This window comes from Polyangiaceae bacterium (genome assembly GCA_020633205.1).
GTDB lineage: Bacteria > Myxococcota_A > Polyangia > Polyangiales > Polyangiaceae > JAHBVY01.
In genome coordinates, this window is sequence record JACKEB010000012.1 from 1 (window position 1) to 224,010 (window position 224,010).

The window sequence follows — 224,010 nt, forward strand, 5'->3', positions numbered from 1 at the left end:
CTCTCTCTCTCTCTTTGGGGGAGAGGGTCAACCGTGCTTGCCGCGCGCGACTTCCAAGATCTCGGTGAAGCTGTCGAGCAGGAAGGGCTTCTGCAAGAAGCCGGCGAGGCCGTTGCTGAAGGCTTCGCGCACGGTGTCGACGTGATTGTAGCCGCTCATCAGAATCACGACTGCCTCTGGCAGCTGCTGGCGGATCGCCGCAAAGACTTGAGGCCCGCTCATTTGCGGCATCGAGACGTCCACCAAAAAGGCGTCGAACTCCTGGCCTCGCGCTTGAGTGAGAAGCAGCGCTTCTTCCCCGTTTGATGCGGTTACCACCTGGTAGCCAGCGCGCCCAAGCAGGCGGGAAAGCGTGTTGCGCACGCTCTCCTCGTCGTCGACTACCAAGATCGTGTGGGACGACGTTGGGGTCTTGCGACGCAGGCTCTCGCTGGTCTCTTTCGCGGCGGGCAAAAAGACCTTGATGCTCGTGCCGCGCCCTTCCGCAGTGTAGAGCGTGATCGTGCCATGGTGGGCACGGACGATGCCATGCACTGCCGCGAGTCCCAGTCCATGCCCAGTCGGCTTGGTCGTGAAGAACGGGTCGAAGACCTTGTCGCGATTTTCCTCGGGGATACCACAGCCAGTGTCTGATACCTCGATGCAGACGTAGAGCCCCGGTGCAGCGGCCAGGTTGGAGCTCCGCGCGATCACCTCGCTGTCCAGTTCTCGCAGCGTGGTGGCGATGCTCACCAGGCCCCGGTTGCCCTCCAGCGCCTCACCAGCGTTGAGCACGAGGTTCATCACGACCTGGCGTAGCTGCGTCGCGTCCCCAATCGTCGCCAAGCCTTCGCCAAGCTCGAGCTTCACTAGGGCGTCGCGGCCGACGCTGACGTCGAGCACCTGGGCGATCTCCCGCACCAACTCGGAGACGTTGAGCAGCTCGTCCTGGTAGCGACCCTTACCGGAGTACGCCAGCAGTTGCCGACACAGGTCCGCTGCACGTCGCGTGGCGGTCATGATGTCGGTGAGTGATGCGAGCGCGTCGGGCAGATGCCGCACTTCGTCCAGGGCGATCTGCGCGTTGCCTAGGATAGACACCAGCAAGTTGTTGAAGTCGTGCGCGATGCCTCCTGCCATCAGGCCAAGGCTCTCGAGCTTCTGCGCCTCTCGCATGCGACGCTCGAGCTCCCGCTGCCCAGTGAGGTCCTCCAGCGCTGCCGAACTCCGCAGGACGTTACCTTCCTCGTCGTAGATCGCGATGCCACGCAAGCGCACCGGGAAGCTCGAGCCGTCCTTGCGCAACATCTGGTACTCGACGTCGCAGCTCCCGCTGGCGAAGAACGCAGGCAGCACCACCTCCCGCGCGTAACGCTGACTCTCCTCCGTGAGGAAGTCGGTGGACTTCCGTCCGACCACCTCCTCGCGCGTGTACCCCAGCTTGGACAGCCAGGTATCGCTGACGTCAAGGATCCGACCCTCCGGATCGATGCTATGCAGCATCGCAGGGGAGTCGCGGAAAAGGTCAGCCATCCCGACGGACCTTACCACGGGATGGTCTCGAGTGAGCGCGTGCCGAGCGATCGAATCCCAGCATCTGGGGGAGCGCCGTCAAGAGCTCGCGGATGCGGGGCACCCGGACTTGCCCCGGCTTGACGAGCGCGTGGAGCGGTGGACCCGACGCGCTGAATTCCGTGAGGATTGCGCGCACTCTGCCCGAAGTCAGCGCTTCTCGCCCCAGGAAGCCAAAGACCTGAGCAACTCCCAGTCCCGCCGCAGCTGCATCGAGCAAGCGCTCTCCTTGATCGAAGACGTGGCTGGTCGGGAGCGAAACCACCCGTGGTCGCGCGTTGGTCGCTGATGCTGCAAACACCCATTCTACAGCCACTCCGGAAGGAGCGCGGAACTTCAGGCAACGATGCTTGCTCAAGTCGCTCAACCGCTTCGGTGTGCCGTGGCGCTCTAGGTATGAAGCGCTGGCCACTGTCATCCAGTCGAGCGTCCCAAGCCGCTTCGCGACCAAGCTGCTGTCAGGCAACTCTCCGATCCGCAACGCGACGTCCACGTCTTCTTCGAGCAGCCACACGAATCGATCCGTGAAACGCAGGTCGAATGTTACCTCGGGGAAACGATCGAGAAACGCCGGTAAGGCCTCCACCAGTAACGGGCCCAGCACGAAGGGCAGGCTGATGCGCAGGCTACCTCGCACCTGGCTGCTCGACTCAGACAAAGCCGCTTCGCCGGCGTTGAGCGCTTCGAGCGCCTGCTTGCAGTGGGGCAAGAGGCGCGCGCCTGCGTCCGTCAATGCCACGCTACGGGAGGTGCGGTCGAAGAGCGCCATGCTGGTTTGCTCCTCCAGACCGCTGATCGCCTTGCTGATCGCCGCTGCGCTCACACCAAGCTGGCCTGCCGCTCGGCGGAACGATCTGAGTTCTGCGACCTGCACGAAAGCCTGAACCGCACTGATGCTAAACACGCCGCAGCTTATCGTTAACTTCTACTCAACTATAGGGTGAACGTGTGGCGCATTGTGGGAACGGGGGAACTCCCTATGCTCAAGCCCAAGAAAGGGACGACGATGACAACACGAAAGCACGCGGTACTGGGTACGGGGATGGTCGGGAAGGCGATCGCCAACAAACTGATTTCCCTTGGCCAACCCACACAGATGGGGTCCCGCACGAGTGGGAACGCCGCAGCAGTCGAGTGGGCCAAGGGCGCCGGTGAACTCGCGGGAGAGGGGAGCTTCAGCGAGGTGGCTCGCGGCGCAGATGTGGTCTGGTTGGCGCTGAAAGGCGAGCATGCCGTGAGCGTCGTTGAGTCTATCCGTGAGGAATTGAGTGGGCGAGTCGTGCTCGACTTGACCAATCCCCTCGACTTCTCTCAAGGCTTTCCACCGCGGCTCTCCGTGATGAACGACGACAGCCTCGGAGAGCAGATCCAGCGTGCGGCTCCAGAGGCGCACGTCGTGAAGACCTTCAACACGCTCTCGAACACCCTAATGGTCGAACCACAGCGGCTCAGCGAGCCGACCGATGTGTTCGTGGCAGGGGAGAACGCTGACGCCAAAGGCGTCGCCGTCGACGTGCTCAAATCGTTTGGTCATGAGGCGCCGATTGACATGGGAGGCATTGCTGCCTCCCGCGGACTCGAAGCCTGGCTGCTGCTCTGGACGCGGCTCTACGGTGTGCTCGGCACACCCGATTTCAATCTCAAGCTTGTCCGCGCGAAGGCGTGAGCGCGGACTCCAACAGTACCCGTCGCTCGGCCGCGTCAATGGCGCGCCGAGCGCGGGCATGAGCGTCCGGGTTCACGGAGATGGACGTGATCCCAAAGCGTACGAGCCGCTCGGCGAAGTCGGCTCGATTCGAGGGGGCTTGACCGCAGAGAGAAGAAGTTAGCCCGTTCGCTGACGCGGTGTGAATGATGTCGCGGATTGCCGCGAGTACCGCCGCGTCGGTTTCGTCGAACAGCTCCGCACAGATTTCTGAGTCGCGGTCTACTCCGAGCATGAGTTGGGTGAGGTCGTTCGACCCGATCGAGACGCCATGAATGCCCAATTTCGCGTAGTCCGGGATGCGATAGACAATGGACGGCACTTCCGCCATGACCCAGCGCAATAGACCGCGCTGGCGTCCGAGTGAGTGGCGTTCGATGCGTTCGAGGCAAGCCTCGAGCTCCCAGGCCGTGCGCACGAACGGGATCATGACGTGGAGGTTTGGCGTTTGCTCGCGGACACTGGCGAGCACGTCGAGTTCCAGGTCGAACAAGCCCGGATCCTTCACGTAGCGGTAGCACCCGCGATAGCCAATCATCGGGTTCTCTTCGTGGGGCTCGAAGTCTTGACCACCCGAGAGTCCCCGGAACTCGTTGGTGCGGAAGTCGTAGGTTCTATAGATCACCGGTCTGGGCGCGAACGCGCGCGTGATGCGCAGCAAAGACTCGCTCATCAGCTCAACGAAGCGTTGGCTGCCTCCGTCGGCGATCAGCTTCTTCGGGTGCACGCCAGCCAGGGCGTCGGTGATCATGAATTCCGCGCGGAGTAACCCCACACCGTCGACTGGCAGGGCTGCAACGCGCTCTGCTTGGTCGGCGATGGCGAGGTTCACGTAGAGCTTGGTCGCTGTGGCCGGGGCTACCTCCACAACCGGGGCCGCGACGGCCGCAGCAGGAGTGACCCCGCCCGTCACCACTGGGCTGCCGGTCACATCACCGGAATAGACTCGACCTTCACGACCGTCCACGGTCACGAGCTCGCTATTTCGCAGGCTGGTGGTCGCCGTGCGGGTCCCAACGACGCAGGGGATGCGTAGCTCGCGGCTGACGATGGCCGCATGACACGTCATACCGCCTCCATCGGTGACCAGCGCCACCGCCCGGCGCAAGATAGGGACCCAGTCCGGGCTCGTCATGCTCGCGACGAGAACGCTGCCGGGAGGAAACAAGTCGGCTTCGCTCGGCGAGTTGAGCTTGCAGACCGGGCCAGCGACTCGCCCGGGTGACGCACCAAGCCCGCGAAGCAACTCTGCGCCCGCGGGCTCCGCTTCTGTCAGCGTGGTGATGGGGCGGGTCTGGAGAAGGAACAGCGCCCCCGCGCCATCGAATGCCCACTCGAGGTCTTGTGGCATGCCGTAGTGTCGTTCCACCTGCAACCCGAGTTCAGCCACCTGTGCGACTTCGGCCTCGCTGAGTACTCGCGCGCGCGCCTGCCGATCGTCCAAGGGGAACCGACGTTGGGCGCCGGCGGTGTCCCAGAGCAGCTGGTGTGTCTTGTGCCCGATACGTGTCTCCAGCAGCGTCGGCCCTTGCTTGTCGAGCACGTAAGTGTCGGGCTCGACCTGTCCGCTGACCACAACCTCGCCCAAGCCAAACGCGGCTTCTATCACCACACGATCCCGCCGGTTGTCTGAGGGGTTGGCGGTAAACATCACACCCGACCGCGTGGAGTCCACCATGAGCTGCACCACCACGGCGATGGCGGGTTCTTCGGACATCCCTTGGCTCTGCCGGTAGACAAGCACGCGCTTCCCCCACACGCTCGCCCAACAGTCGACCAGGCGCTCGAGCAACTGTTCCACCCCTGAAACATTGGTGAACGTCTCGTTCATGCCCGCGAACGACGTGCCGGCAGCGTCTTCGGATGTCGCTGAGGAGCGGACGGCAACTCGAACGTCGGCTCCTAGTTCTGCGTAGGCTCGCGTCACGGCCTCGCGCACTTGAGCGGTTGGTCCCGCTTCGCGAACGATTTGCTTGAGCTGCCCGGCGAGCTGCGCAAGTGCTGCGTCGCCCTCGAAGGGAGCGTTTGCGAGATCGATCAGTTGCTTTCGCACACCAGCCGATTGCATCGAGGCCAAGTAGGCGTCGGCAGTGATCACGAACCCGGTCGGCACTGGGAAGCCCGCCCGCGTGAGCTCCCCGAGATTCGCGCCCTTTCCGCCCGCGATAGGTGAATCGGCTTTGCCGAGATCGGCAAACCGACGCACCCACTGAGGAGCTTTGCTTTCACGTTCCGACTCAATCTCTTGGCTCTGCATGGTTCGCTCCTCCACCTTGGCGTCAGGGTGCCGAAGGGGGTGCTGCAAAGCGCATTCCGTAGCGTTGGCCGCTCAGATCTGAACCACTACCTTCCCCAGGTGTTCACCACTCTCCAAGTGTGCATAGGCATCCTTGAGATCGGCGAAGCTGTACGTCTTGTCGATGATCGGCCTGAGCTTGGTCGCGTCCAGCGCCTGAACGAAGCGCTCGAACATCGCGACGGAGCCGACGTAAATTCCATGGACGGTGAGCCGCTTGTGCATCAGGCCATACAGGCTCAGCTCTGCGCGGATCCCTCCGAGCACGCCGATCAGGCTCAACTCTCCCCCAAACCTGAGAGCTTCGATGCTCTGTTCGAAGGTGCCAGCTCCACCCACCTCGAGGGCGAGATCGACGCCGCCTGTTGCCTCGCGGATGTGCTTGCCCCAGTTTGGGGTGCTCTTGTAGTTGACGACCTCGTCCGCACCCAAGGCGCGCAGACGGTCAGCTTTCGCGTCTTGGCTGGTGGTGATGGTCACGTGCGCGCCCGCGGCCTTGGCTAGCTGGAGGCCGAACACGGACACGCCTCCGGAACCCAACAGCAGCACCTTCTGCCCGGGCTTTAGACGCGTCACTTCAAACAGTGCCTGCCAAGCGGTCAGGCCGGCGCACGGCAACGTCGCAGCCTCTTCGAAGCTCCAGCCTTTGGGCATCGAGACCCAGCTCTTCTCGTCGAGCACCAGCTCCTCGCGCAGGACACCCGGCGCGTTGCCCCCGAGCGCGCTCTGATGACCGGCCTCCGAGAGCTCGCCATCGACCCAGGCGGGAAAGAAGTTCGCCATCACGCGATCGCCGACCCTAAAGCGGCTCACCTGTTCCCCCACGGCAATGACTTCGCCCGCGCCATCGGAAGCCGGGATCACCGGTGCGCTGCGTGACGCGGCGCCCTTTGCGATCAAGAGGTCACGGTAATTGAGGGAGGCCGCGCGCATGCGCACGCGCACGTCGGTGGGGCCGAGAGGGGGGGCCTCGACGGGTTGAAGTGTCAGGCCGAGTTTCGGGTCCAACTGCCAGGTTTGCATGGCTCTGGACCTAGAGGCGTGGTTCTCTTCTCGCAAGTACGCACAAATTTAGCTAGTACTTACAAGAAGAGAACTAATGGCCAAAACTAGACAGGTCCAAGAGAAGAGCCGCTGCGCGGTGGAGACCGCGCTCGGCGTGATTGGAGGCCGCTGGAAGGGCGTGGTGCTGTTCAAGCTGCTTGCCGGCGCACTGCGCTTCAGCGAGCTCCGACGGGAGCTGCCCGACTGCAGCCAGCGCATGCTCACCTTGCAGCTGCGGGAGCTCGAGGAGGACGGCTTGCTCACTCGCACTGTGTTCGCCGAGGTCCCGCCGCGGGTCGAGTACGAGCTGACAGATTTGGGCAAGGCGCTGCGCCCGATGCTTCAGGACCTTCGCGCCTGGGGCGAGCGCTACAAGCGCAGTGTCGCTGCTCGTGCGGCGGAGTGATAGGGTGCCCTAGGTGTCGTCGCTGGTTTCCGTAGTCACCGAGGTCCAGCCAGACGCGCGCTGGGTGATCGCCTCGCAGTGTATCCCTGCGGATTTGGTCGGCGACGTGGTGTCTTGGGTGGGTTACAGCGAGCAGCGCGCGGCGCCCCATCGACAACGGGAGCTGCCCGGCGGCCTCATCCACCTGATCTTCGAGTTTGGCCCGCCCCTCAGTATCTCCGACAGTGGGGGGGAGGTGTGTCGTCCCCGACGCGACCAGAGCTTCGTCACTGGCTTAGATGATAGCTTTGCGCTGACGGAGCACGCTGGGGAGCAGGCGGGCGTCCAGGTCAGCTTGATGCCCACCGCAGCGCGCCGTGTCCTCGGCTTGCCCCTCGGCGCATTGATGGGACTGGTCGTCGACGCAGCGAGTCTCGACAGTTTTCGGGGTGGAGTGACCCGCCAGTTCGCGAGCCTCGATACCTGGGAAGAGCGCTTCGCCTGGGTCGCGGGCTTCCTTCGCCAGCGCCTCAGGACGCTCGACGCCCGGCGCGACATCGCCTGGGCCGTGCAGGCGATTCGAGCTACCCGTGGCAGCGTATCCATCCAGGAGCTTCAGCGGCAGCTTGGCTTCAGCCGCAAGCACTTGTCGGCGCTCTTCCAAGATCAGGTTGGCGTCACGCCCAAGCTGTATGCGGAACTCACGCGGTTCGAGGGCCTCACGGAGGCGCTGAAAGCGGTAGGGACGCCGCGTCAGCCAATGCCTTCCTTGGCTGAGTTGGCCCAGGAGTTCGGCTTCTCGGATCAGGCGCACCTCGCTCGCAACGTGAAGCGCTTCAGCGGTCTGACTCCCAGAGGGCTAACCGCCCTGCTCGGGGCGCCCCACGTCGAGTTGTTCGAGGGCAGGTAACAATCGTTCAAGCCGCGCTTCGCTCCGGTCAGTATGCAGGGAGCATGAGTGACGACGCAGCGAACGGTTTCGAGCTTGGTAGGCTGATGATGAGCCTGTGGGTGCCGCAGGCGTTGCATGCCGCCGCGGAGTTGGGCGTCGCAGACGCCCTGGCTTCGGCACCGCTGAAGGCCGACGTGGTCGCCGAGCGGCTGGGGACGCATGCTGAGGCTACCCAGCGCTTGCTCGATGCGCTGTGCGTCTTGAACGTCGCAAAGAAGGGCGACGCTGGCTATGCCTTGACGGCTCTTGGCCAGTTTCTGAGGAGTGACGTCGACGGCTCCCGGCGTGCCTGGTCGCGCCTGATGGGTGGCGCGGAGGTGTGGCGCGCCTGGGGGCGACTCATCGAGTGCGTGCGCAGCGGGCGTGCAGCCTACGCTGTGGGCGAAAATCGCCGCACGGAAACGGAGACGTTCGACGCGCTGTTCGCCGACCCGACCGCGGCGGGGGTCTTTCATCAGGCCATGGCGGATGGCACCACCGGACAAGCAGCAGGCATCATCCAGGCCTTGGAGCTCCCCGCAGGAGCGAGCGTGATCGACGTGGGTGGCGGATTCGGCGCGCTCCTCTGCGCCGCGCTCGAGCGCGACGGGCGAGCCAGCGGAAGCGTGTTCGACCTGGCTCACGCCAAGCCAGGTGCCGAGCGCTTGTTCGCACAGCGAGGCTTGAGTCAACGCGCGGCCTTCGTTGCAGGGGACCTGTTCGAACAAGCGCCGCCTGCGGCAGACTGGCTGCTCCTGAAGAGCGTGATCCACGACTGGAGCGATGAGCGGTCGCGGATCATCCTGGAGAACTGCCGAAGGGCAATCGCGAGTGGTGGCCACTTGGCGATCATCGAGCCCTTTGCGATGCCGGCGGATGCGCCGACGCCTCCAGAGTTTGCGTGGGTGATGGCCTTCAGTGATCTGAATATGTTGGTCAACACGGGCGGCAAGGAACGCAGCCGGGAAGAGTTTGCTCGCCTGGCGGAGAGCGCTGGGCTCTCCGTGGAACGCACGCTGAGTTGTGGTGGGTTCTACAGCGCGCTGATCTGCCGCGCGGTGAGCTAGGGCGAGCGCCGTCCGGGCTTGCCGTTTGAATTATGGACACTACAATCATTGTCATGTCCATGGATATGCTGACTGCGATCATCGAGCTTCGCCGCGGCCTCGTGCGCGCGTTCAGCGCGACGTTCAGCGGTGAGATCAGCGCCCGCCAGGCTGGCTTGCTGCGGGAGATACGCGCAACGCCTGGCACTTCACAAGCGGCGCTCGCCCGGGCGACGGTCAACGACCCGTCCTTTGTCGTGCGTATGTTGGACCAGCTCGAGCGGCGCGGCCTGGTCACGCGGAAGCAGAGCGCGACCGATCGCCGTGAGCGCGAGATCAGTCTGACGAAGGCGGGGCTCAAGGCCCTCGGGCCGCTGGATGCCACCTTTGACGCGCTTGCGGCTACCACGTCGAAGGCGCTGTCCAAGAGCGAGCAGGCGCAGTTCATCGCGTTGGCAAGCAAGATCACCGATGCACTCGGCCAAGTTGCGGATTCTGGGGGAGAGCTGGAGGCGCGACGTGTCGGCGGCACCGCGTGAAGCAGAAGTTCTGGGCGAAACCGAGTCGAGCGGCTCCCAAGGGCGCCAACCTCCGGCGGCTCCCAGCCGGCTGAGCGCTCTCAGGCATCCGCGGGTTCGCCGCGTGCTGCTGGGTGTCGTGGCGGCGCTGCTCGCCGGAGCGGGTCTCTGGTGGGTGCGCTATCGCCCTTACGTCACCACAGACGATGCACGCATCGCTGCCCCAACCGTCGCCGTCGCGGCCGACGGCGTGGGCGGCCGAGTGGTGAAAGTACTGGTACGCGAGGGCGAGCGAGTCGAAGCAGGACAAGCCCTGATTCAGCTCGACTCGGACTCCGAGCGCGCCCAGGTCCTGCGCGCCGAAGCCAGCGTGAAGCTGGCGGAAGCCAACGTTGCCGAAGCCAAGACCGGCCTCGCGCTCGAACGGCATCTCGCGAGCGCCTCCGTGAGCCGCGCCAAGGCCACAGTTCACTCTGCGAAGGCCGCGCTCTTGCGTACAGTGCACGGTCCCCGCAACGAAGAGCTCGACCAAGCCAAAGCACGGGTGGCCGCCGCCAAGGCACGTGTCGCCGAAGCGTCCCGCAACTTCGAGCGCACGCAGAGCTTGCTCGATCAGGGTGCATCGACCCAGCAGTCACTTGATTCCGCGCGGACAACTAAAGAGTCGGCGGAGGCGAGCTTGAAGGCTGAACAGGCAGGCTTGGACCTGCTCGAAGAAGGCTCACGCCCTGAGGATGTGTCGATTTCCCGAGGCCAGGTGGCGCTGGCGGAAGCGAACCTCGAAGAGGCGGGCACCGGCGCCGATAAGGTCGCGCTGAAGAAGCGTCAGCTGGACAAGGCGGAGGCGCAGCTGTCGAGTGCCAAGGCGGAGCTAGCCCTTGCCAAGCTGGCCCTCGACCGCACGACCCTGAAGAGCCCGACCGCCGGTGTGGTGGTGCGCGTGCAAGCGGACCCGGGAGAACACCTGTCGACCGGACAAGGCGCAGTCACCGTAGTCGATATCGACCACGCATACGTGGCGGCGAACGTCGAGGAGACCCAGTCTGCGCGGCTCGCCGAGGGGCAAGCGGTTCAGGTCTCGGTCGACGAGGGAGGCGAACTGCGCGGTCACGTCGACGTCGTCGCTCAGAGCGCCGCTTCCGCCTTTGCACTGATCCCCGCGGATAACGCCGCAGGCAACTTCACCAAGGTGGTGCAGCGCATCCCGATTCGTGTGGCGCTCGATCAGAACCCGCGACTCGCAGCGCTGCGGGTGGGGCAATCGGTGGAGCTGCGGATCCGCGTGCAATGACCCAATCCGCAGCCCTCGACCCGAGCTATCGCTGGAAGGTGCTCGGGGTGGTGATGGTCGGCACCGTGATGTCAGCGCTCGACGCCAGCATCGTGAACGTGGCGTTGCCAAACATCATGGCGAGCTTCGGCGCCAACGTGGACCAGATCGAGTGGGTGGTCACCGGCTACATGCTCGGCTTCTCCACCTTCATGCCACTCACCGCGTGGCTCCGCGAGCGCATTGGCTATCGCTCGCTGTACATGGGCAGCCTCGCCGTGTTCACCTTGGGTTCCGTATTGTGTGGGCTGGCGCCGAACCTGACCACGCTGGTCATCGCTCGGGTGATTCAGGCATTCGGCGGCGGCGCAGTGACCCCGACGGGGATGGCCTTGATCGCCGAGGTCTTTCCGCCCAAGGAGCGCGGGCGCGCGCTGGGCTACTGGGGCGTGGGCGTGATCCTCGGCCCGGCGATTGGGCCGACCCTTGGTGGTTACCTCACGGAAATATTCGGCTGGCGCAGCATCTTCAATATCAACCTGCCGGTCGGTATGATCGCGCTCGCTGCTTCCGCCCGCGTCTTGCAGCGAGAGGAAGGCGGAAGCCGCCAGGGGCGGCCGTTCGATCTCCCTGGCTTCTTGCTGTTGTCGAGCTTCCTGGTGACCGCGTTGCTAGCGCTCTCGAATGGCAACCACGAGGGCTGGACTTCCCGCTACGTCATCGTTTGCGCGGTAGTCAGTGCGATTTCCTTTGCGTTGTTCATGGCGGTGGAGTCGGTCGTGGGCGAAGGGATCCTTGACCTCGGTCTGTTCAAGAACACGCAGTTTTCGGTCGCCCTCGTGGTCACCGGCGCGCGCTCGATCGCGCTCTATGGGGGCACCTTCTTATTGCCGCTCTTCTTGCAGAGCTATATGGGGCGATCAGAGGTCGAAGCGGGACTCTTGCTTCTGCCTGGGGCGTTGGTGATCGGAGCGATGATGCCCATTGCCGCGCGGATCGCAGAGCGCACGGGTCCTCGGCTCCCGACGCTCTTGGGCCTGGTACTCACGGCGCTCTTCATGTGGATGTACCGTCGCCTCGATGTCACGACGAGTACCTGGGACGTGCTGTTCCCCACGCTGATTCGTGGCGTTGGACTCGGGCTCTTGATCACCCCTGTCATGACCGCTGCCATGAACGCCGTGCCCACGCAGAATGCCGGCATGGCCTCATCCATGTTGAGTCTCACGCAGCAGGTCGCGGGTTCTTTGGGCATCGCCGTCTTGGCATCGGTGCTCGGTCATCGAGCCACTTTTCATCGAGCCGTGGTTGGCGAGAGCCTGCGCGCGAGTTCCCCAGCGCTGCTCGAGGTGACCCACGACGTCACCTTGCGAGCGCTCGAGCTTGGGGTCCCTCCTCACGCCGCGCTCGCAGTCGCTCAGACCACAGTCGGCAAGCACGCGGTACTTGCGGCGGGTGTCTTGAGTTTCAACGACGCGTTTTTGGTCGGCGCCGGTGTGGTGCTGATCGGCGTGATCCCCGCGCTGTTGCTCAAAGACGTCGCGCGCGGTGCGAGCTCGGACAGCTCCAGCGAGCAAGCACACGTGCTGGAGTAGCGCTGAGTCCGATCGGGGTTGGGGGAGGGAGAACCGTCGCGTACCCTCCTCAACTGATGTCAGAACAGAACCAAGCAGAGCCGCTCCGTGGCGGCTGCTTTTGTGGCGCCTTGCGCTACCAAGTTGACCGGCCCTTGGTCGGTGCTCAGAGCTGTCATTGTTCGAAGTGTCGAAAGGTGTTTAGCGGTGCGGGCTCCTCCTTTGGGTTCCTCGCCCCAGACAGCTTCAGCTGGGTCGACGAACCTCGCGCGCTGAGCCGCTACGCAAGCGGCGATGGCTGGGAGATCGGCTTCTGCGGAACGTGCGGGTCCACCCTGTGCGGGATCCACGAAGGCACCGTGCGTGGAGTCACGCTCGGGAGCATCGACGGCGACCCGGGGATCCAGATCGCCCGCCACCTCTTCGTCGGCTCCAAGGCCCCCTGGGATCACATCGGGGGCGATGCCCCGCAGTTCGATGAGGGAGGGGACTAGCGTCGCGGTTTTTTCTTTCAGCGAGCGATGAGTTTGGGTTCTCGCTGGGGTCAAAGGAGTAGCTCGGCTCAAGCAGCCGAAGAAACACGGAGCTTCTGATGACGATTCAAGCCGCGACTCCCTATTTCATCCTCAACGGCCACGCCCGCCAGGCCATCGAGTTCTACTCCGGAGCGCTGGGCGCCAGCGCGGAGCCCCTGCTCACCTTTGGCCAGATGGATCAAAGCTGCAGCGAGGCGCAAAAGGATAACGTGATGCACTGCGTGCTCAAGGTGGGGGCAACCACGTTGATGCTGAGCGATGGGCCGGCAGCTGGAGAGTTGCCTCCCAGTGGGCTCGTCTGCGTAGCTCTCGATTTCGACGACGCAGACGAGCTTCGACGTGTGTTTGGTGCGCTCGAGCAAGGCGGCGAGGTCGTCAACGCGGTGTTTGACGCGCCGTGGGGCGCACTGTTTGGCGTCGTGCGGGATCGCTTCGGTGTTGAGTGGATGCTCAACTGCCTGAAAAACTGAGGCGCTCTGGATTCGGTTCCTCCCGGAAAATCCGTTACCAGGCGAGCTGGTCAGCAAGTTGGTCGCGGCGCGAGCCGCCGAGAACCTCGCGCGAGGGAAATGAGCATGAGCATTCAGAAGGTCGCGTTCACGATGTACCCCATCAAGGACCCCGATCGCGCCCGGCGGTTCTACGAAGAGACGCTTGGGCTGAAGGTCGGTATGCACGGCGGCCAGCATGGCGTGGTGTGGATCGAATACGACCTGCCTGGAGGCGGCTGCTTGGCGTTGACCAACGTGGGTGACGCCTCGCCCAGTACGAATTCGGGTGGGACCATCGCCCTCGAGGTCAGCGACCTTGCAGCCCTCGTCGCGGAGCTGAAGGCCAAGGGCGTCGAGTTTTCTGCCGAGGGGATCCGCGGCCCGCACTGCGCGATGGCCGTTTGTCTCGACTCCGAAGGCAACTCGATCCTCCTGCATCAGCTCGACAGCCCCTCCTGACAGTACGCTGTCAGCGCTACCGCGTAAGCTCGACCCCATGAGCTCAACCGGCAAACTCCGCGTGTACATCGCTTGCTCCCTCGACGGCTTCATTGCCGGCGCCGACGACGACCTGTCGTGGCTGCCGGGTGTGGAGAGCGAACCAGGAGGGCTGCCTCCGGAGCCCGAATCGGCCAGCGGCGCCCTCGGCTTCGAACAATTCCTCGGGGAACTAGGTGCCGTGCTGATGGGTCGACGCACCTACGAGGTGGTCGAAGGGTTTGGGGGAGAGTGGCCCTACGGGGAGCTGCCGATGCTGATCGCGACCTCTCGCGAGCTAGTCACTCAACGGCCGCAAGTGACTGGCGCAGCAGGAGACATCCAGACCTTGGTTAAGCAAGCGCTCGAGCTAGCGGGTGGCAAGGACGTCTACATCGACGGCGGCAACCTGATACGCCAGGCGCTTGACGCGAAGCTGATCGACGATTTGGTGGTCACCCTCGCTCCCATCGTATTAGGCAGCGGGATCCCGCTGTTCGCGGGGGTGAGCGCTCGCCACGGTTTCGAAACCCTGGGCCACTACCCGTTTCCGGGCGGCATGGTGCAGTGGCACCTGCGTCCACGACGTTAGCGACTTACCACGAAACCCGGCAGAGCAATCGAGGTCGACGGCGCGCCGCTGCCTTACTACGCCCAGGTTGCGCCACTCATTCCGGCGAACCTATCAGGCGTTCCCGCTTTGGCGGTGCCCGCGGGGCAGGATGAGCACGGGCTCCCCATTGGCTTGCAGATCATCGGACCACGCTGGCGCGAGCTAGAGCTCATCGGTTTCGCGAAGGCGTTGGAGGCTTCAGGCATGCTGCCGGGCTTCAGCTGGCCAGCGCTTTAGTCACCCTCGAGCCGAGCAGCGCGCATCAAGAGGTAGTCCCGCTCAGGATAGCTCGTGGTCTTTGAAGCTGCCGCGCGGTAATGAGAGAGCGCTGCTGCAACTTCCCCTTGTCGTTCGAGCAGGTGAGCGCGTGCCACGTGCAGCCGTAGGTGGTCGGTGACTCGCGGGTCACGCGCCTCGAGCGCGCTCAACAACTCGAGCCCGTGTGCAGGGCCGTGCACCATCGCGGACGCCACGGCCCCGTTCAAGGCGACCATTGGGTTCTGCGTTAGGCGATATAGCGCCTCGTACAAGGCGCTGATTTGGGTCCAGTCCGTCGTTTCCGCCGTTTCGGCTTCGTCGTGCAGCGCTGCGATGGCCGCTTGGATTTGATAGCTCCCAGTCGGGCCGCGTTGCATCGCCGCCTCGATGCGGCGCGTGCCTTCCTCAATCTGCGCCGCGTCCCACAGGGTGCGGTCTTGTTCGTCGAGCGGGATGGGCTCCCCGAGTGCACCCACTCGGGCTTTGCGCCGAGCGTCGGTCAGCAGCATCAGCGCTAGCAGCCCCTCCACCTCAGAATCCTCAGGGAAACCTTGAAACAACTGACGGGTCAGCCGAATGGCTTCCAGCGCAAGGTCCACGCGCAACAGTTGTTCCCCGCCGCTCGCGTAGCCTTCGTTGAACACGAGATACAGCACCTGCATCACCGCAGCGAGGCGCTCGCGAAGCTTCCTCTCCCCCGGAAGCGCAAACGGGACCTCGGACTGCTTGATACTCTGCTTCGCGCGGCTGATCCGCTGCGCCATCGTGGCTTCGGGGACCAAGAAGGCGCGCGCGATTTCCTGCGTCGTGAGGCCGCCCACGGCTCGCAGTGTGAGCGCGATGGCCGATGGTCGCGTCAGCGCCGGGTGACAGCACATGAACAGAAGCTTGAGCGCGTCGTCGTGTTCGAACTCGAGCGCGCTGTCGGGCGCTGGGGCGTGCTGCTCTTCCGGCTGCATCACCACCAGCTCTTCTCTGCGGCGACGGGCGAGCTCCGCACGCTGAATGTCTTGCATACGCCGCTTGGCGACGTGCACCAACCAACCGCAAGGGTTCTCTGGGGTGCCTTGTTCGGGCCACTGCTGAGCCGCCGCGATCAGCGCCTCTTGAAGCACGTCTTCCGCTGCGGCGAAATCGCCGTAGCGACGCACCAGCACGCCGAGCACCTGAGGCGCAACATCACGCAACAGACGCTCGACGTGGAACGGGTTCATCGTTGCCGAGAGGATACGCTCAGACCTTGGGGGCTTCCATCACCTGGCGCACCTCGATCGAGAGGTGGAGCGGTTCGCCATCGGAGCCCGGAGCCATGGAGGCAGCCGCGGCGATCTCGTGGGCGCGTTCAGCCGTCTCGACGTCGACGACCCAGTAGCCGACCAAAAACTCTTTCGTCTCCGCGAATGGGCCGTCGCTCACCTCGGGTTTGCCGTTCGCGTCACCCTTGACCACGCGGGCGTCTCCCGGTGGCGCGAGTCCTTCCGCACCGATCAGCTCACCTTGGGACGCGAGCTGGCTCGCGAAGTCCTTCATGAACGCGATGTGGTTCTGAATCGCCTTCGCAGGCCACTCCATCAGCTTGTAGCTCCCACCGCCGTAGGGGGCGTGCATCATCAGCATGAATTTCATGTTCGAAGTTCCTTTGGGTTGGGCACCGCAGGTGTGCGGTTCATGGGGCTGTCGGAGCTCGCGGTGGGTTCTCGACACAGGCCCGACGTTTTTTTTCATCGGGCCGAGTCGATTGCCTTCAGCGGTAGCGCTTCGACTTGTCGAAGTGCCTCATTTGCTTGTGGATCGTCTTCCAGCGACGCTTGGCGTTGCTCATCTGCTCCGGGCTGTGGCGACGCTCGAACGCAGCAGCCTCCCGCAAGAGTTTGCGATAACTCTGCAGGCGCTCGCTAGCTAGCTCACCGCTCTCCTCCGCTGCCAGCACGCCGCACCCAGGCTCGGACTCATGTCGACAGTCTGGGAAGCGGCAGCGGGTGGCCAGCTCGGCGATGTCCGCGAACGCGGCGTCCAAGCTCGCGTCATCTGCCACGACGCCGAACTCCCGCATGCCCGGGGTGTCGATGAGCACGCTGCCGTTGGCCAGCGGGATGAGCTCGCGTCGGGTGGTGGCGTGGCGGCCGGTTCCGTCATCGCGGATTTCCGCAACGACCTGCGTCGACTTGCCCTGCAAGCGGTTCACGAGCGACGACTTGCCAACGCCGGAGGAGCCAATGAAGCCAAAGGTCACCCCAGGCGCCAAGAGCGCCTCGAGCGCTTCGAGCCCCGTGCCTTCGAGGGCGCTCAGGCTCAAGAAGGCGACGCCCGGCGCGACCGCTGCGATTTGACCGACGAAGTCGGGGAGGTCTTCCGTTAGGTCGACCTTGTTGAGCACGATGACCGGGCGCGCGCCGCTGTCCCACACGGCAGTCACGTAGCGCTCGAGCCGGCGCGGACTGAAGTCTTCGTTCGCGGAGGTGACGATGAAGAACACATCCACGTTCGCCGCGACCAGCTGTTCGCCGCCACCGCGCACGGCGCGGCGGACCAAAGCGGTGCGTCGGGGCAACACCGCTTGAATCGTGGCGTGCTCCCCTTGCACGTCGAGCATCACCCAGTCCCCCGTGTTGGGGCGCTGCGCTCCACTCAACTCATGGCGTAACCGTCCGGAAAGCTCCGCAAGTGGTGCGTCGCAGCCCAGCACATGAAAGCGACTTTGAGCAGCCGCGGAAACGCGTGCAGGGATCCAACCGTCTGCTGCGTATTCAGCCGCCTGAGCGGCGAAAAAACCTGAAAAACCTAGTTGTTCGAGAGAAAACACGTCGAGAAACTCCGCATCATTGCGAGGGAAGTCAGGCCTCCGACGTGCGCTGGTAGCCGGGCGCGAAGCGCTCGCGGCTCCCACTCAGGGAACGCGCAAGGGTGCATTCAAGCGCTCAGGCTCGGAGCCGAAACGTCAGCTACACAGCGCTGCGAAAAGACGAACGCAACGCTGAGCAGACGGGCATCAGCTCCGGACGGCAACGGCCACGGAGGCAAAACAAGACGGGTTACGGGGGATCACAGTCATCAGTTCGGCCTCCTTTCTGGAGTGGAGCCTCGCACGCCGAGGGGCGCTGTGCAAGTCGAGACTCACTCGTTGCGGCGGCGGGTCCTTGTCGCGTCAAGGATCGCCCGCTCGACCGCGTTTGGCGGGTCGCTCTCCAGGGACAACTCCCCACGCGCGAAGATGGCTGGCTGCGCGAGGACTCGAGGGGCCTTTCCGTGGTGATCTTGAGCTGCGTGAACCAGAAACGGGTGACACACGAACACCGTACCCGCGGTCCCAGTGGCCAGGGCAACCTCGTCGGAGCCGGGGTCCAGCACTCCGCTCTCAACCAACTCCTGCAGCGTCTGCCCACGCTCGCCGTGCTGGGTGAGGTGCCTTGCCAGCCTGACGTGCGAACCGACGAGCAGCCGAGTCGGTGCATCGTCTTCCCCAACGTCCGAGAGCAGCACCAAGAGGAGCAGCGCTCGCCCGCGCGACCTCACATTGACACGCCATTGCATGAAGTCGGCTTCGGTCTCCCAACCAAAGCCTGCATCGACGTGCCACCCCGTGTCCGGCGCAGGCGTTGTCGCGGGGAAACGAACCACGCAGGAGCCGAGATCGCTTCGGGGCTGCCAGCGCCCATCGCCCAGAAGCAAGTCGTACGCCGCATCGAGGGTCGGACTTACAAGCGCCCGGGCGCACGCGGGGTGCGCTGGCGTAGCCCTCGCCACGGGTTCTTGTTGGCCGCTTGGGTGCTCGATTGCCGCTAGCACTGCTTCGCTGGCTGCACGCGCTGTGTTCGGGTTGAGAGCGCCGGGCAGTGCCACAAAGCCCTGACTCAGAAATGCTTCAAGCTGCGCGCACGCTGGCGCGCCAAGGTCTACAGACATACCTATCCTCCTCGCTGGGTACAGACGCAACGGCTGACTGACCGCGCAGGCGCGCGGCGACGTCAGGCGAGGAAGACGGCGAACATCATCGACCGCAGTCTGCGCCGACACGGCGCAGCGCGCAATCTGTCCCACTTCAGTTTTTTCGGGGGGGGGAGGGGCGCCGCATGTCCGGACGGCCCCAACTCGCGCGTCGTTCGGGTAGCTTGGCAAATGGGTCAGGCTTCAACTCAAGGAACACACATGGCCAATTTCATTTTCCTCTACCGAGCGACCCCCGAAGACAACCAGCGAGAGATGGGCACCCCTGAGGCAGCCCAAGCGAACATGCAGGCGTTCGCGGCTTGGATGGCAGAGCTCGAGACCAAGGGTCACCTCGTCGATCCGGGTCAGCCCCTGGACCGCGCCGGCCGCGTCGTGAAGGGCAAGGGCCTGGTCACCGACGGACCGTTCACCGAGCTGAAGGACATCGTGCTCGGCTTCTCGCTGATCCGCGCGGAGAGCCTAGAGCAGGCGTCGGAGCTCGCCGCGAGTTGTCCGATGTTGCAGGGGGAGACGTCCGTCGAAGTGCGCCCCATCGCCCAGATGGACTTCTGAGAGGAGCCAAGCAGATGAAGAACTTTCTCGCGGTGTACACCGGAACCAAGGACTCCCATGCGGAGACGGGCTGGGACCGGCTCAGCGAGGCCGAGCAAGCCGAGCGTCGCGCCGCCGGCATGCAAGCCTGGATGGAGTGGGGTAAGCGCAACGCCGACCGCATCGTCGACGGCGGAGGGCCCCTCGGCACGACGAAGCTCGCAAACCGTCAGGGCCTCAGCGACTCCAAGAACCACCTGGTGGCCTACGTGATCGTCCGGGCGCAGAGTCACGCCGAAGCGGCAAAGCTCTTCGAGGGTCACCCTCACTTCAGCATCTTCCCCGGGGACGGCGTCGAAATCATGGAGTGCTTGCCGCTGCCTGGCGCCAGCGGTTAATTCCGTGAGGAGATGAGCTCGGCGATGGACCACGAGGCACTGTTTCGGCGAGAGGCGCCGCGTTTGAACGCGGCGCTCGTGCGCCTGTTCGGAGTGCACCGCCTCGAGCTCGCGGAGGACGTGGTTCAGGACGCCTTCTGTCGCGCCCTGGAGCGTTGGGAAGTTGAAGGCGCGCCTGACAACCCCGGCGCTTGGTTGATGACCACTGCCAAGCGTCGCGCTTTGGACGTGCTGCGCCGCCGCGCCACCGCGGATCGCTTCGGTCCCGAGCTCGGGCGTGCCCTCGACAGCGAGTGGACGCTGCAGCCGACGGTCGAGGAGGCATTCAGCGACGCAGTCATTGAGGATGAGCAGCTGCGGCTGATGTTCTCGTGTTGTCATCCAGACCTCAGCCAGGGCGCGCAGCTCGCGCTGGTGCTCAACGTGCTGTGCGGCCTCAGCGCTCCCCACATCGCCTCGGCGCTCTTGCTCCAGCGCGGCGCTGCAGAGAAACGCATCGCCCGCGGCAAGCAGGTGCTGGCTTCCGCCGAGCGCTTGTTCGAGCTTGGGCACCAAGACTTCGACGCGCGCCTCGCGACGGTGACGCGAAGCCTGTACCTGCTGTTCAGCGAGGGCTATCACAGCGCGAGCAGTGAACCGGTGCGCCTCGAGCTGTGCAGAGAGGCGTTGCGCCTCACGCTGCTCCTCAAGCGTTACGCCCCGGCAGATACACCGACCACCAGTGCCCTCGCTGCGCTCATGTGCCTGCACGCTGCCCGTTTGCCTTGCCGTGTGGATCCAGCGGGAGATCTGCACGGGCTCGCCGATCAGGATCGCCAGCGCTGGGACTGGGACCTGGTTGCCGAGGGCCTCACTTGGCTGCGCCGCGCGTCGAGTGGCACAGAACTCAGCCCCTATCACCTCGAGGCCGCGATTGCGGCCACCCACGCGGCAGCGAAGAACCTTCCGGAAACGGACTGGGGACGTATCGTGGAGCTTTATGACCGCTTGCTTCGCCTGAACCCTTCACCCATGGCCGAGCTCGGACGCGCAGTGGCGATCGGTTGGTTTGCTGGGCCCGAGCGCGGCCTCGCGGCGCTGGATGCGATCACGGATGTCACGCGCCTCACGGCGTCACCGTTTTACGGCGCCACCCGCGGCGAGCTTGAAGCGCTGCGGGGGGATCTGCGCGCGGCCCGGCGGCACCTGGGGGAGGCGATTGCATGTTGCCGCAACGACGCCGAACGTCGCTTCTTGGAGAAGCGCTTGGCGGCGTTCGTGAACTAGAGGCGGAACACCGTTGCTGATCGACCGCCGTGTGTTTCCACGTGTGTCCCCATGCTGCCGCGATGAGCGACTCTCACGTGGCTAGAACTGCGTGTTCGCTAAGGATAGCCTCACCCGATGGGAAGGGCAGGACTCGGTAAGAGCGTCGAAGACGTAGTCGAGGCAGTGGCCTCCGGGCGCGCGAAGATTGATTTCCTTTGCTCGTGGGAACACAAGCGGCGACGGGAGCTGTTCTCACACCCTGCCCTCAAGACGCCTGCGCAGCGCTTTCGCGCGCTCCAGCTGACGGTCGAGCGTGGCGGCTGGACCAAGAGCAAGCACTGGATCGAGTGGCTCTTGCAGCGCCTAAGTGAGAAGCCGTTTCCATCCGGAGCCGACTGGCTGCTCGAAGCGTATGAGAAGCAGGCTCGAACTGGCCTGGAACGTTACCTTGCGGAAGCGATATTGGCAACGGGGAGCCGCCAAGGGATCGAACGCATTGCGGCGACGATCGAGTCAAAGCGCCCCTCGGAGGTGGCCATGACGGCGCTGCTCTGCTTGGATCCGAAGACCGCCGCCGGGCGCCTGCGCGGCTGGTTAGAGCCGATCCCTGCGGAGCAGCCGAAAATTGCTCAGGCAATACGGCTGCTCAATGCGCTCGCCGAAGACGGTTTTCGGGCCGGGGAGCTCCAAGGGTTTCCCGCAAAGAAGCGCCTTGGCTGGGTTCGCAGTGATCCCGGTTGGGTGCCAATCCTGGTTCAGTGCCGAAAGAACCGGGATCCGAACATCTCCAGACCCGCCAAATCGGCGCTGTCCAACGCCGACCCAGCGCTCCTGAGCGCTTCCACGACAGCAACCAAATCCAAAGCAAAGATCCCAGGGTCGACGCTTACGCTGCTCGGGAAAGCGGGCTACGTCAGAGCGCAGTACACCGGCCTACCCATCGCCTGTGGGGACGGCGCCGTCGCTTTCTTCTCGAGCACGACGGAGATCGAAGTTCGGGAGCTGATGCCCAATCTCCCGTTGCGGTTTCGCATTGCGTTGCCGAGCGGAATTGCCCTCCCACGGACTCGATGCCCGAACAATGAGGATGGCTGGGATCGTCCAGGTGTTCACGGTTTGGCACTCGATGCGGCGGGAGAGCGCGTCGCCATTTCGGTCAGCGGGCTCGCGAAGGGCCTGGGCGGTGTCGTCTTGTTCGATGATAGCGGAGAACTCGCGCGGTGGACTCCCGAGGACACCTGGCCGCATCGACTGCATTTCGGTGCCACTGGCGCAGTCTGGGTGATGGCCGAGCGCGATGAGGCGTGCGTTGCGTTGCTTGACGGTCGGACGCTCGAAGAACGCGGTCAGCTTTCGTTGAAGACCTTCCCTGCTCCTGCGTTCGTCGATGCCTACGCGCATCCGATCGATGACGTCGGGGTATTCCAGATCTCCTGTGGCCAAGACGGGATCTGGCTCAAGTGCGTCGAGGCGGGCGCAAAGAAGCTCAAGGTCCGGCAACAGAAGCTCAGCAGCGTTCACCACGGATCCATCCTTGCGGGCTACGCGGCTTCAGGCACGGTGGCCGTGACGCTGCTCGAGAGCAAGCTCTTGCTACGAGCGTGGCCTGATCTGAAGCCGCTGAAGGGCAAGGTCACCACCGGCTCCCCGTGCGCTGCAGCGGGCTCCGGCGACTTCGTGATCGTCAGCGTCGCGACCGCCGCAGACGACGCAGACCGGTTCGAGGTGTTCAAAGCTCCCAAGTGGGACCGAGTCGGTGAGGGGGCATGGCCCGCTGGCCACTCACTCGTCGACTTGCGGGGCGATCGTCTGATCACAGCGACCGCAAGTGAGCTCACGCTTTGGCAACTCGGTTGATTTCATGGTTGTCCATCTGACTTGGAAGTGAACCTGTCGCGTTCTTACAAGCGCTTGGGGGCGCCCTCGCACTAAGCTCGACCCATGAAAGTACGAGGAACGTTTCACGTCGAGATGATCGCTGAGCCCGCATTCGACGACGTGGAAGGCGTCACGCTCAGCCGCGCCCGCTTCGACAAGCGCTTCGAAGGGCCTCTCGACGCGACCAGCGAGGTGCACATGCTTGCGGTGAAGACACCCGTTGAAGGTTCCGCCTCCTACGTCGCCGTAGAGCGCATCTCAGGCAGCCTGGAAGGGCGCAAAGGCAGCTTCGTCGTGCTCCACACCGGCTTCATGCGCTCGGGCCTCGAGCTCACCATTGCCCACGACTCGGGCACCGGCGAGCTCAAGGGGATCCTCGGCAAGCTGGAGATCGAAGTGAAGGACGGCCAGCACTTCTACGAGATCGACTACCACTTCGAGTGAGGTGGCGCTGATATGCTGGTCTGACCGATGAGCGACACCTACGGCGACCGGCGTCAGACCTTGCAGCTGCTCGCGCGGCTGCGGGACGCGAGCGCGTCCGAGGACACGCTGTGCGAAGTCATCGAGGCGCTCGGGCGCACTGAGGACCCGCGTGCGATTAGACCACTTCGCGAGCTGCTGGAAGACCGAACGCGAGCGAACCCAGTTCGCGAGGTTGCGGCCGGGGCATTGCGGATGTTCGACATCGACGTGCCGGAGGCGATGTTGCTCCGCTGGTGGTCGTCAGGGGACCCGCTACTCCAAGAGCACGCGCTCTTCCTGATGGATGACGTGGTCGGTGTGGAGGTAGTGCTGAGCGTCGCGCGGGACCCGAGGCACCCGCTGCATGGCGCGGCGATTCACAGCATGAGCCTAGGCTTCTGGCGCCCCGAGCATCAGCGCTTGAAGATCGCCGCATTGAGCCACCCGGACCCTGAAGTGCGCGAGCCTGCGGCGACTTCCCTCGTGCTAGACGAACCCATCGCCGCCGAGCCGGCGCTCCTGCGTTGCCTCGAGGATTCAAACTCATCCGTGATGGATGGCGCGGCAGCGACGCTCGAATACTACCCGAGCGTCGCCGTGGTGAAGGCGCTCGCCGCGCGTGTCCGGCGTGGGCCTCCGGCTTTCGATGAGGACCTGGAGGAACTCGAAGAGCTACACTGGCAAAGTGTGCTCGATGCCTTTGACGCCCTGAGGCAGGACCTGCGAGACCACTTGGTCCAGGCGGAGCCTGCCGTCCGCGCCGAGCTCCTGGAGTGGCTTGAACCCGCCTGGGCGGAGCTCGCGTACGCCGATGAAGAGCTCGATCCGGAGCCTGTGGAGCGAGGCGAACCCATGCCGAGGCGACCGCGGCGTGTGATGGACTACTGGGAGCTCGACGGGATCCTGCGCGACCCAGATGCGCCAACCAGTCTGCTAAACAGCCTGAGTGACGTGGACGTGTTGGCCTTCAGCGACGTGCAGCGGGCGTCGCTGTTCGATCTACTTGAGAGGAGCGCAGATCCGCATCGACTCGACCTGCTCGCTCGCTTCTGCGAGGAAACGAAGGATGCCACACGGCTCTTGAGGCTGCTGGCGAATCCACGCTTCGCCGTGCGCAAAATGGCGATGTATCACCTGGGTTGTCTGCCGGTTGATCCGGCGCTTGCCTCACGCATCCTCGAGTACTGGAAGCGCCCCGACGTGCGCGGCGCCCACGGCTACGAGACCCTCGAAGCCTACGTTCACCATGCGCCGCCGGCTGATGCGCGCCGCAAGGCCCTCTCCGTCGCGGCGGACAGCACTCAAGATCCCGACGCCCGCTTTCACGCCATCTACGCGCTAGAGAAGCTCGGCGCGATCGCTGAGCTGACCCGCCTGCTCCCGCTACTCGCCGAGCCGCCGCTGGTGAACTGGGGGCTCCACAACGCGCTGCTCGATGCCGCGACCAAGCGCAACCTGGAGGTGCCTGCCCCCACCCTCGAGCTGCTCGGCAGCGTGGACAACCTGGACCTGCGTGAGGCTCTGGCTCGCTATCGTCACCGGGCAGCGCTCACGTGAAAGCGGAGCATGCAACCTAGGACAGACCGACGCGGTTCAGCTTGCACGCTTCCGCTGCTTGCGTCTGCGCGTCGCCTCGTAGCGACGGGCGTCGCGATCCACCGCGCCTGCCAGCGCCTCCACCGATTCGAGCAGCTGCGTCCTGAGCCACTGGTGGGCCGCGTCGCCGCCGTAGCGCGGGTGCCAGACCAGGCTGAGCGTGTACGGTTCGAAGGGCAGGGGCGGCTCGAGCAAGCGAAGCCCCAGGCTCGGGGCCAGCTTCTTCGCGATCCGCTCGGAAACAACCAGCAAGTAGTCCGAAGACGCCGCTAGCTCCAGCGCGACCTGAAAGTAGGGCACCGCGCGCGCTACCCGGCGCCGGAGCCCGCGCATTTCAAGCAGGTTGTCTACGTAGCCGCCTGGACGCCCCCGAGGCGCGATCTGGATGTGGGGCAGCTCCACGAAGCGCTCGAGAGTCAGCCGCTGCTTCACGCTCGGGTGCCCTTCGCGCACCACGCAGATCAAGCGATCCGTGATGATTGGGCGCGATCGCAGCTCTGGTGGGAGGTTCCCATAGATCCCAACGGCGAGGTCGCTGGTGCCCTCCCGCAGTCGCTCGCCATCGTCGACGGCGTTGGGGACGACTCGCAAATCGAGCCCCGGTGCTGCGGTCCGTAAGCGCTCCTCGAAGGCGCCGCCAAACACCACCATCACGTAGTCGGTCATGCTCAGGGTGAAGCTCCGCTCGACGCGCTCCGGATGAAACTCTTCCGTCGGTTCAAACACGCGCCCTGCGCTAGCCACCGCGTCGCGGACTCTGGGTTTGAGGCTCTCGGCTCGGGGGGTGAGGACCATCGTACGCCCGGCTCGCACCAGCAGCGGGTCACTGAAGCGCTCGCGCAACCGAGCCAACGCATGACTGACTGCAGGCGTTGAAAGCCCCAACCGACGCGCGGCGCCGCTGACGCTCACCTCTTGCAGCAACGCGTCCAAGGTAGCCAACGCGCTCAAGTCGGATGATTCCATCGCGTGCAAGTATAGGACCGCATGCTTGCAGCGGAAGCATCGGAGAGGTTCGCTTGCGAGCACCGAGGTTGTGGCCGCTAATGACAAGTACACTGTCCGCTCCGCACCTAGTGGGGAGGCCACTTCTGGCGCAGATTGAACGCTGACAGGAGACACGACTATGTCAGCATCGGTTGCAACATCCACGAAATCTGCGCCAGAACCGAGCATCAAGGTGCGCCGCATGGACTTCGAGTTCGGCGAGGAGACGCCGACCTTCTGGTTCGATGACAACCCCCTACTCACGGCCACCTTGTCAGCCCTGGCCGTGTCCTTCCCGCCGGGAGAGCGCTACTTCATCGCCAGCGTGCGGCATTTTTTGGATCGGGTGAAGGACCCCGAGTTGCTCGCGCAGGTGAAGGCGTTCGTCGGCCAGGAGGCGAACCACACCAAGGAGCACATCGCGTTCAACCAGTTCTTGGACAGCCGCGGCTTCCCCGCGACCGCGATGGAGAAGTGGGTCGCGGATCGGGTCGCCGAGCTCCAGAAGCGCTCGAGCCCCGAGGCGAACCTGGCGCGCACCGCAGCGCTCGAGCACTTCACCGCCATCTTGGCCTCGGTGTTGCTCGAGCACCCCGAGATCGCTCAGCGCATGAGCCCCGAGGTCGCGAAGCTGTGGGTGTGGCACGCCATCGAGGAGGTGGAGCACCGCTCGGTGGCCTTCGACGTCTACAAGACCGCGGTGGACGACGAACAGCTGCGCATCAAGGTCATGCTCCTCACCACGGTGATCTTCATCACAGTGAACGCGGTGCGCACCACGATGCTGCTCAGGGCTTCAGGGCGACAGCGCGAGCTTCTGCCGATCCTCAAGGCGCTGAACGTGATGTGGGGTCGCCCGGGGCTCTTCCGTAAGGTGGTGCCGCGTTATCTTGAATATTTCCGGAAGGATTTTCATCCCTCGCAGCTGGACAGCGGTGCCTTCCTCGAAGCCGCCAAGCGCCAGTACCTCGGCGCCGCGGCGTAGCGGCGTAGCGGCGTGGCGCGCCTACTTTCCGCTCAAGCAGGCGCCGTACACGTCCTGAGCGGCGTTGAACGCGGCGTCTTCGTCGACGCACACGTCGTCGCCGCCCAGAGCCGCGTCACACGACTGCGCGCGACAGGTGTAGAGGGCCTTGGCGGCGTCGCGCAGCGCGGCGTCGGCATCGCAGCTTTCGTCGACGAACGCCCACGTGTCCGAGAACATCGCCTTGCAGGAGGTGACGGTTGCTGGCGGGTAGTGGATGGCGCCCGCGTCTTCGTTCACGCACTGGGCGGTGGTCTCGCAGAGGGTGTCCGTAACCGCGCTGTATGCATCCGCGGGGTAGAGCCCGCCGGCGCCGCGATCGGGATCCGGCACATTGGCGAGCAAGCCATCGGGCGGGCCTGCGTTGACGATCACACCCGCGCGACAGTGGAACCGCACCTGATTGAACAGCGTGTTCGCGCGGGTGGCGCTCATCACGTAGTCCCCTGGGGGCACGTTGTAAAACAGCACGCCGCCGTCCTTGCTCGTGGCCGGCTGGTCCACGGCCGGCAGGACGTTTTCGTCGAAGTAGATGGGGCCGCTGCCCGCGGGTGGGGCGGGGGAGAGGGACACACTCACGTCCGCCATGCCTTGGCGCAAGTGCACGTAGAGTGAGCCGCCCATGCGCGCAACCGTGCTGGCGACGACGCAGTTCTCGGCTTCGTTGACTGGCGTCGGGACGAGGCCCGACAGCGCCGTGAAGATCCCCTTGGAAACGACCTGGATGGCAAACGGGTGAATGCCCTTTTCGGTGAGCTGCAACGTCGCGGTTTGCGTCGTCTTGAAGTTCGGATGCTCGACGACCAGCGTGACGTCGCTACCGACGCGCAAGCCGTCGAAGCGGAAGTGAGCGTCGTCACCGGTCACCACCTGCATCTCTGGGTGCTCGAGGACGCTGACCGTCGCTCCCGACACGCGCTCCCCCCCGACCTCGTCGAGGAAGGCGAGCACGTCACCTTCCACGGAGGCCACCGCAGGCTCGGAGATCACGTCTTCACTGCTGCAGCTCACGGCGAGCAGTGCCAAGGGGATCACGGGAGTTGCCAGACGGGAAAGCAAGCGCATGCGTGGAAGATAGCCTTGCTCCCCGACTCCGGCGCAACCGTCTCGCTAGGAATTGCGCGCTTTGGCCTCGCGCTCGCTGCGATACTGGCTCGGGGTCTGTCCCGTCCAGCGGCGAAAGGCGCGCGTGAAATTGGCGGCATCCACGTAGCCCAGCAGCTCTGCGACCTCGTGCGCCGGGAGGCGCGGGTTGTCGAGCAAGCGCAGCGCCTCACGGCGGCGTGCGGCTTCCACCAAGGTCGAGTAGCGGGTGCCCTCGTTCTGCAGGTGCCGCCTCAGAGTGCGCGGCGCCATGCCGAGGCGCTTCGCCATGTCTTCCAGGGACGGGTAGCCGCCGGGCCCCGGCTTCAGCTCCGCGGCGACGCGGGCGACGAGCAGCCCGTCGCTCAGGCCTCGCTCCCGCTCTTCACGGGCGCACCATTTCATCGCTGAGCTGAGCGCCGTTGGGTTCGACATCGCGAGCCGCGTGTCGAGTAATTGCGTGGGGAAACGAAACTGGGAGGAGGGCATATCAAAGCGCACGTTGCCGAGGCGCTGCCGTAAATAGGCGGCGTGCTTGGGCTCCGGGAACGCAAACCACACCTCGGCGTGTCCTACGGTTTGCGGAGCCAGCGCCCCGATGCCGCGATACATCGCAGAAAAGCAGATTTGTGTCACCTCTGAGCGCTGAGCACTTGGAACCGGCAGGTTGATTTCGACCTCGATGCTGCCGATTTCCCCGTGGGTATTCACCACCAGGTTCGATGCGCGGCCGATCAAATGCCAGAAGCGCTGCAGCACCTCGAGCGCTTCGCGCAAGGTGGAGCTCGCGAGGATGGCGTAGCCCACGCTGCCGAGCGCCGTCGGTGGCAGCCGCCAGCCCATCTCCGCCGCGAGGGAAGGATCGTCGAGCTCTTGCTGGACGACGGCGGTGAGTAACAAGTGCTGGCTGAGGGCGAGCCCCGACTCCGCGATCTCTGCAGTGCTCAGGGGGATGCCAGCTCGGCTCAAGAGCTCCTTGGAGGACAGACCGCGTTCGGTCGCGATCTCGAGCACGGTCATCGGGAACACGCCGGGGATGAACCAGCGCTTCCACTCGTCCCTTGGTCGGCCTGCTTCGACGGACACCTCGGCCACTATGGGAGCCTTGGCCGCTGATGACAACGCTCGGCCTCGCAAAGCACCTCGGAGCCAAAATCGGCGGCTCCAGGCGCTCCCTCACCCCCAAGCGAGACGAAGATTGGCCTGAAATGACAACCAGGATGTCCCCTCCGGACCTGCCGTTTCGCTTCATCCTGACTACACTACTGACACCGGTTCAATAGCGAGGGCGCAGTGCCGGCGGTGGACTAGGGAGCTTTGAGCATGCAGCACGAAAACCTCGACGTAGTGATCATCGGTGCGGGCCTGTCCGGCGTCGGTGCGGGTGTTCATCTCTCTCAGAAGTGTCCAGGCAAGCGCTTCGCGTTGCTCGAGATGCGTGAGGCCATGGGCGGTACCTGGGACCTCTTCCGTTACCCGGGGATCCGCTCCGACTCCGATATGTACACCCTCGGCTATCACTTCAAGCCGTGGACGAACCCGAAGGCCATCGCCGATGGCGAGGACATCCGCAGCTACATCCAGGAGACGGCGCGCGAGTACGGCATCGACCGGAAGATCCGCTACCAGCACAAGGTCAAGAGCCTGAACTGGAACAGCAAGCGCGCTCGCTGGGAGCTGGAGGTGGAGCAGCTGGACACGGGCGATACCGTGCGGATCAGCGCCCAGTTCGTGATCTGCTGCTCTGGCTACTACAAATACGAAAGCGGCCACACGCCGGAGTTCGCAGGACGCGAGGATTTTGGGGGGGAGGTCATCCATCCCCAACTTTGGCCCGAAGGGCTCGACTATTCGGGGAAGCGCATCGTGGTGATTGGCAGCGGCGCCACCGCGGTCACGCTCGTGCCTGCCCTGACCGACAAGGCCGCGCACGTCACGATGTTGCAGCGCTCGCCGAGCTACGTGATCAACGTGCCGCAGCAGGACAAGATCTCGAACAAGCTGCGGGAGTACCTGCCGGAGCAAGCCGTCTACTCGATGGCGCGCGTGCGCAACGTGTTGCTCAGCATGACGCTCTTCAACTTTGCGCGGCGCTACCCGAAGCAGGCGCGCCGCTTGCTGATGGGTCGCGTGAAGAAGGCGCTCGAGGGCAGCGTGGATCTCTCGCACTTTTCCCCTAAATACAACGTATGGGACGAGCGCCTGTGCGCCGTGCCCGACGGGGACATGTTCGACGCCCTGAAGTCAGGCAAGGCGTCCGTCGTAACAGACCAGATCGAGCGCTTCACCCAGGGCGGCATCCTGCTCAAGTCCGGCGAAGAAATCCCCGCGGATATCATCGTTACCGCGACCGGGCTGGAACTCCAGGTGCTCGGCGGCAGTGAACTCACCAAGGACGGTGAGCCGGTGAAGGTCGCGGAGAAGTACTACTACAAGGGTGCGATGCTGCAGGACGTCCCGAACCTGGCGATGGTCTTCGGCTACACCAACTCTTCCTGGACGCTGAAAGCGGATCTCATCCTCGACTACTTCTGCCGCGTGATGAACCACATGCAAAAGAGCGGTCAACAGGTGTGTACGCCGACGGCCGACGGAAGCGTGGAGGACGGCGGGCCTTTCTTGAACCTGAACTCCGGTTACGTGAAGCGGGCCCTGCACCTGATGCCGCGCCAAGGCGCGGGCAAGCCGTGGAAGCTGTATCAGAACTACGTGCTTGATTACGTGATGATGAAGCTCACCAAGCTCGATGACGGGGCGCTGAGCTTCAGCAATCCGGTGTCGCGCGGAACTGAAGAGGCCACACCAAGCTTGTCGGAGATGCATGCTGCCCAGCTCAACTGAGCCGCGCTGCGTGGAGTCGTCGGTGGATCCCCACAGCAGCGCGACGGAGCAGCTCAGCGATCTTGCGAGCGGGCGCCTGACGAGTCGCGAGCTGTTGGAGGCGTACATCCAGCGCATCGAGCGCTACGACGGCGCGCTCAACGCCGTTGTGGCGAGGGACTTCGACAAGGCGAGAGCTGCGGCCGAGCGCGCTGACGAAGCGCGGCAGCGGGGAGGGCGCCTCGGTCCACTGCACGGTTTACCGCTGACGTTGAAGGACACCTGGGAGGTCCCCGGCATGCCGTGCGCTGCGGGTGCCCCGGAGTATCGCGAGCACCGCCCAGAGCAGCCAGCCGACATCGTGAGGCGGCTGGAGGAGGCCGGCGCCATCATCTTCGGCAAGACCAACGTGCCCTACCTGGCGTCGGACATTCAGACCTACAACAAGGTCTACGGCACGACGAATAATCCGTGGGGAACCGATCGCACCCCGGGCGGTTCGTCCGGCGGCGCGGCTGCGGCCCTGGCCGCTGGCTTCACTTCCCTCGAGGTCGGCAGCGACCTGGCCGGTTCCATTCGTATCCCCGCGCACTACTGTGGCGTGTGCGGGCACAAACCGACCTATGGCGTGGTGTCCTTTCGTGGTCACGTCCCAGGGCCACCCGGCACCCTCACGGAGCCGACGCTGGCGGTCGCAGGACCGATGGCGCGCTCTGCCGCTGACTTGCGGTTGCTCTTCGATGTCTTGAGCGGTCCGCCGCGGGACGACAGCGCTTGGTCGCTTGCGTTGCCTGAAGCACCGGAGCGCTTGGAAGACTACCGGGTGCTGCTCTGGATCGACGATCCGCTGTGCCCCATCGATCACGAGCTGCGTCAGCAATACGAGGTGCTGGAGCAGCGCCTGCGGGAGCGTGGTGTTTCCGTGACCCGAGCGGCGCCGCAGGGGTTCGCGCTGCGGCAGTTCTACGCGCTCTACCTGAGGGGCCTGGGCGCGTTGCTCGGCGCTGCGCTCCCGGCGCGGCAGCGTCATCTGATGGGCTTCGCTGGCCGCTTGATGCCGCTCCTCTCGAAGGCGCTCAACGCACCTGCGGACTTTGGTCACTTCCTGCTTGGGTTGAACCAGCGCTCGGCGGAGACACGCCAGCAGCAGGAGCGCGGGGCTCAACTGGGGGCGGCGTTTTCGAAGGTGTTCAACGACTACGACGTGATCCTGATGCCGCCCGCGCTGACCACCGCCATTCGTCATGATCACGACCCACTGTTGGCGCGACGCAAGCTCAGCGTGAACGGGCAGGAGCGCCCGTACACCGACTTGTTCGCGTGGATCGCCCTGCCGTCGCTGCTCGGCTTGCCGGCCACGAGCGCACCCGTCGGCCGCGCGTCTCACGGCTTGCCAATCAACGTGCAGATCGTCGGAGATCGCTACCAGGACTATCGCACGCTCCGCTTTGCAGAGCTGCTCGAAGGCGTGATGGGCGGCTTTCAGAAGCCCCCCGGGTACTGAGCATTTCAGCCCTTCTGTAGTGCCTTGCGGAAATCCGCCGGGCCGCGACCGGCTTCGCGCTTGAACGCGCGGCTGAACGCGGACTCCGATCCATAGCCGACCTTCGCAGCGACACTGGCGATGCTCTCGTCGGTGTCGCGGAGGCGCTGAGATGCGAGCTGGATACGCCAGCGTGTCAGATATTGCCCCGGCGCTTCACCCAGCAGCTCGTTGAAGCGGGCGGCGAAGCCCGAGCGCGACATGCCAGCGCGCTTGGCCAGCTCCTCCACGCTCCAAGGCTCGGCAGGTTCCGCGTGGATCAGCTCCAGGCTGCGCCGGATCCCGTCGTCTTTCAACGCGGCCAGCCAGCCGAGCTCACTCGTCTTGAGCTGGGCCATGTGCTGCCGCAGCACCTCGACGAACAAGAGCTCCGTCAGGCGCCCCAACACGGAGTGACTGCCAGGGCTGCCGTTGTCGAGCTCGCGCGACAGGAACTCGATGCTCGAGCGCACCATGGAGCCGCAGTGGCTAGCGTCAGGCTTCACGACCAGCAACGGGGGCAGGCTCGAGAGCAGCGGGTTGAACAGCGCCTTGTCGACGTGAAGGAAGCCACACACGATCTGCGTGGTCTCCCCTTCACCTCCGTACGCGATGCGCGGCGGCGTGGTCCAGGGCGGAGGACCAGGAAACAGCATCGCGATGCTCTCAATCTTCTGTGCACCCCCCGCGCCCATGCTGTGGGCATGGCCGAAGGGAAATAGAACGACATCTCCGGCGCTCAACGGTTGCTGAGGCCGTCCTTCGAGTTCGACCCAGCACTCGCCTGCTTGGATGGCGTGGAACAACACCATCTGACGGGCCGCAGGCAGCAGGGCTTGCGCGAGCTGCGCGGAGTCAGGCGAGGACAACGCCCAGGGTGCGCCGAACTCCGCGCGGAAAAATATCGAGCCGGATAAGCGAATCGAACTCAGGAACTCAGACAGCAGATCCATTTGCGGCGGTTGGAGCATGGGTCAACTGATTTGGAGCTTCAAGCATGGCCGAGCTACTCGTGTATCCATAGGGTTTGACCGAAGCCCACCGAGAATCGTCACGGGGCGCATGGAGGCCAATCGATGTGGAGCTATCTGAGCTTGATAGGCGCTGGGGTGCTGTTCGGAGCGGCGGCGGGCAGTTTGCTCATCGTCCAGGGACGGATCGCCGGTATCAGCGGGATCGCAGCGAAGCTGCTTGATGGTCCAGCGGTGGAGCGCCGCTTTGCCGCGGTGTTCATGCTGGGGCTGCTGTTCGGTGGCGGGCTGCTCCGCCTGTTCATGCCTCGAGCGCTGGCCGACTCCGCGCCCGCGCCCGTCGGTCTGATGGTGCTGGCGGGACTCTTGCTTGGTCTTGGTGCGCGTGTCGGTAATGGCTGCACCAGCGGCCATGGAGTGTGCGGCGTGGGGCGCTTCTCGCTGCGTTCGTGCGTAGCGGTCGGGACGTTTACTGGCGTGGGGATGTTGGTGCGGTCGTTGCTCGTTGCTGGAGGTTGGTCATGAAAGCGCTTCAGACGTTGTTTGTGTTTGCTGTGGGGGTCGTCCTCGCACTGGCGCTTGGCTTCGCCGAGCTGACGCGCCCCGAGCACATCCTGGGCTGGGTTGACGTGCGTCACTGGGATCCGTCGCTGTTGTTCGTGATGCTGGGCGCTACTAGCGCCTACGCGATCGCGCACCGCATCGCGCTGCGCCGTGAGCGCGCTCAGCTGTGTCGCTTGGACTTGCCAACGCGTACCGCTGTCGACGCCAAGCTGCTGGTCGGCGCGTCGATCTTCGGCACCGGATGGGCCATCGGGGGTGTTTGCCCTGGTCCAGCGTTCACCACCCTCGGTGGCGGACAAAGCTGGATCGTGGCGTTCATCCTGCCGATGTTCGTTGGCCTGTGGCTCGGCGCGCCGCACCGCTTGGGGCAAGGCTTGGGTTGGTTCCGACGCCGGGAGCGTAGCGTCGCCGTTTTACCGTGAGGAACTGGGTCTGCCGGCTTCAGCGCCGGCTGTACAGCTCGCCCCCAAAGCGCAAGCCGGTGACGGGTAGCGTCGCCGTGCCTTCGCTGTCGTGCTCGAGGTCCACGCCGACGATTTGTGGGCCGTAGGGACAGTCATCCTGAGTGCGTAGTTCGCCGTTCATCCACGTTAGGGACCAACGGGCGCCACCCGCATTGGTCCAGAACAGCGCGTTGTTCTCCAGGACCAGCGTGACCGAGTGCCACCCATTCTCTACCGGCGAGCGCTCGTATTCTCCTACCAGATCCGCCGTGGTGACTGCGCTGAGGTCGACACTCCCCGGCGCGACACGCAACGCCGCGGTGATGCTCGGCGTGGCGGTCGACAGCCGGCGATGGAGCGCCTCGGCGTAGTAGTCCGGTTCCCACGCGCCGACGAAGTCGCTCGGCCAGGTGCTGCGGTCGAACCATTGATGAGGCGTCGCTTCGAGAGCGAAGTTCGGCCAGGTGCGGAAGAGGTGGTGGAAGAACTCGTGCTGCAGCCACTGCGGCAGGTACACCCGTCGCTCGACCTCGCTGTAGAGCCCGGAGCCGAGGTGCGGCGGCTTTCGCACGAGCCACAGGTCGTCGATCATGAAGAGCGGCGCGGCACCCCAAGCGCCCATGCCGCCCGTGATGAACGGCGTCTCGTCGAAGATGGAGTCGCTCGGGACGTTCGACGGGTAGATCACCCACCACATATCCGTGCGGTTTGCGACGCTCGCGTCCACTTGAGACACTGCCTGCCCCGCATCGAGCAACCCAGAAACCGGTTGAGCCTCCTGGAAGCCGACGTCGATGCACCCGTCGACGTGCTCGATCTCGACTCCGAGGCGCAGCGCGCCCTCGCTGATTGCCCCCACGTACTGACGGAACAAGTTGAGCGACTGGCGGATCAAGCGGTGATCGTCGGCGACCACGCCTTGGTCGAGCTCGAGATGCACCGTCTCGCCTTGGGTGCGCGCAGCGTCAACTGGACGCTGGCCGTCAGCGCACGCGACCAACACCACCGTTAGCGTGATGTCGTGGGTCTTCGAGGGCGGGGGAGCGAGCCCGACGCGCGCGACTTCGTCGAGCATGCGCAGCCCGTAGTACGCGACGGGCGTGCCTACGTTCGTGCCGTCGAGCCCGACGCCAGACCACCACACCTGATCCGACAGGGGGTAGCGGGTGAACACCTCGTCGATGCGTGTGCGAACCGCGCTGTAGTTGCCTGCGGTCACCTCGTCCTCAGCTCGCAACATCGCCTCGACGGCGTCGACGTAGGATGGCGGGAACGCCGCGCGACCACCGTGGGCATTGAAGAACGCGTCGAGATCCGCTTCGGTGTTGCTGGCTACCGCAGCGTCACCGCTGTCGGTGCTCGCGTCGTGGGTTCCCGCGTCCTGGTCGCTCCCATCGTGGGTCCCCGCGTCGTGCGTGGGCGAACCCGCGTCGGCGGGCGATGTGGTGGTCTCGGGCGAGCAGCCAACGCCAGCGACCGACGAGAGAAGCAGGAGTCCAATCGCTCGACGCTGCGTTGCCGTCATCTCAAGCAGGTATCACGCGCCGAGGGGCCGGACAAGCTGACCCGAGCGACCGACGGCGCCAGATCCGCGTGCCGTCGAAGCAGAAACCACGAGGAAACACTCGACCGACGTTGGGGTGCCTCACTCCGGCAAGCGTAGCGCAACCAGCGTCGCTGAGCGCTGCACTAGATGTCTTCCAGCACGGCGAACACATGGTCGCCGCGGTCTTGGAATACCGGACCGTTGACGATGAAGCGCCCGTTGGCATCGTTCAACGAGTGCACCTCCGGGCCGTCGCCCGTAGGGATCCATTCGCCGTTTGGCTGTTGCTCGTAGGAGAGCGTGCCGAGGAACTCCGTGCGATCCTCCTGGCCGAGGTAGCGGTAGAGGGTGATCTTGTACATCTGCTCCCGGGTCGGGACGTCGCCCATCTCCGTGCGCGCGGCGCGTAGCTCGGGCCAGGTGAACCCCTCCGCGTGGGCGAAGTTGAAGCCGGCCTGGTCACAACCTCCAGAGTAGGGCTTGTGATAGTTCCCTGGGGAATTGAGCCCAGGGGCGCCGTCATCCTCCCAGATCGCGACCTCCTCCATCAGGCGGCCCTTTTGACCCCAGTACTTGTGACCCGGGGCACCGGCGGAGGCGTAGCCTGGCAGGAAGGTCTCCGAAGGATAGTAGGACTCGTTACCGGGGAACTGGGTGCGCGTCGTGGGGATCGGCGCGCTCGCGCGATTGATGGTGACGCAGCCGTGGTAGTCGTCCCAGCCTTCGTCGTGGTTCGCGAGGGCAGCCTTCTCTGCCTTGGGGACGTACACCTTTCCGTCGGGATCCACATAGAGGCCGAAGTTGAGCTCCCAGTCCGCACCATGCCTCGGCCACTCGAAGCCTTGGGAGTCCGGCGCGGCAGAGTCCAGGAAGAACATCGTGTAGTCGTTGCCTTCAGGGTGCACCACCCAGGTGGGGCGGAAGCCGGTGTAGCGGATCGGATCGTCCGGCAGTGGGTCGTCGTTGTAGATGAAGTAGCCGTACTCGTAGCCGGCGTTCACGTGATACACGAAGGGGCGCATCCCGCCGTTCTTCTGCACGAGCTCTGCGGGGTCGTCATTGCTGCCGATGGCCCAGCCCTTGTTTTTATCCCCAGGGATCCACGCAACGTCTTCCATCACGCCGGGGATGTAGGGCAGCTCGAAGTTGCTATCCACGATGTAGTGGGTGTCCGTCTCCTGCACGTCGAAGCCCTTGTTGCACTGCACGTTCGAGAGCGTGTAGGTCCAGGGCATCGCCGAGATGATCTCATAGGGCTCACCTTGGAAGGTCGTGTCTCCGAGGTGCAGCACGCGGTACACATCCGAGAACGGGGTGGTGTTGTCGAGGTTGTCCGGCAAGCAGTCGGGGTTTCCGCCGCCGCCGCCCAGGGCGCCCGCTCCGCCGTTGCCAGTGCCACCATTGCCCGCGCTGCCACCGTTCCCTCCGGCCGCGCCGCTACCACCGTTGGCGCCGCCGCCGGTGGCGGAGCTGTCGTCGCTTCCGCAGGCGACAAGGGTCAGGGTCAGGCAGAGCGCGGCGAGTTCTGTTGCTTTCATGCGGTTCCCTTCTTGACCCCCGTGGCCTCTGTTGCCGGCAGTCGGAGATCCCTTTACGGAAAGATCGAGAAGCCATGGCTTTGGTCGTAGCCCGCAGCACACGCGCGTACCTGTGCGCTGTTGATCCGTGCGGCAATCGTCCTTGACGCGCTAGCGCATGAGGTCAGCTCCCCCCGCGTGGGGGCTCGGCGCCACGTACAGACTGCGGCCCGCACTGAGCGCACGAATCCCGCTGGTCTGCGGTTGAGAACTCAGCTGGCTTTCTGCGTTCAGTCAGCCGAGGTAGGCACCGCGACCATGGCTCAAGAGCAGCAACGTACCTCTCAGGTCATTATCGTCGGCGCCCGGCTCCACCCGTTGCGCGACATCTATCACTTGCTGCTTCGCGCTTCGTGGACGCGCGCCATCAGCTTGCTTGGCGCCGTGTACGTGGTGATGAACTTAGCGTTCGCCATCTGCTACTGGCGCCTGGGGGGCGTCGCGAACATGACGCCCGGTTCGTTCAAAGACGCGTTCTTCTTCAGCGTGCAGACGATGGCCACGATTGGCTATGGCGGCATGTACCCCCAGTCTGAGATCGCGAATGTGTTGATGACCATCGAGTCCATCTGTGGCGTGTTCGTGACGGCCATCTTCACCGGCCTCGTCTTCAGCAAGTTCGCTCGCGCCAGTGCGCGCATCGTCTTCTCCCGCAACGTCGTGATTGGTCCCCACGACGGGGTGAAGACGCTGATGCTGCGCATCGGCAACGATCGAAACGACTCCGTGCTAGACGCGCGGGTGCGCTGTGTACTGACGCGCACCGTGCACACCGCGGAGGGCAAGACGTTCTATCGCATGGTGGATCTCAAGCTCGCTCGTGACGTCGCGCCGGTGTTGGCTCGCGCCTTCGTGATCATGCACCCCATCGACGAGGACAGCCCGTTGTTCGGTCTCACCCCTGCGGACTACGTCGAACAAGAGATTGAAGTGATGGTGAGCGTGTCGGGCCTCGACGAGACCACCATGCAGCCCGTTCACGCTGTCTTCAGCTACGAGGACCCGCAGATCCTCCATGACCATCGCTTGGCCGACGTCTTGAGCGAAAAGCCGAACGGAAATATTATCATGGATGTCCGGCGCTTTCACGACGTGGAGCGCATCTAGTGGGGCGAACTGATCCGCCTCACTAGCTAGCGGCGACCCTCTCCACGTAGGCGCACAGCATGTCAGCCAGTGCGTCGGAGTAGGCTTCGATTTCAGACTCCGTGCGCGGCGCCTCCGAGAACTGCTTGGCCACCGCGCTGAGCGTGGTCTTCAAGAGCTCCTCAGCGAGATCGCGCTGGGGCGCTGGAGTGTCTGGCAAGAGCTCGGTGACGAAGCGCCGCATGGTGGCTGCGGACGCCTCGCGCGCGGCTTTCGCCTCTGGGGCGTCCCGGTAGAGCGGCGCGGCATCGTCCAGCGCGCCACGGACCGCTGCTTCTTCACATTCCGACCGCACGAAGGCGTGGACCGCCCCTCGCAGCCTGTTCAATGGAGGCACACTCGCATCCTCGAGGATCGAGCGCAGGAGCTCTCGAGTCTCGCGCCACTCGTCGCTCTGCAGTCGAAACAGGATGGCCGCCTTGTTCGGGAAGTATTGATAGAGCGACCCAACGCTGACGCCCGCCTTCTCCGCCACCCGCGCCATGGTGAAGCGAGGCGCTCCTTGCTTGACCAAAACCTGAACAGCGGCCTCGAGCACCGCAGCCACCAGGTCGCTGGAGCGAGCCTGTTGTGGGGCCTTTCTTGCGGAGATCTGCGGTGTCTTACGTTTGGCCATGCTGCGCTTTTGTGATGCGAATCGCGAATGCGAATGATTCGTCGCATTCTAACCGGGTGACCCAAGTAGCCCAAACGGAGAATCGCATGACCACGCTGACTCAGATCACCCCGCTGCTCGACCGCCTGTTCCGCGAGGCACAGGGACTGTCCCCGTTTCAGGTCCCGGAGGTCGCGGCACTATCTAGCGCGGAGCGCACCCGGCTGACGCACGAGCTGATGCAGAGCAAGACCCAGTACCGCGAGCTGTATGGGCTGCTAAAGGACATCCCGCTGCCGGTATCGCCGGAAACCGGGCGGCTGCTCTACCTCCTCGCGCGCAGCACCCACGCGAAGCACATCGTGGAGTACGGGACGTCGTTTGGCGTTTCGACGCTGCACCTCGCGGCGGCGCTGCGGGACAACGGTGGCGGCCGCTTGATCACCACGGAGTTCGAGCCAGGCAAAGTGGCGCGCGCGCGGCAGCACCTGGAGGAAGCTGGGCTAGCCGATCTGGTGGAGATCCGCGAAGGCGACGCCCTGGAGACCCTGCAGCGCGATCTCCCTGCGGAAGTCGACTTGCTGCTGCTCGACGGCGCGAAGGCGTTGTACCGCGAGGTGCTCGAGCTGGTGGAGCCGCACCTACGCCAGGGCGCGCTGATCGTCGCGGACAACGCCGACCACAGCCCAGACTACCTCGGGCTGATCCGAGCGCCCACCGGCGGCTACGTCTCACTTCCGTTCGGATCCGACGTCGAGCTCTCGGTGCGAAGCGCTTGAGCATTGCCGTAGGGAGACGTGCGGCTGAGACTGCTGGACCTCTCCCCCCCCAAAAAATCGATCGGCATCTACGCTGCGGCCAGGCGTTCGGGCAGCGGGAGCCCGCTTGAGAGTCAGGGCAGGGGGGGAGGTGCGACGTCCGTCGCCGCACCGATCGCGGGGTCTGCGGAAGTTCGGGCTGGGTGATTTGGGAGCGCGCGGAGGCATCGGAGGGAGCGCTGGGCCGCGTTGTCGGTGCTCGCCAAAACCCCGCAAAACGTTGGGATTTCAACGTGCTCCGTCAGTTTTTCTTGACCAGATCGCCGCTATGAGTAGCCTTCCGCCTCCCAACCATTCCGAGATAGCTCAGTTGGTAGAGCGGGCGGCTGTTAACCGCCTGGTCGTAGGTTCGAGTCCTACTCTCGGAGCCCGCCACGAAAAAGGCCCCCACTCGCGTGAGGGGCCTTTGTTCGTTCTGGGCTCCTCTGGGAGAGCTGTAGGACATCTTCACCAGGTTCCACTTCGCCTTCGGCTCGTGGCTGCGACCTGTTTGGGTCGCAGTCGAGTCCTACTCTCGGAGCCCGCCACGAAAAAGGCCCCCACTCGCGTGAGGGGCCTTTGTTCGTTCTGGGCTCCTCTGGGAGAGCTGTAGGACATCTTCACCAGGTTCCACTTCGCCTTCGGCTCGTGGCTGCGACCTGTTTGGGTCGCAGTCGAGTCTCATCTCGGAGCCCGCCACGAAAAAGGCCCCCACTCGCGTGAGGGGCCTTTGTTCGTTCTGGGCTCCTCGCAGGACATCTTCACCAGGTTCCACTTCGCCTTCGGCTCGTGGCTGCGACCTGTTTGGGTCGCAGTCGAGTCTCTCTCGGAGCCCGCCACGAAAAAGGCCCCCACTCGCGTGAGGGGCCTTTGTTCGTTCTGGGCTCCTGGGAGAGCTGTAGGACATCTTCACCAGGTTCCACTTCGCCTTCGGCTCGTGGCTGCGACCTGTTTGGGTCGCAGTCGAGTCCTACTCTCGGAGCCCGCCACGAAAAAGGCCCCCACTCGCGTGAGGGGCCTTTGTTCGTTCTGGGCTCCTCTGGGAGAGCTGTAGGACATCTTCACCAGGTTCCACTTCGCCTTCGGCTCGTGGCTGCGACCTGTTTGGGTCGCAGTCGAGTCCTACTCTCGGAGCCCGCCACGAAAAAGGCCCCCACTCGCGTGAGGGGCCTTTGTTCGTTTCGGGCTCATCTGGGCGGGTCTTGTCAGTTCGCAGTGGGTGTTCCCAAGAAGCTGAGCCCCGGCAGGTATTTAGGAGTCTGAGCACGCGCTCGGTCTGTCGGCACGCGCAGCGCGATCATCTTCATCGGCTGGAAGACGAGGAGACGGCCAGTGACCGTCAGCTTCCACGCCGTTCTCACTCGGGCCAGCGAAGGTCGAGGGGAAAAACAGCCGTCCACTGGACGCTGCCGGTGGAGTTCGAGGCAAACCAGAGCCAGCGCGCTCGTTCCCGCGCGGCTCGCCGAGATCGTGCCGGCTACGTCGCCGGCTTGGACTTTGCGATGCGCTCGAGCTCGGCGACGACCGCGGACTTCTCGATACGCCCCTCCGCAACGCCCATGGTCAGCGCGTAGAAGGCCTCCGAGTCGTGGTCCAGAGTGACGCCGTTTACATCGAGGAAGACCTGCGCTGCGAGCAACCCCACGCGCTTGTTGCCATCGACAAAGGGATGGTTCGAGACGATGTGGAACAGGTACGCCGCCGCCATCGCAAACAGGCCTTCGTGTGCATAGGTGCCGCCGAACGACGTCTGCGGCTGGGCGACCGCCGACTCCAGGAGGCCGCGATCACGCACGCCCGCGCCGCCGCCGAACCGCTCAAGCTGGCGCTGGTGCAGTGCGAGCACCACCTCCACCGTGAGGAACTCGATTTCCACTGGCATCTCTCACTTGGCGAGCTTCACGTAAGTCTCCTCGTGGGCGTCCATCAGCCGGTCGGCGGAGGCCAGCGCCCGATCCATCAGCGGCGCCCGCTTCACTGGGCGAATGATGAGCGCCTCGCCGTCCGTCGTGACCTCGAGCGGGGTGTCCTTGGTGATTTCGAGCAGCTCGAGGATGGGCCGCTCGATGATGAGACCCAGGCTGTTGCCAACTGCGGAGAGCTTCTTGACCATCATGGTACAACCTCGTTCGTACGCACGTAATACAGAGAGTGTAACGCGCACGTCTCGAGATGGCCAGGGGGGAGAAGACCGTGACGCACTTCAGCTTCGTGATCCGTCACGACCTTCTCGAGGAGGCATCGCCGAGCCTAGTGCCGTGCGGATTCACCATCAGCGTGCCGACCTCGAGCCTCCTCCAGGCGCAAGTGTGGGCTCGACGTCGTGATCGGTCCGTCCTCGACCACAAGTGCTTCGCGCGATTCGGTAGCGCCTCGACTGCGCGGTGCCGTTGCGGTGCCCCTCACCCTCAGACGACCGCTCCTCGGTCCCAAACACTGAATAGCGGCTCCCGCGGCCGTAGACTCGAAGCTCGCTCGCCGAGTACCTTGCCTCCGTGGCAACGAACACCGCTACCGAAGTCCAAACCTTTCTGGATGCCGTCGCACCCGCTGGGCGACGCCGCGACGCGCTCGCGCTGCTCGAGCTGATGCGCGAAGCGACGGGACTCGAACCGACGATGAGCGGTTCTTCGATCGTCGGCTTCGGCGAGTACTCCTACGAGTACGACAGCGGTCGTAAGGGCACGGCGCCAGCAGCTGGGTTCTCGCCACGCAAGGCGGCGACCACGATCTATCTCCTCGACGGGATCGCCTACCACGAAGCCGCGCTGGAGAAGCTAGGGCCCCACACCACGGGTGTCGGCTGCCTCTACATCAAGGACCTCAGCAAGGTCGACCTGCGCGTGCTGAAGGGCATCGTCCGCAAGTCGTTCAAGCAGCTCACCGCCAAGACCTATGGCAAGCGCGCGCGCGACGCCGCCGCGACCAAGGCTCCCAAGAAGTCGACCCGAACCGGTTCAGCGAAGAGCCCCATCGACACCTATCTAGAGGGCATCGAGAACCTCACCGCACGCGCGACGCTCACGCGGCTGTGTGAGCATTTGCGTGAGTTGCTGCCGACCGCGACGGAGACGATCAGCTACAACATGCCGGCCTTCCGGTTGCCGAACGGAAAGGTCGCTGCGGGCTTCGCCTTCTTCGGGAAGAACTGCGGGTACTACCCCCACAGCGGCAACGTCGTCCCGAAGCTCGGCGCGCTCGTCGATGGCTACAAGGGGACGAAAGGTGGCATCGCGTTTCCGCCCGACAAGCCGCTGCCAAAGAAGATTGTGAGCGCCCTCGTACGCACACGCCTCGCCGAGATCGCCGAGAAGGAGGCCGCCCCGAAGAAGCCCAAGAAGGCGGCGACCAAACCAGCGACGGGAAAGACGACGACGTCCAATAAAGCGACTGCAAAGACAGCGACCGCCAAGAAGACGACCACCAAAGCGAGTGTCACGAAGCCTGCTTCTGCGGACGCAGCGAAGAAGCCGCGCATCTTCGCGATGTCGTTCGCCAGCGTGTACCCACTCTACGTGCAAAAGGTCGAGAAGAAGGGCCGCACGCAACAGGAGGTCGACGAGGTCATCGCCTGGCTCACCGGCTATCGCGGCAAGGCTCTGCAGCGCGCCATCGACAAGAAGGTCGACTTCGAGGCGTTCTTTGGCGCCGCACCGCGCTGGAACCCGAAGGCCGAGCTCATCACAGGAGTCATCTGCGGGGTGCGCGTCGAAGACGTCGCGGATCCGCTGATGCAGAAGATCCGCTACCTCGACAAGCTGGTGGATGAGCTCGCCAGGGGGAAGAAGCTCGAGAGCATCCTGCGATCGTAACGGCTACCAGCTACCGATCTTCTCGAGCACGCCGCGCCGCTTGACGACGTTCTTGTAGTCCCATTGCACCGTCCGAGCTGTTCGCAGCCAGCGCTTCAGATCCCGCAGCTTGATCTGCGACGCATCGGTGATGCGCAGCTCCGCGGCTTTGAACTTACCCTCGGGCTGAAGCAGCGGCTTCTCGAAGGACTGCCCGCTCCAGAAGAGCAGCTGCACGTGCGTCTTGCGCACCCAGTAGCCGACGATGGGATTGCCATCGATGAACCACACCGGAGCGCCGTGCCAGATCTTGCTCTCAGCTTTCTTGAGTCCTGCGTCGATCGCTGTCGCCAGCGCCTCGCAGATCTCGCGAGAGCCTGCTGACTGAGCGGCGTTGTACTTCTGGATGTCCTCGTGCATCGCGTGTTCCGTTAGCCCTAGCGCGACTTGGCGTGGCTGGGTAACGGACATGGAGCGAGGTGGGTTGGTTCGTTGGGGTGAGTTGTTGGGCCTGGCGTTCACCAGGGTCGGGCGCGCGTGGCGAGCGAAGGGCAACAGATTTGCTTGCGGAGTTCTGATGCGGGCCCGAACCTGGACGCTCTCCCATGGCCAAGAAGACCTCTCCGATGAAGCGCCGCGCTACCAAGGTGGGGCGCGCGGCTCCCCGAACGAATCGGACTCGCACCGTCGGGGACGAGAAGCGGTTCGCCGAGGTCGTGGCACTCATCGAGACTGCGCGTGCTCGTGGCCACCAGGCCGTGAACGCAGTGCTCGTCGAACACTACTGGGAACTCGGAGAGTACATCAGCCGAAAGATCGCGAGCGCTGAGTGGGGGGACGGCGTGGTCAAGGAGCTCGCTGCCGATCTCGCGCGGCGCTACCCCGGCACCCGCGGGTACACCCGGCCGAACCTGTTCCGGATGCGCCAGTTCTACGAGGCGTACCATGGGCATCGAAAAGTCTCAGCGCTGCTGAGACAATTGCCGTGGACGCATCACCTGCTCATCCTCGGCCAGACGAAAGCCGTCGAGGCGCGGGAGTTCTACATCCTCACCGCCATCAAGGAACGATGGACCTCCCGCGAGCTTGAACGCCAGCTACGATCAGGTGCGGTCCTTCGCGATGCGCAGCCGGCGAAGAAAGTCTCACCAGTGCTGAGACAAACTCATCCGACCGCCCTGGCTGAGTTCAAGAGCGCATACAATGTCGAGTTCCTCGGCCTCACCGCTGACCACTCCGAGGCTGATCTCCACACGGCGTTGCTTCGCAACTTGGGACGCTTCCTCACGGAGCTAGGTCGAGACTTCTGCTTTGTGGGTTCGGAGTACCCGTTGCAGGTAGGCAACCAGGATTTCGCGGTCGACCTCGTGTTCTTCCACAGAGGGCTGCAGTGCCTCGTAGCCTTCGAGCTGAAGACCGAGAAATTCAGGCCCGCCGATCTTGGACAGCTCTCGTTCTACGTTGAGGCGCTCGATCGCGACGTGAAGAAGCCTCACGAGCGGCCTTCAATCGGCGTTCTGCTTTGCGCGACGAAGGACGACGAAGTTGTGGAATACGCGCTTGCGCGGACGACGTCGCCCACCCTCGTAGCCGAGTACCAGACGGTGCTGCCCCCGAAGGAGGTGCTCCGCGCGAAACTTCATGAGCTGTACGCGCAGCTCGCACCGCCGGATGACACATCCGGGACAGGAACTGGGCATGGCTGAGCGCAAACGGGGAACGAGCACGAACGGCGCGACCTTCGAAGCCCTGGCCACGACCAGCGTCTTCTTGGAGGACCTAAGGCAACGCTCTTTGGGCGACGAGGCAAGGACGGGGCAGGTCACGGATATTGGGTGATCGGGGCGTCGCCTTGCTTCTCGTCTCGTGACTTGCCCTATGGCGGCGGCGACTGGTTGAGCGACAAGGCACCGCGCTTCTCCTTGGTCGCTTCGTGCACAAGCTGCCTGTGCGCGCGATAGTTCTCCTCTCCTATCACCCGACCGATCACTTCATCGAGCTCACGGCTGCGAACCAGAGCGTCGACGTACTCATCAAACTGCTTCGCGGTGAGCTTCTCCGAGAAAGCCGTCGCGATGTCGATGAGAGTCCAAGCCACAACGACAGCTGCTGTCGACAAGGCTTCAATCGAAGCCTCGTTGTCCTGCCGTGCTCGATGCGTGAGATCGTGCCTCGATTTGAAGATGTCTTGGAGCGTCAGGCCGTTTGGCAGCTTCACGACGAAGCTGCTGACACGCTTTTCGAGATCTGTGAAGTTCTTCGTATTGAAGAGGATCTCGTACGAGGTCACAGCGAGTTGCAGCTTCGCGAAGTTTGAAGAGCATGCCGCGTCCTGAGCGATCAACGCGGAGGTGATGATGCGTTTCTCCAGGCTCGATGGGGTCAGCGTGTTGAGCACCCTGCAGATGCCGTGCTGATAGTGAAGGTCCCACGACTCTCCAGCGATGATCGGCGCGCCAGTGCGGACTGAGTTGCGAAGTGCTTGTTTGGAAACCGATACGGGTTTCTGAACAATGTTGGGGTTCACGATCTGTTGAATTTGCGCTGATGGAGGGGCTCCTCCGCCGAGCGTGAGAGACTTGGGAGCAAGATACCAGGCGTATTCGCGAGGGTTCCCACAGAAGGCAGTCGCTCGAAGGCCGCGAAGAAATCTGGTCCCAGTGAGCATCGCGCGAATCTTTTCAGCTCTTCGCCTCTCGGCTGCCTCATCGCCGCGCGCTCGCACTGCGACATAACCTTCGGGAGGAAACTCTACCAACGTCTCCCGATTCCCTGGGGTCCGCTCGCCCAGGGCTTCGCTCAGTCGCCCATGAGTCAAGACTAGAACAGCATCCGAGGTTGCCCCACGCGCTACGCGCTCCCGCGCCACCGTGAGCGACACTAAAGTCGCGTCTCCCCACAGCGGGTCGTTGAAGCCGTCCTTCTCGTCGTCAAGCGCCAGCCCATACAGCGGAAACAGCTTCCAAGTCGAACTCGTGCGTGGGTTGTTCGGTCTCCCTTTCTGACCTTTCGAGCCGCTCTTCTTCTTCGAGCTCATCATCCTCACCCCATTACAGATCCTCGTTCGTCGCTTGGCATCGCTGCTCCTGGATCTCCAAACAGGTCGTGACCTCGAAGTCAACTCGAGCCGTCCTCACCTCGCGCTAAGCCTGCGAATCGAGATCCTTCGTCAGTGGCTTCGTTGTGGAGCCAACGCGCACGCGATCGATCACCAGGCGGATTGCGATGTTGACTGCGTGGAGCTTCGCGCTGCCAGTCGTGCTCTTCAACGCGCGACGCTCCGCGTGGTGTTCGAGGACGGAAACCTGCTGATCCGCGCGGTGTGCACGCTGGTCCTAGGCGCGCCGCTTATCTGCGGGCACTCCGGGTCGAGGCGCGGCGGTCGGCGAGCTACCGCGGCACCACCCACGCCGCGCGGCTCGCGACCAACGGATCCTGGTCGGCCTGATAGACTGCCAGGCGCTCGCGCTGCTCTTTGCCCCAACCCCGCTTGGGCTTGGAGGTTGCGAGCAGGGCTTCCAAGGCGATGCGTCGCAGCCGCGGGTCCTCTGCGTTGGAGAGCAGGCCCTCGATCTGTGACGGATGCACTGCGTGGCGCACCGCGCTCAGTGCGGCCTCCATGCTGTCGTAGTGCAGCAGGTTCTGGTCCGACAGCGACGTGAGCAGCTCGCTCAGCCGCCGGAAGTCATACAGCCTGCCTGCCAGGCGAATGGCTTGAGGGGCCAGCAGCGGATCGGCGATCAGGCCGGTGAGCACCTGCTTGCCCACGTCGGTGCGGGCCTTGCCAGCGTAAGGGCCCAGGTGGTTCGGTAGTACCTCTAGTAGTGCCGCGAGGATATGACGCTTGGCGGTGACCTCGGTCAACTGGAGCAGCGCCCGCGCGAGCTGCTCGCTTTCACGGCCCTGCATGCGATGCATGCAGGCGTTGAACGCCGCGACGGCCTCCGCAGCTTGCTCCGCGCGTAGCCCCGCGGCGCAGGCGTTCCACAGCACCCGCTCGGCGTCGACCAAGGGGATGTACGCCACGCGGCCTAGGAGCGCCAGGCGGGCGTCCAGCTCCGGGCGCTGCAGCAACTTGCTGAACAGCCGGGTGATGCGCGCTTCGCTCTCGGCGCTCAGGCGTGCAGTGGGGATCTCCGCGAGGCGACTCGCCAGCACCCAATCCGAGCTGTCGGATGCCTCTTCCCACACTTGCCATGCCTCTTCGCGATCGAGGTGGGGCCACAGCGCTCGCAGCAGCGCGAGGTGGACGTCGCGGTGGAGCGAACTGCGGTCGTAGCTCAGCAAGAGCTGAAGTCCGGGTTCACCCGCGTAGTCACCGAGCAGTCGGATCACCTCTTTGGCGACGGTGACTTGCTTGAGCGGCACGCTCTTCAGCATCTCGATGACCTCGCTGCGTGGCAGTGCCAAGAGCTGCTTACGCCACGCGTAGATCGCCCAGCGCGCGCGATCGTCGCCGAGGCACTCTTGAAGCGTCGCGAGGCCGCTCCCGTCGTCGAGGTGGGGCAGCGCACGCACCGCCATCTCACGGAGCGGCGCCCTCGGATCGCTCGCGAAGCGGATCAGCAGCTGGCTCGGCGCGAAGGCCAAGCGCGTGAGCTGATCCAGGCAGCTACGCAGGGTAGGCACGTCGCGCTCGGTGTCTGCCAGGATCGCCTCGAGCGATTCCGCGCGGGTACACTGGTCGCGGGCCGTCCAGCTGCCGTGCCCCAGTCGGAAGTGGATCACCCAGCGCGTCTGCTCGCTGGAGAAGCGCCCGTGCAATGGGCGCTCGCCAAGGAAGCCTCGCAAGCGACTCTGGCGCTGAGTGGCCACGAAGTCTGCGATGCTGGGGGCCGCGATGAAGCTCTCGTCCTTGGCGAGCAGCTCATCTGCCAACTCGGAGAAGGCCTTGGGATCCGCGCGGCGCACTTGGGCGAGCAAGGTCGTCACCACGCCGAGTAGGGGCACGCTCCGCGCGAGTGCGCGCATGGCTTCCAGCACCGAAGGCATCTCGCCGAGCCGCGGACCCGCGCTGAGCGCTAGCCAGGCCAAGGCGCCGGCGCGCTCCTGGGTCGCCCAGGTGCCCATGAGATCACAGATGGCTGGCTCGAGGGCTGCGAGATCGTCCCGCGCCACCCCCACCAAGAGACCCAGGCTGGAGATATTGCCGCGGATCTTGAGCAAGCGGCTGAGGTTCTGGGCGGCCCAAGGCGCGTCCAGTCGGAACAGGCTGGTGAGCAGTCGGTCGAGGTGGAAGCTCGTGCCTGTTGAGAGATCCGCGGCGTCCAGCGCGTGGTCCACGATCTCACCCAGCTGTCCTAGGTGTTCAGCGCCAAAGCAACGCCGCGGGAGATCCGCGAGGCTAGCGAGCATCACCCCGCGTACCGGGTCTTGCTCAAATCGCCTCGCGGAAACGAGATCGAGGGCGAGCCGCGTGGCGCCTGGGTTGAACTCGGCGGCGGCGATCAGCGCTCGCAAGGCGTAGCCCCGCTCTTCTCCTTCAGGGTGGCCGAGCCAGGGCGCCACGATTTGCTTGGCGGCGTCGGGAGCCAGGAAGCGCGCGTACTGAATGCGCTCCCGCGGCCGCGTCTGGAGGTAGTCCACGGCGGTCAGGTGGCGGGTGGCCTCGCGTTGTTGCAGGTCCGGAGGCAGGTGCGCGACCTGGGCGATGGAGATCACGCCGTGAGTGTCGCGGGCCGCCGCGCTCCAGCGCCGGAACGCCTCGTCGCGCTGGGGGTGCGTTGGCTCCAGGTAGCGAAACAAGAAGCCGCCCCAGCTGCGCTGCACCCCGGCGCTGGCCATCCCCTTGAGCCAGGTGCTCAAGACCTGTTCGCGTTGCTCTTGGGGCAGGCTCAGGTACCAGCGCTTGCCGCGCTTTGGGTCATCGCTGAGGGTCGTCGGCGCGTGGAGGAGCAGGTAGCACAAGCGTTCGCTGCCCAAACGTGCGGCCAGGTTAGTGAAGCGCACCGCGCCGAATGCCCCCGGCGCGGGCACCGGCCGCGTGGCGATGTGCAGGCGCTTGAGCTCATCGAACATTGCCTCGGGGAAGCGCTTGGCGAGCTGTTGGATGCTCGAACCCAGCCAATACCCCGGGGCCTGTTCGAAGGTCATCAGGCGGCCCACCAGAGCGATCGCTTGTTCGCCGGCGTGCGCTGCGAGCTCTGGCAGCACGGCGGTCAAGCGCCAGCGCAGACGCGGATCGATGCCGCCCTTGGCCTCGTCCAGGGCTTGATTCAGCAATGACGCGACGAGCGCGCCGTGGAAGCGCGCCAGGCGCCCCCAGCCGTGAGGCGTGAGGCGGTTCAACGTGGCGGCTGTATCACTGGAAGCGAGCAGCTCGCTGACCAGCTCCGGTGAGGCATAGCCGAGCAGGTCGAGGCGTTGCTGGTCCGGGTCTTGCGCCGACCACACCCCGTGCAGCCAGCTGTCCACAGCTGCGGTGCGTCCATGGCGGCGCAGCTTGAGCAGTAGCGTCTTTCGCGCGCCGGCGGGGGCATGATCCAAACACACGCTCAGCCCTTCGTCGTCGCACACGTGGACGGCGAGCTTCAACGCGCGCTTGCGCAGCACTTGGGAAGGTCCCCGAACGGCGGCCAACACTTGCTCACTGCTCGCGCTGCCGTAGCTGCTCGCCAGGGCCAGGCTGCGCAGGTAGCTGCTTGGACTCGCCGCGAGCTGCGCGACGAGCGTTGCCGCGCGGCTATCGCTCCTCGCCTCTCGCCCGAGCTCGACGCAGCGCGCGACGCGCACGCGGTGGTCCAGGCCATCGACGCTGGCGGCGAAGCCCGCAGCCAAGTCTTGCTCGCTCATGCCAGCACTTTAGCCCACGTCCCTCCCAGCGCGCGACGTGGTCGAAGTGCGATGGGCTTCAATGCGCCGCTTGGGAGGCGTTGTTGCTCGCGTGTGAAGCTTCCGGTAGGCGCGAGAGGCCTCCGAGATCGCGCGCTAGGCCTTCTGGGCGCGCGTGAAGGTGCCGCGGATGCACATGCAGGTACCGCGGACGCACGAAAGGGCTCCAGGCAGGCGCGCAAGGCCTCTGCGCCACGCACGGGAGGTTTTTGGGGGGGAGGGGAACGCCACACAAGTGATGGCTCAGCTCGAGCTACACGTGTTGGTCGATCAGGATCGGGTTTCCGTCGGGATCCTCGAGGGTGATGTGTCCAGGACCCGCGTCGCCGTCGAGCTGCTTCGAGGTGGGTTGGATCCCTGCGGCTTCGAGCGCCTTGCACAGATCGCGCACGTCGCTGAAACCCTCCTTGGATTGGCCGGGACCGCTCCAGCCGGGATTGAAGGTGAGCATGTTCTTCTCGAACATGCCTTGGAAGAGACCGATCACCGTGTCGCCGTTCACGAGGATTGCCCACGCCTCACCGTCGCCTCCAGACATCGTGAAGCCGAGCTTCTCGTAAAACGCTCGCGAGCGAGACAGGTCTTTGACCGCCAAACTGATCGAAAATACGCCGAGGTCCATGGCGCTTGCCTTATCACTGCGGGGGTGGCGCTTCATCCCCCGCGCTTCAAGCCGCACGCAGCGCCTGGGACAGGCGCTGTGCCATGGCTTGGATCCCAACCCGATCCGCGGGGAGAGCGATCGAGTCTTCGGCGGTCGCGAGCACGAGCTCCACGTGTTTGCTCAGGGCTTGCCTGCGACCGGCGTTCGAGGTCGCGTTCGCCAGCGTTTCCAGCGCGCCCAGTTGCCGCGTCAGCACGGCGACGTTGCCCGCGGCGCTCTGCCTGATTTCGTCGAATCCTTCGGCCAAGAGTTCCGCGAAGGTCGGGCCGCGCGCGATGACTCTGGGCACGCCGTCGTCCATGCCATGAGGCGGCCTGAAGATGCGGTCGCTCAAGCTCACGAAGATCGCGCTGAGGTAGTCGACGCAGATCACCGCGGTGGTGGTGTCGTTCACACCGGGCGACAAAGCCTTCAAGGCGATGTCTACGATCTGTCGAATGCCGAACGTGGGGTCTTGTTCTACGGTCCTCAGGCGGCTCAGCACGCAAGTCACGTTCAGCTTGTCCGTGGCGTTGGAGTCTTGCTTGCCTGACTGAAGAACCGAGGCGAGACAGGTGCCTTCGACCACGAAGTCACCCATCGTGCGTTCCAGACGGATGATGGAACCGGTCTCGTGCGCCCACTCCAGCAGCGCGTCGGTGTCGACGCTCTGTAGGTATCCATTTTTCTCTGCGGAAAGTTGCTTCCAGCCGCTCTCGTTGGTCGCGTCCGGACTCGCCGCAAGTTCCTCGTCGTCGCCATCCCCCAGCTTCTCCGGGAACAGCGTCTCGATAGCGCTGATCGTTTCCTCGGCCGCAGCCGCGATGATGCTCGACGCCTGGATCGACATCGAGATGTGGTGGATGAAGAAGATCAGGTGCGCGATGCCGACGAACGCGAGCACCAGCGCTCCGAGGACAGCGAGGGATGGAACGAACGCCTCGTCCTTGTCGCCGTGGATCGTCCGCAGCACGACCAAGCAATAGGCAAAGATGCCGACGAAGACCCCCAGCACCACCTGGTTTCGTCGGTCGCGCATGAAGTTCCGGAGCACCCGCGACGTGTACTGACTTGAGGTCAGGGAGAGCGCGACGATGGTCACGGAGAACACGACGCCGGTCACCGTCACCATCGAACCCGCTACCGTGGCTAACAGTGCACGGGAGCCATCTGCGCCGGAGCCGAAGATCAGCGGCCACTCGCTCGCCACTTGTGGCTCGTTCGTGGTGTCCAGCGCGATCAGGGCAGCGGCGAGCGCCACCGCACCGACGACCATCAGCGTCGGCACGAACCAGAAGCTCGCCTGCATCTCCTGCCACCAGTGCCGCAGTTTCGTGACCACGCGCTTCCTTAGCATCGCGCCCTGCGCGAGCTCTGGCGAATCACGCAGCGCCTTCGATGCTCGCCGGTTCAGCGGGGCGCGCCTGCGTGTTCGCTCCGAGCAGAGATGCTAGTGTCGAGCCGATGAGAGCCCACCGCCCCGAGCGCATGCGACGTGAACCTCGCCAGGGTCGCTCGCGGGAAACCGTCCGCGCTGTCCTCGAGGCAGTGCCGCGGGTGATTCATCGCGAGGGCGTGGATGCGGTCACCACGAACCGCATCGCTGAGGCGGCGGGGGTCAGCATCGGCTCCCTCTATCAGTACTTCCCCGACAAGCGGTCCATCTTCAGTGCGTTGCATGAACGCCACGTCGAGGAGGTTCACCAAGTCATCGAGCGCGTGATGGCCGAACACGCTGGTGATCTCGCCGAGTTCACGCGCGCGCTCGTGGAAGGCCTCGCGGACTTACACGCCACAGAGCCGGAGCTCCACGAGCTGGTCTCGGAGCAAGTACCCGAAGGGTCACTCGGCTTTCGGCGCGCACTCCGCACGACCTTCGAGCGGGTGACGTCGTCGGAGCGAATGCTCTTCGTGCTGCCCAACGTGATCGAGGCGCTGGTCCACGGCATCCCCCAGCGGCCGCTACCGCTAGCCGCTTCCGTGCGGGAGGAAACGGTACAGACCGTGCTCACTTGCCTCGAGTCGTGCCGCGACGCTTGAACGCTGCGCGGTTTTCCTCTGCCCACTGCGCGAAGGGGATCGGCTCGCGCCCGAGGACTTGCTGAACGCCTTCAGTTCGCGTCGCTAGCCGGCCCTCGCGGATCGCGCGCCAGATCTCAACCAGCGCATCCGCGAACGGGCCCTCGAAGTCAGGCCGCGCTTCCTCATCCGAGATCGCTTCGAAGCCCACTCGCTTGCCTATGGCCTGGCCGATCTGCGAGGCCATCTCCGCGTAGGTGAGCGCCTGAGGACCGGTGATCACGAGCGCCTGGTTGTCGTGAGCCCGCGTGGTGAGCGCGTTCACGACCACGTCAGCGATGTCCCTCGGGTGGATGAAGGCGATCCTCCCGTCGCCCGTCGACATGCGCAGCACACCGTCGTGCTGGATTGCCTCCGCCCAGCTCAGTGCGTTGGACATGAACGCCGAGGAGCGGATGAATGTGAACCCAACGCCGCTCTCACGGATCGCCTCTTCCCCGCGGGCGTGCCAGCTGCCTGTACCCACTCCGCTGCTCACGTCCAGCGTCGAGAGCTTCACCAGGTGACGCACTCCCGCTGCTTTCGCGGCGAACGCAGCGGCGCGATCTCTGATGTCCAGATCCGGGCCGCTGTTGACCAGAAAGACTTCGCGAACATCCGTCAGCGCGCCCGAGATGTCCGCGAGATCGCCAACCCGGATCGAAACGCGGTCGCCGAACAGCTTCCGCGCTTTCTTCGCATCGCGCACCAAGACCGCAGGGCGCTCACCTCGATCGATCAGGCGCCGGGTGACGAGCGAACCCACGGTCCCCGTGGCGCCCGTGATGAGGTAGCTCACGCCAGCTGACTCCAGCCACGAAGCGCCTCGAGCGCGACGCGCTTCTGACCCGCCAAGGACAGGTGGAGGCCATCGTCCATTAGGAGTTCTGCAGCGGGCGGTGTCCCAAGCAACGAGAACAGATCAATCGTAGGCGCGTCGAGCTCCCGAACGCTGGTGGCGATGCGTGCGACGTCCTCATTCCGGAAGCCAACGCCGAAGCGCGACAGCCCCCAGTGGTTCGCGACGCGCTCCTCGTTCACCGCTGGAGGGGTCAACCACAGGCAGCGCGCCTGGGTCTCGCGCGTGGTACGCCGCTGTAGCTCAATAATATTCCGCGCGGATTCGCTCGCGTCAACCAGCGTCTTGGTCGGGTTCGGACCCTGGGTGCGCGCATCATTGGTTCCGAGCAAGAACAGCACCCATTCAGGCTGCTGCGCGATGACCTGGCCGATGCGGATCAGACCGTGGGTCGTTGTGTCACCAGGAGCTGCGTTGATGGTGAGTGACACACCTCGCGAGGCCAGGAGCTCAGTCAAAATCGTCGCCCAAGACTCGGGATCCGAGGTGTGGCTGTCTCCAAACACCACCACCTGGCTGCCTTCCTTCAGGGGAAGGCGATCGAGCAACGGGGTGACGCTGGAGTCATTGAGTAGGGTACGCGCGACGTGCTTGGCTCCTTCGAACATCTGGTTCCGCTCGCTTGCGTAGACGTCCTTCGGGAGGCCAACGAGCGCTGCCCGCACCTCCTCCGAGAGCGCGGCGATCCCCGGAAGCGCGCCGAGGGTTTGTTCGGGTTGGAGGACCTTGAGAAGCCAGTGTGTCTGTTCGATGGATAGTTGCATGGGTTTTCCTGCCTTTGCTGCGCGGAAACGTAAGGGGCAGGGACAGCTTCGTCAGCTCGTGTTGGTACCCGACAAACTCCGCGAAAAAGCCGCGTATTTGCGAGCTTGCTCAGGTTCCTCTTGCGCTCTCTCAGGAAGTCGCCAATACTAAACCATATGGTTCAGTATTCAAGAGGACGCCTCGACGACTCCTTCGCCGCGCTCTCCGACGCTACGAGGCGCGGCGTTCTCTTGCAGCTCGCGCGCTCGGACGCGTCGATCACGCTGCTGGCTGAGAAGTTCGAGATGACGCTGACCGGCATGAAGAAGCACGTCAGCGTGCTCGAGCGGGCCGGCCTCGTGACGACCGAGAAGGTGGGCCGTGTGCGTACGTGCAAGCTCGGGCCCCGCAGCCTCGAGGCGGAGTCGGAGTGGATCGAACGCTACCGAAAGCTCTGGGACGAGCGCTTCGATGCCCTCGACGCCCTCGTTCAGAAACTAAAAGAGAAGGAGAGTCCTGAGTGACCAATCAGACACAGGTGGAACGCAAATCCGATCGCGAGGTGGTGATTACCCGCACGATCAACGGACCACCCGAGCTCGTGTTCAAGGCTTGGACCGAGCCTGAACTGTTCAAGCAATGGTGGGTTCCGAAGTCGATCCCCATGACCCTGGTCAGCTGCGAAATGGATGTGCGCACTGGCGGTGGGTACCGCCTGGTGTTCGCGATGGGCGAACAGAAGGCGGAGTTCTTCGGCAAGTACATCGAGGTCACTCCCCACTCCCGTCTGGTTTGGACCAACGACGAAGGGGGTGAGGACGCGATCGCAGTCACCACCGTGACCTTCGAAGAGCGAGAAGGAAAGACGCTCCTCACCTTGCACGAGCTTTATCCGTCGAAGGAAGCGCTCGACGAAGAGATCGCCCAGGGGGCCATTGCAGGCATTCCGGAGCAGTGGGATCAGCTGGAGGAGTTCATCGCTACGTTGCAGTAGCTGTGCGGCCTGAGCCTTCAGCGACACCGAGGCGGCGGGCGGAGCCCCGCCGCCTCCCGCAGTGCCTATTCACTCACCTCCAAGGTCCCCAGGGGATGCGCCACACCATTGACCACCACCTCGAAGGGGTGGCTCCCGGCGTAGTGCTTGCGCGTCGTCATGGAGGCGAACGAAACTCGACTTTCGATGGTCGCGCTGCCTCCCGACGGGAGGGTCAGGCGCTTCAGCTTGAAGACCTTGGGCCGCGTGGCCCCGTTCGCCTTCACGAAGTGCACGACCAGATCCAGGAGCAGCTCCTGGGATTTCCGCGAGGTGCTGCGGAGGGCGAAGCTGACGTTGACGCGACCGCCCACTGCGACTCGCTTCGGATTGAAACGCACGCGTTCCACGCTCACCGCCGGGCGCTCGCCGAAGCCAAGCAACGCAAGCGCCCCAGGCTCTCCGCGCTTGACCGCACTCCTGAGCGCGTGCTCCACGAGCTGGCGGCGAGTGGTTGAGCCGTCCTCGAGCCAGCCAGCGCAGGTGCGCGTCAGGAGCTCCGGATGCAGCTTGCCTAGGTCGTTCAGGTTGTTCGCGACGCTCCGGCGTACGAGCGTTGTTGGATCATCCTTGAGCAGGTTGAGCAGCTCCACGACTCGTCCTGGGTTGTTATCGAGCCACTTCACCCGGCTTGCCCAAGGTAGTCTAAGCCTCGTTCCTTCGGAGACCAGTCTGCGCACGTGTGGGTTTGCGTCCCGTGCCCACTTCTCGAAGAACTTGCAGGCGCGCTCGGGGTCCTTCGCGATGTACGCTCGAATGCTGGATTCCGCGGTGAAACGCTTGGTGAGCTCGCGCTGGGCTTGCATCGAGAGGTCGAAATGCTCGAGCCCGTGTTCTGCGATGAAGAGCGCATAGGGTAGGTAGATGAAAGGACCCATACCCACACCGATCAACTCGTCACCCTCGATCTCCGGACCAAGCGCTCGCAGCACCACGTCGAGCGCTTCGGGGTAGGCAGCGGGCAGCTGTCGCTTGAGCGCAGCGGCGATGTGTTTCGCGCGGTCGAGGAGCTCGAGATCTTCGAGTTTGTCCGATGCTTGTTTGATGAAGGCGCGCTCGGGAAAACTCGGATGGGCACGTACGAGTTCCTTTGCGAGGCGACGGACCAGTTGGGGCGAGAAGAAGGTCTTGAGGGCGTTCGTGGTCATCGAGCTACCTGGTCGGAGGGGGCGCAGGCGTTGACATAGCTTCAATTGGTGACAGAATTTGTCACCATTATGCCGCGGGCCGAGAGGTTGTTGGAGTTGGCTGACACGCTGCGCGGTCGAGACACTTCAACCGTCGGCGAACTCGCGGAAGAACTTGGGGTGAGTCGGCGCACGATCCTGCGCGATCTGCGGGCCTTACGCGAGCGAGGCTTGCCCATCAGTGGCGATGTGGGGCCGGGCGGTGGTGTGCGGCTGGACGCGGATCGTGGGCTTGCGGCGGTCCACCTCTCCCTCGCTGAGATCGTCGCGGTCTGGCTCGGCGCGCGGCTCTCCCAGGCGGCGAGCGACTTGCCCTGGGGAGACGCAGCTGGCTCCGCGATGGCGAAGTTGCTGGGGAGCCTCCCGGCGCCGAAAGCGCGGGCACTGCGCGCGCTGTGTCGTCGGGTGATCGTCGGTGACCCGGCGAGTGCTGCGGTGCGCGCGAGCGCAGGAACAACGCCGACGGAGTTGCTCCGACTCTTCGAGGAGGCGTTTTCCGCTGGGCTCGGACTGGGCTTCGGTTACGTCGACCGAGACGGCCAGGTGACCAGTCGTCGAATCGAACCCCATGGACTCTTGGTGCAGTCCCCGGTTTGGTACCTGCTCGCCCGCGACGTCGAGAAGGACCAGCCGCGGATGTTCCGCATGGATCGGATAGCGCGACCGCGCATCTTGCGTGACGTGACCTTCAAGCCCGACCTCAACGTGATTCAGGCGTTGCTACCAGACTGCGAGGATTGGCGTCCACTCACCGGGCGCCTGACAAGGTGAGCTGCGGCCCGTCGGTGTTAGTGACCTGCTTGAGTTTCCTCGCGGATCGTCCTCAAGCCTTGCGCGAACGACGTGATCCGAAAGTCCGGAAAGCGCCCCTTGAACTTGTCCGAGACGAACAGATTGTCGACCTCGTAGCGCGGCAGGAGTTCGGCTGCGTCTCGCGCTTGTTGGTTCACGAGTCCCGCCAAGGAGAGCTGCCAACGCTTCAGCACTCGGTAGCGTGGTGCCACTCCGAAGGTCGTCGCTGCGAGCCCGACGAACTCGCGGTAGGTGAGGCGCTGATCGTCGCACGGCAGGTGCCAGGTCTGACCGAACGCATCCGGCGTGTTACCGAGCAGCGCCATCGCGCGGCTTGCGTCGGGGGTGTAGATCAGGCTGCGGAGAGTGTCGTCGCGCAGAAACACTCGGGCTGGCTTTCCCGCTTTCAATTTGTCGATCACCAGCGCGTTGGTGATGCTCTGGGTTTGACCTGGCCCGTAGAACTCCGGCGCGCGGCAAATCAACGCTTGGAGCTTGCCTTGAGACATCGCATTCAGGAGCTCCGTCGCGATCGCCGCTCGGACCTTGCCTTTCGCGCCGCCTGGCTGAAACGCGGTGTCTTCCGTCTGCGGCTCGCTGGTCTGCGGGTACATGTACGTGTTGTCGAAGAACACGAGCTTGGTGCCGTGAGCCGCGCAGGCATCGATGACGTTGCGCATCATCACCGGCCAGTGCGCGACCCACGATGCCGTGTCCATCGGCAGCCCGGCGGTGAGGTAGACCGTCTCCGCGCCTGCTACTGCGTCTAGCGTCTGCTCTGCATCGAGTAGATCGGCACTCAAGAGCTCGTCGCTTGCGTGCACGGGGCGCGGGTTGCGGCTCACCAAGCGAAGATCCCGCTCAAACTCGAGCTTCAATGTGCGAGCAAGCTCACGCCCGATCTGCCCACTCGCTCCTAGAATGACCTGCATTGCTTTCGACTCCCGACGCGGGCCTCAAGATGTGTGCGGCGTCAACATTGGCACGAAACCAAGCCGTATTGGGTTCCGCGCTTCGCGAACTCTGGAGCTCGATGTGGACGATGTCAACATCGGGGCGCCTGATACGGCTGGCGTCAGACTCTATTGCTTGCTCGGTAGGGCGAAGATCGCCTCGATCGCCCCACGCACTCGGGGCGCGACCGCTGTCCGCGGCGTCGTAGGGAGCTTCCCGTCCAAATGTAGGCACGCGAGTCCGTGCACCAGGCTCCAACAGGCGGTGGCGAGCGCCGTCGCGTCGGCTTCAGGAAACACCTTGGCCAGGCCCACTGCGAGTAGCTCGTGGAGTTCTGTGGTCGCTCTGACGCGCTCCACGTCTGAGGTGTCGCACTGATTTCCGAACATCAGCTGAAACAGGTTCGGACGCTTCAGCGCGAACTCGACGTAGGCAACTCCGAGCTCAGCTAGGGCGGCCGTGGAAGCTGGCTCGCCGCGCTTCAAGAGGTGCGCCTTCAACGCCCGAAAGCCCTCCACCGCAAGTGCCGACTCGAGCTCCGCGCGATCCGCGAAGTGCCGATACGGCGCCGTCCGCGACACATCTGCCTGGCGCGCGACGGCTCTCAACGAAAACGGCTCGCGCTTCTCGAGCATCTGCATCGCGGTCTTCAGCAACGTCGCGCGTAGATCCCCATGGTGATAGCTGTTCGACTTCGACACGGCTGACGTCGTTCCTCCCAGACGCACCCATCATAGTGCAAGGGGTCGTCGACGTTCAGAGTTGGGTGCGGGGCAGGGGGGGAGGGAGCAGCGGTGCGCTGCGAAAGGCGGCGCAGGTCACCAGCCTCGCGTTGGAACCGACGCCATCGAAGCCGGCCGTCGCACCGGCGGCGTTGGAGAAGGTCTCGGGCCCGACGGAGATTGTCTTCACCGAGGGAGGCCATTTCGGGCTCATGTTCGTTCCTCGGAGCTTGATGCGGCTCTGCGAGTGCAACGAGTGGTACTGGGGCGTGAGTTTGGGCTGGAGCCTTAGTTGGTCTCTAGCCGCACCACGACCGCGGGGGAGAGCAAGTAGCCACCGCCACCGCTGAGCAGGAGATCTTTCAGCCCACGCCGTCGGAGCGTCGTTACCGCGACGTACAGGCGGTTGATCGCGGCGTGACTCAAGATTTGTTCATCGGGCCAACCTGCCGCGATCAGCTCGTCGGTCGACACGACCTCGCCGGGTGCCGCGACTCGACGCGTCGCCAAGCAAAGCAGGATGAGTCGCTGCGGAGAGCGCGCCGGCAAGGCAACTGCGTTACCTCCGGGCAACGTGAACCCACCCCCGTCGGAGCGTACGACCAGTGCGCGAGGTTCCGGGTTGCGGCCCCCGCTTGCGAACACCAAAAGCCTTCGCAGGGCGAACCGCGAGTCGTCGTTTGGGTTTCGGCGTACCAGCGCATTCGCCTCGGCGACTGCGGTCGGGCGCTGATCCGCTGCGATGTCACCTGAGGCGAGCTCAAGGCAGCTGCGATGAATCGCGACCGCAGCGCTGAGCGCTGGTTCGTGCGAGACGTGCGAGAGAGCTTCTTCGGCTCGCCGCAGTTCTTGCTTTGCCTCGCCGTAGCGCTGCAGTGCAGCGTGTGAGCCCGCCATTCCCGCGGAGATCAGCGCTTCGTACCGCGGGGATCCAACCGGCGCAATGCGTCGACGCGCCTGTCCGAGCACAGCGAGAGCGTTTTGTGGTTCTTCGCGCTCGAGGTGCGTGGTGCCGAGATAGTAGAGCGCGCTCGCCTCGCGATGACGATCGCCGTGGTCGGCGAAGATCTGCGCGGCTCGTGCGTAGTCTGCTCCTGCCCCATCGAGATCGTCCATTTCCTGCAATGCGCTTCCGCGTGCCAGGAGCAGCAGCGCTTCCATACCTGGTGTGTCGCAGCGTCTAGCGATCTCAAGCCCCTCATCGACCAGATTCAGTGCCTCGCGCGTCCGGCTCGCGAAGATCTGAACGACGGCGAGCTCGTAGAGCACGGCGGTGCGCTCGGTCTCGCATCCAAGTTCCCGGAAACGCATCGACGACTCGCTCAGGCTTTCGACCGCTGGCGCAAGTGCGCCTTCCCGCCGGTGTGCGTGTCCGAGGTGACGCAGCACCTGAGCTTCCCGCTGCTTCCTTACATCGTTTGCGGGCGTTTGGGCGAGCAGCTTCATCGCATCGTCTAGGCGTGCCCTCGCACGCACCGTGTCGCTCGCCACGTCGTCCAGCTCACCAAGCTTCGTCAATGCGACCGCGGCGAGTCCCGGCTCGGCGACTCTCGTCGCGATCTGGAGTGCTTCTTCGAAATCGGTGCGCGCGAGGGCGCTCTCCCCGAGCTCCCGCCGCGCGCTGCCTCGGCCGAGGAGCGCGCGTACGCTTGCGTCTACGACGCACTCGTCCGTCGCGTCGGGCGCCAAGGCTTCCAGTATGTGCGCGAAGAGCTCAGAGACGAGGCGCGCTTGGCCGCGGGCGAATAGGTGTGCTTCGAGCGACATCGCGATCGCTAGAGAGTCTACTGCAAGCGGCGCAGAACCTGTTTCGAGTGCGCGGTTGCAGAGCGTCTTGTGAGCGAGCAGCAGGTTCTCTCGTTGCAGCTCCACGTCGACCTCCGATGCCCGGCTCGCGAAGTGCCGTGCGTGACTGATAATCACGGCTTCGCGCTCACCCTGGAATTCCGCGCTCTGGAGGAGCTGCTCAGCAACTTCACGGATAGTCTCGAAGTAGGCATAGTGGCTGAAAGATTTCGGGAGGAAATGAACCCTGAGGAGCGACGCCCGAATCAGCGCATGGATCCCTTCAAGCACTGAACCGCATCCCAACTTCTGCTCGCTCAGAATGGCTTCGGCGTCCTCCAAGGTGAAGCCGTTGCGCAGCGTGGCGGCGAGTACGAAGAGACGTCGTTCGGGTGGCGTGAGCAGCGCGACGGAGTCGAGTACCGCGCGCTGAATCGACTCGTGGCGCTCTCCTTGCCGTGGGCTGCGCAGAACGCCGAGAGCCGACCCCACGCGGGACTCGAGCTCGCTGACGGACAAGACACTCATTCTCGAAGCCGCGAGCTCGATGTTGAGTGGCATGCGGTCGATGGCCTCCACAATCCGGCTAACCACCGCGGGTTCGGCGTCCTTCGAGGCGGGCCTCACCAGGCTCGCGCGGTCGAAGAACAATGCGACCGCCTGATCGTGCTGGAGAGGATCGAGCGGCACGACCTGCTCGCCATCGACGGCGAGTGCGACGCGCGAGGTCACCAAGAATCGCGCCGTCGGAGCACCACGTACCCATGCGTCGAGCAGCGGTGCGGTTGCAGTCGCGACCTGCTCGACGTTGTCGAGCACCACAAGGATGTGCCCGAGTCGACTCAGACGATGCCCGATGTTGGATGTGGCGTCGCCATGCTGGGAGCCAACGTTGGCACCAAGCGCGGCCGCCACCGCTGACACGACCTGACTCGCGCTCCGGCACGCAGACAGATCCACGAACCATGCGTGCTCACGATCGTCCGTTGCTATCCGCGTACGCCAGTCTGCAACCAGGTGAAGCGCAAGGCGCGTCTTGCCCATGCCACCGGGGCCAGTGACTGTCACCAGACGGTGCTGCTCGAGCAAGAGCGTCAACGTTCGAAGCTCCGCCTCGCGGCCAATGAAGCTGGACGCTGGCAGATCGAAGTGTGCTTGCGGTGGGGTCATCGCTGAAAGGAACGTGCCGCAACAGGTTCTCACGGAGTGGGAGGCGATGCGAAGCGAACCCGTTCAGGTGCTCGGTGTTCTGTTAAGGCAGGTTAAGGCGCTCATTCAGGCTTGCCGCACTACAGCGATTGAATGCACTTGCCTGTCCTCCGCTATTCCTCAGTTGTTTTGCTTGCTCTCACCATCGGCTGTGGGCGCACGACGGACGGCGCGCTGAGCGATGCGGAACGCCCGGGCGACGCTGGAGTCAAGCCGCCAGACGACGCGGAGCTACCGTCCGATGCGGCGGTTGACCCACGCGTCGACCTCAGCGGCGCCCCCTCCCTCGAGCTCGTGGCGAGCGTGCCGTTAGCGCCCGCGAATGGCTGGAGAGGCTCGCCAGTGCGCATCGTGGCAACCGCCGCTGGCTTCGCCGTGGTGAGCGGATCGCTGATCCCCGACGGCCTTGTGCCGGTGCGGAGCGGCGTGCTGTCCGAGCACGGGAGCGTCACTTCTACGGAACTCGAGTGGCGTTGCCAGTCATACCTTGGGCTCCAAGGCGGAGCCGAAGCGACGCTGTTGTGCTTCGATGCCCAGACGCTACACGTTGCCTCCCTGGGAGCGAAAGGCGCGCTTGCAGGCGTTCAGAGCTTCGCGCTGGACGAGGCCGATACGACGGTAAGCGATCCAACTGGGACGACCGTTTGGGTGCGCACTTGGCGGGACACTGGATACTTCACGCTCCGTACTTACGACGTCGCCTCGGGGAAGCAGACCCACCAAGAGACGTATGAGCACGACGTCTCGAGCCCTGCTCTTGCTCCGGGCTCCTCTGGCGCCTGGCTCACTTCTGGCGTGCTCGTAGATCGCGCACCGACGGTGACAGTTCATCGCTTGCCAGACGGCGCGTCGTACGGGACCTCGCTGTGTGAGGACACCAAGTTCGACTCTCACGATCTGGTCGAGGTCTCGACCTCAGCCGTTGCCTTGGCTGAGATGTGCGGCGACGACGTGAGGGTTTCACTGATCGACGTCGTCGCGGGATCTCGGGACTCGATCGTGTTTCGCAAGAACACGGAGGGGTGGGGCGCTCCGCTGATCACACACTGGGGTGAGCAGCTCGCGGTTGCCGCAGGCAAGGAGATCGTCGTCCTCGATCCGAAACTACAAGTTCGCGCCGTTGGAAGCGCCCCGGATACGGTTTACGGAGTCGCGGCGAAGGGGGCCACGCTTGCCGTGCTGTCCGGCGCCGGTGACTTCTCGATGCTGGTTACGCTGTTTCGCCTTCCAGAATAGCAAGAGTCAGCAGGGTTGGCCGGATGGCTCTCGCACGCCTACTCCGGACCTGGATCGAGGAGCAGGGTTTCGCGGCGCCTCGGCCTGAAGTCCAGGCTCTTGATCGAGCGAGGTAGCGGCGCCGGATTTTTCAGCTCCCCCCCAGGTACTTCTTGAGCCGCCTGTCCCAGTCAGGTCCGTTGATCTGCTGCAAGAGCGAGGTGTCGATGCCTTCAGTCAGCGGGCTGTCGTCCGGAAGCGCGAAGGCGTAGTCCTGGCGCTCCAGCTGAATCGGTAACACCCGCAGCCGGCCGTGATAGTCGCGATTGATTTGCCAGCGCAAAAGCGGTGCGTCGTAGACCACCGCGTCCACGTCGCCGGCGGCCAGCGCCGTCAGTCCAGCGTCCAAGGAGTCCACCGGCTTGAACTCGTTCTGGTTTCGCTTGAGCCACTCGCCGCTCGTGCTGTTCTCTACACTGGCGATGCGCAAGCGGCCGACGTCATCGCCGCTCTCGATGGGATCTCCGAGTTTCCCCACGGTTAAGGCGCTGGTAATCGACGCCGTGAAGAACGAAAGCACCAGCAAGGTGGCGAGCATCCAGACCATGCCCAACAGGCGCCCAGGAATCGTACGCGGTGCGACGTCGCCGTAGCCAACGGTCGTCATCGTGACCATCGCCCACCAAAACCCCGCGAAGATTCCCTGACCGTGGCTACCTCCGAAGTGCTCGGGGTTCTGCTTGCGTTCGAAGAGCCAAGCCAAAAGGCCCACCACCAACAGCAACAGGCAGAGCGCCCCGATCACCTTGAGGAACGCCGGGGAGATCAGCGCCTGCACCACAGCGAGCCAACCAGAACCTTCCTCTTTCCGCACGGCGACTCCAAGGCCAGAGCTCGTGATGGGGTGAGCGAAATCCATGCGCCGCTCCCGCTCAGCCGTGACGGTGATCGCGCCGAGCCCGACGTCGACCTCGCCCTTCTCCACGGCAGCCAACAGACCCTCCAGGTCGTACACTTTGTAGCTAAAACGCCAGCCTTGATCGGCGGCGATGTCTTCCCACAAATCGACTGCGAGCCCACGGTAGCGGTCGCCGTCTTCGATGACGAACGGAGGCGCAACCTTCACACCAACGACCAAGGTGCGTTCTGGCGTAGCGGCTGGTTCGGCGGCGCCGGCGCTCAGCGCAAACAGCACGGTGACCATCAGAATCAGGATCGAGTGGAAGGTGCGTCGAATCATCCGGGCTCCACAAAAAGGCATCTAGGGCGCGTCGTCGACGGGACGCGCCTTAGGACACCTTACATGAAACCGCGGCCGCCTTCAGGCGGGCCGGAGCATTCCCGCCTCCTCGGCGAGTCGGCTCAGCACGTCTCGCAGCCAACGCTGTTGAGGGTCTCGCTGCGCGCGCTCGTGCCAGACCATCGGCAGATCGACCGGCGCGAGCTCCAGCTGCCGCGGTGGTTGTTTGATCACGAGACGAGCTTGGCCGTAGAGCTTCTTGGCCAGCCAGAGGGCGGTGGTGAGCACCAAATCGGTCTCCGCCACAATGAGTGGGGACAGCACCACGTAGGGTATCTTCAGCCCAACCCGTCGCGATTTGCCAAGGCGAGCCAGCGCAACATCCACGTGGGCGCTGCCCTCCGAACCGACGCCGATCAACAAATGGTCCAACTGCACAAAGGTATCCAGCGACCAACGTTTCCGCAGGGCAGGGTGGCCTCGACGCAGCACGGTCGCCCACCGCTGCCTCACCAGAGGCTTTGCGTAGATCCCGCGCTCGTCGCCTCGTGGCTCACCGATCGTGAGGTCCACTTCTCCGGATGCGAGCTGTTCCCGCCACGCAGGGGACCAGCGTACTATCTCCAAATCGAGCCCCGGTGCATCTCGGCGCAGAGTGCGCATCAGAGCGGGACCCAACATAAAGGTGACAATATCGGGTGCCGCAAGCCGCAACACCCCGCGAGCCTGCTTTGGGTCGAAGCCATCTGGTGCGATCAAGCCCCGGATCTCTGCGAGGATACGCTGTAGGCGAGGGAGCAGCGCCTCCGCCTTCGGAGTTGGCTGCATCTGCTGACCGACCCGCACTAGCAGCTCATCGCCCAGCATCTCGCGTAGCCGCGCCAAGGCACGGCTCATCGCGGGCTGGCTGACGTGCACACGCCGCGCCGCGCGCGTGACGTGGCCCTCCAGGAGTAGTGCTTCGAGCGCCACCAGCAAGTTCAAGTCCAGCGTCGCGATATCCACTTCGTGGATGATAGCGGCTCCAGCCATGCGCAGAAGTAATTGTGACTAGCGCTTTGTCTCGAGCTGCGGATTCGGACCATTGGCGCCTCGCCAGAACGCCAAGCCTCCGCTTCCTTGCCTACGGTAGATCTGCATGAACCAGCTGTTGACCTGGACCGCTGGTGCGCCTGCGATGGGCCGGAACGCTCCGCTCGCGGTTCCCCGCACGACCACCAAGTCGCCATCCTGGGTGACCTCGGACAGCGTCGGCACCATCTCGACTCGGTACGTCGCGAACGTTCCTCGCCAAAATTCGCGGATTTCAGCGCTCCCTTCCACGGGCGCTTCTCCCGGACTCTGGATCACCGCGTCAGGCGTGTAGAGCGTCATCAACCCCTCCAGGTCGCCGCGCGCCATGCCCTGATACGCTTGGGAGATGCGTGTCTCAACCTCGCGATAGACCTCGCTGGTCGCCGTCAAACGCGTCATCGATGAATCCTCCGGAGGTCGTCCGCAAGCGGCGAGCGAAAGCACCAAGAGCAGTGCTGGAACAAGACGGGTCACGCTTGGAGTCTGCGAGTCTGCAAGTCATGTCACCAATGACTAGTCCTGATACTCGCTATGCGGCTGGCGGATTGCGAGTTCCGCGAGGCTTCGTCTCCGCGAACCTACGACCTGTTCGCTCCGTGTAGTCACACGGCCGCGAACTCGGGACGATAGCGGACGACGCCAGTGACGCCGTCGAGTGCACCGGGGCGGAGCTCTTGAACGAAGAAGACGTCGTCGGGTACCGGATTCTCCCAGCAGATCCCTAGCGGTTTCGCACGCACGAAGCCATGGCGTGGGTAGTAGTCGGCGTGACCGAGCACCACGCAGATCTCGTGGCCCGCAGCGCGGAGACGCTCGAGGCCATCCCGGATCAGGCGTCCGCCGATCCCTTCGCGTTGCCGCAGCGGGTCGACCGCCATCGGTCCGAGGCCAACGCCGGCGAATGTGGCCCCCTCCGACTCGATCGTGACGGGGGAGAACGCGATGTGCCCAATCACCGCATCATCCGCTAGCGCGACGACCGACAGATTCAGCGCTGAGTTCGCGCGCAACGCGTCCACCAGCCGGGCCTCCGCGGCGGTTTTGAACGCTGCGGCGTTGAGGCGATGAATCGCTGCAACGTCGCCGGCCTGCTCTGGGCGGAAAACTAGTGTCATCGTCTGGCTACTTCAGGTGCTGGGAGCGCAACTCCGACATCACGTGCTCCCAAACCTCAGGACCGCCCTCTTGCAGCGTACGCACCTGTTTCCGTGCGGCTTTATCGAGCTTCTTTGCGTCGGGTACCCAGCGCGAACCCCAGGCACCGATTTGCACGATCACGGGGAGCAGTGTGATCGATTTCTCCGTGAGGGAGTAGATCGCCTTTTGCTTGTGCGTGGGGTCGACGGACTTCGTCAGCAGGCCGTGCTCGACGAGGCGCGAGAGACGATCCGCGAGGATGTTCGACGAGATGTGCTCGTCAGACTGCTGTAGCTCTCGGAAGTGGCGCTTGCCAGCGAACATCATGTCGCGCAGCACGAGGAGCGTCCACGAGTCACCGAAGACCTCGAGGGACAAGCTGATGGGACAGTAGGAGCGCGGCTCGTTCTGGGTCATGAGGAACTGCTTGCATTTTAAAAGTGGTCATGTAGGTTGCAACTGCTTGCAAAATGCAAGCGCTCAAGGAGGCAAAATGTCGCTAGAAACCTACACGGGGAGTTGTCACTGCGGAGCGATCCGCTTCGAGGCCGAGCTGGATCTGACTGACGGGTCAAACCGCTGCAACTGCTCATACTGCGTCAAGGCGCGTGCGTGGTTCGCCTTTGCGAAGGGGGCTAGCCGTTTCCGCCTGATCGCGGGCGAGGCGTCGGAGTACCGCTGGACGCCACCGGAAGAGAGCGAGCCGCACCTAACGTTTTCCTTCTGCGGGAAATGTGGCGTGCGCACCTTCGCCCGAGGCGAGCTGGAGGCACTGGGAGGAACCTTTCACGCCATCTCCGTCCCGACGCTCGACCTCTCGCCCGAGCAGTTCGCCGCGATCCCGGTGCGCTACATCAACGGTCGGGAGCGCCGCTACGATGAGGCGCCGCCCTATCCTGAAGCGATTTGAGGGGCCTCAGCATTCTCGTGTGTAGAGCTGGTACTGATCCTCGATGCCGCGCCGCCCCTTTGCGAAGCGCGCCGGTGTGGTGCCGACGATGCGCTTGAAGTGCTTCGTCAGCTGCGCTTGATCGTAGAAGCCGAGCAGCGGAGCCAAGTCGGACGCCCTCACCCCCGCCCTCAACAGACGCTTTGCTTCAGCGATGCGCAGGTGAGTCAGGTAGCGATGCGGGGGCATGCCGATTTCCTTACGGAAGGCGCGGCAGAGATGAAACTTGTCGTAGGCGGCCTCTGCGGCAAGCTGATCCAGCGTGATGGCCTGGCTGAGTGAGGCTCGCAAGCAGTCCACCGCTCGTTTTACCGGACGTGAGTAGTCGGGTAAGCCGCCGGAGAGCGGAGTGAACGCGCAGATTGACTCTGCCAGTAGGACTTCGAGCGTGAAGGAGTCAGCCTGTGCCTCAATAGCGTCGATCAGGCGGTGAAAAGGCGCTGCCCGCTCGTCGCCGGGCTCGAGCTGAGGGTGGACGACGCCTGCTCGTAGCTGAGCCTTTGCCTGTAAGACCATATCCGTGGGGAGACGGACTACGGTGAAGGTGGTGGGCCCGGCGTGGGAGAGGTGGCGCACCACGTCTCCAGGTTGCTTCAGCAGGATGCTTCCGGCGCGGGAGCGCCAGGCGCGGCCGTTGCCCCACCACTCGGTGTCGCCAGATTCGATGCGACCGACGCCGAAGTGCTCCTTCATGCCCGTGTGGCGTGAGGATGTGGTGCCGCGTCCGGCGCTCAGGCCGGGCAAGGAGACTGGCAGCTCATTCAGGCGATCCATCGGGGCTCACTCAAGCATCGCCGATATCGCGGCGCTTGTACGTTCTTGGCGGGTGATTCTGCCAAGCAGCGCCAAGCCGCTCAGCCGCCGCGCGCCATGTAAGCTGGGCGAGCTGCTTCGTGCTCGCGAACTCGAGACGGAAGGACTCCACGATGAACATTGCACTTGGCTGCATGGGGTTGAGTGGCCCCTACGGCAAGACCGACGACACCCAGAGCATCCAGCTGATTCAGGCGGCGATTGAGCGCGGCGTGCAGCTCTTGGACACCGCTGACTTTTACGCGGCGGGTCACAACGAGCTCTTGATTGGCAAAGCCATCGCTGGGCGCCGGGAGCAGGTGAAGCTGTCGCTGAAGTTTGGCGCGCTGCTCGGCCCCGATCGAAGTTGGGGTGGGGTAGATGCCCGCCCCCAGGCGCTCAAGAACTTCTTGGCCTACTCGCTGGTACGCCTTGGGACGGATTACGTAGACGTCTACCGCCCGGCGCGTCTGGACCCAGCGGTGCCGATCGAAGACACCATCGGCGCCATCGCTGAGTTGGTCCAGGCAGGCTACGTGCGCACGATAGGGCTCTCCGAAGTGGGGTCTGAAACGATTCGCCGAGCCGCCGGCGTGCATGCGATTGCCGACTTGCAGATCGAATACTCCATCGCTAGCCGCGGACCGGAGGCGGAGATCTTCCCGTTGCTGCATGAGCTTGGCATCGGAGCAACGCTGTATGGGGTGTTGTCGCGGGGACTGCTCTCCGCCAGCGAGCTCAAGCCTGGAGACGCTCGCGCGCACATGCCACGTTTCTCCGGGGAAAATGCCGAGGCGAACGCGAAGATCGTGAAGGGCCTCGGCGAGCTTGCCAAGAGCTGGGGAATGACCCCGAGTCAGCTCGCCATCGGCTGGGTGCAGGCGAAGGAGCCGCGGTTCACCCCGACCCTCGGTATGCGCTCAGAGCAGCAGCTGGAAGAGGCACTTTCGGCGCAGCCCCTCGACGTTGAGCAACTCGCGGCGGTGGAAGCCATCGCGCCCGCTGGCGCATTCGCTGGCACTCGTTACCCAGCGGCGCATATGGCAGCGCTCGATAGCGAGCGGCGCTAGCGACGGAACCAGCGGCGGAGCGCGGCGTCCAAGCCCTCGTCGCGGCCTTCGCCCACCCAGGCCACGTGGCCATCGGGGCGAACCAATACGGCGCTGGGTGGTGTCACCTCGCCAATACCTGGCAACACCCAGCGCTCGCTGCACTTGGCCACGACAGACTGCAGGTGATCCTGCCCTGCGCGGAGGGGCACAGCGACGAAGTTGAGGAGCAACGGCTTTGCCGTGCGGAGAAGCTCGAAGGCGCGCGTGTGCTTGCCCTCGACTATCAAATCGAGATCCGGCATGCGGCGCCCGAGCAGCGGATGACCGGGCCCGAAGTCGTAATGGATGTCGAGGCCCGACATCAGCGCGCCGAAGTGCCGGCGTGGCTCGTCCATCGCGAACACTTCCGCGAGGGAGTCCCTCAGCGCGTTCGTGCGATCATCGCCGCGGCTCAACGCGGTGATCGCGAGGGTGTGCTTGAGCACCTGGGCGCCTACGGGGTGTCGCTCGCCGTGGTAAGTGTCGAGCAAGTCATCGGTTGAAGTGCCTCGCACCACCTGGGCGAGCTTCCACCCCAGGTTCACTGCGTCTTGCACGCCGAGGTTGAGTCCCTGTCCGCCAACCGGGGAGTGAACGTGGGCGGCGTCTCCGGCGAGCAGCACTCGACCGGAGCGATACCTTGCCGCTTGGCGAGCTGCGTCGGTGAAGCGCGAGAGCCAGGTGACGTCGTGGATCCCAAAGTCGCTGCCGTAGACAGCGACGAGCCGCTCCCGCAGCTCCTCGAGGTTCGGCGTGATGCCGGTGTTCACCTGAGGCTCGATCAACACGACGCCCATACGCTTGCCCTCGTCGAGTTTCCCGATGGCATTCACGCCCAGGGCGGCGCGCTGGATGCCCCACGGTGGTTCCTCGCTGGGGGTCCCTTCGGCGATCAAGTAACTGATGGAAGGCTCCCAACCCGGAAACTCGATGTGCGCAGCCTTGCGAACCACGCTGCGCCCACCGTCGCAGCCCACTAGGTACTGGGTGGTGAGGCGCGCCCCATCAGCCAGCAATACCTCGACGCCATCGTCCCCCTGGGAGAAGCCCGTCACCTCGCGGCCACGCAGCATATGTACCGGGAGCTCGCTCACCCAATCCGCGAGGATCCGTTCGAACACCCGTTGTTCGAGCGCCAGCCCGTAGTTGTGCCTAGTCGGCAAATCGCTGATGTTCAAGATGTGTACGAACGAGGCGACTTGATGAGTGGTTCCTGCCGCGAGGAAACGCTCGACGACTCCGCGTTGATCGAGCACCTCCAGCGTTCGCGAGTGGAGGCCTCGAGCGCGTGCACCAATCAGCTCCTGGGTCGGTCGACTCTCAACGACGGCGACGTTCACGCTTGCGAGCGCCAGCTCCGCAGCGAGCATCAGCCCAGTTGGACCCCCACCAGCGATCACCACTTCGTATTCGTTCATGGCGAGCACTTTGCGGCACGTATTGGGGCTTCCCGCAACCCGGTGGGTGTGGCATATAACGAAGCTGAAGGGGTTGGGGGTGAGGGTGCGCTTTCAAAGCAGCGCGCTAGTCGTCGCGCCGACGGTCGGCCGCATTTTCACCCCTCAAGCGCCATTTCGCTCGGTAAAACGCCCTGTTTCGCGAGCGAAGCGCCCGGGCGCGACGCCGACATGGCGCGTGAACGCGACGCTGAAGGCGCTCGCGGATCCGTAGCCGACGCGTTCCGCCACTTCTGCCAGCGTGACCCGCTCGCGGCGCAGCAGGTCCTTCGCGAGCGCCATGCGCCAACCGAGCAAGTACTCCATCGGCGCGACACCCAGCGCCCGGCTGAAGCGTTCGAAGAACGCCGAGCGAGACAAGCCCGCTTCCTTGGCAAGTTCCGTTACCGCCCAGGGCATTGAAGGCTGTGCGTGGATGCACCGCAGTGCTGCGGCGATCTGTGCGTCCGCGAGCCCACGTAGAAGTCCCGGAGCGGCATCCATGTCCGACGTCGCCCTCAGCGCCTCGATCAGCAAAACCTCGAGCAGCCGCGCGAGGATCACCTCGCGTCCAGGCAGTTGCTCGCGGAACTCCTCCTGCACGAGCTGCATCAGCGTCGCCAGGCGCTGCCTCCCGTGCACGTGCACCAGGCGCGGAAGCAGTCCAACCAGCAGGCTCGCATCGGTTGACGCGAACTCGCAGTAGCCGACGAGCATGCGCACATCCGGCGGACCCTCGCGCTTGCCCAAACGGAACTCCCCGTTCGGTAGCACGTGGTGAGGACTGTCCCGCGTGCCCCGAGGCGGTTCGAGGCTCGAGGAAGTGAAGCGCGTCGCCGATGGCACGAGCACGAAGTCTCCCTGTTCGAGTCGCAACGGCGCGTGACCTTCGACGGCGAGTCGGCTCGCGCCTTCGAGGATCGCGCAGTAGAACGGTCGACCACTTTCCGCGCGGTGAACAGCCCAGCGCCCGGCGCCGCTCGAGAGCTTGGAGAACGGCGCGCGAGGCTGGAGCAAGGAGACAACGTCGGCGAGGGGATCGGTGATGGCGGACTCCTACTAATGATTTGTGGACGCTGAACTATAGCGCGTCCGGCGCCGCCTCTCTAGGTGATGAAGGCAACTCAGGACACCAGGAGGTTCCATGAAGACGATTTTGATCACCGGCTGCTCTTCCGGCTTTGGACTTGAAACTGCCCGCTACTTCCTCGAGCGAGACTGGAAGGTGATCGCCACCATGCGGTCGCCTCGGGAGGATGCGTTGCCGGCGTCGGAGCAGCTGCGCGTGCTGCCGCTCGACGTGACAAACCCGGAGAGCATCGTGCGCCTCGTTCAGGAAGCGGGGCCCATCGACGTGTTGGTGAACAACGCCGGGGTGGGTTTGCTCAGCGTGTTCCAGGGCACGCCGCTCGAGAGCGTGCGTGGTGTGTTCGAGACCAACACGTTTGGGGCAATGGCGCTGTGCCGGGCGTTTCTTCCACAGTTCACTGAGAAGAAGTCGGGCGTCCTCGTCAACGTATCGTCCACCGTAACCCTCAGGCCGCTGCCATTGCTCGCCACCTACACGGCGAGCAAAGCCGCGCTGAATGCGTTCACCGAATGCCTTGCGCTGGAGCTCGCGCCGTTCGACGTTCGGGTGCGCCTGGTGTTGCCGGGCCAGTGTCGCGAGACGCCGTTTGGGCAGAACGCGCGAGCGATGATGGAGGCGACGGGAGTCAGCATTCCCGAGGCCTATGCGGACTTCGCGCGTGGTGTTTTCGAGCGCGTCAGCAGCGGCGTCTCCGCGCTTTCTACGAACGCCATCGACGTCGCCGAAGCAGTCTGGCGAGCGGCCAACGACACGCAGTGCCCCCTGCGCTTACCCGCTGGGGCTGACGCCGTCGAGTGGGCGAGGGGCTAGAACACGCCTCAGCGCCCTTCACTCTGCCGCGGGTCGCACGTCAGCGAAGATCCCTCTGCGGAACCATGCGGAAATGGTGCGTGAGAGCACCGGCGAGCCCTTGAGCTCGAAGCGTCCGGCGCGCTTGGCGTCTGCGATCGGCGTGTCTCCGGCCCAAATCTCGCTCAGGGTGCGCACGTCCGTCGACACGGTGAGGTCGACCGGATCTACCGGTTTGTCGACGCACAGCTCCCGCTGGTCGTTGTCGATGATGATCCACCAGCGCGGAAAGCGCTCGACGCCTCCGACGACGAAGTGAACGACGTTGCGACACGCAGGCAGCTCGGACGCGTCGATGCGGCGGCAGAAGTCGAACATCAGCATCTCGATGTCTTGCTCGTCGTCGGACATCTGCCCCCGCGCCCAGCGACTGCCCCAGTTGCCGAGCTCCATCAGGAGCGGCTGCAGCTCACGCCCCGCAGGAGTCAGGAAGTACTCCGTGCGTTTCTCTGAGGATTTCTTTTTGATCACCAGCTCCGCGTCCACGAGCTGGTTCAGCCGCTTCGTCAGCAGGCTTGGGGAGATCTGCGAGAGGGCACGCTGAAAATCGCTGAAGCGGCTGGTGCCGAGCAAGAGCTCGCGGATGATGAGCAGTGTCCAGCGTTCCCCGAGGATCTCGGCGGCTTTGGAAATGGGGCAGATTTGGCCGTACTTGATGCTCATCCGTTGGGGCTCCGCGGGCTAACTACAGAATGTGTAGTGGGTAACTACATTCTAAGGCGTGGAGAGGATCGGGGACGAAGGCTACTTCTTAGGTGTGCCGCGGCGCGCAGCGGCTGGCCGCCGGTGCAGAGGAGGATGCCGCCGAGTAGCGCCAGCCCGCCACTTCCGGCGACCACCCGGGGGCCCCGAATCTGGGGCCCCACCGTGGGCCGGCTCAACGCATCCTGGTAAGCTCCCTTGATGCCGTCGCCGGATGCACTGTTCAGGCTTGATTCCGCGCTGACACAAGACCCCCGGGTCGCCGCTTGGTTCCGCGAGCAGAACCCCGCGCTAGGCGCGCTCGCGGAGCGATGGTTCAACCAACTACGGCAATCCGGCCCCGATGTGCTGGAGCTGATGCATGACGGCGCGCCGACCGCTTGCATCGCAGACGCGGCGCTCGGCTACGTGAACGTGTACACCCATCACGTGAATCTCGGCTTCTTTCGTGGCGCGTTCTTGGCGGACCCGACGAAGCTGCTCGAGGGCAGCGGCAAGCGCATGCGTCACGTGAAACTGCGCCCTGGACTCGCGGTGGATGCCGCAGCGCTCGAAGCGCTGATAGCCGCGGCGTATCAAGATCTGTCGGCCCAGCTGGCGCTTGCCTAATGGCAAGACCAGCGCCTACCACTCGAGCGCGTAGACGAAGAATCGATCGTCACCTTGGGGGCTCGCGGCGTCGACGAACCTCACGTTCTGCGGAAGCTCTTCGGGGCGCGAGAGCCGCACGAACGCTTCAAAGTTGAATTTCCAGTCGGCAAAGTGCGTCACCCCGCGGCGCTTCGCGTAGCCCGAGAGTTGGTGCGCCTTTCCGGCGTCCAACGCCTCCGCGTCCACCACGCCGTCCAGGTTGATCACGCGCACGTCGCCGGGCGCGTAGTAGCTGAGCGCGCCGCTCTGGAGCGCGCCGACCGTCGCACCTTCTGGCAGTAGCTCTAGCACTTCCCGAGCTGCTTCTCGGTAGCCCTTGGCTCCGTGCAACCCCTTGCTGGGAGTTTGTTCGGGGGTGAGGAACAGCCAGGGCAACGTCGTGGCGGCAGCGTAGGCAAGCCCGCAGGCAAACGCCGCGTATCCGACTCGCGATTGTGTCTTCGTCCGCAACCGACTCACGAACACCGCGACCGCGAGTACCAGGCCTGCCTCAGTTGCCGCGAGGTAACGCGGAAAGAACCAAATCGCAGGCAAGAAGAGCGCGTAAAACCCCAGCAATAGCACGCCGTGCGCCGCGAAGGCCGTGATCGGCGCGGTTGGACCATTCAGCGGTAGCCAGCGTTTCGCGAAGGAAGCGCCTAGCACCACCGCACCAATGAGCGCCGCCCAGGTGGCGCCCGCATTGTCGAACAGCGCTTGCTTGAGCCGCGTGGTGTCGCCGAACACACCGAGCAGCGAACCAAGGGCCCAACCGATCTGCATCGGCGGCTTGAGGTACAGCGACTGGTGCATGCGCACGATCTCCCGCACCGCGCCGCCACTCTCAGGGATCACGCTACCGAATTGCACCCAAGAGTAGAGCCACCACGGCGCGACCACGAGCGCCGCGACTCCCGCTGCGACCACAATGGTTTTGAAGCTGCGACGCAGGAGCTCACTCACCCCCAAACCAGCCACGAGGAACACCGCATCGACTCGTGCGAGCAGCGCAAGGCCTGCTAGCAAGCCGCAGAGCGCGGCCCGTTTCCGTGTAGAATGACTGCGGAGTTCACACCAGCAGACCACCAGCCAAAGCTCCAAAGCCAGCGCGAGGCTGGTCTCCAAGCCACCGAGCGCGTTACTCACCGCCGCAGGGGATAGCGCCCACAAGGCCGCCGCGAGAACCCCCGCGTGTCTGCCGCCCAAGCGTCGCGCGAGATCGCCCAGCGCGAAGATGCAGAAAGCGTCGCTGATTGCCCCGAGGATCAGCACGAAGCGCAAGGCAGCGTCCGGGTTCGACGTGATGGCGAAAACTGGCGCGGCGATGAAAGCCAAAAGCGGCTGAAAGCCCGAGGTTAGCTGACCGTTGATGCTCGGGCCGACGCCATCCGCCAAAGAACGCGCGATGCTGAGCGTGTAGTAGGTGTCGTCAGGGACGAAGAGGCGGTCGACGACATCCAAGTTCCGCAGGGCAAGCCAAAGACGCAAAAGTCCGCCAGCGCCGGCGATTGCCAACAACCCTCGGCGTTCGCTCACTCGACCCTCGCGCCAGCCAAGCGTCGCAGCCCAGCGAGCAACTCGCCCCACTGCGGACGTGGCGGCACCGCTTGGTCTTCCGCTGGCATGACCCGCTCGGGAAGCAGCGAGCCGCGCCAACGATGGGCCATCCACACCGCGAGCGCTGCCACGGCGCAGCCAGCGACGACGTCTGTGGGGTAATGCCACCCGAGCAACATCACCGCGAGTACCGTCAAGCCAGTGAACAGGATCGAAATTGCGAGTGCCAGTCGGGAGCGCCGAGCGTACCACAACATCACGACTTCCTGAGCGATGTGCAGGCTGGGCATGCAGGCCACGTAGCCCCAAGTCCGCACCACTTGCGCTTTGCCCATCAGCACCGCTTGAGTGTTGCCATCCAGCCAGCCCCGCACGGGGAGGGTGAGCCCGTTCGGTACATCCATGAGGAAACGAAACAACTGGGGCTCGTGGTAGCTCGGTCCAACGCCGGGAAAGAGCCAATAAAGCGGCCCGCCAAGGATGTAACAGATGGCCAGCGCTCCGAGATACTCGATGCGTTCCCGAGAAGCGCGCATGCCCACCAAGAGTACGTTGACCAACGCCATGTGGGGAAAGAAGTGAAAGTAGACCCAGTCGCACCACGCGCTGAGACTCGGGCTCCGTGCGCCGAGGGCCGCGAAGTAGCGATGGGGTTCCACGCCGAACACTGAGCGTTCCAGGGCGATGATCCGTGCGTCCCACAGCGAGCGATCAACCAGCACCAGCGCTTTGAAGATGGTGAACGCGTAGCAGATCAACAGGAACACCACGGCTGCGACGATCACCTCGCCAACGACTCGGCGGCGCTGGCTGGACTCTGGCAGTGGCAGCACCAACGCGGCGATCATCAGGCCAAGCGCGTCGAGCCAAGTGTGATGCTCGAAGAGTGCGACGTCGGCCGCTATCACGCAGGCTCCGAACGCCATGCGCACGAGCGCGTTCCGCCTGAGTCGCGCGCCGTCGAACGCCAGGTCGAAGCGCCATCCACCCCGCAGGCGCAGCCTGCCGAGCAGAAAGATCGCTACGATCGCTGCGATGAAATTCTGCTCGGAAACGACATCCTTCAGCGTGCGTAGCGGCTCGAGCCAGGTGTACGCTGTTGGCAGCGAGCTGTGGTGATGCACCAACGCTGCGAGGGCGGTCACGCACAGCGTGAGGAGGGGAAGCAACCCGATCGCGCGGTAGCAGCTCAGGAAGCGCCGCGCGGTCACGGCAGCCCGAGGCATGCGCGCCCGAGTCCTCCTCCGAAATCACGAGTGGCTGAGTTGGCCCAAAAGAGCTGGCTGCCGTCGTCGATGATCGAGGTCACGGAGACACCATCCACCGCGGCGAGGCTCAGCGCCTGAGGGGAGTCCGCCGTCGCATCGAGGGCGAAGATCCCCTCGACCTGAGACCAGTAGACGATGCCTGCGTGGAAATGCAGCGCGGTGCGGCCATGGGCCTGAGCCAGCACCTGCTCCGGATCGCTGGCGCCAGCGCGAAGCACCCAAATTTCAGGGTCATCGGTCCAGCGCATGAACCAGATTTCGTCTCCGCTAGCGGTCTGGTTGAGATCCCACGAACGGATGCCGTCGCTGATCGCCAGGCGTTCGGTTACGCCGCCGCTCATGCGATCCACCATGAAGAGTGAGCCAGTATTGCTCGTCCAGTAGATCCCCTCGGAACCGCTCTTGAGGCCGTGGATCAAGTCACCGTCCGCTTGACCCACGCTGATGCTGCCGAGGGGCTCGGCGCTGCCGCCGCTGGTCGGTACACGGAAAATCTGGTGCGTGAAGCCGCTTGCGTCGTCACCGTGGGCCACGACGTACGCGGACTCGCCTTCGACCGCGATCGTGAAGTCATCGACACCCGGGACGCCAGCCAGGGTCTGTTCACCTGTCGTTGCATCCCAGCTGTGCACGGTCTCTGAAGCGCGATCGGTGAAGAACACCTTGCCGTCTTGCACGGCGAGACCCGCCAGCCCCGTAGCGCGCTCGAGGACGGTCTCAGGTTCGGTTTGCCCCTCGCCCAAGTGGCGTAACCCATAGCCTCCGGGGCTGACGGCGCTCCACCACAGCTCTCCCTCGCTCAGCGTGAGTCCGAACGGCGCGTCCTCGTCGGCGAACATTTCGGGGGTGAGGGAGCACTGGGCGACGCTGCCACTGTCTCCGTCGCCGCCGGCATCTTGCGCGCCGCCGCTGCCATCGGTGGCGGCGTCTTGCCCAGCATCTGGTTTGCCCGAGGCAGCCGTTGAGGATGACCCGTCACAGCCAGCGACCGCCAACACCCCAAAGCACAAGCACCCAAAACGCAACCATGCAAACCGCTTCATTCCACCACTCAAGCTCCCCAGAGCCGACCGTAGGAGGGTTCATCGATGGGGGTCAATGCGGCTTCACGACAAAACACCGCCGGCCACGTTTTCACGTGGCCGGTAGTGCGCATCAGGGTGGGTCGAGGCTCACTTCACGTCGAAGCGATCCAGATCCATCACCTTGGCCCAAGCGGCGACGAAGTCGTTCACGAACTTCTTTTCCGCGTCGGAGCTTCCGTAGACCTCGGCCAGTCCGCGGAGCACGGAGTTCGAGCCGAACACCAGGTCGGCGCGAGTTCCGGTCCACTTCACCGCGCCCGTCTTGCGATCGCGCCCTTCGAAGTGGTCCCCTGCGGGCTTCCACTCCGTACCCATGTCGAGCAGGTTGACGAAGAAGTCGTTGCTCAGGGTGTCAGTCTTCGTGGTGAACACGCCGTGCTTGGTGCCGCCGTGATTCGTTCCGAGGACCCGCATGCCGCCGATCAGCACCGTCATCTCCGGCGCGGTGAGGGTGAGCAGCTGAGCGCGATCGACCAAGAGCTCCTCGGTGCTGACCGCAAACTTCTGCTTCTGATAGTTGCGGAAGCCATCCGCGACAGGCTCGAGGTAGGCGTAGTTCTCAACGTCGGTCTGCTCCTGAGTGGCGTCGGTTCGTCCCGGCGTGAAAGGAACCTGCACGTCATAGCCCGCGTTTTTCGCCGCCTTCTCTACCGCCGCCGAACCGCCCAACACGATCAGATCTGCCAGCGATACCTGCTTTCCTCCGCTCGCCGAGGCGTTGAACTCGCTCTGGAGCTTCTCCAGCACTGGCAGCACCTTCTTGAGTTGGTCAGGCTGATTGACTTCCCAGTCCTTGGCCGGGGCGAGCCGGATGCGCGCGCCGTTGGCACCACCCCGCTTGTCAGAGCCGCGGAATGTACTGGCCGACGCCCACGCCGTCGTGACGAGCTGCGACAAGGAGAGGCCAGATCCGAGGAGCTTTGCCTTCAGGGCAGCGACGTCCTGGTCATCGATCAGCGGGTGATCGACCTCAGGCAGCGGGTCCTGCCAGAGCAAGTCTTCCGCGGGGATCTCCGGGCCGAGGTAGCGCGACTTCGGTCCCATGTCGCGGTGGGTGAGCTTGAACCACGCGCGAGCGAAGGCGTCCGCGAACTGATCGGGGTGTTCCAAGAAGCGGCGCGAGATCTTCTCGTAGTCGGGGTGCATGCGCAGCGTGAGATCCGTCGTCAGCATGGTGGGCTTGATCTTTCGATCTTCGAAGGCGTGGGGGATGGTCTCACCCGCGTCCTTCGCGACCCACTGGTGCGCACCAGCCGGACTCTTCGTGAGCTCCCACTCGTAGTTGAAGAGGTTCTCGAAGAAGTTGTTGCTCCACTTGGTGGGTGTCTCGGTCCACGTAACCTCGAGGCCGCTGGTGATCGCGTCTTTACCCACGCCAGTCCCGTGACTGTTGTGCCAACCGAGCCCTTGCAGCTCCATCGGCGCGGCTTCCGGTTCGGGGCCGACGTTGCTCGCCGGGGCGGCACCGTGGGTCTTGCCGAAGCTGTGTCCGCCCGCGATCAGCGCGACAGTTTCCTCATCGTTCATCGCCATCCGCGCGAACGTCTCGCGAGTGTCTTCGATCGCCTTGACCGGATCCGGGTTGCCGCCGGGGCCTTCCGGGTTGACGTAGATCAGGCCCATCTGGACCGCCGCGAGGGGGTTATCCAGATCATCTTTTTCCGCGCGGCGTTTGTCACCGCCGAGCCAGGTGTCTTCCTTGCCCCAGTACACGTCTTGGTCTGGCTCGTAGACGTCTTCGCGCCCGCCGCCGAAGCCGAAGGTTTTGAAACCCATGCTCTCGAGCGCGACGTTGCCCGTCAATACGATCAAGTCTGCCCACGAGATCTTACGACCGTACTTCTGCTTGATCGGCCAGAGCAGGCGACGCGCCTTATCGAGACTCACGTTGTCCGGCCAGCTGTTGAGTGGCGCGAAGCGTTGCTGACCACTGCCCGCGCCTCCGCGTCCGTCGCCCACGCGATAGGTGCCCGCGGCGTGCCACGTCATGCGGATGAAGAACGGACCGTAGTGCCCGAAGTCGGCGGGCCACCAGTCCTGGGATAGCGTCATCAGCGCTTCGAGATCTTTCTTCAGCGCTGCAAAGTCGAGGCTCTTGAACTCCTCGGCGTAGTTGAAGTCGTCACCCATCGGGTTCGACTTCTCCGAGTGCTGGTGAAGCAGCTCGAGCTTGAGTGAGTTAGGCCACCAGTCACGGTTCTGGGTGCCGCCGCCCGCCACGTGGAACGGGCATTTGCCTTCAGTCGTCATCGAATCTCTCCTGTGTCTTCGCTCTTGGGTGGTCCCTGTACCCTAGCGAAAGGTGTACCAACCCTGCGTGAGGTTTTCGTTGCAGTTTTCGATAGCTAGAGCACTGCACGCCGATATCTCGGTGTTCTGCAGCAACGTTATATCGTTGGAGAGACGATATTTCGTTGTCCAACTCACTTGGAAGAGCGGACCACCTGCCACTGCTCCCACGCGAGTTCGGGCTCGATGTCGGCGTAGCCCCTCGATCGTTCAAGCCTACGGAGTGACGCCGGCGCTTTACCGCGAGCGCTTCGCCAGCCATCAGGCGGTGAGCTAGCGTTCGAATAGCTGCTTGGAGCTTTCCGAGCGCGACACCGCGTGAGATCCTCGGGGAAACGTTGGTTAGTCTGCGGAGTAGGGTATGCCGCCGCTGGGGTTCGCTGCTTGATGCTTCGCGATCAGCGCGCGAACGTCTGCCACGTGTTCCTCCGGCGTGCGTTCGCTCCACTTGGTGAAGGAGCTGAAGGTGTCGCCGTAGGAGCGCGTCGATGGAGCCTCCGAGCGCTGGAACGGGCCTGAAACGCCTGCCATCCAGCCATCGCTAGCCATCGAGTGTGGCGCCTTCATGCGGAAGCGGAAGAGGTACCACTCCATCACCCCTTCAGGGGTCTTGGTGTCTTCCGAGATCACCTGCATGAGCTCGATCTCGTCTGGCGGTCGCCCAAGCTCCGTTGGGTAAACGAGCCAGTGCACCATGTCCCATTCCGCAAACGCTTGCTGCGTCTTGTACTTCTCGGGGAACAGGCTCTCGCGCTCCAGCGCCCCGAGGCCATCGAACAACGTCCCCCGCATTTCCGGATTGGCGGCGATGCGCTCCAGGGCCGCTGGGTCCACCGCTACTCCATGGCGCACCAGCGACAGTGCGGCGAAGCACACCAGACGCGGGGCTTTCAACTTCAGCGCGTCCTCGAGGGGTTGCTCGACCTCTGCCGTGGGCACATAGCCCATCAAGTCGAGCAAGATCTCCGCCTCGTCTTGGGCCTCGAGGTAGGGCTCCTCATACAGCCAGTTCGGACCACCCTTCCGCTGAGCTTTGGTGATCGCCTCGTGGAGGGGAGCGTACATGACCATCAGCGGGAGCGCCTGCTCGCGGAGCGCAGCACCCTCAAGCTCGCCGTGCGCTGCGTAGGCGAGAGCCAGGCTCAACACGCCGTAGCGTGGCTTGCCTTTCGCGCTCTTGAACAGCCGCGGAAAGTACACGTCGGAGAAGCGCGGCTTCTGCCGGAGCAGATCGACGTCGAGCGCTGGAGCGGTGCCGGCCACGACGCCCTGCTCCAGCAACTCGACGAGCGTGGTCGCAGCGGAGCGATCGTCGATGGTAGACAGCAGCCTGAGGGCTTGAGTTTGCGCGAAAGTTGTAAGCTTCGGGTAGACCTTGCGTACTGCTGAGACGTACGCCACGTGAGGCGCAACGCCCGCTACTTCGAGTAGCGCGGTTGGCGTGTCGCGATACGCTTCGCCGTTGCTCGGGTACTGATTCCCTGCGGCAGCGATCAGTGCCAGTCCGTCCGCCCCAGAAAACGGCTGGTTACGCAGGGCCAACAGCTCGCTCATCGCCTGATCGCGCGTCGGCTTGTCCGTCGCGGCGAGGCGCTTGATGATGCCCCCGAGCTCCGGGTTCTGGCGCACGGGTCGTACCGGGCCGGCGTTGAGCGGGCGCACAGGACCCTCGTTCAAATTTGGGCTGGCTGGCGCGCTGTCGGCCTGGTTCTCGGACGCGTTGTCCTCATGGGCCAGGCCCTTGATGTGGTTCACCGCCAACACCAGGCTCAGCGCAAGCAGGAGCCCCAGGCCGGCAAACGGCAGCGCGATGCGCGCGGCTTGGTTCTCTGACACGGGCCGCAATCATCTCGGAGTGGCGCCCTGGTGTCGACACTGGAATGAGTCTGGTCCCACGGTCAGATGCTCGGGGGCTGCTTCCTCACGGTCTCCGCCGGGTGCTCTCGAAGCGCCCGTTTCGTCGGTTAGCCGAAGACCGTCGCGTGCTGGGTTGGGGGAGAGGTACACTTCCCTCGATGCTGCACCTGCTGCTTGGCCCCGTCGGAGCGGGCAAGTCAACCTACGGCCGGAAGCTGGCCAACGAGCAACGCGCGATGCGCTTGACCCTCGACGACTGGATGGCGCGGCTGTTCGGCGATGACCCACGGCCCGAGAATGATCGCATCGCCTGGTACGTCGAGCGCACCCAGCGTTGCCTCGGCATGATCTGGGAGCAAACCGAGGAGCTCTCTCTGCTCGGCGTCGACGTCGTGCTCGAGCTCGGCCTGGTGCGCCGTCAAGAGCGCGAGGCATACTACCAGCGTGTCGAGAGCGCCGGCCTCGAGCTCAAGCCGTACCTGATCGATGCTCCCCGTGCGGTACGCCGCGAGCGCGTGCTCCAGCGCAACGCAGACCGCGGGGAAACGTTTCACGTGGAGGTGCCCCCCGCGTTCTTCGAGCTGGCGAGCGATTTGTGGGAGCCTCCGGACGAAGCCGAGCTAGCCGAGCGCGGCTTCGTGGTGGTTTCGCGAGGGGACTGACCATGCAACCGACCGATGACAGTCACTTGCTGCTCGACAACGACGCCGTGCTGCCGAACGCCCCGGACGCTGCGGAGGCAGCCCTGTCCTCATCCCTCTATGAAGAAGAGCTGCACGCCATCGACCAGCGTCTGCTCGCGGAGACTCGCAAGAGTTGGCTCAAGTGCGCTCGGATCGTTGCGAATGCGCTCGAAACCGGCAACTACGATATTTGGCAGCCCGGAGTCGCCGAGCTTCACACGCGTCGGCTCGTTCAACTGATCGACGCGGGCAAGCTCGAGCTTCAAGGCGACCCGCTCCGCCCCCGCTTCAGTGAAGTGCGCGTGGTGGAGCAACGCTAGGTCGTCGCCGTTTCGAACCTCGCGGATCCGAGCTAGCCTGCTGTTGTGGCGGGATCCGATCGGGGGCTCTACGAGGCGTTACTAACTGAGGAGCTCGAAGCCCGACTGCACGAGCTGGGCGAGCGACTAGTCGCGCAGCGACGCGAGCTAAGAACTGCCGAGGCTGCCGATCGCATTGCTTTGCACCTGAGCCGCGTGATCCAGCGGGCGGTCGAGACGATCGACGACTCGAAACGAGTCAGTGAAGGGATACGTCTGGCGCAAGAGCTCATCGCTCAGCTCGCAGCGACGCTGGACAGCCCTGAATTCTCCGCCGATGCACCGCGTTCCCCCGCCGGCGTGCTGCGCTCTGTATCTCACAAATTACCAGATGGAAAGGTTGAGTCGCTCGAAGAGCCTCTGATCCCGCTCCTCGATACGGCGCTGTTGACGAACGCGCCCGGAGAACCAGGCGTCGGCCGTCAGCTTCGGACGGAGATAGCTTCGGCCGATCGAATCGATCTCGTGATGGCATTCGTTAGACTCAGCGGCATTCGCCCACTGAGCGAGACGCTTCGCGCGTTCTGCGAATCGGGGCGCGTACTTCGAGTTCTCACCACCACTTATACCGGCTCGACCGAAGGTTTTGCGCTGGAGTTGCTCCGCAAACTCGGAGCGCAGATCCGCGTGTCCTACGACACAGGCATGACGCGCTTGCACGCGAAAGCCTGGTTGTTTCAGCGCAAGTCCGGCTTCTCGACTGCGTATGTGGGATCGTCAAACCTGACCCATTCCGCTCAAGTGACGGGGCTCGAGTGGAACGTGCGAGTCTCGGGAGCCCGCAACCCGGCAGTGATTGAGAAGATCGCTGCGGTCTTCGAGACGTACTGGAACTCCGGCGATTTCGCGCCCTACGATCGCGACGAGTTCCGCGCACGCACGGAAGTCGATCCCAGCAACGCTCCAGCGCTCGTGCTGAGCCCGGTGGAAATCCGCCTTGAGCCCTTTCAGGAGCGACTCCTCGAGCAGATCGAGATGTCGCGGCGTGCTGGTCACCATCGAAACCTGCTAACCGCCGCGACGGGCACCGGGAAGACGGTGATGGCGGCGGTCGACTATTCACGACTCCGGCAGCGGCTGCCTCGATCGCGGCTACTGTTCGTTGCGCACCGCGAGGAAATACTTGCCCAAAGCATGGCGACCTTTCGTCACGCCTTGCGTGAGCCCGCGTTCGGTGAGCGCTGGGTCGGGGGAAAGCGTCCTCAGCGCTTCGAGCACGTCTTCGCGTCGATCCAGAGCCTACACGCAACTGGGCTGGAGCTTGTCGACGCGGACCAGTTCGACGTCGTCATCGTCGATGAATTCCATCACGCCGCAGCGCCCTCCTACCAGGCGTTGCTCCATCACCTCAAGCCGCGCGAGCTGCTCGGACTCACAGCCACTCCCGAGCGAGCCGATGGGTTGCCAGTACTCGAGTGGTTCGACAATCGCATCGCGGCTGAGCTGCGGCTTTGGGATGCGATTGACCAGCACCGATTGGTGCCGTTCGCTTACTACGGAGTTCACGATGGCCTTGACCTGCGTCGCATTCCCTGGCGGCGGGGCGGCGGCTATGACGTCGAGGGGCTGTCGAATCTTCTTACAGCGGATGACGCCTGGGCTCGCATGGTGCTCAGCCAGCTGATTGACAAAATCGCCGATCCTTCGCGGATGCGTGCCCTCGGCTTCTGCGTCGGAGTCCAGCATGCGCACTTCATGGCCCGCGTGTTCCGGAACGCGGGAGTTGCCGCGGTTGCCGTTTCAGGTGACACACCCGAGGAAGAACGGAAGGATGCCCTGCGGAAACTGGCCAGCGGCGAACTGAACGTGGTTTTCTCCGTAGATCTGTTCAATGAGGGTGTCGATGTTCCAGAAGTGGACACCCTCCTACTACTGCGGCCGACCGATAGCGCGACGCTGTTCCTCCAGCAACTCGGTCGCGGCCTCCGTCGTCACTCGAGCAAGGCCATTTGCACGGTGCTCGACTTCGTGGGGCATCATCGGAGGGAGTTCCGTTTTGACCGGCGTTTGCGAGCGCTCATTGGCGGAACACGAAAGCACATCGAACGTCAGCTTCAAGAAGGCTTTCCGTTTTTGCCTGCTGGTTGCCACCTGGAACTCGACCCCGTGGCGAGCGAGATCGTTCTCCGCAACATCAGGGAAGCGGTGCCTGCACGGTGGGAGGCGAAGGCAGCCGAATTGAGAGCTTTCGTCTCCGCGGGGCATGACCTGAACCTCGCTGAGTTCCTGCGGGAGAGCGGCCTCGAGTTGGAAGACGTCTACACAGCAGGCCGTTGTTGGTCCGACTTGATCGAAGCGGCCCAACTCCCCACGCTGAAAGCTGGCCCCCAGGAAAGGGTTCTGCGCCGCGCCTGCGGTCGACTGCTCCATATCGACGACGCGACTCGGATTGAGGCGTTCAGCCGTCTCGTCAGCGTAACGGCTGTGCCCAAGCGTGGGATTCTTGAAGCACGGGAAGAGCGACTGCTCCGCATGTTGGTCGCGAGCGTCACTGGCTCCGTGGTCGACAAACACGCGGGCCTTTACGATGGCAGCCGCTTGCTGCTTTCTCACCCGCAAATCCTTGAGGAAATAAAGCAACTGCTCGCGGTGTTGGCGGAGCGGATGGGGCATCTTGGTCGCCCGCTACCGGAACTGCCAGAGGTTCCCCTTGAGCTCCATGCCCGCTACACGCGGGTGGAGATCCTCGCAGCATTCGGGGTGGGTGAGGGCGCTCGCGTCCTTCCTTGGCAGACCGGTGTTTTCTGGGTGGATAGCGTTCCGGCAGACCTCTTCGCGTTCACGCTCGACAAGACGAAAGGGCAGTTTTCGCCGACGACGCGCTATCGAGACTACGCAATCAGCCCTAATCTGATTCACTGGGAGAGTCAGTCAGTCACTCGGGCAGACAGCGAAACCGGCCTTCGCTACCAGCGCCACGCGGAGCAGGGCTCGTATGTCATGTTGTTTGCTCGCCACCGCGTGGACGATCGGTCGTTCTACTTTCTTGGGCCTGCACGGTATGTGAGCCACGAGTCAGAGCGACCGATGTCCATCACTTGGCGGCTTAAACATGCCTTACCGGGCGACTTGTTTGCGTCCTTCGCCGCGGCAGTGGCTTGAGCCCTCACCCCTGCATGAGCCGGATGTCGATCTCTTCGACCTTCACCACGTCGGCGAACCCGACGGCGTAGTCGATGGCGGCCTGCTTCGACGGCAGCTCGAGGATGACGTAGCCGGCGATCAGCTCCTTGGACTCGGCGAAGGGGCCATCGATTACGGAGTGCTGCTTGCCCTCGAAGCGGATGCGTGCGCCCTCTGCGGTGCCTGCCAGCGCACCTGTCGCCTGGAGCACTCCGGCGTCGGTCATTTCCGCGATCAACGCGCCCATCTTCGCCATCAGCTCCGGGCTTGGAGGTGCCGCGGGCCTGCTTTCATCCATGCGGTGCGTGGAGAGGAAGCGCAGCGGCGCGTTCTTGGGCTTCTCCATCATGCCGAGATCCCAAGGCTCCACCACGGGGCCGAGGAAGAGCTCCACGTCGCCGAGCACGGCGGCGAACTTGTCGCACCACCCAATCGCCTCTTCCTCCGAGCGCACTCGGAACAAGCCGAAGCCTCCCGGTAGGTCGAGCTTGCCCTTGAAGGGACCGCGGGTGAGGGTGCGCTGCCCGTCCTTGTACGCGAGGTGCACGCGCTGAGACGTGGGCTTGAGGCCCTCTCCCGAGACGAAGACGCCGCTCTTCACGCCTTCTTCCAGGAGCTTGCCGACTCCCTCGATCACCTCGGGGGGCGGCGGCTCGCCGCTTTCCATCTCTGCCGTCTGCTTGTGCATCACCATGAATCGCATGAACGTCTCCTAACAGGTGCGGGTTCTGACACGGCAACGAACCACGCCACGTCCGATCGACAGCGGTTCGAACTTTTCTTCAAATGAGGCGCTCCGCCCCGCCAGCGGGATCACGCGCGCAGGCGATAGCGCTGGATCTTACCCGTCGCCGTCTTCGGTAGCTCCTCGAGGAACTCGATCCAGCGGGGGTACTTGTAGGGCGCGAGCTTCTGTTTGACGAACGCCTTGAGCTCCGCCTCGAGCGCTTCTGTTGGGGTCTGTCCGGGCTTGAGCACCACGAAGGCTTTCGGCTTGGTCAGGCCTGCAGCGTCCTCGTGGCCTACCACGGCTGCCTCGAGCACCGACGAATGCTCGCCGAGCGCGGACTCCACCTCGAACGGCGAGACCCAGATCCCGCCGACCTTCAGCATGTCGTCGGCGCGACCAGAGTAAACGTAGTAGCCGTCCTCGTCGCACACGTAGCGATCTCCGGTGCGCGTCCAGGGGCCGTGAAAGGTCGCGAGGGACTTCTCCCGGTTGTTCCAGTAGAAGGCAGCTGCGCTCGGTCCGCTGACCCAGAGCGAGCCTTCTTCTCCGCGAGGAACCGGCTCGCCATCGTCACCGACCAGCTTCAGCTGATAGCCCGGTACTGGGTGGCCGGAGCTGCCGTAACGAATGTCATCGTGGCGGTTCGAGATGAAGATGTGCAGCATCTCGGTCGAACCGATGCCGTCCAGGATGTGACTTCCAAAGCGTGTGCTCCACGCCTCGCCCACGTGTCGGGGCAACGCTTCTCCGGCGGAGGTGCTGATGCGCAGCTTGGGTGAAACGCCGGTCTCGAGCTCCGGGCTCGCGAGCAGGGAGGCAAACAGCGTGGGCACACCGCAGAAGATGCTGGGCTGGTACTCTCGCATCACTCGCGCCACCTCAGCGGGCGTCGGCCGCCCCGCGGATAGCACGGCGCTCGCGCCCACACTCAGCGGGAAGGTGAGGGAGTTGCCGAGACCGTAGGCAAAGAAGAGCTTTGCCGCGGAGTAGACCACATCATCCGCGCGGATCTGCAGCACGCCTTGGGCGTAGAGCACCGCGGTCTGCATCAAGTGTGAGTGCAAGTGCACGGTGCCCTTGGGGGCGCCGGTAGAACCGGATGAATAGAGCCAGAACGCGACGTCGTCCGGTGTGGTGCTCGTGGGGGAGAGGTGCGGTGATGCCGCGGCGAGCACCTCCGCCAAGGAAACATATTCCGCGCGTGCTTTCCAGTCGTCGCTCTCGCCGAGAGGTGAGTCAGCGACCAACACCCGCGGCTTCTCTGGGAGTTCAGCAAGAGCGGCCTCGAGCTTTGGCAGCAGTGCATCGCTGACGATGACCAGCGCGGCGCGGCTATCGCTCAGCATGTAGGCGTAGTCCTTGGGGGTCAGCAGCGTATTCAGCAGGACGGGGACCACACCTGCTCTGAGCGAACCGAGGAATGCCGCGGGGAAATCAACCGTATCGAGCAACAGCAGCGCGATGCGCTGCTCACGCTCTACGCCGAGGGAGCTCAACGCGTTGCCCATGCGCGCCGCGCGCTCCGCGAGGTCGGCGTAGGTGTGGCGACCGCTGGCGTCGTAATATGCCACGCGGTCGCCTTGGCCGGCCTCGAGGTGGCGGTCCACCAGGTCAGCGGCGGCGTTGTAACAGCGGGGGAAGCTGACTCGCGGCGGGCTACCAGCGTGCGTTTCCGAGCGGTGGTCGGGCATGGACGGAGTGTACCCGCTGGGTTGCGGCCCTTGGCAGCGTTCCTCACCCCCAAAAAAGCTGTCGCGCGTGCTAAGTCAGGCTTGATGCGTCGCGTCGCTCACGTCTCAGATCTCCACGTGCTCTCGCCGTTTGGCGCGGAATGGCGGCGAGCCGTGTTCAACAAGCGCATCACCGGCTACGCGAACGTCTTGATGCGCCGTGGTCGCGTGTTCCGGCCTCACTACCTGGAGAAGGTGCTGACTCACGCCGCGAAGGTCGCGGACCACGTCGTGGTGACCGGTGACATCACGAACCTGGCTCTCGAGAGCGAGTACGCCGAAGCGCGCCGGCTACTCGAGCGAGTTGCCGAGACCACCGAGGTGACTGTTGCCCCGGGGAACCATGACATCTACCTGCCCGAGGTCGGGCGCGAGCGCCACTTCGAGGAGCACTTTGGCGGCTTCCTGCAGAGCGACTTGCCGGAGCTTGCGGTGCGGGTCCCGGCGGGGCACTTCCCGTGCGTCAAGCTGCGTGGCCCGGTCGCGCTGATCGCGCTCTCGAGTGCGGTGCCGCGACCGCCGTTCGTCGCGAGCGGCATCGTCGGCCGTAGTCAGCGGGAGGCGCTCAGGCGCACCCTGGAGCACCCCGAAGTGAAGCGCCGTACCCCTTGGATCTTGGTGCATCACGATCCGCTGGATGGGCCCATGAGCCTCGACCAGCTGATGAGCGGCTTCGTTGACGCGCAGGCGCTGCGCTCGGAGCTGGCTGAGCTCGAACGAGGCGCAGTGCTGTTTGGCCACCTGCACATACGCTCCCAGCGCCGCTTCCATACGCCAGCGGGCGCCATCGAAGTGCTCGGAGCGAGCGGTGGCAGCCTCGACCATGCAGACGATCGCATTCGTGCCGGGGTCAATCTGTATCACCTCGCTGAGGACGGATCTCTGGAGCGCGCCGAGGCCTGGGTGATCCATGCGGAAACGCTGGAGCTCGAACAGAAAGCGCTAGGCGGCGCGCCATGAACTATCGCCGGGTGTTGGTGTTGGTCGACCTCACCGCGCACCCTGCGCCGACGTTCGACGCGCTCGCTAGCCTGGGGAGCGACATCGAGAGCCTGCTCCTGGTCTTCAAGGGTGAGCTGGAGAGTCTCGAAGCCGTTGGAGAGTGGCACGACCGCGCAGCGAAGCTGGCGGCTGAGGTCACCCTGCACCGCACGCGAGAGCTCGAAGGCGCTTCACTCTTCGAGCTCGCACAAGCTAGCCGCGTCGATTTGCTGGTCGCGGGCGCGCTCTCCTTCGAGAGCGCGCGCTTGCTTTCGGAGACGGGCAAGCAGCTCGATGTGGCGGTGCTTTGGCCGAGTGAAGCGGGAGCACGAGACTGCGTGCGTCACGCCTTCTGCATCGCGATCGGTGAGCGAACGCGTTTCGCGCTGATGCGTTTCCTTAGGGAACATGCGGACGCGTCGCTCCAGGTGTCCGTCGCTGGTCCCCCGGCAAGCACGTCGGCCGACCTGACCGACGTGCTTCGGGCGAGCGGTGTGGAGGCGCACGTGGAGCTCATCCCGCGCAGAAAGTCGGTGAGCGCAGCCCTCGAGGCAGCGCGGGGCGGGGAATCCGTCGACTTGATCGTCCTCGCTCGGCTGCCGGCGTTGATGCTCGTCAGCTATTCGTGGCCAGCACCCGTACTGCTCGTGCCCGCAGCCAGTGTCGATCCGCCGGGACATCGCTTGCTCGACGTCACCGACGTGGTGGAGATGGACGGCGTCTTGGACGCACGCATCGAAGAAGTGCTCGTCGGCGATGTGCTGAGCACGTTGGTAGAGCGCCAGGTGGCGTTCGCCGCCCGGGGCGAAGCGAAGGTGGTGCGCAGTACCAGCGCCGACGGCGAGGTCCGCCTGCCTGCGGCGTTCGAACACGCCACCCAGGTGACCGCCTGGGTCGATGATCAAGGGCCGCCAGACGTGCTCGCTGCGGCGGATCAGCGTTTCCGCGTGATCCGACCCGATGCCACGCGCTGGACGCTATTTGACGCTGAACTCCCGAGCGAGCGCCTCGCGGAGGTGCCGACCCCAGGCACTTCACCGCTCGCGGTGCGGCTCCGACCGACGCGCCGGGCTAGCCACATCCGTGAGCGCTTGAGGGCAGCGGGTATCGACGCGCCGGTGGTCGATGCCCGGGCGGTGCTCGACGAAGGCCCGGCTTATGACGTCGGCGAGGCGAACGACCCGGTGCGCCTCCAGCGCGTTGCCGCGCGGATGAAGTCTGCGGGCTATCGAGTCGCGCTGTTCGGAGCAAAAGGTGCTCCGCCTGGGCACGCCCTGCATGCCGAGTTGATACAGGGAAACCGAGTCGAGCTGGAATTCGACAATGCTATGGCCCGGCGCTGGCTGGTGGAGGGCATTGAGCGAGCGGAACGCTCCGTGAACTTGCAGACGTACATCGTGGCCGACGACTACGTGGGGCAAGCGGTAGAGCAGGCACTCGTGGCAGCTGGTGAGCGCGGTGTGCGTGTGCGGGTGCTCGTCGACTCACTGCATGGGCTGCACGGCTCGTTTGGGGTGGAGAACACGCTGCTGACGCGGCTCGCAAACCATCAAGGCATTTCGCTCCGTGTGTCGCGGCCGGTGCCCAGCATGCCGTCCATGGCCGACTTGAAATGTCGGGACCACCGTAAGCTCGTGATCCTCGACGGACGCGTCGCGCTGATTGGAGGGCGGAATCTCGCCCATGAGTACTACACCGGGTTCGACGAAATCGAGATTGGTCCGAGTACCTCATGGCGGCTATTGCCCTGGCTGGACGCTGGCGCGCGGGTTCAAGGGCCTGCAGTCCAGGCCATTGAGGACTCCTTCGTTTCCGCGTGGGTCCGCGCCGGTGGAAGCGGCTTTGTCACGCAGCCGCCAGACCCCGTAGGTGACACAGCGCTGCGTGTCGTGGTGCATCGCGGCTTGGAAGACGCGCACACGCTGGACGCTTACATCGAGCTGATCCGCTCGGCGCGCTCCCACATCTATCTGGTCAATGGCTTCCCGTTGCTGCTCGAGTTGCAGCACGTGCTGTTGAGGGCTCTACAGCGCGGCGTGCGGGTCTGCGTGTTGAGCGGTCACCCAAAGCCGATGTATGACGGCAAGCCGTTCCCGGGGCCGTGGGAGGCGGCTCGCAACACGGCCACGGAAGTCGCCCATTCCCGCCTCGACCCATTGGTTCGGGCAGGGGGGGAGGTGCACTACTGCGCCAAGCGGGGCGTGCCGGGGTGGGACGCAACGCTCGGTGTCGTGTTGCCGCACGTCCACGCAAAGGTGCTGAGCGTCGATGGAGCGCGCTGCGTGGTCGGTAGCGCGAACTTCGACGTCACGGCGTCGTACTGGGAGAGCGAGCTGATGGTGATCGTCGAAGACCAAGCGCTCGCTAGCGACTACGAGGGCGCTATCCAGGCGCTATGTGATGAGGGCGTGCGGGTCAACGCGCGGGACTTGAGTTGGTCCGGGCGCGCTGAGCGTCGCCGCTGGATGCGCCGCTGGCCGGCGATGCTGCTGCCTTGACGCGCCGGGAGTGAGCAGTTCTAACGGCTGCATGGGGCTGGAACTCGCGCAGGTGGCGGTGAACTGGGAACGGCGCGATGGCGCAACCTACTTGCGCTCGGGGCATGCGCTCGAGGCGCCTCCAGAGACACTTGGCTCGCTGCTGCGGAGCGCGACGGAACGCGCTCCGTCGCGCGTGTTTCTGGCGGAGCGTGCAGGGGACGGGCTCCGGGAAGTGAGCTACGCCGAAGCGTTGCGCGCGGCCGAGGGCATTGGCTCGATGTTGGCTGAAGGCGACGCCGCGCCGGTCTTGGTGCTCAGCGGAAACAGCGTGGACCACGCGCTCTTGATGCTGGGGGGCTTTCTCTCCGGGACTCCCATCGCGCCGGTGTCGGTGGCTTACTCCACGCTGAGCCAAGACTTCGGCAAGCTGCGCCACATCGTGCAAAAGCTCAGGCCAACGCGCGTCTTCGTGGACCGTAGAGGACCGTACGAGCGCGCGCTGTCCAGCGAGATCTTGAGCGGGTTGGAGGTGCTCACGAGTGACGAGCTTCGGGGCGCTATGGCCCGTGAAGCGAGCCCTGCACTCGCCGCACGTGAGGCCCACGTCGGCGCCTCCAGCGTGGCCAAGGTGCTCTTCACTTCGGGTTCCACGGGGATACCGAAGGGTGTGCCCAACACCCATGGAATGCTGAGCGCAAACCAACAAATGATCGCACAGCTGTGGCCGTTCTTGGCGGATGAGCCGCCGGTGTTGGTGGATTGGTTACCCTGGAGCCATACCTTCGGTGGCAACCACAACTTCAATCTGGTGCTCCGGCACGCCGGTACGTTGTTGATCGACGAAGGCAAGCCACGCCCGGATTTGCTCGCCGCCACGTTGCGCAACCTGAAAGCCGTGGCGCCGTCGCTCTACTTCAATGTCCCCGCCGGATATGCGGCTCTGGTTCCTCAACTCGAACGGGACGAAGCGCTCAGCAACGCCTTCTTCTCCAAGCTCCGTGTGCTGTTCTACGCTGCTGCGGCTCTACCTGAAGATCTATGGCGGCGTCTGTCCACCTTGGCGAAGCAGGCTGGCAACGCTGAGCTGTTCATGACCACGGCGTGGGGCTCGACTGAGACGTCACCCCTCGCCACGTCGGCGCACTTCTCCCTCGAGCGGGCTGGAAATATCGGCGTACCAGCCCCCGGGGTGGAGCTCAAATTGGTTCCACAAGGAGACAAGCTCGAGGTTCGAGTCAAGGGGCCGAGCGTGATGAGCGGGTACCTGGAGGAGCCGGAGCTCACCCGGGCTGCCTTCGATGAAGAAGGCTTCTACCGCATCGGCGACGCGGTGCGCTTGGTGGACCCGGAGCACCCGGAGCGTGGCTTGTTGTTCGATGGTCGAGTCGCTGAAGACTTCAAGCTTGGGACCGGGACTTGGGTGAGCGTCGGCGCGTTGCGAACTGGCTTGCTCGCCGCAACCTCCCCGGTGCTTCAAGACGTCGTGGTCGCCGGACATGATGGCGAGTTCATCGGCGTGCTGGCGTGGCTGAACCCGGGTGGCTGCGTGGCGCTCACCGAGCAGGAGCTGCCGATGGCGGAGCTGGCGACGCATCCCGCAGTACAGGAACACCTCCAGCGCAGCGTCGAACGTTGGAACGCGGAGCACCCCGCGAACTCCATGCGGATCGCGCGGGTGCTGCTACTCGCGGACCCGCCGAACATCGACGCCGGAGAGATCACCGACAAGGGCTACATCAACCAGCGCGCGACTCTGGATGCTCGCAGAGAAGCGGTGGCCCAGTTGCTGAGTCCGGAGCCTCCGCCGGAAGTCCTTTCGTTTGGCTGATCGGGAACGCAAGTTGGCGCATCGGCGTTTGCGAGGGGTGATGGTTCGAGGGCGAGTGCGCTTGGGGTTGTTCGGTTGCTTTTGGCTCCTGGCAGGCTGTCAGACTCCGTCAGCCCAAACGAGCCCGTCCGCAGCGCCGGTTCCTAGCGCCCCGCGACTGACTGGCCTCGCGCCGGCCGAAACCGGATATGATTGCATATCCGTCAGGAAACAAATGAGCTGGGAGGGGCTTGAGCTGGAGCATGTGTGCGACGCCAAGGGCGCGCCGGTGGTGCGCTTCACGCGCCGCGGGAAGCGCTTGCTGGAGGTCGACGCAGAGCACGTGGTTCGCTTGCAGCCAGTCGAGCTCGACGGCCAGGCGCCTCGCGAGCTCTGGCTGGCGACGTCCGCCGGTGCTCACGGTAACCGCCAGGACCTCTTCTACACTCTCGCCGAAGGCAAGCCTCGGCAGGTCCTGGAGGTCTCTACCGATGAGGGCAACCTCGAGGTGAAAGACCTCGACGGTGACGGCCGCCCAGAAATCAGCGGCTTCGTCAGCGAGTACTTTGATGCGCTCGCCTGGGATTTCGAGCGCCCGCTGGTGCTCGCGCTCCAGGGCAAGCGCTGGCGGGACGTGACGTCTCAGTATCCGGAGCGGTTCCGTGAGGCAATTGCTGAGTGGAAGCTTGCCGTGTCCAGGTCGACTGACTGTGATGCCGCTCAGGCGCTCAACATCTACGGGCTGAGTCTGCTAAGCGGCGCAGAACGAGCGGGCGCGAGCTACGTCGCGCAAGAGTGTCCCTACGTTGAAGCGTGGTTCACCGAGAATCGCAGGAAGATCCGCCACCACGTGCGGCACACGCACTTCTCTCAGCCACGTTGAGAGGATGTCGCTTCCGGGCGCACCACGCGAAACTCGACCAGGCCCAGCCCTGCGACGAAGGCGCCTTCGAAGATCAAGTGTGCGATGCCCCACACGGTCACCGTCGCCCAGTTGCCGAGGAGCAAACCGACACACACAAAACCCCAGGCCACGTTCGCAAAGACGAGCAGATCAACCGCCAGGCGGGGTAGTTGACTGACCCGAGATACACGCAGGGCGAGGCTCCCCGAGTAGCTGGCGTAGCCGAGATTGGCGGCCGCCATCAGCCACAGTGTTGCCGAGGGGAGTTGGTGAAGTTCTACCAGCCACCCATGTAGCAACAACATCAGGACGCCCGCTGTCGCGCCCGCCCCGGAGTCGAACCACAGTAACCGTCTTGCCCGCCGCCCCATGGTTTGCTTCTGCCGCCAAGTGGCAGCCGACGCAATCGCTCAGGGTGCGGTGTGTTGACTCAACTTGTGCGGTTATTGGCGCATGCACGCTTGCGGCGCGTTCCGCCGGTTGCCGTCGCTGCTCGGTCGTGTCCCTCTCCCCCAACCAAGAAAGGGGGCAACTGTTATGAAGCCGGTGATCAATCTCGATGAAGTGGAGCTCGAAGCCGTGGAGCCCACGGGGGACTTTGCGCAGTCTTACGGCCTAGTGAGCGAGCGCATCGGCGCAAAGAAGCTCGGCTACAACTTGACCGTGGTGCCGCCGGGCAAGCGCGCCTGCCCCTTTCACAATCACCACGTCAACGAGGAGATGTTTCTGATCCTCGAAGGCGAGGGGACGCTGCGTTTCGGCGACCAGGAGTACCCCCTCAAGGCCCACGACATCATTGCGTGTCCTCCCGGAAAGCGCGACGTGGCTCACCAGATCATCAACAGCGGGAGCGCGCCCTTGCGCTACCTCTCGCTGAGCACGATGGACCGCACGGAAGTCTGCGAGTATCCCGACTCGGACAAGGTCGGAGTCTTCGTGGGTGAGTGGGGCAACATGGCCCTGCGCAAGCTGTTCAAGGCGAGCCAAGACGTCGACTACAACGACGGCGAGGTGTGACCGGCGTCCTGAAGCGCTTCAGCCAAACTCACCCAGCGCCTGCATGACCGTCGAACGCTGGGCGTCCGCCATCACGAGCTTGCCGTTTTCTGTGCGGAATAGACCCTCGGCGATGCGCTGCCCCAGCCAGTCTTCGACGAAGCCGGGGGCATAGCCGTTGGTGCTGATGTCCCCATCGCCGAACGCGATGAGAGCCGGATAGGCTGCGAGGTACGCCTCGACGGAGCCCACGGCATGCGCGCGGGTGTAGAGGTCGAACAATAGATCGTAGACCAGCACCGACTTCGGGTCGCCGTGGAGCGCGAAGTAGCCCTTCTCTTCGGCGAGGCTGACGAGCAACGCCCTCAAGCCCGCTTCAATTTTCGGGGTGAGGAGCGCCCGGAGCTCCGAGGAGAAGCTGCCTGCTCTGATCAGCTCGAGCGTATCCGCCAGCTCTGCCTCGGCGTTGTCGAAGGTGTCGCTGTGCACCAGACCACGTATGAAGCTCTCGAAGTTCGGTGCGAGCTCGGTGACTTCGTAGTCGAGCTCTTGATCCACGTGGATCACGCTCGGTTCACCCTGGGGTCCGCACTTGCGATAGTCGAGCATGATCAGGTCGTGTCCAGCGGAAGGGCAGTCGCAGATGCAAATCCCAAACGTCGGGTAACCCCACTCCTCCTGCATGAAGCGGCTGCCCAAGTCCCCGAGCAGCGAGTACGTCTGTTCGCTGCCGATACTGTAGAAGCCGGTGATCGCGACGTGATCCTCGGCCCAGCTGGTCTCGTCATCCGTGGGGAAGCAGGTGTTGACCGGCACACCGCCGTTCTGGGACCGCATCAGCTCGACGTAAGCTGCCGGGAGCTTGAAGCCGAGCTCGGCTTCGACTTCGACGACCAACTCCGGGGTTACCGCTTTGCCGACGTAGTTCTTGCGGGCGTAGTCGGAGTCTTCCCAAAAGCCTCTGAGGTCGAAGTCTTCGAACATGGGCCGAGGGTAGTGTCGTGGAGCGCGGCGGCGAAAGGCTGAAACACCTGGCCTAGCGCGCGCGGCCGAGCGAGCATCCGTGGCCATGAGTCGCTTTGCTTTTGGCGATCCACCGTTGTGGCCTCCGCTGCTCGCCATCGTCGGAGGTGGCGCGTCGACGCGGCGTCACGCCCATCATGCGTTGCATCTGGTGTTGGCCCTTGAAGGCGAGCTGAGCCTTGGTGTGGGGGTGCAGCGCCATCGGGGCGCTGGGGTGCTCACGGCGCCCAACGTCGAGCACGAGATCGACGCCGGCGGGGTGCAGCGCTTGCTGGTCTTCCTGGATCCCGAGAGCGATGCGGGGCGCGAGCTGCTCGCGACCGTGGAGGGTAGCCACCGCATGATCTCGCCCAGGCAGCGCGACGCGCTGATCCGGGGGGTCGACCCCGTGGCCTTGATGAGCGGCGGTGGTGTCGCCTGGGCGGCACGAGCCGCCGAGATCCTGGGCGCGGCGCCAGCGTCCCCACTCAAGCTGCATCGCGGGGTGAGGAAGGTGCTCAAGCACTTGAAGGATCAGGGCACCGCCGCGGACACGTCCCTCGAGTCCCTCGCCGCCGTCGCCGGGATCTCGTCCGGCCGCTTCATGCATGTCTTCACTGAATCCGTGGGGATCCCTCTGCGTCCCTATTTGGCCTGGCTCAAGCTACAGCGCGCCGTTTCTGCAATCGTGGGTGGCCGCACGCTGTCCCAGGCGGCGCTCGCGGCGGGCTTCTCCGATAGCGCACACATGAGCCGTGCCTTCTCCCGCATGCTTGGGATCCGCCCACGGGAGTTGCTCCGGAGCGTGCAGTTCAACGCAGCCAGTTGATCCAAGACCAAGCGGCGCCGCCCCCACATGCTCGGTGCATGAACAACGATGCACGAACGGGAGGCCTGTTGGCCTGGCAGTTCCACGGCTACTCCCAGAACCACGTCGCTCGGCAGAACCTGCTGCTGCACGTCTTCACCGTCCCGCTGTTTCAGCTGGGCACCCTGGCAGTCTTGAGCTCGCCGCTCGCTTGGTGGCTCGGAGCTGTTGGGTTCGCAACGATGGTCGGCTGCGTCGCGCTCCAGGGGCGCGGCCATCGCCTGGAGGAGGCGCCGCCGGCTCCCTTCCGCGGTCCCTTCGACGTGCTCGCGCGGCTCTTCGTCGAGCAGTGGGTGACCTTCCCGCGGTTCGTGCTGAGCGGTGGTTTTGGGCGCGCTTGGCGTGTTTCGGCGCATTCCTCACCCCCGAGCCCGCATTGTGAAGAACTGTGAATCGCCTTGGCGGACCCTTGCAGCGTGATGCTTCTAAGATATATCTAAGACACCTCTAGATATAAAGAAGGAACATCACATGCTATTCATGCACCAACGGGGCTGCGGCCCTCATCAACACTCTCATCATCACGGACACATGCGACGCAGGGGTCACTGGAGCGAAGGCGAAGACTGGCCGGGCCGACACGGTCGCGGCCGCGGGCGACACCGCATGTTCGACGGCGGTGAGCTCAAGCTCGTGCTCTTGCGCCTGATCCGCGAGGAAGCTCGCCACGGCTACGATCTGATCAAGGCCGTGGAGACGCTCACCGGCGGCGCCTACGCGCCGAGTCCCGGTGTGGTGTACCCCACGCTGACGCTGCTCAAGGACATGGGCTTCGTCGAAGAGATCGACAACCCCTCGAGCTCCCGCAAGCTGTATCAAGTGACCGAGGAGGGCATTGCTCACCTCGAGCAACAGCAAGAGCTCGTAGGCGAGCTGATCAAGCGCTTGGAGTCTGTGGCAGAGGCACGCGGGCGCACCGACGCGCTTCCGGTCCGAAGGGCGATGAACAACCTCCGCACTGCGCTGATCGACAAGCTCACCCGCGGCGCCAAGCGCGAGACCGTGCTGGATATCGCGGCGCTGATCGACGAAGCAGCGCAGAAGATCGAGCGGCTCTGACTACCCCCCGTTTCTTGCGCGCGTAAAGGACGGCGATGTCCCAGATCCTCAGAGGCGAACTGTATTGGCTGAAGTCAGCCGGCGCTCGCGGGGAAGCCGATGTCGCTCACCCCCATGTCGTCGTGCAAGACGACGTGTTCAATCGCAGCCGCATCGAGACCGTGGTGGTGTGCGCCCTGACGTCGAATCTCAAGCGCGCCACGGAGCCCGGAAACCTGTTGCTCGACCCAGGTGAAGGTGGCTTACTGAAGCAGAGCGTCGTCGTCGTCTCTCAAATCGACAGCGTCAAGAAGTCGGAGCTCGGAGCGCGTATCGGAGCCCTCTCTGAAGCACGCATCGAGCAAGTCTTGGCGGGGCTGCGCTTTCAGCAGCGTGCCTACTTCCGTGAGGATTAAATGGGTTTGGGGGTGAGGTCCAGTGTTCCTCACCCCCAACCAGGCTAAAGACTCCCGCAGGCTCAGATACTCTGGCCGCCGGAGACCTCGATGCGCTGTGCTGTGATCCATGCGGAATCAGGTGAGAGCAGCATCGCCACGGCGGCGCCAATGTCGTCGGGCAAACCGACGCGGCCAAGCGTCGTCATCGAGGCGACCATGGCGTTGACTTGCTTGTTGTCGCGCACCGTGCCGCCGCCGAAGTCGGTCTCGATGGCGCCAGGTGCTAGCGTGTTCACGGTGATCTTGCGCGCGCCGAGTTCCTTCGCTTGGTAGCGAGTGAGCACTTCGATGGCGCCCTTCATCATCGCGTAGGCGCCGTAGCCGGGCAGCGTGAAGCGGGCGAGGCCGCTCGAGATGTTCAAGACCCGCCCGCCGTCGTTGAGCAGGGGCAGAAGCTTCTGCGTGAAGAAGAACGGCCCCTTCACGTGGAGCTTCATCAAGGAGTCGAACTCCTCTTCCGTCGTTTCAGCCAGCGGCTTGTGGAGCCCCGTGCCGGCGTTGTTCACGAGGTAGTCGAAGCGCTCACGCCCAAAGGTCTTGGTGAGTTCGCCCTGCAAGCGCTCCGCAAAGGCACCAAACGACGACGAGTCTGCGGCGTTCAATTGAAGCGCGACGGCCTGGCGGCCCTTGGCTTGAATCTGCTGGACGACGTCATCCGCAGCTGCGCTGTTCTGGTTGTAGGTGATCACGAGGTCGACTCCGCGATCCGCGAGGTGCAGCGCCATGCTGCGTCCGAGGCCACGGCTGCCGCCAGTGATGAGTGCGATGGGGGAGTTGCCTTGTGTCATGTGAGTGTTTCCTTTCGACACTCAGCTTGGGCCTTCGCGTGCCTCAGCAGAAGCCGCGTTCTCCCACACGCATTGTCTCGAATTATGAGACAATCCGGCATGGACTTGGAAGCGCTACGCATCTTCCTCAAGGTCGCGGAAGTACAGAGTTTGACCCGTGCAGGCGAACATTTGGGCCTGCCAAAGGCCCATGTGTCTCGCAAGCTAGCGGCGCTCGAGAGTGATCTCGACACCCGATTGTTTCATCGATCGACTCGAGTGGTGCGCCTCACCCCGGATGGGGAAACGCTAATCCCGCGCGCTCGAAGCATCGTGCGCGAAGCCGACGAGGTGAGCGGGATGTTCCGCACGGGAAGGCGCTTGCGTGGGCGGGTGCGCGTCGACATGCCCGTCGCGCTCGCGCGCAATCGGGTGTTGCCAGCGTTGCCTCAGCTGCTGGAGCGCCACCCGGAGCTCGAGCTGTTCATCAGCACGACGGATCGCATCGTGGATGTCGTGGGGGAGGGATTCGATTGCGTGCTGCGGGTTGGCGCTTCATCCGATCTGGACGTCACACAGAAAAAGCTCGGCGAGCTGTCGGTCCTGAACTGTGTCTCCCGAGGCTACGTTGAGCGGCGAGGGATCCCGAAGAGCTTGGAGGATCTCGATCAGCACCAGCTGGTGCACTACGCGTCGCGTCTGGGCACCGACGCGCCGATGTTCGAGTACGTTCGCGACGGTAAGACGCACTTCCGAGCGATGGCTTCCTCGGTGACGGTGAATACGTCGGATGCCTATTCTGCCGCCTGCGTTGCGGGCCTCGGCATGGTTCAGGTTCCGCGCATCGGGATGACTGCGCGCCTGGCGAGCGGCGAGGTGGTCGATGTTCTGCCCGATTTTCGCTGTGCGCCCATGCCAGTCGTGATCCTGCAAACCCATGGCAGGCGTCCGCCCCAGCGCGTGCGCGCCGTGATGGATTGGATTATGGAGGCGCTAAGGGGGCAGTTGGAATGAGGCTGAGTGAGGGCATGATTCTGCGTACAGAGCGGCTCGTGATGCGACCGTTCGTCGAAGCGGACGCGGAGGCGTTTGCCAAAATCAACGCTGACCCCCAGGTGATGGAGCACTATCCCGCACCCCTCAGTCGCGGTGAGAGCGACGCCCTGCTCGATCGCATCAACACGAGCTTTCGCGAAAACGGCTTTGGCGTTTGGGCGCTCGAACTCGGTAGCTCGAGCGCGCTCCTGGGTTACACGGGCCTTGCAATTCCCACGTGGGAAAATCATCTGACCCCTTGCGTGGAAGTTGGGTGGCGCCTGGGCCGCGAGCACTGGGGTAACGGCTACGCGAGCGAAGCCGCGCGTGCGGCGCTGGAAGTGGCGTTCACGGATCTCGGGCTGAGCGAAGTGTTGTCGTTCACCTCCCTGCCGAACCACCGCTCAGCCCGGGTGATGCAGCGGATCGGCATGCGCCGCGATGAAGCGTCCGACTTCGCTCACCCGAACCTCCCCGCGGATCATCCGCTGAGTCGCCACATCGTCTATCGCATTTCCGCGGCCGAGTGGGAGGCAGTTCGAGCGGCTGCAGTCACACCCTGAACAAACCTGGTATGTTGTTCCGAGGTTGTCGGACAGTGGCAGCTGCCCTAGGAACGTAGAGCTATGTGGGACCAACGTTACGCCGATGCTGAGTACGTTTACGGCACGGAGCCCAACGACTTCCTGAAGGAGACGGCCGAGGTCCATCTCCCAAGAGGGGGCGCCGTGCTTTGCCTCGCGGAAGGAGAAGGGCGCAACGGCGTCTACCTCGCGGGGCTGGGCTTCAAGGTGACGGGAGTCGATGGCTCATCCGTCGGTTTGCAGAAAGCCCAACGCCTTGCTCAGCAGCGCGGCGTGGAAATCGCGACCATCGTCTCGGACTTGGCCGACTATGACTTGGGCGAGCAGCGCTGGGACGGCGTCGTCTCTTCCTGGTGTCACACCCCGCCGGAGCTTCGAAAGCAGCTCCACGCCGCGGTCGTGAGGGCACTGAAGCCTGGCGGCGCGCTCATCCTCGAGAGCTACACCCCGCAGCAGCTCGAATACAAGACCGGTGGCCCGCCCAACGCGGAGTGGATGATGACGCTCGAAGGCCTGAAGCAGGAGCTTGCTGGGCTCGAGTTCGTAGTGGGTGAGGAGAAAATTCGCGAGGTGAACGAAGGCAAGTTCCACGGTGGGACCAGCGCCGTCGTGCAGGTGGTGGCCAAGAAGCCGAGCTGACCTGCTCGCTGCCCATGACGGCGGTGTCTGCCCCCGGGTGGCGATCCCGCGACGGGGCGCTATATGCGTCGAGGGTATGGCTGCCGAGCGACCGTTCAATACGCTGCGTTTCGCCAAGCTGGGCTTGGTGTTGCTCGTGCTGAGCGGGCTCGGTCTCGCGTATCGCCAGGGCGTGTTCGAGCAGTTCGGGGATCCGAAGCAATTCGCCGAAGCCGTCGTGGCGATGGGCGCTTGGGGCTACGTTGGCTTCATCGTCGCCTACACGCTGCTTCAACCGTTCGGTGTACCCGGCACCGTGTTCGTCGTGGCAGCTCCGCTGATCTGGCCTTGGCCTATCGCGTTCGCGCTGTCCATGATCGGCACCATGAGCGCCAGCGTCGTCGGCTTCAGCTTCTCCCGCTTCATCGCTCGGGACTGGGTCTCGGCGCGCGTCCCGGAGCGCTTCAAGAAGTACAACCAGGCGCTGGAGACAAACGGTTTCCGTACGGTAGCCATGCTGCGTATGGTGTTCTGGATGCCTCAGGTGCTGCACGGCTTCCTCGGCGTCAGCCGGGTGCCGTTCTGGACGCATTTTTGGGGTTCGCTGGTGGGCTATATCCCGCCGCTCTTGGTTGTGAGCTACTTCGCGTCGGAGGTGTTCGATGCCTCAGGTAGCCTGCAGCCTGGCGCTTGGAAGTACATGGGTGGCCTCGGGCTCGCGTCGATCGCGCTCCTGATCTTGATGCGTTGGTTCGACCGCCGCGCCGTGCGGCCAAACGCCGTTTGAGCGCTAGGGCGGCGCCACGCGATCAAGGCGACTGACTACTGGCTGTCGCAAGCGCGCGGGGCGTCGACGTACGCTTGCCCGAGGGCTGTCAGCTGGCCGTCAGCACCGAGGAGATCGACGTGAGGAACGTTGTTGGCGCGCCCTGCGAACCAGGCGTAACGCTCAATGCGTGGATCGCTCTCGAGGTAGGTAACCGCATCGACCAAGAACGCACGCTGCTCTTCGGCGTTTTGAGCGTCGCTGCAGGCGAACTCCGTGAGCCAGATGGGCTGGCTGAAGCGGCTCTCGTAGGTCTTCAAGTGGTTGATCATCCACTGCGCGTGGTTGCCGTTTTCACCCGCGCAGCCCACGTAGATGTGCACCGCGATCGCGTCCACGCGGCAATTGGTGCAGGCGCTGAAGAAGTCGTCCAGGTACTTGAACGGATCGGTCTCCTGGCAGTTCCCGCCACAGAAGTTCACCGCGGGACTCAAGAGCTTGAAGCCTCGCGCGTCGGCTACGGCTTGGACGTCTGGCCACAGGGCCGCCGCCTGAGCCGCAGAGAGGTTCGCTTGTTCGCCGAAATTGGGCTCGTTGAAGCCGAGCAGCGCGTGGCTGTCGCTTGGAGCCTTGGATTGCACTTCGCTGGTGCTCACCCCCGCCCCCCACACCATGGGCACATACTCGAGGCCAATCGACGCGTAGCTGCTCCGTACGCCTTGGTCGGGCTCGAAAGCCCAGTTGTACCACCAGGTCACGCCGCTCGAGAGCGCGCGCATGTCCGCCTCTGAGTGGTAGCCGTAGGCGACGCCACGTTTGCAAGTGTTGGAATTCCCCGCGGAACCACCCGAGCCTCCGTTCTGAGCGCCTCCGTTTTGAGCGCCTCCGTTTTGAGTGCCGCCGCTCTCGGAACCCCCGTTGGCTGTGGCACCGGCGCCGCCGTTCCCTGAGCCTGCGCTGCTACCACCGGAGATCCCTGAGCCGCCGTTGGTCATGCCCGCGGCCCCACCATTTTTCGAGCCGCCGCTCTGAGCGCCACCACTCGCGGCGGTGCCCGCGCTCCCGCCGTTTCCGGAAGACCCATCATCGGAACCGGAGCAAGCGATCAGACCTGAGACGGCACATAAGGCGATGAGTTGGCGCACGAATACTCCTGCAGTTCGAGGGGGCTGTTAGTTCGAGGGTAGGCGCAGCGCGAGCAGCGCATCAATGGCAGCGCGAGGTAGGTCTGCCGGGAGGCTCGGGAGGAGCGCGGCGGCCTGACTGGGGATGTTGTCTGGATGCACGATCGCGAGCTGGATGCTGCGCTGTGACTCGTCGAGCAACACGAGGAAGTAGCGATCACCGATGGGACGCTTCCACACTGGGCAACCGTCGGCGGCTCCGCCTACGGCGATCTCCGGTCCCCGGCCGTAGGCTTGCTTCCCGCAAGCATCGACGACGGTCGCATCCGCAGGGAAGTCATCTCGGGCGCACCCGCTGCCGCAGACATTGCCGCCCACATGTCCTGCTTGGTACGAGCGCACGCCCGTGCTGATGAACTCGCGGTTACTGTACTGGTTGTTGTCCATCACGACTTCGAACAGGTTGATCTCGCCGCAGCCGTCGCCGACGCTGCCCGTCTTCGAGTAGCAGTTGCAGGCGCCGTTCCATTTGCGCGCGCCGTCGCGGATCAGCTCGGAGGCCACCAGGGCAACCCACGGTCCTGGGTGGCCTTGGCCAGTACCGTTGCAGGCGCTGACTCCTGCGTCATCGAAGGTCATCGAAGCGAGGAGCACGAACAACTTCGAGCCTCGCCAGCCGAGGCGTTTCACTCCTGGGTCGTCGGGGCAGAAATAGTCTCTGCCGTCCCCGCAATCGAAGGCTTGATTCTGCGCGAGGTACCACACGCAGTCATCGTGGATGAGCTCCCCGCTGATCTGAGTCATCGGGGCCTGATCTTGGGTGAATGCCAGGTTCTGACCCTCGCCTGTGCGGCGATCCCAGGCGGAAACAAGTCCCCAGGCAGTAGACGCAGCCTGAGGTTGATAAACAGCGACCTGCTTTATATCGATGGCCTTGAGGATCAGCGTCATCTCCTCGTCGAAGGGTGCGAGGGCGTTACTCTGGCTGTGCTGCTCCTTCATGCAGCAGTGGCCGCCCCAGGTGTCGGTGCCGTCCTTGTAGTTGCAGGCTGCATCGCCCGGCGCGCGGTCGATGCGCCTCGGCCACCAACCGGGAGCGCCAACGTTCGTGAACGTCATGCTGCCGCCGAGGGTAAGGTCGCTTGTTTCCGTGGGGTATTCTCCCAGGCCACCACCCAGAGTCGGTGGCTGATTACCGCTTCCGCCGTTGCCGGATCCGCCGTTGCCAGCGCCGCCCGTCGTCCCCCCGCTTGCGGATCCTCCGTTCGTCGAGCCGGCGGAGGCGGCGTTGCCAGCCCCGGCGGCTCCACTCGAGCTTCCGCCTTGAGCTGACCCTCCCGCGGAGACGGCGCCGTTTCCTCCGCTTCCTGCGCTGGACTTGCCGTCGCTTTGGCAGGCGCTGGCGGTCAGCGCGGAGGCGCCGAGGAGCAGGAAAGAGTACCAAGGCGCTGAGATGGTCGAGGTGAGACTTCCCATCCTTGGGCTGGTTGCCGAAAGCTCGGAGATCCGTGACGAGAAGTACCCGAAGAAAGCCAACGGATCCACTTGACATCTTTTGGCTTTGAGCCGCCCGTAGCTGCTCGTCCATTTGCCCATGGAGAAGACCAATGCACTGACGTGGCGATACCGCGCGGAAAGCGAACCGTGTCCGCCAGGTGACATTTCGGTGAGCCAAGGGTGACCCGCGACCTGCGAAGAATCGGCGGAGTCGTGCTCACCGGTGGTGCCCCTCCGGCAAGCCTTGCGCGACTCTGAGCTCCCTCGAAAGGCCGCATGGTTTGGCCTACGCTTCGCGCGAATGACGAACGAGCACCAGGTTGGGATCCAGCGAGCGCTGCTCCACGTGCGCGACCGGCTGCAGGAGATCGAACAGCGAATGCTTGGGCTGGAGACCGAGATGCAGACCGCGTTAGATCGCATCCCGTCGGAGCGACGGGACAGCGCGAGGAATCTGGTGCACTACATCGCGCTTCGCCAACAGGATCTACGCGACCTGCAAGTCGAGCTTGCCGACCTCGGTCTGTCCTCGCTCGGCCGTCTGGAAGGCTGTGTCCTTGGTACGATTCGCAGCGTCCTCGATCGGACTCGTGAGGCGCTCGCCTGGCGCAAGGACACCGACGCCCAAACGGCTCTGCAGCTTGATCCGGCGCTGCCCACGTCCTGCGCTCTCGATTGGTCGGCGGGGATGGAGGCGCTCCATCAACACACTCGGGAGCTGCTCGGACCGAAACCAGCAGAGCGCCACGTTTACATCATGGTCACGGCGCCGAGCGCCAGCGAAGGAGACGCCCCATGGATGGAGACGATGCTGCGCGCGGGGATGAACGTGTTGCGGATCAACTGCGCGCACGAGGGACCAGCGGAGTGGGGGCGGTTGGCGAGTGCAGTCCGTCAGGCAAGCGAACTCACCAAGCTGCCGTGTCGTATCCTCATGGATCTGGCAGGCCCGAAGATCCGTACGGGGGCCATTCAGGGCGCGCCCCGCGTAGCGACCTGGAAGCCCGAGAAGGACGAGCTTGGCCGAGTCGTGTCACCGGCGCGCGTGCTCCTGCGCCGGGAGTCCGCTCCGAGTGGGGAGGGACCCGAGGCGGAGCTTGTGCTTGGCGACGATGGGTTCGCGACACTGAAGGCGGGAGACTCTCTCGAGTTCCGCGACACCCGAGGAAAACGCCGTGCGCTTTCCGTGGTGAGCCTCGACGCGGACACCGCGGTGCTCGAAGCGATGGCTCGCGCGTATGTGCTGGAAGAAGTCGAGGCGACCCATCGGCGGCATGACGACTCCCTGGGAAGGCTGCGCATCCAGGTGCCGAGTGGCGCAGACGCGGCGGTGGAGATGCGCGTGGACGACGAGCTGGTGCTGAGTGGTACCCGGGCGTTTTGCTCGCCACCCAAGCGCAGCTCGAGCGGCGAGCTGGAGACACGGGGTGAGATCGCCTGCACCCTGGCCGCAGCGCTCGACGGCCTCCACGTCGGTCACCGCGTGTTGTTCGACGATGGCAAGGTGGAGGCCGTGGTGATCGACGCTCGACCCACGGAGCGAGAATACCTGCTCAAGGTGACGCGTACACAGCGCTCCAGCGTCCGGATCCGGGCGGAAAAAGGCATCAACTTGCCCGACTCCGACTTGCCCATCAAGGCGCTTCAGGCAGACGATCTCGCGGCGCTACCCTTCGTCGCGCAGTACGCTGACGCTGTGAGCCTCTCCTTCGCGCGCACACCCGAAGACGTCGAAGCGCTGCATCTCGAACTCGACCGACTCGGACGCCGAGACATCGGAGTGATTCTCAAGATCGAAACCCGCAGCGGCTTCCAGAATTTGCCACGCCTACTGCTCCAGGCGCTTCAGCGCCCGCCCCTCGGGGTGATGATCGCCCGCGGCGACTTGGCCGTTGAGGTCGGGTTCGAGCGCCTAGCCGAGGTCCAGGAGGAAATGCTCTGGTTGTGCGAGGCGAGTCACGTTCCAGCGATCTGGGCGACGCAGGTGCTCGATAATCTCGCGAAAACCGGCGTCCCATCCCGCGCGGAGGTCACGGATGCTGCGGCCAGCGTCGCCGCCGAGTGCGTGATGCTCAACAAGGGGCCTCACGTGGTGGACGCGGTGCGCACCCTCGCGGACATCTTGGAGCGAATGGAAAAGCACCGCTTCAAGAAGCGCAGCCTCGCGCGCGCGTTGAGCGTCTCGTCATTCGAAGAGCGTCCCCAGGGGCCGAGCCGAAGCGCTCCCCCGAGCGAGTCGCTACCCTCCAATATTGCCGTGCGGATCAGCTAGACGAGCCCGGCCAGACGCTTCGGCGCGGTCTGGCGGTAGCTCTCGCGGATCAGTTCCGACAGCAAGCTCCAGGGCACGCGGCCATCCACATACGCTCCGATCCAGCCTTTGTGGCCTACGTAGGGGGGAACGAAGAACACCTTCGGTCGGGCTTTCACCAGCGGATCTCGCGCTTCAGCGGTCGACTTGAGCCAGACCGAAGGCCTACCGCCTTCGAAGTTGCCCTTCTGCATCACGAAGATCTTGTCTCGCACGCGCCACGTCGGGTCTCCCCACGCCACCTTTTCAGTGACTTCCGGTAGCGCGAGACACAGCCCGCGCAGGCGTTCGAGAGAGGCTTGGGAGATGCCTGTCATCCGGTTTGCTCCACGGTAGCAACAGCTTTGCGTACTTGTGCGCGAAGTCGGCGAACTCCGCGGGTGCACACAAGCGCTCAAATCCCCAAGGCGCACACGATCTCCGTAGCCGACGGGAGCAACGAGACGATTCGAGTCATGAGACGCCCCCTGACGAGTACCATACGCGGTGATGGCTCGCAGCGATTTTGGGCACGACACCACGACCTCCGAGGTGCTTGCTGGCGTCGATTTGACGGGACAGCTCGCCCTGGTGACCGGAGGCTCCAGCGGCCTCGGCGTCGAGACTGCACGCGCGCTGGCGGCTCATGGCGCTGAGGTGGTGATCACCGCCCGCAACTTGGAGAAGGCCGAGGCGGTCGCGAAAAAGATCCGTGAGGAAACATCTGCGAGGGTAAGCGTTGAACAGCTCGAGCTCGATCGCCTAGCCAGTGTTCGCGCCTTCGCGACGCGGTTTCTCGAACGAAACCCGAAGCTCCAGCTACTGATCAACAACGCCGGGGTGATGGCCTGCCCCAAGGGCGAAACGAGCGACGGCTTCGAGCAGCAATTCGGTACGAACCATCTCGGGCACTTTCTGCTGACCGGGCTCTTGGTGCCCGCGTTGCTGGCTGGGGCACCGGCGCGCATCGTGAATCTCTCGAGTCGGGGGCATTTTATCTCGCCACTGAACCTCGAGGATCCAAACTTCGAGCAGCGCGACTACGACAAGTGGGTCGCGTACGGCCAAGCCAAGACAGCAAATGTTCTCCATGCCGTGGAGCTCGAGCGGCGTCTCGGCGCGCGAGGCGTTCACGCCTACGCCGTGCACCCTGGCGTGATCATCACCGAGCTCATCCGGCACATGGACCAGGAAGACTTCGAAGGCTTCCGCAAGCGCGGCACCACTTCGCGCATGAAGACCGTCGAAGCCGGTGCGGCGACGACGGTCTACGCCGCGACCGCGCCGGAGCTTGCAGAGCGCGGTGGTTGCTACCTCGAGGATTGCCACGTCTCCGAGGTGAACGACGACCCCACCGCGACTGCCGGCGTGCGTTCCTACGCGGTAGACCCGCAGCTCGCTCAGCGCCTGTGGGCGGAGTCTGAGCGGCTGGTTGCAGAGCGCTTCACGTTTTAGCGGTGCACGGGGCTCCTAGGGGTGTTGCTCAAACATCCTGCTGGGGCTTGGTCCAGCTCGCGAGATGGCCCGGGCTCGCGAACTCGACCTGTCCGTCGGGTAGCACGAACCTGGCTAAGCGTTTGGGGGCTTCCTCGAGCAGGCGACTGAGTCCCGCCGCGTCGATGCGGTCCGCGAGCGTCCACCCTTTTACATCCGTGTGGATCCAGTCGGATAGCGACGGGAAGCGCCCAGAGCCCACCAGGCTCGTGATGCATGGTGGGGTTCCCCACGCCTTAGTCAGCAGGGCGCTCAATGCTTCGCGGTCGCCGAGACAGTAGGGCGCTGCCAGTTCCTGCGCGATCGCGGGTCCAAATAGCTCGCGCAGGAGCTCGGTCATCGCGTGGTAGCCAGGGGTGCTCTCGAGGGGGCCCCAAACGGCCAGACACAGCCGACCGCCGGGGCGTAAGACCCGCTGCATCTCGCGAAGCGCGGCGATCCGATCCTCGAAAAACATCAGACCGAACTGGCAGGTGAGCACATCGAAGCTCTCATCGGGAAACGGCAGCGCTTCAGCTCTGCCTTCGTGCCAGGAGATGCCATCGGCGTGGCGGCGTGCGACCTCGAGCATGCCCGCGTTGCGGTCCAGCGCGTGCACTCGTTCAGGGCCTGCGCAGAGGGCGAGCTGACGGGCAACGACCCCGGTTCCGCAGGCGACGTCTAGCGCCCGCTCATGCGAGGCCAGGCCTGTGGCTTCCACGACGCGTGGTGCCCATTCGGAGAACAGCGCAGGCACGAAGAACAGCTCATAGATCTCCGCGGCGTTCGCGGAGACCTGTCCCGTGGATTCATTGGTCATGGGCTTGAACTAGCGGCTCCCAACGCGGCTTAAAGTACAAAGAATGGACTTGGCCGGGCTCTCCCTCACCCCCAAACTTGGCGTCATGCACAGCTACGGCCAGTATTGTCCCATCTCCCGCGCTTCAGAAATCCTCGCGGAAAGATGGACGCTGCTCATCCTGCGCAATTTGTTGCTCGGGTGTACACGCTTCAACGATATCGCGAGTGGCCTGCCGGGGATCTCCCGCTCGCTGTTGGTGGCCCGCTTGCGCACCCTCGAGGACAAGGGAGTGGTCGTCACGTCGAAGATCGCCGGCCGTCGGGGCAAGGAATACCAGCTGACCAAGGCCGGGCGCGCGCTCTGGCACGTGATCCGTCCGCTGGCGGCTTGGGGAGAACGCTGGATTGAACTCCAACCTCAGCATACCGATCCGAGCTTTGTGCTTTGGGCTTGGACTCACGTCCACCTGCGACGGGAACTCCTGCCGAAGCGTCGCGTGGTCGTCGAGTTTGACTTTCCGGAGCAGCCGCTCAGCTATCAGCGGTTTTGGATGCTGATCGAGCGTGGAGCCGCGGAGCTCTGCTACGACCATCCGGGTTTCGACGTCGACGTCTCGGTCTGGGCGCGTTCCCAAGCCTTCACCGAATGGCATATTGGGCGCATCGAGTGGGGGGATGCTTTGAGCGCGGGCTACATCCGCGTGGAGGGGCCGAGGCAATTGGCGCGCGCGCTCCCCACCTGGAACGCCCGAGCGCTTCCAGCTTGAGACCGTTTGGATCCGCATGGATCAGATCGATCTGGCCCGCGCCCGACTTCCGTGGAAGCCTAGCGGCATGGAGCGACGGGATGGGGCAGAGGCTGACACCTACCAGGATCGCTACGCGGCAACGCGCGCGCGGGTGCTTCGGCTTCCCTCGCTGGACCAAGAGGCCGCGGGGGCAACGCGCGCGGCGCAGTTTCACTTCTTGCCGTCGTTCGAAACCGAGGCAGCCATCTCGGTGATCGAGTTCGGTGACATGGCTGCCGTCATCGTGTGCGTGCCTGAGCGGGACATCTACGGTTGGGGCGGGGAAGTGTATGAACACGAGACGGGTCAGGTCACTCATCCTGGGTACTTAGTCTCCCGCGCGGTCGCGCAGCTCGGCTGGGAAGCGACTGACCTCGCACCTATTCGGAAAGTCGTGGATCAGTTGAGGAGCAGTCTGAAGCGTGCGCCATGACCTCCGGGAAACGCTGGGGCGACGCGACGCCTAGCTCATCCCAAACGGAAGCTGGTCTCAGTCAATCGACCAAAGGGCGCGCGCTCCCGCGTGGCGGTGTTCCAGTTGCGAAGAACTCATAGTGGTGGCCATTCGCGTCCTCCACGTAGACCCGAATCGTTTGGTCGGCGCTTCCGAACGCGCGATCCCACCCGGCTTCCGGGCTGGATCCGAAGTTCACGCTGGATGCGACCAATCGTTGCGCAATTCGGAAGAATGTCTCCGCGTCCACTGCGAATGCATAGTGTCCGACGCTGCAAGGAAAGCGGTCATCGAACTTGAGCGTCAGGGCGCCCACTTCAACGGGGGTGAACGCCCCGACATCGGCTTGCTGCGTCGCATCGAGTAGCCAGGCGACGAAGGCGGCGGAGGTATGTCGATCCCGCACCGGAATGACTAGGTGATCCAGAACAACGCTCACAGTGTTCCCTCCACGAGCGCTTGCTTCGAGAGTCGCAGCAGATAGCTTGCGAAACGCTGAGCATCTTCATCCGGCCAGGTCGCTGTTAGGCGTTCGAAGGTTGATTGCTGCCAATGGTGCGCAGCGCGGAGCAGGGCGCGTCCACGCCTTGTCAGTTCGATTTGACTTCGTCGGGCGTCGTCGCCAGCGACGCGCTTGACGACGCAACCAGCTTCGGCCGCGGCGCTCACCATTCGACTCGCTCCCGATCGGTCCAGACCGAGTTCTTCCGCGATTTCGGCGATGGAGACCTCCCGCCTGCGGAGGGCGGCGGCGTGCACTGCCTCGGCGACTTGAACGTGAGCGAGATGGGGGGACATCGGCAAAGTGGCCCAGCGCCTCGACCAAAAACGCACCAGGCGAAACAGCGCGGGGCCACCAAGATTTTGCGTGCGCATCGCAACGATTATGCGTGCGAAACGCACGGTTGTCAAACGTTCCAGGTGCAGTGGGAAGGTTGGACGTCACGCGTGCCCTCGACCCACCTGGGGCCTGCGCTTCCCGGCGTTTGTAGGGTGGAACCCCGGATGCGCCTGATGAGACCTTCGGCAATTTTGGTGAAGTCGGTGACTTCGAGGGTGAGGGACAGTTGGCTCCTGAGCTTAATCCACAGGGAAAGGTTCACCCTCGAAGAGTTGCCCTGGGTGGTAGCCCTTGCTGCCGATTTGCCGCATCAACTCGCTAAAGGGTGAGGCGCCTCGCTTGAGGCACTCCAAGGCGTGCTCGAAGGTGTGCACCGGCTCCCAACCCAGCTCAACGCGCGCCTTGGAGTTGTCGTAGACGCGATCGATGGAGTTGAAGAGGCGCCAACCGCGCTTCTGATATTCCAACTGGAAGTCGACGTAGCGGCTCACGACCTCGGCTGGATCCGTGCGGAGCAGCTGCAGATCGTCCCGCTTGAAGGGTGAGGTGGCGCTCAAGATGTAGCGCCCAAAGCCGATCTCCTCCGCGCGCTCGAGCGCGAGCAGGTGGGCGCGCGCGGCGTCCTCCACGTCGAGGCGCCGGTAGAGCAGCTCGTTGACCTTGGCGTTTAGGTCGTCAAAGCCTGCTCGCGTCGCTGCACTGTCGTCCGCCTCTGGAAAGAAGCGCGATGTCTTGAGCACCAACACCGGCAGGCCGTGCTTGCGCTGAAACAGCTCACACAGATCTTCGGCGGCCGTCTTGGTGACGCCGTAGATGTTCTTCGGGATGGGGCGTACGTCCTCCGTGATCCAGGCAGCCGGTGCTCCCGCGGCAGGCACGAGCGCGTGACCAAAAGTGCTAGTAGTCGAGGTGAAGATCAGTGAGCGGCAGCCCTGAGCCAGGGCCTCTTCCAGGAGGTTCAGTGTCCCGGTGATGTTGGTGTCGACGAACGCTTGCTTCGCGTGGGTGGCGACATGAGGTTTGTGCAAGGTCGCTGTGTGGAGAATCGCATCCACGCCACGGACCGCGCTGGCAACGAACCGTCGGTCGGCGATGTCTCCCACCTGCGTGGTGTACGGGCCTGGGAGCAGGTCGACGCCGGTGGCGACGTGAAGCGAAGAGTGAAGCAGGCGCATCAACGCCTCACCGAGGTGTCCCGCGCTCCCAGTGACCAAGATCTTCATCGTTTCTTCTTCGTGCGCTCGAGGCCGTCGAGGATCAGATCGAGCCCGTACTCGAACTCCGCGGCGAAGCTGTAACCGGGCTTCATCGCGTGGTCGACGATCATTTCCGTGAGGTAGGGGAACTCTTTCAGCGGAAGCTCTTCTAGCATCTCCTCGGCCACGGCGTTTGCTTCGTCCGGCGTCTCGAAGGGCAGGCTCTGCTCTTGCAGGGCGAAGCCATATAGGTAGCTATCGACGAGGGCGAAGGCGTGTGCTGCCATGGCGATCGAGAAGCCGCCGCGGCGCAGACAGCCGATCACCGAGTCGTAGTAGCGCAGCGCCGCGGGGCCCGGGTTCTTGCGTGTCTCCATCAACGCGGTCACCCAAGGGTAGCGCTTGAACACTTCTCGCGCGGAAACGGCGCGCTTGCGCATCGCCGCTTTCCAGTGCTCGTCCGTGGTAGGCAGCTCGATCTCGCTGACGACTCGGTCGATCAAGGCGTCGATCAGTTCGTCCTTGTTCGCGATGTGATTGTAGAGCGACATGGCCTCCACGCCGAGCTCGTCGCCCAGCTTGCGCATGGAGAGCCCAGCGATCCCACTTCGGTTGGCGAGACCGAGCGCGGCTTCGAGGATGCGTTCGCGACTCAGGGGTTCGCGGGTTGGCTTGGGCTCCGCGGCTCTCGAGCGGCTTGCCCGGGAGCGAGTGGGTTTGGCGGCCTTGGGCATCTGTTGCTTGCTTTATCCGGAGCGCGCGCGGGGCGAAAGCCCCACCGCCGAGGAAAAATATTCTTTTTAGTTTCAGGGAGATACGAGCTGCCTGGAGCTTCGCAGGTTGACGTGCTTACGCCGTAAGTCATACTCAGCTTACGCCGTAAGCTTACGGCGTAAGTTTTGGCGGGCCAAGCGTTCCCGCAGAGAGGAAGCCAACATGACTGCACAACTCATCGCGCTCAGCGACTCATCCGCAGGGATCCAAGTTCAACCCGCGTCGGCTTCGGCGACATCTGGCAGCGAGCGGATCCCCCACAGGATGCGTGCCGTCGCGCGCGATAGCTACGGCGGTCCCGAGGTACTTCGGCTCACCGAGCTCGACGTGCCCAGGCCTGCTGCGGGTGAAGTTCTGGTGCGCGTGGCTGCGGCGGGCGTCGGGGCGGATGAGTGGCACCTCTTGCGCGGGTTGCCATACGCGTCGCGGTTGGTGACCGGACTCACCACGCCGAAGAACCAGCTGCTGGGGCTCGACCTCGCGGGGGTCGTTGTGGGAGTGGGGGAGGGCGTGACTGAGTTCGCGGTGGGCGACGAAGTGTTTGGTTGGAGCGCCGGCGCGTACGCGGAGTACGTCGCAGTGCCCGCGAACCAGCTGCTTGTGAAGCCCCACAACTTATCCCTCGCGGAAGCGGCCGTCGTTCCCATCTCCGGCTTCACGGCGCTCCAAGCCCTGCGTGACGCAGGGCAACTCAAGGCCGGGCAACGCGTGCTCATCAACGGCGCCTCCGGCGGAGTCGGCAGCTTCGCCGTGCAAATCGCCAAGGCGCTTGGGGCACACGTAACGGGCGTCGCTAGCTCGAGAAATCAGGACTTCGTGCGGTCGCTCGGCGCCGATGAGGTGATTGACTACACGCGCGAGGACTTCACCGAGGGGCCCGCGCGCTACGACCTGATCGTGGATCTGGCGCAGAGCCACTCCCTTGAAGAGACCCGACGGGCGCTCACCGAGCGTGGCAGCTTGGTGTTGGTTGGCTCTTCGGCGCGCAACGAACTTTCGGGGCGCCTGCGCTGGTTCAAGGGCACGGATCGCTGGTTCAAGGCGCTGTTCCTGTCGCTCTTCAGTAGGCAACGCCTGGTGCCATTGGTGCACGAAGACAAGCTGACTGACCTCGCGTTTCTGCGCGAGTTGATCGAGGCCGGTAAGCTTCGCCCGGTCGTGACGCAGCGCTTTGGGCTCGGCGAAGTCAGGCGCGCGATCGCTGCGACGGAAGGCCACAGTGTCCGCGGAAAGCTCGTGATCGAAGTGTGAGTTGCACCGGCTGCAACGATTCATTGAAGCGCCTTCGATTGCTGAAGCGCTGCTCCTCACCCCAGAAATGAGCGCGAGCTGGGGCCGGTGCCCCGACAACGCGCCGCGGGTTGAACCCGCAGAGGAGCAGCTACACATGAGCCTGAGAGATCCCAACGCCAGCAACCCCCAGAACCCGAAGCGCGTCGCGATCGTGATCGCCAACCCGACGACTTCCAGCACCACCGGCTGGCCCGTTGGCTTCTGGTGGTCCGAGTTGAGTCACCCGTACTACGCCTTTCGCGAGGCGGGGTACGAAGTCGAAGTGTTCAGCCCCGAGGGCGGCAGGTGCGAAGCGGACGCGATGAGCGACCCACGAGATCCGAGCGGATACAGCTCGAGTGATCTCATCAGCATGGGCTTCTTGTCGACTCCGGACCTCGCCGGTCTGCTCGAAGACACCAAGCCCGTGAGCGCGATCGATGTGAAGCGCTTTGACGCCCTTGTCGTCGCTGGGGGACAGGCGCCGATGTTTGCCTACGAGCAAGCGACCGGGCTGCATCAGAAGTTCGTTGAGTTCTTCGAGGCTGGCAAGGTCGCCTGTGCGCTGTGCCACGGCACCGCGGTGCTGCGTTTTGCGAAGCTTTCCTCAGGGGAATACTTGGTGAAGGGCAGAACCATCACGGGGTTCGCCAATGTCGAAGAAGATTTTGCGGACAACGCCGTGTGGGAGCTTGGGGCGTTGCCTCGTGACAAGCACCTCATGCCCTGGCGTATCGAAGACTCACTCAAGGCGCTTGGCGCGAACTACGTGCAGGGTGGCTTGTGGCGAGGCTTTGCCGTGCGGGATGGCAACTTGATCACCGGGCAGCAGAACTTCTCAGGCGCCGAGACCGCGACGCTCGTGATCGAGACACTTGGGCGCTGAGTGAAGTCTGTTCCTCGGTACATAGCCATGCGGAAAGATTGCGCGGATTTCCTTGTGGGATGGCATTCAGTGCCGTTAGCTCTGGATGCGAGTGATTCTCAGAGTTGATCGCTTTGAATAGCTTTATGCGTATGGGAAAGTCGGTGCCTTGAGGCTGTCGGGGGCGAGCGCCATGTGGTTGCCCCCGCTTCGACCAACGAGGGCTTATGTCGACTTTTGGACTTAGGTTGATGGCGGCGATGCGTCCGCTTGGCGTGGTGAGCGCTGGGGCGTGCTTGCTGGTGGCGTGTGGCAGTGACGACAGCGGAGGCTCGTCGAATGGTGGGGGCGGCGGCTCTGGTGGCTCGGCGACAGCTGGCACGGCGGGTAGCGGCGCCAGTGGCGGTGAGACGACTGGCGGTACGAGCTCTGTCGGGGGAACCTCGGCTGGTGGAAGCGGCGCGAGCGCTTCAACTGGAGGGAGCAGCGGCGTCGGGGGCGGCAGCGGCGGCGCTGGCAACGGCGGCAGCGCTGGCAACGGCGGCACTGGCGGTAGCGCTGGGACCGCGAGCGGCGGCGCAGCCGGGGCGGGTGGTTCCGCGGGGAGCGGCTCGGGCGCTTTCGACTACCTTCCGCGGTTCGCGCGCCACTTGGGTGGTTCTCGCCAGGACAACCTGCGGGACGTCGCCTTCACCAGCGATGGTGGGATGGTGCTGGTCGGTGGCACCTTCGTGAACGCTGGGTCCCACGACCTCATCCCGAGCGGGGCCAGCAAGAACGAGGTCAAATCCACGTGTTCGGGCGGAACGTCTGGCAGCGGCGCGGACATGGACATGTTCGTGATGCGCCTGGACGCTAGCGGCCAGCTGATGTGGGTGACCACCCTGGGTGGCCCGTACTACGAGCGCGCGTACGGCGTGGAGGTGGCGGCCAACGGAGACATCGTGCTTGCGGGGCGGGCGGGTAAGTGCGCGCCCATCGCTGGTTCCCCGGTGCAACCGGGCTTCGGCGGTGACAGCATGGCCAACGCCTACGGGGAGCAGGACGGCTACGTTGCGCGCCTGGATAGCTCGGGCAATCTGCTTTGGGCGACGTACTTGGGAGGGAGCGCCAACGAGTTCATTCGCGACATGGCCCTGGATTCCCAGGGCAATGTGTTGGTCGGAACCTTCCTGCAGCCGGGCTCGACGTTGCCTGCGTGGGGCAACGGCGCTTTCGGTTCGGCCTTTCAGACCAACAAATCTGGGGGTGAGGACTCTCTGGTCGTGAAGCTAGCGGCCAACGGCAAGTCCGTGCTCTGGGCGTCTAGGCTGGGCGGCAGCGCGAACGATGGCAGCCAACCCAGCATCCGTGTGGATATGAATGATGACAGCGTCGTCTTCATGACCCACGGAAGATCGAGCGACTTCAACGCGAACGCTGGCGCGAGCAAGATCTTCGGTGCCTATCCGAGTGGTGGTGTGAGCGTGAACCACGGCAACCTGGTGAAGCTCAGCTCGAGCGGCGCTCATGTGTTCACCCGCTACCTCGGCGCGTCCGGACCGGTCAACGGCGACACGCATAACCTTGCCGTGCACACCGACGGCTCGATCGTCGTCGCCGATACGCTGTGTCGCGACTCGGGGTGCTTCTCAGCCACGGGCGACCAAGCGGGTGCGCTGTCGTCGCTCGATCCCGCGACTGGCTCGGGAGCCGCTCAGCCGAACTACGGCGGAGGCGGTTATCCGAGCGGTAATCCCATCCTCGGCAACTATCCCGGGGACGCGTACGTGGTGCGTTTGAACCCTGACGGTTCGGTGGTGGCGGCGACGTTGTTTGGTGGCTCCAAGGGCGAGGGGATCGAAGGCGTAGGCCTCACTGCGTCTGGCAACGTGGTGATCTCGGGAGCGACCAACTCCGCGAACCTGCCGAGTGGCGTCGTCACCCACGGAGCTTACGCCGGAAGCCTGGACGCCTTCGTCGCCGTGCTGAGCGCGGACCTCAAGAGCGTGCTCTATCAAAGGCAGCTCGGAAGCTCTCAGGACAACACGGCCAATACCCTCGTGGTCGCTGGCGATCGCGTCCTCGTGGGAGGCGTGACCGCACAAACGAACACGCTGCACATCAGCTTCCAACCTCAAACCCACCCCAAGGCGCACCTCACGAATGCGACCGCCAACGGGACGCAGCTGTTGGGCGATATTGGGGTAGGCGGTGACGAAGACGGCTGGATCTACGTGTTTGACGAGCTTCCGCAGTGACTTGCTGACTTTCAGACCTGGCGCCGCTTCGCCCAAGCTGCGAGGACGTCAGGTAGCTTCGTCAGCTGACTCGTGAAGCCTTGCAGCGCTCCCGCACTGATTTCGTCGGTGAGGTGGCGCTGCACGAGCACCAGCATGCGCACCTCGTCGCCTTCTTCGCTGAACTCGACGCTGACGTCGTTGGTATACGTCTCCACCCCGGGCAAGAAGTCGATGTCGTAGCGACAAGTGAGCCGCCGATGTCGCTCGACTTCCGTGAACACTCCGTGGGTGTAGTGCTTCACGTCCATGCCGCCAGCCTTCATCGCCGCGATCTCCTGCTCCCCGGCAGCAATCATGTCATAGCGAAGCTGCCCACCGACGCGCACGTCGATCTCAAAAACTTCCACGCGGAAACCCTGTGGCCCCCACCAGGCCTCGAAGCCTTCCTTCGTCGTCCAGAGGTCCCATAGGTCCTCGAGTGGGGCGCTGTAGGTGCGCTCGATGCGCAGGTACTTTTTCGGGTCGATACTGCTGGTCACGCGTTGCCTCCTTGTTTCTTGGCGCGTTGTTTGCGTTCCAGCGCATCCCCAAATCGATCGAGGCGTGCCTCCCACAACCTGCGATAGCTCGACACCCAGGAGTCCACTGCCTGGAATGGCTCAGGACGTAGGGAATAGAGCCGACGCTGGCCATCCGGACGCATCTGCACGAACCCCGCGTCGAGCAGGATGCGCAGGTGTCGAGAGACGCCGGATTGATGGATCGAGAGCTTCTCGACCACGTCGTTCACCTGCTGCTCACCGCTCAGCAAGGCTTCGATGATCTGACGTCGCGTTGGGTCGGCCAACGTCTGGAACACATCTGCATTCGCCATGATGTATATGCATACGGCCATATATGCGTGCCTGTAAATATAAATCGACCGAGGGCGTCAGCGGTCAGCGAGCCAGCTCGAGCAGCTGGTCGACGCTCCACTGGTCGTTGGCATGACTGCCGTAGTGACAGGCAACGACCTTTCCGCTCGAGGCGATCAAGAAGTCCGCGGGTAACCCCAGGGGGCTCGTGCCCGACGGCGTGCCGCTGGGCCCACCACTCAGCGTGCCTGCCATCGCCCCCCAGAGAGCTTTGGGGTGAAGCATGGCGCGGACGCTGCGCTCAACTCCGAAGCGTCGATAGAGCTCGAACCCCGGATCCGACAGTGCCACGAAGGGCAGCTCGGCCTGATACTTGAGCATCTCCTCTCGCGCGGAGTGGAAGACTACCACTTCCTGGATCCCCGAGGATTCAATGCGCTGGTGTTGTCGAGCGAAGCTCCGGAGGTGGAGATTGCACACTGGGCAGCCCGCGAAGCGACGAAACTGCAGGTGGGTGAGCAGACCGGGGTGGGGGAGCGATGTTTCGGATTGGTGAGTTTTCACGCCTGGCGCATGCTCGAAGCGGCTCTTGCGAGCTCGAGCTCTCCCAAGGCAGACTGCGGCGTCTCGAGCAAGAAATCGAGCGAGTGGGCGAGCCCAGTGTTCCAAACGACGTTCTCCTACGCCACTTGCCTGAGCTTGATATTGTATCCGCAAGGAAAAGGCTGGGCGGCCTGCACGCAGCCCAAGGCTTTGCACAGGAGCTGCTTAGAGAGGCGCCGAAAGCCCTGCGCCGCAGTATGGGGCGTTTGATCGTGATTCAGTGCGCACAGGAGTTTGAGCCCGACGCCTTGGACCTCGAGATTGGTTTGACGCTCGAGGGCGGCGAGTGGGACGGACATGCGCCGCATGTCGCTGGCGAGCGCCTCGAGCGTAGACGCCTTCCCGCGATCGAGTCTGCAGCGGTATGTGTGCGGGTCGGTCCCCCCGAAGAAGTGCACCAACAAAGCCAGGCGCTGGCACGCTGCATCGAGGAGGAAGGGCTGCAGATCGCAGGGCCGAACCGCGAGGTCTTCCTGCGGCCTCCGACGCCGGCCGCCCCTCCCATCATCGAGATGCAGTTTCCAGTGGTGCGTCTGAGCTAACGCCTAGCGTTGCAGCAGGGCTTCGAGCTGCTGGAAGGTCTCCCGCATACCCTCTTCCATTCCGGAACAGAGCGCGCCCTCCAGTGCCTCCTTTGACGGATACACTTCGGTCGAAGTCATCAGCGTCCGCCCCTGTTCCTCGCGGAACTCCACGGTGCAGACGGCAGCCGCGTCAGGAAAGGCTTCGAAGGTTTGGGTGTAAACCAGCCGCGAGGGGCGGTCGATCTCGCGGTACACGCCGGAGAAAGCGTACTCTTCTTCTGGGCTGCGAGTGATCACGTAGCGGTACTTCCCGCCCACCTGTACGTCGGCCTCGCACAGCGTGACCTTTACCCCGCGAGATGCGGGCGCCCACCACCGCTTCAGGTACTCAGGCTCAGTCCAGGCCTGGAAAACCAGCGCAGCGGGTGCGTTGAACCAGCGCATGATGCGGATTTCGGTGTCGGAGACGCGCTCCAAGAGTTGGGGATCATTTGCGCTTGCCATGTCGATTGTCTTTCTGGGTTGGGGTGGGTGAGGAGGCGCTCGACATTTCCGTGAGGAGAGTGTCGAGTTGGTCGAAACGTTCCTCCAAGAGCTCGCGGTAGCCGTCGAGCCAGGTTTGGAGTTCGCGGAGCGGATCCGGCCGCAGCCCGTAGAGCCGTTGCTGGGCGAGCGGCCGCACATCCACCAAACGTGCGGCCTTGAGCACGCGTAAGTGCTTCGAGACCTGGGGTTGGTTCAAGCCGAGGCTTTCCCCGATCGCGTTCACAGACTGCGGTCCCTCGCGCAGTAGCTCCACGATGCGAAAGCGATTCGGCTCAGCTAGCGCCGCGAACGTTTCGAGCATGATGTGTATATGCTCGAGAGGGCATATGCCTGTCAAGGCATATTTGCGCACGAGCCAAAGCCCGTCGCTGTTTCGCGGTCAGCTCTCAGCCGGTGTTGGCGAGTCGCTGGCGATGGGCGACGGGCGTTTGTCCCGTCCAGTTGTGGTAGGCGCGGAAGAACGAGTTGGGGTCTTCGAAGCCGAGCAGGAATGAGATTTCCGTACAGGAAAGATCCGTGCGTGCGAGGTAGTGCCTCGCTAGCGCCTCACGAGTCTCGCTGAGCAGCTTCTGGTAGGTGGTGCCTTCCTCGTTCAGCTTGCGCTGCAAGGTGCGCCGGCTGACCGCGAGCCGACGCGCCACGCGATCCATGCCGCTTTGACCGCTGGGCAATGCCTCGAGCAAGATGTCCCGCACCCGCTCACTTACCCCCGAAGAGCGATCCAGCTCCGCGAGGCGGCGACGAAGCTCCGGCTCGAAGCTCTGCCACATCAGCTCATTTGCCGTGAGGAACGGAAGCTTGACGTCGCTCGTCTGAAACTCGAGGGCGTACTCCGGGGCTTCGCTCACCCCCACGCCAAAAAACTCTCGATAGGCTGACTCTGGCTCGAGGCGCCTTGGGGCGGTGACCCTACGAGGAGTGAGGTGCTCTCGCGTACCGATGCGCGCGAGGCGAACCAAGAACGCCAGCTCAGCGCCTGCCCAAGACTCGGGCACGGTGTCCTCGTTGCGCAGCCACCGCACGACCAAGCGTAGCGCGTCGGGCGTTTCCGTGAGTTCGAGCTGCATCGGCGCGATCAAGCGCTTGTAGTTCGCGAGGCGCTCGACGGCGACTTGCAGGTTGGGACTACACAGCGCGGCGAACATCGCCGGCGAAAACGCTTCGGTCGTCAGCGTCTCCACCAGGCGTAGCGCAACCGCTGGGTCATCCACGCTCCGCTCGAGTGCTCGCCAGAAACGGAAATAATCCTGCGTGGAAATTCTCGATCCGCTGCGGCTCAACAGGTCCTCCGGGAGACCCGCCCGACGCATCACGTCTCGCGCGTTCACACCCAGATCTTTTAGTAGCGGCAGCCAGCTTGATTCGAAGGGGAAGTCTGAAGGTTGACTCATGGCTTCTCCGGGACCGCAGCCCCCGTTCTGTCACCTAGGTCCCAGGCGCTGGATCGCCACTAGCTGAATGCGCCACTTCGCGACTTCCTGGTTTTGAGCTTCAAGTATTGGGATCCATTCGGGAAATTCGAGAGAGCGAGCGCGAGCCTGGGAGTGGTAGCCGGGGGTGCTCGCTCCGGATCGCTACTCGCGGCTTTCCGGGGGGGAGAGGAACGCTGCTGCTGCCGATGTCTTCCTTTGGTGATCCCCGCTCGGCTTGGTAGCTTCGTCATGTCGCCAGCCCAATGGGCTGGCGACTTGCGTTTGTCGCGCTTCGCCCAACCGAAGCGCGGCGTCTGGCGCTTGCGAGGGACGTCGATGGCTTTCGACCCCTGGTTGGCGTCGCTCTTTTTTTGGCGTGAAGTCAGCTCGCCCCGGCGGAGCTGTGCGCGCTCAAGGAGCCGAGATGCGTCGACTAGAGCTGGTCACTGACTGCGCTCAGTGCCTGGGTGTGTGCTGTGTAGCCACGTCGTTCGAGCAAAGTGACGAGTTTGCGCACGCTAAGGCGCCGGGCGAGCGTTGTCGCTACCTCACATCCAATTCCCGATGCTCGATCCACTCCGAGCGGGAACGCCGGGGCTATTCGGGGTGCGTGCTCTACGACTGCAACGGCGCGGGACCCCGGGTCAGCGCGGCGCTTCCGCTGCCGGAGCAGGCAGGCGACCGCCATGCAGCGTTTCTGGTGGTGAGACAAATTCATGCGCTGATCGCGCTCGTCCGGCATGCGGCGGATCTCGTTTGCAAGTCGCACCCCCTACTCGCGGCGCGTCTGAGCACGCACGAAGCGTTGCTAGTTCGCTCGGTGAACGAAGCGATTCAGGCGCCGGGGTCGGTGGACGTGGAGTCGCTCAGCTCGAGCACGCACGCGCTGCTACGCGAAGTCGGTGGCAGCCTGGGCGACCGCGAGCTGGCGCGGCGCCAGCTTAGATTGCTGGAGCGCTAGCTCAACCCGGGGTTTCGACGAACTTCATGAGGTCGCGCTCGATGGAGCGCATGGTCTCGAGCAGCTCGTGCTTGAAATCGCCGCCCTTGGAGTTCAGGGCTCCGGCCAACGTCTCGAGCCGACGCTCGACATCGTCCCACGCTTGCATCGCGTCTTTGCTGCCAAGGTGGGCTTTGAGAGCGATGCGATCCCGGAGCTGTTGCAGGTTTTCATACTCGCGGCGCATGGTAGCCGAGAGCTGACGCTTGGTTTCTTGAGTGGTTTCCATGCCCCTGGGTGTGCATCGAGTGTGCCGACGCCCCGGGCCCGCCAAACCCAGGATTTGTCGCTAGTCCTGGGCGCAGTTCGCCGCCTCGGCGCGGCATCGCGCCTCGATCGGTGCTCCCTGACACCCCGAGTGAGCGGGTTGTGATTGCATCGCCCACTTCCGTTGTTGCCGTAGGGATCTATTCGAGCGAGGTCAGTGGAGGTACCTCGAATACTTCGTGTCGATCCCCTTGATGTGCGCCGTCAACCAGCTCTTCAGGAAGAACTTGATCTTGGACTCCGCCCCCGCCTCACCGCTCGATAGCTCTTGCTTCAGCTCGGTGACCTGTTTCACGAGTGCCTCGTGGATGAGTTTGTGACGCGGAAGGTCTGGGTAGTTGTTGCGCGCCATCATCGCCTCTTCGTCTTTGAAGTGATAGGCGGCGAACGAGACCACTTCGTCGAAGATGTTTGCGAGTTCAGCGCGCGAGGCTTTGCGGTCCATCGCGGCAGCGTAGCGGTTGATGATCTCGAAGAGCTTCTCGTGCTGATCATCCATCTGCACGCTGCCGACGGTGTAGGTCTGAGGTTCCCAGTTGACGAAGGCCATCGCGTTACTCCTTGCTCGATGTTCTGTGCTCGAGAACGGAGTCCGGCATCGCGTCCTTAAGAGATTTCCCGCGATCCGCAGGGGTTTCTGCCCCGTTTTCCTTCCGCGCAGGCTCTGCGCGAAACCGCTACACCCCGAATAGACGGCCCACAGCTGCGGTCAGAGCCATCGCGCCGGCTCCCCAGAAGGTGATGCGCAGCATCGGACGCAGCGGGGCAGCACCCCCGGCTCGCGCGGAAAGCCAGCCGAGCAGGCTTAGCAAGGGGATGCAGGCTCCGGCGACGCCCCACGCCACGTAACCCTGGGGAAACGCCAAGATCAGCAAAGTCGGCAAGACGGCGCCCGCGGAGAAGGCGGCCCCTGATGCCAGGGCCGCTTGAATCGGGCGCGCGCTGTGGGTCTCGGAGAAGCCCAGCTCGTCTCGCGCGTGGGCACCCAGGGCGTCGTGCTGCATCAGCTGCCGCGCGACTTGCAGCGCTAGCTCGGCGGCTAGGCCCCGCTCTACGTAGATCTTCGTGAGCTCCGCGAGCTCGTACTCTGGGTTCTTTTCGAGCGCTTCGCGTTCGAGATCCAGGTCGGCCTCTTCGGTATCCGCCTGGGAACTCACGGAAACATACTCCCCGGCTGCCATGCTCATCGCGCCGGCCACCAAGCCAGCAAGAGCGGCGAGAAGCACTGTACTCTTGCTCGCGTTCGCCGCGGCGATGCCCACGATCAGACTGGCCGTGGAGACGATGCCGTCGTTCGCGCCGAGCACGGCAGCGCGAAGCCAGCCAATGCGATGGGTTCGGTGGTGTTCGGGCTTTGCCAGGGAGGGACCTCGCCGTGTGCCTACGTCATGCAGCGGACCCGGTCAACGGCGGGCTGTGGTGGCGTTCCCAGACTCCCTTGGCGCTGTGCGCGTTTCGATATCGGCGGTAGTCTGCTGCTCGATGAGTGGGGGAGAGGCGTCGCACGAGGTCGTGATCATCGGGAGCGGCTTCTCGGGGATCGCCCTGGCCATTCGGCTCCGCCAAGCGGGCTTCGACGACTTCGTGTTGCTCGAACGCGACCGTGAGCTCGGTGGCACTTGGCGCGACAATCAGTACCCGGGTGCCGCGTGTGATGTGCCTGCGCACCTCTACTCGCTGTCGTTCGAAGCGAAGCCCGATTGGTCGCGCGCATTCGCCACCGCGCCGGAGATCCAGGATTATGTGCTGAGCGTCGTGGAGAAGCATGGGTTGCGTCAGCGGACCCTGTTCGGGACTCGCGTGGTCGGCCTCACCTACGACGAAACAGACGGTACCTGGTTGATCCGTACGGAAGGGGATGCCGGGGAAAGGAGCTTGCGCGCGAGGTTAGTCGTGGTCGCCTGCGGGGGCCTGAGCAACCCTCGGTTTCCGGACATTCCAGGGGCGGAGTCATTCGCTGGCAAGCTGTTTCACACCGCCCGCTGGGACCACGATTTCGATCTGAAAGGCAAGCGCGTGGCGGTGATCGGCACCGGTGCGAGCGCGATCCAAGTGGTTCCTGCGATCGCTGACCAGGTGGGTGAGCTCTGCGTCTTCCAAAGGACGCCGCCCTGGGTGTTCCCGCGCAACGACCGCGAGTTCTCAGAGGCACAGAAGCGCTACTTCACCGAGCACCCCCGTGCGCGCCGCTGGATGCGCAACACGATCTTCGCCGTAACCGAGCTGATGAGCCTTGGCATGGTGTGGCGAACGCCTCTGCGGCGGGTCCTCGAGCGGGTGTGTCATGAGCATCGAGCGCGCCAGGTTCCTGACCTCTTGTTGCGCGAGAAGCTGACACCGAACTATCCCCTCGGCTGCAAGCGCATGCTGCTGAGCGATGACTACTACCCCGCGCTTTGCAAATCCCATGTGTCCGTGGTCACCGAGCCGATTGTTCGTGTATCTCCACGCGGAATCATCACGCGGGATGTTCGCGGTCGCGACCTCGAGCGCGAGTTCGATGTCCTGATCGCGGCGACCGGCTTTGATGTGCCTGTGGACACACCCGCTTTTCCGGTGCTGGGAGCAGCGGGACGTTCGCTGCACACGGAATGGGCGCAAGGCGCCGAGGCTTATTTCGGCGTCTCCATCGCGGGCTTTCCCAACCTAGCGATGCTGATGGGGCCCAACACGGGTCCCGGTCACACCTCGGTATTGGTCTACACGGAGGCTGAGATCGAGCGCGTGCTCGCAATGCTTCGACATATGCGCGCGGAAACCCTGAAGAGCATGGACGTGCGTCCGGAGGTCCAGGCGCGCTTCAACCGCGGGGTGCAGGCACGCATGCGGTTCACCAACTGGACGGCTGGCTGCAACAGCTGGTACCTGACAAAGCACGGCAAGAACACCTCACTCTGGCCGGGCTTCGCTTCCGAATATGTACTCCGCGCGCGGCGATTCTCTGCGTCGGACTTTAACTGCGAGCGCTGAATGGGCTTTCTCTCACCCGAACCGCCTCCCTACGACCCGCTCGCGTGGGTCAAGGAGCCCCTGCCAACTCGTGGCCGAATGGTTTGCGAAGCTTGGGCGCTGCAAGGCTACGGCTCGCCGCCTGCGGTGTACCTCGTATACGCCTTGAAGGTTGCGCTCTACATCTTGGGTTGGGCGCTCTTCTGCACCCTGTCGCCTTCGCTGGGCGGGCTCTCGGAAGTCGGGCGTTGGTGGCTCGCGCCGCTGGCCTTTCAAAAGGCCATCATCTGGAGCCTACTGTTCGAAGGGCTGGGGCTTGGCTGCGGGAGTGGACCGCTCACAGGTCGCTACTTTCCGCCCCTCGGCGGCGTGCTGCACTTCTTGCGGCCTGGGACGACGAAGCTCCCGTTATTCCCCGCGGTACCAGTGCTGGGCGGAGCGCGCCGCACCCTACTCGACGTTGCGCTCTACGCGGGGCTGATCGTCGCAGCCGTGCGCGCGCTCATCGCGCCGGAGCTGACCGCGTCTCACATCTGGCCCTTGGTGGTGCTCATGCCGCTCCTGGGCGTTTGCGATCGCACCATCTTCCTGGCGCTGCGCTCGGAGCACTACTGGACGACGCTGCTCTGCTTTCTGTTCGCGCCCAACTGGATCGCAGGGGCGAAATCCGTCCAGCTAGCGCTGTGGTTCTGGGCAGGTGTGTCCAAGCTGAATCATCATTTCCCCACGGTTGTTTGCGTGATGAACAGCAACAGCCCGTTCACGCGCATCCCGGCGTTTCGCAAGTTGATGTACCGGAGCTATCCCGACGACCTCCGGCCGTCGCGCCTCGCGACCTACATGGGCCATGCGGGTACCGCGCTCGAGCTCGGGGTACCCGCAGTGTTGTTGCTTGCCCCCCAAGGCCCTTACTTGGTCCTCGGGATTGTCCTGATGTTGATGCTGCACAGCTTCATCACGAGCAACGTCCCGATGGGAGTGCCCATCGAGTGGAACTTCATGGTCGTGTACGGCGGCTTCGCGCTCTTCTGGGCGCACCCTGATGTACACGTCTGGGACCTCGGCTCGGTTCCCTTGGCCGTAGTGCTTGCGCTGCTCTTGATCGGCGTGCCGCTACTCGGCAACCTGTCACCCAAGGCGATCTCGTTCCTGCTGGCCATGCGTTACTACGCAGGCAACTGGGCCTACAGCGTCTGGCTGTTTCGCGGGGAGAGCTATCGCAAGCTGGACAAACTAACCAAAGTTGCCCCGTGGATTTACGACCAGCTGGATCGCTTCTACGACCGCGGCACCTCGGTTGGGTTGGTGGGTAAGGTGATGGCCTTTCGTCTGATGCACTTGCATGGTCGAGCGCTGCCGAAGTTGATCCCGAAGGCGGTACCCGACCTCGCTGAGTATGAGTATCTCGACGGTGAGCTCGTCGCCGGGATGGCACTTGGTTGGAATTTTGGGGATGGCCACCTGCACAACGAGGTGCTGGTCGACGCGCTCCAGCGTCAGTGCGGCTTCGAGCCAGGAGAGCTGCGCTGCATCTTCGTCGAGTCGCAGCCGCTCGGAAGAGGGAGCCTTGAATATCGCATCTGCGATGCCGCGAGCGGAGAGCTGGAGCGTGGTGAGCTGAGCGTCTCCGAGCTGCGAGGAATGCAGCCTTGGGGTGGTGATGGCGTGCCGTCCGAGTAGCGCGTCCCGGCTAGCCTTCCTTGCAGCGCGCTGCGTAGGCCGTCGGTGTGAAGCCGATCTGCGCCTTGAAGTCGCGAATGAAGTGCGCCTGGTCGTGGTAACCAAGCTCCAGCGCCAACCGTGGCCAGTCGACAGTTTCCCCACTGGAAATGCGCTCTGCGGCTTCTTGAGCTCGAGCGCGACACAGGACCCACTTCGGGCTCACACCAACCAGGCGCTCGAACGAGCGCTGTAGCGATCTGAGGGAGCAACCAGCGAGCGCCGCGAGCTGCTCAGCGCGCTTGAGCTCCCGATCGCTCTGAGCGCGTTCAATCAGGCTATTTAGCTCACGTACCTGGTCGCGTTCAGCAGCTGGGTAAGCTCGGCAGCGGCCGCACAAGTACTCCTCGAGCAGCTCGCGAGCTCTGGTGAGCCGTTCGTCGCTGAGCCCCGGGTTCGCAAAGTTCTCGCAGCGCTCGTTCAAATCTCGCGTGAGCGCCGCACCAGGTGCTCCCCAGGTTTCTGCGACGCTGGCTTGAGCACCCAGCCACTCCGTCATCGGTCGGTTGCTGAAGGCCGCGAAGCCAGCGGGCTCGAAGCGGACTCCGAGGACGCAGCCTCGGCCTGTTAGATTCGCAACGAAGCGCTCGCCGCTAGGGCCTACCACGCGCGCCTGGGCGGACTGGAAGCTGACGTTTACTCGAGGAAACGGGAGGATCTCTTGGTCGTGGTGCTGGTTACCCAAGTCCCAGCGCACCACCCACACGCGCGACACGAAATCTCGCAGGGTAGGGGCCGTATCGAAGCGCTGCAGATCGAAGCGCCGCAGCCCGAGTGCCGGATTGAGGATCCCGCGCGTCCCGCTCGAGCCGGTCGGTGCATCTGCGGGGGGCCTCGCCATGCCTCTCGCCTTAGCGTGGTTTGCGGCGGGTTGCATCGGTTCCCAAACGACGCATGCTGCCGCGATGCTGCTTGCCCTCGACGTCCAGTACGACACCCCGCGTGTTGGCGCCGCCGCCGTTGGGTTGGTCGGATTCGATGCCTGGGACTCCTCCGCGGCGCGCTTCGCTCGGCGACTGCTCTCCGACGCGCGTCCCGGCGACTATCAGGCGGGTGCGTTCTACAAGCGCGAACTGCCGTATTTGCTCGAGGCGGTGCGAGCCCTTCCAGTGGCTCCCAGTGTGGTACTCGTCGATGGTCATGTGTGGCTGGACGCTGAGCCGAGCGGGCAGCCACGGCCAGGCCTCGGCGCCCATTTGCACCAAGCTCTAGAGGGCCGCGTCCCTGTTGTCGGGATCGCGAAGAACGCCTTCGCGCGCGCTTGCTGTGCCGTGTCAGTTGTGCGCGGGACCAGCGCGAAGCCGTTGTTTGTCACTTCCGCCGGGTACGAGCTCGATCGTGCCGCCGACGGCGTGCGTCAGATGCACGGTGCACACCGCATCCCAACCCTCATCAAGCTGGCGGACCAACTGGCGCGAGGACACGCTAGAACTCGAGAAACCCAAGGCGCACTCGCAGACCGAAATCCAACCAGTTGATCCCCGGCCGCGCCGAGAGCTCCCGCGAACCCGTGAACACGCGCTCCTCTTCGCTTCCGAGGGGCAAGAGAAACCCCGGGCGAAACCAAAGTTCCACCCCCCGGTACCTAAGGCCGAACGGTACAGTGAAGGTGAGGCTACTGCGTGCGCTCGAGCTCGTGTCGAAGTTGGCGAGCAGCGCAGCACCAAACGGGAGCGCGAAATCGCCTCCGAGCGGATATTCGAGTAGCGCGGCCTGGGAGACTTCGAGCAAGCCGTGACCCGTGTGGTGCACGAAGCCCACGCCCAGCTCGCTCACGGTGCGCAGCGCGAAAGGGGGCAGGAGCGATCCCCAGCGTCCGTCTACGCCCAGTGCCACCCGCGTGTTCCAAAGCTCCCGATCCTCACTCAGACTTTCTGTGGGGAAAGATACCTTTAGTCGCTCCGGGGTGTATCCGAACTCGACGCCGACCGTCGGCGCCCAGACCACGCGCTGATCCTGCAGGCGTTCCTTGGTTTGGGGGGGAGTTGCGCCTGCAGGTACCGCCAGCGTACTCATGGCGCAGCTCAGGAGTAGAGTCGCGTTGAATCGCAAGACAGCGTTCATCGCAGCACCCAGGTGAGCGGCCTGCGGGGGCTCTTGAGCGCGCGGTCCCACGGTACACCGATGCGAAACAGCATCTGTGCCGTCGACTGGGACTGCTGGTTCAGCACCGCCAGGCGGTTTCCAAAGTCGTTCGGTAGTCCGAGACTTTGCTCACGATCTTGACGCTCTGCCATTTGGTTGAGCGGCTGCAGCGCGAGGTTCTGCGAAGCCGCCCAGAGTGCGATGCGCTGGTAGGCGCGCCCCACCAGGAGCTGCTCATCCCGCGAGTCTCGATTGGTCGTGCTCAGGATGCCGTACCCAAATCCGGTCGTCTGATCGCCGCGGGTGCTGTCCAGCCAGTATTCCCCGGCGGTGCGTGCGCTTGGCTTGCCGGTGCTCTTGCCCAAGAAACGCTTGAGGGCACCAAGTCCCGAGGCGTCCAGCGTTAGACCATCGCGATGCGTCTGGATCTCGTCCTTGGTCTGGCGCCACCAGGCATGGCCGGCGTCCAGCATGCTCGTGTCGTCGATTATCGCCGATGTGGCAGCGATGGTTCCCGCACGGAAATCTTTGGCGCGCGCCCCGCTGAGGAAGCGCAGCTCGACTTGGGGGTCCTCGAGCTGGGCCCTCAGCGCAGCTTCGAGCTCGCCGGGGGCTGCGCCGTCCACGTACGCGCCGCGATTGGTGTGGCGCCGAGGAATCGCGCGGTAAAGGGCGCTTGGAGTCGCCGCCGCAGGGACCAACTCGACGTCGGCCACCCACTCAGGAGTTGTGGCGTCCGGTAGGCGCGAGATCCGAGCCTCGAAGCCATTCGCTGCCGCCGCCAGCGCCAAGTTTTCCAGCGCGCAGCCGAGCCCTATGTGCCGCTCGCGAGCGAGGGAGTCCATGGCGCCGAGGCCGCGTTCCGGATCCACGAAGAGCTGGATGCGGTTCGCTTGGTAGCTGAAGTACCAGGGCTGCGTGTTGTGAGGGCTCGAGGCCAGCAGCGCAGCGTGGATGAGTCGCTCTTCGGTGCTCTCGCCGGCTCCCGGGAAGCGCCAGGGAGCATAAGCGTCGCCAGACTCCGCTGGGTACGCCGTACAGGAGACAGCGGATTGGCCGATCAAGGCGCCGAGACCGCTGAGCCCCAGCGCATGAAACGCGCGTCGGGAGAGCTTGGGAGAGAGCGAAGTGGGCATGCGTTGGAGATAACTCATGCTCCTCAGGTGGTTAATTGGCTGCGCTCGGCTATCATTTATCCGAAATGAGCATGAATGAACTGGCCGCGCTGCGACTGTTCTGCCGCGTGGTGGAGCGAGGCAGCTTCTCCGCAGTGGGGCGGGAACTTGGCTTGTCGCAGCCGAGCGTGAGTCGGCGGATCGCCGACCTGGAAGCGCACCTCGGAGTTCAGCTGCTGACTCGCACGACTCGAAAGGTCGCACCCACCGCCGCGGGGCGCGGCTACTACGACCGCGTGAGGGGTGCGCTAAGGACCCTTAGCGAGGCGAGAACCGAGCTGAGCAGTGGCGTCGGTGAGGTCGCCGGCAGTGTCAGAGTCGCCGCGCCTGCCGCGTTCGGTCGCCAGTTCGTACTGCCGGTCCTGGTGGATCTGATGGGCAAGCACGCAGGCTTGCAGGTTCAGCTACTACTCAGTGACTCCAGCGTGGATCTGATCGGAGAGGCCATTGATATTGCCGTACGGATAGCGACGGTCGCGCCCCAGAGCTTCAGGCAGCGTCGAATTGGCAACGCTCGCCAAGTCGTGGTCGCCTCCAGCGAGTACCTGCGGTCCTCTGCGGCGGGTCTGCGTCCGGAGCATGCGGGGGAGCATTGCTGGGTCTTGGCGCACACGACCCTCGCCGCAATCGAGCAGCTTCGGGGCACGCCGGACTTCGCTGCGATTCCAACCATTCGCCCCCGGTTTCTGTGTGATGATATTGAGGCCGTATCGAGTGCCGTGCGTGCCCACATCGGTGTCAGTGTTTTGCCGCTGTGGATGGTGAGCGACGACCTGCGAAACGGCACGCTGATCCAGCTCATGCCCGAGCTCCCGCTACCCGCCGCGCCGGTGGTTGCACTGTACGCGCCAACGCCGGTTGTTCCGTCTCGTATCCGTACGGTTCTTGATGGACTCGCGCTGCAAGTCGCCGCCGACCCTGCGACCTGCTGAAGTGTCCGCGGCGAACCCCGGACTGCCCTCCCGTGTAGAGCTTCTAAGGCTATGGGCAAACTCGGCCGTATCGTGATCTCGAGGGCGATCTAGGCGGGCCTTTTAGCGAAAAATCGCTGAAGATCATGATAGTCAGTCAAGCAGCGGGGGGCGGCCGCTGGCGTCGTGGCGTCTCGCCGCGCCGCAAGGCATCAGTCGCGGTTCACTGAGATGGCGGGTGAGGGGCAGGCAGCGGAAGGCCCGAAGGGGCTCGAGACCAAGGCGGAGTCGAAGCCGCCGGAGTACTTGATCTTGGACTCCCTCGGCTTTGGCGTGCTGGTGCTCGACGTGGAGCGGCGGGTGCTCGCCGTGAATCAGCACGCTGAGCATTTGCTCGAGGTCTCCGAGAGCGAGCTCCTGGGGAAAAACCTCGCGGAAACGTGGGAGCTGGTGCTCCCCGGTGGCAAACCCCTCAGCTTCGGGGCGCGGCCCAGCGATCACGTGGAGGCGAGCGGCTTCGCGATCCGGGACCAACTCATTGGGTTTCGTGCTCACGACAAGCCGCTCCGCTGGACGCTGTTGAGCCTCTCGCTGATCGCGCCTGAGGTTTCCAAACACGCGCGCTTTTTGGTCCACTTTCAGCTCCTGAGCGATGAACCCCAGCAACAGAACCTCCTCGCCCGGCTGGACGCGCTCGTGCAGCAGCGCTCGCGCCAGCTCCGGGATCATGAGACGCGTCTGCACGCCGCTCAGCAGCTGACTGAACGCGTGCAGGCCGAACTCAAAACCAGCGAAGAACTCTACCAGTCGGTGGTCCAGGCCATGGCCGAGGGCGTGGCGATTCATGACGCGACCGGAAGAATCCGCAAGGCAAATGACGCTGCCGCGCGCATTCTTGGGCTCAGCCACGCGCAATTGGAGGGACTCAGCCCGTTGGATCCCCGCTGGCGGCTCGTTGATGGTGAAGGCAGGGACCTGCCAACTCACGCCATTCCAGCGGTGATCACTGCGATCACCGGGGAGAGCTGCAGACGGCGGTTGCTCGGCCTGATTCGCGGCGACGGAGCGCGCGCCTGGCTCGAGGTCAGCTCAGAGCCGCTGGGCGAGCCCGCAAGGGACGGTGAGGGTGTCGGGCGCTATCCAGTGGTGGTGACCTTCATCGATGTCACGCTGGAGCGCGAGGCGACGCGCGCGTTGGAGGAGAGCCGTGCGCGCTTTGCAAGCGTGTTGGAAGCGGTGCCAGGCATCGTCTTTCGCTATCTGCGTAAGCCAACCTCCGGCCGCTTCGAGTTCATCACCGGAACGGTGAAGCCGCTTACGGGATTGGAACCGGAGCAGATCCGAGCGGATGGGGCCGGGTTTTTCGCTCGAGTGCACCCCGCGGACCTCGGAGTAGCGCAGGAAGTCTTTGCAACTGGTCGCGAAATGAGCACCGTCGTTGATGTGCCCATGCGTATCCGTGGGGAAGAGGACGCCTGGCGCTGGGTGCGTATCCGCGCTGTGCCGGAGAAGCTCTCCAAGGGCACGTTGTGGACCGGGGTGATGCTAGATATCACCGAAGAGAGAAAGCTCGCCGACCAGGTGCGCTCTTCGCAACGGCGAGAGGCGATTGCCACCGTGGTCGCAGGCGTTGCGCACAACTTCAACAACGCCCTGGCGGCCATGATACCGAACCTCGAGCACGCCCTCGAGTCGAGCTCAGGTCAGCAGCGAATCGAACTCGATGAGACTCTACGCACCGCGCAGCTGGCCGGCGGCCTCGTCCGCCAGCTCATGGTCGTCGCGCGTCAGCAGTCGAGCGCCGAGGCGGTCGTGACCGACTTCGGGAACGTGGTGCGCGACGTCGCTCGTTTGTGCAAGGGGCTATTTCAGGGGCGCATCCGCATCGAGGCCGACGTCTGTGAGCGGCGGGTTCCAATCGCCATGGATCCCTCTCAGCTCCACCAGATGGTGCTCAATCTCTGCATCAACGCTCGGGACGCGATGCGTGACGTGGATGCGGGCAGACTTTCGATATCCCTGTCGGAAGCGAATCATGGTGAGAGTGTTGGTTATTGCCTCACGGTAGCAGACAACGGCTGCGGCATGGATGAAGAGACCCAGCGCAAGCTCGGTGAGCCGTTCTTCACCACCAAGGCACCGGGACAAGGCACTGGGCTGGGCCTGGCCACGATCTACGCGATGGTTCGGGATCTGTCGGGTACCGTGGAGTGCACGTCGTCCCCGGGGGTGGGTACTCAGTTTCGGATTTGGCTGCCCAAGAGCGAGCTGCGCATCGTGGGCCACTCGAATGCCAAGGTCCCTGAACAGCCCCAGGGCAAGCGCGTGTTGTTGGTCGATGACGAGCCCCTCGTGCGTCGCGCTTTGGCCCGCGGGCTGCGCTCGCGAGGCTGGCTCGTCGAAGAGGCCAGCGATGGGATGGACGCCTTGGCGTTCATCGAGGCTAGCCAGGATCGCTTTGATGTTGCGGTCCTCGATTTATCGATGCCAGGTCTCTCCGGGGAGCGTGTGCTCGACGAAATCAAGCGTTGCTATCCAGCGCTGCCAGTCGTGGTGCTGAGTGGCTTCGTGAGCGCGCCCGAGAACCTGGCTGGCGCCTTCTCCGTCTTGGAAAAGCCAATCGGCACCCCGCAGCTCAGCGCGGAGTTGGCTCGCGCCTTGTCGGGTCGACAGTCCTCCGGGCCTCCGCCTGGGGCATAGCTAGGCGTCGAGGGCACCCAGAGCGGACTCGAGGGCGTCCCAAACCGCACGGATACGAGGGACGCGGCGCAGCGCTCGAGGTGTCGTCAGCCACAACGCTAGCTCAGGCCCAGCTAGCCCCAGATCGAGCTCGACCAAATTCGGGTCGAGCAATCTAGTCGTTCGGGTGAGCAGCGCCGCTCCGAGGCCGCAGCGAACCGCCTCCTGCTGCGCAACGTAGGTGTTCGTGATTAGCGCCGGCTCGCTCCCGATGTGGCGATCGTACCAGGCGCGTTCGGGGGTCGGTACACCGGGAATGTCGCATACGATCCAAGGCATGCGTGAGAACGGGATCTGCGCGACTTCCCGTGTGGCGAGTACGGCGGTTGGCAGTCGTGCGACCCGCTTGCTCACCAGATCTCCGCTCTTGGGGCGAAAGAACCTCGCAGCGATTTCTGCCTCGCGATGGCCAAGGTTGCTCGCTAGATCGCTCGAGATGAGCTCCAGGGTGAGTCTCGGGTGCGTGCGTCTCAGAGGTGCGACCAAGTTTGGGATCACCACGTGGACGGCGAGACTCTCCGTCAGGGCAACTCGGACGCGACCGCTTACTTCGGTTTCGTGCCCCAACGCTTCATCGGTGAAGGCCAGGACACTGGCCTCAACTGTTTCCGCGTGGCGAATCAAACGCTCCCCTAGGGGTGTCAGCTCGCGCTTGCCGGGTCCCCCTGGATGGGGGGCAAAGAGCTCGGAGCCCAGTTGAGCTTCAAGAGCCGCGATGCGTCGGCTGACGGTGGATTGCTCGATGCCGAGAGCCGCCGCGGCACGGGTGAAACTGCCCGAGCGCGCGACGCTCAGCAGGAGCTGAATGTCGTCCCAGCGGTCCAGTAGCCTGGTGGCAGCGCGCTCCGTTCGGGGTCGCTGGGGTGCTCGGCGATTCATGCATGAATGCATGCATCATGTGCAATCTCCCGTCTACCCATGGCGAGCTGCATGAATCAGATGTTGGGCGTGGCCCCGACCGTGGTCCACGCAAGGAGGTTGAAATGCAGAGCGCGCTCGTGGTGCTAGGGCACCCCAATCCTGGATCCTTCAGTCACGCGTTGGGAAACGCCTACGCCGGCGGACTCCGGCGGTCCGGCGTGGAAGTACGCACGCTGGAGCTCTCCGAGCTGAAGTTCGACCCGATCTTGCGATCGGGGTTTGGGGGTGAGCAGGCCCTGGAGTCAGACTTGCTCGATGCGCGAGACGCCCTCGAAGCGGCGCGCCTCGTGGGGTGGTTTTTCCCCACCTGGTGGGCGGGACCGCCAGCCCTGGTGAGCGGATTCATCGAGCGCACGTTCCTGCCAGGCTGGGCGTTCCGTTACCGCGCGGGAGCGAGCTTGCCGACGCCGCTCCTGAAAGGCCGGTATGCGCGAGTCGTGACCTCGATGGACAGTCCGAGCTGGTGGTACCGGTTTTGGCACCGGCGCGCGTTGCACGCCTCCTTCGTGAACGCGACTTTGCGGTTCTGTGGCTTTGCGGTGCGGAGCACGACGCTGTTCAAGTTGCGGGAGTGGTCCGACGAGAGGCGGCGTCAGGCCCTTGCCGAGCTCGAGGTGCTCGGCTTTCGGGATGGGACCCGACTGAGTAGGCGGACGCAGCGCTCTCTCCCCCCCAAACCCAGGAAGCTTCCTGCTGTCTTGCCCCCAATTGCGCGCTAGGCTGAGGCGATGGCGATTTTCGGCGGGGGGAGCGGAGCGGCGAGTGAACCGCTGGAGTGTCCCCACTGTCACGAGGTGCAGCTCAGAGCCCGCGAGGCGCATCGGCTGAAGCTGGTTTGCCGAGCATGCAAGCGCACTTTCTCGCTGATTGAGGGACGAGAGCGCTACGCGAAGAGCCAAGCGCTGAAGCGTCGTCGCTGAACTGGGCGTTGACCTCGCCCCGAGTTCGGTGCAACTCGGCCTGCAGTGAACAGCGAAGAGCAGGCCAAAGAGCCCAACGCCTACGAGGCACCTCAAAGCGAAGAGGCGCCCAGCAAGGCTTCCGGAACCGAGGATGTCGCGAGGCAAAGCGGGCGAGGAGGCCTCGCGATTGTCTTTGCCAAGCTGTGGTTCCTGGTGATGGGCCTGGTGCAGAACATCGTTCTGCCGCGGGTGCTTGGCGCTGGCGGATTCGGAGACTTTCGCAACGCGCAATCGGTTGCGAGCATCTTTTACAATCCGATCGTCACGAGCTCGATTCAGGGCGGCAGCCGCGCCGTGGCGCAGTCAGAGGACGCAGCGACACCCCAGGTGGTGCGTCGCGTCCTAAGTATCCATGCGGCAATGGCCCTGTTCTTTGCGGCGGTCTTCTTCTTCGCCGCGCCGTTCATCGCCAATCTGTTGAAGGCGCCCCAGATCACCCCGCTCTTGCGTACCCTGGCCGGCGTGATCTTCTGCTACGCGCTGTACAGCCCGCTCGTAGGCGTGCTGAACGGCCAACGTCGCTTCGGCCGACAGGCGTTGCTCGACATCGTGATGGCCGCGCTGCGCACCATTGGCCTCATCGTCGGCGCTAAGCTCGTGGCAGATGAAGCGCTGCGAGCCGAGGGCGCACTGAGCGGCTTCGTGGTGAGCTCGGTGATCATCCTCGGGCTCTCGCTGTTCATGGTTGGCGTCGGTCGGGCGGGCAAAGGCGGCGTTTCCGCGAAGTCTCACCTGGCCTTCATGCTTCCGGTGTGGCTAGGACAGATCGCGCTGAACTTCCTGCTGCAAGCTGACGTCAACTTGCTGCGGCGCTTCGCTGGGACCGCAGCAGAACATGCGGGGCTTGGGGTGGAGGCGGCGAGCCCGTTGGTGGGCGCCTATGCGGCGACGCAGCTCTACTGCTTTTTGCCCTATCAGCTGCTCCTCAGCATCACCTTCGTCTTGTTCCCCATGCTCGCGACCGCGTATCGAGATGGCGACCGTGAAGCGATGGCGCGCTATGTGCGCACGGGGGTGCGCTTGGCCGTGGTGTTGGCCGGAGCGATGGTCTCGGTGACCAGCGGCCTGTCGGAAGGGCTACTCAAGCTGTTGTTCCAGAAGGAGTACTGGGTCGCGACCCACGCAATGGAAGTGCTGACCCTCGGCTTTGGCGTGTTCGCGATCTTCGGCATCTTTAGCGCGGTCCTCAATAGCTTGAAGCACGAGCTTGCGAGCATGCTGGTCACTGTTGCCGCGGTGATCTTCGTCGCTGTCTTGTGCTTCGTGCGAGTGCCTGGAACGGAGTTCGGTGAGGACCTGTTGTGGAAGACCGCCACGAGCACTTCCGCGGGGATTCTGCTCGCGACGCTGCTCGCGGGTGTCCTGGTCAAGCGCGCTGCGGGAGGCGTGGTGAACCCCATCAGCGTGGTGCGCGTCGCGGTAGCGATGGGAGTTGCGATCGTTGTGGGTCGACACCTGCCGTACGCGGGCAAGCTCATGACACTGGTCTACGCGGTGGTGGTCGTCGTGATCTACGCGTTGGTGTTGCTGGTGACTCGCGAGCTCGGCTCTGCGGACCTACAGAACATCAAGGCGGTGATTTCGCGGCGCAAGACGCCGTAATCCGACAGCGGCTCAGTGTCCTGTCGCCGCAGATTCGCCTCACTAGTAGCCGGGGTAGCCAAAGCCTGCGACCAGCGCGCGATGCGGAGTGAGTTCGGGTTGGTCGCCGGCTAGCTCGGTTTGGCGGTAGCCAGTGGCGAGGCTCAGTACCTCGATGCTGCGGGCTGCCGCGTCGTGGACGAAGCGGGCCCGCCAAGGACCGAAGGCGATCGTGGAGGTCACACCATCCGTGCGGATACGCCGGTAGGGGCGCGGCGTGGGCCCCGTCTCGAGTAGGGTCAAGAGCTTGGCCTCCAGTGTCTCCCCGGATTGCTTCAAGCACTCGAGCTGCTCTACGGCACGCGAGCTGAAAGTTACGCGCCAGTCTGGCTGCGGCTGAGCGGGACCTCGTGGGTCTGACGATCGCTTCGGGGTCGCTTGGCCGGCGACCGGCAGCCACCCGCTGTTCGCTTCGGGGATGCAGTCTGTGTAGGGGACGTAGGGCTTGAGATCCAAGATTGGAGTGCCGTCGACGAGGTCGAGGCCGCCGACGTGGAGCTGCAATCCCTCGACGGCGCGAAGCTCCACCGCCGACAGCCCGATGGCGTTTGGACGGTGCGGCGATCGAGTTGCGAACACACCGCGCCGCTGTTCACTGCGTGGCGGCAACACCTTGGGTCGCCAGTTCTCCACTTGGTGGAACTGAAATAGCACCCACAGGTGGCTCCAGGTCTCGAGATCCTCGAGTGCGTGCTCGAAGCCCGACTCGGGGAACAGCTCGATGGTCCCAGGAGCGCTCAGGTTCGCCTGGCGGGGGACTTCCGCCTTCGTGAGGTAGCTCGTCCTGGCGAGACCGATCGGCTTGATGGGGATCACTAGTTGAGTGTCGCCCCTCGCAGCAACTTCCGCTCGAGATTCAGGATCGCGTCAGGGTCGAAGCGACCGAACGGGGACACGATGGTCCAGTCTGTGAGCTTGTCGAGCGAGTGCAGTCCTCGCTGTCCGAGCTGCAGCGCCACGGCGAAGGGTTGGTTGGTGAGGGTCGCGTCGATCTCCCCTCCGACCAAGCCGTGAACCTGGAACCACAGGTGTTCCTTGCCACCATCGGGTTGGTCGTCAACCGGGTAGCCGAGCTTCACCAAGAATGCCCAGCCAGGATCGGCCGCGTGAGCGCCAAGCAAGTTTAGAAAGCGCGGTAGGCGCTCCGACGCGAGCAACATCATGCGTTGAGTTTCCGCGTGGGAAACATATAGCAGTGGATTGTCACGCAGCGTCGGCAGATGACGTAAGACGGACTCGTAGCCTTCTTGGGTCGGTGCGACCAAGATGGCGCGCAGCCCGGTGTGAGCGTCATCCTCCCGATCCCCGGACCCGCCGACTGATGCGCCTGGAAAGCGCTCCAGGCCGTCTTCCCACGCGAGCCAAGCGAGATCGAGGTCGCGACCGATCTCGAAGCGCTCCCCCGGCGCCGGCGCGCCTTGATTCAAGAAAAGCGCCGCGACCCGCCCCAAGAGCTCGGCACCCAGGTTGGAGTCCGCCTGAGGTACGCCCAGGAGGTCGAGCTCGGGGTAGCCCGTTCTGAGCATCCCGTGGGTGTGGAGCCAGACGTCTTCTTCCGCTTCTCCAGTTACCGCGTGGATTGAGTAGAGCGTGTTGGGGGCCGGGGGCACTTCGCTCTCCGCCAGGTCCCGCAACCAGCTCGCAGGCCTTGGGGCGAAGGCGTCGGCGTCGAGCACCAGGGCGGGGTTCGGCACCAACGCCTGGAGCAAACGCAGCTGCTCGTGAAACGAGGCAAGCGGGTCTTCTCCAAACGTCACGCTGAGCCCGAGCTGCCAGCGCGACCGCTGCACGTGTTCAAAGTCCGGACCCTCGATCCGCTGTTCTAGGTCCGAGTAGCTTCCCTCTTCGACGGGCTCGAGCCAAATCCGTAGCCAGCCTCCAAGCGCCGACCGGGTGGGCTCTTGCTCGGGGTCGAAGAGGAACTCGACAGCCCAACCTTGTTCTGGCGGCTCCTCAGGTTCGCGCACTTCGTCGATGCCGATCCCCAGCTCATCAAGTGCGTCTTGCACGTCGTCGGCGCTGGGCGGTGCTTGGTCCGGGTGGACCAGCGCGATCAGAGTAGACTCAGAGGGTTCCCGTTCACCCGCCAGGAAGCTCTCCGGGAAAGGCAACATGACTAGCCGGCGAAGCCGCGTAGCTTCGACTCTTGGCGACGATAGAGCTCGATCGCGCTGGTCAAAACGCGCTTGGCAGCGTCCGAACCTTCCAGGTTTTCAACCACCACGTTCTTTAGCTCCAGGGCCTTGTAGTCCTGGAAAAACCGCCTGAGTTCACTACCGGTGTGTCGAGGAAGTTCCTCCACCGAGAAATAGTCTGCGAACGCGGGATCGTGGACGTGCACGGCGATGATCTTGTCGTCCTCTTTGCCTTCATCCGCCATGCGCATGAGGCCCACGGGACGGGCGACGAGCATGGCGAGGGGCACGACAGGCTCCGAGCTGAGGACCAGCACGTCGAGCGGGTCACCGTCATCGCAGTAGGTACGCGGGATGAAGCCGTAGTTGGCAGGGTAGATGACGGAGCTATGGAGCACGCGATCAACGCGCAACAAACCGGAAGACTTGTCTAGCTCGTACTTGACCTTGGAGCCCTTGGGGATCTCGATGACCGCATAGAAGTCCATGCAGTCGGGGTCGGGGTGTGTAGGGAGGTCGTGCCAGGGATGAACCACGGCGCGCTCTCTAACTCGCGCCTGGCCTTGGTGCAAACCACCCTCAGATTTTGCTCGGGGTCTGCGCTCTCACCAGGCCCCTGGACGCTCACCAGCGCCTCTAGTTTGTCGACTTATGCAGGGAGGACACTAGAGTCCCTCCCATGCTGATTGACGAGATCAAGTCCCGCTTCAAGGAAGCGATGAAGGCGCGACGTGAGGTCGAGCGCGAGATCCTGCGAGTGGCTATCGGCGACATCACGACCCGAGACGCGACGAGCGACGACGACGTGCAAGCAGTGCTGAAGAAGCTCCTCAAGTCCAATGAGGAGACACTAGGGCACAATGTAAGCGACGAAGAACGGACGAAGCTCCAGCAGGAGAACGAGATCCTGCGCGGCTTCCTACCCAAGACACTGGACGAAGCGCAGATCGTCGCCGCGCTGGCGCCAGTGGCGGAGCAAATCCGTGCGGCAAGCAACGACGGACAGGCCACGGGCGTTGCCATGAAGCAGCTGAAGTCTGCTGGCGCGGAGGTCGATGGCAAGACCGTCTCTGCCGCCGTCCGCAAGATGCGCGCGTAGGCGCCCGAGCCACAAAAACGAAACGGGCGTGGTTGATGACCACGCCCGCGTCGTTGCAGTTTGCCGCTCGGCTGCGTCAGTTCGACGTGCCGGCGCTGCCGCCGGTCGTTCCGCCGCTACCCCCGGTCGTTCCGCCGCTGCCGCCGGTCGTTCCGCCGCTGCCGCCGGTCGTTCCACCGCTACCGCCGGTCGTTCCACCGCTACCGCCGCTGCCGCCCGCGCCACCGCTGGTGTCTGGACAGTTCATCGGATCGGCAGGGATCGGTGCGCCGAAGTCATTGCGGTAGTTGAACGTGAGCTCGATCGCCAGCGTTCCCAGGTCGTACTTGTTGGGGTCGCTGAGGTCGATCTTGTAGTCGGTGGGCACTAGCAACCCGGCGCTGGTGTCCAAGTTCGCCGTGATGGCCAGCTCGTCCAGTAGCAGGCCAGCGTTCGGGTCCAGCGATAGGCCGAAGTCATCCAAGCGCCCCGCGACGTAGGTGTCTTCACAAGTCCCGCCCGGGCACTCGGCGACTACGGCACCCGGAATGACCTGCGCTTGGTTGAAGTCCGCGCAAGCCCCGAGAATGCCAAAGCCGTAGGGTTTTGCGCTCGAGTTTACGGCGCGCTGCTGGAACGCGCCCCAGCTGCCGAGCCCCGTGCCGTCACCCAGGAACATGTATGGGGCAGGGCCCTTGGACATAGTCACCAGCAGCTTGCGGAAGCCCACCATCGGCACGGTGATGTCGGTGCCCGCGCCCGTCGTCAGAGATACCGGCTTGAGCTTCATCGGATTCGACGTCGAGAGTCCGCCGCTCAGGTCCGCGCCACCAAGGAACACACCCCACACGAGCGGAGCACTGCCGGCCTGCACGAGCTGGACTGCCAGCGGGTTGTCGAGGAACCACGCGCGAATGTAGACCGTGTCAGGCAGGCCATCGGCTTCTTGTGTCGTCAACCCGGCGAGCGTGACTTCACCCGTGCCTCCGTCAGGCAACATGATGGTTTTGAGCGGTGCGACGGGGTTGGCTGCGTCCATCTCGGGCGTCGCGGTGTCGTAGATCTGAATCATCGCCACACCGCTGCCGTCGATGTCCGCGTCGGTGCCAGGCGTTAGCGGTTGGGGCGCGAGCGTGATGCACGCCTTGGCCTTGCTGGAATCCGCAGGAGCCGAACAATTCCCGCCGCCGGCGGTACCGCCAGATCCACCACCACTGCTGCCACCGCTGCTCGAGGCTCCGGTTCCGCCGCTTGAGTTGCCAGCGGTGCCTCCGGTCGCTCCACTGCCACCCTTTCCGCCTTCGTCGTCATCCGAGCAAGCGGGGAGCGCAAACGTCGCGCAGGCGCCGAGTGCCATGAGTGCCAAGAGTCGTGACCCGTCGATACGTCGCTTCATGTAGTTCCCTCCACAAGTAACCAAGCTCTACTCCGGATCAGGATGGCGCACTCCGTGGTGAGTTCGCGATCACGGAAAGCCCGGACGTTACAAGCGTCCACGACGGACGACGAGTCGTCAAGCTGGTGCGGGGTAGTTTGGCTACGTGGCTCATGAATCGCAGGACGGTTCGAGGTGCCCAGCTCGAGGCGCCCAGCTTGAGGCGCCCAGCGTTCGTTTGTTGGCGTCAGCATTAGGCATGTAGGTGACGCAGCCTCGTGGTAGGAGCGAGTGGCGGCTGCTTCATGAAGATCGTTCACGCTGCGGACATCCACCTGGACAGCCCGATGCTGGGGCTCGAGCGCTACGAGGGCGCTCCCGTGGACGTCCTCCGCGGGGCGACGCGCAAGGCCTTTTCCAGGCTGATTGATTTGTGCTTGGAAGAGCAGGCGCGTCTGCTGCTGCTCGCGGGCGATCTCTTCGACGGCGACTGGAAGGACTACGGAACGGGGTTGTTCTTCCTGACGGAGCTGGGACGACTCGCGCAAGCCGCCCTCCCAATGCGCGTCGTGCTGTTGCGAGGCAACCATGACGCACAGAGCGTACTCACCAAGCAGCTCGTGCTGCCCGAGCACGTCAAGGAGCTCCCGACGGGCACTCCCGGCAGCCTTGTCTTCGAGGAGTTGGGAGTCGCGATACACGGCCAAGGCTTCGCGGAGCGAGCCGTGAGCCGCGATCTCACCCCGGAATACCCCGCGCCGGTCCCAGGGCTCTTCAACGTTGGGCTGCTGCACACTTGCTTGGACGATCGTCCGGGGCACGCAAACTACGCCCCGAGCAGCACCCAAGCGCTAGTTCACCACGGATACGACTACTGGGCGCTAGGGCATATCCACTCCCGCGAGATCGTGAATCGGGAGCCGTGGATCGTCTACCCCGGCAACCTTCAGGGGCGCCATATGCGAGAGTGTGGGCCGAAGGGGGCCACGCTAATCGAAGTCGAGGCGGGGCGCGTGCGCAGTGTCGAGCATCGCGAGCTGTGCGTCGTGCGTTGGGAGAAGCTCGAGCTCGACGCCAGCGATCTGGAGGACCCGGAGGAACTCCTGGTGAGCGCCGGGGACCGCCTGAGCGAACTCCAGGCAGAGATCACGCGCCCTATTGCCGTGCGGATCACCATCGTCGGTCGCTCGCGGTTGCATGCTCAGCTCGCTAGCGATCCCGATCGCTGGCTGGCGGAGTTCCGACGCGTCGCCAATGATGTCGGGGATGTCTGGCTCGAGCGCCTGGACATCGCCACCCGTGCGCGCATCGATCTTTCGGAGCTGCGTGCTCTGGGCGGCCCGATGGGTCAGCTCGCGAACTCACTAGAGGCGCTGCGGCAGAACCCGGCAGAGCTTAGCGAACTCTGTCAGCAGCTAGCAGAGCTCGAACGTCGTATCCCGAGGGAACTGAGGGATGGCCCCGATGCGCTCCACTTGACGGACCCAGAGACGGCAGCGCAGGAACTCACCGCGATCGAGCAACTCCTGCTCCCAATGCTCTTCGACGCGGAGCGCGGGTGATGCGATTTCGTCGCCTCGAACTCGCAAAATTTGGCTCGTTTACCGGCGAGAACCTCGAGTTTCTCCGCTCACAGCCCGACTTCCATGTTGTTTTCGGACCCAACGAAGCCGGCAAGAGCACCACGCTGCGTGCGATCAAGGGCTTCTTGTACGGCATTCCCCATGTGTCCCAGGACGTGTACCTGCACTCAGGGGGGGACCTGAGGATCAGCGCGGAGCTCGAGACGAAGGACGGCGCCCAGCGCTTCACACGACGCAAGGGCCGCAAGGCCACGTTGCTCGATGCAAGTGGCGAGAGCGTTCCCGAAGAGCAGTTGAAGGCGCTCTTGCAGGGCGTCGACGGCGAAGTGTATGCGGCGCTCTTCGGCCTCGATCACGTTTCGCTGCGTGAAGGCGGGGCAGCACTGGCTCGAGGCGAGGGTCAGCTGGGGGAGAGCCTCTACGCCGCCGGGATCGGTTCAGGGGGGGTGAGGGAAGTCCTCGCCAGACTGAGGCTCGAAGCGGAGTCGCTCTATCTGCCTCGCGGAAAGCGCACCATCAATCAGCTCGTCTCCGCTTTTCAGGCTGCGAAGGCGGAGCTCCGGTTGGCCACCACAGAACCCCAGAGTTGGCTCATGCAGCGCGAGGAAGTGAGTCGTCAGCAGGCGGAGGTGGAGCGGCTGAGCGACCGCAGGAGTCAGCTGCGCCTCGAGGAGAGTCGGCTAAAGCAGCTCCAGCGCCTAGGTCACATTGCAGCGCGCCACTCCGCAGCCCAGCGCGAGCTGGAGCTACTGGGCGGGGCACTGGAGCTGCCCCAAACGTTTCAAGAAGAGCGAGAACGGTGGATGCTACAGGCGGCGTCGAGTGAGCGCGAAGCCAGGCGCCGCAACGTTGAGCTTGTATCCGCGAGGCAAGAGCTTGAGCGCCTTGGGGCACCTTCCGACCTCGCCAGCGAGCTCGACGTGAGCGAGCTAGAGTACCTCGATGACGCTCTAGGTAGCCACCGCAAGGCGGTGATTGACTTGCCGCGTCGTCGCGGGGAACTGCAGGCAATCGAGGCGGAGATCACCCACAGCATGCGGGGGCTCGACCTGACCTTCGACCGTGGGAGCGACGCCCAGCTACCAGGCCCGGCGGTGCGTGCAGAGCTAGCGGCCCTGATCGAAGACCGAACCCGCCTCGAGGTGACGCTGACGGCGCAACGCGATGAACTCGCTGACCTCGATGCACGGTACTCGACGCTGAAAGCTCGCATCGCATCACTTCCCGAGCGACCTGAGCCGAGTGCTTTGGAGCACGCCCTGGAGGTGGCTGCAGAAGACGTCGCCCTCGAAGGACGAATTGCTGAGCTCCGAGTTGAAGCAAGCGGACTCGCAGCGGAGAACCGCCATACCCGCGAGCAACTCGGGGTGAGGAGCGACGCGCCGCTCGCGTTGCCCGACCCCGAGCGCGTGGAACGATTCCTAGAGGAAACGGCCAGAGAGTCGCAAAATCTGGCCAGCCGCGAGAGCGAGAGCCAGCGTCTCGAACTCGAACTCGACGAAATGGCGTCGCGGCTTGCGGCGCTCGAGGCCACTGGCGAGCTGCTGCGCCCAGAGGAACTCCAGGATGTTCGCGGCGTCCGGGAGCGCGCTTGGGAGCGTGTGGACGACGAGCTACGCGCTGCGCGCCTCCCAGCTCCCTCGGTTGTGCGCGAGTTCGAGGGCAGTGCCCGTGAGGTCGATGGTTTCGTCGACCGCCTGCTGGCAGATGCTGAGCGCGTCAGCCTCGGCGTGCAGCTACGGCTGGGTGCGCAACATGCTCGGGAACGCCTGGTGGAGTCGCGGGAGCGAAGCCAGGCGGCCGAGCGGCGCCTGAACGAGCTGAATGGGACTTTTGTGGAGCAATTCTCGCTATTCGCAGGGACGCTACCGGAACAGGTCGCACAGCGCTTCGCGGCGCTATCGCGGGTGCAGCAAGCCGAGCGGCGCGCCGCGACGCTGAACTCGGAGGTCGAGAGGCTCAACGCGCGACTCGAGCGCCGAATCGCGGAGCTGCGGACGCGCCTCGGCGAATTCGCAGAGCAGAAGTCGCACGCGTCGCTCGCGGAACTCGTCAAGCGCGGCAGGGCTCTGCTCACTCGGCTGAACCTGGGCGCCGCCGATCTGCGCGCGGACACCCAGCGACTCGCGGAGCTCGCTGAGCGACGCGCCGTGCGCCAACGCCTCCTAGAGCTGGCCGAGGCACAGCACGCCGAGTGGGCTGCGCGTTGGGAACAGTCGCTGAAGCGTTTCAAGCTGCCCCCGGAGACCCCGAGTCGTGTGGTCAACGCGCGCATCGAGGCGCTAGCTCAGCTGGAGCGACGGCTAGACAAGCGCAGTTCCCTGGAGGGGCGCATTCAAGGCATGGAGCGCGACGCTCGCCAGCTCGCGCAATGGCTGAGGGAGCGCCTTGCGCGCTTCGCGCCTGACCTATTGGAGTGGGACGTGGCCCGCGCTGGTGCAGAACTCAAGCGGCGTTACCATGTAGAAAAGGCAAAGGCGGAGCGCTGCGCAGAACTCACCGAGCGCATTGAGCGTCTCGGGCGGGAACTGGCATCGTCCGAGCAGGACAGCTTGGAGGCCGCTTCAGAGCTAGCTCGCTTGTGCCAGGTCGCCGGTGTGGAGGACCCCAAAGAGCTGCCAGTCGCGGAGAGGCGCGCGGCAGAACAGCACCGCCTGCAGGGAGCGATCGCGGAGCGTCAGCGCGAGCTCTTGGAGGAAGCCAGTGGCACCTGGCACGATCTGCCGGCGATCCTCGCGGCGGTTGGTGAGAACACGTCTGCGGAGATCGCGTTGCGGCTCAGTGAACTCGAGAGTGAGCTTGGGGAAATCGACGAGAGCTACCGCGACGCGATCTCCGATTTGGAACGCAAGCGGGCGGGTCTCGAGCGACTATCGAAAGGGTCCGCCGCGACGCGCCGCGAGGAGCAGGAAGAGGTGCTCGCGACGTTGCGCCGTGAGGTAATGCGGTATCGTCGCGTGAAGCTCGCGGAGCTGATCCTCGCGCAAGAGGTGGAACGTTACCGTAAGGAAAATCAAGGTCCAATACTCGAGCGGGCAAACCAGCTGTTCCCAAAGCTGACCCTCGGCCGCTATCGGGAACTGAGCATCGGCTTTGATGCCGATGATCGCGCGATTCTAGAGGCGATCCCCAGCGGCGCTAGCGGCGAGCAAGAGCGCGTGCGCGTAGACGACTTGAGCGATGGCGCGCGGGATCAGCTGTTCCTGGCGCTGCGTATCGCGAGCATCGAGCGATACGTCGACGCGGGCACGGTGTTGCCGGTTGTGCTCGACGACATCTTGGTGCACTTCGACGAGGAGCGAGCTCGCGCGGCCCTCGAGGCACTCAGTGAGCTAGGCGATCGAACACAAGTGCTCTTTTTCACGCACCACCGGCGCCACGTCGAGCTCTGCGAGGGAGCGCTAGGCGGACGCTTCACGCTGCACGAGCTGCGTCGGCGTGCTGCTTGAGGGGCGTCAGTCCTTGGCTTTCAAGAGCTCGTCGATGCGCACGCCGTTGATCGTCAAACCGGTGATGTCCGCGTCATCGATGATGACGTGCTTCAGGCTCACGTTGGTCAGTCGCGCGCGTTCGAAATCCACGTCAGACACTTGCGCCTCGCGTGCCGCGCAGTTGGTGAATGTCACCCCGCTCAGCTCGACGTTCTCGAGCTTACCCGCTTTCAAGTTGGCATCGACGAGCTGAAGGCCTGGTGCCTCCACATCCTTGAGCACGGCGCGGCTGAGGTTGACGTCGGTGAGCCGCACTCCGGTCAAGTCGGCGTCGTTCAGCTGCATCCCGGTGGCGTCGATATCGCTTAGTTCGCTGGCGCGCAGGGCGGCGTTCTTCAGCTTGAACGAGGCGAGGTCGATGTCGTCGAGGGACAGCTCTTTGAGGGACGCGTTCGTCAGCTTGAGCTGATCGAGGTTGATGTCGTCGAGAGTCGAGCCGCTCAGGTTCGCGTCTTTGAGCTGCAGGCGCTGGGCGCTCACGTCGGTGAGGCGCGCGTCGTCCAGGTTCAGGTCGTTGCCTGTCAGCTTGCAGAGCTCGCTGTCGGTGATCGACATCCCATGCCCGATACAGCGGGTGACGCTGACTTCGGGCAATCCGCAGCTCACCAGGCGAGCGCGGCTCAGGTCACACTTCTCAAAGTGCGCGTCGGTGAGCGACTGTTGCTTGAACTCGGTCGCCTTCGGCTTCTTCCCCATGGCTCACAGGATACGTCGGCTGCGACGTCTGGCGAATCGTGGAGTCACCGGACGGAACGTTCCCGCGCTGGAGCTCTTGGAAGCTACCCACACGGAGAGTCCGCGCGGGTAGCTTCGTGGCTGCGATGCTCAGAGCCCCTTGGCCGCCTCGAGCGCCGCACCGTAGTTCGGCTCTTGCCCGATCTCCGGCACGTACTCCACGTGGCGCACCACGTCGTCGGCACCAATCACGAACACGGCTCGCGCGAGCAGACCGAAACCGGGTGCTTCGACTCCGTAGGCGGGGCCAAACGTCTTGAACTTCCAGTCGCTCAGGGTCTTGATCTTGTCGCTGCCCGTCGCACCGCACCAGCGCTTCTGAGCGAATGGAAGGTCGACGCTGACCGCGATGACCTCGAGGTTCAGGTTTGCGGCTTCCTCGTTGAAGCGCTTCATCTCGACGTCGCACACGGGCGTGTCGAGAGAGGGCACCGCGCAGAGGATCCTGGCTTTGCCTGACAGGTCCTTGCCCGTGACGGGCGCCATGTCGGTGCCGATCAGCGTGAAGTCGTCGGGAGCCTTGTCACCGGCCTTGAGTTCCGGACCGACCAGGTCGAGTGGGTTGCCCTTCAGAGTGATCGCGCCCTTGCGTGTTTCAGCCATTGCTCCTCTTTCACGGCGTCGTTTCCGGGAGGTTTGTCCCGGTCGAGCGCCTGGATGTGCGCTTCATGCGCCTGGATGGATTCGGTTTGGGGCGCCGTGGGCGCGAACCAAACGTCATTCGGGGAACCGGACCATGAGGAGGTGAGGGCGCGCCGTCAAGGGCTCGTGCTTGAAGCTGGAGGAAACCCGACCCGCGCTGCGTGGGCGACCATCGGCAAGCGGTCTTGACCCCAGAAGAGTTCACCCCCGACCTTGAATGTCGGGGCGCCACACAAACCAGTGGCGACCGCGTAGTCCGTGTTGGTGCGCAAGGCCTGCTTTGCTTGATCCGAAGAGGCGGCTTCCAAGAGTCCTGCAGGGAGCTCCAGCTCGCCGAGGATCTCTGCAAGCACCTGCGGCTCCGAGATGTTGCGGTTGTGTGACCAATAGGCGCTGAACAACGCATCGCTCAGGCGCCGTGCGTCGGCCCCCGGGAGCTCCGCTTGCGCAGCGAGGTAGAGCCGCAGGGGCGCCACACTGCGCAGCGGGAACACGTCAGGGAAGCGGAACCCAACGTCATAGCGCTTGGCGAAGCGATCGATGTCCTTGGCCACGTAGAGGCGTTTGCTCTCGGGAAAGGTGAAGAGCGGTACGTCTCCGGTGCCCACCGCCTTGAACAGCGCGCCGAGCAGAAACGGGATGGGCTTCACCGACACGCCGCTGGCCGCTTCGAGGGCCGCGATCTGGGTGTGCGCGAGGTAGGCGAAGGGGCTTGAGTAGTCGAAGAAGAACTCGATCTCGCTGGCCACGGGGCGCGCGCTCTTGTCGAGCTCGGTCCAGCCGTCTCGCGACGGGTCCAGTGCCCGGGCGACGAAATCCAGCCGGTCCTGCCCCCAGTACAGCTCCTGATCCACACGGAAAGTGGGAACGCCGAACACGCCGGCCTCGAAGGCGGCGAGGGTGCTATCGATCAGCGCTTGCTTCTGAGCTGGGGCCGAGGTGACCGCTCGGGCGCCATCGAGGCCCGCGGCGCTAAGCGCCGCCTCGACCACGCGCGGATCCTCAAGATCTTCGCCGCGTCTCCAGTAGGCGTCGAAGAGCGCGTGACTCGCTTCAGGAAGCGCCCCGGAGGCGAGGGCGGCGCGCAGCGCGAGCACCGTGCGCCGGGGGTGACTCGCCGGCTTCTGCAGCGGCGCCTCGAAGAGTGAGGCATAGCGCTCAAGATCTCGCTGGTTGATGCGCGTCTTGGTGGGGTTCATCTGGTTCGGCGCGTACTCCTTGTCCGACGTTCCGCGCAGGTGATTGAAAATGCCTCCCAAGAGCACTGGGCGATAAACCAGCTCAGCGTTGCAAGCCTTTGCCAAGGCGCGCACCTGCGTGCTCGCGACGTAGGCATAGGGGCAGACGAAGTCGTAGAAGAACTCAAGGCGTTTCACGTTTCCTCCGGGGGGGCGACGGTGGTTTCGACGTAGCGGGCGAATGATCGGGAGGCACGGCGGCTTGCCGCGAGTCTCGTTGCGGGCGAGCGTACCTCACCCCCAAACCCGCGAGGGACTGCACGCGTGCAGGCGTCGGCTGCAGCGTTCCCGACGCACCGCTCAGCGGTCGTTGCGTTCCATAGATTGTGGCGCCCTCAGTGCTCGCCGAGGCGCACGCCGTTGATCTCGACGCCGAACACCACGACAGCGAAGACGCAGCCTTCGGGACCGGCGGTGAAGTCGTGCTCGGTGTCCACTTCCATCTCAGCGACATCCCCAGCGTGGTAGCCGCGTCCGGCGGAGTCCGTGTAGCCACCCTCGAGAATCAGCGCCGTCTCGTGGCCCAAGTGCCGATGCAAAGGAAAGCTCGCCCCCGGCGCCAAGCGCACCAAACCCACGTCGGCGCCAGCTGTCGCGGGGCCGCCATCAAGGTGCAGTAGCTCCACGCCCGGGATGGGAAAGGCCTGCCAGTCAGGCCCCACGGTCTGAGGGAGTAACGCGTCGACCGCCGGCTCATCCAGATCGAAAAGCTTCGCCAAGCGGCTCGTGAATGGCGCGTAGCGCTGATGCCCTTCGAGCTCCGCAAAGAGCTCGGCGCGCCGGTTCGCCGCGGGCGCTTCCGCGGGGATGAGCCGGCTCAGCGTCGCCAGAGCGTCACCGAGCGCTGCTTCGTCCAGAGCGTCGTCCGCCTCCAGCGCCGCCAAAGCCCAGTCCGGGAGCAGCTCTTTCATGGCTGACCTCCGGGGCGTCGGATGGGATGTACGGCGGATTCTCCTTCTCGAAGCACCCCCCGCAGCTTGCTCAGGGCAGCCGCCACTCGACTCTTGACCGTGCCGATGGGGATGCCGATGTGGGCGGAGATTTCGCTCGAACTCAGCCCCTCGAAGTAGCCGAGCAGCAGGACCTCGCGTTGCTCTGCTGGTAGCTCGCCGAGCACCTGCAGGAGCAAGCGCTGATCTGGGGCTGCGTCGGCTTGGGCTTGTCCGACCTCTGGCAGAGACTCCGTCTCCAAGCTGACGCTGCGCTTCACGCGGACCGACTTCTTGCGATCGAGGGCGCGGCTTCGTGTGCGCAAGAGCAACCACGCGCGCACTGAACCCCGCGCGCTGTCGTAGTCCGCAGCGCGTTTCCACGCTTCGAGGAATACGTCGTGGACTAGGTCCTCGGCTTCCTGACGTTGAGCGAGCACCCGCAGCGCCAGCGCCAGCATGGTTGGTGCGTGGCGATCGTAGAGCGCCGCCAGCGCGCGCCGCTGACCATTCGCTGCGGCTTGAATCAGCTCGACGTCCTCGAGGGTCTCGAGATCGGCGCTCGGGCTGGGGCTGGACTGGACGAGGCTCACTCGACGCGGAGCGTAGCAGCGCGGCCTGACGATGGAAACCCGGCTCGCAGGGGCGATGGCGGGGCGCTCCGCCGGCGAATGCTGGGTAGCGGCCCAGGGCCGGTTCAATCGCGGTCTGGGAGCAAAGTCGCGCCCAGTAAAATCACACTCGGTAAAATCACCGCCTGGGTGCATCCAAAGCGCGGCGAGCTGCGAATCCTGCACAGGACGCAACGAAAACAGGCGCGCGGCGGGTGTCGTTCCCACGAGCTGAGTACGATGGGGCGCGAGCTTCGGATCGGCGACGGAGCTGCGTGATGGCCCTCGCGTTCCCCGTGGACTGTGGTAGTCGCTGCCCGTGGCGTCCAAGCGCACAAGATCGCTCGCAAAGCGCCGCCGTGGGGCAAGGGCTGCCGCGCGCCCAAAGCTCGAGCCGGGGGCACAAATTGCGGTCGAGGTTGCTCTCGACGAAGCGGACGACGAGGCCAGCCTGCTGGGCAAGGTCGCGCTGCTCTGCGGGTGTGCTCCGGGCGAGCTGCCGCAGCTGAGGCTACTCAAGCGCTCCCTCGATGCGCGGCGTCACCGGATCCGCCACCGCTGGTTGTTCGAGGTGGGAGACGGTGACGCTCGATCGGAAGGCCTCGGCGGGGCGCCCTTGCAAGCAGCCCAGCAACCCGAGCGGGTCATGATCGTCGGTGATGGCCCCGCTGGCCTGTTCTGCGCCTATCAGCTCGCTCGCCTGGGCATCGCATCGACGGTACTCGAGCGCGGGAAGGCGGTTCAGCCAAGACGCCACGACCTCAAGTCGTTGAACCGCCACGGCCGCGTGGACGCCGACAGCAACTACTGCTTCGGGGAAGGCGGCGCTGGTACCTACAGCGACGGCAAGCTCTACACCCGGAGTCACAAGCGCGGCAGCGTGCGGGACGTCCTCGAGCTATTGACGTTGCACGGTGCTCCTGAAGATATCCTCACGGAAGCGCGCCCGCATATCGGATCGAACAAGCTCCCTAGGGTCGTCACGCGTTTGCGTGAGCGCTTGGAGGAGGTTGGCGTCCAGTTTCGCTTTGGCGCTCGCGTGGTCGACCTGGCGCGCGGCCCAGACGGCGCAGTGCGAGGCGTCCGCTTGGCCAGTGGTGAAGAGCTCAGCTGCGAGCGCGTGGTGCTCGCCACGGGGCACTCGGCAGCCGATGTGTACGAGATGTTGGCGGAGCTAGGGGTTCCCTTAGAGCCGAAGTCTTTCGCCGTGGGAGTGCGGATCGAACACCCTCAGGCGCTGATCAACCGCATCCAGTACGGCAAGGCGGCGGATCACCCGCGCTTGCGTAATGCCGCCTACCGCATCGTGCACAACGTTGAAGGACGGGGCGTTTTCTCGTTCTGCATGTGCCCTGGAGGCTTCATCGTGCCTGCGAGCACCGAGCCGGGCGGTCTCGTGGTCAATGGCATGAGCTTGAAGCGCCGCGACTCACCCTTTGCGAACTCGGGGCTCGTTGTCCAGGTCGACGTCTCGGATGTGGCCGCCGCGTTGGCGTGTGAAGTTGCCGTGGGGAAAAACGCTCTGGCTGGGCTGCGCTTTCAACGCAGGATCGAACAAGCGGCGTTCGCGGCCGGGGGCGGCGGTTTCGTTGCGCCGGCGACGCGCGTCAGCGACTTCGCCGAAGGGCGTGCCTCGAGTCGAGCCGGTGATACCAGCTACATTCCGGGCCTCAGGGCAGGGGATATGGCCGAGGTGCTGCGCTCGAGTGGCTTCGACCTAGCTACTCCGTTGCGGGTGGCGCTCGCACGATTTGGGCGAGACATGCCAGGTTACGTCAGCGAAGAAGCTCAGCTGATCGGCGTCGAGTCGCGCACCAGCAGCCCCGTGCGCATGCCCCGCGACGCGGAGACGCTACAGCTGGTCGGTCTGCCCGGCGTGTTTCCAAGCGGAGAAGGAGCTGGCTACGCAGGGGGTATCGTTAGCGCGGCTGTCGATGGCATGCGCGTCGCGCTCGGTGTGGCGCAAAGCCTGGGCGTTGACGTGGGCGCGCTCTCCGCCGGGTTCAGCGGAGGCTAGCGACGATACAGCCGCACAGCGTGGGCGCCTGGCTGGCAGTGCTAGTTCGAGCTCCAGCCGGGCGGCATGATCAGCGCGTCTCTCACGTCCGCAGCGACGCGCAACGCGCTGCGAAGCTTGCGTCGCGCCAAGAGCTGCAACACGCCGAATGTAAGGCTGGTGATTGCGCCGAGCACCAGGCCAAGAATGCCCTTCAGCGCCCAGCTGCTTTGGCTGCCGAGCATCGCGAGGATGCCAGACAGCCCATAGAAGCCCAGCGCGATGAGCAAGCCGAGCTCGAGAGCACCGCCGATCAGCAACAGGCGCTGCCAACCACGCTTGAGCGCCGCGCCTAGCGGCAGCGGGCTGCCGCCTTGCAGGGTCCCCCACTCGCGCTCCCAGCGGACGTGCAGCGCGGCCAAGAGCAGAGGGACGTCGACGTCGGCGTCTGCCGGTACCTGGAGCACCGCGGGGAGCCAAATGCGGTCGAACACCCAGCTGGTTCCCTGGGGATTCGGCGGAGAGCGTCGGCCACCGAGGCGACAGAGGACCCGATGTGCTAGGCGGCGCATCCGCGCGCCGCCGCTCAGCTTTGGCTCCTGCAGCGCGGCGGTCACTTCGTTGTCGCGAGTCGCTGCGCGCGCCCGCAAGATCTTGAGTAGGTCTTCCGCGCTCGCACCCGCGGCCAACCAAGCGATTCGCTCTCCGGTGACTTCACTCAGCGCCGCGCGCTGAGCCGCGAAGTCTGCGCCCTCGACCAGCACCAGCTCGAGCTCAACGTCGCCCAGTATGTCATCTGCGGCAGCGAGGCGGCTCTGCACGTCGCTGGCGAGCTCCGCGGCGGCCGGCGCCTGGCTATCAAGGAGGAGGCTAAGTTTCACGGCGGCGGAACATAGCCAGAAGAGCCGCCTTGGGCAGCTCATTTCGCCGCTCACTTTTTGCGCGGAAGAGCGACAGAGAGCGCCCTCTACGCCGTGCGCAGGATGATTTGCGTCACTTCAGCCGGTGCCCCGAGGCGCAATGGAGGTCCCCAGTAGCCCGTACCAGAGCTCACGTACACTGCCGTGTCGCGGATCCAAGCCAGGCCTGCGACCACGGGTTGCTGCAGGCGGACGAAGATTTGCCAGGGCCACAGCTGGCCACCGTGGGTGTGTCCGGAGAGCTGGAGGTCTACACCGCGCTCCGCCGCTTCCGTGATCTGCCGCGGCTGGTGCGCCAGCAACACCACGGGGTGTTCCGGATTGCGATCCTTCAGCGCGGCCTCGAGGTCTGCTCCATGACCTGGCACTCGGCCCCCTTGCAAGTCGTCCACTCCCGCTAGATCAAGCGCAGTGCCGGCGGCGTTGCGCAGGCTCACATGCTCGTTGCGCAGCACCCGCAGACCCAGCTTACCGAGGTGCTGACACCAAGCCTCCGCGCCTGAGTAGTATTCGTGGTTGCCAGTGACGAAGAACGTCCCGTGGCGAGCTTTCAGCTCGGCCAAGGGCGCGACCGCCTGCTCTAGCTTGGAAACTGGGCCATCCACCAGATCGCCGGTGATGGCGACCACGTCTGCATCCAGCGAGTTGCAGGTCGCAACGATTTCTTCGATGAACTCGCGTCCAATGGTTGGCCCGATGTGAACGTCACTCAGCTGGACGATGCTGAAGCCATCGAGATCCTTCGGTAGCCGCTTCAGCGGGATCTCGACGCGCTTGATCTGCACCCGGCCGAGCGCCGATCGCGCGCCAGCAACGGTAAACCCTCCCACGAGCAACACTACCGCGCCGCCCAGGGCACGGGCCAGTGTGGTGCGCCGTTCGGCGACGAACGCCGGATTCAGCTGTTCCTGGGTGCTCTCCCAAATCCATGCGGCAACGCGCACGAGCTCGGCACCGGAGAGGAGAACCACTAGCCAGAAGACGATTCCGAGCCAGGCGTAGAGCACCAGCAGGACCGGTCGCCCAGCGTTCGGGTCGAGAGTCCGCGATAGATAGAAAGTCAGCGGGATGCTGAGTCCCAGCAGTGCGACCAGGGCACCGAGACCCCGCTGCCAGCCGAGGGGCAACTGCAGGTCCCGCACCAGGCGGGCGTACACCCAGTAGTGAACACTGCCCACGAGGAGCAGGACGATCGCGAGGAAGACGAAGAACCCAACTGCACGCGGCACTGCTTGCTTATAAGCAAGCGAGCGGGCGATCGCCTCCCCCTGTCGTGTGAAGCTGTGTGAAGTTTGTCTCGACGGCTACGCCGGGGCACGCGTGCACACCCAACGCAGGCTCTGCTGCCATCCGCTCTTTTTTTTGGGGGAGAGGTGCAGCGATCAGTCGCGTCTCCCCAATGGCGCGCTGCGCAATAGCTGGGTCCCGCGCGGATATGCGGGCGGCATCTCCCACCCTCGCTGCTTGCGCATCCTCCCGGTATGGAAAATGGGGACGGCCGGCGCGTTGACCGACCACGCCGGATCGCGCGTCAACCCAGCGATTTCCGCTGGAATCAGGGCGCGACGGGGGCGAGTTTGGTATATCAGCAGCCTCGGGTTGATGACGCGACCCTGGACCAGGGCGCACGGCGATCGATTCGCCATCAGGAGGTTTTGTATGTCCTTTCGCTTGTTCTCTCAGTTGTGCATCGGCGGCCTGTTGCTCGGAGCGGTCTCTGGCTGCAGCAGTGACTCCGACGACAACTCCGGCTCGGGAGGCAACGTCGAGGGCTGCAACATCATGGTCAGCCCGAGCGACAACGACACCGAGAAGCTGCAGACCGCGTTCGTGAATGCGAAGAGCGGCCAGACCGTCTGCATGACGAAGGGCACCTACACCATCACGAACTTGATCACGGTGGGTGCGACGCCGGGCTTGACGATCCGTGGTGTGGGAGACACGCCCGACGACGTGCTCCTCGACTTCACTGGGCAGACCGAGGGCGACGACGGGATGCTCGCGACGGGTGACGACATCACCATCGAGAACTTCTCGGTGCGCAACACGCGCGGAAACGGCATCGTCGTTAGCGGCGCCACCGGCGTCGTGTTCCGGAAGATCAAGGTCACTTGGGACGAGTCGAAGACCGAAAACGGCGCCTACGCGGTGTACCCCACCAAGTCGAAGGACGTGCTCGTCGAAGACTGCGAAGTCGTCGGCGCGAGTGACGCGGGCATCTACTTGGGTCAATCCGAGAACGCCATCTTGAGGCGCAACACAGCGTACGGAAACGTGATCGGCATCGAGGTGGAGAACACCACCGGCGCCGAGATCTACGACAACGTGACCTACGACAACACCACCGGCATTTTCATTCCCTTGCTGCCGAACCTGCAGCGCAAGGAGAGCGCGCTCACGATCATCCGGGACAACCAGATCTACGAGAACAACCGGGGTAACTTTGGCGACAAGAACACCGTGGTGTCCTTCTTGCCTCCGGGAGTCGGGATCATCCTGCTGAACTCCGACAAGGTTCGCGTGTTTGGCAACACGATCAAGGACCAGAAGTCGACGGCGGTTGGCATCGTCGGACAGGCCACCATGGATGAGGTGACGGGCATGATGAGCACGGATACGGAGACCGATGGTTACCCCGAGGAAATCTACATCCACGGCAACACCTACGAGAATATCGGCGGTATGCCTGCAGGGATCCTCGCCACCTTGGGCGTCGCCAGTCTCGAGGAAGTGGTGTGGGATGGCTCCGAACGGAGCCCCGGTTCAGCCAAGCTCTGCCTGGGTGAGTCCGACCTACCCACCTTCCGAGACTTCGGCGGCCTGGACGGCGTCGGCAACCCGGACCTCCACTCAACCGACGCCACGCCTCACACGTGCACGCTGCCCGATCTCGAGCCCGTCACGCTGCCTTAGTCATGCGTCTTCGCTCCCGATTCTCGAGGGTGCCCCGGTCCGCTGGACCGCTCTTGGGCGCCCTCGTGGCGGCTCTTCTCAGCGCATGTGGGGGTGGGGGAGAGGAAGACTCTACGAAGACGCCTGCGCTTCCCTGGGCGCCTGGCAGCTGGCCTGCCTACGAGGCACCCGACGCGAAACAAGCGGCTCTCGGTAAGGTCCTGTTCTACGACCCGTTGCTCGGCGCGGACGGAACGACCGCCTGCGCGACCTGTCACAGCGAACACTGGGGCATGAGCGATGGTCTTGCGGTGAGCGTCGGCTTGGACGGCGTGGGCGCCGTGGGGCCAGGTCGCGTTGGACCCAACTTGACCCGGCGCAACTCCATGTCGCTCTGGAACGTTGCTTTCAGGGAGCGCCTGTTCTGGGATGGCCGCACGGAAACGCTAGAGGAGCAAGTCAGCGCGCCGCTCACCGCGGCAGAAGAGCTCGGCAGCACCGAAGCGGAAGTCGTCGACGCATTGCGCGCGAACGCTGAATACACATCGCTCTTCAACGAGGCGTTCCCCGGCGAGCCCTTGGGCTTCGAGCAAGTGACGCGCGCCCTGGCCGCGTTTCAGCGTGTGCTCGTGAGCGACTGGGCTCCTTACGACCGCTACGCGAAGGGTGACCTCGGTGCCCTCTCAGACAGCTCAAAGCGGGGAATGCAGGCGTTTGCTGATCATGGCTGTGCAACTTGTCACGTGCCACCCCGCTTCGAGCTCGAGCTGTACGCCAACCGCGGTCAAGCGAACGCGGATGGCGTCGACGACGCGGGCCGCTACGAAGTGACCGGCGACGACGCGGACCGAGGTGCCTTCCGTGTTCCCACCCTGCGGAACCTCCGGGACTCCGAACCATATTTCCATGCGGGAACTGCGCCGACGGTGGAGGACGCAGTGCGTGCGGAGCTTGCGTTCAGCGACGGCATCGACCCGAGCGAAGTCCCTCAGGATCTAGTCGACGACATCACTCACTTCTTGGTCAAAGGTCTCACGGATCGCACTCGGGAGCAGGCGCGACCCGCGCGTGTGCCGAGCGGCCTCGAGGTGCCTTTGGACAACTTCCGCATCCCGCGCTAGCTGACCCTCACCCCCAACCCGAAATCTCGCTTGGCTGCGCCGTTGGGCGCGGCGTCATCTGGAGCCTAACCACCATGCCTATTCATGCCTTTGCTCGAACCTCGTGGAGTCAGCGCCTTCGAACGATGTGCTCGGTGGGTGCCGTCGCCGCGCTGCTCGTGGCTGGTGGGTGCAGCGGGGACGATTCCGAAGGGTCTACGGTCAAGGGCGTCAGTGTGCCGAAGGCAGGGGAGCACTTCGCATCCCTCGCAGACTGGCATTTCTTCAGCGACATCAGTCAGCAAAAGCCGGCGCCTGGGGTGGAACCGTTTCAGCCCATCGCCCCGCTTTACAGCGACTACACGAACAAGCGTCGCTTTATCTATGTTCCGTCCGGAACCAAGATCCAGTACAGCACCGATGGTGTCTGGACGATCCCGGTTGGCGGGGCGTTGATCAAGACGTTCTCCTACGTGCTCGACGAACGCGAAGGGGTGCCGAGCGTGATCACTCCGGACAAGGAGCGTTTGCTGGAGACGCGCGTCTTGTATCGCGAGTCGGAGACCGCCTGGGTCGCGGAGACCTACGTCTACGACGAATCCGGAAAGAGCGCCGAGCGTAAGGTGGCGGGCGCGACGATCGACATGAGCTGGACGAACCAAGCCGGCGAGACGATGACCAACGCCTACGGCGTCCCGAACGTGAACGCTTGCCAGACCTGCCACGGCGAAAATGAGGCGATGAACGCCCAGGGGCTACGCACGAGGCAGCTCAACTGGGACCATGACTACGGCGACGTGGTCGAGAACCAGGTGGACCACTTCGAGAGGATCGGCTGGCTGGAGCCCACGGGGGACCGTGAACAGCTGGTAGATCCATACGGAAGTGCCAGTGTGAGTGACCGCGTGCGCTCGTACTTCGACTCCAACTGCGCGAGCTGCCATCGGGAGGACGGCTTCGCATCGTCCAGCGGGCTCTGGCTCGACTGGGGCAACACCGATCCGAGCAAGGAAGCGGCACGCTGGGGCGTGTGCAAGCAGCCAACGTCCGCTGGCGGGGCGACCTGCGGGCTGCAGTTCGACGTGGTGCCTGGGAAGCCAGACGAGTCGATCCTGCTTTGCCGCACCGCATCGGAGGACGGCAAGGTGCGCATGCCGCCCCTGGCGACGAAAGTTCCTCACGCCGAGGGCATCGCGCTGATCCGCGACTGGATCACCCAGCTCCCGGCTGCATCTTGCAGTCAGTGAGGCGCGATCCCCCCGACGAGCGTCCCTGACCAGTCGGTCGCGGCTGCCCCGAGTAACAGGGCCGCCGTGAGTCCGCGGCGTAGGATCTGCGCGATCCTCATTCACCTTCCTTCGCTATGGAGTGCCGCTCAACGGTGAGCGACGTGACGACATGGCGTGGTGGTTGCTCTGCGCTTGAAGCCAAGGGCGCTTCCCCTTACGAATCTTCCCGGACCGCTTCGAAGTTCGCGAGTGAGGGCAGGAACTCGGGGCATTCAAAAGCTAAGAGGAGCCAGAGTGCACAACTATTTTCCGGAAGCACCGGATACGGATCCCCAAGAAACCGCAGAGTGGATCGAGTCTCTGAACTCGGTCGTGGCGAGCGTTGGCAAAGAGCGCGGCCGCTTCCTCGTGCGGCGCATCCTCGACGCCGCGCGTTTCTCCGGGGTGGTCCCCGATGGACCGCTGGTCACGGACTTCGTCAACACCATCCCGAAGGAGGCCGAGCCGGAGTTCCCCGGGGATACGAAGATCGAGCGGCGCATCCGCCAGTACATTCGTTGGAATGCGGTGGCGATGGTGCACCGTGCGAACGTGAAGTTCTCAGGCATCGGTGGACATCTCAGCACATACGCCTCTAGCGCGAGCCTGTACGAAGTGGGCTTCAACCACTTCTTCCGGGGCAAGGACGAAGGGCTGGGGGATTTGGTGTACTACCAAGGGCACGCGGCTCCTGGTGTGTACGCGCGCTCGTTTCTTGAGGGGCGTATCAGCCTCGAGCAGATGGAACACTTTCGCCGCGAGGCGGAGCGTGGAGTAGGGCTCTCGAGCTATCCTCACCCGCGCTTGATGCCTGGCTACTGGGAGTTCCCCACGGTCAGCATGGGACTCGGGCCGCTCTCCGCCATCTACCAGGCGCGCTTCGCGCGCTACCTGCATGCGCGGGGCGTGATTGACACTTCTCAGTCGCGCATCTGGGCTTTCCTTGGAGACGGCGAGACCGACGAGCCCGAGTCCCTTGGCAGCCTGAGCATTGCCGCGCGGGAAGGCCTGGACAACCTGATCTTCGTGATCAACTGCAACTTGCAGCGTCTGGACGGTCCAGTCCGCGGCAATGGCAAGATCGTCCAAGAGCTCGAGGCGCTGTTCCGCGGCGCCGGCTGGAACGTGATCAAGGTGATCTGGGCGGAGGAGTGGGACTCGCTCCTCGACAAGGACAACGAAGGCGTGCTGCGGCGCCGCATGAACGAGGTGGTGGACGGCCAGTGGCAGCGTTACACCACGGCGTCTGGCGACTACACGCGGAAGGACTTCTTCGGAACGGATCCGCGGCTCCTCGAGATGGTGGAGCACCTCTCCGACGAAGAGATCCGCAAGCTGCGTCGCGGCGGACACAGCCACGTCAAGCTCTACGCGGCTTACAAGGCGGCGGTGGAGCAGACCGGTCGCCCCACGGTGATCCTCGCGCACACCGTCAAGGGATGGACTCTTGGCCACTCCTTCGAGGGCAGCAACGTCACTCACCAAAAGAAGAAGATGGAACTCGCGGAGCTCAAGGCGTTCCGCGATCTCTTGAAGCTGCCGGTGCCTGACGACAAGCTCGCTGAGGCTCCGTTCGTGCACCCTGGCATGAACAGCCCCGAGGTCCAGTACATGCTGGAACGGCGCCGCGCGCTCGGAGGGACGATCCCCAAGCGCAACGACCGTATCCAGGTTCCGTTGGATATGCCCGCTTCCGATTTCTATGCGGAATTCGATGCGGGGATGTCGAAGGGCGAGGCCAGCACCACCATGGTGTTCGCGCGGCTACTCGCCAACCTGATTCGGGACAAGCAGGTTGGGCGCCGTGTCGTGCCGATCATCCCCGACGAGGCGCGCACATTCGGCCTCGACGTCTTGTTCAGTCAGGTCGGCATCTACTCCTCTGCCGGTCAGGTCTACGAGCCCGTCGACAAGGGCAAGCTGCTCTACTACCGCGAGAGCAAGGACGGCCAGGTGCTCGAGGAAGGCATCACCGAGGCCGGATCCATGGCGTCGTTCACGGCGGCTGGCACTGCCTACTCGAACTGGGGTCAACCGATGATCCCGTTCTACATCTACTACTCGATGTTCGGCTTCCAGCGCACCGGGGACCAGATGTGGGCTTTCGGCGACGGCAAGGGGCGCGGCTTCTTGCTGGGAGCGACCGCTGGGCGCACCACGCTGAACGGCGAAGGCCTTCAGCACGAAGACGGCCACAGTCACATCCTCGCGGCGGTGATTCCGAACCTGCGCGCCTATGACGTGGCCTTCGCCTACGAGCTCGCGACGGTGATCCAAGACGGCATGCGCGCGATGTACACTGACGAGGAGGACTGCTTCTACTACATCACGCTGCAGAACGAGAACTACACCCAGCCACCGCTGCCCGACGGCGACGACGTGAAGCAGCACATCGTCAAGGGCATGTATCGGTACCGTGCGGCAAAGGAGCGGCGTCCGCTCCACGTACAGCTCTGGGGTAGCGGTTCGATCATGATGCAGGTCATCGCCGCCGCGGACATCCTGGAAGAACGCTTCGGCGTGTCCTCGGACATTTGGGGCGTCACCAGCTACTCGCGTATGCGCGACGAAGCCTTGGCCTGCGAGCGCCACAACCGGCTGCGCCCCCTCGAGGAGGCGCGCGTGCCTTTCATCAGCACACAGCTGAAGGACGTGGAGGGGCCGTTCGTCGCGGCTACCGACTACATGAAGCTCGTCCCCGACCAGGTTGCGCGTTGGGTGCCCGGCCGCCTCGTGTCCCTGGGCACCGATGGTTTCGGGATGAGCGACACACGGGAAGGCTTGCGACGCCACTTCGAGGTCGACGCCGAGAACATCGCGCTCGCGGCGCTGGATGCATTGCGACTCGAGGGACGGATCCCCGCGGAGAATGTCGCAAAGGCAGTGAGTGAGCTGGGGATCGACGCGGGCAAGGTCGACCCGATGCTCGTCTAGCTCTGACCTACCAACACAGAGAAACGCGCCGTCGGCTTCGCCAGCGGCGCGTTCCTTTTTTGGCGTCGCACGTCTCGCGCCGTGCGGCTGATGCTGCGACCTACTCGGCTGCCGAAGCCGCCGACTCGTACCGGGGAGCTTCGGTCGTGTCGTTCTCCGGGCGCGTCTCTTCCACGACGTCGATGCCCACCTTCTTCGCCCACCACAGAAGGCCAATGACCAGGCTGCGCTTGTCGGATACGAAGCTCGGCGGCTTGCCCTCGAAATAGTGACCCACGAACTGGAAGCCCCAGCCAACGGTGAACATGCTCGCCGCCAGGGGCAGACCCACTACGGTAGCTCCAACCGGGAAGGACGCGGCGATCATCGGGATGCCGATGGTGTGGCAGAACTGGTTCGTCTCGTTCTGGTGGTCGTCGCGGTAGCTGTCCATGAGGGCGGTCCACTCGGCATTCAACTTGAGCTTCTTCATTGGTCGTCTCGTCTTTCTGCGCCCGAAAACCGGCGCCGCGTGAGCCTCGGGAGCCCTGCTGGCTCCTCGGAAAGTTGGCTGGAGGTCAGTCTCGGTCCAGCTCGGGGAGGGCGACGCGAATCAGCGCGTCGACCAGTGCGCTCGTGAAGCGGTCGTCATCCACGACCGACGTCCCGAGCACGTGGGCGTGAACGGAGCCTTCCACCATGCCAAACAGCACGAACGCGGTGGCCGTGGTGTCTCCGGCGAATCCCCAGCGAGCGAGCAGCTGCGCCACCTGGTGCACCAGCGCCTGCTCGCCGAGTGAAGTCAGCTGGTCCAGGTCGCTGTCGGCGTGGCGTCGCTCCGTCAGCACCGCGTGCAGTCCTGGATTTTCCCGGTGGTAATCCATGACCATCAGAACGATGCGTGTCATGCGGGAGCGCACGGCGGCGAGCAGCTCGCGACCCTTGACGTCCCGCACGTCGTCGCCCAGCACCTCGACCGCTTCTCGCGCGATCCGCTGCTGGCGCACGTCGGCGAGCTCCCGCAGCATCACGTCCTTGTCGCCGAAGTACTGATAGAAGGTGCCCGTCGCCACCCCGGCTCGCTCTGCGATCGAGCGCGCCGTCGTCTGAGCGTAACCGTGCGCTGTGAACTCAGCCTCCGCAGCCGCCACGAGGCTCGCCCGGGTGCGCTTCGCCCGCGACTGAGAAGGTTTGCGTACGGCTGCCGTCCCCACGATAGCCGGAAGCATAGACAATCTGAATCTGACGTCAAGTTCAGTTTTGGCAAGGCTGCGGAGAACCGAGGTTTCGCGCGTAGCGCTCCCCGGCTCGCCCCGAATCGTGCCAGAAGGTGGCCCCATGCGTCGCGTGCACCTGGCTCTGATCACGGTTCAGGTGTTGTTTGGGCTGTGGCCGGTGGCCGGATCGGCAGTGTTGGGCGTGCTGAGCCCGCAGGCGCTGATTGGGTTTCGGCTGTTCCTCGGCGCCCCATGTCTGATCCTGGCGGCGCGCTGGGGCCGGTCGTCTGGGCCCCGGCTCACCCTGAAGGATCTGGCGCAGCTATTTGGGTTGGCCATCTTGGGTATCACGGCGAACCAGATCCTGTTCGTCGAGGGCCTCAAGCGTGCCGGGCCGATCAACGCATCGGTGCTCCTACTGATTATCCCTGCGGTAACGCTGTTGGCGGCCACCCTGCTCGGACGGGAGCGCCCGAGTCGCCTGCGTCTGCTGGGCGTGGCCATCGCGATCTCTGGAGCGCTGGCTCTCGTGGGGGTGGAGCGCTTCCAGCTTCAGGACGCGAAGCTCATGGGGAACTTGCTGCTCATCCTGAACTCTACGAGCTACGCCGTGTTCCTCGTGCTCGCGCGGCCGCTGATCGCCCGGCTCGGCGCGCTCCGAGTAATGAGCTGGGTGTTCCTGATCGGAGCGTTGCAGTGCACGCCCTACGTCTTGCGAAGCTTCCTCGCGCTTGACCCAGGGGCGCTGCCTGGTTGGGCGCTTGCTTCCCTGGCGTTCATCCTGGTTGGGCCCACGCTCCTCACGTACGTCCTCAATGGCTACGCGCTCACCCGCGTGGAGAGCTCCGTCGTGGCCGTGTACATCTACCTGCAACCGCTCATCGCGACCAGCGCCGCGTGGCTCGTGCTCGGGCAGAAGCCAACGTTGCGAACGTTCGTGGCGGGAACGGTGATCGTCGTTGGTGTCGCGCTCTCCAGTGAACTCTGGAAGCTGCGGCGACTGCGGGGCGCACGCGCGACTTGAAGGGCTAGCGCGGAGCTTCACTTGCCAACTCCGCGATCAGCGCGCGGTTGGCTGCAGGAAAGTCAAACTCCACGAGCGACGCAGGAGGCACCCAGCGGACCTCCTGGCTAGCCAGGGGCGCCGCCTCCCGCGAGCTGGCACGACAGTCGAATACTCGGATCGTCACCCGGCGCTCCGGATAGCTGTGCAGGATCGCTCGCCGCTCACCCAGCAGCTCGACGCTCATAGCGGTCTCTTCGAGCACTTCGCGAAGCACGGCTGCCTCCGCTGACTCGCCATTTTCAACTTTACCGCCAGGAAATTCCCACTTCAGTGCCTGATGAGACCCGGGGTTTCTGCGCGCGATCAGTAGCTCACCTCCGTGCCAGATGAGCGCGATGGCGATCAGCAGTTCTTCCACTTCATTTTCAGCCATCACGCAGCGTCCGAGCGATCTGCGCGTGCGCCTTGGGCAGCGCTACTTTGGTCGTCTCTTCTGGGGTCATCCAGGCTAGCTCACAGAAATCTCCGCCAGGTTTCGCTGCCCCGCCTCGTGGTTCACAGCGATACGCATCGAGGGTGATGCGGTAGCGCGTGACGCTATGGCGTACGACGCCGACCAAGCCTCGCACCTCGACGTCCAACGCCGTCTGGCGTTTTGACGTGGCCTTCAGGCTGGTCTCGCTGCTCTCCCCAGGGGTGAGTTCCGCGTTGGGAAACTGCCACATGCCTGACCATCGGGGGGCGGTCTCCGAGAGCTTGCCAAGCAGCAGCTTGCCGTCGCGCTCGATCACCGCGGCGAGCATGTGCACGTTGGTCGTCTTCGCGCGCGGGGGTGTTTCGGGGAAACGCTCCACTTCGTTCTGCGCCAGCGCCGCGCACTCCTTCGCCAGGGGGCAGCTCCCGCAGGCCGGTTTCCTCGGCGTGCAGCGGGTAGCGCCGAGCTCCATCAGGCCTTGATTGAAGTCGCCGGGCGCGGCGTGCGGCACGAGCGCCTCTGCAAGCTCCCACAGCCTTCGCTTGGGCGCCGCCTTGGTGGGGTCACCGGGCAACGCGTAGAGTCGGCTGAGCACGCGGATCACGTTGCCGTCCACGATCGGTTCCGCGCGGTTATGAGCGATGCTGGCGATGGCACCGGCTGTATAGGGGCCAACGCCGGGCAGCGCACGCAACGCCTCGATCTCCGCGGGCACCTTGCCGCCCTGGTCATTGACGACGGCTCTGGCGCCTTTCAGCAGATTCCGTGCGCGACTGTAGTAGCCAAGGCCTTGCCAGGCGTGAAGCACATCGGCTTCTTCGGCTGCGGCCAGCGCGTTTACGTCCGGAAAAAGCTTCAGCCAGCGTTCGAAATAGGGGATGACGGTCGCAACCTGAGTCTGCTGGAGCATCATCTCGCTCACCCACACGGCGTAGGGATCGGAGTCCTTACGCCAGGGCAGGTCTCTGCGATGCGCCTCGTACCAGGCCAGCAGGGCGCGCTGAACCGTCTCGCGGTTTGCGGGGGGGCTCACGAACGGATCCGTTGCACGTTGGCTTCCCAGTTCTGACCATCGAAGGGCACGACTTCGAAGCCGTGCTCGCTCAGGAAGTCCGGCTCCTCTGAGCCATCCACGCAGCGCAGGTTGACGCTCACGCCATCCGGGTGAGAGCGCGGCGTGTAGAACGGGTGCACGCCGCAGCGGCTGCAGAACGTGTGCTGGGCGATCCCGGTTCCGAAGCGGTAGTCGCTCAGCGACCCCGCGCCGCTGAGCAGCTCGAACTCCGACTTCGCCACGATCCAGTGCAGGAAGGCCTTTTTCGTGCAGATGCTGCAGTTGCAATCATCGATGCGGCGGACGGCGCTACTCACGCGAAAGCGCACTGCTCCGCAATGGCAGCCTCCGTCGAGTGACGCGCGGTGCTTTTTGTCTTGGGTTGGGGGTGAGGGCATGCGCTCCACGGTCTCGCCTGGCTTCGTTAAGTCCGTCAATCAGACCTGAGCGCTTCGCGAGAAAAAGGCTGCCTCGAAGCGTCCGGAAGCGAACGTTCCACTCAGCTTTTGGGGGTCGACTTCGAGGCAGGCTGCACTGAGATGCATCAGGAGCTTAGTCGCCGCGATTTGATTCTGATACGCTGGCCGGAGTGGTTCAGCCGCGTGTCTTTCCTCTCGAATCAATCCGCACGGACGGCTGGTTTGAACGCATCGGTGAGGGGATCGGAAGCTTTCAGGCCCTCTGCGACATCGTGGGAGAGCGGTTCTTCGCCTTTTCGATGATCACCGGCGCGCGCATCACCGCGCTGACGGTGGACCGGCGTAACCCGGACAACACGCTCGTGGACTTTGCGGTCGCCGAAGAGGACGGGGACCAGATGGACTCCCAGCGCCTCACACTGGCCGACTTCCGTCGCCGTCTGGTGAGCGCGCTGGTCGCCCATGAACCGACGGGTCCCGCTCCGGCACGTGAGACCGACACCGAAGCGCTTCAGCTCCACATCGGAGTTCGCTACCTGCTACTCGCACCGCTGTTTGGCTACAGCCTGGCGGAGCTCCAGGTGGATGACGCCGGCTCGGAGCTGCGCTTACTGCGCGACGGCGTCGAAGAGAGCTACGAGCTGGACGCCTTCCGCGTGCGCCTTCGGGCACACGTCCGTGAAGAGCTCGACCGGATCTCCCGCGGTGGCAACAACCGCGGCGCCATTGACCTCGCTCGGGTGGCCGAGGCGGAGCAAGCCGCGGCGCGCGGCGATCAGGTGCGAGTGCTCGAGCTGCTCGGCGCCTGGCCTGCGCCCCTGGCCATCTTCCTCCGCACCCCCGAAGGACAAATGCTGAACGCGGACGCCCGAGCGACGATCGCTCGCGGACTCGGGATGTTGGGCAGTGCCTGTGTGTCCTTGGGCGAGGTCGGCAAAGGAGAAGAGGTGCTCAGGCTTGCCGTGCAGTACGCGGGCGATGGCCCAGCTGGGCCTGAGATCTTCACCCGGCTTGGCGAAGCGATGCTCGACGACGAGCGGGCGGCCGAGGCCATCGGACCGCTACGCCGTGCCGCCAACCTGGGCGCGAAGCCAGAGGTGATCTGGCCGCTGCTCGCCCGCGCTTTCTCAGATCGCGGCCGGCACCTGGCTGCGCTGGGCGCCATCGAGGAGGCACGGGCGGCCGGCGTCGACGACGCGGCTCTGACCGACGCCACCGGGCGCGTTGAAGCTGCCCTCGGCCAAAGCCTCGCCGGTTGGCGAAAAGCGCTCGGCTGAGGCACCAACTGCACCTCGCTGCTGGTTTAGCTCGCTTCCTGCGGGCGGTGAAACGCATCTAACGTTTCAGAATTATTGCGAATCGGTCCGAACACCGGAGCGAGCGGGTGAGTTCCAGGCGTCCAAGCGGCGCGCCTCCCCCCCAAACCCCGGCCAGCAGGCCTGGTTGGCCGCGCTGGACCTGAGCGCCCATTCACCCGTCACTGCCGCGGCGCATTGACAGGGCCTGGCGCGCGGGAGTACGACGCCGCCAGGAAAGGGCTCTTCACAGCCCGCGCCGCGTCTTCTAACTCCTCACAAACGCCTAGAAACTTCGGGTCCCCGCGACTACACATAGGCCGCTCTTCTGCTTCGAGTCGACGTTGCTGGTCGTTGGCCGCTCTCCGTTCCGACGAGCGAATCGACCTGCAAGTGCTCGGGGCGCCCCGAAGAACGCGAAACCCACGAGGAAGCCATGCTCGAAACCTACCTCCCCATGTTCTTGATGTTCGCAGTCGCGATGCTGCTCTGCTGCGTCTTCTTCTTCGGAGGTGCGCTGCTCGGCGAAAAGAAGCCGAACCCGGGCAAGTTGCAGCCGTTCGAGTGCGGAAACGACAGCGATGGCGCCAAGCACATGAAGATGAGCGTGAAGTTCTACCTCACCGCCATCTTGTTCGTGGTTTTCGACATCGAGGTGGTCTTCATGTACCCCTGGGCGACGCTCTTCAAGGGCCTCGGCTGGGTTGGCTTCGCTACCATGCTCACGTTCATCAGCGCCTTGCTGATCGCGCTGGTTTACGTGTGGAAAAAGGGCGCTCTGGAGTGGGAGAACTGAGGCCTTTCGCGGCGCTCGTCGTTCGTTCGTCGACCCCCTTCGGACGCGATCTTAGGAGAATTTATGGGTGAGCTAAAAGGCACCGAAACGCGCATCATCGAGCCGAGTGAACAAGGCTTCGCGACTACGCGTTTTCAGGACTTGCTGCACTGGGCACAGAAGTACTCGCTGTTCATGTACCCCTTCGTGACCGCCTGCTGCGGCATGGAGTTCATGGCCGTTACGAGCCCGCGCTATGACGTCTCCCGCTTTGGAGCAGAGGCGCCTCGCTTTTCCCCACGGCAAGCGGACCTGCTGTGGGTCGTAGGCACGATCAGTCAGCGCCAGGCCCCGATTTTGCGGCGTATTTGGGAGCAAATGGCTGAGCCCAAGTGGGTGATGGCCTTCGGCACGTGCGCCAGCTGCGGTGGCTTCTACGACAACTACACCACCGTTCCCGGGCTGGATAAGATCATCCCCTGTGACGTCTACATCCCGGGTTGTCCTCCGCGGCCCGAGGCAGTGTTGGACGGGCTCTTGCTGCTGCAGGACAAGATCGCACGAGGCGATCGCACGCCAGCCATCGTGAAGCCGCGCACCGACCCCGCTACCAGCCAGGATCACGGCTTGGTGCAGCTGCGCAAGAACCGCGAAAGCATGGTCTGAGGCGAGCCAAAGCGTTTCCCTGAGGCAAGAATTCAAGCAGTCGCGCCGAGCGCGGCGCGAGCCGAGGCAAGATGAGCCAACGAGTCGTTGAGCAGGTCAAGAAACAGTTCCCGGGAGCCGTGTTGGAGAGCCACTCTCAACACGGAGACGACACCATCGTCGTCGAACCGAGCAAGTGGGCAGAGATCGCCCGGTTCCTCAAGGAAAGCCCCAAGACCAGCATGGAGATGCTGACGGACCTGACGGCCGTTGACTATCCAGAGCGCGAACCCCGGTTCGAGGTCGTCGCCCACCTGTATTCGCTGAGCAAGGGGCACCGCCTGCGCATGAAGGCTCGCGTGGGCGACGCCGACGGCAAGCACGCCGAGATCCCCAGCGTGGAGCCGCTGTGGGGGAGCGCGAACTGGATGGAGCGCGAGTGCTACGACATGTTCGGCGTGGTCTTCCAAGGCCACCCGGATCTGCGGCGCATTCTGATGTACCCCGAGTTCGAGGGGCACCCGCTGCGCAAGGACTACCCGGCGAACCGGACTCAGCCGCTGATTGAGTACCGGGACGTGCCGAACATCGAAAAACTGCCGCCTTTCGGCACCGACGAAGGCATGAGCTTTGGGCGTCAGACCCATCAGTTCATGAACGACGAGGAGTGAGCTGATGGAACCGCTCGACATCGATTTGGACGAGGCGGAGCTCGATATCCCCGCGGAGCCAGCGTTGCTCAACGTGGGCCCGGCTCACCCGGCGATGCACGGCACCGTGAAGATCGTCATGGAGCTCTCCGGCGAGACGATTCTGAAGGCTGACGTCCAGGTTGGCTACTTGCACCGCGGCTTCGAGAAAATGTGCGAGCGCGGCACCTGGAGCCAGGTGTTCCCGTACGTCGATCGCTGCAACTACGTATCGCCGATGCTGAACAACGTCGGCTTCGCCCTCGCTTGCGAGAAGATGCTCGGCATCGAGGTGCCGAAGCGCTGCCAGCACTACCGCGTGATCCTCGGGGAACTGGCGCGTATGAGCGACCACCTGACGTGCACCGGCGCTATGGCGATGGAGCTTGGCGCGTTCACGCCGTTCCTCTGGATGATCAAGGGTCGCGAGATGATCTGGGACCTGATGGAGGACGAGACGGGCGCTCGGCTCACGCACTCCTTCGGTCGCGTGGGTGGCATGGCGAAGCCGCCAACGGATCACTTCAAGGAACACGCGGCAGCGGTCAAAGACCAGGTGTTGAAGATCCTGGACGAGGCCCAGCGCTTGCTGCTTGGGAACCGCATCTTCCTCGATCGCCTCGACGGCGTCGGCATCGTGAGCGCTGAAGACGCGATCAGCCTGGGCTGGACGGGGCCCTGCCTGCGCGCCTCGGGCGTGCCTTACGACGTGCGGAAGGCGGCGCCGTACATGACCTACGGCGAGTACGACTTCGAAGTCCCCGTCGGCACCACGGGCGACTGCTTCGACCGCTTCATCATGCGCTTCGCCGAGCTCAAGCAGAGCGCGCGCATCATCGATCAGGCGCTCGAGATGATGGATGACGAGGGGCCGATCAACGTCGTCGACCCGCGCATCATCCTGCCGCCAAAGGAAGAGGTCTACTCGACCATCGAAGGCACCATCCAGCACTTCAAGATCGTGATGGAAGGCCTGAAGATTCCGGCGGGTGAAGTCTACAGCTACACCGAAGGCGGCAACGGCGAGCTCGGTTTCTATCTGGTGAGCGATGGCAGCGGCACGCCCTACCGCGTGCGCATCCGCCCACCTTGCTTCCTCGTGACGGCTGGCCTCGAGAAGGTCATCACCGGCGAAATGATGAGCGACGTCGTCCCGTGCTTCGGCTCACTGAACATGATCGGAGGCGAGTGCGATCGTTGATCGTCACCCGCTAACTGGAGTTTCGATGCCCACCTTCAAGCTTGACGACCGCGAGATCCCCTTCGAACCCGGGGACACCATCATCCAGGCCGCGCACCGCGCGGGTATCGATATCCCGCACTATTGCTGGCATCCCGGCCTGAGCGTCGCAGCCAACTGCCGTATGTGCTTGGTCGAGATTGGCCCGCCCCCAGGCCGGCCCGCGATGATGCTCGATATCCTGAAGCAGGACCCGAAGACCGGCGAGTACATCCCGGCCAAGAAGCCAAAGCTCCAGCCCGCCTGCCAGCAGCGCGTGGCTGAGGGCATGGAGGTCAAGAGCGAGTCGAGTGAACACGTCTCGGAGGCCCGTGGCGCCGTTCAAGAGCTGTTGCTCCTGAATCACCCCGTCGACTGCCCGATCTGCGACCAAGCCGGCGAGTGCCGCTTGCAAGACTACTGGCTCCAGCACCAGGGCAAGGGCAAGCGCATGCACGATGAGCCCGTGCACAAGCCCAAGGCTCAGGTCTTTGGCCCGACCATCGTCTACGACGGTGAGCGCTGCATCGTGTGCACCCGCTGCGTGCGTTTCTGCGAGGAAGTGGCGAAGGACCCGGTGCTCGACGTCCGCGAGCGCGGCAACCTCAACGAGATCGTCGTTTCCCCGGGGCGTCAGCTAGACCACGGCTACACCTTGATGACCGAGTACGTGTGCCCTGTGGGCGCGCTGACCGCGACGGACTTCCGCTTCAAGGCTCGAGTCTGGTTCCTACGTAGCGCCCGCAGCGTCTGCCAAGGCTGCGCGACGGGCTGCAACGCCTTCCTCGACTACGATCCCCGCAATGAGACGGTGTACCGCCACCGCCCGCGGGAGAACCTGAAGGTCAACAAGTACTGGATGTGTGACGAGGGCATGCTCGACTACGCCCGCGCCCACGAGGACCGTTTCATCAACGCCTACGTTGGCGAGGACGAGGTAAGCCTCGAAGCAGGCGTCAAAGCCGCAGCGAAGGCGCTCAAGGGTGTCGACCCCGAGCGAGTGGCCATCGTGCTCTCCGCGCAGCACTCCAGCGAGGACAACTTCGCGTTGCTCACCCTGGCCCGGGACTTCCTTGGCAGTGGCAACCTCTTCATCTCCGGCAACGCGGAAGGTGAGGGGGACGGCGTACTCAAGCATGCCGACAAGAACCCCAACACGAAGGGCGTCGAGCAGCTGTGCAGCACCACGCCGCCGGCGTCCATGTCTGAGCTATTGGAGGCGGTTGCCGCAGGGAAAATTACCCATGCAGTCGCCCTCGGCAGCGCGGCACCCATCGACGTGGAGGGGCTGTCCTCGCTAAAGAAGCTGGTGTTGGTGAGCCCATTCGACGGAGCGCTCGCTGGCTACGCAGACGTGTTGCTACCCGCCGCCACCTGGGCGGAGTCCACCGGTACCTTCGTCAACTTCGCGGGGCTTGCTCAGGAGAGCGAGCGCGCCGTGCGTCCAGAGCAGGACGCGCGCCCCGCTTGGAAACTCATCGCAGCGGTTGGGCGCGAGCTCGGCTACGCGATGGACTGGCAACGCCTCAGCGACGTTCGCCTAGCGATGGCGCCTGACGCTGGCGCGGCGGTTGCTGGCAGTGCTGCTGCTGAAGTCTCCGCACCCACAGGAGCTGCAGAATGACCTTCGGAACGCTGTTTCTCTTGTCCCTCGCCAAGGCCTTCACGGTCGTCGTGGCGTTGTCGTTGAACATCGCAGGGCTCTTGACCTGGGTGGACCGCCGCCAGGGCGCCATCTTGCAGGACCGCGTCGGTCCTGAACGCGCGGTGGTGTGGATCCCGAAGCGTATCGCTCAGGGCGCGGTCGTCGGTCCCGCTGTGCTGGTCGCGGGCGGCGCCCTGGCGCTGTTTTTCTTGAGTGACGCCGAAGGCGTCACGCGCACTACCCGGGCGGTGCTGTTCAGTCACCTCGCGGTCTTCATCACCTGGTTCACCGCGCTCGTCATCGCGGGCCGCATCAAGCTGCGTGGCGTGAAGAACAGCTTCGATCGCTTCATCGCTTCGGTCGGCGACCCGCGGCGCATCTTCTACGTCGGGCTGATGGTGCACGGCGCGATCTTCCTCTCGCTAGGAGTGCTCAAGGGCACGCCGGCGGGAGAGACCCTGCGCGACTTCTTATACGGGGCAGGGCCGTTCGTCTTCGCCTTCAGCGCGCTGTTCGGCGCCGGCTACGCGGCGCAGCGTTTCCGTCATGAGCGCGCTGGCTTCCGCTTGATTGGCTTGCTGCACCCAGCGGCTGACGGTTTGAAGACGATCTTCAAGGAGGACTTCATTCCTCCGGGCGGCGATCAATTCCTGCACAAGCTCGCACCCTTCGTCTCCTTCTTCCCTGTGCTCGTGCTGCTTGGCGTGGTGCCGTTCGGAGACACGCTGTGCTTCGGCTCGGATGAGCAGGGCAAGATCATGCTGTCCAAGCTGTTGGCGACGGTCCCGCGTGACGGCATCTGTCCGACATCGACCCTCGACGCAGGCAGCGCGGTGCATGCGGTGCGCCTGCAGGTGCTCGATTTCAACGTCGGCATCCTCTACTTCTTCGCCATGGCTGGCACCGGTGTCGTGGGTGCTGCGCTCGCCGGCTGGGCGAGCAACAACAAGTACAGCCTCCTCGGTGGTCTCCGCGCGGCAAGCCAGATGATCTCCTACGAGGTCACGCTGGGCCTGACGCTCGTCGGTTCACTGATGATCTACGGCACCGTCCGCATCGACGAGATGGTGCGTTGGCAGGCGGAAAACACCTGGGGGATCTTCGTTCAGCCTCTGGCGTTCTTCCTGTTCTTCGCTGCGGCCATCGCCGAGACCAAGCGCATCCCCTTCGACATCCCTGAAGGTGAGAGCGAGATCGTCGCCGGCTACTTCACCGAGTACTCGGGCATGAAGTTCGCGATGTTCTTCTTCAGCGAGTACGTGGCTGTGGTGACTCTTGCGGCGCTCACCACCGCGGTGTTCCTCGGCGGCTGGCACCTGCCTTTCCTCGAGCGTGACGGCCTGCACATCATGCTCGGCGACAAGGAAATCTACGCTCAGCCGCTGTCCCACGGCGCCATCATCCTGATCGGCGTGTTGGCCTTCGTCGGTAAGACCGTCGGTCTGTGCATCCTGCAGCTATTCATCCGCTGGACGTTGCCCCGCTTCCGCTACGACCAGCTGATGAAGCTGGGCTGGCGCAAGATCCTGCCGGCGTCGTTGGTCAATGTGCTCGCGACTGGGCTCATCATCTTGGCCATCCAGTCCGGCGGACCTGCAGTTCAGTCCTTGATGGCGGGCGCCGCTCAGGTCACCCAGTGGGTGATCGCAGTAGGTGGCCTGGTGCTCACCGTCTGGTTCGTGCGCTTCCTGCTGAAGCCCGCAGAGCACCGCCGAGTCCTGGCGAGTTCTTCGGCTCAGTACGCGGCCTCCATGGGTGGCACTCGCACGGCGCGCATGGGTGCCTGAAGCACGGCTTCGGGTACCCCTCTTCTTTCGAGTTTTTTGTAGAGCCTCCGGGCACGATTGGACGACGACATGTTGATCAACCAACCGCTGGGACCAAAGAAAGTCGTTGGGACCCCCATCCCGCGCCCGGATCGCAACGCCTCCGTACAGACGTACATCCCGGAGATCGCCAAGGGCCTGGCGATGACCATGGCCCACTTCTTCCGCAACACGAAGGAGATGGCGCTTGGTCAGCGGAACGACCCCACCATCGAGAGCATTTCGGACGGCATCAACTGCGTCAGCTACCCCGAGCAGCGCCGGCCCTACGCCGAGCGTTTCCGCGGGGTTCATCGCCTGACTCATCGCGCCGACGGTTCACCGCGCTGTGTGGCGTGTCTGTGCTGCTCGACGGCTTGCCCTGCGCAGTGCATCCACATCGAGCCGGCTGAGTACCCCGTTGGGGATTCTCGGCGCGGATATGAGCGCTTCCCCGCCCGCTTCGTCATCGACGAGCTGCGCTGCGTATTCTGCGGTTTTTGCGTGGAGGCTTGCCCCTGCGACGCGATCCGCATGGATACCGGAATCCACGCTGCGCCCTACGATTCTCGCGAGCAGTTCATCTTCGAGAAAGATCTCCTGATGAGCTTCAAGGGTCGTGACGGGAGTCAGCTGTCGGAGAACCCGCGGCATGAGCCTGGGGACCCCACGCACCCTGGCGTGACCCGCGAGCACGGCGGCCACTAAAATGCACCGATGAGCGCGTTCGAAGCCGTCATCGGGCTTGAGGTTCACGCCCAGCTTCTGACTCGCACCAAGCTGTTCTGCGGCTGTCCAAACCGCTTCGGCGCCGAGCCCAACACCCACGTGTGTCCGGTCTGCTTGGGGCTGCCCGGAAGCTTGCCGGCTATCAACGCTGAGGCTGTGCGGCTCGCGCTCCTGGCGGCCCTCGCGCTCGACTGCAGGGTGCAGCAAAAGAGTCAGTTCGCTCGCAAGCAGTACTTCTACCCAGACCTCCCCAAGGGCTACCAGATCAGCCAGTTCGAGGAGCCCTACTGCTTGAAGGGCAAGCTCAAGATCGAGGTGGATGGCGGTGAACGAGAGATCGGCATCACGCGTATCCACATGGAAGAGGACGCCGGGAAGAGCATGCACGGCGTTGGAGGAGACTCCCTCGTCGACCTCAACCGGGCGGGCACCCCGCTGATCGAGATCGTCAGTGAGCCCGAGCTGAGTTCCAGCGGCGAAGCCGCAGCGTATCTCCGGGAACTGAGGAACATCCTGATCTTCCTCGGGGTCAACGACGGCAACCTGGAAGAAGGCAGCTTCCGTTGCGATGCCAACGTGTCGATCCGACCCCGCGGCTCGCGCACCTTGGGCACGCGCACGGAGCTGAAGAACCTGAACTCATTCCGCTTCGTGCAACGCGCGATTGACGAAGAGATCGCGCGCCAAACTGCGGTCGTGTCGAGCGGCGGCAAGGTGACTCAAGAGACCCGCTCCTTCGATCCAGACACCAACACCACACGCTCTCTACGCTCGAAGGAAGAGAGCCACGACTACCGCTACTTCCCCGATCCGGATCTGCCGCCGCTGGTGCTCTCCGAGTCTCGAGTCAAGGAGGCGCGGGAGGCGTTGCCAGAGCTACCGCGGGCGCTTCGCGAGCGCTGGGTCCGCGACTTCAAGCTCAGCGAGCAGGCCGCTCAGACTCTGAGTTCACACCCAGCCTACGCCCGCTTCTTCGCGGAGTGTCTGGAGCTAGGCGGCGCTCCGGCCAAGCTCGCAAACTGGATCCTCACGGAAGTGCTGCGTGGAGTGACCCAGCGCGGTCTGGACGTCGAGTTCTTGGTCAGTCCGCAGCAAGTCACCGACACCCTCGCGCTGGTCGAGAGCGGTGAAATCAGCGGAAAGCAAGCCAAGGAGCTGCACGCAGCGCTGGAAGGCACCCAGAAGAGCGCCGCCGAGGTGGTCAGCGAGAAGGGCATGCGCCAGGTCTCGGACACTGGCGCGCTTCAAGGTATCGTCGACGCGGTGCTCGCCCGGAGCGAGAAGCAGGTCGAGCAGTATCGCTCTGGAAAGACCGGCGTGCTCGGCTTCTTCGTGGGCCAGGTCATGAAAGAGACTCGCGGCCAAGCCAACCCAAAGCTGGTCAGTGAGCTGCTGGAGAAGGCACTGAGCGGTGACGGCGATGAGTAGCGCGCTGGGCCGCGAGCTCTTGCCTCGTGAGCTGCTCAGCGGCTCGAGCTTCTCCGCCGTCGAGCTGAGCGACGACGACTCCCAGGTCATCCTGCTGGAGCAGCGCAACCTGCCCGCCGAAGAGCGCTACGTCGCTTTCAGTGATGCCCAATCCGTGGCGACCGCGATCCGCGACATGGTGGTGCGCGGCGCGCCAGCGATTGGGATCACCGCCGCGTACGGGCTGGTGCTCGCCGCGAAAGCGGCTGGTGTGGAGTTCCTTGGGGAAATGAAGCGCGCGTCCGAGGTGTTGGCCGCGTCGCGCCCCACCGCTGTGAACTTGTTCTGGGCGATCGAGCGCATGAACCGCGTCGCGTCGGAAGTTCAGTCCCTCTCGTCGCCGAGCCGCGTCGAGCGGCTGGCGGCGGAGGCGCGCGCCATCCATCGCGAGGATGTGGAGGCGTGTCGCCGCATGGGTGAACTTGGCGCGGCTCGCGTAGCGGACGGGGCAACGATCCTCACCCACTGCAACGCCGGCGCCCTAGCGACGGGTGGCTACGGCACGGCCCTCGGGCTGATTCGTGCGGCCCACGAGCAGGGCAAGCGGATCCGCGTGCTGGCAGACGAAACGCGTCCCTACTGGCAAGGATCGCGGCTCACGGCTTGGGAACTCCACCATGACGGGATCCCCGTGGAAGTGATCTGTGACAACGCCGCCGCGAGCTACTTCGGCCGTGGGGAGATCGACCTCGCCGTCGTGGGCGCCGATCGCATCGCTGCAAATGGGGACGTCGCGAACAAGATCGGCACCTATGGTGTGGCCTGCTTGGCGAGCTTTCATCAGCGGCCGCTGTACGTGGCGGCGCCCTGGTCGACCATCGATTTGCGCACTGCTTCGGGCAAAGACATCCCGATCGAGGCGCGGGATCGCACGGAGGTGACCGAAGCGGGCGGCCGCACGTTGGTGGCAAGGGACATCGGTGTCAGAAACCCCGCCTTCGACGTCACCCCCGCACGCTTGGTCAGCGCGATCTTCACTGAGCGCGGCGAGATCGACCCGGTAGACCAAGCGGGTATCGCTGCGCTGGCTTGACGCCGCGCTCTCTCCCCCAAACCCGCGCTCTCTCCCCCAAACCCGGGCTGCTCCAAACCCGACCACGGGTCGCGTGCTGGATTCGACAATGGGGTAGGGGAGCACTAGAGTCCCCTCGTGAGCGAGCTCCCGGAAAACCACAAGACCGTCGGCATCCGCGATCCGAAGCCCAACTGGCTCAAGGTGAAGGCGCCAGGAGGCGAGCGCTACACCAAGCTGAAGAAGACGCTGCGCGAACTCGATCTGTACACCGTCTGCGAGGAGGCACGCTGCCCGAATGTGGGTGAGTGCTGGGGCGCGGGTACCGCGACGGTGATGCTACTCGGGCATACTTGCACCCGCGGCTGTCGTTTCTGTGCGGTAACGACTGGCAACCCACGCGGCGCTTACGATCCGCGCGAGCCAGAGCACGTCGCACGGGCGATCAGCCAGCTCGAGCTGAAATACGTGGTCCTGACCATGGTCGACCGCGACGATCTGCTCGACGGTGGCGCGAGCCTGGTGGGGCAAACGGTGCGCGCGCTGCGGCGCTACTCGCCAGAGCTGCTCGTGGAGACGCTGGTTGGTGACTTCAACGGCCGCAAGCACGACATCGCTCACCTGGTGGAGTCGGGGCCTGATGTGTTCGCGCACAACATCGAGGTGTCGCGGCGTCTCACACCGCGCATTCGCGACGCGCGATGTAGCTACGATCAGAGCCTGGATGTGCTGCGTCACGCCAAAGCGTGCGCGCCCCAACGCATGACGAAGAGCTCGATCATGGTCGGAATCGGCGAGACCGACGAGGAGGTCGTCGAGACACTGCGCGATTTGCGCGACGCAGGAGTCGACGTCGTGACCCTCGGACAGTACCTGCGGCCAACTCCAAAGCATGCGCCAGTTGACCGCTACGTGGAGCCAGAGCGCTTTGCGGAATGGGAGCGCGTTGGGTTGGAGCTGGGCTTCTCGTACGTCGCCTCCGGCGCGCTGGTTCGCTCGAGCTACCACGCGGCAGAGGCGTTCATCGCCGCGCAGCTCAGGCCAGGCTCGACCATCGAACGCGGCAGCAGTGCGGAAAATGCAGGAGCTCCAGATTCGCCCACCGGATCTCTGAGCGGCGAGCCCCAGCTGATCAGCGCGAGTTCGCTGATTCGGCGTGACAACAGCCGCGCCTGAGGATTTGGCAGCGCTGAAGATCTGGCAGCGCTGAAGGTCTGGCAGCGCTGAAGGTCTGGCAGCGCTGCTGACCCGGCTGCCTCAAGTCTAAAGAATCCTCAATATGCGGCGTCTGCGCGCTGACTCCCGCGTGGCTTTCGGGTAGTCTCGCCCGCAGAGTCGACTATGAGCGTTGCAGATCAGAGCCTCCTGGACAAAGTCGCGGCCAAGCTGGGCCAAGCTCCCACCTACGCCGATTCCGACGCGGCCGGATCGATCCTGACCGTCGCTGCCGCTTCGTACGGCTCGCGCCCCCTTGGGGAGGAAGTGACGCAACCCACGGGCTTTGACCCGCAGGTCGCTGCGCTCTTCGAGGCGGTGGTGGAGAGCGCGTACCTCGTCGCTAACGCCGACGGCGAGTTTGACGAGACCGAGCAGGTGGCTTTCAAGCAGGTGGTGATCACCGCCTGCCGCAACCGCGTCGAGGCTCGCCAGGTGGAGGCGCTACTCGCTGATCTAGCGGATCAGCTGGAAGAGGACGGCATGGACAAGCGCGTGAAGATGGTCGCGCGCACCATCCAGAAGGAAGAGCATGCGCGGGAGGTCCTCCGCATCGCTTCCCTGCTCGCCCACGTGAGTGGCGGTGTCAGCGACGAAGAGCGGGACGTGCTGAAGAAGCTGGCAGGCGAGTTCAAGCTCGACGACGCTGCTCTCGAGCTCGCGCTGACTGAAGCCGAGCGGGTCCTCGCCGACTGAGGTCCACCACCACTCGTAGCGCCGCGATCACCCGCGGCGCCGCTGGAGTTGACGCTGCGCTCGTTCAGCGCGGCGAATTCGCCCGCGCCACTCCCGTCGAGTGAACGCTCTCAAGCAGTTCCGGACCACGCACGCGTCTACTGGTCGCGCGTCCGATCGTCGCAGGATAGTTCAAGTCTAAAGTAGTTCGCGTGTCCTCGTCGAAGCGCGTACCGCGGTGCGCGGTTGTCGGCACGCCGCATGTTTCCAAAGCGTGACCAACCGAGCGCATTGCGTGATGCGTCATCCTCCCTGAACGCGAACTCCTAGCGCGTCAGATCCCCTGCATTTGTAGTGGATCCGACGGCAGCTCGGTTGGGGGTGAGGAGCGCTGTCATGACCCGCGAGCGCTGGTGCGCTGCGTCACGCAAGAGAACCTTCTCGCAGCCGGATCCATGCGTGACAGCGCTCGATCCATTCGACTAAGGTCGCGCCGCTCGTCGCTCCAGGCCGACAGCGCCGCTACCCGAGCGCGAGCACGAGGAACATGATCGCTGCAGCAGTTACACGCACCGAAGAGGCGCCGAACGACACCATCGTTCGCGTGCTACGCGAGGACGGCAGCTTGGATCCTGCACATGATCCCAAGCTGGAAATCGACGAGGTCGTGCATCTCTATCGCCATATGGTGGAGACGAGGATCATCGACGAGCGGTTGGTGACCCTACAACGTCAGGGACGCATCGGCTTTCACATCGGTTCGCTTGGCGAGGAGGCGGCCATCATCGGCTCTGCCTTTGCCATGCGGCAACAGGACTGGCTTTTCCCCTGCTACCGAGAGTTCGGTGCCGCGCTGCTCCGGGGCTTCAAGCTCCAGCGCTTCATCGACAATATGTTCGGTAACGCGAACGACCCGGTGAAGGGTCGTCAGATGCCGGATCACTACACCTGCAAAGAGGCGCACTGGGGCAGCATCAGCTCGCCGATCGGCACCCAGATGACCCAGGCTGTGGGCTTCGCGTGGGGCGCCAAGATCGAGAAGAAGGCGCTCGCCACCCTCGTCTACTTTGGCGACGGCTCCACGAGCAGCAGCGAGTTTCACAACGCGATGAACTTCGCCGGTGTCTTCAAGACGCCCAGCATCTTCTTCTGTCGCAACAACGGCTGGGCCATCAGCGTGCCCGTCGAGCGTCAGACCGCTTCCCGCACTTTTGCGGAGAAGGGGGTCGCTTATGGGGTTCCGGGGGTGCGCGTCGATGGCAATGACCTGTTCGCCGTCATCGCAGTTACCCGGGACGCGATTCGCCGCTGCGAGGCAGGTGAGGGGCCAACCTTGATCGAGGCGCTTACCTACCGCATGGGCGGCCACTCGACGAGCGATGACCCGAACCGCTATCGGGCAGCCGACGAGGTGAAGCCTTGGGTCGACCGTGACCCGATCGAGCGCATTCGCCGCTACCTCGAGCGGAACAAGGCGTGGGACGACAATCTCGAAGAGGCGCTGCGCGAGGACGTCGACAAGCGTTTCCGTGAGGCAGTGACTGCTGCTGAGAGCACCGAACCCCCTTCGCTCGCGTCGATGTTCGAAGACGTCTACAAGAAGATGCCGTGGCATCTCGAGGAGCAGCGCGATGAGCTGCTCGCCGGCCCTCGCGCTCCCAAAGCCCACTAGTTCGGGTTCGACCTAGCTAAACGCGCTCCGCGCCCTTTTCTCTCTACGCCTCGGAGTCGCCCAAGAGTGCTCGAACAGCGCCGCGGCCTGGCGATTGCTCGAAGCCCCACTCGCGACCCGAAGCGCCCTCCCTGGAGTCCCCTGCAAATGCCTCAAATGAACATGGTTCAAGCCATCAACGACGCCCTACGGCTCGAGATGGCGCGCGACCCTCGGGTCGTCATCATGGGTGAAGATGTCGGTAAGGTCGGCGGCGTTTTTCGCGTCACCGCCGGCTTGTTCGACGAGTTTGGTGACGAGCGTGTGATCGACACGCCGCTCAGCGAAGGCGGCATCATCGGTGCGGCCGTCGGTATGGCCCTGTACGGCATGGTGCCGATCCCGGAGATTCAGTTCTCCGACTTCATCTTCCCGGCCTACGACCAGATCGTCTCCGAGCTGGCGAAGTACCGTTACCGTTCGGGCGGAGAGTATCCGTGCAACATGGTGATCCGCACGCCGGTTGGCGGCGGGATCCGCGGCGGGCACTACCACTCCCAGCACCCGGAGTCGCTGTTCATCCACGTCGCGGGCCTCAAGGTCGTCTGCCCGTCGAACCCCCACGACGCCAAGGGGCTCCTGCTCGCCTCGATTCGCGACCCGGACCCCGTGTTGTTCTTCGAACCCAAGCGCATCTACCGTGCGGCGAAAGGCGACGTCCCGGAGGGCGACTACACGGTTCCGCTAGGTAGCGCCGCCGTGACCCGCGAGGGGCGCCACGTCACGGTGCTTGCCTACGGAGCGATGCTCTACGAGTGCCTGGACGCTGCGGCTAAAGCAGCGGAGCAGGGCGTCGAGGCGGAAGTCATCGATCTGCGTACCCTCTGGCCGGTGGACATCGATACCATCATTGCCAGCGTCAAGAAGACGGGCCGCCTGGTTGTGGTCCACGAAGCACCAAAGACTGGCGGCTTCGCCGGGGAGCTGATTTCATTGGTGTGCGAGAAGGCCTTCTATCACTTGGAGGCTCCTCCCGCGCGGGTGACTGGCTTCGACACGCCGTTCCCCTACACGTTGGAGATGGAGTACCTGCCTCTGTCCCATCGCATCCTCCCCGCCTTGCTCAACACCGCAAAGGCCTGAGCACTGACCGAAGGCCGCGGCACCGCCCGGCTGATTGCGTCCGAGGACGCGAACAACCCACGAGTCAAAGACGAACCTCGCGCTGAGGCGCGCTAGCAAACACTTCGAGGCGAATATGGCGCTCTACGAGTTCAAGCTCCCCGACATTGGCGAAGGCGTAACGGAAGGCGAGATCGTCAACTGGCTCGTCGCCGTGGGCGATCAAGTCAAAGAAGACCAAGAGATGGTGGAGGTGATGACCGACAAGGCGACGGTCACCATCGGCTCACCCAAAGCCGGCAAGATCAGCGAGCTACGCGGCGCCGTGGGCGACGTGGTCCCCGTAGGCGCCGTCCTGGTCGTGTACGATCTGGACGGCGCCGGCTCCGGCGACAGTTCCCCCGCGGAAAAGGCACCGGCCAAGGCTGAAGGTTCCGAGGAGAAGAAGTCGGACGAAGGCCCCGTCGCTTCCGCCGTGGGCGACATCAAGGAGACGTTGCCGGGCATGGGAGGCTCCAAGCCGGCAGCATCGCCCGAGGCGGCGGCTCCCAAGGCTGCCGCGCCGGCTCAGGCGGCACCTGCCTCTGATTACTTCAACGAGCGGCCCCTCGCCGCACCTGCCACACGGAAACTCGCGCGCGAGAAGGGCATCGATCTGCGCAAGGTTCAGCCGACCGGGCCTGCCGGGCGGGTCACTCGCGAAGACGTCGAGCGCTTCGCTAGCGGAGGCGCAGCTGCTCCGGCCGGGGCGACGGCAGCCGCTGGGGCCGCAGCGCCCGGAGGAGCAGGCTCAGCTAGTGCGGCTCCCACGCCAGCGCGCGCGCCGATCTCGATCGCTCCAGTGCAGACCAACGATCCGCGGCTCGCCGACGAGCGCGTGCCGGTGCGCGGAGTGCGCAAGCGCATCTTCGAGAACATGGCCCGCTCGAAGCACACTGCGGCCCACTTCACCTATGTTGACGAGGTCGTCGCCGACGAGCTGATCGCATTGCGCAGCCGCCTCAAGCCGCTCGCAGAGCAGGCGGGCGTCAAGTTGACGTACTTGCCCTTCATCGTGAAGGCGTGCGTCTCTGCGCTGAAGAAGCATCCCGCGCTGAATTGCGTGTTCGATGAGTCGACCAACGAGATGGTGCTCCGAAAGGTCTACGATATCGGCATCGCTGCGGCGACCGACGCGGGCCTGATGGTTCCCGTGTTGCGCGGCGCCGACCGTCTAAGCATCCTCGAAATTGCGCGGGAGCTCGATCGCTTGGGGAACGACGCCCGCGCCGGCAAGCTCAAGCAAGAAGACTTCGGCGGTTCTTCGTTCACCATCACGAGCTTGGGCAAAGCCGGCGGCTTGTTCGCCACCCCCGTCATCAACTACCCCGAAGTCGCGATCCTCGGCGTGCACGAGATGAAGAAGAAGCCGGTGATCCGTGGGGAAGAGATCGTGATCGGTCACGAGATGCTGCTCAGCCTCTCCTTCGACCACCGCCTCATCGACGGTCACATCGGCGCGGCGTTCGCGGCCGACATCGTCGCCCTGCTGCAGAATCCCGATCGCCTGATGCTCGAGATGGGCTGAACGCCCAGACGCGCGCCCACCAGGCGCGAACAACGCCTCGTGAACAAGGCGGCTACAACCACCAACATTCAAGGGTGGTTGGGGGGGAGGGTGCGTCGTCGTTCCACTGACCCACGACGTTCGCGCGTTCCAACTGGCCTGCGCCGAAACCGGCGTCCGCCAAAACAGGCGTTCGTCGAGTCCCATCCTCAGCAGCCGCTCGAGTGCGTTCTGGAGCTCACCTGACTCGCGCCTGCCCTCCCGTCTTGCGGGCGCAGCACGCTCATCGCGCCATGAAACTGACCAATTCTGCCTGGAAACGCGCGCGGAAACTCCGAGTACACCGCTGAACAGTCACCGGGACAGTGCGTCGAGCAGGTGAGGGCGGTGAAATGGGCCGAAATCGCGTTGGAACGGTAACGTTCAGTAGCTGGTCCGAACCGCCAAGGTGGCCGCACTCCGCCCATCGGCCGATTCAACGGCCGATTCAAGGCAACAGAGCGGCCGATCCGACGGCCGCCTCAAGTAACAGAGCGGCCGATTTAACGGCCGCCTCCAGCAACAGAGCGGCCGATTCAACCGACCGTCGAGCCATCTGAAGCACACTTGTCTGAGGTGTGACGAGGTAAGGTGTCATCCTCCAAATCAGCGTCTTTCGTCTTTGGAATGCCCCGCGAACCCCATTGGATTCGCGAGCTTCCGTGATACGGTGTAGAGTTGTACCCCGAGGAGGATCCTGTTCGATGAAGCGCTTCTTGAAGGCCGCAACCTTGGCTTCCGTGATTGCTCTGTCCCTGAATGCCGGGGCGCAGTCAGATGCTCCGTCACCGGAGGATATCAAGGCTGCCGGCAAGGCATTCGATCAAGGCCGCAAACACTACAAGGACGGTGAGTTGGTTGAAGCTGCCGAGCAGTTTGAAGCTGCGGATCAGGCTGCTCCCAGCGCCACCGCGTTGATGCTCGCGCTACGCGCACGCAAGGAAGCTGGCCAGATGGATCGCGCGGCGACCCTGGCACGCCTGGCATTGGACCGGCACTCCGACGACGAAAAGCTGCGAAAGCTGGCGGAGGAAACGCTCGCGGAGACGCAGGGGAAGTTCTTCGAGCTAACGGTGAACTGCGACGAGCCGTGTACGTTGGTCGTGGGAACCCGTCTCGTGCACGGTAAGGCTGCCACAAAGCGCGTGCTCTACTTGAAGGAGACCAAGATCTCCGTGCGCGCCGGTTGGAGCAAAGAGCGCATCGAGACCCAGGACATCAAGGGTGCTGCTGGCGGCTCGGGCGAGCTGACGTTCAAGGCACCACCAATCCCCGTGGAAAAGCCGGAAACGCCAGCCGGCGGCACCGGGCCCGTCGACGATGGTGGTGGAGGGATTGGTGACAAGGGGACCGTCAAGGTCGAGCCTGGCAGCGGCATGTCCCCGGCTGTGTTCTGGGTGGGCGCTGGCCTTACATTGGTCGCGGGTGGCGTGACCGTGTGGAGCGGCCTCGACACTCAGAACAATCCTGGTCGTTCCAAGGTCAAAGAGGAATGCGCCGGGCAAGGCGAGGACTGCGCTCTCTACCAAGAGGGCTTGGACAAGCAGAAGCGCACCAACATCATGGCTGCGGTGACGGGTGGTGTCGGTCTGGTCACCATCGTTATCGGGGCCTTCTTCACCGATTGGAGCGGTGGGGAGACCGCGCGCACGCCGTCGCGCGTACAGAAGGCAAGCATTCAGCCCTGGCTTGGGGTCGGAAACGGCGCCACATTAGGGGCACTCGGCAGATTCTGAGGGAATCGTGGTTGCAGCGAAGCTCATAGACGTCGGTGAAGAAGGGGTCCAGCGGATCGACCGCTATGACCTGGTGGCTGAGATTGCGTCAGGCGGCATGGCGACCGTGTACCTGGCTCGGCTCGCCGGCGTGGGGGGATTTCAGCGCTTCGTCGCAATCAAGCGCCTCCATCCTCACCTCGCCAAGGAGAAAGAGTTCGTCGAGATGTTCCTCGACGAGGCTCGCCTTGCCGCAGGGATTCATCATCCAAACGTAGTGCCCATCCTCGAAGTGGGAGCCAGCGAACGCGGCTACTACCTCGTGATGGAGTACATCGAGGGCGATACGCTGGCGCGGTTACTCGCCCGTGCTGCGACCACCGCCGGGAAAATCCCGGCGGATATTGCGATTCGGATCCTGCTCGACATGCTACAAGGCTTGCATGCGGCGCACGAGCTGAAGGACGAGAAGGGGCAGGCTACCGAGCTAGTTCACCGGGACGTCTCTCCGCAGAACATCCTGGTGGGCATGGACGGGGTGAGTCGCATCACCGACTTTGGCGTGGCCCGTGCGGCCTCGCGGCTCTCAGCGACCCGTGTTGGCCAGCTGAAAGGCAAGATCGCCTACATGGCGCCGGAGCAGGCCGCCGGCGATACCCGAGTCGATCGTCGCGCGGACATCTTCTCCGCCGGTATCGTGCTGTGGGAGGTGCTTGCGTCGCGCCGTCTGTTCAAGGCGGAGAATGAGGCGGCGACTCTGTCGCGCGTCGTCAGCGAACCGATTCCGAACCTGCACGACCTCGCCCCGGATGTTCACCCGCAAATCAGCTTGGTGTGCATGAAGGCGCTCGAGCGGGATCCGGACAAGCGCTTCTCGACCTGTGCGCAGTTCGCAGACGTGCTTGAACGCGCTGCTGCAGCCGTCGGCAAGATCGCCGCTCCGCGAGAAGTTGCGGCCTACGTGCAAGAGGTCATCGGTACTGAGATCAGCCAGCAGCGAGACGCGGTTCGCGCCTGGCTCGCTCGCAGTGAACCCAGTCAGCTCGAACGGCCGAACTTCTCGTTGTCGACCGCCCCGCCTGCTATGGCTGGCGCCAGCTCTAGCGTTTCCGCTGGGAACATGGAGCTCTCTAGCGTCAACACGCAGTCGGGCCTGATCAGTCATCCTCAGCTCTCGCAGATCAGTCAGGTCTCGGAGGTTCACAACACCCGCCGCTCCAAGGCACCGCTCGTGATCGGTGGCGTGGCGTTGCTCCTGGCGTTGGGTGTTGGTGGCCTGGTGGCCGCGGGCAGCAACAAGGAAGAAGGCCCGGCGACTGCCGGCGCGCCCGAGGCTCCGAAGACCGAGGCTCCAGCGGCAGAGAAGCCTGCGGCTCCCGCTCCCAAAGAGGAACCAAAGGCGGAGCCCGCTAAAGCCCCGGAGGAGGCGAAGCCCCAGGCGTCAGCCGAAGCCAAGGCTGAGGAAAAGGACGACGAGAAGAAGGCGCAGCGCCCCGTGTACGGCGGCTCTTGGCGTCCGAAGGCGACGAAGCCAGAGAAGGTGGAAGAGCCGGCTCCTGCTCCCAAACCGACTGCGGCCCCCAAGCCAGACGTCGATTTGTCCAACCCCTACAAGTGACGCGCGCCCAGGCGTTTCGGCGCTGGTAGCCGCTTCCCGAGGCTCGGTCGAATTGTTCGCGCATCCGGGCACGAGATGTCGGCGGGGACTCGACGCACCTGGCGCTGTTGACAGGGGACCACCGGGACCCACCTTGACCCCCCATGAGCAAACCGGGTGTCGCTGCCGTGCTGTCCTTCATCGTTCCGGGCGTTGGGCAGATCTACAACGGCAAGTTCCTACGAGGCCTGTTTTGGCTGGTGGTCACTCCAGGGTTTTGGATTGGCTCCGGCGGGTTGCTCGGTTGGGTGTGTCATCTGATAGCGGCGTACACCGCGTATGCATGGGCAAAATCCCATCCGTAGCGGTGTGAGGCGGGGCCAGCGACGGCGCCATGACGCGCTGGGACGACGTTTGACAAGCGGGTGACCCGCTGCTAACTGTCCGCGCGCCTGGCAGCCTGTGGAACCTGATTGGTTTCCTAGGCTTAACCATTGTCCGGCTGCGTGCTTCGGCACGTGGCTTCCGCCGCCTCAACCTTGGGTTGAGCAACCATCGGGTGACGCTGTGGCCCTCAAGCGAGTCTGCATCTTCTCGGGAAACGCGAACCCTGATTTGGCGACGGAAATCGCCAAGCACCTCGACACTCAGTTGGGTGAGCTTAGGGTGTCCCGTTTCAGCGACGGCGAGACCTTCTGCGAGATCCGCGAGAACGTGCGCGGCCTCGACACCTACGTGGTGCAGCCGACGTGTTCACCGGTCAACGACAACCTGATGGAGTTGCTGATCATGTGCGATGCCCTGCGTCGTGCGTCGGCCGCTTCGATCACGGCGGTGATTCCGTACTACGGTTACGCGCGGCAAGATCGCAAAGTGGCGCCTCGTACTCCCATCACGTCGAAGCTCGTCGCTGACTTGATGGTTGCCGCGGGGATCCATCGTATCGTCTGCGTCGACCTGCACGCAGGTCAGATCCAGGGCTTTTTCAACATCCCGTTCGACCACCTGTACGCGCTGCCGGTGTTCCTCGAGGACTACCTCTCCCACCGCTATGGCAAGGACGCCGTCGTGGTGTCTCCCGATGCCGGCGGCGTGGAGCGTGCGCGCGCGTACAGCAAGCGGCTGGGTGCGTCGTTGGCCATCATCGACAAGCGCCGTGAACGCGCAAACGTCAGCGAAGTGATGCACATCATTGGCGACGTCGCCGATCGGGACTGCATCATCGTGGACGACATCTGCGACACCGCGGGCACGCTGTGCAATGCCGCCCGCGCGCTGAAAGACGGCGGAGCCAAGACCGTCGTCGCCGCGCTGACCCACGGTGTGCTCAGCGGACCTGCGGTCCAACGCATCGAAGATTCACCTCTCGAAGAGGTCGTCGTCTCCAACTCGATTCCTCCGAGTGATGAGGCGCGCGCTTCGAAGAAGATCAAATTCCTCTCTCTCGGAAAGCTGCTGGGCGAAGCGATCCGACGGATTCACAACAGTGACTCCGTCAGCTCTCTCTTCGTGTAGACACCGAGCGCTCGCAAGGCGACTGCCGCATCCGGCTTTCGTCTTGCATTACCGCGGGGATACTCTCCCTAGGAAAAGTAAAGAAGCAAGCAAATGGAACCGATTACAGTTAAGGCAAGTATCCGTAGTGACCGTGGTAAGGGCGCCGCCCGCCGCATGCGCCGCGCTGATCAAATCCCCGCCGTTGCGTACGGCAAGGAGCTGAAGCCGGTCGCTCTGGCCGTCTCGCCCAAGTCGCTCAAGGAAGCAATCCTCGGCAAGTTCGGGTTGAACTGCGTGATCAAGCTCGAGATCGAAGGTGGCGAGAGCTTCCACACGCTGGTGGCTGAGCACCAGTACCACCCCGTAAGCCGCGAGCTGCTGCACGCCGACTTCCTGCGCATCGACATGAGCAAGCCCGTCGACATCGACGTGCCGTTCGAGCTCAAGGGTCGCGCGAAGGGCGTCGTGCTCGGTGGTGAACTCCGTCAGGTTTACCGCAAGCTCCCCGTCACCTGCATGCCCGGGCAGATCCCCGAGAAGATCGTGCTGGACGTTAGCGACCTCGGCCTCGACGACAGCGTGTCGGTGAAGGGCTTGAGCCTGCCGGAGGGCGTGACCGTCCGTATGGGTGAGAACCGCACCGTCGCGGCCGTCGTTGCGGGTCGCAAAGCCAAGGCTGCAGAAGCCGAGGCTGAAGACGCCGCCAAGGCGTGATCCTCGTCGCCGGCCTGGGCAATCCAGGCGACCGCTACGAGCTTACGCGGCACAACATTGGCTTCCTGGTGGTCGACGCGCTTGCTGCGCGGTCGGCCACTACGGCCATTTGGCGCTCCCACTCCGACGGCGATCTGGCGCAAGTGGATGTGGCGGGCTCGCGACTATTGCTCCTCAAGCCGCAGACGTTCATGAACCACTCGGGGCGCTCGATACGCGGTGTCGCGAGCTACTTCAAGCTCGAGGTCGAGCAGGTGCTGGTGGTTCACGACGAGCTGGACCTGCCGTTCGGTCGGCTACGCATGAAGTTGGGTGGCGGAGACGCTGGTCACCGGGGCGTGCGCTCGACTGCAGCCGAAATGGGCTCGAAAGACTTCGCGAGGCTGCGCGTCGGAATTGGCCGTCCTCCCGTGATCTTTGAGGGGACGGTGGCGGATTATGTGCTACAAGCCTTCGCCCTGCCGGAGCGGGAAGAGCTACCCAGTGTGCTCGACCGCGCCGTTCAGGCGGTGACGTTGGTCGCAGAGCGAGGCCTCGCAGAAGCGATGAACATCACCAATCAGTGCTGAGAGGCACTGCTCCTTGCTCCTCGGCTGTCGCCCTCATCTCTCGTGGGCAGCAGGCCGATTCCCTCCGGGGCCGGCGTTCTCGTCGTCTTTGGGTGGAGCTGGGTCACCATCGGTGCCCCTGGGGGCCGAATCAGTCCGAGAGGAGACGACAACTCAATGGCAGCAATAGTGGCAACGGCGCCCAGCCGTGTGCGTGAATACGAAACCATCTACGTGATGCGGCCCGACGTGGCGCGTGACGCCGCAGAGCGCGTCTCGCAGCGCGTTCAGGAAGTGATGGAGCGCGAAGGCGCTCGCCTGTCCCTGGTCGAGACCTGGGGACGTCGCGCGTTGGCCTACAAGGTCAACAAGCACCGTCACGGCATCTACGTGTACCTGAAGTTCCTTGCTGGTGGCACCACGGTGTCCGAGCTCGAGCGTAACTTCCGTCTGCTCGACGAGGTCATCAAGTTCCAGACCATCGTGCTTGGTAACGTCGAGGGCGACGTCGAAATCAGCTCCGAGGCGGTCGCGTTCGAGGCCGTCGAGGGGATCCCCGCGGAAGAGGACGAGGCCCACTCGCTCGCACGCGAGCTTGGCCTGGAAGACCCGGAGCCCGGCTCTCGCTACGACCGTCGGAACGACGATGACGACTCCGATGACGATGATGACGACGAGTCTTCCGAGACCGAGGAAGAGGAGGAAGAGTGATGAGCACTGCACTCGATAGCGTTTCTGGCAAGGACCGCCTGGACCGTGACCCGCGCCGTGCGCGTCGTCGCGGCTGCCCCTTCTGTGGCGATGCGGCCCTGACCATCGACTACAAGGACCCCCAGTTCTTGAAGTACTTCATCACCGAGCGCGGCAAGATCGTGCCGCGCCGGGTGTCTGGAACCTGCGCCAAGCATCAGCGTGAGCTGACCGTGGCCATCAAGCGGGCCCGCAACATTGCGCTGCTGCCCTTCACCATGAACTCTTGAGGAGGTGTCCCATGGCGACAGCGATTCAAGTCGTCCTGCATCAGGACGTTGAAAACCTCGGAAACAGCGGTGACGTGGTCAAGGTCCGTCCCGGCTACGCTCGCAACTACCTCATTCCGCGCGGACTCGCCGTGGTGGCCAACAAGGCCAGCATCGCGCGCGTGGAAGACATCAAGAAGGCCGCCAAGGTCCGCGCCGCAAAGCAGCTGGAGGAGGCCCGAGAGGCCGCAACCAAGCTGGAGAACGTCGCGATCAAGCTGGAGCGTGCCGTCGGCGACGAGAACAAGATGTACGGTTCCGTCACTGGTAAGGACATCGAGGAGGCCTACGCAGCGCTAGGTCACCACTTCGACCGCAAGGACATCGAGCTTTCCGACCCGATCAAGACGCTCGGTCTGCATGACGTCCCGCTGCGCCTGCACCGCGAGGTGAAGGTGACGCTCAAGGTCGAGGTCATCAAGAAGTCGAGCTGAGCTTTCAGCTCATCCGCTTGCAGAAGGCCCCAGCGTTTCGACGCTGGGGCCTTTTCGCATGTGGATGCCGCGCCCCAGCGGCTGGTCGAGCGTAGGCCAAGGTCTCCGGTGTGCTCCGGATATTGCCGCGCGGTAATGGCGGGGCTCGTGGTCGGGTGACGATGGGCCTGCCTCTGTGGGTCTGTCAAGGGCTGCTTGGTAGCTGGCTGCTGTCATCCTGGGGATAACTGGTGGAGTGGATCGGGGTAAGCTCTGCATGTACGCTCGGAATGGCCGCAAGCGCAAAATCGCGGAGAGCGTGGCGTTCTTCGTCCTAGTCTAGGAACGGATCCCAGCGTACAACTTGGGGCGGCTGCAGTTAGCAGCCCGTAGCAATGCCCGTCACGGTGCTGCCGTTGCGGGTCGCTTTTCGACTCGGCGGTACCTCTCGTTACTCCTCGTTGTCGCGGCAAAGATTAAATTGACGTGCGGAAAATGACTCTCGGCTCCGCGTGCTCGTCGGTCGGGTGCGCGCGGGAGACCAAAGCTCGGGCGTGCTTCGGCGCCTCGAAGTGGTGGGGCTGAGGTTCCGGTAGGGCCAACACTAGGTGATGGATAGAGGCGGCAAGTGGTGAGCAACCGGAGTTGGAAAGAGCGAGAGAAGACCGACGCAGCGCGTGAGCTGCGTCCAGAGGCCGGCCGCGTACCGCCCCACGACCTGGACGCGGAGGCAGCCGTGCTCAGCGCGATCTTTCTCGAACCCGAGGCCTTCGATCGGGTGCAAGAGACGCTGAAGGCGGACCACTTCTACTCGGATGCCAATCGCCGCATCTTCGACTCCATCTTGCAGCTTCAGCAGGCTGGGCGCCCCGTGGACGTCGTGAGCGTCGCTGGTTACTTGCGCGACCGCGAGCGACTCCAACAAGTCGGTGGTACGCCGTATCTGGCGCAGCTCGCTGACGCCACGCCCGCGGTGGCTCACGTCGAGGCTCACGCAAAGACCATTCGAGAAAAGTGGCGACTCCGCCAGCTAATCGCGACGTGCCAGCGCTTCGCCGCCGAGGGTTACGGAGACTGCGGAGAGACCCAAGCGTTCATCGACAAAGCCGAGCAGTCGGTGTTCGACATCGCGCGTGTCCCCGAAGGCTCGAGCATCGTGCCGGTCAAGGACGCCATCAACAAGGCGTTCGAGATCATGAGCGAGGCCGCGAAGCGCGGCGGACGCACTACGGGGATCGAGACCGGCTTCTTCTCCGTCGACGGCAAGACCAGCGGTCTCCACCCCGGCGACTTGTACATCGTCGCCGGGCGCCCCGGCATGGGAAAGACATCGTACGTCTTGAATATCGCGGCCAACGTCGCCGCACCCCGCGCGGGTATGGACGCGGAGGGGCAGCCCATCGAACAGCCTGGCCACGGGGTCGCATTTTTCTCCCTGGAAATGCCGCGAGAGCAGCTGGCCTCTCGTGTCCTCGCGATTGAGGCTCGGGTCGATGTCTCTCGGCTACGCTCGGGCAATATGCGGCCCGACGACTGGAATCGCCTAACGGACGCGGCGGCGCGCCTGGGTCGTCTACCGCTCTGGCTGGACGATACGCCAGGCCTGACGCTGCTCGACTTGCGTGCGAAGGTGCGCCGTCTACAGGCGGAGATTTCGCGCGGAGAATCAGCGACTGGTACCGACAAGCTCGGCCTGGTGATCATCGACTACCTCCAGCTGATGCAGGGTCGAGCCGGGGTGCAGAGCCGCGAGCAGGAAATCAGCGAACTCTCCCGTGGGCTGAAGGGCTTGGCAAAGGAGATGGGCGTGCCCGTGATGGCGCTCAGCCAGCTGAACCGCTCCGTCGAGACTCGCGCGGCGAAGGACAAGCGTCCCCAGCTCAGCGACTTGCGTGAGTCAGGCGCCATCGAGCAGGACGCCGACGCCATCTTCTTCATCTACCGCGACGAGTACTACTTCAAGGACAGCCCGGATCAGGGCATCGCGGAGATCATCATCGCCAAGCAACGAAACGGCCCTACGGGTACCTGTAAGGTGCGTTTCCAGTCGGAATTTACCCGTTTCGACAACCTCGCGCCGGACGAGTACGAGTTCAACGAGTACGACGACTTCCAGGAGTTCGACGCTGCTGGCGCGGACCCCGGCGGTCCCTGATTCGCGTCGGCTGTTTTTTGGGGGGAGGGGGTGCGCTGGACCTGGCGCTGTCCCCCGTCTGGCCCGCGTTCCGACTACAGCAGCAGCTTTTCAGCGAGTTCGTACAAAAGGTCGTCTAGGCCCTCGTGAGTCGCGGCGCTGATCAGTCGGAGCTCCACACCGATGTCGGCGAACTGGGCCTTGAGCGCCGGGTAGGCTTCGCGTACGTCGGGGAGGTCGGCCTTGGTGAGGGCGACGACTTCGGGGCGGCGGAGAAGCTCTTGTTTGGCGGTGTCGCTAGCGAAGTGAGTCAGTTCCTCGCGGATCACGTGGTAGTCCTTGACCGGGTCGCGATCGGTGTCTTCGTCCAGCGTGACCAAGTGCAGCAGTACGCGTGTGCGTTCGATGTGCCGTAGGAAGCGCGTCCCGAGCCCGGCGCCCTGGCTTGCCCCGGGGATGAGCCCAGGGATGTCCGCCACCACGAAGCTACGCCCGAGGCCCGTTGTGCGATCGCCGATCGTCGCGACACCTAGCTGAGGGGTGAGCGTGGTGAACGGGTAGTCAGCGACCTTGGGCCGCGCGCGACTTACCGCACGGATAAAGGTGCTCTTGCCGACGTTCGGGAAGCCCAAGAGGCCGACGTCGGCCATCACCTTCAGCTCGAGGCGCAGGTTCTTGTGCTCACCCTTGCCACCAGGCTCGGCGCGGCGCGGCGCGCGGTCGACCGGAGTCGCGAAGTGCTTGTTGCCCCGACCGCCTTTGCCACCCTTGGCGATGATCTGCCGTTCGCCGTGGCTGATCAGCTCGGTGAGCTTCTCGCCGGAATCCTGGTCGTAGACGATGGTGCCGATGGGCACGCGCACGTCCCGGTCGTTGCCTGCTCGGCCGTACTTGTCCTTGCCGCTGCCGTTCTGCCCCGGCTCGGCGCGCACCTTGTGCAGGTGCAGGAGCTCTTGCAGGGTGCTCAGCCCTTCGTCCGCCACGAGCACGATGTCCCCGCCACGACCGCCGTCGCCGCCCGCCGGTCCACCGAACGGCACGAACTTTTCGCGGCGGAATGCGATTGCTCCGTCGCCACCATCACCAGCCTCAACATCCAGGCTGCACTCGTCGATGAAGTGCATAGGCGGCGGAGGGTAGCTACGGGATCTGGTCTAGGCACGGTGTTTTCGTTCGGAATATGCGGCGCCGATGCGGTTTTTGGCCCCTTGGCGCCGTGGAATGGCCACGCCCCGGGCCAAGCGCGCCTCACCCCCCGGAAATCCGCGTACGGCTGCTGGCCCGGCGCGTTCCGGGCGAGCTCGAACGCAGGGCGCTTTTTGGGAAAGGGCGATGTGGGGAACGCGGCGCGTTGGTAGCGCGGGATCAACGCTGGTTCGTTGCCGCTCCGCCCGGGCCGGCGGCAGTCGGCGCCCGGAGCGACGCGTGGTAAGGCCAGAGCTGCCTATGAGCGATCACGGATCTGGCGCGAGCGACGCCGACGTCGAACCGGTGGTGCATGCCTCAGCTGCTGCGGGCGAGCGCATCGCGGTGGTGGTGAACGGCAACGCGAAGAGCGTCAACGACGAGGTGATTTCCACCCTGGATCAAATCCTCAAGGGGGGCGACCTGTTCGTCTCCCGGCGCCTGGAGGAAGGTCAAGAGATCGCGCGCACGCTCGTGAGCCGGGGCTACGGCACGGTGCTGACCGGAGGTGGTGACGGCACCTTCACCGTGATGGTGACCGAGGTGGTGCGCGAGGCGCGGCGGCAGGGCAAGCCGCTGCCTCGTTTTGGTTTGCTCAAGCTAGGCACCGGCAACGCGCTCGCGTGGGTGGTCGGGGCGAGCAAGGCGCGGCGCAAGGGCAAGGGGTTGAGTGTCGACATCCAGCGTCTCCGCGAGGATGCAGGGAGCCGCACGATTCGGCTCGTTGAAGTCGAGGACACCATCGCTCCGTTCGCTGGCTTTGGCGTGGACGCAGTGGTGCTGGCGGACTACGCCCACGTGAAGCAGCGCTTGTCCAAGACGCCCCTCAAGCCCATCGCCTCCGGGCCGCTGAGCTACGCGATCGGCTCCGTGACGCGCTCCATCCCAAGCTACTTTATCCGCAAGGTACCGCACTGCCGGGTGATCAACCTGGGCGAGGAAGCGTGGCGTGTCGGCCCGCGAGGGCGACTGATGCAGCCTGGCTTTGGCAAGGGCGACGTGCTCTACGAAGGCCCTGCGCGGGTGGCCAGCGTCGGGACGATCCCGTACTTCGGCTTTGGCTTCCGCTTCTTTCCCTTCGCGGAGGAGCGCTCCGACCGCATGCATCTCAGGGTGAGCTGCATCAACCCGGTCGACTTCGTGACGAACTTCCCGGCGATTTGGCGGGGCGAGTACGAGGACCCCGACTCGACGTTCGACTACTTGGTCGACCAGATCGCGATCGAGATGGACCCGCCCACCGCCTTCCAGATCGGAGGGGATCCCCACGGAGAACGTCAGCGCGTGGAAATGCGACTCAGCCCAACTCCGATCCAGCTCGTGGACTTTTACGCCCCACCGAGCGCGAGCTAGGCGCACGCTTCTCAAGCGTGGTTGCGGGGGCTACGCTGTGGCTCGTGCGACTCCGATGGTTTGGCCTAGCGCTCAGCCTCTTTTGGTCTGGTTCCAGCAACGCGGCTGGCACTGACAACTCGACTGGCAGTGAAATCGTGCCGACGGTGAGCGCGCGTTGCCAACGCGTCGCAGCACCCGGTCGCGTGCTCTGCGAAGTGGAGACGGAGCTGCCGTCGGGCAAGCTCGAGTGGGGAGACGCGGTGGTGGTGAGCACTCCGGAGTTCGCCAAGCCGCTGCGCGCCCGAGTTGGACCGAACGAAGCCAGCGCACGCACCCCTCGACGTCTGCGGCTGCCTGTGGCACTCGTCGCGACTGCGACCGGCGATGGCATGGTCGTGTTCGGGGCTCGCGGCGTTGCTTGTAGTGACGCTGGGCACTGCGAAGCCTTCCGGATCGAGAGTCGAGCAGAGCTACACGTGGGACCCGAGAACCCAGCGGGCACCGGCGGCTAGCTTTCTGCGCATCACCCGCAACACCGAAGATGGATTGATGGCGGAACGCAAACGCATGCGCATGGCTGAGCTGGCCAAGGTCAGCGGTGTCTCGCGCGAGACGATTCACTACTACCTGCGAGAGGGTCTGTTGCCGCGGCCGGTCAAGGGCGGCAAGACGGTGGCCTACTACGACGAGAGTCACCTTGAGCGCCTGACGTTGATCCGACGTTTACGTGAGGAAAAGTACCTGCCGCTGGCGGTTATCCGACGCATCGTGGAAGCCGGACCTGAAGGGCCGACGGATCGCGACGTCGATACCTTGAGCGATGTGCTCTCCATCGATCCCACCTTTCGCCGCAGTCTGGCGGAGCTCGCCACGCCGGACTCCGAGTCGGAGCGCGTTGCGCTCGAGCTCGGTTTGTTGGGGGAGAGCGTGACGCAAGTCTCCAAGAACGACCCCACCGAGCAACGGGTGCTCGCTTCGGTCGCTCAGGCGTTGAGCCTCGAGGGCGACGCGCGGCAGCTCACCCTGGATGACATGCGTGCCTGCGCTCAAGAACTCAGTCGCCTGGTCGACGTGGAAGCCGGCTTGTTCTTCGATCTGGTGATCCGACGAGGGGATATGCCGAGCTCCATCGCCGCGCTGCGAAGTGGCCGCGCAGCGGTCGCGCGCTTCATCACGGCGTATCGCGACTTGATGTTGCGGCGAGTTGTCGACGACGTGCTCTCAGCCATCAATCAGGGCACTCGGGACCTGGAGCAGCTCGACTACCTCGAGCTGTCCGAAGGCGAGATGACGCGGCTAGGAGCGCCGCTCCAGCGCAAGGAGTTTCAGCAGCGCGCCCTGGCTGGTGATGCTGCCGCGGCCAACGATCTGGTGTGGCACCTGTTTGTGCTTGGGACTGCTGACGACTTGTCTGGGTTGTCCCCCAAGGTGCTTGAGTTGTTGCGACCCCGCGCGCGCTTTCTAGTGGCCGCGGCGCGCGCCGAGCACGATCCGATTGCGGAGCGAGACGCGCTCGCAGCGCAGCTCGACAAGAGCGGTTCCTTTTCCCTGGGGCAAGTCTTGGTGGCTCAGATCCGTCTCGCAAGCTTTGCCCGGGAGAAGCGCAGCGACCAGGGCTTCCTGGAGCTCGCGGTGCCGGTGCTCCACGACCTGGCGTGCGCGACGCCGGATCAAGATGCGGACCCGCTGGCGAGCGCGTGCGCTTTCCATCGCCGAGGACTCATCCGGCTCGCGTTGCCGCGGGTGCTCGGTCGTCATGGTCGGGCGCTGGAAGATCTGGAGCGCGCCCTCGGCGTGGTGCTCGCCGCGCCGGGGCGCATCAGCGCAGCAAGCCGCGCGCGCCTGGAGGGCAACATCCGCTTGTCGCTCGGCCGCCTGCTGCTCGAGATGAACCGCAACGCCCACGCTGGAGAGCACCTGGAACGCGCCCGCGCGATTGATCCCAGTGGCCCCATTGGCGTCAGCGCCAAGAAGGAACAGCGGCGGATCGCTCGCCGCTGAAGGGCGCGTTTCTTGGCCCGGCCGCCGGAGCTCTGATAGCGGGAGCCGATGCAGCTTCCGGGGCGCCTCGACGTGACGACCCTGGGCGACGTCTTAGGAGCCCTGTATCGCGAGCGTGCGACTGGCGTCCTCGAGCTGCTGGAGCGTGGTACGAACCATCCAGGGCGCCCTCATCGGCTGTTCATCGAGCGGGGGCTGGTGCGCGACGTGGACTCTGCCCTGAGCGTCACGAAGCTCGGTGAGCTGCTTTGGAAGGAAGGCTTCCTCGACACCGGCACCTGGCACAAGCTCGGACGTGAGCTCTTGTTCAAGCCGACCGCGCGGGTTGGAGAGCTGCTCACGGAGCGCCGCTGGGCAAGCCCCGACGTGGTGCGCGCGGCGCTGCGCCACCAGCTCAGGCGGCGCTTGGATGCGGTGTTTCGGCTGGAGCAGGCGGATGTGCGGTTTCATGTGGCGCAGCCTCGGCGGGACGCCGAGAGCCCGCCTTTGTCGCCTGAGGAGTTCCTGCACGGGCGGCCGCGCGCACGCTCCCAGCGCGCCTCTCCCCCCCAAAATCCTCAAGGAAACGCCTCAGGGCCTGGCGCTCAGCGCCCCAGGACGAACCCAAAAGCATCTCACGCTGGGCCACGGCGGCAAAATCAGGCTAATCAAACCGGTGTGAAGCAACGCAAGGACCCGGTGCGCCAGCAGGCGCTCGCGACCCTCGGGCTGGGTGAGGGTGCAGACCGCGCCGCGGTCCAACGGGCGTTCCGCAAGCTGGCGCGTGAGGTGCATCCCGATCGACACCCGGGTGCTGACGCGGACAAGCGGGAGCAGCTCCTGCGGAGCTTCGTGAAGCTCTCGGCGGCGTATCACGCACTTGTTGGCTGAGGCGGCAGTTCGGCTGAGGCGCTGGTTCCTCGGGCTATTGCGGAGTGAGTGCTGAGAGCAACCGCTCGACGCCGATCAGGTCTCGCAGCAGGTGGTCAGGCTCTGCCTCACGGAGACGCGCCTCGTCGGCGATGCCGCCGAGCACCCCGACGCTGATCGCGCCTGCCGCCTTCGCGGCGAGCACGTCTTGAGGACCGTCCCCAACGAAAACAAGTTGCCCTGGGGAAACGGATAGCTGCTCCGCGAGCGCGAGGATGGGCGCGGGATCCGGCTTCTTTTCCGGTAAGTCGCCGCCGCAAACCAGGCCGCTCAGGTGGCGCTCCACGTCGAGAGCCTGGAGGAGGGCGAGCGTGGCTTTGCGTGGCTTGTTCGTGCAGATCCCAAGCGGAACGCCGAGCCGCTCGCCTAGCGCGAGGGCGGCCTCGGCGCCGGGCATCCAGCGGTTGTGGCGTGCCGGCGCCTGCGCGTAGTGTTCCTGGAAGCGCTCCACCAACTGCGGGAGGCGGGGTTCGTCGTGCTGCCAGCCGAGGGCGCGAGCCAAGAGCAGCGTGGCACCATCGCCGATGAAGCCTCGAGCCGCCCTGGAGTCGACTTCAGGCTTGCCCAGCTCCCTCAGGCACGCGTTCAGTGCCGCGCGGATATCCTCGAGGGAGTCGACCAGGGTGCCGTCGAGGTCGAACCCGAGGGCGAGAGTAGGGGAAGCTGTCACGAGTTCGCGCCAGCGGGCTCACTTGCCGCGGCTGGTCCAGGCCATGTGTCCCACCCAGAACGGCCCCATCTGCGAGATGTACTGGGAGGTTTGCTTCGTCTTGCGCATGGATTGCACGACGTGGCTCAGCGGATACAGGTTCTCGCCGATCAAGCCGATCAAGAACTCGTTGTCCTTGTAGTCGAGGCCGTGGCAAGCGAGGCGCACGTCGTGGGCGAGGTTCTTCTCGCCGTAGGCGCGGCCAATCAACGCGTGCTCATGCAAGATGCCGCCTTTCTCGCGGCCCTCGAGCTGTTCGAAGGCGCCGCTGCGTCGCAGCGGGTACCAGACCGCCCACGGCCAATCGGGGTTGGTTACCGTCTCGATGGGACGGTTGATGAGCCAGAAGGGGAGGTCTTGCTCGAAGCCCGAGCTGTAGCTACGCCCGATCATGGTGAAGTCCGGGCAGAGCTCCAGGCTGTCGTTCTTGTCGTCGCACAGTGCGTCGCGCAAGGTGGTCGCGAAGAACTCTGGATCTTCGCTCCACGTCAGCAGCCCAATTCCGCGCGGATTGTTGACATCCTTGTAGATGGTGCCCGCGGCGTCACGCTTCTTCAGCGTCTTGCCCAGGCGTCGGATGGCGTCCTCGGGGTGAGTCTCGCGCTCGACGTTGAACACCAACAGCTGCATGAACAGGCGGCGATCCATGTACTGACGCTCGCCGTCCTTCTCCGCGCCTTTCTCTCGTACGTCGATTTCCGGGAGGCTGGGACGCCCCGCGCCGTGTTCGCTCATGGCACTGCCATACAACGGGCTCCGCAGGCTGCCAAAGCCTAAGGAACTGCCGGATTGTCGCGGGCGATCAGCGCCAATTCGCTGTAGAGTCCGCGCGCCGTGGCTGACTCCAACGCTTCAACACCGCCGAGCTACCCGCCAGCAGATCTTGCGCAAATGCAGGGCCGCTTGAAGTCCCTGGAGCATCCGCTGCCCGCCGGGATGCGGGATCGCCTGCCCGAAGACGCGCGCATCGAGTCCGAGCTCGGCGGGCGCTTGCGCGGCTGCTTTGAACTCTACGGTTACGAGCGGGTGAGCGCTCCAGCGTTCGAGTACGCCGATGTGTTGGTGCGCGGGCTCGGCGCTTTGGAGCCGCAGGAAGTGTTGCGCTTCGTCGAGCCCGAGACGGGCGAGGTGGTGGCGCTTCGACCAGACATGACCCCCCAGGTAGCCAGGCTCTTGGCCACGCGCCTCGCGGACGCACCGTCGCCCGCGCGGCTCTGCTACCAGGGCTCCGTGTTGCGGCGTCCGCGCGAGCGTGCGCGGAAGCACCGGCAAATCCCTCAGGCGGGCATCGAATATGTGGGGCAGGGCGGTGTGGACGCCGATCTCGAGGTGCTCGAACTGGCGGTCGAATCCGTGCGGCGCGCCGGCTTGAAGGACTTCGTGATCGATTTGGGCCACGCCGCGATCGCGACGCCGCTGCTCGAGCGGGTACCGCGCGGATTGCGCGATGAGGTCGTCGAAGCCCTCTCGCTCAAGGACAGCTATCAGCTCGAACGGCTGGCGGGGCGCGCTGGGCTGTCAGCGGCAGAGCTCAAGGCACTGTGCGCTTTGCCTGAGCTGACCGGCGCAGAAGAGGTTTGGGAGCGTGCTGAGCGGGTGCTCGCAGGGACCGACGCGCTGAGCGGCTGCTTGGAACTCAAGGCGCTGTGGACGCGCGCTCAGGAGCTCGAGTGTGCGTTGGTCGTGGACCTCGGGGAGACTCGAGCGTTTCGCTACTACACGGGCTTTCTGTTTCAGCTCCTCGCGGAAGGGCCTGGCCGGGCGGTCGCGTCTGGTGGCCGCTACGACCGGCTACTCGCCCGTTTTGGGCAGGACCGGCCCGCGGCGGGCATGGCGGTCGACTTGGACAACTTGGCGTGGGCGCTCGCAGACGCTCAGCGCTCGCCTGGAGTTGGAACGCGCGTTCTCGTGTCCGCGTCGCCTCACGCGATTCAGCTGGTGCGCGCCCTGAGAAAGCTCGGCGTGGTGAGCGCCGTGGCGCCGGCCAGCGATCCCCTTGGGTACGCACATGCCTGGCGTTACACGCACTTGGTGGAAGGCTCGCCGAATGCACTCGAGCTGACTTGCCTCGGCTCGGGCGCGCGAAAGCAGATCACTGGCGGCGATGTCACAGAAACCGCGCGTGGGCTCTCCGCAGAACTCGACTGAGCGCCACGGCCCCTTGTGGTTTGAGGCTTTGGCCGCTAATACGGCTCCGCAACGAGCCAGGATTTTACCGGCTCTGTTGCCGCGCTCGCTCCCTGAGTGGGAATCGATCGCGTGAGACTCACGTTCGCCTCGCTCGAGGCGACCCCAGCAGGAGAACACGAGAATGTCGTCCGTGGTGATCGTCGGTGCGCAGTGGGGTGACGAAGGCAAAGGCAAGATCGTCGACATCTACACCGAGTTTGCCGAGATGGTCGTGCGCTACGCGGGCGGCCCGAACGCGGGTCATACACTCGTGATTGGCGACGAGAAGATCATCGTCCGCCTGCTACCGAGCGGCATCCTGCGCGAGAACACTCGCTGCGTGCTGGGGCAGGGCATGGTGGTGGATGTCGACGTGCTGCTCGGAGAGATCGACGAGCTCGAGCGTCGTGGTCACAAAGGCGTCGCCGAGCGCTTGCTGCTGTCGGATCGCGCCCACCTGATCATGCCGTATCACATCTTGGTCGACACGCTGCGCGAGTCGAGCGCGGCGGACAAGGCGATCGGTACGACCAAGAAGGGCATTGGTCCTGCCTACGAAGACAAGGTGAAGCGGCTCGGCGTGCACGCCGGCATGCTCAAGGATCCGGCGCGGCTCGAGGCCAAGGTGAAGATGGCGCTCGAGGGCTGGGCTTCCACGATTCAGAGCCTGGGCGGCAAGTCGCCTGAGCTCAGCGAAGTGATGGCGCCGCTCCTCGCTGCGCGCGATCGCATCGTGAAGATGCTGGGTAACGCCTCGGTTGCGGTCGATCAGGCGATCAGGGACAAGACACGTGTGCTCTTCGAGGGCGCTCAAGGCACCTTGCTCGACGTCGACCACGGGACGTATCCGTTCGTGACCTCGAGTAACCCGGTCTCCGGCGGTGCGGCGATCGGCTCCGGAATCGGCCCGAACCGCATCAACACAGTGATCGGCATCACGAAGGCCTACGCTACGCGCGTAGGAGCCGGGCCTTTCCCGACGGAACTGGATGACGCCGACGGCAAGCACCTGAGAGAGGTCGGAGCGGAGTTCGGCTCGGTCACTGGGCGACCCCGCCGCACGGGTTGGCTCGACATCCCTGCGCTGCGCTACGCTGCGCGGGTCAACGGGGTGGATGGTTGGGCGCTCACGAAGCTCGATGTGCTCACGGGCCTCTCACGCATTCGCGTGTGCGTGGCCTACGACACCCCCGATGGTCGCACCGAGGACTTCCCCATCGACCTCCTGGATGACCCCGGGCTCATCACCCCGGTTTACGAAGAGCTCGAAGGTTGGACGGAGGACTTGACCGGCGCTCAAGTGCTGAGCGACTTGCCCGCCGCCGCGCGCGCTTACGTGCGCTTCATGGAAGAGCGTGCCGGGGTGCCGCTCTATCTGGTCAGCGTTGGGCCCCGCCGCCGCGAGACCATCGTGCTACACAATCCTTTCTTTGGGCGCGCCGACGCGCCCTGAGAGCGGACTAGGCTGGCGGGGCCGTGTCTCTGCCTTTAGTCTTTCCTCATGTGGTGGGTGCTCGCGACGTTGCCGGTCGAGGTTCAAACCTTGGACGCTGCTCGCGAGTCCGCTCCGCGACCCATCGAGTGTCGACCGGCGCGTACCGAGTCGCGGCGCTCCCTGTGGACCAACGCGCGCCAGCCGAGCCTTGCGAGCTACTGCCGCTGGCTGGCTCGCGGCTATTCCACATTGCGCCAGGATCCTCGCACTGCCCTGGAAGCCGCTGACAAGGCCGCCAAGCTGCGGCCCAAGTTTGCTGCGCCGCACTGGCTGGCGGGGCAAGCGCTAATTGCTATCGGGCGCCTTTCGGATGCCGAGCAGCGCTTCGACCAAGGCTTCAAGCTCGAACCGGCTGGACCCAGCGCGCCCGCGCAGCTCCAGGACGCGGCGCGGATTGCTTTTCTGCGTGGTAAATCGGTCCAGGCTCTCGAGCTGTACCGGCGTCTGGTCCCGCAAGCGTCGCTGCTCTCGAGCCAGGTGCGGCGACACGCGCTGTTCGTCGAAGCAGCGCTCGTGCGCATGGCCGCGGGTGAGCTGGATATCGCCGCGAACTACCTCGCTGAGGCGCGTCAGCGGCGCGGCGCACCTGGCTTCTCGAGCTTCGTACTCGGCGCGCTCGCGCTGGTGCTCGACCGCCAAGGGCGAACCGCGGAGGCCCAGGCCGTTGCCAAGGAGGCAGGCGGTCCAGGGGTGCTGCTCCGTCAGCTTCAGTACCTGAAGCACGGCAAGCTCAGCTTGCTAGCGTCATTGCCTCATGTGCCAGAAGCGGAGTTACACGCCATGGCTGCGGTGCTGGCGGAGTCCTCGGAGCAAGCAAAAGAGCAGTGGCGCGCGTACCTGAAGAGCGCGCCCAAGGACGACCGCTGGCGTAGCCACGCGGAAAAGAAAGTGAAATAGGTCGCCGCGTGTTGCGTAGGCTGACTTGGATTTGGGGGTTAGGCGCGCTGTTCTGGGCGCTGCCGTCCTCCGCAGAGCCAAGTCTATGGGAAGCAGCGCGGGACCCCCAAGCCGCCGTCGCAGAAAAAAGCTACGAAGGCGCCCAGCGCATGTTCGCCCGCTCCCTCGAAGCGGAGCGCTTTTCCACTCGCAGCGCGAAGAACCTGGAGCGCGCCTCGCTGGCCCTCGCCGAGCTCGCAGAAGGCCATGGGAGCGCCGAGGTCGACTACTTCCTCGGACACTTGCTCAGCCTGGGGCCGGACTTGAAGCGCGCCGAGACAGTGTTGCGGCGGGCGCTGGCCCGCGACCCAGCGTCGCCGCTCGCGCGCCGCGCGTGGTTCGACCTGGGGATCCTGCGCGCGAAAGCGGGGGACAGCAAAGGGGAATACGATAGCTACACGCGCGCTCTCGACACCAGCTGGGAGCGCGGGCTACGCGGCAACCTGTACCTCAACCGTGCGGAATCGGCGATGGTACAGGGGCGCCTGACCGACGCACTGCGGGACTACCAGCAGGCGGTCAAGATCGGCAACGAACCTTCGCTTCAGGCGCTGGCCTACTGGGGGATCTCCATCGTTCAAGACCGACTCGGAGATCTACCTGCGGCGCTGCAGGCAGCGACCCTAGCGACGAAAATCTATCCCGGCGCGCTGGACCTGCCGAGTGTGTTCTTCGTACCGCGCTATGACATCCACTACTACCGAGCGCTGACCTGGATGGCTCTGGCGAAAGATGCGGCCGGCGCAGGAGGGCGCGCGGAGGGCTACGCGCGAGCGAGCCAGGCCTGGGAGGCTTACCTCGCGGAAGCGGTACCAGCGAAAGCTGAGTGGGTGGTCAACGCGCGCCTTCACTTGAAGACAACGGAGCGCGAGCGCAAAGCCGCCGAGAAGGAACTTGCGAAGAGCGGGAAGCAAGCGGCGCCGAACGCCCGTCCCTTCGCGTTGCCGCCGCCCCTACGAGGCACGCCTAAGTCCGTCCCGCCTAAGGGCGCTGCGCCTAAGGGAACTGCGCCTGCCAAGCGGAAGCCCACGCTGAAGCCCTGAGGCGCTGGAGCCCTGAGGCGCTGGAGCCCTGACCCCGCAGCGTTGCCGGCAAGCGCCGCCCTCGCCAGCTACGCAGCTTCCGGCAGCTCCTCACGCTGACGTAGGACGCGACGAGCACCGTCTACGTCCTCCACGGCGAGCAGCACCGGACGCAAATACGGGGTGCGCTCGAGCTCTCCAAACGCCCCGCTCGCCTCAACGGCGCGAGCCCGAGGTCCATCGAGCACGAGGAATAGATCCGTCACGCCCGCGGCCTGCCCTGGCGCGTCGATCACATCGACGATGCGATCCCGATCCAAGTGCAGCTCTTCGTGGCCGCGCTGGATTAGCACCCGGCGGTTGGTCACGAGGTAGCGAGTGTTGCTGACGAGCCGCCAGGCCTTGAGGCAAGCCTCGTTCAGCGCGTAGCCCGAGAGACCCAACAGCAAGCCCAGCGAAAGTGTGAGCGCGAGCCCGATGGCGATGAGCGGGGCGACTTCAATGCCCGCGCCCGAGAGCGACCCGATGAGCCGCGGTAGTCGGGACAAGATGCGACCCGCCGAGCCGAGCAGCAACACGGCGATCAACATCAGCCCGATCTGTCGCTGTCCGCGCGGCAACAGCGCTCGCCACGAGCGGCGTGGGCGCGCGGTCCAGAGCACGCGCTCTGCGGGATCCAAGCGCTGAGTCAGCGGGCGATCGCCGAGCCCGGCAGGCACGGTGGTTTCCACGCCTCGAACGATGGCCCAAACCCGATCCGGCGCCGTGACTCCGCTCAGCCGTAGGGTGAGCCGGCGGTGCAGCGCGCCGGTGGGCACGGCACGCACGAGCTCCAAGTCGCCCACCCCAGGCTGGCGCGGATCCCAGAAAATGCGGGCAAAGCTGATCGAACGGATCTCGATGGTGCGGCGGAAGCGACCCCGCTGCCAGATCACGTGGCTCTCGGTGACCGTGTAGCGCATCTGGCTGAGCCACCAGCGCGGCAGCTCTATCGCGGCGATCCCCACGGCAAGACTAAACGCCGCGAAGAGCAGCGTGGGCAAAGCGGCGACGTGCAGCGCTAGCTTGGCCGCGAGCACGAAGCTCAGCGCGCAGGCCGTGGCGACGAAGGCCAGCGCGGCGACCGCCCGATACGCAACGGGCAGCCGCGCGTACCGGGCTTCGCCGGTCCACACGATGGTTCCTCCGAACAGTGAGTCTCGCCCCATGTTTGGCCTGTGGGAGTTTAGACGCGCAACAACACCAAAACTTGAGGTCCCGAGCTGGGTTCGTCCAGCCTCAGTATGATTTTCTGCCAACGCTGCAGCTCAATGCCGCCAATCTCCGACAGTTAGAGGTGGCGCAGCGTTGGGGCGAAACGCGCACAAATGGGCGTGGGCCCGCGTCCGTGGTGCTGTGGGGGAGCGAGTCGGGTAGGTGCTTTCCCTACCGCCGCAACACGCTGCGGGAACAGGCACGGCAGGCCAAGCTTTGATAGGCGCGGTTAGTTGATTGGTGAGACGAACACGAGCTCGATGCGCGCGTTCTTCTGGGCGGCGCCGCGCAGCTTGCTCGGCACGAGGGGTAGGCGATCGCCGATACCGCGAGCTTCCACCTTGGGAGCGCCGAGATCGCTCAACGTCTTCGCGAGCTCCGTCGCCTTGGCGTCTGCCGCGCCTTCGTGGACGGAGATCAGCAGCGGGAAGCGGGGGTTCGCTTTGGCGACCTTGGCCAGCGCTTCGAGGCGCTCCTTCGCGTCTTTTGCGAGCTTGTTGCCTTGATAGAGGCCGCGCAGGGTCACCACGATGCCGCGGTCATCGCGGTGAGGCTCGAGACCGCCGCGATCACTCAGCGCCTTGAGCAGCTCGTCCTGCTCAGAGGACGCGCGGGCCTCCGCGGTGGCTGCGCGGCGGGCCAGAGTGAGCTGCTTCAAGCAAGCGCTGCGCAGCTTGATCGCGTCGTCGATGGGAGCAGGCTTCGGGGACTTCTCGAGCGCCTTGGCGAGCGCGTCCACGCCTTCGATGCTCGACTTGATGTCTTTGGTGTCCGGCGCGATGAGCCACGCGGAAACGCACAACAGCCGGGCTTGCGCCGCCAAGGCGCGGGAGGCCTCCAGGCGGGCCGCTTCGCGGTCGGCGGATGCAGGCTCGTTTGGGGTGAGGGGCACGGCGTCTCGCGCCACCTTGAGCTTCAGCTCTAGCGCTTCGGCCTCGCGAGCGACTTCAGCTTGCTGCGTATCGAGCTTGCCCAGGTCGCCTTGGGCCTTTGCGAGGTCTGCTTTGACCTTGGCCAGGCGATTTTCAGCGCGGGACAGGCGCACGAGCACGAACGCGTGGGAGTAAGCCGCGATGGCCCTTTCCGCGAGGATCTCCGCGGCGGCCTGGTCGCCGTCTTCGAACGCCTGATCGGCTTCTGCACGCAGCTTTTCGGCGTGGGCGAAGGCCTGAGGCGCTTCGGCCTTGGCGTCGATTGCCTTCGGCCCAACGGCGACCTCGTCCGCTTGTCCCAGTACGGGCGGGCGCGGACCGCTAGCGCAGCTGATGAGCGCGACGGCGCTGCCCAGCACGAGCAGGCGACGTGGTGTCAGGCTCAGGCGAGGGAACAACGAGCCTAACCCCCAAACGCGACGGCTACTGGTGCGGCTCATCACTTGGCCTCCTTCGCGGCGGGGGCCTTGGTTGCTGGTGCCTTGGCGGCCTTTGGATCGGGTTTGGCGGCCTTGGGATCCGGCTCGGTCTTCGGTTCCTCGAAGTCCTTCAGCTTGCCCTTGGCGCGCTCGCGACGCGCGATGGTCTCCTCCAGCAGTGCCTGGGCGCGGAGCTTCTTCGTCTCCACAGCCTTCAAGTCCTTCGCGAGCTTGTCGACTTCGCCTTCGGACTTCGCCGCGCGAGTCAGATCCCCAGCAGTTGCCGCCCACTCGAAGGCGACCCCTTCGCTCAGCTCGGCGTGCTCGAGGTCACTCGAGGCGCGCATGTCGTCCGCGCGCTTGAGCGCCGCCTTCGCGTTCTTGACCGGCTCGGCCACCAGCTTCGGATCCGCGGAGCTGAGCCCGCCCAAGAGCTGCTCGGCGCGAGCGCGATCACCGCTCTCCCGCGCAGCGTAAGCCGCTCCACTGACGATCAGGACCAGCGCCGCAATCAGCGGCGGCTTCACTCGGATGGCTCGCACCGGCGGACTCAGCCACGAGCCGGCCGCAACGTCAAGTGTCCGGCCGGGGTGGGCGCCCGCTGAGCGGGGTTCTCGGTTGTCCCCGAAGGGCACATTGAGCGAGCGCCTGGCGGCCGCTGGGCCCGCGCCGAGGTCGCTCCGCCGGTTGGCTGAAGCGCTCGCAGAACCCGCTGTGGTCGTGTACGACTCGGCCATGGCGGAGAGCAAGGCGAGGGTTGGGTGGGATCAGTACTTCATGGAGATCGCGCGCCAGGTGGCCACGCGCTCCACTTGCAGCCGTAAGCACGTCGGCGCGGTCATCGTGCGCGACAAGATGCTGCTGGCGACGGGCTATAACGGTTCGATCCGCGGCCTCGATCACTGCGACGACGCGGGGCACATGATGGAAGACGGTCACTGTGTGCGCACAGTCCATGCGGAAGCAAACGCGATCGTCCAGGCGGCTCGCAACGGAGTGCGCATCGACAGCGCCGACATCTATGTGACAGCGTCGCCTTGCTTTGGCTGCTTCAAGCTGATCGCCAACTCTGGCATCACCCGCATTTGCTTCGGCGAGTTCTACCGCGACGAGCGCATCTTCACGCTGAGTAATCAGCTCGGCATCACCCTCGACCACATCAAGCTGGGTGAGGAGTCTGCCACGTGACGTCACGCATCGCGGTCGTGTGCGGTGGCCCTTCGAGTGAAGCTGCGGTGAGCCGTGCGTCGGGGCGCGGTGTTCAGGCGGCGCTGATCAAGGCGGGCTACGAGGCCGAGCTTTTGGAGCTGGGGCGTGAGCTACCCGCAGCGCTGCTCGCCGGCCATTTCGACGCGGTGTTCCCGACCACGCACGGTCCGCTGGGGGAGGACGGCTGCCTGCAAGGGCTGCTCGAGGTGCTGGGCGTGCCCTACGTGGGCTCCGGAGTGCTCGGAAGCGCCACCGCGGCGAGCAAGCCTGCTGCCAAGCGCTGTTTCCGCGAGGCAGGGCTACCGGTTGCGCCAGAGCGCGTGGTGAAGCAGAGCGAGCTCGAGGCGCTCGACTGTGACGCGGTGATCGCGGAGCTTGGACCCGCCGTGGTGGTCAAGCCGTCGGGCGGCGGCTCCTCGATCGGTGTGCAACGGCTCGCGGAAGGCAGCGACGGCGCGGCTTTGCGCGAAGCCTTGCAGCGCTCCTTCGAAGTCGACTCCGAGGCGCTGATCGAGCGCTTCGTTACCGGGCTTGAAGTGACCTGTGGCGTGCTCGAGGGCGACGCCGGTCCGGTGGCTTTCTCCCCGACGCTGATCCACAGTAACGCCGCGGAGTGGTACGACTTCAAGTCGCGCTACGGTACCGGTGGCAGCCGCCACGAGTGCCCAGCTCCATTGCCTCTCGCGCGCCTCGGCCGCATCCAGAGCGTTGCCGTTGCGGCGTTTAAGTCTGTTTCCGCGCGGGACCTTGGGCGCATGGATTTCGTGGTGCCCGCGGACCCCGACGTCGACGTCACGCTGCTCGAGGTGAACACGCTACCTGGGATGACCGCCACGAGCCTCTACCCGGAGGCCGCGGGTGTTGCCGGTATCGATTTCCCAGAACTCTGCCGGCGCCTCGTGGAGCGCGCCAAGTCGCGGCCAGCGCGCTACGTGCCTGAAGAAGTGCCGCTGCCGGATTGAGCGCTTGACTGAGCTTGAGCGTCGGCGCTTGTCTTGCGTAGCCGGCGCTCCCTGAGCTTAGCGAGCAGTTCGTCGCGGTTGCTCGGCGCCGCGACCTTCCCGGGGCGCGGATGCACGCCGCTCCCTCGCGTGTCGAGGCTGTCGTCGGAGGTGTCCGTCTCTGCCGTGGGCTCGGTGGCGGCTTCCGCTTCGACTTCTTCGACGGACTCCACGGCGACTTCTTCGATGGACTCCGCGGCGACTTCGACCTCTTCGACGGACTCCGCGGCGACTTCGACTGCCACCACCTCGTCGACATCAAGCAGCGGTGCTTCTTCCAGCTGCTGTGCCGTCTCTGGCTGCTCGGCCAGCTGCTGGCTGTCGCTGATCGGGGCTGGTTCGTTTGGGGGCGAGGCTGCCGTCTCTAACGCGTCCGGCGAAAGCGCCAAGAGCTCGTCCACGTCGCCGCCGCTCGGGGCTGGGAGCGGCGTGGTAGCCGTGCTGGGGGAGCTGTTGTCCAGCAAGGTTGGGATTTGATCGGAAATCGGCAGCGGGGTCATTGCGGGCATCGCTGGGTCCGCCGGCGGTGGCTCTGACAGGGCCTCCGAAATCAGTGCGTCTAGCTTGAGCGCCGAGCCAGCCAGGGGATCTCCCTCAGGTGCCGGAGCCGGTAGCGAACTCGATCGCACTTCGCGGGTTGCGCTGGCGACAGCGTCATCCAGGGCTTGCTCCTCGATTGTCTCCGCAGACAACGGTCGCGGAGGTGCGCTGTAGGGGCTGTTTTCCGACTCAAAGCTCCCGAGGGGCTGGGTTGCCAGGGGCTGGGTGTTGCCCGCCGCGGGGTTGCTCGGTTCGAAGCTGACGGCGACCCCGGGAGCGCTATCAGGGACCGGGTCGCTGTGCTCGAGCGGTTCCGTATGGATTGGCGCGCTGTTATCTACTTCGCTGAGCGCCTCGACGTCGTCAATGACCTCGTAGTCGTCCTCAGTCAGCGCGGCCAGGGCCTCTGCAGCTTCGATGAGGGCCTTCGCCGCGGCGTCGAAGCGGCGAAACTTCAGCTCGAGCTGAGAGGGGAACTCGTCATCGCTCGGGCGGAAGCGCGAGACGCTGCCTTCTGCCCGCATCAGACGCTGGCCGCCCTCGAGCTTCAACTCGAAGCGCACCACCGTGCCCTCGGGGTGCTCCGGTTGGTCGAGTAGGATGATGTTCTTACGCGACAACGTCCAGCCTTCGGCCTGAAGGAACTCTTCCTCGGTTGCGTAGGGACGCACGGTGCGAATGACGACGTGGGACACTCGGGCCTCGCAGCGGATTGGGCGGTGCTTTGGGCTCCTCGTCGCTCGGGGCGCGCACACGGAGCCTTCTCTGTGTACCAGTCCTCGGCCGCTTTGGGCAACGCCGGCAGCTAGCGTGCCCCCATCACCGCGAGCCGTATCACCGCGAGCAGCATGACCGTACGCGGATTCAGCCCTGGCTCGGGCGAGCTTGGCGGCAGGAGTCGCGCGGCGTTGCTCCTCGGTGGGCGACGGGCTACGGGGCGGCCATGCAACAGCCTGGTTCGGGACTTCGGATACTGGTGATTGGTGGCGGGGGACGCGAACATGCGCTGGCCTGGCGTCTCGCCCAAAGCCCTTCCGTAGCAGAAGTCACGCTGTGTCCCGGAAACCCCGCAATACCCGACCTCGAGAGCGTCAGCGGGGAACCGAAGGCCGTCGCGCTCGATCGGCGCCCTGATTTGGTGGTCGTTGGACCTGAGGCGCCGCTATGCGCGGGGCTCGCCGATGAGCTGCGCGCCGCCGGATTGGCCGTGTACGGCCCTGGCGCTGCAGCCGCGCGCCTCGAGGGTTCCAAGGCGTTCATGAAGGAGTTCTGTAAGCGCCACGGCATCTCCACCGCTGCGTTCGAGGTCGTGCGCAGCGCGGAGGAAGTGCGCGCCGCGCTCGATCGCTTCAGCGCCCGAGGCGAAGTACCCGTAGTGAAGGCGGACGGTCTCTGCGCGGGTAAGGGCGTTGTCGTCGCGGAGACTGCCGAGGAAGCCTTGAGCGCCAGCCTGGAGATGCTGGAAGGCCGCTTTGGAGACGCCGGGCGCACCATCGTGCTCGAGGCGCGTCTGCCGGGAGCCGAAGCGAGCGTGCACGCCATCTGTGACGGCGAGCGGGTGCTGATGCTGCCCGCGGCGCAGGACCACAAGCGCATCGGCGAGGGCGATCGCGGACCAAACACCGGCGGCATGGGGACTTACGCTCCCGCGCCCCTCGTGGATGCAGCGCTGCTCGATCGCGTGCGTGAGGAAGTGGTGATGCCCGTGATCCGCGGCATGCAACAGGAGGGCAGCCCCTTCGTTGGGACGTTGTTCGTTGGGCTGATGGTCTCGCCTGCGGGGGAGCCGGAGGTGCTCGAGTTCAACGTGAGGTTTGGGGATCCGGAGACCCAGGTGTTGATGGCGACCCTCGACGGCGACCTCGGTAGGCTGCTGCTGAGCGCGGCGCAGGGCGCTCTGCGGCCGGAGGTCGTGACGGTGAGTTCGCGGCACGCCATGTGCGTGGTGATGGCGGCCCACGGCTACCCAGAAACACCTCGCAAAGGCGACGTGATCGAGGGCTTGGAGCAAGCCGCAGAGGTCGAAGGAAGCGCGGTATTTCACGCCGGCACTTCGCTCCGTGACGGACGCGTCGTCACTGCTGGGGGACGGGTGCTTGGCGTAACCGCTACGGCGGCTGACCTGGCTCAGGCGCGCGAGCGCGCCTACACGGCTGTCGAGCGGATCCGCTTCGCTGGTATGCAATTCCGTAGGGATATTGGATACCGCGCGCTCGGTAAGGTATGAGCATGAGACGTGTGGTCGGCGAGCGCGCGGCGCTGGAACTGCTGCTATTGGGTGAGGTGGTCGCCGTCGCTACGGAGTCTTCATTCGGTCTACTTGCTGACGCGAACAACCCCCGTGCCGTCGATCGATTGCTGAAGACGAAGCACCGCGACAACAAAGGCATCGGCCTGATCGTACCGGGGTTGCCCCAGTGGGCTCATTGGGTACACGACGTGCCTGAGACCGCCCGTTTGCTCGCAGAGAAGTTTTGGCCAGGTGGGCTGACTATCGTGTTACCCGCGGCTCACACCGTGGACACACGTTTGACTCATGCAGGCACGATCGGCGTTCGTGAAGCCGGACCAAGCGCGGCTCGGCGCCTCGCTAAGCTGTCTGGACTCACGCTTACGGCGACGAGCGCGAACCCACCTGGGGAGCCTGCGGCGCTCGATCATACGAGCGCGGAGCAAGCGCTGCCCGGGGTTTGGGTCGTAGTCGGACACGCGCCGGGTGGATTGCCATCGACCTTGGTCGCGCTAGATGAAGGCCGTGCGAGGCTGATCCGTGAAGGTGCGGTTCCCCGGCAAGCGGTCGGCCAAGTGGTCGCGCTTGACTAAGACGCGTCCAGTTACTACGCGATGGCCCCGCAGGCCCTTGTCTGCGTGGAGGAAAATGGCCCGAGTAATCAACTTCAACGCTGGTCCGGCAGCGCTGCCATTGGCAGCGCTCGAACGCGCTCAAGCAGAGCTTCTCGATCTCGAGGGCACTGGAATGAGTGTCATTGAGCACAGTCACCGCGGCAAAGCCTACGACGCTGTCCACCAGCAGACACTGGCTCTGGTGCGGGAGCTGCTCAGCGTCCCGGACACTCACGAGGTGCTGCTGTTACAAGGCGGCGCGAGCATGCAGTTCGCGATGCTGCCGATGAACTTCCTTGGGGAGGGGCAGAGCGCTGACTACGTCGTCACCGGCTCTTGGTCCAAGAAGGCGCTAAGCGAAGCCAAGGTGATTGGCTCGGCGCGCGCGGCGGCAAACGTCGGCGTCGACGGCAAGTTCACCCGTATCCCGAAGGCTTCTGAGCTGGAGCTGGATCCGAACGCCCAGTACGTCCACATCACCAGCAACAACACCATCGCTGGGACGCAGTGGTTCGACTTCCCGGAGACCAAGGCACCGCTGTTCGCCGACATGTCGAGCGACATCATGTGGCGCCCGATCGACGTCTCCAAGTTCGGTGTGATCTACGCGGGTGCGCAGAAGAACATCGGACCGAGCGGACTCGCTCTGGTGATCATCGACAAGGCGCTGATCGCCAAGGAGAAGGAAACGACTCCGGCGATCCTGCGCTACTCGACGCACGCCTCGAACAACTCGCTCTACAACACGCCGCCGACGTTCAGCATCTACCTGATGCGCAATGTGCTGGAGGTGGTCAAGGCAGCGGGTGGCTTGGCAGCCATGGAGAAGAAGAACCGCGAGAAGGGTGCAGTGTTGTACGGCGCCATCGATGCGGACCCCGACTTCTACCGTTGCCCCGTGGAAAAGGGCAGCCGTTCGTTGATGAACGTGGTGTTCAACCTCCCGACGCCTGAGCTCGAGGCAGAGTTCATCAAGGCAGCGACGGAGAAGGGCATGATCGGCCTCAAGGGCCATCGCTCCGTGGGCGGCGTGCGCGCTTCGATCTACAACGCCGCCGAAGTGGCCTGGGTAGAGACCCTCGCCAGCTTCATGGCTGATTTCAGGAAGGGTAAGTGATGGCAAAGGTTCTGGTTTCTGACAGCCTGAGCAAACAAGGGCTGGAGATCCTCGAGAAGGCCGCTGGGATCGAGGTCGACTACAAGCCCGGTCTCTCCGAGGACGAGCTTGCGGCTTGCATCGGCGCCTATCACGGCCTGGTGATCCGTAGCGGATCCAAGGTCACGAAGAAGGTGCTCGACGCCGCAGAGAACCTGCGCGTGGTGGGTCGCGCTGGCATCGGCGTGGACAACGTCGACGTCAAGGAGGCCTCTCGTCGCGGCATCGTGGTGATGAACACCCCGACGGGGAACGCCGTCACCACGGCCGAGCACGCGCTGTCCTTGCTGATGAGCATGGCCCGCAAGATCCCCGCCGCCTGCGCTTCTATGAAGGAAGGCAAGTGGGAGAAGAAGCTGTTCGAGGGCCGTGAGCTGACGGGCAAGACGCTCGGCGTCATCGGACTTGGCAACATCGGACGTATCCTCGCGGATCGCGCTCGTGGGCTGCACATGGAGGTCATCGCGTTCGATCCGGTTGTGACGAGCGATCGCGCTTCTGAACTCGGGGTAGAGCTGGTGAGCCTGGATGAGCTGTGGCGCCGCGCCGACGCCATCTCCGTGCACACGCCGCTTACGGCTGAGACCAAGAACTTGGTCAACGACGACACCATCGCGAAGATGAAGGACGGCGTGCTGCTCGTGAACGCGGCGCGCGGCGGCGTCTACGATGAAGCCGCGCTGGTGCGTGGTCTCGATTCTGGGAAGATCGGCGGCGTAGCCCTCGATGTTTTCCCCGAGGAACCGCCTGGTCTCAGCGAGATCGTCAAGCACCCGGGCAGCGTGGTGACTCCGCACCTTGGCGCCTCCACCAAGGAGGCTCAGCTGCGCGTCGCCGTGGAGATCTGCCAGCAGGTAATTGCGTACCTGACGGAAGGCACCATCACGAACTCCGTGAACGTGCCTTCAGTGCCCCGCGATATGGCGAGCACGCTAGGACCGTACGTGACGTTGGCGAAGCGCCTGGGCCAGTTCCTTGGACAGGTGGAGAGCCTCCAGCCTCGCGCGGTGGAGCTGGAGTTCAGCGGTGAAGCTGCAGGACTCAAGCTGGCGCCGGTGGTCAACGCCGCCCTCGCAGGTGTGCTCGACCAGTTCCTCGAGGAAGGCGTGAATCCGATCAACGCGCCGATGGTCGCGGGCGACCGCGGCATCGACGTGCGCGAGCTGAAGAGCACGGGCAAGAGCGGCTTCGCGACGCTCGTGTCTCTCACCGTGACCGGTGCAGACGGGGAACGCGTCTCCGTTTCGGGCACGCTGGCTTCGGATCGCGGCCCGCGCCTCGTGCGCTGGGGTGACTTCGATCTCGATCTGCTGCTCGAAGGCGCCATGCTGGTGATGAAGAACGCTGACAAGCCCGGCGTCATCGGAAACATCGGAACCATCCTGGGCGAGAACTCGATCAACATCTCTCGCATGCAGGTAGGAGTCCACAGCTCGAGCGAGTCAGCGGCGTCGCTCTGGATGCTCGACTCGGAGCTCAACGAGAGCACCCTCGAGAAGATCCGCGGCGTGAACTATGTGAAGCAGGCCTCCAAGGTCGTCCTCGCGTAGTCCGCGCACGCGTCTGCACAGCAAAGAAAAGGCTCCCGGGAGGGAGCCTTTTCTGCGTTTGCCCGTTTGCAGTCGCTAGCGGGTGGTGGCGCCTCAAAACTGCCAGGCACCGAAGCGTGACTTGCGACTCTGTGCGATCAGCTTGCCGTTGAAGTCCCGTACGCTGGTCGAGCCGCTGATCAACATGGGGAGCGAGGCGGCGACCGCTAGCCCGCCCAGCGCCAGAGCAGCGATGCCAGCGGTCTTCATGCCTTGGGAGTCCTGATAGTGCCCCACGCCATACAGCGCGCCGCCGCCCAGGGCGATCGGTGTGCCGATGGCGAGGGAAAGCACGCCCCAATCGCGCCAACTCTTGCTTCCGCCGTCGACGCTCAAGCGTGCGGTGCCTACGCCAGGCTGCAGGCGGAAGACGTTGGTGGTCGTCATGCCAGGTGCGCGCACCCGAGCTTCGGCCCCATCGACTTCTAGTGTTGTTCCGCACGGAGCCTGACACGCGCGCTTCCACGGACCACCGTAGGTGACCGAACGCAGCTCGAGCCACGCCTCGGGGTAGTTCACCTTCAACTCCACGCGGGCTTGGGTTGGCGCCGTGTATTGGGATGGTGGCGCGAAGGGGGCGGGTGCTGCGGGTGTCGGTGCTGGCGCGGCGGGCGGGGGAGGTGCGCTAGGCGGCGCGCTAGGCGCTGGCGCGCTCGCCGGAGGTGCGGTCGGCGCGGGCGCGCTGGGGGCGCTCGATTCGGGCGCCGGGGCCTGAGATGGAGCTGGCGCTGCGCTTGGCGCGGGCGCGCTGCTCGTCGCAGGCGCGCTGGTTGTCGTGCCGCTTGGCGCGGAGGGTGGGGCGCCGTTGCGTCCCGGCGGCGGATCCGCGTGTGCTACCACGGAGCCTGCTACTAGGATGGTTCCAACGACGGCGGCCACTCGCAGCTGCATGGGGGCGGAGCCTTCCAGCCCACACCCGGGTCTGCAAGGGGGTGTTTCGCTGGCTGAGGCGGAGCCGCTTGACGCCGACTCCGCGTAACCGATAACCCGAGGCAGATGACCGGCTGGGTCCACAGTGTGGCGCTTTGCGTCGCTTATGATGAGTCGACTTGGAGTGCGCCATGGAACCCGCGGTAGTGCTTGCCCCTGGAACCGAGCGCAACACGCTCGCGGCGCGTTTTGCGGACGTCATCCGCGCCAACGTTCAAGCTTCATCGGGGAAACGCGAAGCCTTCGAGGAGCTGCAAGGATCCGTCTTCGTCGTGGTCAACGACCCTCCCTCACCCCCCGATCTTCCTCGAGCTTCCGTTGCTCCGGGTTGGGGTGGAGCGCTGACCCTACGCTTCGACCTGGGTCAGCTCACCATCCACGACGGCTTAGTGGGGGTGCCCGTGGTGACGCTACGAGGCGCACCCCAGGTGATTGAAGGGCTTCCGGAGCTTAAGCCGAGCTTGGGCGGGCGCGCGCTGCGTGGAGCCCTCGCGAGCTTGGCGGCGCTGCGCTGGATCCGCGGGCAGGGTGAGGACGCCCTGAAGGTGTACGGCCTCACTCGTCATCCGCGGCTCACCGTCGGCGTGCTCCGTGTTCTCTCCCGGCATCGCTGGTAGCAGCGGGCGTTCTGGGCCATGGTACGCTCGTCGGGGGGCGCGGTGTTGGCGACGATGTAGGTGAGCATAGCGGTGCGATTCCGACTCAGGTTTTTATTGCAAGAGATCGATCTGTCGCCAGGCGTCACCGTCCTAGGTCGCAGTCCGACCTGTCACGTCACGCTCGACGATCCGCTGGTCAGTCGTGAGCACGCGCAGCTCTCAGTCCGTGGAAACCAAGTCACGGTCCAGGACCTGGGCTCGCGCAACGGAACCTTGGTGAACGGCGAAAAGCTAGCTGGCACTCAGGAGTTGCGCGACGGCGATCGCGTGCGCCTCGGCACGCAGGAGCTTGTGTTTTACCACCTCGACGACGCAGATCGCGCGGCAGGGCGAGCCACCGGATTCATGACGCGTTGCGCGGCGTGTGGTGTTCCTTACCCTGCGGAAGCGGGAACGTGCCCCAACTGCGGCAGCGATCACCGAGTCGAGGACGATACCGTGAGTGGCGTCGTAGGTGCCACGGATCAGAACTGGACGCTGCAGCTCTTGATCGAAGTGCTGCAGCGCGCCGAGACCGTGAACCGTACCGAAGACGTTGAGCGCCTGCTGGAGCGTGCTCGCGCCAACATCGAAGGCCGCCTGGCGGCCAATCATCACGTCGCGCCGGAGCACCTCGACGCCGTCGCCGTGAGCGCCTCCCGTCTCGCGCGGAGACTCGGCAACGCTCGCTGGGGGCGCTGGGCGCTGGATGTGTTCGCTGCGGCGAATCGCTTACCGCCCGAGGTCGTGAGCGTCGAGTTGCACACTCTGCCGCCCGACTCCCAAGGAGAGCTGCGGGGCTCGGTTGAGCGTATCCTTGCGGAAGTGACGGAGGAGAGTGCGGAGCGGCGTCAGGCGTTGTTGCGCTTGGCGGCTGACCTTGAGGCATGAAGTATCGCCTGCGGTACCTGCAGCATGACTTCGAACTCAGCCTTGGGCAGTTCGTGATTGGGCGCGCCGCGGAGTGTCAGCTTTCCCTGGATGATCCGCTAGTTTCGCGTCGCCATGCGCTGCTCGCAGTGTCGGACACGGAGATCAGCGTCGAAGATCTGGGCAGCCGCAACGGTGTGCTCGTCAATGGAGAGGCGCTCAGCGGAAGCCTGGTGCTCAAGCACGGCGATCGGATCCAGATCGGCAGCCAACAGATGCTGCTCTTGCGGGCGCGAGACGATCGAGCTCAAACCCAGATGCGCATGGAAGCGGCGACCTCCGCGGACGCGGTCGGGTTGCTCGGGAACTTGGCAGACAAGGCCTTCGCCCTCGGACGCGGCGCAGAAGCCGAGCGGATTTTGAGCGGCTACCTCGACGGCGTGGCGAGTGATCTCAACGGCGGCCTCGAAGTGAGTGATCGCGTGGTGGACCAGGCTGCGGAGTACGCCTCCAGGTTGGCGCTGGCCACCGGCAAGGGGCGCTGGGTGGACTACATCATCACCCTGTATTCCAAGTTGAATCGTCCGTGCCCAGCGGCGGTCGTCGATGGCCTGTATTCCGGACTTCGCAAGGTCGACAACATCGACCGAACGCGGCTGCGAGACTACATCGCGGGCCTTAAAAAACGCGCGAATAGCCTCGGCCCGAACGAGCGCTTCCTCCTCAGTCGCCTCGAGGGGCTGGAGCGCCTCGCAGCGCTCAAGTAGCCACCGCAGGCAGCCACCGCGCCCAAGTAGCCACTGCGCCCAAGTAGCCACTGCGCTCAAGTAGCCACTGCGCTCAAGTAGCCACCGCGCTCGTTAGCATCAGCCCTCGAGTAGCCGCAGCACTGAACAACCGACTCTCGAGAACCCCGGTTGGCGTCCACGCATTTGGCTTCGACCACGCACCGCGCAACAGCGTCGAAGAAACGGCCGTTCGCCCGATGCTGCGCCGACCCAGGGTCCGAAGCCAGGTGTGGGTGCCGCCCTTTGATTGCAGGCCGGGACCGCCGAGTCCTCGACGTGGCGAGTTGGCGTATGTAACCTGATCTGAGTGTCCTCAGAGTCCGACAACGGGCGGCGCACCGAACCACGGATGGCCGTTAGCTCCACCCGAGGACCCCTCCTCGCGTGGGTGCGGTATCGCGGTCGCGATCTGAAGCTAACCGGGTTCGAGACCGTGATCGGGCGCTCCGCGAGCTGCCAAATCGTGCTGGACGACGGCCTCGTGTCACGGCGGCACGCGCAGATCACGGTTGAAGACGACCAGGTGATTTTGCACGACCTCGGTAGCGTGAATGGCGTCTACATCAACGGTGTGCGCCTCGAGGGCTCCAAAGAGGTTGGAGACGGCGACCGCATCCTGATCGGCAAGCAGGAGCTGATGGTGCGCACCGCACGCTCGGGAGGCGTGAACAGCGTCACGCTGGCGGAGCACCGCGATCGATCTGCGGCGGAGACACTCACCGGGCTCGAGCCAGCACCGTTCGCCGTGGTGCCGCCAGTTGCTGGTGAGCCCACGGGTGACACCGAAGCCACGCGGAAAGGCGACGCGTTCGACCTTTTGGGTGGTGTTGCCGACAAGGTGCTCGCGATGGGGCGCGGCGCGGAAGCGGAGCGCATCCTCTCCAACTACTTGCGTAACCTCCTCGCGTCTCAGCGTCGCGGTGGCACCGAGGTCGCTCCCGCGGTCATCGAGAAGGCAACTTCCTACGCCATCAAGCTGGCGCGCGCGACGGGTAAGGGGTCGTGGGTTGACTACGCCATCGAGCTCAACCAGCTGTGCAAGCGGCCGCTGCCGGGCGTCATCGTCGAAGAGCTGTATCAGTTCGTGCGACAGGTCGAGGTCGATCTGAAGCTCCTTCGCGAGTACGTCGCAGTGCTCAAGGCAACGGAGCAACAGCTCGGTCCCGCTGAACGCTTCATCGTCCAGCGCATCGAGGGTCTCGAGCGACTCGTTGCCGCGCGGTAATGGTTCGCGGCGTCGCCGAGCGTTGGTCGCGCGGTAAATGGCTAGCGGCGCTTGGATTTGCGCGCGAGGGTGAGTTCTGCAGCCTCTTTGATGCGCGCGCGCAGCTCCGGGTCCTCGACGGACTCCAGGTGTGCCACCAGTTCTTTCGGCAGTTCGGCGCGGGGCATCGTGGGGGCAGGGCGGCGAGCTTTGGCTTTCACCGGTTGTCCGGGGCGCCCCAAGTCGACGACCCGAAATCTCAGCTGCTTGACCTTCACTCCCGCCTCGTTCAGGCGGGCCAAGATGGGCTCGCTCAGCAGCGCGAGTTCCTGTGCCCAGACGGGTGAAGCGACCTTGACGGTGAGCACATCACCCTTCAGCCAACCTGCTTCGGAGCGTGCGGCGACGCGGGGCCCCACGACCTCACGCCAAAGCTGACGCAGCCTTCCTCCAGGATGCGCCGCCTCCACGCCCTGGAGCAGGCTGGCGAGTTTCGATGGAGCGAGGCGTTGGGCCATGGGGGAGTTTGTTGGGGGGAGGTGCATTGTTTGTCCGTCTGCACCTGCCGCGGGGACCGCGCTGATCTCAGCGCTCGGCACAGCGTAGCGCGCATGCGGGCGAAAAGTCTCGCGACTGCAGCGACGCTTCGGCCTCGCGGAACCTGCGTGATGCAGCGTGACCGGCGGACGCGTGGACGACGTCGTGGCGGAAGAGTATGGGAGTAACAGCGAATGCTGATGCCTCGGTCCGCTCCGTTCCCATTCGAAGCCGTACGGGATTTGATCGGTATCCTGCGCGCGATGTACGTCGCGGAGCGCGCGGGCCGACATGATCTCACGCGCTTGAAGCGGATTCAGCAGGTCGCCGAGCGCCTAGCGCTAGCCCAGGAACTCGCGTTGGAACACGAACCCGAGACGCTTGGCCACGCCGCTGCGTGGCGCCATGCGGAGCGCGCCACTCAGGACCTTGGGGAGCTCGTGGACCTCACGACGCCCCTCGAACCCACCCTCGAAGCCGCTTCTCGGCGCGTCACCGAGCTGGGGCGCAGCGACGCTCGCGGCCAGGGACTCAAACGCAGGCGATCGCGCGGTTGAG

General features: G+C 64.5%; 217 protein-coding genes and 1 tRNA gene. 124 read left to right on the forward strand and 94 right to left on the reverse strand.

Features of this window, described 5'->3' with window-relative positions; translation table 11 throughout:
* Window positions 1-27 precede the first annotated feature (27 nt).
* Entirely contained in the window at window positions 28-1,512 is a 1,485-nt protein-coding gene (locus H6718_11965; protein ID MCB9586108.1) for a response regulator, read from the reverse strand.
* The gene (locus H6718_11970; GenBank protein ID MCB9586109.1) at window positions 1,505-2,455 is read right to left on the reverse strand and encodes a LysR family transcriptional regulator; all 951 of its coding nucleotides are present in this window, start codon (window positions 2,453-2,455) and stop codon (window positions 1,505-1,507) included. Before H6718_11970 ends, H6718_11965 begins: the two co-directional genes overlap by 8 nt.
* A gap of 102 nt (window positions 2,456-2,557) precedes the next feature.
* Between H6718_11970 and H6718_11975 the strand changes: the two genes are divergently transcribed.
* On the forward strand, window positions 2,558-3,217 hold the full coding sequence (locus tag H6718_11975) for an NAD(P)-binding domain-containing protein (protein MCB9586110.1): 660 nt from the start codon (window positions 2,558-2,560) through the stop codon (window positions 3,215-3,217).
* On the opposite strand, the gene ppsA is transcribed toward H6718_11975, so the two are convergent.
* Window positions 3,192-5,513, reverse strand: coding sequence for a phosphoenolpyruvate synthase (gene ppsA / locus H6718_11980; protein MCB9586111.1), 2,322 nt, complete (start codon window positions 5,511-5,513; stop codon window positions 3,192-3,194). The two genes, H6718_11975 and ppsA, sit on opposite strands and share 26 nt — an antisense overlap.
* A gap of 72 nt (window positions 5,514-5,585) precedes the next feature.
* Window positions 5,586-6,575 carry an NAD(P)-dependent alcohol dehydrogenase gene (locus H6718_11985; GenBank protein ID MCB9586112.1) on the reverse strand — a complete coding sequence of 330 codons (990 nt, stop codon included), beginning with the start codon at window positions 6,573-6,575 and terminating at the stop codon, window positions 5,586-5,588.
* Between the two features lie 76 nt (window positions 6,576-6,651).
* Here H6718_11985 and H6718_11990 point away from each other — a divergent pair, with 76 nt between their 5' ends.
* From H6718_11990 to H6718_12040, 11 genes are all read left to right on the forward strand, one after another.
* Window positions 6,652-7,002, forward strand: a complete 351-nt coding sequence (locus H6718_11990) for a helix-turn-helix transcriptional regulator (GenBank protein MCB9586113.1) — start codon at window positions 6,652-6,654, stop codon at window positions 7,000-7,002.
* A gap of 13 nt (window positions 7,003-7,015) precedes the next feature.
* Entirely contained in the window at window positions 7,016-7,891 is an 876-nt protein-coding gene (locus tag H6718_11995; GenBank protein ID MCB9586114.1) for a helix-turn-helix transcriptional regulator, read from the forward strand.
* Between the two features lie 44 nt (window positions 7,892-7,935).
* Window positions 7,936-8,979: a methyltransferase gene (locus H6718_12000; GenBank protein MCB9586115.1), complete on the forward strand. Its 1,044-nt coding sequence runs from the start codon at window positions 7,936-7,938 to the stop codon at window positions 8,977-8,979.
* Window positions 8,980-9,032: 53 nt separating this feature from the next.
* Window positions 9,033-9,497, forward strand: a complete 465-nt coding sequence (locus H6718_12005) for a MarR family transcriptional regulator (GenBank protein MCB9586116.1) — start codon at window positions 9,033-9,035, stop codon at window positions 9,495-9,497.
* Entirely contained in the window at window positions 9,478-10,767 is a 1,290-nt protein-coding gene (locus H6718_12010) for an HlyD family secretion protein (GenBank protein MCB9586117.1), read from the forward strand. The genes H6718_12005 and H6718_12010 overlap by 20 nt, the downstream gene beginning before the upstream one ends.
* Window positions 10,764-12,341, forward strand: a complete 1,578-nt coding sequence (locus H6718_12015; GenBank protein ID MCB9586118.1) for a DHA2 family efflux MFS transporter permease subunit — start codon at window positions 10,764-10,766, stop codon at window positions 12,339-12,341. The genes H6718_12010 and H6718_12015 overlap by 4 nt, the downstream gene beginning before the upstream one ends.
* Before the next feature lie 56 nt (window positions 12,342-12,397).
* Window positions 12,398-12,814: a GFA family protein gene (locus H6718_12020; GenBank protein MCB9586119.1), complete on the forward strand. Its 417-nt coding sequence runs from the start codon at window positions 12,398-12,400 to the stop codon at window positions 12,812-12,814.
* Between the two features lie 98 nt (window positions 12,815-12,912).
* Window positions 12,913-13,326, forward strand: a complete 414-nt coding sequence (locus H6718_12025) for a VOC family protein (GenBank protein ID MCB9586120.1) — start codon at window positions 12,913-12,915, stop codon at window positions 13,324-13,326.
* Between the two features lie 105 nt (window positions 13,327-13,431).
* Window positions 13,432-13,806 carry a VOC family protein gene (locus H6718_12030; protein ID MCB9586121.1) on the forward strand — a complete coding sequence of 125 codons (375 nt, stop codon included), beginning with the start codon at window positions 13,432-13,434 and terminating at the stop codon, window positions 13,804-13,806.
* 37 nt (window positions 13,807-13,843) lie between these two features.
* Window positions 13,844-14,416 carry a dihydrofolate reductase gene (locus H6718_12035; GenBank protein MCB9586122.1) on the forward strand — a complete coding sequence of 191 codons (573 nt, stop codon included), beginning with the start codon at window positions 13,844-13,846 and terminating at the stop codon, window positions 14,414-14,416.
* Between the two features lie 27 nt (window positions 14,417-14,443).
* Window positions 14,444-14,674: a hypothetical protein gene (locus tag H6718_12040; protein MCB9586123.1), complete on the forward strand. Its 231-nt coding sequence runs from the start codon at window positions 14,444-14,446 to the stop codon at window positions 14,672-14,674.
* Here the strand turns inward: H6718_12040 and H6718_12045 are convergent.
* The 4 genes from H6718_12045 to H6718_12060 all read right to left on the reverse strand — a co-directional run bounded on the left by H6718_12045 (window position 14,671) and on the right by H6718_12060 (window position 18,598).
* The gene (locus H6718_12045; GenBank protein ID MCB9586124.1) at window positions 14,671-15,909 is read right to left on the reverse strand and encodes a sigma-70 family RNA polymerase sigma factor; all 1,239 of its coding nucleotides are present in this window, start codon (window positions 15,907-15,909) and stop codon (window positions 14,671-14,673) included. The two genes, H6718_12040 and H6718_12045, sit on opposite strands and share 4 nt — an antisense overlap.
* A gap of 19 nt (window positions 15,910-15,928) precedes the next feature.
* On the reverse strand, window positions 15,929-16,321 hold the full coding sequence (locus tag H6718_12050; GenBank protein ID MCB9586125.1) for a hypothetical protein: 393 nt from the start codon (window positions 16,319-16,321) through the stop codon (window positions 15,929-15,931).
* 118 nt (window positions 16,322-16,439) lie between these two features.
* The gene (gene rsgA / locus H6718_12055; protein MCB9586126.1) at window positions 16,440-17,288 is read right to left on the reverse strand and encodes a ribosome small subunit-dependent GTPase A; all 849 of its coding nucleotides are present in this window, start codon (window positions 17,286-17,288) and stop codon (window positions 16,440-16,442) included.
* A gap of 521 nt (window positions 17,289-17,809) precedes the next feature.
* Window positions 17,810-18,598 carry a phytanoyl-CoA dioxygenase family protein gene (locus H6718_12060; GenBank protein MCB9586127.1) on the reverse strand — a complete coding sequence of 263 codons (789 nt, stop codon included), beginning with the start codon at window positions 18,596-18,598 and terminating at the stop codon, window positions 17,810-17,812.
* Window positions 18,599-18,841: 243 nt separating this feature from the next.
* Here H6718_12060 and H6718_12065 point away from each other — a divergent pair, with 243 nt between their 5' ends.
* From H6718_12065 to H6718_12090, 6 genes are all read left to right on the forward strand, one after another.
* Complete coding sequence (locus H6718_12065) at window positions 18,842-19,195, forward strand: transcription initiation protein (protein ID MCB9586128.1); 354 nt, start codon at window positions 18,842-18,844, stop codon at window positions 19,193-19,195.
* 14 nt (window positions 19,196-19,209) lie between these two features.
* Window positions 19,210-19,572 carry a hypothetical protein gene (locus H6718_12070; protein MCB9586129.1) on the forward strand — a complete coding sequence of 121 codons (363 nt, stop codon included), beginning with the start codon at window positions 19,210-19,212 and terminating at the stop codon, window positions 19,570-19,572.
* A 24-nt stretch (window positions 19,573-19,596) separates the two neighbouring features.
* A complete protein-coding gene (locus H6718_12075; GenBank protein MCB9586130.1) occupies window positions 19,597-20,838 on the forward strand; it encodes a hypothetical protein in 1,242 nt (413 codons plus the stop codon).
* 117 nt (window positions 20,839-20,955) lie between these two features.
* Window positions 20,956-22,677 carry a hypothetical protein gene (locus H6718_12080; GenBank protein MCB9586131.1) on the forward strand — a complete coding sequence of 574 codons (1,722 nt, stop codon included), beginning with the start codon at window positions 20,956-20,958 and terminating at the stop codon, window positions 22,675-22,677.
* Window positions 22,678-22,761: 84 nt separating this feature from the next.
* A complete protein-coding gene (locus tag H6718_12085; protein ID MCB9586132.1) occupies window positions 22,762-23,142 on the forward strand; it encodes a DUF3224 domain-containing protein in 381 nt (126 codons plus the stop codon).
* 27 nt (window positions 23,143-23,169) lie between these two features.
* A complete protein-coding gene (locus H6718_12090) occupies window positions 23,170-24,720 on the forward strand; it encodes a hypothetical protein (protein ID MCB9586133.1) in 1,551 nt (516 codons plus the stop codon).
* Between the two features lie 36 nt (window positions 24,721-24,756).
* Here H6718_12090 and H6718_12095 read toward each other — a convergent pair whose 3' ends face one another.
* The gene (locus tag H6718_12095) at window positions 24,757-25,725 is read right to left on the reverse strand and encodes a LysR family transcriptional regulator (protein MCB9586134.1); all 969 of its coding nucleotides are present in this window, start codon (window positions 25,723-25,725) and stop codon (window positions 24,757-24,759) included.
* Window positions 25,726-25,885: 160 nt separating this feature from the next.
* On the opposite strand from H6718_12095, the gene H6718_12100 reads away from it, so the two are divergent.
* A complete protein-coding gene (locus tag H6718_12100) occupies window positions 25,886-26,731 on the forward strand; it encodes a metal-dependent hydrolase (protein ID MCB9586135.1) in 846 nt (281 codons plus the stop codon).
* Between the two features lie 21 nt (window positions 26,732-26,752).
* On the opposite strand, the gene H6718_12105 is transcribed toward H6718_12100, so the two are convergent.
* Both H6718_12105 and H6718_12110 read right to left on the reverse strand, forming a co-directional pair.
* Window positions 26,753-27,835 (reverse strand): carboxypeptidase regulatory-like domain-containing protein, encoded by a 1,083-nt coding sequence (locus tag H6718_12105; protein MCB9586136.1) that lies wholly within the window; start codon window positions 27,833-27,835, stop codon window positions 26,753-26,755.
* 45 nt (window positions 27,836-27,880) lie between these two features.
* Entirely contained in the window at window positions 27,881-28,948 is a 1,068-nt protein-coding gene (locus H6718_12110) for an AraC family transcriptional regulator (GenBank protein ID MCB9586137.1), read from the reverse strand.
* 228 nt (window positions 28,949-29,176) lie between these two features.
* Here H6718_12110 and H6718_12115 point away from each other — a divergent pair, with 228 nt between their 5' ends.
* On the forward strand, window positions 29,177-30,694 hold the full coding sequence (locus tag H6718_12115; GenBank protein MCB9586138.1) for an NAD(P)/FAD-dependent oxidoreductase: 1,518 nt from the start codon (window positions 29,177-29,179) through the stop codon (window positions 30,692-30,694).
* Window positions 30,675-32,177 (forward strand): amidase, encoded by a 1,503-nt coding sequence (locus H6718_12120; protein ID MCB9586139.1) that lies wholly within the window; start codon window positions 30,675-30,677, stop codon window positions 32,175-32,177. Before H6718_12115 ends, H6718_12120 begins: the two co-directional genes overlap by 20 nt.
* A 5-nt stretch (window positions 32,178-32,182) precedes the next feature.
* On the opposite strand, the gene H6718_12125 is transcribed toward H6718_12120, so the two are convergent.
* Window positions 32,183-33,166: an AraC family transcriptional regulator gene (locus H6718_12125; GenBank protein MCB9586140.1), complete on the reverse strand. Its 984-nt coding sequence runs from the start codon at window positions 33,164-33,166 to the stop codon at window positions 32,183-32,185.
* Between the two features lie 105 nt (window positions 33,167-33,271).
* On the opposite strand from H6718_12125, the gene H6718_12130 reads away from it, so the two are divergent.
* Both H6718_12130 and H6718_12135 read left to right on the forward strand, forming a co-directional pair.
* Window positions 33,272-33,691 carry a YeeE/YedE family protein gene (locus tag H6718_12130; protein ID MCB9586141.1) on the forward strand — a complete coding sequence of 140 codons (420 nt, stop codon included), beginning with the start codon at window positions 33,272-33,274 and terminating at the stop codon, window positions 33,689-33,691.
* On the forward strand, window positions 33,688-34,152 hold the full coding sequence (locus H6718_12135) for a YeeE/YedE family protein (protein ID MCB9586142.1): 465 nt from the start codon (window positions 33,688-33,690) through the stop codon (window positions 34,150-34,152). Before H6718_12130 ends, H6718_12135 begins: the two co-directional genes overlap by 4 nt.
* Before the next feature lie 19 nt (window positions 34,153-34,171).
* Here the strand turns inward: H6718_12135 and H6718_12140 are convergent, their stop codons facing one another.
* A complete protein-coding gene (locus tag H6718_12140; protein ID MCB9586143.1) occupies window positions 34,172-35,698 on the reverse strand; it encodes a hypothetical protein in 1,527 nt (508 codons plus the stop codon).
* A 164-nt stretch (window positions 35,699-35,862) separates the two neighbouring features.
* On the reverse strand, window positions 35,863-37,257 hold the full coding sequence (locus H6718_12145; GenBank protein MCB9586144.1) for a hypothetical protein: 1,395 nt from the start codon (window positions 37,255-37,257) through the stop codon (window positions 35,863-35,865).
* A 297-nt stretch (window positions 37,258-37,554) separates the two neighbouring features.
* Here H6718_12145 and H6718_12150 point away from each other — a divergent pair, with 297 nt between their 5' ends.
* Window positions 37,555-38,403, forward strand: coding sequence for an ion transporter (locus tag H6718_12150; protein ID MCB9586145.1), 849 nt, complete (start codon window positions 37,555-37,557; stop codon window positions 38,401-38,403).
* 22 nt (window positions 38,404-38,425) lie between these two features.
* On the opposite strand, the gene H6718_12155 is transcribed toward H6718_12150, so the two are convergent.
* Window positions 38,426-39,058, reverse strand: coding sequence for a TetR family transcriptional regulator (locus tag H6718_12155; protein ID MCB9586146.1), 633 nt, complete (start codon window positions 39,056-39,058; stop codon window positions 38,426-38,428).
* Window positions 39,059-39,144: 86 nt separating this feature from the next.
* Here H6718_12155 and H6718_12160 point away from each other — a divergent pair, with 86 nt between their 5' ends.
* Both H6718_12160 and H6718_12165 read left to right on the forward strand, forming a co-directional pair.
* Window positions 39,145-39,816, forward strand: a complete 672-nt coding sequence (locus H6718_12160) for an O-methyltransferase (protein MCB9586147.1) — start codon at window positions 39,145-39,147, stop codon at window positions 39,814-39,816.
* Between the two features lie 334 nt (window positions 39,817-40,150).
* Window positions 40,151-40,223, forward strand: a tRNA-Asn gene (locus tag H6718_12165).
* A gap of 1,088 nt (window positions 40,224-41,311) precedes the next feature.
* On the opposite strand, the gene H6718_12170 is transcribed toward H6718_12165, so the two are convergent.
* Together H6718_12170 and H6718_12175 are read right to left on the reverse strand one after the other, a co-directional pair.
* Window positions 41,312-41,716, reverse strand: coding sequence for a type II toxin-antitoxin system death-on-curing family toxin (locus H6718_12170; GenBank protein ID MCB9586148.1), 405 nt, complete (start codon window positions 41,714-41,716; stop codon window positions 41,312-41,314).
* Window positions 41,717-41,719: 3 nt separating this feature from the next.
* On the reverse strand, window positions 41,720-41,947 hold the full coding sequence (locus H6718_12175) for an AbrB/MazE/SpoVT family DNA-binding domain-containing protein (protein ID MCB9586149.1): 228 nt from the start codon (window positions 41,945-41,947) through the stop codon (window positions 41,720-41,722).
* A gap of 382 nt (window positions 41,948-42,329) precedes the next feature.
* On the opposite strand from H6718_12175, the gene H6718_12180 reads away from it, so the two are divergent.
* A complete protein-coding gene (locus H6718_12180; protein MCB9586150.1) occupies window positions 42,330-43,646 on the forward strand; it encodes a DUF2200 family protein in 1,317 nt (438 codons plus the stop codon).
* A 3-nt stretch (window positions 43,647-43,649) separates the two neighbouring features.
* Here the strand turns inward: H6718_12180 and H6718_12185 are convergent, their stop codons facing one another.
* Window positions 43,650-44,045: a DUF1801 domain-containing protein gene (locus H6718_12185; GenBank protein MCB9586151.1), complete on the reverse strand. Its 396-nt coding sequence runs from the start codon at window positions 44,043-44,045 to the stop codon at window positions 43,650-43,652.
* A 206-nt stretch (window positions 44,046-44,251) separates the two neighbouring features.
* Between H6718_12185 and H6718_12190 the strand changes: the two genes are divergently transcribed.
* Both H6718_12190 and H6718_12195 read left to right on the forward strand, forming a co-directional pair.
* A complete protein-coding gene (locus H6718_12190) occupies window positions 44,252-45,331 on the forward strand; it encodes a DUF1016 domain-containing protein (protein ID MCB9586152.1) in 1,080 nt (359 codons plus the stop codon).
* Window positions 45,324-45,464 (forward strand): hypothetical protein, encoded by a 141-nt coding sequence (locus H6718_12195; GenBank protein MCB9586153.1) that lies wholly within the window; start codon window positions 45,324-45,326, stop codon window positions 45,462-45,464. The genes H6718_12190 and H6718_12195 overlap by 8 nt, the downstream gene beginning before the upstream one ends.
* Before the next feature lie 37 nt (window positions 45,465-45,501).
* Here the strand turns inward: H6718_12195 and H6718_12200 are convergent, their stop codons facing one another.
* From H6718_12200 to H6718_12215, 4 genes are all read right to left on the reverse strand, one after another.
* Window positions 45,502-46,152 (reverse strand): hypothetical protein, encoded by a 651-nt coding sequence (locus tag H6718_12200; GenBank protein MCB9586154.1) that lies wholly within the window; start codon window positions 46,150-46,152, stop codon window positions 45,502-45,504.
* Between the two features lie 863 nt (window positions 46,153-47,015).
* Window positions 47,016-50,417 (reverse strand): hypothetical protein, encoded by a 3,402-nt coding sequence (locus tag H6718_12205; GenBank protein MCB9586155.1) that lies wholly within the window; start codon window positions 50,415-50,417, stop codon window positions 47,016-47,018.
* A gap of 292 nt (window positions 50,418-50,709) precedes the next feature.
* Window positions 50,710-51,078 carry a VOC family protein gene (locus H6718_12210; protein MCB9586156.1) on the reverse strand — a complete coding sequence of 123 codons (369 nt, stop codon included), beginning with the start codon at window positions 51,076-51,078 and terminating at the stop codon, window positions 50,710-50,712.
* A 46-nt stretch (window positions 51,079-51,124) separates the two neighbouring features.
* Window positions 51,125-52,456 (reverse strand): DUF2254 domain-containing protein, encoded by a 1,332-nt coding sequence (locus tag H6718_12215; GenBank protein ID MCB9586157.1) that lies wholly within the window; start codon window positions 52,454-52,456, stop codon window positions 51,125-51,127.
* A 41-nt stretch (window positions 52,457-52,497) separates the two neighbouring features.
* On the opposite strand from H6718_12215, the gene H6718_12220 reads away from it, so the two are divergent.
* Window positions 52,498-53,139 carry a TetR/AcrR family transcriptional regulator gene (locus H6718_12220; GenBank protein ID MCB9586158.1) on the forward strand — a complete coding sequence of 214 codons (642 nt, stop codon included), beginning with the start codon at window positions 52,498-52,500 and terminating at the stop codon, window positions 53,137-53,139.
* Here H6718_12220 and H6718_12225 read toward each other — a convergent pair.
* Both H6718_12225 and H6718_12230 read right to left on the reverse strand, forming a co-directional pair.
* Window positions 53,108-53,956 (reverse strand): NAD(P)H-binding protein, encoded by an 849-nt coding sequence (locus H6718_12225; protein ID MCB9586159.1) that lies wholly within the window; start codon window positions 53,954-53,956, stop codon window positions 53,108-53,110. The two genes, H6718_12220 and H6718_12225, sit on opposite strands and share 32 nt — an antisense overlap.
* Window positions 53,953-54,681, reverse strand: coding sequence for an SGNH/GDSL hydrolase family protein (locus H6718_12230; protein MCB9586160.1), 729 nt, complete (start codon window positions 54,679-54,681; stop codon window positions 53,953-53,955). Before H6718_12230 ends, H6718_12225 begins: the two co-directional genes overlap by 4 nt.
* A 255-nt stretch (window positions 54,682-54,936) precedes the next feature.
* Here H6718_12230 and H6718_12235 point away from each other — a divergent pair, with 255 nt between their 5' ends.
* Window positions 54,937-55,284, forward strand: coding sequence for a winged helix-turn-helix transcriptional regulator (locus tag H6718_12235; protein MCB9586161.1), 348 nt, complete (start codon window positions 54,937-54,939; stop codon window positions 55,282-55,284).
* Entirely contained in the window at window positions 55,281-55,754 is a 474-nt protein-coding gene (locus H6718_12240; protein MCB9586162.1) for an SRPBCC family protein, read from the forward strand. The genes H6718_12235 and H6718_12240 overlap by 4 nt, the downstream gene beginning before the upstream one ends.
* Window positions 55,755-55,819: 65 nt before the next feature.
* Here H6718_12240 and H6718_12245 read toward each other — a convergent pair whose 3' ends face one another.
* The gene (locus H6718_12245) at window positions 55,820-56,941 is read right to left on the reverse strand and encodes a DNA alkylation repair protein (protein ID MCB9586163.1); all 1,122 of its coding nucleotides are present in this window, start codon (window positions 56,939-56,941) and stop codon (window positions 55,820-55,822) included.
* A 69-nt stretch (window positions 56,942-57,010) separates the two neighbouring features.
* On the opposite strand from H6718_12245, the gene H6718_12250 reads away from it, so the two are divergent.
* On the forward strand, window positions 57,011-57,751 hold the full coding sequence (locus tag H6718_12250; GenBank protein ID MCB9586164.1) for a WYL domain-containing protein: 741 nt from the start codon (window positions 57,011-57,013) through the stop codon (window positions 57,749-57,751).
* Between the two features lie 17 nt (window positions 57,752-57,768).
* Here the strand turns inward: H6718_12250 and H6718_12255 are convergent, their stop codons facing one another.
* From H6718_12255 to H6718_12270, 4 genes are all read right to left on the reverse strand, one after another.
* Window positions 57,769-58,704 (reverse strand): NAD-dependent epimerase/dehydratase family protein, encoded by a 936-nt coding sequence (locus H6718_12255; GenBank protein ID MCB9586165.1) that lies wholly within the window; start codon window positions 58,702-58,704, stop codon window positions 57,769-57,771.
* A gap of 150 nt (window positions 58,705-58,854) precedes the next feature.
* The gene (locus tag H6718_12260) at window positions 58,855-59,367 is read right to left on the reverse strand and encodes a WHG domain-containing protein (GenBank protein MCB9586166.1); all 513 of its coding nucleotides are present in this window, start codon (window positions 59,365-59,367) and stop codon (window positions 58,855-58,857) included.
* Between the two features lie 115 nt (window positions 59,368-59,482).
* On the reverse strand, window positions 59,483-59,662 hold the full coding sequence (locus H6718_12265) for a hypothetical protein (GenBank protein ID MCB9586167.1): 180 nt from the start codon (window positions 59,660-59,662) through the stop codon (window positions 59,483-59,485).
* Window positions 59,663-59,736: 74 nt separating this feature from the next.
* Complete coding sequence (locus tag H6718_12270; protein ID MCB9586168.1) at window positions 59,737-62,403, reverse strand: NACHT domain-containing protein; 2,667 nt, start codon at window positions 62,401-62,403, stop codon at window positions 59,737-59,739.
* Window positions 62,404-62,535: 132 nt separating this feature from the next.
* Between H6718_12270 and H6718_12275 the strand changes: the two genes are divergently transcribed.
* Window positions 62,536-63,678 carry a hypothetical protein gene (locus H6718_12275; GenBank protein MCB9586169.1) on the forward strand — a complete coding sequence of 381 codons (1,143 nt, stop codon included), beginning with the start codon at window positions 62,536-62,538 and terminating at the stop codon, window positions 63,676-63,678.
* A 130-nt stretch (window positions 63,679-63,808) separates the two neighbouring features.
* On the opposite strand, the gene H6718_12280 is transcribed toward H6718_12275, so the two are convergent.
* The 5 genes from H6718_12280 to H6718_12300 all read right to left on the reverse strand — a co-directional run bounded on the left by H6718_12280 (window position 63,809) and on the right by H6718_12300 (window position 67,525).
* Window positions 63,809-64,897, reverse strand: a complete 1,089-nt coding sequence (locus H6718_12280; GenBank protein MCB9586170.1) for a transporter substrate-binding domain-containing protein — start codon at window positions 64,895-64,897, stop codon at window positions 63,809-63,811.
* An 81-nt stretch (window positions 64,898-64,978) separates the two neighbouring features.
* Window positions 64,979-65,929, reverse strand: a complete 951-nt coding sequence (locus H6718_12285) for a LysR family transcriptional regulator (protein ID MCB9586171.1) — start codon at window positions 65,927-65,929, stop codon at window positions 64,979-64,981.
* Window positions 65,930-65,947: 18 nt separating this feature from the next.
* Complete coding sequence (locus H6718_12290; protein MCB9586172.1) at window positions 65,948-66,370, reverse strand: nuclear transport factor 2 family protein; 423 nt, start codon at window positions 66,368-66,370, stop codon at window positions 65,948-65,950.
* A gap of 203 nt (window positions 66,371-66,573) precedes the next feature.
* Window positions 66,574-67,086: an N-acetyltransferase gene (locus H6718_12295; GenBank protein ID MCB9586173.1), complete on the reverse strand. Its 513-nt coding sequence runs from the start codon at window positions 67,084-67,086 to the stop codon at window positions 66,574-66,576.
* 7 nt (window positions 67,087-67,093) lie between these two features.
* Window positions 67,094-67,525 (reverse strand): helix-turn-helix transcriptional regulator, encoded by a 432-nt coding sequence (locus tag H6718_12300; protein MCB9586174.1) that lies wholly within the window; start codon window positions 67,523-67,525, stop codon window positions 67,094-67,096.
* A 76-nt stretch (window positions 67,526-67,601) separates the two neighbouring features.
* Here H6718_12300 and H6718_12305 point away from each other — a divergent pair, with 76 nt between their 5' ends.
* Window positions 67,602-68,018, forward strand: coding sequence for a GFA family protein (locus H6718_12305; GenBank protein MCB9586175.1), 417 nt, complete (start codon window positions 67,602-67,604; stop codon window positions 68,016-68,018).
* 6 nt (window positions 68,019-68,024) lie between these two features.
* On the opposite strand, the gene H6718_12310 is transcribed toward H6718_12305, so the two are convergent.
* Window positions 68,025-68,831, reverse strand: a complete 807-nt coding sequence (locus H6718_12310; protein MCB9586176.1) for a helix-turn-helix transcriptional regulator — start codon at window positions 68,829-68,831, stop codon at window positions 68,025-68,027.
* A 152-nt stretch (window positions 68,832-68,983) separates the two neighbouring features.
* Here H6718_12310 and H6718_12315 point away from each other — a divergent pair, with 152 nt between their 5' ends.
* Window positions 68,984-69,919: an aldo/keto reductase gene (locus H6718_12315; GenBank protein ID MCB9586177.1), complete on the forward strand. Its 936-nt coding sequence runs from the start codon at window positions 68,984-68,986 to the stop codon at window positions 69,917-69,919.
* Here the strand turns inward: H6718_12315 and H6718_12320 are convergent.
* On the reverse strand, window positions 69,916-71,358 hold the full coding sequence (locus tag H6718_12320) for an FAD-dependent monooxygenase (GenBank protein MCB9586178.1): 1,443 nt from the start codon (window positions 71,356-71,358) through the stop codon (window positions 69,916-69,918). The genes H6718_12315 and H6718_12320 overlap by 4 nt on opposite strands.
* Window positions 71,359-71,502: 144 nt before the next feature.
* Window positions 71,503-72,423 (reverse strand): AraC family transcriptional regulator, encoded by a 921-nt coding sequence (locus tag H6718_12325; GenBank protein ID MCB9586179.1) that lies wholly within the window; start codon window positions 72,421-72,423, stop codon window positions 71,503-71,505.
* Window positions 72,424-72,520: 97 nt separating this feature from the next.
* Between H6718_12325 and H6718_12330 the strand changes: the two genes are divergently transcribed.
* Window positions 72,521-73,276: an SDR family oxidoreductase gene (locus H6718_12330; protein MCB9586180.1), complete on the forward strand. Its 756-nt coding sequence runs from the start codon at window positions 72,521-72,523 to the stop codon at window positions 73,274-73,276.
* A gap of 18 nt (window positions 73,277-73,294) precedes the next feature.
* Here the strand turns inward: H6718_12330 and H6718_12335 are convergent, their stop codons facing one another.
* Complete coding sequence (locus tag H6718_12335) at window positions 73,295-73,978, reverse strand: winged helix-turn-helix transcriptional regulator (GenBank protein ID MCB9586181.1); 684 nt, start codon at window positions 73,976-73,978, stop codon at window positions 73,295-73,297.
* 240 nt (window positions 73,979-74,218) lie between these two features.
* Here H6718_12335 and H6718_12340 point away from each other — a divergent pair, with 240 nt between their 5' ends.
* The gene (locus H6718_12340) at window positions 74,219-74,626 is read left to right on the forward strand and encodes a DUF1801 domain-containing protein (protein ID MCB9586182.1); all 408 of its coding nucleotides are present in this window, start codon (window positions 74,219-74,221) and stop codon (window positions 74,624-74,626) included.
* Window positions 74,627-74,641: 15 nt separating this feature from the next.
* On the opposite strand, the gene H6718_12345 is transcribed toward H6718_12340, so the two are convergent.
* The 5 genes from H6718_12345 to H6718_12365 form a co-directional block, all read right to left on the reverse strand.
* Window positions 74,642-76,183: a glycosyltransferase family 39 protein gene (locus H6718_12345; GenBank protein MCB9586183.1), complete on the reverse strand. Its 1,542-nt coding sequence runs from the start codon at window positions 76,181-76,183 to the stop codon at window positions 74,642-74,644.
* Window positions 76,180-77,430, reverse strand: coding sequence for a phosphatase PAP2 family protein (locus H6718_12350; protein MCB9586184.1), 1,251 nt, complete (start codon window positions 77,428-77,430; stop codon window positions 76,180-76,182). Before H6718_12350 ends, H6718_12345 begins: the two co-directional genes overlap by 4 nt.
* The gene (locus H6718_12355) at window positions 77,412-78,515 is read right to left on the reverse strand and encodes a hypothetical protein (GenBank protein MCB9586185.1); all 1,104 of its coding nucleotides are present in this window, start codon (window positions 78,513-78,515) and stop codon (window positions 77,412-77,414) included. Before H6718_12355 ends, H6718_12350 begins: the two co-directional genes overlap by 19 nt.
* Before the next feature lie 129 nt (window positions 78,516-78,644).
* Window positions 78,645-80,807, reverse strand: a complete 2,163-nt coding sequence (katG, locus tag H6718_12360; GenBank protein MCB9586186.1) for a catalase/peroxidase HPI — start codon at window positions 80,805-80,807, stop codon at window positions 78,645-78,647.
* Between the two features lie 381 nt (window positions 80,808-81,188).
* Window positions 81,189-82,682: a hypothetical protein gene (locus H6718_12365; GenBank protein MCB9586187.1), complete on the reverse strand. Its 1,494-nt coding sequence runs from the start codon at window positions 82,680-82,682 to the stop codon at window positions 81,189-81,191.
* A 179-nt stretch (window positions 82,683-82,861) separates the two neighbouring features.
* Here H6718_12365 and H6718_12370 point away from each other — a divergent pair, with 179 nt between their 5' ends.
* Genes H6718_12370 through H6718_12380 form a run of 3 tightly spaced genes read left to right on the forward strand, consistent with a single transcriptional unit; the run spans window position 82,862 to window position 86,847 of the window.
* Complete coding sequence (locus H6718_12370; protein MCB9586188.1) at window positions 82,862-83,365, forward strand: ATP-binding protein; 504 nt, start codon at window positions 82,862-82,864, stop codon at window positions 83,363-83,365.
* Between the two features lie 2 nt (window positions 83,366-83,367).
* Window positions 83,368-83,706, forward strand: coding sequence for a hypothetical protein (locus H6718_12375; protein MCB9586189.1), 339 nt, complete (start codon window positions 83,368-83,370; stop codon window positions 83,704-83,706).
* Window positions 83,707-83,751: 45 nt separating this feature from the next.
* The gene (locus tag H6718_12380; protein ID MCB9586190.1) at window positions 83,752-86,847 is read left to right on the forward strand and encodes a DUF3427 domain-containing protein; all 3,096 of its coding nucleotides are present in this window, start codon (window positions 83,752-83,754) and stop codon (window positions 86,845-86,847) included.
* Between the two features lie 4 nt (window positions 86,848-86,851).
* Here the strand turns inward: H6718_12380 and H6718_12385 are convergent, their stop codons facing one another.
* Window positions 86,852-87,571: a hypothetical protein gene (locus H6718_12385; protein MCB9586191.1), complete on the reverse strand. Its 720-nt coding sequence runs from the start codon at window positions 87,569-87,571 to the stop codon at window positions 86,852-86,854.
* 110 nt (window positions 87,572-87,681) lie between these two features.
* Window positions 87,682-89,289: a benzoate-CoA ligase family protein gene (locus H6718_12390; GenBank protein MCB9586192.1), complete on the reverse strand. Its 1,608-nt coding sequence runs from the start codon at window positions 89,287-89,289 to the stop codon at window positions 87,682-87,684.
* 84 nt (window positions 89,290-89,373) lie between these two features.
* Between H6718_12390 and H6718_12395 the strand changes: the two genes are divergently transcribed.
* The 4 genes from H6718_12395 (at window position 89,374) to H6718_12410 (ending at window position 95,479) form a co-directional block, all read left to right on the forward strand.
* Window positions 89,374-90,288 carry a metallophosphoesterase gene (locus tag H6718_12395; GenBank protein ID MCB9586193.1) on the forward strand — a complete coding sequence of 305 codons (915 nt, stop codon included), beginning with the start codon at window positions 89,374-89,376 and terminating at the stop codon, window positions 90,286-90,288.
* Window positions 90,285-92,807 (forward strand): phosphatidylserine/phosphatidylglycerophosphate/cardiolipin synthase family protein, encoded by a 2,523-nt coding sequence (locus H6718_12400; protein MCB9586194.1) that lies wholly within the window; start codon window positions 90,285-90,287, stop codon window positions 92,805-92,807. The genes H6718_12395 and H6718_12400 overlap by 4 nt, the downstream gene beginning before the upstream one ends.
* A gap of 10 nt (window positions 92,808-92,817) precedes the next feature.
* A complete protein-coding gene (locus H6718_12405; protein MCB9586195.1) occupies window positions 92,818-94,617 on the forward strand; it encodes a feruloyl-CoA synthase in 1,800 nt (599 codons plus the stop codon).
* Between the two features lie 214 nt (window positions 94,618-94,831).
* A complete protein-coding gene (locus H6718_12410) occupies window positions 94,832-95,479 on the forward strand; it encodes a hypothetical protein (protein ID MCB9586196.1) in 648 nt (215 codons plus the stop codon).
* On the opposite strand, the gene H6718_12415 is transcribed toward H6718_12410, so the two are convergent.
* Entirely contained in the window at window positions 95,467-95,742 is a 276-nt protein-coding gene (locus tag H6718_12415; GenBank protein ID MCB9586197.1) for a hypothetical protein, read from the reverse strand. The two genes, H6718_12410 and H6718_12415, sit on opposite strands and share 13 nt — an antisense overlap.
* A gap of 295 nt (window positions 95,743-96,037) precedes the next feature.
* Here H6718_12415 and H6718_12420 point away from each other — a divergent pair, with 295 nt between their 5' ends.
* A complete protein-coding gene (locus H6718_12420) occupies window positions 96,038-96,517 on the forward strand; it encodes a cupin domain-containing protein (protein MCB9586198.1) in 480 nt (159 codons plus the stop codon).
* A gap of 18 nt (window positions 96,518-96,535) precedes the next feature.
* On the opposite strand, the gene H6718_12425 is transcribed toward H6718_12420, so the two are convergent.
* Window positions 96,536-97,618: an SMI1/KNR4 family protein gene (locus H6718_12425; protein MCB9586199.1), complete on the reverse strand. Its 1,083-nt coding sequence runs from the start codon at window positions 97,616-97,618 to the stop codon at window positions 96,536-96,538.
* Between H6718_12425 and H6718_12430 the strand changes: the two genes are divergently transcribed.
* The 4 genes from H6718_12430 to H6718_12445 all read left to right on the forward strand — a co-directional run bounded on the left by H6718_12430 (window position 97,566) and on the right by H6718_12445 (window position 99,820).
* Window positions 97,566-98,327 carry a helix-turn-helix domain-containing protein gene (locus H6718_12430; protein ID MCB9586200.1) on the forward strand — a complete coding sequence of 254 codons (762 nt, stop codon included), beginning with the start codon at window positions 97,566-97,568 and terminating at the stop codon, window positions 98,325-98,327. The genes H6718_12425 and H6718_12430 overlap by 53 nt on opposite strands.
* Before the next feature lie 38 nt (window positions 98,328-98,365).
* Window positions 98,366-98,758, forward strand: coding sequence for a DUF962 domain-containing protein (locus tag H6718_12435; GenBank protein ID MCB9586201.1), 393 nt, complete (start codon window positions 98,366-98,368; stop codon window positions 98,756-98,758).
* A gap of 214 nt (window positions 98,759-98,972) precedes the next feature.
* A complete protein-coding gene (locus H6718_12440; GenBank protein MCB9586202.1) occupies window positions 98,973-99,425 on the forward strand; it encodes a PadR family transcriptional regulator in 453 nt (150 codons plus the stop codon).
* A 35-nt stretch (window positions 99,426-99,460) separates the two neighbouring features.
* Window positions 99,461-99,820, forward strand: a complete 360-nt coding sequence (locus H6718_12445; GenBank protein ID MCB9586203.1) for a type II toxin-antitoxin system PemK/MazF family toxin — start codon at window positions 99,461-99,463, stop codon at window positions 99,818-99,820.
* A gap of 62 nt (window positions 99,821-99,882) precedes the next feature.
* Here H6718_12445 and H6718_12450 read toward each other — a convergent pair whose 3' ends face one another.
* Entirely contained in the window at window positions 99,883-100,650 is a 768-nt protein-coding gene (locus H6718_12450) for an SDR family oxidoreductase (GenBank protein MCB9586204.1), read from the reverse strand.
* Between the two features lie 99 nt (window positions 100,651-100,749).
* Between H6718_12450 and H6718_12455 the strand changes: the two genes are divergently transcribed.
* The 4 genes from H6718_12455 to H6718_12470 all read left to right on the forward strand — a co-directional run bounded on the left by H6718_12455 (window position 100,750) and on the right by H6718_12470 (window position 103,653).
* Window positions 100,750-101,643: a LysR family transcriptional regulator gene (locus tag H6718_12455; protein ID MCB9586205.1), complete on the forward strand. Its 894-nt coding sequence runs from the start codon at window positions 100,750-100,752 to the stop codon at window positions 101,641-101,643.
* The gene (locus H6718_12460) at window positions 101,640-102,227 is read left to right on the forward strand and encodes a GNAT family N-acetyltransferase (GenBank protein ID MCB9586206.1); all 588 of its coding nucleotides are present in this window, start codon (window positions 101,640-101,642) and stop codon (window positions 102,225-102,227) included. Before H6718_12455 ends, H6718_12460 begins: the two co-directional genes overlap by 4 nt.
* Window positions 102,228-102,290: 63 nt before the next feature.
* On the forward strand, window positions 102,291-102,887 hold the full coding sequence (locus H6718_12465; protein MCB9586207.1) for a class I SAM-dependent methyltransferase: 597 nt from the start codon (window positions 102,291-102,293) through the stop codon (window positions 102,885-102,887).
* A 76-nt stretch (window positions 102,888-102,963) separates the two neighbouring features.
* Complete coding sequence (locus tag H6718_12470) at window positions 102,964-103,653, forward strand: TVP38/TMEM64 family protein (GenBank protein MCB9586208.1); 690 nt, start codon at window positions 102,964-102,966, stop codon at window positions 103,651-103,653.
* A 35-nt stretch (window positions 103,654-103,688) separates the two neighbouring features.
* Here the strand turns inward: H6718_12470 and H6718_12475 are convergent, their stop codons facing one another.
* Both H6718_12475 and H6718_12480 read right to left on the reverse strand, forming a co-directional pair.
* Window positions 103,689-104,777, reverse strand: a complete 1,089-nt coding sequence (locus tag H6718_12475) for a glycoside hydrolase family protein (GenBank protein ID MCB9586209.1) — start codon at window positions 104,775-104,777, stop codon at window positions 103,689-103,691.
* 27 nt (window positions 104,778-104,804) lie between these two features.
* On the reverse strand, window positions 104,805-106,232 hold the full coding sequence (locus H6718_12480; GenBank protein MCB9586210.1) for a DUF2403 domain-containing lipoprotein: 1,428 nt from the start codon (window positions 106,230-106,232) through the stop codon (window positions 104,805-104,807).
* Between the two features lie 322 nt (window positions 106,233-106,554).
* On the opposite strand from H6718_12480, the gene H6718_12485 reads away from it, so the two are divergent.
* Window positions 106,555-108,525 (forward strand): pyruvate kinase, encoded by a 1,971-nt coding sequence (locus H6718_12485; GenBank protein MCB9586211.1) that lies wholly within the window; start codon window positions 106,555-106,557, stop codon window positions 108,523-108,525.
* Here H6718_12485 and H6718_12490 read toward each other — a convergent pair.
* Window positions 108,522-108,881, reverse strand: a complete 360-nt coding sequence (locus H6718_12490; GenBank protein MCB9586212.1) for an MmcQ/YjbR family DNA-binding protein — start codon at window positions 108,879-108,881, stop codon at window positions 108,522-108,524. The two genes, H6718_12485 and H6718_12490, sit on opposite strands and share 4 nt — an antisense overlap.
* 172 nt (window positions 108,882-109,053) lie before the next feature.
* Here H6718_12490 and H6718_12495 point away from each other — a divergent pair, with 172 nt between their 5' ends.
* Window positions 109,054-109,998, forward strand: a complete 945-nt coding sequence (locus H6718_12495; protein MCB9586213.1) for an SDR family NAD(P)-dependent oxidoreductase — start codon at window positions 109,054-109,056, stop codon at window positions 109,996-109,998.
* 28 nt (window positions 109,999-110,026) lie between these two features.
* Here the strand turns inward: H6718_12495 and H6718_12500 are convergent, their stop codons facing one another.
* Window positions 110,027-110,836, reverse strand: coding sequence for a methyltransferase domain-containing protein (locus tag H6718_12500; GenBank protein MCB9586214.1), 810 nt, complete (start codon window positions 110,834-110,836; stop codon window positions 110,027-110,029).
* 85 nt (window positions 110,837-110,921) lie between these two features.
* Here H6718_12500 and H6718_12505 point away from each other — a divergent pair, with 85 nt between their 5' ends.
* Window positions 110,922-111,584 (forward strand): helix-turn-helix transcriptional regulator, encoded by a 663-nt coding sequence (locus tag H6718_12505; GenBank protein ID MCB9586215.1) that lies wholly within the window; start codon window positions 110,922-110,924, stop codon window positions 111,582-111,584.
* A 16-nt stretch (window positions 111,585-111,600) separates the two neighbouring features.
* Window positions 111,601-112,038: a hypothetical protein gene (locus H6718_12510; protein MCB9586216.1), complete on the forward strand. Its 438-nt coding sequence runs from the start codon at window positions 111,601-111,603 to the stop codon at window positions 112,036-112,038.
* Window positions 112,039-112,099: 61 nt separating this feature from the next.
* Here H6718_12510 and H6718_12515 read toward each other — a convergent pair whose 3' ends face one another.
* The 4 genes from H6718_12515 to H6718_12530 all read right to left on the reverse strand — a co-directional run bounded on the left by H6718_12515 (window position 112,100) and on the right by H6718_12530 (window position 114,830).
* A complete protein-coding gene (locus H6718_12515) occupies window positions 112,100-112,498 on the reverse strand; it encodes a VOC family protein (GenBank protein MCB9586217.1) in 399 nt (132 codons plus the stop codon).
* Entirely contained in the window at window positions 112,495-112,935 is a 441-nt protein-coding gene (locus tag H6718_12520; GenBank protein MCB9586218.1) for a winged helix-turn-helix transcriptional regulator, read from the reverse strand. Before H6718_12520 ends, H6718_12515 begins: the two co-directional genes overlap by 4 nt.
* A 204-nt stretch (window positions 112,936-113,139) precedes the next feature.
* The gene (locus tag H6718_12525; GenBank protein MCB9586219.1) at window positions 113,140-114,123 is read right to left on the reverse strand and encodes an NAD(P)-dependent oxidoreductase; all 984 of its coding nucleotides are present in this window, start codon (window positions 114,121-114,123) and stop codon (window positions 113,140-113,142) included.
* The gene (locus tag H6718_12530) at window positions 114,120-114,830 is read right to left on the reverse strand and encodes a TetR/AcrR family transcriptional regulator (GenBank protein MCB9586220.1); all 711 of its coding nucleotides are present in this window, start codon (window positions 114,828-114,830) and stop codon (window positions 114,120-114,122) included. The genes H6718_12525 and H6718_12530 overlap by 4 nt, the downstream gene beginning before the upstream one ends.
* A gap of 304 nt (window positions 114,831-115,134) precedes the next feature.
* On the opposite strand from H6718_12530, the gene H6718_12535 reads away from it, so the two are divergent.
* The 3 genes from H6718_12535 to H6718_12545 all read left to right on the forward strand — a co-directional run bounded on the left by H6718_12535 (window position 115,135) and on the right by H6718_12545 (window position 119,247).
* Window positions 115,135-116,121, forward strand: coding sequence for an NAD(P)-dependent alcohol dehydrogenase (locus H6718_12535; protein ID MCB9586221.1), 987 nt, complete (start codon window positions 115,135-115,137; stop codon window positions 116,119-116,121).
* 136 nt (window positions 116,122-116,257) lie between these two features.
* Complete coding sequence (locus H6718_12540; GenBank protein MCB9586222.1) at window positions 116,258-117,028, forward strand: type 1 glutamine amidotransferase domain-containing protein; 771 nt, start codon at window positions 116,258-116,260, stop codon at window positions 117,026-117,028.
* A 206-nt stretch (window positions 117,029-117,234) separates the two neighbouring features.
* Window positions 117,235-119,247: a hypothetical protein gene (locus H6718_12545; GenBank protein ID MCB9586223.1), complete on the forward strand. Its 2,013-nt coding sequence runs from the start codon at window positions 117,235-117,237 to the stop codon at window positions 119,245-119,247.
* Window positions 119,248-119,258: 11 nt separating this feature from the next.
* Here the strand turns inward: H6718_12545 and H6718_12550 are convergent, their stop codons facing one another.
* The 3 genes from H6718_12550 to H6718_12560 form a co-directional block, all read right to left on the reverse strand.
* Window positions 119,259-119,756, reverse strand: a complete 498-nt coding sequence (locus H6718_12550; protein ID MCB9586224.1) for an SRPBCC domain-containing protein — start codon at window positions 119,754-119,756, stop codon at window positions 119,259-119,261.
* Between the two features lie 8 nt (window positions 119,757-119,764).
* Window positions 119,765-120,103 carry a winged helix-turn-helix transcriptional regulator gene (locus H6718_12555; protein ID MCB9586225.1) on the reverse strand — a complete coding sequence of 113 codons (339 nt, stop codon included), beginning with the start codon at window positions 120,101-120,103 and terminating at the stop codon, window positions 119,765-119,767.
* 64 nt (window positions 120,104-120,167) lie between these two features.
* Window positions 120,168-120,647: an AhpC/TSA family protein gene (locus H6718_12560; protein ID MCB9586226.1), complete on the reverse strand. Its 480-nt coding sequence runs from the start codon at window positions 120,645-120,647 to the stop codon at window positions 120,168-120,170.
* Between the two features lie 236 nt (window positions 120,648-120,883).
* Between H6718_12560 and H6718_12565 the strand changes: the two genes are divergently transcribed.
* Window positions 120,884-121,228, forward strand: a complete 345-nt coding sequence (locus H6718_12565; protein MCB9586227.1) for a GyrI-like domain-containing protein — start codon at window positions 120,884-120,886, stop codon at window positions 121,226-121,228.
* A 3-nt stretch (window positions 121,229-121,231) separates the two neighbouring features.
* Here H6718_12565 and H6718_12570 read toward each other — a convergent pair whose 3' ends face one another.
* From H6718_12570 to H6718_12580, 3 genes are all read right to left on the reverse strand, one after another.
* On the reverse strand, window positions 121,232-121,714 hold the full coding sequence (locus H6718_12570) for an SRPBCC family protein (protein ID MCB9586228.1): 483 nt from the start codon (window positions 121,712-121,714) through the stop codon (window positions 121,232-121,234).
* On the reverse strand, window positions 121,698-122,057 hold the full coding sequence (locus tag H6718_12575; GenBank protein ID MCB9586229.1) for a winged helix-turn-helix transcriptional regulator: 360 nt from the start codon (window positions 122,055-122,057) through the stop codon (window positions 121,698-121,700). The genes H6718_12570 and H6718_12575 overlap by 17 nt, the downstream gene beginning before the upstream one ends.
* A gap of 85 nt (window positions 122,058-122,142) precedes the next feature.
* Entirely contained in the window at window positions 122,143-123,147 is a 1,005-nt protein-coding gene (locus H6718_12580) for an AraC family transcriptional regulator (protein ID MCB9586230.1), read from the reverse strand.
* Between the two features lie 445 nt (window positions 123,148-123,592).
* Here H6718_12580 and H6718_12585 point away from each other — a divergent pair, with 445 nt between their 5' ends.
* On the forward strand, window positions 123,593-124,129 hold the full coding sequence (locus H6718_12585) for a hypothetical protein (GenBank protein ID MCB9586231.1): 537 nt from the start codon (window positions 123,593-123,595) through the stop codon (window positions 124,127-124,129).
* Window position 124,130: 1 nt separating this feature from the next.
* Here the strand turns inward: H6718_12585 and H6718_12590 are convergent, their stop codons facing one another.
* The 3 genes from H6718_12590 to H6718_12600 form a co-directional block, all read right to left on the reverse strand.
* Window positions 124,131-124,397: a hypothetical protein gene (locus H6718_12590; protein MCB9586232.1), complete on the reverse strand. Its 267-nt coding sequence runs from the start codon at window positions 124,395-124,397 to the stop codon at window positions 124,131-124,133.
* A gap of 192 nt (window positions 124,398-124,589) precedes the next feature.
* Window positions 124,590-124,985: a hemerythrin family protein gene (locus H6718_12595; protein MCB9586233.1), complete on the reverse strand. Its 396-nt coding sequence runs from the start codon at window positions 124,983-124,985 to the stop codon at window positions 124,590-124,592.
* Between the two features lie 127 nt (window positions 124,986-125,112).
* Entirely contained in the window at window positions 125,113-125,796 is a 684-nt protein-coding gene (locus tag H6718_12600) for a VIT family protein (GenBank protein ID MCB9586234.1), read from the reverse strand.
* A gap of 121 nt (window positions 125,797-125,917) precedes the next feature.
* On the opposite strand from H6718_12600, the gene H6718_12605 reads away from it, so the two are divergent.
* Window positions 125,918-127,405 carry an NAD(P)/FAD-dependent oxidoreductase gene (locus H6718_12605; protein MCB9586235.1) on the forward strand — a complete coding sequence of 496 codons (1,488 nt, stop codon included), beginning with the start codon at window positions 125,918-125,920 and terminating at the stop codon, window positions 127,403-127,405.
* Window positions 127,406-129,064 (forward strand): DUF3556 domain-containing protein, encoded by a 1,659-nt coding sequence (locus tag H6718_12610; protein MCB9586236.1) that lies wholly within the window; start codon window positions 127,406-127,408, stop codon window positions 129,062-129,064.
* Between the two features lie 10 nt (window positions 129,065-129,074).
* Here H6718_12610 and H6718_12615 read toward each other — a convergent pair whose 3' ends face one another.
* On the reverse strand, window positions 129,075-129,944 hold the full coding sequence (locus H6718_12615; GenBank protein MCB9586237.1) for an AraC family transcriptional regulator: 870 nt from the start codon (window positions 129,942-129,944) through the stop codon (window positions 129,075-129,077).
* Between H6718_12615 and H6718_12620 the strand changes: the two genes are divergently transcribed.
* Window positions 129,943-130,581: an endonuclease V gene (locus H6718_12620; protein MCB9586238.1), complete on the forward strand. Its 639-nt coding sequence runs from the start codon at window positions 129,943-129,945 to the stop codon at window positions 130,579-130,581. The genes H6718_12615 and H6718_12620 overlap by 2 nt on opposite strands.
* Here the strand turns inward: H6718_12620 and H6718_12625 are convergent.
* Entirely contained in the window at window positions 130,529-131,167 is a 639-nt protein-coding gene (locus tag H6718_12625; protein MCB9586239.1) for a hypothetical protein, read from the reverse strand. The genes H6718_12620 and H6718_12625 overlap by 53 nt on opposite strands.
* Complete coding sequence (locus H6718_12630; protein ID MCB9586240.1) at window positions 131,164-132,342, reverse strand: hypothetical protein; 1,179 nt, start codon at window positions 132,340-132,342, stop codon at window positions 131,164-131,166. Before H6718_12630 ends, H6718_12625 begins: the two co-directional genes overlap by 4 nt.
* Window positions 132,343-132,395: 53 nt before the next feature.
* On the opposite strand from H6718_12630, the gene H6718_12635 reads away from it, so the two are divergent.
* Together H6718_12635 and H6718_12640 are read left to right on the forward strand one after the other, a co-directional pair.
* The gene (locus tag H6718_12635) at window positions 132,396-133,295 is read left to right on the forward strand and encodes a LysR family transcriptional regulator (GenBank protein ID MCB9586241.1); all 900 of its coding nucleotides are present in this window, start codon (window positions 132,396-132,398) and stop codon (window positions 133,293-133,295) included.
* A 210-nt stretch (window positions 133,296-133,505) separates the two neighbouring features.
* A complete protein-coding gene (locus tag H6718_12640; GenBank protein MCB9586242.1) occupies window positions 133,506-135,974 on the forward strand; it encodes a PAS domain S-box protein in 2,469 nt (822 codons plus the stop codon).
* On the opposite strand, the gene H6718_12645 is transcribed toward H6718_12640, so the two are convergent.
* Entirely contained in the window at window positions 135,975-136,892 is a 918-nt protein-coding gene (locus H6718_12645) for a LysR family transcriptional regulator (GenBank protein MCB9586243.1), read from the reverse strand. It lies immediately after the preceding gene.
* A 104-nt stretch (window positions 136,893-136,996) separates the two neighbouring features.
* On the opposite strand from H6718_12645, the gene H6718_12650 reads away from it, so the two are divergent.
* From H6718_12650 to H6718_12660, 3 genes are read left to right on the forward strand one after another with little or no spacing between them, the layout of a single operon-like run.
* A complete protein-coding gene (locus tag H6718_12650; GenBank protein ID MCB9586244.1) occupies window positions 136,997-137,653 on the forward strand; it encodes an NAD(P)H-dependent oxidoreductase in 657 nt (218 codons plus the stop codon).
* 9 nt (window positions 137,654-137,662) lie between these two features.
* On the forward strand, window positions 137,663-137,854 hold the full coding sequence (locus H6718_12655) for a hypothetical protein (protein ID MCB9586245.1): 192 nt from the start codon (window positions 137,663-137,665) through the stop codon (window positions 137,852-137,854).
* A gap of 45 nt (window positions 137,855-137,899) precedes the next feature.
* Window positions 137,900-139,498: an oligosaccharide flippase family protein gene (locus H6718_12660; GenBank protein ID MCB9586246.1), complete on the forward strand. Its 1,599-nt coding sequence runs from the start codon at window positions 137,900-137,902 to the stop codon at window positions 139,496-139,498.
* A 42-nt stretch (window positions 139,499-139,540) separates the two neighbouring features.
* Here H6718_12660 and tsaA read toward each other — a convergent pair whose 3' ends face one another.
* The 3 genes from tsaA to H6718_12675 are packed head-to-tail and all read right to left on the reverse strand — an operon-like array spanning window position 139,541 to window position 142,160.
* Window positions 139,541-140,353 (reverse strand): tRNA (N6-threonylcarbamoyladenosine(37)-N6)-methyltransferase TrmO, encoded by an 813-nt coding sequence (gene tsaA / locus H6718_12665; protein MCB9586247.1) that lies wholly within the window; start codon window positions 140,351-140,353, stop codon window positions 139,541-139,543.
* Window positions 140,353-141,651, reverse strand: a complete 1,299-nt coding sequence (locus tag H6718_12670) for a DUF4026 domain-containing protein (protein MCB9586248.1) — start codon at window positions 141,649-141,651, stop codon at window positions 140,353-140,355. The genes tsaA and H6718_12670 overlap by 1 nt, the downstream gene beginning before the upstream one ends.
* Window positions 141,652-141,653: 2 nt before the next feature.
* Window positions 141,654-142,160, reverse strand: coding sequence for an inorganic diphosphatase (locus tag H6718_12675; protein ID MCB9586249.1), 507 nt, complete (start codon window positions 142,158-142,160; stop codon window positions 141,654-141,656).
* Window positions 142,161-142,351: 191 nt separating this feature from the next.
* Here H6718_12675 and H6718_12680 point away from each other — a divergent pair, with 191 nt between their 5' ends.
* Window positions 142,352-142,771 (forward strand): GatB/YqeY domain-containing protein, encoded by a 420-nt coding sequence (locus tag H6718_12680; protein MCB9586250.1) that lies wholly within the window; start codon window positions 142,352-142,354, stop codon window positions 142,769-142,771.
* A 76-nt stretch (window positions 142,772-142,847) separates the two neighbouring features.
* Here H6718_12680 and H6718_12685 read toward each other — a convergent pair whose 3' ends face one another.
* Window positions 142,848-144,146, reverse strand: a complete 1,299-nt coding sequence (locus H6718_12685) for a hypothetical protein (protein ID MCB9586251.1) — start codon at window positions 144,144-144,146, stop codon at window positions 142,848-142,850.
* A 284-nt stretch (window positions 144,147-144,430) separates the two neighbouring features.
* On the opposite strand from H6718_12685, the gene H6718_12690 reads away from it, so the two are divergent.
* Together H6718_12690 and H6718_12695 are read left to right on the forward strand one after the other, a co-directional pair.
* Window positions 144,431-145,687, forward strand: coding sequence for a DNA repair exonuclease (locus tag H6718_12690; protein ID MCB9586252.1), 1,257 nt, complete (start codon window positions 144,431-144,433; stop codon window positions 145,685-145,687).
* Complete coding sequence (locus H6718_12695; GenBank protein MCB9586253.1) at window positions 145,687-149,157, forward strand: AAA family ATPase; 3,471 nt, start codon at window positions 145,687-145,689, stop codon at window positions 149,155-149,157. The genes H6718_12690 and H6718_12695 overlap by 1 nt, the downstream gene beginning before the upstream one ends.
* A 6-nt stretch (window positions 149,158-149,163) precedes the next feature.
* Here H6718_12695 and H6718_12700 read toward each other — a convergent pair whose 3' ends face one another.
* From H6718_12700 to H6718_12720, 5 genes are all read right to left on the reverse strand, one after another.
* Window positions 149,164-149,895, reverse strand: coding sequence for a pentapeptide repeat-containing protein (locus tag H6718_12700; protein ID MCB9586254.1), 732 nt, complete (start codon window positions 149,893-149,895; stop codon window positions 149,164-149,166).
* A 129-nt stretch (window positions 149,896-150,024) separates the two neighbouring features.
* Window positions 150,025-150,537 (reverse strand): thiol peroxidase, encoded by a 513-nt coding sequence (tpx, locus tag H6718_12705; protein ID MCB9586255.1) that lies wholly within the window; start codon window positions 150,535-150,537, stop codon window positions 150,025-150,027.
* Between the two features lie 155 nt (window positions 150,538-150,692).
* Window positions 150,693-151,952, reverse strand: a complete 1,260-nt coding sequence (locus H6718_12710; GenBank protein MCB9586256.1) for a 2-hydroxychromene-2-carboxylate isomerase — start codon at window positions 151,950-151,952, stop codon at window positions 150,693-150,695.
* Window positions 151,953-152,149: 197 nt separating this feature from the next.
* Complete coding sequence (locus H6718_12715) at window positions 152,150-152,725, reverse strand: cupin domain-containing protein (protein MCB9586257.1); 576 nt, start codon at window positions 152,723-152,725, stop codon at window positions 152,150-152,152.
* Window positions 152,722-153,336 (reverse strand): sigma-70 family RNA polymerase sigma factor, encoded by a 615-nt coding sequence (locus H6718_12720; protein MCB9586258.1) that lies wholly within the window; start codon window positions 153,334-153,336, stop codon window positions 152,722-152,724. The genes H6718_12715 and H6718_12720 overlap by 4 nt, the downstream gene beginning before the upstream one ends.
* Before the next feature lie 424 nt (window positions 153,337-153,760).
* On the opposite strand from H6718_12720, the gene H6718_12725 reads away from it, so the two are divergent.
* The gene (locus H6718_12725) at window positions 153,761-155,371 is read left to right on the forward strand and encodes an FAD-dependent oxidoreductase (GenBank protein MCB9586259.1); all 1,611 of its coding nucleotides are present in this window, start codon (window positions 153,761-153,763) and stop codon (window positions 155,369-155,371) included.
* Between the two features lie 41 nt (window positions 155,372-155,412).
* Here the strand turns inward: H6718_12725 and H6718_12730 are convergent, their stop codons facing one another.
* Window positions 155,413-156,231 (reverse strand): hypothetical protein, encoded by an 819-nt coding sequence (locus tag H6718_12730; GenBank protein MCB9586260.1) that lies wholly within the window; start codon window positions 156,229-156,231, stop codon window positions 155,413-155,415.
* Between the two features lie 86 nt (window positions 156,232-156,317).
* Window positions 156,318-157,499, reverse strand: coding sequence for a metallophosphoesterase (locus H6718_12735; GenBank protein MCB9586261.1), 1,182 nt, complete (start codon window positions 157,497-157,499; stop codon window positions 156,318-156,320).
* A gap of 430 nt (window positions 157,500-157,929) precedes the next feature.
* On the opposite strand from H6718_12735, the gene H6718_12740 reads away from it, so the two are divergent.
* The 4 genes from H6718_12740 to aceE all read left to right on the forward strand — a co-directional run bounded on the left by H6718_12740 (window position 157,930) and on the right by aceE (window position 164,464).
* Window positions 157,930-159,183 (forward strand): right-handed parallel beta-helix repeat-containing protein, encoded by a 1,254-nt coding sequence (locus H6718_12740; GenBank protein ID MCB9586262.1) that lies wholly within the window; start codon window positions 157,930-157,932, stop codon window positions 159,181-159,183.
* Between the two features lie 65 nt (window positions 159,184-159,248).
* Entirely contained in the window at window positions 159,249-160,283 is a 1,035-nt protein-coding gene (locus H6718_12745) for a hypothetical protein (GenBank protein MCB9586263.1), read from the forward strand.
* Between the two features lie 134 nt (window positions 160,284-160,417).
* Window positions 160,418-161,509, forward strand: coding sequence for a hypothetical protein (locus H6718_12750; GenBank protein MCB9586264.1), 1,092 nt, complete (start codon window positions 160,418-160,420; stop codon window positions 161,507-161,509).
* A 276-nt stretch (window positions 161,510-161,785) separates the two neighbouring features.
* Entirely contained in the window at window positions 161,786-164,464 is a 2,679-nt protein-coding gene (aceE, locus tag H6718_12755) for a pyruvate dehydrogenase (acetyl-transferring), homodimeric type (protein ID MCB9586265.1), read from the forward strand.
* 100 nt (window positions 164,465-164,564) lie between these two features.
* On the opposite strand, the gene H6718_12760 is transcribed toward aceE, so the two are convergent.
* Both H6718_12760 and H6718_12765 read right to left on the reverse strand, forming a co-directional pair.
* Window positions 164,565-164,936: a DUF962 domain-containing protein gene (locus H6718_12760; GenBank protein MCB9586266.1), complete on the reverse strand. Its 372-nt coding sequence runs from the start codon at window positions 164,934-164,936 to the stop codon at window positions 164,565-164,567.
* 85 nt (window positions 164,937-165,021) lie between these two features.
* Entirely contained in the window at window positions 165,022-165,657 is a 636-nt protein-coding gene (locus H6718_12765) for a TetR/AcrR family transcriptional regulator (protein MCB9586267.1), read from the reverse strand.
* Window positions 165,658-165,781: 124 nt separating this feature from the next.
* On the opposite strand from H6718_12765, the gene H6718_12770 reads away from it, so the two are divergent.
* The gene (locus H6718_12770; GenBank protein ID MCB9586268.1) at window positions 165,782-166,684 is read left to right on the forward strand and encodes a DMT family transporter; all 903 of its coding nucleotides are present in this window, start codon (window positions 165,782-165,784) and stop codon (window positions 166,682-166,684) included.
* A gap of 4 nt (window positions 166,685-166,688) precedes the next feature.
* Here the strand turns inward: H6718_12770 and H6718_12775 are convergent, their stop codons facing one another.
* Genes H6718_12775 through H6718_12785 form a run of 3 tightly spaced genes read right to left on the reverse strand, consistent with a single transcriptional unit; the run spans window position 166,689 to window position 168,593 of the window.
* Window positions 166,689-167,099, reverse strand: a complete 411-nt coding sequence (locus H6718_12775; protein MCB9586269.1) for a (deoxy)nucleoside triphosphate pyrophosphohydrolase — start codon at window positions 167,097-167,099, stop codon at window positions 166,689-166,691.
* On the reverse strand, window positions 167,092-168,174 hold the full coding sequence (mutY, locus tag H6718_12780; protein ID MCB9586270.1) for an A/G-specific adenine glycosylase: 1,083 nt from the start codon (window positions 168,172-168,174) through the stop codon (window positions 167,092-167,094). Before mutY ends, H6718_12775 begins: the two co-directional genes overlap by 8 nt.
* Window positions 168,171-168,593 carry a GFA family protein gene (locus H6718_12785; protein MCB9586271.1) on the reverse strand — a complete coding sequence of 141 codons (423 nt, stop codon included), beginning with the start codon at window positions 168,591-168,593 and terminating at the stop codon, window positions 168,171-168,173. Before H6718_12785 ends, mutY begins: the two co-directional genes overlap by 4 nt.
* A 191-nt stretch (window positions 168,594-168,784) precedes the next feature.
* Between H6718_12785 and H6718_12790 the strand changes: the two genes are divergently transcribed.
* The 25 genes from H6718_12790 to dnaB all read left to right on the forward strand — a co-directional run bounded on the left by H6718_12790 (window position 168,785) and on the right by dnaB (window position 195,801).
* Window positions 168,785-169,891, forward strand: a complete 1,107-nt coding sequence (locus H6718_12790) for a hypothetical protein (protein ID MCB9586272.1) — start codon at window positions 168,785-168,787, stop codon at window positions 169,889-169,891.
* Between the two features lie 454 nt (window positions 169,892-170,345).
* A complete protein-coding gene (gene ndhC / locus H6718_12795) occupies window positions 170,346-170,705 on the forward strand; it encodes an NADH-quinone oxidoreductase subunit A (protein ID MCB9586273.1) in 360 nt (119 codons plus the stop codon).
* Between the two features lie 63 nt (window positions 170,706-170,768).
* Entirely contained in the window at window positions 170,769-171,350 is a 582-nt protein-coding gene (gene nuoB / locus H6718_12800) for an NADH-quinone oxidoreductase subunit NuoB (protein ID MCB9586274.1), read from the forward strand.
* Window positions 171,351-171,421: 71 nt separating this feature from the next.
* Complete coding sequence (locus H6718_12805) at window positions 171,422-172,000, forward strand: NADH-quinone oxidoreductase subunit C (protein ID MCB9586275.1); 579 nt, start codon at window positions 171,422-171,424, stop codon at window positions 171,998-172,000.
* 4 nt (window positions 172,001-172,004) lie between these two features.
* On the forward strand, window positions 172,005-173,219 hold the full coding sequence (locus tag H6718_12810; protein ID MCB9586276.1) for an NADH-quinone oxidoreductase subunit D: 1,215 nt from the start codon (window positions 172,005-172,007) through the stop codon (window positions 173,217-173,219).
* A 25-nt stretch (window positions 173,220-173,244) separates the two neighbouring features.
* Entirely contained in the window at window positions 173,245-174,861 is a 1,617-nt protein-coding gene (locus H6718_12815) for a (2Fe-2S)-binding protein (GenBank protein MCB9586277.1), read from the forward strand.
* A complete protein-coding gene (locus H6718_12820; GenBank protein MCB9586278.1) occupies window positions 174,858-176,669 on the forward strand; it encodes an NADH-quinone oxidoreductase subunit H in 1,812 nt (603 codons plus the stop codon). Before H6718_12815 ends, H6718_12820 begins: the two co-directional genes overlap by 4 nt.
* A 69-nt stretch (window positions 176,670-176,738) precedes the next feature.
* Window positions 176,739-177,395 carry an NADH-quinone oxidoreductase subunit I gene (locus H6718_12825; protein ID MCB9586279.1) on the forward strand — a complete coding sequence of 219 codons (657 nt, stop codon included), beginning with the start codon at window positions 176,739-176,741 and terminating at the stop codon, window positions 177,393-177,395.
* Window positions 177,396-177,404: 9 nt separating this feature from the next.
* Window positions 177,405-178,844, forward strand: coding sequence for an Asp-tRNA(Asn)/Glu-tRNA(Gln) amidotransferase subunit GatB (gatB, locus tag H6718_12830; GenBank protein MCB9586280.1), 1,440 nt, complete (start codon window positions 177,405-177,407; stop codon window positions 178,842-178,844).
* Entirely contained in the window at window positions 178,837-179,916 is a 1,080-nt protein-coding gene (gene mtnA, locus H6718_12835; protein ID MCB9586281.1) for an S-methyl-5-thioribose-1-phosphate isomerase, read from the forward strand. The genes gatB and mtnA overlap by 8 nt, the downstream gene beginning before the upstream one ends.
* A gap of 153 nt (window positions 179,917-180,069) precedes the next feature.
* Window positions 180,070-181,071, forward strand: a complete 1,002-nt coding sequence (gene lipA / locus H6718_12840) for a lipoyl synthase (protein ID MCB9586282.1) — start codon at window positions 180,070-180,072, stop codon at window positions 181,069-181,071.
* A gap of 165 nt (window positions 181,072-181,236) precedes the next feature.
* The gene (locus tag H6718_12845) at window positions 181,237-181,806 is read left to right on the forward strand and encodes a tellurite resistance TerB family protein (GenBank protein ID MCB9586283.1); all 570 of its coding nucleotides are present in this window, start codon (window positions 181,237-181,239) and stop codon (window positions 181,804-181,806) included.
* 526 nt (window positions 181,807-182,332) lie between these two features.
* Complete coding sequence (gene pdhA, locus H6718_12850; protein MCB9586284.1) at window positions 182,333-183,457, forward strand: pyruvate dehydrogenase (acetyl-transferring) E1 component subunit alpha; 1,125 nt, start codon at window positions 182,333-182,335, stop codon at window positions 183,455-183,457.
* A 147-nt stretch (window positions 183,458-183,604) separates the two neighbouring features.
* Complete coding sequence (locus H6718_12855) at window positions 183,605-184,579, forward strand: alpha-ketoacid dehydrogenase subunit beta (GenBank protein ID MCB9586285.1); 975 nt, start codon at window positions 183,605-183,607, stop codon at window positions 184,577-184,579.
* Between the two features lie 115 nt (window positions 184,580-184,694).
* The gene (locus H6718_12860; GenBank protein MCB9586286.1) at window positions 184,695-186,125 is read left to right on the forward strand and encodes a 2-oxo acid dehydrogenase subunit E2; all 1,431 of its coding nucleotides are present in this window, start codon (window positions 184,695-184,697) and stop codon (window positions 186,123-186,125) included.
* 722 nt (window positions 186,126-186,847) lie between these two features.
* Complete coding sequence (locus H6718_12865; GenBank protein ID MCB9586287.1) at window positions 186,848-187,879, forward strand: tetratricopeptide repeat protein; 1,032 nt, start codon at window positions 186,848-186,850, stop codon at window positions 187,877-187,879.
* 7 nt (window positions 187,880-187,886) lie between these two features.
* Window positions 187,887-189,476, forward strand: coding sequence for a serine/threonine protein kinase (locus H6718_12870; protein MCB9586288.1), 1,590 nt, complete (start codon window positions 187,887-187,889; stop codon window positions 189,474-189,476).
* A 143-nt stretch (window positions 189,477-189,619) separates the two neighbouring features.
* Window positions 189,620-189,820 carry a hypothetical protein gene (locus tag H6718_12875; GenBank protein ID MCB9586289.1) on the forward strand — a complete coding sequence of 67 codons (201 nt, stop codon included), beginning with the start codon at window positions 189,620-189,622 and terminating at the stop codon, window positions 189,818-189,820.
* A 202-nt stretch (window positions 189,821-190,022) separates the two neighbouring features.
* Window positions 190,023-190,970 (forward strand): ribose-phosphate pyrophosphokinase, encoded by a 948-nt coding sequence (locus tag H6718_12880; GenBank protein ID MCB9586290.1) that lies wholly within the window; start codon window positions 190,023-190,025, stop codon window positions 190,968-190,970.
* Window positions 190,971-191,063: 93 nt separating this feature from the next.
* Window positions 191,064-191,666: a 50S ribosomal protein L25 gene (locus H6718_12885; GenBank protein MCB9586291.1), complete on the forward strand. Its 603-nt coding sequence runs from the start codon at window positions 191,064-191,066 to the stop codon at window positions 191,664-191,666.
* On the forward strand, window positions 191,663-192,235 hold the full coding sequence (locus tag H6718_12890) for an aminoacyl-tRNA hydrolase (GenBank protein MCB9586292.1): 573 nt from the start codon (window positions 191,663-191,665) through the stop codon (window positions 192,233-192,235). Before H6718_12885 ends, H6718_12890 begins: the two co-directional genes overlap by 4 nt.
* A 156-nt stretch (window positions 192,236-192,391) precedes the next feature.
* Entirely contained in the window at window positions 192,392-192,925 is a 534-nt protein-coding gene (gene rpsF / locus H6718_12895) for a 30S ribosomal protein S6 (protein ID MCB9586293.1), read from the forward strand.
* On the forward strand, window positions 192,925-193,194 hold the full coding sequence (locus tag H6718_12900; protein ID MCB9586294.1) for a 30S ribosomal protein S18: 270 nt from the start codon (window positions 192,925-192,927) through the stop codon (window positions 193,192-193,194). Before rpsF ends, H6718_12900 begins: the two co-directional genes overlap by 1 nt.
* 11 nt (window positions 193,195-193,205) lie before the next feature.
* On the forward strand, window positions 193,206-193,667 hold the full coding sequence (locus H6718_12905; GenBank protein MCB9586295.1) for a 50S ribosomal protein L9: 462 nt from the start codon (window positions 193,206-193,208) through the stop codon (window positions 193,665-193,667).
* A gap of 661 nt (window positions 193,668-194,328) precedes the next feature.
* A complete protein-coding gene (dnaB, locus tag H6718_12910; protein MCB9586296.1) occupies window positions 194,329-195,801 on the forward strand; it encodes a replicative DNA helicase in 1,473 nt (490 codons plus the stop codon).
* A gap of 74 nt (window positions 195,802-195,875) precedes the next feature.
* Here dnaB and obgE read toward each other — a convergent pair whose 3' ends face one another.
* Window positions 195,876-196,904: a GTPase ObgE gene (obgE, locus tag H6718_12915; GenBank protein ID MCB9586297.1), complete on the reverse strand. Its 1,029-nt coding sequence runs from the start codon at window positions 196,902-196,904 to the stop codon at window positions 195,876-195,878.
* A gap of 406 nt (window positions 196,905-197,310) precedes the next feature.
* On the opposite strand from obgE, the gene H6718_12920 reads away from it, so the two are divergent.
* The 4 genes from H6718_12920 to H6718_12935 are packed head-to-tail and all read left to right on the forward strand — an operon-like array spanning window position 197,311 to window position 201,171.
* Window positions 197,311-198,318, forward strand: coding sequence for a hypothetical protein (locus H6718_12920; GenBank protein ID MCB9586298.1), 1,008 nt, complete (start codon window positions 197,311-197,313; stop codon window positions 198,316-198,318).
* A 44-nt stretch (window positions 198,319-198,362) separates the two neighbouring features.
* Entirely contained in the window at window positions 198,363-198,812 is a 450-nt protein-coding gene (locus tag H6718_12925) for a hypothetical protein (protein ID MCB9586299.1), read from the forward strand.
* 37 nt (window positions 198,813-198,849) lie between these two features.
* Window positions 198,850-200,301 (forward strand): MerR family transcriptional regulator, encoded by a 1,452-nt coding sequence (locus H6718_12930; protein ID MCB9586300.1) that lies wholly within the window; start codon window positions 198,850-198,852, stop codon window positions 200,299-200,301.
* Window positions 200,302-200,349: 48 nt separating this feature from the next.
* Window positions 200,350-201,171, forward strand: coding sequence for a J domain-containing protein (locus tag H6718_12935; protein MCB9586301.1), 822 nt, complete (start codon window positions 200,350-200,352; stop codon window positions 201,169-201,171).
* A gap of 34 nt (window positions 201,172-201,205) precedes the next feature.
* Here H6718_12935 and H6718_12940 read toward each other — a convergent pair whose 3' ends face one another.
* The gene (locus H6718_12940; GenBank protein ID MCB9586302.1) at window positions 201,206-201,880 is read right to left on the reverse strand and encodes an HAD-IA family hydrolase; all 675 of its coding nucleotides are present in this window, start codon (window positions 201,878-201,880) and stop codon (window positions 201,206-201,208) included.
* Between the two features lie 18 nt (window positions 201,881-201,898).
* Entirely contained in the window at window positions 201,899-202,654 is a 756-nt protein-coding gene (locus H6718_12945) for a chlorite dismutase family protein (GenBank protein MCB9586303.1), read from the reverse strand.
* A gap of 99 nt (window positions 202,655-202,753) precedes the next feature.
* On the opposite strand from H6718_12945, the gene hisZ reads away from it, so the two are divergent.
* The 4 genes from hisZ to H6718_12965 all read left to right on the forward strand — a co-directional run bounded on the left by hisZ (window position 202,754) and on the right by H6718_12965 (window position 207,562).
* The gene (gene hisZ / locus H6718_12950) at window positions 202,754-204,067 is read left to right on the forward strand and encodes an ATP phosphoribosyltransferase regulatory subunit (GenBank protein MCB9586304.1); all 1,314 of its coding nucleotides are present in this window, start codon (window positions 202,754-202,756) and stop codon (window positions 204,065-204,067) included.
* A gap of 163 nt (window positions 204,068-204,230) precedes the next feature.
* Entirely contained in the window at window positions 204,231-205,541 is a 1,311-nt protein-coding gene (locus H6718_12955) for an adenylosuccinate synthase (protein ID MCB9586305.1), read from the forward strand.
* A 48-nt stretch (window positions 205,542-205,589) separates the two neighbouring features.
* The gene (locus H6718_12960) at window positions 205,590-206,480 is read left to right on the forward strand and encodes a hypothetical protein (GenBank protein MCB9586306.1); all 891 of its coding nucleotides are present in this window, start codon (window positions 205,590-205,592) and stop codon (window positions 206,478-206,480) included.
* 8 nt (window positions 206,481-206,488) lie between these two features.
* Window positions 206,489-207,562, forward strand: a complete 1,074-nt coding sequence (locus tag H6718_12965; protein ID MCB9586307.1) for a tetratricopeptide repeat protein — start codon at window positions 206,489-206,491, stop codon at window positions 207,560-207,562.
* 68 nt (window positions 207,563-207,630) lie between these two features.
* On the opposite strand, the gene H6718_12970 is transcribed toward H6718_12965, so the two are convergent.
* The 3 genes from H6718_12970 to H6718_12980 all read right to left on the reverse strand — a co-directional run bounded on the left by H6718_12970 (window position 207,631) and on the right by H6718_12980 (window position 210,688).
* Window positions 207,631-208,749, reverse strand: coding sequence for a hypothetical protein (locus H6718_12970; GenBank protein ID MCB9586308.1), 1,119 nt, complete (start codon window positions 208,747-208,749; stop codon window positions 207,631-207,633).
* Window positions 208,750-209,024: 275 nt separating this feature from the next.
* Entirely contained in the window at window positions 209,025-210,167 is a 1,143-nt protein-coding gene (locus H6718_12975) for a hypothetical protein (GenBank protein ID MCB9586309.1), read from the reverse strand.
* Window positions 210,167-210,688 carry a hypothetical protein gene (locus H6718_12980; GenBank protein MCB9586310.1) on the reverse strand — a complete coding sequence of 174 codons (522 nt, stop codon included), beginning with the start codon at window positions 210,686-210,688 and terminating at the stop codon, window positions 210,167-210,169. Before H6718_12980 ends, H6718_12975 begins: the two co-directional genes overlap by 1 nt.
* Window positions 210,689-210,923: 235 nt before the next feature.
* Here H6718_12980 and H6718_12985 point away from each other — a divergent pair, with 235 nt between their 5' ends.
* Both H6718_12985 and H6718_12990 read left to right on the forward strand, forming a co-directional pair.
* On the forward strand, window positions 210,924-211,334 hold the full coding sequence (locus H6718_12985) for a dCMP deaminase family protein (protein MCB9586311.1): 411 nt from the start codon (window positions 210,924-210,926) through the stop codon (window positions 211,332-211,334).
* Window positions 211,331-212,317, forward strand: coding sequence for a D-alanine--D-alanine ligase (locus H6718_12990; GenBank protein ID MCB9586312.1), 987 nt, complete (start codon window positions 211,331-211,333; stop codon window positions 212,315-212,317). Before H6718_12985 ends, H6718_12990 begins: the two co-directional genes overlap by 4 nt.
* On the opposite strand, the gene H6718_12995 is transcribed toward H6718_12990, so the two are convergent.
* Window positions 212,284-213,591: a hypothetical protein gene (locus tag H6718_12995; GenBank protein MCB9586313.1), complete on the reverse strand. Its 1,308-nt coding sequence runs from the start codon at window positions 213,589-213,591 to the stop codon at window positions 212,284-212,286. The genes H6718_12990 and H6718_12995 overlap by 34 nt on opposite strands.
* Before the next feature lie 248 nt (window positions 213,592-213,839).
* On the opposite strand from H6718_12995, the gene purD reads away from it, so the two are divergent.
* From purD to H6718_13015, 4 genes are read left to right on the forward strand one after another with little or no spacing between them, the layout of a single operon-like run.
* On the forward strand, window positions 213,840-215,123 hold the full coding sequence (gene purD, locus H6718_13000; GenBank protein ID MCB9586314.1) for a phosphoribosylamine--glycine ligase: 1,284 nt from the start codon (window positions 213,840-213,842) through the stop codon (window positions 215,121-215,123).
* Window positions 215,124-215,125: 2 nt separating this feature from the next.
* Complete coding sequence (locus H6718_13005) at window positions 215,126-215,719, forward strand: L-threonylcarbamoyladenylate synthase (protein ID MCB9586315.1); 594 nt, start codon at window positions 215,126-215,128, stop codon at window positions 215,717-215,719.
* 55 nt (window positions 215,720-215,774) lie between these two features.
* Window positions 215,775-216,857 (forward strand): 3-phosphoserine/phosphohydroxythreonine transaminase, encoded by a 1,083-nt coding sequence (gene serC, locus H6718_13010; GenBank protein ID MCB9586316.1) that lies wholly within the window; start codon window positions 215,775-215,777, stop codon window positions 216,855-216,857.
* Window positions 216,857-218,446, forward strand: a complete 1,590-nt coding sequence (locus H6718_13015) for a phosphoglycerate dehydrogenase (protein ID MCB9586317.1) — start codon at window positions 216,857-216,859, stop codon at window positions 218,444-218,446. The genes serC and H6718_13015 overlap by 1 nt, the downstream gene beginning before the upstream one ends.
* 93 nt (window positions 218,447-218,539) lie before the next feature.
* Here H6718_13015 and H6718_13020 read toward each other — a convergent pair whose 3' ends face one another.
* On the reverse strand, window positions 218,540-219,004 hold the full coding sequence (locus H6718_13020; GenBank protein MCB9586318.1) for a hypothetical protein: 465 nt from the start codon (window positions 219,002-219,004) through the stop codon (window positions 218,540-218,542).
* A gap of 542 nt (window positions 219,005-219,546) precedes the next feature.
* Here H6718_13020 and H6718_13025 point away from each other — a divergent pair.
* From H6718_13025 to H6718_13040, 4 genes are all read left to right on the forward strand, one after another.
* A complete protein-coding gene (locus H6718_13025) occupies window positions 219,547-220,032 on the forward strand; it encodes a hypothetical protein (GenBank protein MCB9586319.1) in 486 nt (161 codons plus the stop codon).
* 72 nt (window positions 220,033-220,104) lie between these two features.
* A complete protein-coding gene (locus tag H6718_13030; GenBank protein ID MCB9586320.1) occupies window positions 220,105-220,944 on the forward strand; it encodes an FHA domain-containing protein in 840 nt (279 codons plus the stop codon).
* Window positions 220,941-221,690, forward strand: a complete 750-nt coding sequence (locus tag H6718_13035; GenBank protein ID MCB9586321.1) for an FHA domain-containing protein — start codon at window positions 220,941-220,943, stop codon at window positions 221,688-221,690. The genes H6718_13030 and H6718_13035 overlap by 4 nt, the downstream gene beginning before the upstream one ends.
* A gap of 328 nt (window positions 221,691-222,018) precedes the next feature.
* Window positions 222,019-222,936, forward strand: coding sequence for an FHA domain-containing protein (locus tag H6718_13040; GenBank protein MCB9586322.1), 918 nt, complete (start codon window positions 222,019-222,021; stop codon window positions 222,934-222,936).
* Between the two features lie 41 nt (window positions 222,937-222,977).
* Here H6718_13040 and H6718_13045 read toward each other — a convergent pair whose 3' ends face one another.
* Complete coding sequence (locus tag H6718_13045; GenBank protein ID MCB9586323.1) at window positions 222,978-223,433, reverse strand: DUF721 domain-containing protein; 456 nt, start codon at window positions 223,431-223,433, stop codon at window positions 222,978-222,980.
* Window positions 223,434-223,652: 219 nt separating this feature from the next.
* Here H6718_13045 and H6718_13050 point away from each other — a divergent pair, with 219 nt between their 5' ends.
* Window positions 223,653-224,009 (forward strand): hypothetical protein, encoded by a 357-nt coding sequence (locus H6718_13050; protein MCB9586324.1) that lies wholly within the window; start codon window positions 223,653-223,655, stop codon window positions 224,007-224,009.
* Window position 224,010: the final 1 nt, after the last annotated feature.

What these genes read in the sequence shown, in the direction of transcription:
- H6718_11965 (MCB9586108.1), bottom strand. Translation starts at nt 1,512, where the DNA reads ATGGCTGACCTTTTCCGCGACTCCCCTGCGATGCTGCATAGCATCGAT.
- H6718_11975 (MCB9586110.1), top strand. Translation starts at nt 2,558, where the DNA reads ATGACAACACGAAAGCACGCGGTACTGGGTACGGGGATGGTCGGGAAG.
- ppsA (MCB9586111.1), bottom strand. Translation starts at nt 5,513, where the DNA reads ATGCAGAGCCAAGAGATTGAGTCGGAACGTGAAAGCAAAGCTCCTCAG.
- H6718_11985 (MCB9586112.1), bottom strand. Translation starts at nt 6,575, where the DNA reads ATGCAAACCTGGCAGTTGGACCCGAAACTCGGCCTGACACTTCAACCC.
- H6718_11990 (MCB9586113.1), top strand. Translation starts at nt 6,652, where the DNA reads ATGGCCAAAACTAGACAGGTCCAAGAGAAGAGCCGCTGCGCGGTGGAG.
- H6718_12000 (MCB9586115.1), top strand. Translation starts at nt 7,936, where the DNA reads ATGAGTGACGACGCAGCGAACGGTTTCGAGCTTGGTAGGCTGATGATG.
- H6718_12005 (MCB9586116.1), top strand. Translation starts at nt 9,033, where the DNA reads ATGTCCATGGATATGCTGACTGCGATCATCGAGCTTCGCCGCGGCCTC.
- H6718_12015 (MCB9586118.1), top strand. Translation starts at nt 10,764, where the DNA reads ATGACCCAATCCGCAGCCCTCGACCCGAGCTATCGCTGGAAGGTGCTC.
- H6718_12020 (MCB9586119.1), top strand. Translation starts at nt 12,398, where the DNA reads ATGTCAGAACAGAACCAAGCAGAGCCGCTCCGTGGCGGCTGCTTTTGT.
- H6718_12025 (MCB9586120.1), top strand. Translation starts at nt 12,913, where the DNA reads ATGACGATTCAAGCCGCGACTCCCTATTTCATCCTCAACGGCCACGCC.
- H6718_12030 (MCB9586121.1), top strand. Translation starts at nt 13,432, where the DNA reads ATGAGCATTCAGAAGGTCGCGTTCACGATGTACCCCATCAAGGACCCC.
- H6718_12035 (MCB9586122.1), top strand. Translation starts at nt 13,844, where the DNA reads ATGAGCTCAACCGGCAAACTCCGCGTGTACATCGCTTGCTCCCTCGAC.
- H6718_12045 (MCB9586124.1), bottom strand. Translation starts at nt 15,909, where the DNA reads ATGAACCCGTTCCACGTCGAGCGTCTGTTGCGTGATGTTGCGCCTCAG.
- H6718_12050 (MCB9586125.1), bottom strand. Translation starts at nt 16,321, where the DNA reads ATGAAATTCATGCTGATGATGCACGCCCCCTACGGCGGTGGGAGCTAC.
- rsgA (MCB9586126.1), bottom strand. Translation starts at nt 17,288, where the DNA reads ATGCTCGACGTGCAAGGGGAGCACGCCACGATTCAAGCGGTGTTGCCC.
- H6718_12060 (MCB9586127.1), bottom strand. Translation starts at nt 18,598, where the DNA reads ATGTCTGTAGACCTTGGCGCGCCAGCGTGCGCGCAGCTTGAAGCATTT.
- H6718_12065 (MCB9586128.1), top strand. Translation starts at nt 18,842, where the DNA reads ATGGCCAATTTCATTTTCCTCTACCGAGCGACCCCCGAAGACAACCAG.
- H6718_12070 (MCB9586129.1), top strand. Translation starts at nt 19,210, where the DNA reads ATGAAGAACTTTCTCGCGGTGTACACCGGAACCAAGGACTCCCATGCG.
- H6718_12075 (MCB9586130.1), top strand. Translation starts at nt 19,597, where the DNA reads ATGGACCACGAGGCACTGTTTCGGCGAGAGGCGCCGCGTTTGAACGCG.
- H6718_12080 (MCB9586131.1), top strand. Translation starts at nt 20,956, where the DNA reads ATGGGAAGGGCAGGACTCGGTAAGAGCGTCGAAGACGTAGTCGAGGCA.
- H6718_12085 (MCB9586132.1), top strand. Translation starts at nt 22,762, where the DNA reads ATGAAAGTACGAGGAACGTTTCACGTCGAGATGATCGCTGAGCCCGCA.
- H6718_12090 (MCB9586133.1), top strand. Translation starts at nt 23,170, where the DNA reads ATGAGCGACACCTACGGCGACCGGCGTCAGACCTTGCAGCTGCTCGCG.
- H6718_12095 (MCB9586134.1), bottom strand. Translation starts at nt 25,725, where the DNA reads ATGGAATCATCCGACTTGAGCGCGTTGGCTACCTTGGACGCGTTGCTG.
- H6718_12100 (MCB9586135.1), top strand. Translation starts at nt 25,886, where the DNA reads ATGTCAGCATCGGTTGCAACATCCACGAAATCTGCGCCAGAACCGAGC.
- H6718_12105 (MCB9586136.1), bottom strand. Translation starts at nt 27,835, where the DNA reads ATGCGCTTGCTTTCCCGTCTGGCAACTCCCGTGATCCCCTTGGCACTG.
- H6718_12115 (MCB9586138.1), top strand. Translation starts at nt 29,177, where the DNA reads ATGCAGCACGAAAACCTCGACGTAGTGATCATCGGTGCGGGCCTGTCC.
- H6718_12120 (MCB9586139.1), top strand. Translation starts at nt 30,675, where the DNA reads ATGCTGCCCAGCTCAACTGAGCCGCGCTGCGTGGAGTCGTCGGTGGAT.
- H6718_12125 (MCB9586140.1), bottom strand. Translation starts at nt 33,166, where the DNA reads ATGCTCCAACCGCCGCAAATGGATCTGCTGTCTGAGTTCCTGAGTTCG.
- H6718_12130 (MCB9586141.1), top strand. Translation starts at nt 33,272, where the DNA reads ATGTGGAGCTATCTGAGCTTGATAGGCGCTGGGGTGCTGTTCGGAGCG.
- H6718_12135 (MCB9586142.1), top strand. Translation starts at nt 33,688, where the DNA reads ATGAAAGCGCTTCAGACGTTGTTTGTGTTTGCTGTGGGGGTCGTCCTC.
- H6718_12140 (MCB9586143.1), bottom strand. Translation starts at nt 35,698, where the DNA reads ATGACGGCAACGCAGCGTCGAGCGATTGGACTCCTGCTTCTCTCGTCG.
- H6718_12145 (MCB9586144.1), bottom strand. Translation starts at nt 37,257, where the DNA reads ATGAAAGCAACAGAACTCGCCGCGCTCTGCCTGACCCTGACCCTTGTC.
- H6718_12150 (MCB9586145.1), top strand. Translation starts at nt 37,555, where the DNA reads ATGGCTCAAGAGCAGCAACGTACCTCTCAGGTCATTATCGTCGGCGCC.
- H6718_12155 (MCB9586146.1), bottom strand. Translation starts at nt 39,058, where the DNA reads ATGGCCAAACGTAAGACACCGCAGATCTCCGCAAGAAAGGCCCCACAA.
- H6718_12160 (MCB9586147.1), top strand. Translation starts at nt 39,145, where the DNA reads ATGACCACGCTGACTCAGATCACCCCGCTGCTCGACCGCCTGTTCCGC.
- H6718_12170 (MCB9586148.1), bottom strand. Translation starts at nt 41,716, where the DNA reads ATGCCAGTGGAAATCGAGTTCCTCACGGTGGAGGTGGTGCTCGCACTG.
- H6718_12175 (MCB9586149.1), bottom strand. Translation starts at nt 41,947, where the DNA reads ATGGTCAAGAAGCTCTCCGCAGTTGGCAACAGCCTGGGTCTCATCATC.
- H6718_12185 (MCB9586151.1), bottom strand. Translation starts at nt 44,045, where the DNA reads ATGCACGAGGACATCCAGAAGTACAACGCCGCTCAGTCAGCAGGCTCT.
- H6718_12190 (MCB9586152.1), top strand. Translation starts at nt 44,252, where the DNA reads ATGAAGCGCCGCGCTACCAAGGTGGGGCGCGCGGCTCCCCGAACGAAT.
- H6718_12195 (MCB9586153.1), top strand. Translation starts at nt 45,324, where the DNA reads ATGGCTGAGCGCAAACGGGGAACGAGCACGAACGGCGCGACCTTCGAA.
- H6718_12205 (MCB9586155.1), bottom strand. Translation starts at nt 50,417, where the DNA reads ATGAGCGAGCAAGACTTGGCTGCGGGCTTCGCCGCCAGCGTCGATGGC.
- H6718_12210 (MCB9586156.1), bottom strand. Translation starts at nt 51,078, where the DNA reads ATGGACCTCGGCGTATTTTCGATCAGTTTGGCGGTCAAAGACCTGTCT.
- H6718_12215 (MCB9586157.1), bottom strand. Translation starts at nt 52,456, where the DNA reads ATGCTAAGGAAGCGCGTGGTCACGAAACTGCGGCACTGGTGGCAGGAG.
- H6718_12220 (MCB9586158.1), top strand. Translation starts at nt 52,498, where the DNA reads ATGCTCGCCGGTTCAGCGGGGCGCGCCTGCGTGTTCGCTCCGAGCAGA.
- H6718_12235 (MCB9586161.1), top strand. Translation starts at nt 54,937, where the DNA reads ATGGTTCAGTATTCAAGAGGACGCCTCGACGACTCCTTCGCCGCGCTC.
- H6718_12245 (MCB9586163.1), bottom strand. Translation starts at nt 56,941, where the DNA reads ATGACCACGAACGCCCTCAAGACCTTCTTCTCGCCCCAACTGGTCCGT.
- H6718_12250 (MCB9586164.1), top strand. Translation starts at nt 57,011, where the DNA reads ATGCCGCGGGCCGAGAGGTTGTTGGAGTTGGCTGACACGCTGCGCGGT.
- H6718_12255 (MCB9586165.1), bottom strand. Translation starts at nt 58,704, where the DNA reads ATGCAGGTCATTCTAGGAGCGAGTGGGCAGATCGGGCGTGAGCTTGCT.
- H6718_12260 (MCB9586166.1), bottom strand. Translation starts at nt 59,367, where the DNA reads ATGCAGATGCTCGAGAAGCGCGAGCCGTTTTCGTTGAGAGCCGTCGCG.
- H6718_12265 (MCB9586167.1), bottom strand. Translation starts at nt 59,662, where the DNA reads ATGAGCCCGAAATGGCCTCCCTCGGTGAAGACAATCTCCGTCGGGCCC.
- H6718_12270 (MCB9586168.1), bottom strand. Translation starts at nt 62,403, where the DNA reads ATGACCCCACCGCAAGCACACTTCGATCTGCCAGCGTCCAGCTTCATT.
- H6718_12275 (MCB9586169.1), top strand. Translation starts at nt 62,536, where the DNA reads ATGCACTTGCCTGTCCTCCGCTATTCCTCAGTTGTTTTGCTTGCTCTC.
- H6718_12280 (MCB9586170.1), bottom strand. Translation starts at nt 64,897, where the DNA reads ATGATTCGACGCACCTTCCACTCGATCCTGATTCTGATGGTCACCGTG.
- H6718_12285 (MCB9586171.1), bottom strand. Translation starts at nt 65,929, where the DNA reads ATGGCTGGAGCCGCTATCATCCACGAAGTGGATATCGCGACGCTGGAC.
- H6718_12290 (MCB9586172.1), bottom strand. Translation starts at nt 66,370, where the DNA reads ATGACGCGTTTGACGGCGACCAGCGAGGTCTATCGCGAGGTTGAGACA.
- H6718_12295 (MCB9586173.1), bottom strand. Translation starts at nt 67,086, where the DNA reads ATGACACTAGTTTTCCGCCCAGAGCAGGCCGGCGACGTTGCAGCGATT.
- H6718_12300 (MCB9586174.1), bottom strand. Translation starts at nt 67,525, where the DNA reads ATGACCCAGAACGAGCCGCGCTCCTACTGTCCCATCAGCTTGTCCCTC.
- H6718_12305 (MCB9586175.1), top strand. Translation starts at nt 67,602, where the DNA reads ATGTCGCTAGAAACCTACACGGGGAGTTGTCACTGCGGAGCGATCCGC.
- H6718_12310 (MCB9586176.1), bottom strand. Translation starts at nt 68,831, where the DNA reads ATGGATCGCCTGAATGAGCTGCCAGTCTCCTTGCCCGGCCTGAGCGCC.
- H6718_12315 (MCB9586177.1), top strand. Translation starts at nt 68,984, where the DNA reads ATGAACATTGCACTTGGCTGCATGGGGTTGAGTGGCCCCTACGGCAAG.
- H6718_12320 (MCB9586178.1), bottom strand. Translation starts at nt 71,358, where the DNA reads ATGAACGAATACGAAGTGGTGATCGCTGGTGGGGGTCCAACTGGGCTG.
- H6718_12330 (MCB9586180.1), top strand. Translation starts at nt 72,521, where the DNA reads ATGAAGACGATTTTGATCACCGGCTGCTCTTCCGGCTTTGGACTTGAA.
- H6718_12335 (MCB9586181.1), bottom strand. Translation starts at nt 73,978, where the DNA reads ATGAGCATCAAGTACGGCCAAATCTGCCCCATTTCCAAAGCCGCCGAG.
- H6718_12340 (MCB9586182.1), top strand. Translation starts at nt 74,219, where the DNA reads ATGCCGTCGCCGGATGCACTGTTCAGGCTTGATTCCGCGCTGACACAA.
- H6718_12350 (MCB9586184.1), bottom strand. Translation starts at nt 77,430, where the DNA reads ATGCCTCGGGCTGCCGTGACCGCGCGGCGCTTCCTGAGCTGCTACCGC.
- H6718_12355 (MCB9586185.1), bottom strand. Translation starts at nt 78,515, where the DNA reads ATGAAGCGGTTTGCATGGTTGCGTTTTGGGTGCTTGTGCTTTGGGGTG.
- katG (MCB9586186.1), bottom strand. Translation starts at nt 80,807, where the DNA reads ATGACGACTGAAGGCAAATGCCCGTTCCACGTGGCGGGCGGCGGCACC.
- H6718_12370 (MCB9586188.1), top strand. Translation starts at nt 82,862, where the DNA reads ATGCTGCACCTGCTGCTTGGCCCCGTCGGAGCGGGCAAGTCAACCTAC.
- H6718_12375 (MCB9586189.1), top strand. Translation starts at nt 83,368, where the DNA reads ATGCAACCGACCGATGACAGTCACTTGCTGCTCGACAACGACGCCGTG.
- H6718_12385 (MCB9586191.1), bottom strand. Translation starts at nt 87,571, where the DNA reads ATGCGATTCATGGTGATGCACAAGCAGACGGCAGAGATGGAAAGCGGC.
- H6718_12390 (MCB9586192.1), bottom strand. Translation starts at nt 89,289, where the DNA reads ATGCCCGACCACCGCTCGGAAACGCACGCTGGTAGCCCGCCGCGAGTC.
- H6718_12395 (MCB9586193.1), top strand. Translation starts at nt 89,374, where the DNA reads ATGCGTCGCGTCGCTCACGTCTCAGATCTCCACGTGCTCTCGCCGTTT.
- H6718_12400 (MCB9586194.1), top strand. Translation starts at nt 90,285, where the DNA reads ATGAACTATCGCCGGGTGTTGGTGTTGGTCGACCTCACCGCGCACCCT.
- H6718_12410 (MCB9586196.1), top strand. Translation starts at nt 94,832, where the DNA reads ATGAGCTGGGAGGGGCTTGAGCTGGAGCATGTGTGCGACGCCAAGGGC.
- H6718_12415 (MCB9586197.1), bottom strand. Translation starts at nt 95,742, where the DNA reads ATGGCGGCCGCCAATCTCGGCTACGCCAGCTACTCGGGGAGCCTCGCC.
- H6718_12420 (MCB9586198.1), top strand. Translation starts at nt 96,038, where the DNA reads ATGAAGCCGGTGATCAATCTCGATGAAGTGGAGCTCGAAGCCGTGGAG.
- H6718_12430 (MCB9586200.1), top strand. Translation starts at nt 97,566, where the DNA reads ATGAGTCGCTTTGCTTTTGGCGATCCACCGTTGTGGCCTCCGCTGCTC.
- H6718_12425 (MCB9586199.1), bottom strand. Translation starts at nt 97,618, where the DNA reads ATGGCGAGCAGCGGAGGCCACAACGGTGGATCGCCAAAAGCAAAGCGA.
- H6718_12435 (MCB9586201.1), top strand. Translation starts at nt 98,366, where the DNA reads ATGAACAACGATGCACGAACGGGAGGCCTGTTGGCCTGGCAGTTCCAC.
- H6718_12440 (MCB9586202.1), top strand. Translation starts at nt 98,973, where the DNA reads ATGTTCGACGGCGGTGAGCTCAAGCTCGTGCTCTTGCGCCTGATCCGC.
- H6718_12445 (MCB9586203.1), top strand. Translation starts at nt 99,461, where the DNA reads ATGTCCCAGATCCTCAGAGGCGAACTGTATTGGCTGAAGTCAGCCGGC.
- H6718_12450 (MCB9586204.1), bottom strand. Translation starts at nt 100,650, where the DNA reads ATGACACAAGGCAACTCCCCCATCGCACTCATCACTGGCGGCAGCCGT.
- H6718_12455 (MCB9586205.1), top strand. Translation starts at nt 100,750, where the DNA reads ATGGACTTGGAAGCGCTACGCATCTTCCTCAAGGTCGCGGAAGTACAG.
- H6718_12460 (MCB9586206.1), top strand. Translation starts at nt 101,640, where the DNA reads ATGAGGCTGAGTGAGGGCATGATTCTGCGTACAGAGCGGCTCGTGATG.
- H6718_12465 (MCB9586207.1), top strand. Translation starts at nt 102,291, where the DNA reads ATGTGGGACCAACGTTACGCCGATGCTGAGTACGTTTACGGCACGGAG.
- H6718_12470 (MCB9586208.1), top strand. Translation starts at nt 102,964, where the DNA reads ATGGCTGCCGAGCGACCGTTCAATACGCTGCGTTTCGCCAAGCTGGGC.
- H6718_12480 (MCB9586210.1), bottom strand. Translation starts at nt 106,232, where the DNA reads ATGGGAAGTCTCACCTCGACCATCTCAGCGCCTTGGTACTCTTTCCTG.
- H6718_12485 (MCB9586211.1), top strand. Translation starts at nt 106,555, where the DNA reads ATGACGAACGAGCACCAGGTTGGGATCCAGCGAGCGCTGCTCCACGTG.
- H6718_12490 (MCB9586212.1), bottom strand. Translation starts at nt 108,881, where the DNA reads ATGACAGGCATCTCCCAAGCCTCTCTCGAACGCCTGCGCGGGCTGTGT.
- H6718_12495 (MCB9586213.1), top strand. Translation starts at nt 109,054, where the DNA reads ATGGCTCGCAGCGATTTTGGGCACGACACCACGACCTCCGAGGTGCTT.
- H6718_12500 (MCB9586214.1), bottom strand. Translation starts at nt 110,836, where the DNA reads ATGACCAATGAATCCACGGGACAGGTCTCCGCGAACGCCGCGGAGATC.
- H6718_12505 (MCB9586215.1), top strand. Translation starts at nt 110,922, where the DNA reads ATGCACAGCTACGGCCAGTATTGTCCCATCTCCCGCGCTTCAGAAATC.
- H6718_12510 (MCB9586216.1), top strand. Translation starts at nt 111,601, where the DNA reads ATGGATCAGATCGATCTGGCCCGCGCCCGACTTCCGTGGAAGCCTAGC.
- H6718_12520 (MCB9586218.1), bottom strand. Translation starts at nt 112,935, where the DNA reads ATGCGCACGCAAAATCTTGGTGGCCCCGCGCTGTTTCGCCTGGTGCGT.
- H6718_12525 (MCB9586219.1), bottom strand. Translation starts at nt 114,123, where the DNA reads ATGAAGATCTTGGTCACTGGGAGCGCGGGACACCTCGGTGAGGCGTTG.
- H6718_12530 (MCB9586220.1), bottom strand. Translation starts at nt 114,830, where the DNA reads ATGCCCAAGGCCGCCAAACCCACTCGCTCCCGGGCAAGCCGCTCGAGA.
- H6718_12535 (MCB9586221.1), top strand. Translation starts at nt 115,135, where the DNA reads ATGCGTGCCGTCGCGCGCGATAGCTACGGCGGTCCCGAGGTACTTCGG.
- H6718_12540 (MCB9586222.1), top strand. Translation starts at nt 116,258, where the DNA reads ATGAGCCTGAGAGATCCCAACGCCAGCAACCCCCAGAACCCGAAGCGC.
- H6718_12545 (MCB9586223.1), top strand. Translation starts at nt 117,235, where the DNA reads ATGTCGACTTTTGGACTTAGGTTGATGGCGGCGATGCGTCCGCTTGGC.
- H6718_12555 (MCB9586225.1), bottom strand. Translation starts at nt 120,103, where the DNA reads ATGGCGAATGCAGATGTGTTCCAGACGTTGGCCGACCCAACGCGACGT.
- H6718_12565 (MCB9586227.1), top strand. Translation starts at nt 120,884, where the DNA reads ATGGGGCGTTTGATCGTGATTCAGTGCGCACAGGAGTTTGAGCCCGAC.
- H6718_12570 (MCB9586228.1), bottom strand. Translation starts at nt 121,714, where the DNA reads ATGGCAAGCGCAAATGATCCCCAACTCTTGGAGCGCGTCTCCGACACC.
- H6718_12575 (MCB9586229.1), bottom strand. Translation starts at nt 122,057, where the DNA reads ATGCTCGAAACGTTCGCGGCGCTAGCTGAGCCGAATCGCTTTCGCATC.
- H6718_12580 (MCB9586230.1), bottom strand. Translation starts at nt 123,147, where the DNA reads ATGAGTCAACCTTCAGACTTCCCCTTCGAATCAAGCTGGCTGCCGCTA.
- H6718_12585 (MCB9586231.1), top strand. Translation starts at nt 123,593, where the DNA reads ATGCGTCGACTAGAGCTGGTCACTGACTGCGCTCAGTGCCTGGGTGTG.
- H6718_12590 (MCB9586232.1), bottom strand. Translation starts at nt 124,397, where the DNA reads ATGGAAACCACTCAAGAAACCAAGCGTCAGCTCTCGGCTACCATGCGC.
- H6718_12595 (MCB9586233.1), bottom strand. Translation starts at nt 124,985, where the DNA reads ATGGCCTTCGTCAACTGGGAACCTCAGACCTACACCGTCGGCAGCGTG.
- H6718_12605 (MCB9586235.1), top strand. Translation starts at nt 125,918, where the DNA reads ATGAGTGGGGGAGAGGCGTCGCACGAGGTCGTGATCATCGGGAGCGGC.
- H6718_12610 (MCB9586236.1), top strand. Translation starts at nt 127,406, where the DNA reads ATGGGCTTTCTCTCACCCGAACCGCCTCCCTACGACCCGCTCGCGTGG.
- H6718_12620 (MCB9586238.1), top strand. Translation starts at nt 129,943, where the DNA reads ATGCCTCTCGCCTTAGCGTGGTTTGCGGCGGGTTGCATCGGTTCCCAA.
- H6718_12615 (MCB9586237.1), bottom strand. Translation starts at nt 129,944, where the DNA reads ATGGCGAGGCCCCCCGCAGATGCACCGACCGGCTCGAGCGGGACGCGC.
- H6718_12625 (MCB9586239.1), bottom strand. Translation starts at nt 131,167, where the DNA reads ATGAACGCTGTCTTGCGATTCAACGCGACTCTACTCCTGAGCTGCGCC.
- H6718_12630 (MCB9586240.1), bottom strand. Translation starts at nt 132,342, where the DNA reads ATGAGTTATCTCCAACGCATGCCCACTTCGCTCTCTCCCAAGCTCTCC.
- H6718_12635 (MCB9586241.1), top strand. Translation starts at nt 132,396, where the DNA reads ATGAATGAACTGGCCGCGCTGCGACTGTTCTGCCGCGTGGTGGAGCGA.
- H6718_12640 (MCB9586242.1), top strand. Translation starts at nt 133,506, where the DNA reads ATGGCGGGTGAGGGGCAGGCAGCGGAAGGCCCGAAGGGGCTCGAGACC.
- H6718_12645 (MCB9586243.1), bottom strand. Translation starts at nt 136,892, where the DNA reads ATGAATCGCCGAGCACCCCAGCGACCCCGAACGGAGCGCGCTGCCACC.
- H6718_12650 (MCB9586244.1), top strand. Translation starts at nt 136,997, where the DNA reads ATGCAGAGCGCGCTCGTGGTGCTAGGGCACCCCAATCCTGGATCCTTC.
- H6718_12655 (MCB9586245.1), top strand. Translation starts at nt 137,663, where the DNA reads ATGGCGATTTTCGGCGGGGGGAGCGGAGCGGCGAGTGAACCGCTGGAG.
- H6718_12670 (MCB9586248.1), bottom strand. Translation starts at nt 141,651, where the DNA reads ATGTTGCCTTTCCCGGAGAGCTTCCTGGCGGGTGAACGGGAACCCTCT.
- H6718_12675 (MCB9586249.1), bottom strand. Translation starts at nt 142,160, where the DNA reads ATGGACTTCTATGCGGTCATCGAGATCCCCAAGGGCTCCAAGGTCAAG.
- H6718_12680 (MCB9586250.1), top strand. Translation starts at nt 142,352, where the DNA reads ATGCTGATTGACGAGATCAAGTCCCGCTTCAAGGAAGCGATGAAGGCG.
- H6718_12685 (MCB9586251.1), bottom strand. Translation starts at nt 144,146, where the DNA reads ATGAAGCGACGTATCGACGGGTCACGACTCTTGGCACTCATGGCACTC.
- H6718_12690 (MCB9586252.1), top strand. Translation starts at nt 144,431, where the DNA reads ATGAAGATCGTTCACGCTGCGGACATCCACCTGGACAGCCCGATGCTG.
- H6718_12695 (MCB9586253.1), top strand. Translation starts at nt 145,687, where the DNA reads ATGCGATTTCGTCGCCTCGAACTCGCAAAATTTGGCTCGTTTACCGGC.
- H6718_12700 (MCB9586254.1), bottom strand. Translation starts at nt 149,895, where the DNA reads ATGGGGAAGAAGCCGAAGGCGACCGAGTTCAAGCAACAGTCGCTCACC.
- tpx (MCB9586255.1), bottom strand. Translation starts at nt 150,537, where the DNA reads ATGGCTGAAACACGCAAGGGCGCGATCACTCTGAAGGGCAACCCACTC.
- H6718_12715 (MCB9586257.1), bottom strand. Translation starts at nt 152,725, where the DNA reads ATGAAAGAGCTGCTCCCGGACTGGGCTTTGGCGGCGCTGGAGGCGGAC.
- H6718_12740 (MCB9586262.1), top strand. Translation starts at nt 157,930, where the DNA reads ATGTCCTTTCGCTTGTTCTCTCAGTTGTGCATCGGCGGCCTGTTGCTC.
- H6718_12760 (MCB9586266.1), bottom strand. Translation starts at nt 164,936, where the DNA reads ATGAAGAAGCTCAAGTTGAATGCCGAGTGGACCGCCCTCATGGACAGC.
- H6718_12770 (MCB9586268.1), top strand. Translation starts at nt 165,782, where the DNA reads ATGCGTCGCGTGCACCTGGCTCTGATCACGGTTCAGGTGTTGTTTGGG.
- H6718_12775 (MCB9586269.1), bottom strand. Translation starts at nt 167,099, where the DNA reads ATGGCTGAAAATGAAGTGGAAGAACTGCTGATCGCCATCGCGCTCATC.
- H6718_12785 (MCB9586271.1), bottom strand. Translation starts at nt 168,593, where the DNA reads ATGCCCTCACCCCCAACCCAAGACAAAAAGCACCGCGCGTCACTCGAC.
- ndhC (MCB9586273.1), top strand. Translation starts at nt 170,346, where the DNA reads ATGCTCGAAACCTACCTCCCCATGTTCTTGATGTTCGCAGTCGCGATG.
- nuoB (MCB9586274.1), top strand. Translation starts at nt 170,769, where the DNA reads ATGGGTGAGCTAAAAGGCACCGAAACGCGCATCATCGAGCCGAGTGAA.
- H6718_12805 (MCB9586275.1), top strand. Translation starts at nt 171,422, where the DNA reads ATGAGCCAACGAGTCGTTGAGCAGGTCAAGAAACAGTTCCCGGGAGCC.
- H6718_12810 (MCB9586276.1), top strand. Translation starts at nt 172,005, where the DNA reads ATGGAACCGCTCGACATCGATTTGGACGAGGCGGAGCTCGATATCCCC.
- H6718_12815 (MCB9586277.1), top strand. Translation starts at nt 173,245, where the DNA reads ATGCCCACCTTCAAGCTTGACGACCGCGAGATCCCCTTCGAACCCGGG.
- H6718_12820 (MCB9586278.1), top strand. Translation starts at nt 174,858, where the DNA reads ATGACCTTCGGAACGCTGTTTCTCTTGTCCCTCGCCAAGGCCTTCACG.
- H6718_12825 (MCB9586279.1), top strand. Translation starts at nt 176,739, where the DNA reads ATGTTGATCAACCAACCGCTGGGACCAAAGAAAGTCGTTGGGACCCCC.
- gatB (MCB9586280.1), top strand. Translation starts at nt 177,405, where the DNA reads ATGAGCGCGTTCGAAGCCGTCATCGGGCTTGAGGTTCACGCCCAGCTT.
- mtnA (MCB9586281.1), top strand. Translation starts at nt 178,837, where the DNA reads ATGAGTAGCGCGCTGGGCCGCGAGCTCTTGCCTCGTGAGCTGCTCAGC.
- H6718_12845 (MCB9586283.1), top strand. Translation starts at nt 181,237, where the DNA reads ATGAGCGTTGCAGATCAGAGCCTCCTGGACAAAGTCGCGGCCAAGCTG.
- pdhA (MCB9586284.1), top strand. Translation starts at nt 182,333, where the DNA reads ATGATCGCTGCAGCAGTTACACGCACCGAAGAGGCGCCGAACGACACC.
- H6718_12855 (MCB9586285.1), top strand. Translation starts at nt 183,605, where the DNA reads ATGCCTCAAATGAACATGGTTCAAGCCATCAACGACGCCCTACGGCTC.
- H6718_12860 (MCB9586286.1), top strand. Translation starts at nt 184,695, where the DNA reads ATGGCGCTCTACGAGTTCAAGCTCCCCGACATTGGCGAAGGCGTAACG.
- H6718_12865 (MCB9586287.1), top strand. Translation starts at nt 186,848, where the DNA reads ATGAAGCGCTTCTTGAAGGCCGCAACCTTGGCTTCCGTGATTGCTCTG.
- H6718_12875 (MCB9586289.1), top strand. Translation starts at nt 189,620, where the DNA reads ATGAGCAAACCGGGTGTCGCTGCCGTGCTGTCCTTCATCGTTCCGGGC.
- H6718_12885 (MCB9586291.1), top strand. Translation starts at nt 191,064, where the DNA reads ATGGAACCGATTACAGTTAAGGCAAGTATCCGTAGTGACCGTGGTAAG.
- rpsF (MCB9586293.1), top strand. Translation starts at nt 192,392, where the DNA reads ATGGCAGCAATAGTGGCAACGGCGCCCAGCCGTGTGCGTGAATACGAA.
- H6718_12900 (MCB9586294.1), top strand. Translation starts at nt 192,925, where the DNA reads ATGAGCACTGCACTCGATAGCGTTTCTGGCAAGGACCGCCTGGACCGT.
- H6718_12905 (MCB9586295.1), top strand. Translation starts at nt 193,206, where the DNA reads ATGGCGACAGCGATTCAAGTCGTCCTGCATCAGGACGTTGAAAACCTC.
- obgE (MCB9586297.1), bottom strand. Translation starts at nt 196,904, where the DNA reads ATGCACTTCATCGACGAGTGCAGCCTGGATGTTGAGGCTGGTGATGGT.
- H6718_12930 (MCB9586300.1), top strand. Translation starts at nt 198,850, where the DNA reads ATGGCGGAACGCAAACGCATGCGCATGGCTGAGCTGGCCAAGGTCAGC.
- H6718_12935 (MCB9586301.1), top strand. Translation starts at nt 200,350, where the DNA reads ATGCAGCTTCCGGGGCGCCTCGACGTGACGACCCTGGGCGACGTCTTA.
- H6718_12945 (MCB9586303.1), bottom strand. Translation starts at nt 202,654, where the DNA reads ATGAGCGAACACGGCGCGGGGCGTCCCAGCCTCCCGGAAATCGACGTA.
- H6718_12955 (MCB9586305.1), top strand. Translation starts at nt 204,231, where the DNA reads ATGTCGTCCGTGGTGATCGTCGGTGCGCAGTGGGGTGACGAAGGCAAA.
- H6718_12960 (MCB9586306.1), top strand. Translation starts at nt 205,590, where the DNA reads ATGTGGTGGGTGCTCGCGACGTTGCCGGTCGAGGTTCAAACCTTGGAC.
- H6718_12970 (MCB9586308.1), bottom strand. Translation starts at nt 208,749, where the DNA reads ATGGGGCGAGACTCACTGTTCGGAGGAACCATCGTGTGGACCGGCGAA.
- H6718_12975 (MCB9586309.1), bottom strand. Translation starts at nt 210,167, where the DNA reads ATGAGCCGCACCAGTAGCCGTCGCGTTTGGGGGTTAGGCTCGTTGTTC.
- H6718_12985 (MCB9586311.1), top strand. Translation starts at nt 210,924, where the DNA reads ATGGAGATCGCGCGCCAGGTGGCCACGCGCTCCACTTGCAGCCGTAAG.
- purD (MCB9586314.1), top strand. Translation starts at nt 213,840, where the DNA reads ATGCAACAGCCTGGTTCGGGACTTCGGATACTGGTGATTGGTGGCGGG.
- H6718_13005 (MCB9586315.1), top strand. Translation starts at nt 215,126, where the DNA reads ATGAGACGTGTGGTCGGCGAGCGCGCGGCGCTGGAACTGCTGCTATTG.
- serC (MCB9586316.1), top strand. Translation starts at nt 215,775, where the DNA reads ATGGCCCGAGTAATCAACTTCAACGCTGGTCCGGCAGCGCTGCCATTG.
- H6718_13015 (MCB9586317.1), top strand. Translation starts at nt 216,857, where the DNA reads ATGGCAAAGGTTCTGGTTTCTGACAGCCTGAGCAAACAAGGGCTGGAG.
- H6718_13025 (MCB9586319.1), top strand. Translation starts at nt 219,547, where the DNA reads ATGGAACCCGCGGTAGTGCTTGCCCCTGGAACCGAGCGCAACACGCTC.
- H6718_13035 (MCB9586321.1), top strand. Translation starts at nt 220,941, where the DNA reads ATGAAGTATCGCCTGCGGTACCTGCAGCATGACTTCGAACTCAGCCTT.
- H6718_13045 (MCB9586323.1), bottom strand. Translation starts at nt 223,433, where the DNA reads ATGGCCCAACGCCTCGCTCCATCGAAACTCGCCAGCCTGCTCCAGGGC.
- H6718_13050 (MCB9586324.1), top strand. Translation starts at nt 223,653, where the DNA reads ATGCCTCGGTCCGCTCCGTTCCCATTCGAAGCCGTACGGGATTTGATC.